Here is a 230,686-nt window from a genome sequence, read left to right on the forward strand (position 1 = left end):
TCGACTCCTCCTGGATCTCACTCTTAGCGCAGGCCGGAGTGTTCGGTGCCGTGCTGGCACTATTGTGGGTGCTCGGCTGTCTTTGGGCTGCCCTGCGTCACCGCAAGGTCCGCTCGCTCTACCTGCCGTTGCTGGCCTTTATTCTGGTGCGCAGCCTTATGGAGAACGGGCTGATCGACGCGGGCGTGATGTTCCTGGTGTTCTTCGCGCTGTCGCTCTGCTTGGAACGGCCGAGCCGCGAGTACGGACCGGACTGGGAGCATGAGCCCCTACTGGGAACCGCTAAGAGACCAACCTACGGCATCAGTGCGCCGACTACGAGAGCGCGTCCTTGAGTTGTTCCATAGCCCTGGCGGCATCGCTCAACTTGACATAGGGGCCCGGCATGCGAAAGACACGCGCGCCCCAACGGGTCCGCTGAGTAAGCAGACCGGGGGATGACCTATTGATATTCAATAAGGCGTGGGCGGGTTGCCGGAATACACAAATAATCAGTGGCACACGTCGTGATGCCAGCGCCTCCTCAAGGATGGGCAAACCCGCCTGGATTTGCTTCATGGTGACCTGCTTTTCACCGGGAGTCGGAGTTTTGACAATGTCGGTGAAAGCGACGCCTGCGGCTACAGCTGCATCGTCTAAGAATGCAGCGCTTGAGGGGTCGAAGAGCCCCGCTTTGGCAATGCGGAGTAGCTGCCGGTGACCTGCCCGGCCTTGATAGTAATGCCCAACATTGACACTGTGCGGTGCCGGATTCAACCCGACGATGGCCGCGCGGATCGAGGAATCCGGCCATAGATCGGCGAGCGTGAGTTCAGAGCCATTATTGGAGACGAACTCCTGGTGCCCGATGAGTTTATTGGCTGTCATATGTACTCACTTCATGCGGATTGAATCAACTCGGGGGTACAGGGGGAGCTGGCATGATCTTGTGCAAGATGCACAGCCTGTAGAAGAACGTCCTAACTAACCCAAGTCTTAGATACGGGTCGATCGTTTGTACCCCTCGCGGCCGTGGTTAGTTTAGCGTTTTCCTCATCCTTTTTTATATTGGGGGCAGTGGGTAGAGTGCCGGGCATGAAGGCTAAATCATCACACGTCCTTTATGTCAGTTGTGCTAGCGCGGCCATGATTCTCACCCTCGCCGCGTGTGGCCCATCCACCCAACCAGAAGGCTCGATCGCGCCTGAAAATTCCAAGCCCACCGAACAGGCCTCCTCGACTCCAAGCCCAACGGACTCCAAGGCAGAAAACGGTACGGAATTTTCTCCACCCGATGCGTGGGAAGGAGAGATCGCACGCACCGAATACGACGGGACCAAGGTAAAAGAGGTACTAGCCGGTACGGCCGAAGACCGCGACTACGTATATGTGGGTCAATGCGGCACAACGACCGAATGGACCGCCGTCCGGACGCGGGTCACGGTGAACGGAAAGGTTGAGCCAGAATTCAGCCAGATCTACTGCGGTGCCCAGATGTCCCAAGAAACCTGGACCAGCGGTGCCGCTCGGTTTATTCCTGCAGGCGCCACCGTATCGATCAAGCTGGAAACACCCGAGGATATCGAGTGGGCGTGGGTTGCCATCGTCCCGCGCGAACACATGCCCGAGTAGTACGTAGCGACGGTGACGTTGCCACCCAGTGACGAACCTGCCGCAGACGGGCGATGCCCGTCACGGACGATGCAACTGTTTGGGTAGGGTAGGCCCAAGCGGGGTAGAACACTACGTTTTCCGCCCGGCTCAACATCATTGCCTTGCCCTCAAAGAAAGTACTCATCTCATGACGTCATTGTCTCGAATGCGGCTGACGCCGATGCGTTCGCGGGATCCGCACGAGCCTGCCAGGTCGGCCTCGCCTCTGGAACTATTTTTCGACCTCGTTTTCGTCATTGCCGTAGGTACAGCCGCAGCCCAGCTGCACCATGCACTGTCCGATGGACATGTGTTCAGCGGGATCTTCAGCTACCTCATGGTGTTCTTCGCCATCTGGTGGGCCTGGATGAACTTCACATGGTTCGCCACCTCATTCGACACCGATGACTGGTTGTATCGTGTGCTGACCATCGTGCAGATGGGTGGGGTCCTGGTTCTAGCCGCTGGAATCGGCCCAGCCTTTGAATCTCAAGACCTTTCGCTGGTGATCTACGCCTATGTGGTGATGCGAATCGCGATGGTCGCCCAGTGGTTGCGGGCCTCGCACGGTACGCAGCGCACCCGACGAACAGCCCTAGCCTATGCCGTGGGCATTAGCCTCGTGCAGGTGCTGTGGCTACTGTCGCTTCTGGTGCCCAAGGAATTCTTTGCCGTAGTTGTTATCGTGTTGATTCTTGCCGAAATTTCGGTCCCGGTGATTGCCGAGCGGATGGCCACGACACCATGGCATCCGCACCACATCACCGAACGCTATGGACTGTTCGCGCTCATCTTGTTGGGCGAAAGCCTCCTGGCGGCCTCGAATGCGATCATCGAGGCGTTGCATGAAGGTGAAGCGGTTGGCCCGCTGATCGCACTGGCGGTGTTGACCTTGATTGCGACCGCCGGATTGTGGTGGGTTTATTTCTGGCCGCCGCATCACCACGCGATTCAGGGGCTACGCGGTTCCATCGCGTATGGGTACGGGCATTACTTCATCTTCGCAGCCGCCGGGGCACTCTCGGCGGGTATTGAAGTTGAAATCGATGTCATCACGCATCACAGTAGCCTCTCGGCGCCCTTGGCTTCGTTTGCGTTTACGATCCCCATCGCGGTGTTTGTGCTGGGCGTGTGGGCCCTAGCCATCCGGCGCCAGGGAGACGCGGTCGTGAATGCTGTCGTTCCTATCGGTGGCTTACTGGTGCTCATCGACCCGCTCTTGCCGGTACCCTTCACTTTGAGCACAGTGATTTTGGTGCTCCTTGTGGCCGTGTTGGTGTGGCGTCAGGGAGCTGCTGATAATAGGGCGACATTCGGGTAACGCACCGACTGTCTAGAACTTTGAAAAGAAGCGGGTCCTGCCATCTAAGTGATGGCAGGACCCGCAGTTGTAGTGGGAGGACTTAGCGCCGGTAGGCGCCCATCTGCTTGCTGCCGGCGCTCAGGCCGGTCAGCGTTGCCAGATCGGATGGCAAGCCAAAAGCTGATCCGTTGCGTTCCGTGATGGCAGAAGTGAGGTTATGTTCGGCATCCAGCACGCTGGAGGCGGTCACCTCGGCTGATCCGGACTCTTGCTGATGTGCCGACTGGAATGCCGCCAAGCTTGTGTAGACCTGCGGATCTCCGGCCCCGGCGGACCATACCGTGGACCAGCGCGGAGTCCCCGAGCTGAGGCGGTGGTAGGTGTTGTGATCCGTGGAGATTGCCATCTCGGCGGCGCTGAACTCATGGGAGTAGTCCTCAACGGCCAAGATTGCGTTCCCGCCGCCTGTGTTGGACAGCACGTTGTTATGCACCGCAATGTCCTTCACGATCCACGTCATCGTTGGGTCCGGGAAGTTCTGGCGCGGATCATGTCCCGGATCGGAGGCGTTGTCGCCCCGCCGGTTATCCTGCACGATATTCAGCGGACGGTTTGAGCCGCTAATGGTGTTGTTCCAAATCCGCACATCGCTACTGTCGTTGAGCTTGAATCCGTTACCGCCGTTGCCAACAATGCGGTTGTTCGCGACCACGGCCTTGGCAGAGATTTCCAGCGATAGACCATGCGAGGAGTTTGAGATCATGTCGTTATTGACGATCTTCGAATCGTAGACCGACTCATCAATCCACAGACCCGGGCCACGGTTGGAGGTGAAGGCTGAATCTTTAACCGAGATGCCCCGCGAGCGGGTGATCTTCAGGCCACCGGACACCGGCGACGAGTTGAATCGTTCGGTATTATTTCCGGACGAGTCGAGGTCCTGCACCTTCAGCCCGTCGGCATAGACGGCGTTCATCCCAAGCATGCCCGAACGACGAATATTGACGTTCGAGATGGTGTTAGAGGTCGACGAAACGTTGATGCCGGTGGTGGCCGAGTCCTCGACGGACAGGTTACGAAGAGCGATACCCGGCTTTTCGGCGGTGATGGCGCCCATATCCGGTACCGACGGGGCGTAGCGGCGGACATTGATACCATCCACCGTGGAGTTGGCCCCGCGGATGCTCAAGGCCTTTACGAGGGTGCTGGCTTCGATCTTTTTGCCGCGAGGATCCGAGCCTACATAAAGCTTGTTGGCCGAGAAGTCGATGTAGAAGGTGCCGGCGCGCAACTGATCGAGTGAACCAACCTGGGTCTGGGGTGCACCATCGACCCAGAGCTGCTCGGGGTGCGCCGCCATCGGGTAATCGGCGTTGATGAACCCCCAGGCTTCTTGCTGGTTATCTTCGGCCCCGCGGGTGTAGGTCGGGGAATGATCGAAATCTAGGTCCCATCCGGTGCTCCAAGCCCCGCCCGAGGCAGTGAACCCGGACAGCGTCGAGGCGCCATCGAGCCACACGTTTTCACCGGGATAGTTCACCAGGTGCACGGTCTTGTCGCTCGGGATGGTTACCGACTCGTGGTACGTTCCGCCGCGGACCACGATGCTTTGACCCGAGCTTGCTTTGGCGACGGCGGTGGCCAGTTGGCGCAGTGGGGCTTCGGCCGAACCGCTGGCGCCATCGTTTCCGCCGGGCGCCACATAGAGGGCCCCGGCCGGAAGAGCCGGTGCTTCTTCGACGGGTTCGGGGGATGGAGTTGGGGAAGGGGCTGGTTCCGGGGTCGGAGAGGGCTCGGGCATCGGACCAGGTTCGGCGGTGCCCGGATCCTCTCTGAACAGGTTTTTGGGGGCTTCCTTCGCCCGAAGATTGTCCACGTGAAGTCCGGTGTTTTTGCTAGCGGAGGAGGACAGGTATCCGGTGAGCCGCACATCGCCGGCGGCACTCAGTGCAGAGTCGCTGTCGATGTGTTGCAGGTTCCAGTCGGTCGCAGTGCTACCAGCGCGGTACGCACGGGCGTTCAGCGTGGTTTCGCTCCCCCCAGAGACGTTGAAGTCCAGGTGAAAGCTCTCGCCGGGACGCACAGATTCGGCGATGCGTACGTGCTCGAGGACGGTTTTGGTTCCGTTGAGGTGCCGGGCGACTTCGAGGCGCAGCTCGCCGGAGGCCAGCAGACGTAGGGTGGCGTCGTAGCGGCCGTTGGAGCCTTGGCGCGCAGCCAGTGAGGCGTAGATGGAGCCGCTCGTTGGCAATGAATCAAAGGAGAGATCAACGCCTGCCGCCACGTCGCGTTGATCGATATTGACGTTCGCGACACTGCTCTTGCCGGGCAGCAAGGTCAACGAACCCACGCCGTTGGCTAGGGCGAAACGTTCGGGGTGGTTGAGCTGATAGGCGGGGCCGGAATCGGGGGAGCCCCAGCCTTCGCTGACCGTACGGTTCATTGAGTCGCTCACATAATAGGTGGCGGCGGAGGCCGCCGGTAGCGCCGAGGCGAGCAGTGAGCCGGTGACGACTACGGTCATCAGGGCGCGTGGGAGCCGGGTTCGGCCCCCACGTTCAACAGGGGGATGCAACAAGTTTGTGTCCTTCGTGGGCGGTCCCGTGCTCCCCAGCACAACGGATCCCGGATGGATGTGGCACCGTCGAAACGGTGTCGCGCACAACCTCACCTATGCTTCCACGCCGCTAACCGTTATGCAACTGTGACCTTTGCCTCGCGGGGCGCGTCAGGGCCCGGATTTCCGGCCAGAAGTAAGGGGCCAGTGCGAGAGCGGAGCGAGTAGTTCACGAGCAAACTAAGTAGTGCGCTACCCGTGCCGCACAGGGGGTTGAGCCCTAGGGTCAGGGCTACCACCGACGGACCTGCACGTTGGCACGGCCGAGGCATGGGGATGCCCTCGGTTTTACGTCGTGCAGGCGCGGCGGTGAACACTCGCCGTAGTTGTTTTATTTTGGGGGAAACAACATGCAACGTCGTAGGCGTGCGGACTCTGCCGCGCCGTTGAGCATCGCGCTCATCGGTACCAGAGGTGTCCCGGCCCGCTATGGCGGATTCGAGACGGCGATCGAAGAAGTCGGGCGGCGCCTGGTAGCCAAAGGCCATCGGGTCACCGTGTACTGCCGTGGCGTCGCCCGCGATGAACGAACCGACAATTACCTGGGCATGCAATTGGTGCATCTGCCCGCGCTACGCCGACGAAGTTTAGAAACCCTGAGCCACAGCGCTCTATCGATACTCCATGCTGTTCGTCATCGCCCGGATGCAGCGATAGTTTTCAACGCGGCCAATGCGCCGCTGCTGCCGCTACTGAACGCCGCAGGTATTCCGGTCGCCACCCACGTGGACGGGTTGGAATCCCGGCGCGCCAAATGGGGTCCTACGGGCCGGCGCTACTACCTGATGTGTGAACGATTGGCCGTCTGGCTATCGCGTGAACTGATCGCCGATGCCCGGGGGATCGCCGACTACTACGCCACGCGATATCAGGCCGCGACACGGCAGATCGCCTACGGCGCCCCGGTTCTTCACGCACCCGGAGACGCGAAACTAGCCGAGCTGGGCATAGCACCGGGTGGCTACCACCTATTGGTGGCACGCTTCGAGCCGGAAAATCACGTCCACCTGATCGTTCAAGGTTATGCGAAGGCCGCGGCACGCTACCCCTTGGTGGTGGTCGGCTCTGCTCCCTACGCCGAGCAATACACGCAATCGGTACATGCGGCAGCCACCGAAAACGTCCGCTTCCTCGGCGGAGTATGGGACCAAGAGCTACTCGACCAGCTGTACGCGCACGCGCTGGTGTATTGGCACGGGCATTCGGTGGGCGGCACTAACCCGTCATTGCTGCGCGCCATTGGGGCCGGGACCGCGGTCAATGCCTTTGACGTGAATTTCAACCGCGAAGTCCTCGGAGCTGCCGGCGCCTATTTCTCCACCCCAGCGCAGGCGGCCACGTTATTCGAGGCCGCTGAAGCTCAGCCGGAACAGGTCGCGCATCGGGCAGAACTCTCGCTCCAGCGGGCCGAAGCCTATGACTGGGATCAGGTCGCCGCCGGTTATGAGGCGCTCTGCCAAGATCTCGTACGCTCGCGGCGTCACTTCATGGCTCGACCGAGCGCCCAAGACGTGCCCATTGCCCACCACGGCCCGACCTAAGTCCGTTTGTGGGGAAGGTTGGTCTACACCGGCAACACGAGCACAGGGCAGGGGAGTAACTCATGATTATTGGCTACGCGGCAGGGGCTTTCGACCTCTTCCACATCGGTCACCTGAACATTTTGCGGCAGGCCAAGGCCCGCTGCGATTTTCTCGTGGCCGGCGTGGTCAGTGACGAGATGGTCGAGGCCGCCAAGGGTGCTCGGCCGGTGATCCCCACCCTGGAACGTGCCGAGATCGTCGAGCACATTTCGCTCGTGGATCAGGTGTACATCGAAACCAGTTCCGACCGGCTTCAGGCCTGGCGGGATCTGGGTTATCACGTGTTCTTCAAGGGAGATGACTGGAAGGGCACCAGCAAGGGACGCGAACTCGAACGGCGCTTCGCCACCGTCGGAGTCAGGGTCGAATACTTCCCTTACACCATGCACACCTCAAGCACTCAACTGCGCGTGGCCCTGAACGCGCTGAGTCAACCCCGGGAAAGCATTCACCGGGCCTAGAGCACTATCACTGCGGGGGCACCACATGAAACACCTAACTCTCGCCGAAGCCTCGGCGCCGACCCTTCGCTGGACAGCATTGGCCGCAACCACCTTGCTGCTGGCCGGATGCGCGGCTTCCGCTGGACCGCCACGTGCGGCTGTGCCCCCGGGTGCCAACACTCAAGAGGTGCCGGACGTGCGCGCCCCGGCGACCTCCGAAATGCCCAAGACGGCAGCAACGAAGGATAGCGACGGCTCCAGCACGAAACTGCACGGTAAGAAAGATGGAGCAACCAACTCCGCGGAGCCAGACACTGCCGACAAAGCAAGCGAAACAACGCCGAGCGCGGAGCCAAAACCGGGCACCGCGCCCGAAAATAAGCCGCAGGATCTGAAGGCTCGAGGCGGACTGAAAGTCGCCAAAGACGCCGATCAGGCGCGCAAGCAACCCGAGGTCGCCAAGGCGGTGCCTCTTGAAGCCACGGTCCCGGTGGGTACCGCAGCCAACATGAAGATCAAGGAACTGTCCCTGACCAAGGCCGAGGCCGAAGGGATCGGGCAGGTCGCCGGACCAGCGGTTCTGATCACCGTGACGGTGGACAACCGTGGCACGAAGGCACTGGACCTCAGCCACACCGAGCTCCTTGCCTTTGCCGGCGCCGAGCTCACGCCGCTGACTCCGCTTACCGACCCACGCGCTTCCTCGTTCGAGCCTAAACTCGCGGCCGGAGGCAACGCCACGGCTACCTATCTCTTCGCGCTGCCCGAGGCGAAACCGGGAGAAATCACCCTGCGTTTTAGCACCGGCAACGGCGAGAACATTCAACAACTCTCGGGCACTCCGAGCGCGTGAAAGGCATGAACATGCGCAACATCTTAACCCGGTGTGGGGCAGCGGCCGGCGTCTGGGCGCTCGCTGGCGCCCTGCTACTGGCTATCCCTTCGGCGGCGCAAGCCGACGCCCACCCGGAGAATCCGAGTGCGTTACCACCGACCGTGACCGCCGATGCCCTGCCCACCGTGCAAATTGACGGTGTGGTGTGGTCCCAGGTCATCATCGGTGACATCGTCTATGCCGGTGGTAATTTCGGCACCGCTCGTCCCGCCGGGGCGGCTCCCGGCACACAGACGGTGACACGCAATAATCTGCTGGCCTACAACATCAAGACCGGTGAGTTGATCACCTCCTTTGCACCGTCCTTTAACGCCCAGGTGCTATCCCTCGCGGCCTCACCCGACGGGGAGCGGCTCTACGTGGGTGGCGACTTTACGAGCCTGAATGGAGCTCCGGCCGAACGTATGGTGGCGCTGAATCCGGCCACCGGCGCCCGCATCGCCGGCTTCGACCCGCAACCATCGAATACCGTCTACTCGATCATTGCGCGCGGAGACACGGTGTTCTTTGGCGGATCCTTCTTCCGCGTAGGTGCTGCCTGGCGGGAACAGGTGGCCGCCGTACGTGCCTCGGATGCCGCGTTGCTTTCCTTCCGCCCGGTGGTCACCGGAGGACAGGTCACTTCGCTGACGCTTTCGCCCGATGCCACCAAGCTGGCCATCGGTGGATACTTCGACACGGTCAACGGCACCGGCGATCAAGCCAGCGGTCTGGCCGTGGTGGAAACGGCGACCGGAGAGAAGCTAGCCTATGAGGCCTCGGCCTATGTGAGCAATGGTGTCGGTGGCGATGGCGCGATCACCTCGCTGGCCAGCGACCAGCGCACCTTCTATGCCAGTGGTTTCACCTATGGGCGGCAGGCCACCCTCGAAGGTATTGTGGCCATCGACTGGGATGATCTCGGCACCCGTTGGCTTGAAGACTGCCACGGAGATACCTATTCGGTGCACGTCACCAACGACCTGGTCTACCTTGCCGGACACCCACACTATTGCGGCAATGTCGGAGGCTTCCCACAGGAAGTGAACTGGAGCTATAACCGTGCGCTGGCTTTCGGCAAGGAAGCGGTGGGCACGATCGATCGCGAGATTCACGGATACACCAACTTTGAGGGGCTACCACATCCGCAGTTGCGCAACTGGTTCCCCGCCTTGAGCACCGGTAATTTCACCGGCCAGTATCAGGGCCCCTGGTCGGTGACCGGCAACGATGAGTACATTGTCTACGGTGGCGAGTTCCTCCGGGCGAACTACACGAACCAGCAGGGTCTGGTGCGCTTCAGTTACAGCACCAAGGCTCCCAACCTGCGAGGCCCAGAACCGCAAGGCAATAACTTCGTTCCCACGCTCTCCTCCAATAAGGCAGGCGAGGTGCGCGTGCGCTGGCAGGCCGCTAGCGACATGGATGATTCCACGTTGGAGTATCGAGTGATTCGCGATGGCAATAACGGCAATCCGATTCACACCACCAGCGGCCGGTCGAACTTCTGGCTGCGCCCGGGACATTCCTACACCGACACCGGGCTGACACCCGGCAGCACGCACAGCTACCGCATCTTTGCGGTGGACCCGACCGGCAGGGAAGCCCGAAGTTCCACCGTATCGATCACCGTGGCCACCAGCGATCAACCAGTGGGCAACTATGAGGCGGTCATTAAAGCCGACCAACCCACCGCCTACTGGCCGGTGCGAGCCACCGACGGGAATACGGTCGTGGACGCCAGTAATGCCGAAGACCTCAGCCTCACTGGTGCGGCTAGCCGAGTCAATGGTGCCACAATTCCCGGCGGCAGCGGTTCGGCCATCACCCTCGGCAGTGGTACCGCTGGTAATGATGTGCGCGCTGTACGCACCAATAGGTTTAGTACCGAACTGTGGTTCCGAGCCGGTGTCACACAAACCGGACGACTGATCGGATTCGCCGATGCGGTGACCGGCACGTCGCGTAATTACGACCGGGTGACCTATCTCAACTCCTTCGGACGACTGTCCTTCGGAGTCACCGAGCGCGGAACCCGGCGGACCATCACCTCATCGGCGTCCTACACGGATAATAAGTGGCATCACGTGGTCGCAACCCTAGGCAGCGACGGGATGCGACTCTACGTGGATGGTGCTCAGGTGGCCTCACGGGCCTCCACCACCACGGCCCTGGAAATGGAAGGTTACTGGCGGCTCGGCGTGGATCGGCTGAGCGGCTGGCCATCGGCACCCACCAGTGGCTTCGCCGGTCAGGTCGATGAGATCGCGGTCTATCCGCGGGCGTTGAGCGCCGCCAGGATCGCCGATCACTACGCCGCAGGGCAGGGACAAAGCGTGAACCTGTCGCCGACCGCAAAGTTCAGCAGTGACACACAGGCGCTGAAACTAACGGTGAATGGCAGCGAATCCAGCGACCCCGATGGCAACATTGCCTCCTACGCATGGGACTTTGGGGACGGGGCCACCGGCACCGGCGTTTCCGCTACCCATACCTACGCCGCGGCCGGGACCTATACGGTCAAACTCACGGTCACCGATAACAAGGGCGCCACCGGTACCGCCAGCAAACAGGTGACGGTCAGCCCGCCAAACCAGACACCGACCGCATCGTTCACCGCGAACATGGAGAACCTCGATGTGTCGGTAGACGGCAGGGGATCCACTGATCCCGAGGGCGGACAACTGTCCTACGCATGGGACTTTGGTGATGGCGAGAACGGTACCGGGGCCACGGCAACGCACCACTACGCCAGCGCCGGAAGCTACCAAATCACCCTGACCGTCACCGATCCGCAGGGAGCTTCGGATAGTGCCACACGCACGGTCGAGGCTACGATCCCGCCCGGTCCGCTGGCGGCCGACGCATTCGGTCGGAGCGACACCGGTGGCTGGGGCACGGCCGATGTTGGAGGCAGTTGGGCGCGTACCTCGAGTGCCGCGTCGATCTTCGTCTCCTCGGGCACCGGCAAACTCGTGGCCGGTTCTCCAGGGCATGGGCCCGGCGCGACGCTACCGACCCTCGCCGGAGCCGAGGTTACCGGCACGGTGAGCGTGACACTGGACAAGGTTGCCAACGGGGGAGGCAGCTATCTCTACTTCTCACCGCGCTACCAGGATGGCGGTAACCAGTACCAGCTCAAACTACGGATCTCCTCAGACGGCTCCGGGCTGCTGATCCTCGACAAGATGTTCCAAGGAAACGAAACCTTCCTCGATTCGGTCTCGCTTCCCTCGCTGGAATATCAGGCCGGTCAGAAACTGTGGCTGAAAATCCAAGCCGATGGCACCTCGCCGACCGCACTAGGGGCCAAGGTCTGGAAGGACGGAACCAATGAGCCGCCCGAATGGCAAGTGGAAGCAACGGACTCCGAAGCCGCGCTCCAAGCAGCCGGCGGGGTGCGCGCCCGCATCTACGTCTCGGGTAGCGCCAGCAATACTCCGGTGACCGCGGCCTTCGACGACCTGATCGTCGAAGTGCCCTAACCGGTAGCGGGCAGGCGCCGGTCATGGCAACCCCATCAGGGCTCACCCGGCGACAACTTTTGTCGCTGGTGCCCATGACCGCGCTCGCCGGCTCCTTAGTTTCTTGCGCACGCTCGGCTACCGCGCCGAGTGTGCGCTCGATGCTGAACCAGGAGCAATTCGTTATTGCCCATCGCGGCTCGGGAGATAACTGGACCGAACATACGCTGCACTCCTACCGGCAGGCCGCCGCGCACGGGGCCGCCGCGGTGGAACTGTCGGTGCACCGCACTAGCGATGGGATCTTTGTCTGCCATCATGACGCGAATCTAGAGCGGTTAACCGGTGAAGACCGGCTGATCGCGCAGACTTCCTTTGCTGAGCTCCAAGGGGTGCGAAACGATGCCCGCCAGTGGCTTGGCCCGGCCACGCCGGTGCGGCCTATTCCGCGGCTCGAGTCCGTCATGGAGGAACTGGCAGGCCGTTGCGTGCTGTTTATCGAAGACAAAACCGGGGCCCACGCCGTGCAACTGCTTGAGGAATTAGACAGGTGGCCGCAGGCCAAGGACGCCATCGTGTGGAAGCAGAACAGTACCGCCGCCGGCAGGGAGTTGGCCGCCGAAAGGGGCTACCCAGTTTGGGGATATTTCGCGCCGGACACCATTGAGTTGGCCGGAACGCTGGCCAAGGACTTTGACCTACTCGGTGTTCACGATTCGGCCAGTGACGAGCAGGTCAAAACGCTCGTGGACAGCGGCAAACCGGTGATCTGCTGGGAGATCCACACCCGCTGGCAAAGCGAACACTTCGCAGCCCTAGGGGTGCGCGGGATGATGTGCTCGAATCTGCTGTACGTCGCTCCGGGCAAGACCAGAACTTCCGGACCTCGTAGCGACGACTTCGCCTCGGGCCGACGTGCGGCCGGCGACCTGCCCGATGCGTTGTCCTGGTCCGCCCAGCCGGTATTCCGACGGGAACTTGGTGCCGTGGAGCTTCCTGCGGCGCGGAAAAACAGCTACACGCTCGGCTCGCTTCACGTAGCTTCCGAGAGCTTAGGATCCATTAGGTGCCAGCTACGCTGGCCGACATTATCCGGAGGAAACCCCGTGGCCGGGGTGGCTTTCGCCGTGCCGACCGATAAGCCTTACCGTGCCTTCGAAGATAGCCAGCGTACCGGATATCATCTACAGCTCTCCGCTTCGGGGGAGCTGTCCCTGTGGTGTTGCACGGGCTCGGGCATGCGCCGGCTCTTCGGCGCTCAGGGCGCGCCCTTATCGGCAGGTCAGTGGGTGGAGTTGGAGGTACAGGGCAGCGAGGAAGGGTTGGTGCTCCGCCGAGATGGCGAGCAGATCGGCTCGGTAGCAATGCGCGAGCCTTTGGCCACGGATTATGTGTCGCTACTGTCGCTGATACCTGAAGGGGTCCCGGTGCAGTTTCGCAAGGTGCGTATTCATCCGAAGGCGAGCTAGCTCCAATCCATGGAGAGGAGGAGCCAGAAATGGGACAGTAATCTCCGGGCTGGAGTTGGCTCCCAACGGGACGATTCTCCGGCGTACGGTTGCCGAGTCCGACAAATAGTCTCGTTGCTACGGATGCCGGGGCGCGGTCACAGAGGTGGCTCCTCCGACGACGGGCCGCGAACCGTCAGTCGCCGGCGCTACCGTCGATCAATTCACGCAAAATGTCTGCGTGGCCTGCGTGCCGGCCCGTCTCTAGGATCACGTGCAGGTACACCCACCGCAACGTCATTTCGCTGCCCGGCGGTGCGTAGTCGAGGCTGTGTTGGGCGGCGATCTCGCGGGAGCGAGCGCACGCCGCCTGGTAGTCGCCGATGACCTCCTCGAGCTTTTCGTTCGGGTCCAGATGCAGGTCGGCCTCCGGATCGTCCTCGGTCCACGGCGGGGTGGGCAATTCGGCGGCGGGGATCTGACCGATCTGTTGGGCGAACGCGCCCAGTTCCACCCATCGCAGGTGTTTGATCAGGCCTCCGAGGTTCGTGCCGGTCGGCACCGGGCTACGCCGGGCGTCCTCCTCGGACACTCCGCGAGCCTTGCGTACGACGGCGTCGCGCAGGTAGTCCAGGAACGTATCAAGCTGCTCGCGCTCGCTGGCGCCGACCACGGTGCCGAGGATCTCACTGGGTCTACTCATGAGCCAAAGGTAGCACGCGGTCCGGCCCACGTACTAGGCGCTATTGGGGCTTTTCGCAGTCGCAGTTGAGCACGTAATCCAGGCGGGACCTCGATGGCCTAGTCAAGGTCGAGGACCCCCGAAGATGAGGCACACTAGGACCTCCATCTGGTGCGCTCGACGTGTCTGACGCTACCTTCGCCGGCCCCGACCCGACAGTTTGTGCTCGTCTTGATCACCTCGGGCTAGAGCTGAATGAGCAGCGGTTGGAATGCAATCGGGCGATTCCCGGGCACCGGATGATCGAGCCCGACCGATACTTCGACTGGCACGGCTCGTCCGACGCACCCACAGACGCGATCGGCGGCCGTCTCGAGCCACTGCGCGGATCAGCTCTCTTCCATCGCAAGCTGACGAACTGCATTGCCAGATCACTATTCGCCACAGGCGGCTTCTGACTTCAGCTTCACCCTTTAGCGTAAGGAGCCAGCATGACCGACAAAGGAAATGCTATCAACGTAATTCTATGTGGTGTATACGTATTCAACGGTCATCTCCGATCCTGTTCGGTCCTAGTAGCGGGCGTTCCTTTTGGACGTTTCGTAATGACCGATGTAGGACTCGGAGATCAAATCTGGATCATTTGATTCTAGGCGTCATGTAATTCTCCGGGTTCTCGGGAAACCGGCCCTGCGGAAGCAGTTTAGTGATTGCTTGCTATAAATAACCACCACCGCGAGGCATAGATGGTTGTATCTGCAGCCGATCGCCATGAGGTGCGGAAGGCGTGAGGATTTTGCGTTGAGGCTGATGACCTTCTGAAACTGTGGGATGCCGTTGTTCCTTGGCTGAGTAAAAATTTCGGAGTCCACGAGTCTTCTGAGGGATCTCTTGAAGAAAACCTTGCTCATTCGCGGGATGGGATTTAGCGAATGGTAGAACTTGACTTTGATTAGCGGTAGTCTTGTGGCACTCGCCACAGTTGGACGTTTTTGGGGAAACGTTCTAATAACTCCGTGTTGCTGGGGCGCCATGGAGGAAAGATGAATAGCACGACGATATTGGGGGATATCTCCGGGCACTTTTCGGCTCGAACCGATACAGAACAGCGCTGGGACAGTGCGCTGAGCCAAACAGCTACCCGGAAGATTAATGAAACGATTGGATCCTTTGATCCATCTGCGCCAGGCAGGGGCTATGTGCTCGTCACTGGCACAGGTTCGCGTTACCGAGCCTTGGCTCACGATGCCATTGCGCGCCTTGTGGGAGACCGACCGCTACTTCGCATTACCTGCAGTCGCTTCTCCCAGCATATTGATCTCGGGGCCATACTCTTTTTGCTGGCTACCGCGCCGATTGACGAGCACGCCAGTGACGCCGAAGTCATGCACGTGCTCCGCCAAAAGCTCCAACACTATGGAAACGAACGCGTTCCGGTGCTAATCGAGAATGCTAGAGCACTCGACCCACGAAGCAGCCGACTGCTGACCACGCTGGCTCAAACCGGGCACCTCTTGCTGATCCTTTTCGTGGATCGGCGCGATGGCTTAGATCCTGCTGTGGATAATCTGTTACGCCACGGCGAACTACGCGTGGTCAATATGCCGCTACTGAACCGATCCGAACTGGAACAGTATCTCGCTGAACGACTGGAAGGTCAGCGAACGCCGGAGGTGGGTGCCCACTACTGGGCAATGAGTAGGGGAGATCTCGATGTTCTCGACAGCGCGTTGCGGGCCGATATCCGCGCGCGACATCTCATCGAACAGTATGGATACTGGGGGCTGACGACCCCGGTTCTCTGCCCGCAAACGTCCGAACTCGACCTATCGGCCCTTTCCGCTGCCGAAAAGGGCCTGTTCCAACGTGTTGTGCGACAAGGTGGAATCTATCTCAGCGAGCTGCTGCATACGCCCGGCGACCTTGAAGCGCTGGACGGACTACTGGCATTGGATCTTGTACGCCGTAAGGGGCCGGGCCGTATCGTGCCCGCTGGCTCAGTGATCAAAGCGAGCTTGGCTGGCGAAGTCGAGTTGGCAGTCAAACAGATTTCCGCCGCCTGTTACGAAGTTGCGTATGATCGGCTCACAAATCTTCAGCCTCAGTTAGCCGAAGCAACGGCAGAGATCCGCCTGGTGGCAGACTTGGCTCGTCGTTCTGCCGCAGCTGGACTGACTCGGTGGGATGAAGTCGCGTCCCACGAGGTGGCCGTACCAAACGAGCTCAGCGATATTCAGCGCTCGAAATGGCGTGAGCAGGCTCAAATCCTTGGCTGGTATGCCGCTATACGCCAAGGTCACCTGCCCCCGGTCGGTGTTCGAGCGGAAGCGATCGATGCCCCGAGCGCTGCGCTGGAAGCAACGCCCTGGAGCGATGAAGCTCATCGACTTATCGCGTTGCTCTGTGTTGCATACCGATGGGCTCAGGAAGGATACGAAACTAAGGCTGGAAAACTTCTCTCCTTCGCCGTTAGGGATATCCAGCGATTGTCCGAACGCCGTCACGATAGCCGGTTCCGCCTCTTGTTCTCGCCCATGGTTTTTCTGGCCGAAGCAGTTGCGGCCCGGACCTACGACTGGGCGACTGCACAGCGCGTCGATAACTTTGCACTCCGATCGCCACAGGCCGATGCGGCTGCCGAATCATTTGTCACCTACTTCGCCTGCATCAGAGCCTTGCGTTTGGGACGGCTTGAATGTGCCCAACAGCTCGCGCGCATGTTGGCGGTGCAGGAAGCGATCAACCGCAAGGAAATGATCCCGCTGATGACCCGTTGCCTGCAACTGGCAGCCGAACCTCCCGAGACTCGGCTAACAACGGCAAGTATCGCTGAACTATTGCAACTGGCGCGACCAACGGAACTTACACTCAATAGCTGGTCCGTTGCTCAACTAGCAGCCGTGGTACTGAGTTATCGCAGGCATCCGGAGCACGTACAGATCCTCGAAGATCTATCCCACCGGGCCGTCGCGGCCGGATTCGGGTTCTGCGCCGCCGAGTCACTCGGAGTTCTCCTCGCCTTGGGACAGGAGGTGTCCGTTGAAGAATTCGAGGCATTGCCATCCAGTGAAGAAAGTTCGTTGGTACGTCTTCTCAGAGATCTAGCGGTCGCGGAAAGCACAGGCGACACTGCTGCCGGATTCGCTCTGCGCACCAAACTGGCGAGCCGTGGCCAGCGGTATCAGGTCGAGTTCTTGCTCCACGCTCAGGCCCACCCGGACGTCGCCACACGACGCCGGGTCCACCAGATCATGGGGGAACAAACCGAACGGCTACGACACTTCTTACCTGTTGCCGCCGGAGTGGATCCTTCGGCACCACGTGCTGTGGCTTCCGAGAAGCAATGGAGCAAGGTGCTCACCCCACGTGAGTTGGCGATCGCCGAGCTTGCCGCAAACGGTCTACGCAATGCTCAGATCGCCCAGTCCTGCAACATCTCGGTGCGTACGGTCGAAGGACACCTCTACCAAATTCATACCAAGCTCAACATCCGCAATCGGCGCGAGTTACGCAACCTATTGTTGCCTGCTCGGGCACAGGAGCCCTGAGTCCCATGGAGTCCGACCATACCCAGCACGCCGGACATCACGTACAGGCGGCCCTCAAGTTACTGAGCTCGTCGGAGCTTCACGCCATCGGGGTGGTCTGCCCATTTGGTGCCGGCCCCGGTCAGTTTGCCGATGCGCTGCACGGCGCCTATAACGCCGCGGGCGGAAACAACCGGGCAGTCCGCCTACGGTGTCAGCCCGAGGCCCGGACCGAGCCTTTCGGTGCCTTTAAGCATCTGATTGATCAGGAGCCCACTGCACCGGATTTTGCCTCGGCCCTGCGTCAGATCGGCAGTTATGTTGCAGGACTCGTGCAGTCCAATCAGCAACGTGTGCTTGTGCTGATCGAAGACGGGGAATATCTGGATGCCGAATCGGCGTACGTGCTTACTCAACTGACACAGGGAGGCGACGTGGACCTAGCGCTATGCGCCTCACATGCGATCAACATGTTAGAGAACCTTGAACCACTCAGCGCCTTAGGCAATTTGCCAACACTTGCGCTTGGTGCACTAAGCCTTGCAGAGATCGAAGCCGAGCTGTCCGCAGCCTTTGGGCACAGACCCACCCCGGGGACCATCCATGCCGTCTATCGGGCCACCGGCGGCCTCCTTGAATTGGTCGAACTAGTAATTGAACTCGTTCGCGTCCACGAGCTACACCATGTCGCCGCGGGCCGACTCCTCTTGGGGCTTGAAGAGCTCTGGGACGATGCTCAGATGTATCGAAGAGTATGGGAAATCCTGCGCGGGCTCTCCGCCGAGGCTCTTGATACGGTCGTGGCTCTCGCACTCTCGGGGGGAGTGCCGGGTGTAAAGCTGACACATCTGGTGCCAGATGCCCTGACACTGGAAGGGCTTAACGGTCTGCTCACGCAGCATGCCGATGGAATTGTTGAACTCAGCTCACAGTGGGTGATTGGAGCCGTCCGGAGGCTGGTGCCCCCTTCCCACTCGCGCCGGTTATATGTCGCATGGAATGAGCAGCTGCAATTCGAAAGCTCGGGGCGCTGGCAACCCGTTTGGTGGGCTCTTTCGGTGGGTGAGACACCCGAAATCCAGCGTGTCGCTGATGCTGCCGCGCTGGCGAATAATGAGGGTGATTACCAGGGGGCACGCGGGCTCACGGAGCGAAGCGTCGGCGAACGGCAAGATTTCTATTGCGAACTCGAACGACTCGTAGCGCTCGCCGGACTCAGACGGCATGTCGAGGCCTTCCACGGACTCGAACTCTTAGCCGACCAACCACTGGATGACGAACAACTCGACGCACTGTGCGAGCGGTGGATCTCCTTGCTCACGGTCGGTACCGCCACGGCCGGACCACGTAAGCGTGCACTGGAGAACCTGAACAGAATCGCCGGACACGACCGTGAGCGTGGCGGGACAGCAATGAACCTGCGCATCGAACTGCTCGTGACGCTGACAGAGGAGCTCAACCCGCACGCACGAGCGCACGCCCTGACCCAGATTCTCGAGGCGAACCCGTCGCGCGACGTCCTAGCACTTGCCGCGGTGGCGGGTTTGGAGATGATGCTCTTGCCGGTCTTCCACCAGGCAATTCGGGGCTTGGAAGCTCGACTGGGCGAGATTACGAACCTCGCGGTTCGTCAACGCCTGGCCGCGGTGCTATTTATTCGCGAAACAATGCAAGGATCCTGCCATGACACCAGCGAAGAAACCCGCTCTCGATATCTGGAAGGAGCCAACGACCTCGGACGCATGGCCGCCGGCCTACAGGGGCTCGAACGCGCACGAGCTCTCGAACACGAGGGAGACTTTCTTGGCACGGTTGATGGACTGGCGGCAGCCGCGCTAGACGCACTGGCCGCGGATGCCTATCAGCTGGCCTGTATCTGCGTGACCAGCGCCTTCCTTCGGCAGCCGCATTTGCGAGGCCGCCATGACTGGCGGGACTTAGCCTTAAGAGTCGAAGACATTCTCGATACTGAGCCGCTGATCTACCGTGAGTACGCGCGGCTCGGTGAGCTAGCCATCTACCGTAAACAATCGGCAGACCTGAGAGAGCAACTCGAGCGTCTTCGGGCGCAGGCTCTGCCGATTATGGCCGTTGTGGGGCATTGGAGCGTGTACTGCAATTTTGAGACCCTGTCAGCGGAAGAAATGGCCAGCGAAATCGGGGCCTTAGCAAAGGTTGAGCCTGCGGTGGGTGAAGGGGTACCTGGCGTCATGGCCACGATCATGTTCGCTGCCCAGAAAGGTGGTCCGGACGCGGTGGCTAAGCTCAAAGAGCAGGTTCACGGGCAGATGGCGGGCCTTGCAGTGGTGGCATGTACCGCGATACTGATCTCGAAGGACGCCACTGAGGGTGATCGCGTCTGGGCGCGGCGATGGCTTTACACAAGGTCTTCGTGGAAAAATGCGCCAGTCTTTGTCGCTCGGACGCTCACTGAACACGGCCTATCCGAGCGCGAACTACAGACCGCCTCCCTTGCGGCCAACGGCGAAGGCAACCGACATATAGCGGCCGAGCTCAACCTATCGGTGCGCACCGTGGAAGGACACCTATACCGGGCCTTTGCCAAGCTCGGACTCGGTGAACGTAGCGAACTAGGACAATTCGTTGGCCTACGTTCCGCAGCTTCGGGTAGCAGGAGCGGGCGAAACAAGTAGCAGTAAGTAGTCCACCGATAGCGCATCCTCTTAAAGACAAGTAAATTACGGGTAAACCTCGCGTGAATAGCCGGTTGTTCCTGCCTAAGTTGAGAACAAAGAGGGCGAGACGTATCTGACGAAGAACGGACAAGACTCGCAATCCGGGTCCGTTGCCGAAAGAAATGGCTTGCCACGATGGCTCATTCACTGGGGGAGTGTGGCACATGGTCAGTGGTTTTGGGGAACCACAATCAAGTCCTGTCACGGCGCTGTCGATGCCGTGGACATCGTTGGCGCGGGCGGAGCGGCGAGCCGTCTGGGCGCCCGCCCGCACACGAAGGCGCCGCTGGGTGCGACTCATCTACGTTCTTGATGCACTGGTGATCTGTTCGTGGCTCGTTGGTGCCAGTGGAGCGGCGATCTCAAATGCGAAGGTGGCGCACCTTGCGGCCGTAGCGATGGTGGCCCTGCTGTGGATTGCGGTGCTCTCGCTTAAAGGTGCGCGGCAATCGCAAATTCTTGGGGTCGGGTCTGACGAATATAAACGGGTGCTCGAGGCGAGTTTGCTGACCGCCGGGCTCGTGGCGATCTCGGTACTAGCGATCGGGGAGCCCTTGCGGGCCGAACTTGTTCTGTTAGGCGTGCTCCCGGGGATGGTGACAATCTGTCTCGAGCGTTGGCTCTTGCGCCGTATCCTGCACTTCAGAGCTCGTCGAGGCGCCGTGCTTTCACGCGTTGTCGTGGTGGGTGCGGCGAACGACATCTCCTACCTAGTACGTCAGATTAGAAACAAATCAGCGAGTGTGTACGAGGTGGTGGCTGCCGTGGAAGACACCGGGACCTCATTGCAGCTACCCGGGGTGTTTGTCTCCTACAACTTTGATGATTTGGATTCCCTGATCGAAGCCCACGGGGCGGATGCGGTTATGGTTGCCGGACAGCTGCAAGCAGGGAGTGCTGCGGTGCAAAATCTCGGGTGGGATCTGGAAGCTACGGGTACCGAACTCATACTTGCCTCGTCGCTGACCAACGTGGCCGGTCCGCGCATCAAGCTGCGACCGGTGGAGGGGCTACCGCTAATTCACGTGGATCCTCCGTCGTTTACCGGTACGCGTTGGTGGATCAAGAGACTTATCGATGTGGTGCTTTCCACCGTTGCATTGGTGGTGTTATGTCCGTTGTTGGGAGTCATTGCCGTGGCGGTGTATCTGGACTCTCCAGGCCCCGTGATTTTCGCGCAACGGCGAGTGGGGAAGGCCGGCGAAGGTTTCGTGATGTACAAGTTCCGAACCATGGTCGCTGACGCGGAACAGCGTCTCGACGAGCTCAAGAACTTCAACGAGGGCGCCGGTCCGCTCTTCAAGTTGCATCAAGATCCGCGAGTAACGCGGGTAGGAACGTTCTTACGTAAGTTTTCGCTCGATGAGCTCCCGCAGATCTTCAATGTGTTGCGCGGTGATATGTCGCTCGTTGGACCGCGCCCGCCGCTACGCAATGAAGTGGAGGCCTACGAGTATCGGACCTTCCGACGGCTATTGATTCGTCCAGGCTTAACCGGGCTCTGGCAGGTGAACGGTCGCAGCGACCTTAGCTGGGAGGAGAGTGTGCGACTAGATCTCTACTACGTGGAGAACTGGTCGGTGCTCGGCGATGTCATCATCATGTGGCACACTTTCAAAGCCATGGTGCGACCGGCTGGCGCCTACTGAAGAAGCGGGCCGCCGGGTACACGCACAAATCAAACTATAACAGCACAGTACGGCATTAGTGAAAACTTTCACAAGCGACGCCGTTTTTAAGCGTAATATGCGATTTTTCGGCATGAACACGGGAATTTTGTGGTTAGGCTAAGAACCGAAGCCACAACACAAGTGGCTCAACCACGTTGACCTCTCTCACTGAAAAGGTGCCTCACTCGTGTCTGATAACAAGCCAATCGTTCTTCTGGCCGAACAGCTTTCGCCGGCAACTATCGCCGCGCTGGGACCCGATTTCGAAATCCGTGAATCCAACGGTGCCGACCGAGAGCAACTACTGTCCGCCATTGCCGATGTAGATGCCATTCTGGTGCGCTCGGCCACCCAGGTGGATGCCGAAGCCATTGCAGCCGCTAAAAACCTCAAAGTGATTGCCCGCGCCGGCGTTGGTCTGGACAACGTCGATATCAAGGCAGCCACCCAGGCCGGTGTCATGGTTGTGAACGCGCCGACCTCGAACATCATTTCGGCGGCCGAGCTTACCGTCGGCCACGTGCTCTCACTGGCACGCCGGATCCCGGCCGCCAACGAATCGCTCAAGGGCGGCGCCTGGAAGCGTAGTGCATTTACTGGTGTAGAGCTATACGAAAAGAAGGCCGGCATCATCGGCCTTGGCCGCATTGGTGCCCTTGTCGCTGCCCGACTTCAGGGCTTCGGCATGGATATTATCGCCTATGACCCTTACGTGACTCCGGCACGTGCCGCCCAGCTGGGTGTCACCCTAGTGACTCTTGACGAACTCCTCGAGCAAGCCGACTTTATTTCCATCCACATGCCAAAGACCCCTGAGACTATTGGCATGCTCGGCAAGGACGCTTTCACCAAGATGAAGAAGAGCGCCTTCGTCATCAACGTCGCCCGCGGTGGTCTGGTCGACGAAGATGCACTGTACGAGGCACTGAAGAACGAAGAGATTGCCGGAGCTGGCATCGACGTATTCGTGAAGGAACCGAGCACGGACCTACCGTTCTTCGAATTCGAGAATGTCACCGTAACCCCGCACCTCGGTGCTTCGACTGAAGAAGCACAGGAGAAGGCCGGCGTATCGGTTGCAAAATCTGTACGTTTGGCACTGGCTGGTGAACTCGTTCCCGATGCGGTAAACGTGGCTGGTGGCGTCATCGACGAGAACGTTCGCCCCGGCATCCCGCTCATCGAGAAGCTGGGACGAATCTTCAACGCACTGTCTACCGGCTCGCTTACCAGCATCGACGTAGTCGTTGCCGGCGAAATTGCGGAACTCGACGTCAAGGCACTGGAACTCTCTGCCCTGAAGGGTGCCTTCATGGACGTAGTATCCGACCAGGTTTCCTACGTCAACGCGCCAGTGCTAGCGGAGCAGCGTGGCGTTGCTACTCGACTGGTGACGACTTCTGACTCGCCGGAATACCGTAACCAGCTCACCATCAAGGGCTCCACCAACGAGGGTACCCAGCTGGCAGTTTCAGGCACACTGACCGGTCCTAAGCAGATCGAAAAACTGGTCGGCGTGAACGGGCATGAGATCGAAATTCCGATTACTGACCACATGATTATCGTGCGTTACTCAGATCGACCAGGCGTGGTCGGTAGCCTAGGAAACGTCCTGGGGGAGCAGGGCGTGAATATCGCAGGTATGCAGGTGTCGCGGGACGAGAAGAAGTCCGAGGCACTGGCAGTCATCAGCATCGATAGCGCGCTGCCGCACGGCGTGTTAGACGTTGTGGGTGCCGCGATCGGTGCGAGCTTGGCTCGCGAAGTGAATTTGGCTGAGTAGGTTAGTCTTGATTCGCTTTGTGTCATCGTTGTATGAATATCAATTCATCTACGGCAACCGGTGACACAAAGCGTTCAAGGTTATCCTGACCGGAGGTGTAATGCTGACCAGTTAAGGAGCGTCTAATAAACCCACAGACATCTGCTTCTGACTCACAGAGGCTGCACAGCCAGTAGTAGGTAAAATATTAACCGACCAAGCCAAATTCGAAGAATCCATGCGACATATTCGGAATTAAACATTCGAAAAAATTTCCCGAACGTTCTTCCTTCTGATCAGACGGAAAGATAACATCGAGCAATGTCAAAGCTTTGGACTCTTTGCTCAATGTAAATTCATTGAATCTTTATCTCGATCAAAACCGAGCGTCGTGATGACTGTTGATTCCGATAGATCTACGTGAAATGAACACCAGTAGATAAGGCATTCTGAGCAAATAGCCTTAATGGATTGATGCAAGATGGGCTCGACAGATCTAGCTTCGTCGGACAGAAAGTTATCAGCTGATAGAGGTTCGCAGATCAGAAGCGAATTTTCTTTGCAATTTAACTGCGTAAGGCATTCGAACCTAGGACCACAAGTCCTTAATTTGGTGGAAAACTTCGTAGGGTAAACGGCTTCCGTTGGCCCTACACGTGAAACTATAAGCATCTAGCGCAAGCCCCCACGGGTAATTTACAAAACGATGTCGTAAAATTTTCTTGATACCTTCATCGATGCAGACTCGATCCTTATTGCCTTTTGAGCCGCCCCACTAATACATTAATTGCTGAAGTAACATAGCATTCAACATTTCACTTCGCACGTTAGAGAAGTCATTCCGTGAAGTCGGAAAGAATAAACTGGATCGACACAGAGTCTAGTACAATTCCAATCACTCATGAACGCTCAGCCTACGATGTCCAATTTGAAGTAGACAGGCAAATGGTGTGCCCGGATGGACTAGAACCCAAATATATTGATATCATGGCGGAAAACATGAACACAAAAGCAGTCTCGTCTAATCACGGAGCTCAGCGTATTGGATCTAAGCCAAGAAGAGGGACCTTGTTTCAGCACCTAGCAACGAGGCTCCAAGCTGAAACGGACGACCTGTGCAACGAAAATGGTCAAAGGGATCCAAGTCGTGGAAAAGAACTATAAGCAATGGAAGAATATTCACTACTCTTGGGATGATATAGATCATTTCAAAGAATACGGTGGACTTTTTCCTGGGGTTCATACTGTTACGTTCCAAGATGGCTCACTGTCTGTCGATTTCATATGTAACAAACACGTACTTAGCGCAAGGGGCAGAGTACTTCCAGTGTTTCTAACTGGAGCGATTTCAGATCGTCAGAAAAAGCAGGGGCCTTTCTTTACAGGTCTGGGAATTACAAATGAGCTGGAAATCCCGATGATATCGATTTCTGATCCTAGTGTAGACACAGATGCAGAGCTAAATTTAGCTTGGTACGCGGGCGGGCTATCGAATCGCGTAACCGACAGTATCATTGAGCTCTTAGAGGTCATTTCCGAAACTTTAGAGGCGGAATTGCTATTTATCGGGGGCTCTGGAGGTGGTTTCGCTGCGCTTCAATTGTCTAGAACCTTCAAGGACAATTGTTCTGTCTTCGTATGGAATCCCCAGACCGACATTTACGAGTATTCTGAAAGACACGTTAAACTCTACCTACGTAGTCAGTTCAATTTCGCACATTCGTCGTTGGCCCGCGACGACTGGAAGCAGTTCTGCAAAATACGAACCGGGAAGTGGATCCAGTCGTCCGTTTTAGACGCTGACACACTTCGGGCGCCGCGCAGACTCGTGTATCTACAAAACACGACAGATTGGCACAAAGACAAGCACCTTCTTCCACTGTGGATAAGTTCTTGTAATAAAGAGCTGTCAAATGGTGAAAATTACCTGGACGAGAACCATTTAGTATATGTCCACGATCTGGCAAGTGGACATAACCCCCCTTCGGCTGAGATCATCAAAAGAGTGGTCGACAGCCTTGTCAATCCAGGGGTACAAGTCAACCGAATTGACCTAAATGCAAGCAATACCTAATTATTGAGGTGAATTACGGTTGTCGCACAGCATCTATAACGCTCCTAGTTACAGCGTTTTTTATACCAACGCCAAGTCCATAGACTTTTCAAAAGAATGTGAAATAAATGCGCACGAGTACCGCCTGAAATCGCTTGACGGTTATGCGCTATCTGATTCTATGTTCCTGTCTCAGGAAGATTACTTGAACTCGGACTATGACCTGACGAGTTTGGACATCGCTGACAGCCTAGGTGAGTGGTTAGTGGTTGCAGAGCACGCTTCAGACGATCCCCAGTCCTACCTAGCTTTCTCAGACTCATTCGGCTACAGCCCGGTATTTTATAAGTTGATAGATGGAGAATGCCTAATAGTCTCATCTTCTTTTCATGGAATAATAGCTGGACTAGATTCGCTTCAAATTGCTGCAGATATTGACCTAGACAACTACATACTGACTTTGTCTAGCGACCATCCCACATTCCAGAATATACATTCTGATCATACGATGGCTTCTGGAGTAAGGTTGGCACCGCAAGGAAAAGCTATATATATAGACGCAAATCGCATCGAATTCTTTGATAGAGGGCTAGTAAGCAAGGCCAGGCATGACTCAACTTATGAAGACCTTCTTAGCCAAGGGGTAAATTATATATCCGACGCTTTAAAAACCCATTCGAGATTTTCACCTGAACAGAGCCGTCGAATAACGCTGACCGGAGGGGTTGATTCAAGGCTTTGCTTTGGGTTGTTGACGTCCTCAGGCCAACTTCCCAGCTACAACGTGAGCACTATTGACCCACGTACATGGAAGAGCCCGGCAGGTCTGTCGACAATTGAGAAAGATCTCGCAATTTCCAACCGAATTCGTAACGATTATGACCTTAAGTGGTGGAGTCGTCCTGGGCGACAGGTCATCGAACTGAGCTTCATGGAGTCGCTTACTGCTTTTCAGAGCTATCGGTCCAATCTGGCATTTACATTTCGGCCGGCGACTACCCACAGCCTATTTGATAGCCCTGTTACAACTGTTAGAGGTGGAGGAGGCGAGATCCTACGCGTCGACGCTACGCTTGAAAAACTGGCAGAGGCCTATCAAGAGAGTGCCGCAGGGGGTAGGCACAACACGGGTGTCGATGGCCAGGCAGATTGGTTTGCTAGCCGTACTTTGATGTCGTCTTTCTTGGTTGGCGACGAGCGACAGAAGGCTGCTGAGGCTCTGAAAGAGAACTTCCGGATCCTAGAAGGAAGTACTTTTCTTGAACGTCTATACAACAATTATTTCAGCTTCCGATATAGGGGGCACTTTGGTCACCAACGCCAGACAATATCCACAAATGATACTATTCTACATTTGCTCTCGAACGCCTTCTTTCTCAAAGCAGCACAATCGGCGGATTTCGACTTTCGGATTAATGGCCGAATCGTCAAAGATATTTTCAACCTGACCGATAGTAATCTTCTGTCGTATCCGTTTGAGAATGATAAATGGTCTAAGAGGCTGAACGAAAACCTCATTAGGGAAGTCGACTTCTCACGATCGGTCTGGATACGTGAACTGGAAAGTGTTTCGACTAAACCTGCCAGTGTTTTGCTACCGCGAACGCGGGCTCGTTCTGCTGCTCGACCAACCTCGGATCTTGCTCAAGTCATGACCTCGTATCTCCGCAGGGCATTAGGGTTACTCGAAGAACTTGTACCGAACTCTATGAAATCTCAGATCTCTCGATTTAATCAGGAAGTATTGGTACGGGTTCAACAGGGAAGGCTCGATGCGGGTATAACAGTTGCGAAAGTTGCTTCCGTCATGGACGTTTTCTTTCCCCAACAGGGTATACGTTTTGCAAATCACTATTTGTCGCGTGCTGCAGGCAAAGTGGAATATGAGTCAAGTTTGCTTAAACGAACGGTTCCAAGCTTACCAGTAGATGGTTACCATGATATTCCATTGCCCTCGTATGAGCTTGTCGTCCGTGTTATCGATAGAAACGTACATGCCACTGTTGTTTCCGGCGAAAAGGTCGTTCCCAACGCTGAGTATGCATTCTATCTTTATCTCGATGGAAAGCGGACGGAGACGAGCTGGTATGACCCCTCCAACTACAGAAGTTTTACCCTTCCTTCGCATGAAGGAAATTATTACATAGAGTTTTTCGTGCGCGACATTCAGGGAAAGCTGATTCATATTGGTAAAAGTAAGCACTTTATTTCCAATTAGAACCAACTGAACTTGATTTCTTACTTCTACTTTTCGCCTCTTGATTCATACCATAGGAAATTTTTTGAATATTACTAGACGACGTGACCTCGCTAAATATACAGAAGACGGCCATAACGTTTATCAGAGTGAGAACGAGTTGTATGAATCGACACTAAACGAAGGGTTAAGCTCCACGTTATGCTCTGGAACATGGTTTGATTTTCGTTTCATTGACCGCGGTGCAGATACAACGCTGATATCCTTTAGTGCCGCTATTCCTCCTATGTTTGAAACGTATCCAATCTTTTCTGCTGCTCCAATAGCGGAGAATCTTGGGCTTAACTATCTAGGGTTTTCAGATCCAGCTTACGGTGGTGACGTAAATCTCCCAACTTTTTGGCATCTTGGAGTAGAGAATGTTGAATCGAGGGTGTTGGTGCCCTCTACTATCGACAAACTTCTGATGCATAAAGGCCCGCATAATTTATGTTTTTTTGGTTCGTCAGCTGGGGGTTTTGCTGCATTGCGCTATGCCATGCTTTACCCTGAGGCGCAAACTGTTGTAATGAATCCGAGAATCAATCTTTTAAATATGCCTAAGCGGTTCCCAGAATACTCCGCACGTGCCTTCCCAAGCGTTGACCGAATGGATCTGTTGGCTCAGATTCCGTACAACCTTGCGAAGGCTTATCACGAGCTTGAGCATGGTCGAGTAAGATACATCCAAAACCTTGAGGACCGCAATTATAGGCTTGGTCATTTTGACCATTTCAAGAAGGCAGTTTGTGGAGATGACAAGGTAGAGTTTATTACCGGTAATTGGGGGCAAGGTCACGTTGTTCCGCCCGAGGAAGTCTACATGAATGCCTTGAGGGAATCTGTTAAAGAGGCTCGCCAGTGATTCGCATCCGCTGCTGAGTTAAAAGCCAAGGATCGAGTATGAAACGATGTCCTTTTTACTGGAACGTTGACATGAACGGCACGGGGATCAACCTCGCCATTTTGGGAACGCTCAAAATGGAGAGCACGATGTACGCGACGGTCACCTAATAGAATACCGCCGACCTGCCATATGTTTGTGATATCGCTGAATCAGCAGTCGGGACTCGGCCAGGTCCTTGAGTTTGTTGGCTTGCGAAAAGCATAACAACGTCTGACACAAACGCTGGTTCTTTCTCTGGTTCATGGACGTGTCCGGAATGCCAGTGGGGCCACGTGTCATTTGGAACCAAGGAGCCCTTCCACGACTCCGACACCGTTTCGAAGCGTTTGTACGCGTTGGAAGAAACGTTAAGCATTTCCAGAGCGCCCCGTACTCAGCGATGGTGTGGGAGAGTATTTTGTGAATGCCCTGGCTGTTCGCAATCCGTGTCTCGGCGCGGGAGCCCACAAATTTATAGACCACCCTTAGTCATCGGTATAAGTACGGCACATCAATGATCGGCAGACGACGATCAGACTCGTCTTGTCGATGCCGAATAGGGTGAAATGGTACGCCCGTTCTGGCGACTTGGTACGGCTCGGCTCCACCCACCGGGTACCGCGATTCTGGCTTAGTGGTACCGCACTACTCGCGTTGGCATCGTTCTGGGCCCGGCACGCAGCGAGCCCAGAACGATATTATTGAGTCATCAGGCCCCGGGGATCATCAAGGTCCTAGGAATGTTCAGGGCGTCGAAACCTATTCCCAGAAATCCTTGGATTTTCGGGCCTGATCTCCAAGCTGCTTTCGCATGTCCAACGCTCCGAGAGGCAACCACCTGGTATTCGTGGCCAACCGATTCACGATCGAATCCCCAGCAATCCTGTCCGGGATTACCGAAGCCCAGTACTCCGGATCAGTCTGCGAAGCGATAATCGTCGGCAACGTGTACTCGCGATCAGAAAGCACGGCAAACAGTTCACTGGCTCCTTGCTGGTCAATGCCCACGGTCATGAAATCGTCAATGATCAATACGTCAACAGTACGCAGCTTGGTCAGCAACCGTTGGTAATCACGGGTATCTTCCCGCGCAAGTCGGAAGTCCCTGACCAAGTCGTCCATCCGACGATAAAACACCGTGTGCTCGGTATGGCAGGCTGCCACCCCGATCGCGCACGCCAAGTACGTTTTGCCACCGCCTGTCGGTGAAATGATGAGCAGGTTCTTCGGGTCTGCCCGGCATTCATGACTCAGGTACCGGCGCATCCTAGCCTCGTCGATCTTCCTGCCGGGAAGATAATGGATCTGGGCAATCGACGCGGTCGGCAACGGGAATCTGGCCTGCGAAATCAACTTGTCGATCCGCCGGCCCCTGCGGGAATCGACCGCATGCTCAACAGCCTGCATGAACACCTCTTCCGGGGTCAGCCGCTCGTTGGCTTGTTCGCCGGTCAGCTCGAAGAACTTCTGAGCGAAGGCCGTCAGCCGCAAGTCCTTGATCTTCTTCTGGTCCGCGTCGCTGAGCATTACTGGCCACCGCCCATCGAGTAGTAGCCGGGTGCCCTGACGAATTCGCGTAGTCGTTCAGATTCCGCAGACAAGTCCTTGGCTGCTTCCGGAACCGGCACCACAGGCCCCCGCTGTTTCTCTTCTTGAGCCATCGTTGCGATGATCCGCTTCAGCCCGCTGTATGAGGAATATCCACCGCGCTCCATCAGATACTTGCAGGCTGGCTCCAGCAGGCTGCGGTGCTTGACCCCCAGCCCCTTGACGATATTGCGGCACTCGACAAATGCTTGCGCTTCAACATCGGCACGATCCAACACGGCCGTGATGACATCAACGGTTGCAGGGCCGAAAGACTGGGCATGAGCGATGAACCATTCCCGGCTCCAAAGACCGGAAACATCCTTATGCTGCGGCGGAATATGAGCTTCCAGCGTGGAATGCTGGCCACGGCGCCCGGCCAGCCGCGGATGCTCGGCCACCACGAGCGTCCCGTCGATCACCGTCACCCTAGTTTGTGTCAGCCGTGTGCTTAACGTACGCCCGACCAGCTGATAGGGCACCGAGTAGTACTGATAGTCGCACTGCACGTGATAGTTCGGGCCCACCTTCAACTGCTTGTATTCAACCTGCTCGAACCGGTGGGACGGCAAGGGCCTGAGTAAGGACTTCTCTGCCGTGGCAAACAGCTCGGCACGACTTGTTCCGTTGGTCCGGTGCACCTTGGAATTCACATACTCCAGCCTGCCTTGCACTGCCTCGTTGAGCTGCTCGAAGCTCTCGAAGTCCGCATCGGCCAGATACCCCAGGACCATTGTTTCGATAACCTGCACCATCCGCTCAACATGCGCCTTGTCACGGGGCTTGCCCGGCCGTGCCGGCACGATCGCTGTCCCGTAGTGCTCAGCCAACGCTGCGTAGGACTTGGTGATCACCACTTCACGGGCACCGCCCTTGGCTCCGGTGCGTCGGTCCTGCCGGAAATGGGTTGCGGTCTTCGCATTATCTGGAACGATCATCTGCGGAACGCCGCCGAAGAACTCCAACGCGTCAGCATGCGCTTGATTCCACGCATCCTGCCTCATGTTCGCAAATGCCTTGGCGAACACCATGGACGAGAATGGCAACGAGGCGACGAAGAAGAACGCTTTGAACTGCTCGCCAGTCACCGCGTCAACCACCGTCAAGGTCGGACCAGCCCAGTCGACGAACATGGCCTTGCCCGGCGCATGCTGCAGCGTCGCCACCAGATCATGGGTCCGCGCGTGCTGGTGGAACTTTGAACAGAACTGGGAATAGCTGTATTTCCTCAGCCCATCACCCAGATCCGTGTATTTCACCCAAGCTTGCTGCAACGTGAAGAACCGATTGCGTTGCAACTGCTCGGCAACCAGGACAAAGTCCGGCTCCGAATAGTTTGAACTGATCACTTTGCGCCGGTCCGGGAAGATCTCCGCCAACCTGGCGTGGGTGATGTCAGCGAGGTTCTGCGCGGTGATCTGGTGGGTGTCGATGGCTTTCTTGGCTGCTGAAATGTCTCTTCGAGAACAGTTCACCGCGGCCGTGATTTCTGCGTAGGTGTATCCATCGAAGAGCATCTGCATGATGCGCCGATAATCCATTTTCAAGGATTCTCCTTGGGTCAGGGATACTCTCTGGAACCCTGTGTGGTTCACATCGGGGAATATCCATGACTAGAAAATCAGCGGTTGGTGACCATGAGTACCGACTAGACAGAACAGAAGTACCATCTTGCAAGAACAGAAGTACCCACACGCGCTATTCTGCAGTCGATGAGGCAACTGTAGTCTCAACATTGATACGTGCTGCCTCCTCTTTGGCCAGCACGAAGTTAGATGGTCAAGGGACACGGGGCCGTTGAATCCTCGCTCGAGACAACGACGGAGCGTAAAGCGACAGCACAGGGCTAGTCCAGCAAATGAAAGCTCAGTAATTTACCGATAGAGCCGCGCGCAAAATGCAAAGGCAAGTTTATGTCCTCAAGCTTGGCCAAGGCTTCTTCCAAAGTAGGTTTGCTCAGGTGCTCGAAGCCGATTGAAGTGGCAATCTTTGCTCCCTGCATCGAAAGTTCCCGGAGGGATTCACGATCAGCCGAAGTTGCATGCCCACGAGTACTAGCTAAGGCAAGTAACAGATTTGATGGGCCGTTTTTAACTTCATCGGCTTCTCCGTCAATTTCATAATGATAAATTTCGGATGGTTCCAAAGGTCCACCGAGCAATGTAAGCCGCTCTTCGACCTCTGAAGTCGTAATGTTCTTTCTCTCGTCATCATATCGAAAAGAGGCTAATTCAGGATTCATCAGTGTAATCATGTCGTGTATGACGGTCAGAGATTTTCCTGCCTTGACGGTTTCCTTCCAAGAGCTCGTTCGGGCCAAACCAACGAGCTCGCGATTCATGAACGGGCGGACGCCCACCATTGAGGTGGTTACAAAGCGACCGCTGTGAATAGCGTTTCTGTACCCTGTGTAATGCCATTCTGAAGCAATCGGATCGTCAAACTCAACCGACATATCCAGTAGAGCCTGCTCAGTCTCCACATAGAAAGCGTCAGCAATCGCTTTATCTTTGATTGTCCTATAAATCTGTTGCATGGAGCGCCAACCATATTGTCCTTTGACCAACTCGGCCCCATGCCCGCCAATATTAAACGTTGGATGCTGCGTCACTATCCGATTTGGCATTACTAAAAAGTCATATAGACCAGAATTGGACAGGTACCAAAGTGCTAGCGGATTTCTAACCCGTTCAATCCTGCGAGTAGCAGCATTCGGAATGTCCTCGTTCAAAGGCAATCCAAACTGCTCAGAAATATCAGCTACTACTTCGAAGTCTTTCTGATGTTGAGGTGCGGAGTGCTGACAAGTTAGCTTCGCTAGCGAGCGAAGTTCGCTAGACAACGTCATTGCCGCTATATTGACCCTTGAGTCTAAGCCGCCACTGACCCCTAGATTCACTCGCCCGGGTCCAAGTTTGGCAAGTGTCGCCAATAAGCTTACGTAGTCAATAGTGTGTTCACGGAGTGCAACTCGGTAGTCTCCAGCGTTTCTCGTTTTGAAAAGGTCCTTCAAATCACTACGAACCATCTCAACCCGCATCGAAGTCTTGAGGTCAATGCGAACATTCGCCCCGATTGGCAGCATTTTTATTTGTTCAATCATTGAATTACTACTGAGCATTTGGCCAGCCATTGCATTTGTCCATGCACGGGCTGTGATCGCCGTTAGGTTTGGAGTGATTGGAAGGTTTAAAGCTCTCCTCATCTCTCTAATGGCGTAAATAGAATCTGAGAACAACGAGATGTTACTAGAAGTGCTGTGAAATATGGGACACAGGCCAAAGAGATCATTTGACAGACTCAGCGAGTCTCCGTTCATATTCCACGAGCAAGTGATGTAACAACCTTCCTCCGATACGTGACTCAACCGGCGTTTGCTATACGCGGAATTATTGCTAGATGTGCCGCTAAAAATAATACGTTTATTAACGTCATTTTGTATGGCATAACCACGAAAGAACACTCGGTTCCGTAGGTCGACTTCCTCTATGGCCCCACGAGTGACTATTAGTAGCCGGTTTTCCTTGCATAGATCGAGAACCGTCAGTTCAGATCGGTGATCGTTTTGAGCTTCTGTAGAACCCAACAGTGCAGTTTGGAGTCGGTCAATTCTATCTCTAGAGCCGACAGCGATTAGAAAGTTGGACATTTATTGGCCCCTTGCTTGTGTCATGATGATCATATTAATCTAAGGATATAGTGCAATGCACTATCTTTTCCTGTAATCTCTAACGATTATAGCGAGGTTTACTTGTGAGAACTTCAGCCGCCCTTGGTCCTGAATAAGGCTGACGCGCAATCTTGCATCCAGAGCTAGAATTCTATCAGCATAGATATAGTCAACCAACGACTAATTTGAAATTTCCGCAGGTAATTAGAGACCAGGATCGAGAGAGTCGCTATAACGCGGACTAGAAGACACGGATTGATCATCCCGAGGTTGCGAAATAGGGCTCGGGGCCTACTTCACGCTCACCAAATCTCGATACCTGTTGCAGACGAACGTTCGTAGATGGTGTTCGTAACTAAGCTCGTGGATCTTTCAGGATTTGAAATGTACCCATGAGCGGTAAATGGCTTCTACATATTCGGGTGCCCAACAGTGAGGTAGGTTTGCTTTGGTGTACGCAGTTTACTGTTCTTAAACAGACGAAAATGCTGAACGAGAATATGGAACTATAAGGCATCCGAAGCATCCCGGTGTTAGAAAGTATCGTGGTCTATATTTGCTATGTGGTGGCATTTCTGGGCGCAAGAAAAGCAGAATCTAAGCGACTTATGGTGCATGTACCTGCGCGCTCGATGCATCGTTCAAGATTCCATCGAGGTAAGCCCCGCCACGTGAGGCTGCAGATCATTGATTTCTTCGGTGCTGCAGGAAGTAGTTGTCAGCGGCAAGTTAAAATGTACTGTAACGTATGTCTTTTCGACTTGAGACTAGATTATATTTCTAGTTTTCAGGATAAGTCGATTGCTGTCCGTGCGGTCTCATCTTGGAGCGAACCCTAGACATATTTCTTCTATACTCCTAGTCGCTCTTCATGCTCTTGTTTGCTGAGATCGGCCGGTGGGTTAGCACCACTTGACCCTTCGAAGTGAGGGAACTGTCCTGGGGGTGCTCGTTGCACATGGCTGACTTGATCGACAGTGTTTGTGCCGAATTGATCATATTTTATGGACTGGGTTACGAAGTTTTGGTGGCGACCTATGAGGGGGCTACGGGATGCAGCTGGGGATATTGATGTCGCGAGGAAGACAATATGGTATGGACTTAACTTGTACGACGACGTAGATTCTTTGATAGTCGTGCCACCATCGAATACTAATTATCAACTGTTAGGAAACTGGTCCGGAACATTGCTTGCATCGCCTAACTATGCCTTTTTCGTGTTTCCTTAGCGACTCGGGTTTCTGCAGGAATCGAGGGACCCGCAGAATGTGGTTCGGCAATCCTTCGATTTTTCCATGGATGTGTGGTCACCGCGCATGCTCGCTGAGCGGCACAGTAGGCTCAGTTCAAGGGGCGTGTGCAGACGACCTAGCCATTAGCGAGCATATCCTCGGCTAGGCTAGGTGTATTCGCGGGAACGCATTGGTACCTTTGCGATTCAGGGTCGGGTCGAACGAAACAGAATGTAAGTGGGCAGGCGTTTTCACCGACACGATTACGTAGATTTGACTGCCTGATGATGAAACTCAATTGTCCATTTGTGTCCAGTGGGAGAGACCTTCCTAACTTCGCTTGCAACAGAGTGGCATCGAGGCCTATTTATTGAGTGACGAAACCAGCCGGTATTTCTAGACCACGTTAGAGCTTGGAATCGCGACGCTGAGATCTGTGTACACGGAACCTTACGAAAACACGGCCTAGGAACATGCGACCGATTGCTATGCATGTGCCAGATAAACGACCATACACGCTCGAATATTTATGTTGTCCTGCAAGTCAAGTTTTAACTCTTAAAGAGATTCAGTACGAATGCATGGTGGGAGAGCTTATGGGATGTTCAGAAGAAGTGCTTGACCTGGTTCATTGTGGCGTCAGTTTCCGATAGCATACGTGGACTCTCATTCGGATGATTATCCATCATTTAGTCAGCTATTGGCTGGAAGCATGTTGGTCGCTTATCACCAGACTATGCCTTCTCACGCTGGTAGGTAGGTGCCACGCTGACTGTGCAATGTGCGCCAGAGATGGGACAACCCAAGCAAAAGAAGCTGACAACAGTGAAAGCTCCGATGTCCTAGCGTGAAGCGAGAAACTTTTTGGGCCCGTACTCAATGAGTCGTTCACAGCCAAAGTCCTGTTTCCGTGCCACCTTGCCCAACATACGAAAAGCGGGATTAAGTACGCACCTGGGCTCAAGTTAGGTGGACGTTGAGCAAATCGACAGATATGTTACGTACCAGTTCAGGCTTTGCCACCAACGGTCTTCAGAACTTCTCGGAAACTTCGGCTTCTTTACAAAGTGTGCCACCCGGATACAGGTTAGACTGAGGAAGTTCGAAGAATAGCTTCGTTAGGGTATCTGAATTGAAGAATGCAGACGGTCAGCTTGTTCCGGAGTCTCCGTACAGGGGGAACCCGCGGCGCACGTACTGGAAAACGGGAATGCGCACATCCTCGGTGCTTTCTATTCCAGATCTCTACACAAAGCGCTTCGAGATAAAACAAGACGATCGCATAGCAACCGCCGGAAGCTGTTTTGCCCAACACATTGCTCGACACATGCGGAAAAACGGCTACCGGGTGATCGACGCCGAACCAGCACCGCCAAACTTAACTGCAAGTGGTGCGGCCGAATATGGGTATAGTATCTACTCAGCTCGTTACGGGAACATTTATTATACCCGGCAGCTCATGCAACTGGTTCGTGAGGCAATCGGTGAGCGCACGCCGCAAGAGCGAGTCTGGGAACGAGACGGCCGTTATTTTGATGCATTACGGCCTACTATTTTTCCGGGTGGACACGAGACTCCTGAGCTCGTTCTGAAGCACCGGGAGCCTCATCTCCGGGCAATAGTGTCCATGCTGAAGCAAGCAAATATATTTGTATTCACTATGGGGCTCACTGAAGCGTGGGTTTCGAAAGCAGACGGAACTGTCTACCCAGTCGCACCTGGCACAGTAGCGGGCTCGTATGACGAGGAAAAGTACGAGTTTTACAATTTCACCTACACAGACGTTGTCCGTGATTTCTTAGAGTTTCGGATATTGGCTCGGAGAATTAATCCGCGAATAAAGTTCGTATTGACTGTTTCTCCCGTTCCATTAGCAGCAACCGCTACTACGAGTCATGTACTGACCGCGACGACTTATTCCAAAGCAGTTCTGCGGGCTGCCGCTGGAGAGATAATCAGGCGTTGTGCTGACGTGGATTATTTCCCATCATACGAAATTATCTCTCAAAGTTACCTAGAACATTCACCCTTCGACGAGACCGGCCGCAACGTTCGGCCAGAAGCGGTCGATATTGTTATGCGCTATTTCTTTGACGAACATAAGCCAATCGCCTTGGGCTTGTCACCCGGACACGATGTCAAAAGTTCGGGTGAACAAGTTTTTTGCGATGATGCATTATTGGAGATTTTTGCGGAATGAGAATTTGTTTTATCGGTAACTCGCATCTGGGGCCGCTCGCGGTGTCGTCTCAAGATATCAAGGCGGTGCATGATGCAGACAAACGCAAGTTTTATATATCCAGAACCTATGGGACACAGCGCCTCAAAGTTGTGGGTTTGAACAAGGTCTCGATCTTAGACATGGTCAAAATCGACGCCGACAGTGCGACTAAGTCAACTATCTTCACTGAAGATTATGATCAGTTTGTTATTGTAGGTTTCGGTTTTTCGTTGATTTCAATAGTTGAATCATGGCGCGAATATCAGCCTGATGACTTGCCGGCTTATCTTGGTGGTCAGCTCATGACCAAGGAAGTGGCGAAGTCTTACAACAACTACTGCTTGGCGAAGTCGCAGGCATCCCGACTGCTGGCGGAACTCAGGGCAGTGACTGATAAGCCAATAACGCTCGTTCCTGCACCTTTGCCCGCCAAATGGGCGGCTGAAGAATCAGGGGAGAGGCTTGAAACGTTCCATTTGTTTCGAGGTGCCGAACCTGCGCGGTACGTGCACGATGTTTTCATGAAGCAGCAAGATCGATTCCGTGCAGAGGGAATCCGCATCGTGAGTCAACCGCTTGAAACCATCGATGAATTAATTTGGACGAAGAGCACGCTCTGCCTGGGTCAACCAGGGATAGATGACCCAAGAGGATTTTTTGAAAAAAGGGACTTCTATCACATGAACAAGAAATTTGGAAATTTGATGTTGCAAGAAGTTCTTGACGCTTTATATTAGAGGAGCAATATTTAAAAATGGCTAAAATTGGTTTGGTTGGATTTTTTGGTTGGGGAAACTACGGCGATGAATTGTTTCATCGTATTTGGGAAAATTCTCTCGGGCAAGTTCACGAAACAAGGCTGCTCCACGACAAACTGGAGTATCCGTATTTTTCCCGACCAGCTGTTGATATATCCAAAGAAGTTGACGCGATAGTTATTGGTGGAGGGGATCTCGTAATCCCAAATAAAATATCGCCATTGTACTGGAACAAGGCTTGGTTGCAACGGCCGATCTATATATCCGGCGTCGGCGTTCCCACATGGATAAAGCATGAGGCTGAAGACGTCATGAGTCGATTGCGAACTTTCTTTCAGCACAAGAATGTGAAGTACATTTCAGCCCGCGATGTTGAGAGCGCGGAATGGATTCGTAAAAAGCTGACGCCCAACGTCGAAGTTAAGCACCATGCCGACTTGGCTTTTAGTGGCGTGTATCCTCCTGCGCGGAAATTCGATAAGCCAACTGTTGGAATATCATTGCGGACCCATCGCGCAGGTTCAGATCCGACGGTTCTGCTGAATGCTTGCAAGGAGCTTCAAAGAGAAGGATATGACATTCTGAATGTGGTGATGGGTACAGGTCGTACTCGTGAGGGTGACCTTCAAGTTGCCAGAGATTTTCCTTTGGATGGACAGATCATTTTCGAAAGCGAAAGTATCGATGAGATCAGTTCGACCATTGGTGGCCTTGACTTGCTAATATCTAATAAGTTTCATGGCACCGTTGTGGCGACTACCTATGGTGTCTCTTCCGTAGTGCTGTCTTCGACTTCGAAGTCACGAAACCTATACAGACGACTTGGGCGTACGCCACTATTGTCCAGCGCAACAGACGAAAATTTACTTCAAAAAGTTCGACTGGCTAAAATGCCAATCTCGGAGGACGCGATTAGAGCCTTGCGTCTGGAAGCCTTTGAAGGTGTGCATTCTGTCGTCCGTGCAGTTAATCGGGATTTTCCGTCAAGTTTTTAAGTCTGTTCATAAGCAATTACGTTCACGACAGATTTTGGCTGTCAGAAACTACTTAAAGAACGTTGCGCACGCACGTATGGCGCACTGGAGCATAATTTGAATGTTGACCCACTAGAGCGCTTTCACGCTGTGATACCGGCAGGCGGCGTAGGTACAAGGCTCTGGCCATTGTCTCGCGCATCGGCCCCGAAATTCTTACATGACCTTACTGGGACCGGTTCGACATTGATTCGGGCTACCTTCGATCGCCTCGTCCCATTGGCGTCTAATCGAATAATGGTGATCACAGGACTTGCTCACCGTGGCGCTGTCGTGTCGCAACTGCCAGAACTATCGGAGTTTGACATCGTTCTTGAGCCCGCGCCGCGAGACTCAGGAGCTGCCATCGGACTAGCGGCCGCCATCCTCTGGCACCGTGACCCAAATATAATCATGGGTTCTTTCGCCGCAGACCAAGTCATCGGGCACGAAGCTGCATTTTTCGAAGCCGTCAAAGAGGCCGTACATGCGGCTGCTCAGGGAAAAATTGTGACTATCGGCATCCATCCGAACCACCCTTCGACGGGGTTTGGTTACATTCAAACAGGGGAAGATCTGGGGATTCGGGAAGCGCCTAATGCCCGTAGTGTCTTGAAGTTCGTCGAGAAGCCTGACGAAGAAATAGCTCGCCAATATTTAGCTTCAGGTGGGTTTTTATGGAATGCCGGCATGTTCGTGGCGCCGGTGGGGCTACTACTTAGTCATCTGAGGGAAAACCACCCAGCATTGCACGATGGGCTTATGGAGATTGCGCGCGCGTGGAACTCAGATACGCGCGAAGTGGTCATGGCCGATATTTGGCCGACTTTACCTAAGATCTCTATTGACTATGCAGTTGCGGAGCCGGCTGCTGTAGCCGGTGACGTAGCTGTGGTACCAGGTGTGTTCGATTGGGACGACGTGGGAGACTTTGCTGCGATAGGACGCCTTCATCGGGCGAGTGCCGAGGAAGGAACAATTTCTCTTGGCCACACCGACAGTCGCGTGTATGCAGATCGCGCTACCGGAGTTGTTTATTCGGATGGACCTAGAGTGATTGCGCTAGTTGGTATTGAGGACGTGGTTGTTGTTGACGTGGCAGATGCATTGCTAGTGACGACAAAGGCGCATGCTCAGAAAGTCAAAAATACTGTTGAACAGTTGAAAGCCGACGGCGCAACAGAAGTCCTTTGATGCGACGTCTAATTTGTACGAATATTTCCTACAGAAAACATTTATGATGAACGATATTGATATACACGAGAGCTTCAAGGCCTACGACGTGCGTGGCATCGTTGGGCAGGAATTGAACGCCGAAGCCGTCGAGGCTATTGGAGCTGCCTTTGTCGATGTGCTGGCGCTTTCCGGCAAGGATGTGCTCATTGGCGGAGATATGCGGCCTTCGAGCGCCGACTTCGCTCAGGCTTTCGCCCGTGGCGTGACTTATCGCGGGGCGAACGCGGTGTTGTTGGGCCAGATCTCCACCGACGAACTGTACTTCGCGGCGGGCCGCTACGACGCCGCTGGTGTAGTTTTTACCGCTAGCCACAATCCGGCGGAATACAACGGGTTGAAGATGGCCAAGGCCGGGGCCGTGCCGATTTCGTCGGATACTGGCCTGTTCGATATTCGTGATCTCGCGCAGAGCTATCTGGCCGAGGGGCTGCCGGTTTCGACCGAGGCCCCCTCCGGTACGGTGCGTGAGTTGGATGTTTTGGCTGATTACGCGGCCTATCTGCGTTCCTTGGTTGATCTGTCGGGGATTCGGCCGTTGAAGGTGGTCGTGGACGCCGGTAATGGTATGGCCGGGCTGACGACTCCTGCCGTGCTGGGTGACAGTGTGTTGGCCGGGTTGCCGTTGGAGATTGTGGATCTGTATTTCGATCTCGATGGGACTTTCCCGAATCATCCGGCGAATCCGTTGGAGCCGGAGAATCTTAAGGATCTGCAGGCCGCGGTGCGTGAGCACGGGGCGGATATTGGTTTGGCGTTCGATGGGGATGCTGATCGTTGCTTTGTGATCGATGAGCGGGGTAACCCGGTGTCTCCCTCGGCGGTGACCGCGCTGGTTGCGGTGCGTGAAATTGCGCGGGCTCAGGCTGCTGGGGAGTCGAGCCCGGTGGTGATTCATAATTTGATTACCTCGCGGGCGGTGCCGGAGTTCGTCACGCAGGTCGGCGGGGTGCCGGTGCAGACACGTGTGGGTCATTCCTTCATTAAGGCCAAGATGGCCGAGCATGGGGCGATTTTCGGTGGTGAGCACTCGGCGCACTACTATTTCCGTGATTTTTACAACGCTGATACCGGGATGTTGGCGGCGATGCATGTGTTGGCCGCGTTGGGTGAGAGCACGTTGCCGCTTTCGGAGCTGGGGGCTCGTTTTGAGCCGTATACCGCCACTGGGGAGATCAACTCTCGGGTCGAGGATAAGGATGCGGCGATCGCCCGTGTGGCGGCGCATTTCGCGGGTCAGCCGGTGAGCGTGAGCACCATGGACGGCACGACGTTTAGCGCAGAGGATGGTAGCTGGTGGTTTAACCTCCGTCCGTCGAATACCGAGCCGTTCTTGCGTTTCAATGGTGAGGGTCTCACTGCGGCGATCATTGAGCCGGTCCGTGATAGCGTGCTGGGGATCGTTCGGGCATGAAATCTACAGGCTTGCAGTAGTGTTTCCATCGATATTAATAAAGGTGAAAATATGAACGGTATACGACCCGAAAATGAATACGTTCAAGAATTGGCCGCGGTTCAAGAAGACATAGCCCGTCTTATCAAGTTTACGAAACGGCATCGAGCGGAGCTGGAAGAGCTGCTGAATCGAGCGTCAAACTCTTCCTTTAAGGATTCCGTTAATGAACTTCTTGAGAAAACTCCGGAACTTACGTCTCGGTATCTCGACGGTAATTCGGTTTCTTTCTACTTGCGCGAAAACGAGTTGGGCAGGGCTAAAATCTGGGCGGAAGTCCTAAGGTCAAAGCCCACTAAGTCCCTGTCTGATCTACGTGCGTTGCGACTGCTCGAAACGAAATTGGGAAACGTCTCGAAGACTCTGACGCTAACACATGAGATCGCAATCCAGGATAAGAGCGTTGCCGCATCTGGGGTTCGGCTCCTCGAGGGACGCGTTCGCGAGCTACTAGGCGTGCGGCCCCGAATCCCCGGGCCGGTGAAGCCGATTAGTAATAGGGTCTCTAATAGAGTAGTTCACCTTGTTAAAGAGAGCCGACCCAATTTGTCCAACGGCTTCACCTCAAGGAGCCATAAGAATTTTCTCGCAGAAAAAAAGGCGGGCCTCGAGCCCATAGTTATAACTGAACCAGGTTTTCCAGACAACAATCCTCGCACTCATCGTGAGTTTGTGGACGGTATACTCCACATTCGATTGGGGTTTGGCGATATCAATTATTCGCAGTTGCCGGTAGACCAGTTTAACCAACTTTTTGCTGACTTAGCCTATGAGGAGATAAAGAACCTGCGTCCAGAGTTCATCCATGCAAGTTCCGGGCGTCGTGGATATGAAACAGCTTTGGTCGGTTTGGCACTGAAGTACAAAACTGAAATACCATTGGTATACGAGGTCCGGTCGTTCTTCGAAGCGAATTGGACTGATAACACGGCTCTTGAGTCCACAGGCGAGATATTTGAGTGTCGAATGGCTATCGAAAAGGTGTGCATGGATGAGTCGGACCGTGTGCTAACGATCTGCCACACCATGAAGGACGACTTGGTGGCGCGGGGGATAGATCCAAATAAGATTGGCATTATCCCTAATGCGGTCGACCTAGATCACTTTAGCCCAATGCAACGAGATGTTGAACTGGCTGCGACGTATTCACTAAGCGACTTCGCGACCTTTGGATATGTTTCGAACATGGATCACTATCGCGAGTCCCAAGAAACTTTAATTGAGGCGATGGCCGAGCTCAAGCAACGTGGCGTGCGCGCTAAATGTGTCTTAGTAGGCGGTGGACCGCGAGCTGATAAATTGAAGAAATTGGCAATCGACTTTGGCGTCGAGCAAGAAGTTATATTTACTGGCGCAGTGGACCATAACTTGATTGACAAGTACTACTCACTGATTGATGTGTTTGTCGTGCCAAGAATCGCAGAGCGTGCAGCAACCTTCGTTACTCCTCTGAAGCCCTTTGAAGCCATGGCAGAACTTAAACCAGTCGTTACTTCCGACTTGCCAGCATTGATTGAGATTACGAGAGCTCCTGAACGAGGATTGAGTTTCGCAGCTGGAAACTCCATAGCGCTGGCTGACACCCTTGAAAGCCTGTTCCATGATGAGGACCTACAAAGAAATCTTGCCCGTGCAGGTAGAGACTGGGTCAAAGAAGAGCGGACTTGGGACTTGAACGGAGAACGGTACGTTTCTGAGTTCTCAAAACTGAAGGGGAAATGATGAAATCGAGTTATTTAGGGTTTCGGGCTACGTCTGATTCACCTTTCTCGGAGGTTATGAATGCCTATCGAGCAAGCTCCATGGACGTAAGCGAGCAGCACTTTGTTGCCTATACGCCGGTTGCTCGTATGAATCCTTATCAAGCGCTCTTATACAAATCCTTCAGTTCTGAGGGAATTTTGACAGCACCCATCCTTCAACCTGGTAAGTTTCTGGAGCTTCAAAATTTTCCTTTGTCTTCTAGAACCAAGACGCTTCATCTGCACTGGAATTCGTGGATGACTCAAGGAATGGAAGACGAAAGCAGAGCCCGTGCTATGGGGCTGGGGATGGCCGCACGTCTTAAACGGCTTCAGAGCAAAGGATTCAATATTGTGTGGACAGTTCATAACGTCTACCCGCACGATGCCTTGCACATAGACGTCGAACTCGAGATTCAGCAGGAGATAGCCAACACTGCAGATATTTTGCATGTAATGTCGCCGGCAACTGTCGACGCAATGGCGGGTATTACTGAAATTGATTCTTCCAAAATCTTGCATTCCCCACATCCAGGATATGTAGGCGCATACCCGGATTACGTAACTCGTGAAGATGCGAGAGCTGCTTTCGGCATAGGAGGGGATGAGGTTGTCTTTCTGGTCTTCGGTGCTCTCAAGACCTACAAAGGACTGCTTCGAACATTAGCGGCATTCGATGAGCTGGTTGCTAACAACCCTAACCAACGATTTCGACTACTTGTCGCTGGCAAGTCCGATGGGTCAGTTGAAGCTGAGGAGTTTGTTTCACGCTGCCTAGTTCATCCTCACGTTCTCATTGAGAATTCTACGATTCCTTTTGACAAGGTACAGTACTTTATGAGGGCTTCTGATGTTGGGTTGGTCCATTATGCTCGGTCATTGAATAGCGGAGCTGCGCTCCTTTTCGGCGCATTTGACCTGCCAATCGTTGCTTCTTCAACTCCTACATTCAAGGCCGAACTTCATTCAGATTCTACCTATTTTGTAGAAGGCGAACACTCAGTTGATCTAGCGGACGCAATGGAACGTTCTCTTAGCTCATTGGGAAATGGTGCACTTCGCGAGTCACTGAGGGACTTCCAGTCCGCGTTGAGGCCAGAGATCGTTAGTGCCAAGTTTGCTAGGGAACTAAGCGCTCGCTTGAAGTAATTGTGGCCGATGCTTATTGTGTCGTGCGTGTTGATCCGAACAATTGGTCATCGTTACTTCTAAGATTTAACTGAGATGCACCGTGATACGTGGGGTGCATCACTGACAATAGACCCGTCTAGCGTTTTGTGATGCACTCCCCGTTTCGAGTGTACTTTGCTTCTAGTTTCTGTGTCTTTGACCGATAATTTCGGACAACAAACTGCGTGTAAGAATTTGTTGAATTCCTCAAAAGACACCATCGACTGGCTATTTGTTCAGGTGGGCGCAAGAGAATCATTGCTGTTCTTCCTGCCTGAGTTCGTTTTAATCCCGCCGTATAAGTGGGTTGTGTAATTGACCGGCCGTACTCGGTTCGTCGTCGGTTTCGCACGGACCTTCGAAGAGATTGGCAGAAGCTTTATCAGGTTGCCGGTTCGGCACTACCTGTGCGGTAAGTTTTGGGAAAACGCCTGGGTGGCGATCCTGGCCCGCATCGCGTGCTGGAATACTTGACTAAATGTGCCTCGGAGCCACTGGCCTTACAACCAAGCAGCCAGAGCAGCGCTACTGTTCATTGTTTGCACTGCCTCGACTCGTTCAGAGACAACAATCACCTTCCATTTCCGCGATTTTGTGCCTTCGTCATTTGCCCGAATTGTGGTGATCAGTACTAACGCCTGCGTCGTAGCGTATTTTCTACCCGAATGCGGAGTGGAGTACTAGATGCCGATTGCGTATTTGGGTGGCGCATTGTGTGTTCAGCTGGACCAGTAGCCTTCAAAGCCGAAGCCTCACGCCACGGCTTCATTGATCACGAGCTGAACAAACCAAGCAACATTGAACATTTGCCCCGCATTGTGCGCAGGAGGCGAGTAACGATTGGCCCGCTGAATGTGGCTTAATAACTCAAGTAGCACGCATAGGCGCTATGGCCCGAAGTAGAGTCTAGCCGGGCGCTTCTTTTAGGGCGTGCTCCACAACCCGTGGCTGGTGCGATGAAAGCCCTACAGGACACGTGCGAGTCCATCGTCTGACTCGCTGCTACGTAGAGAGTAGGACCAGTTGCGGCTGCGATGATTTCAAAATGTTTTCTCATGAGCACTCAACATCCCGCACGATTCACCTGTCCGTGAGGTTTCATGTCAGTGACATGGCCCTGTGTTGTATAAGCGGTGAAGCTCGCCAAGCTCGCTATAGCGAACTTACTGGCTCTCTTGCGGACTCGCCGGACTAAGTAGGGGTAGTTCTATTGTTTGATGCTCAGGTTACAGCGGGTGGAATGATTTACCCGCTAGACTACCTGTTGGATAAGACTACAATCTGCAGGGAGCGTTCCAGTTGCAACGTCAAAATCAGGCACCTAATGAATCGCTAGTTACTAGGGCCCAACGCTTTCAAGTTAGACAGCGATACTCAGGCGATATGTCGGAAGCTATGGACAAAATGCTTGACGATCTGATTGATATAGAGCCGAAACTTCAGAAACTAACCGCTGACAAAAAGGAATTACTAAAAAAGCAGGTAAAGCTCGAAGGTCTCGTCGCTAGACTTGAACGTAAACTATCACAGTCGGAGTCGGAACGAAATAAATATTCGAAACAGGCCGCGTCGCTAGGCGCGCAAGTCCGAAAAGAACGTGAACGAGCCGAAAAGTTCAAGAAAGCTTACGATTCCCTAAAGCAACACCCGGTCGTGCGGCTGGCAAGGGGTCTTAAAAACCCTGGCTCTTTGGTCAAGAACGAAGCTAAGCAGAGTACTGCGCCGCAAAATCTCGTTGAGATTGCAACTCAAAACAAGCCCAGTGATAGCGCTCCAATTGCCAAGCGTTCTGACTCGAGCGTAACTGTCGCTAGGCCAAGAACTAGTGCACAGCAGGCCACTGAACTTGCGAAATCTTACAAGGACGAGGCGAATAGAGCCTTCTCCGATTATCGGGATCTTGGTAGTATTTCTGGCCCTGCAGAGACTTTGACGCGGCTGGCTGCCCGTGACGGTGCCCCTAGTTCTTTTGGTACCATGCACGATCTAATTCTTGGTCAGGCGCGGTTGCTGGAGCAACTCCCGGAGATTCCCCAAAAGAATTCCACCCCGGCCTACGTTCCGCATCCAGACCGCGTTATGTATTGCGCGCATAGTACGGGTGAATATAACAGCAACGGCTATTCGACGAGAACTACGGGGCTCACCTCTGCTGTTGCTGAAGCCGGTTTAGAACTATTTATTGCCGCTCGACCTGGCTACCCTTGGGATTATAACGTCAATAAAAAATTGCCCAAGAAGTCTCGTTTAATCCGCGACTTCCAAGGTGTAAAGACGCACTTCAATCCTGGCGTCTCCATCAAAGAAGACCCGCTGGATAAATTTATTCAGATAGCGGCGGATATCTATGTCCGCGAGGCAATGATGAACCGCCCGTCAGTGATTGTTTCGGCTTCCAACCACATGACTGCATTGCCAGCATTGATTGCAGCTCGTCGACTTGGCATTCCTTTCATTTACGAAGTTCGCGGTCTCTGGGAAGTAACAGCCGCGGCGAAGAGTCAAGAGTGGGCGGATTCGGAGCGCTTTGAGCTGGCCAAGCGACTTGAGGCTCTTGTCGCGAACGAGGCAGATAGAGCTTTCGCCATTACTGAGGAAGTCCGTGAGGAACTAGTCGGACGTGGAGCTGATCGCGAGAAAATTGCGATCTTGCCTAACGCTGCCAACATATACCAATATGTACCCTTGCCGCCTGAACGATCTTCTGTAGTCTCTGCCAAGAAGCCTGATGAGTATCTACTTGGCTATGCGGGAAGCCTAGTTGACTACGAGGGGCTAGACCTACTGATTCGTGCGGTAAACGCCTTACCTGAGGACCTTGGCCACGTTAGCGCAATGATCGTGGGCGATGGTGCAGTACTACCGGCTCTGAAACAACTAGTCACGGACCTAGGGCTGCAGGAACGCATTAGGTTCACAGGGCGAGTTCCGAACGACAATATTAATGATTACCTAGCGATTTTTGACGCCGTAGTTTGCCCGCGCAAGTCAAACATCGTGACTGAGCTAGTCTCGCCTTTGAAACCAATCGAGGCTATGGCAGCTGGTCGACCGGTTATCGGCTCGGACGTGTCTCCAATTGCAACACTCTTGGGTTCGGACAGCCTACGAGGCCTCTTATTCAAAGCGGATGATGTGGACGCATTGGTCGACAAGATTTCTTTGCTTGCTCGAAATCCTAAATTGGGTGAGGACATCGGGCGACGAGCACGCAGGTGGACTGTAGAAAATAGGACGTGGCCGTTGGTCGCGGAGACGTTTGTAGAACAAGTCTCGCGCGTTCAGAATCGCGAGCGTCAGGGTAAGCAGTTGAAAGACATGCGCTTGGCGCTTGTCGCTGACGAGTTTACGACCTCAACTATCCAGCGGGAAGTCCAAGTCATAGCTCCAACCCCGGATAATTGGCGTGAGCTCTTGGAAGCTTCACCCGTGGATGCGCTTTTCGTCGAATCAGCCTGGTCTGGCAATGAAGGTTCATGGTTGCGGAAGGTTGGTTTCTATGATGACGAACAGTGTCAAGAGCTAAGCGAATTAATTCAGTTCTGCCGTTCTCAAAACATCCCCACCATATTCTGGAATAAAGAAGACCCGGTCCACTTCAATCGGTTCAAAAAAACTGCGGCTCTTTTCGACGTCGTACTAACAACTGACGCAAATTGTCTACGGGACTATTGGGAAAATCGCGGAAGTGCCCTGAAAGCACTGGGTAGTTTGCCGTTTTGGGCGCAGGCGGAAATCCACAATCCAATGGGCACTGACCGGTCATACTCGGATACTGTCGCATACGGTGGGTCGTACTACGGTGACCGATATGCCGAGCGTTCCAAGGAGTTACGAGCAATCCTTGAAGGAGTCAGTGAGCACGGCCTAACGATTTATGACCGTCAGGCAGACAACCCCGAGTCGCCCTATAAGTTCCCACCTGCACTGCAGGGTTTCGTGCAGGGCGGTTTGCCGTACGCCGAGATGGTTGAGGCGTATAAGTCGCACCCTGTGCATGTAAATGTCAATTCCGTCAATGCGTCTCCGACGATGTTTTCGCGTCGTGTCTTCGAGCTAGCTGCCTGCGGCACCCCCGTTATCAGCGGCAAGAGTTTCGGCGTGACTTGGCTCTTTGACGGCACTGTCCCCGTCGTTCGAGGACGTCAAGAGGCTGAGCAGATAGCTGACTTGTGGATGAATTCGGAAGTTGACCGAGTATATGACGCCTGGGCCGCTTTACGCGTGACATTCCGTAAGCACCTTGCTCATCAACGACTTGTGCTGGCACTCCGAATGGCCGGGCTGGCGGTGGAAATTCCGGAACTGCCGACCTACGGGCTAGAACTAGATTCCTTGAGTGAGCCCGACGTCGGTCGAATCCTTCGTTCTACTGTTAGGCCGCGCGAGGTGTACGTTCCATCGGGTTCTACAACGACGTCTGCAGTGGAGGCTTTGAACGCTGCAGGAATCTCGGTCTTGCCGCAAGGCACGCAAGGAAGTGCTCAAGTTGTGGCAACCGGCGTTCAGCTAAACCTCGTTGATCACGATTTGGTGGAAGATCTGCTAGTCGCGATGCAATATTCGGGGGCGGCGACGGTGCAAGTTTCGAACAAGGATGTTGCTACAAAGGCTTTGCCGCTTTGGATGGACCAGCCGGGGGAGGATTCCCCGCTCACGATGAGCTGGAGAAATAGGCCTGCGGGAACAAAGATCGAAAACTTGACCCTTCGTCGACCTCTAGTTGAGGTAGAAGAAGTTTCGGTAGATCCTGTGGAGTCCAGCATTCTGGAGGATCCAAGTACCGACTCGAAGCGAGTTCTAATTGCTGGCCACGATCTAAAGTTCGTAGGTTCGATCATGCGTCGTATTGAGAGCCGTGGGCATCAACTGACGATTGACCAGTGGGCCGGTCATGGCCAGCACGATGCTGAGCTAAGCAAGTCCCTTTTGGCAGAGTCAGACTTGATTTTTTGTGAATGGTCGCTGGGGAATTTGGTGTGGTACTCACAGAATGTAAAGCCGCACCAAAAGCTCGTGGCACGGTTCCATTCGCAAGAGCTGTTTACGGATTATCCAAACAAGGTTAACTATGCATCTGTTGAAAAGGTCATCTTTGTTAGTGAACTAATCCGCGGCATGGCAATCCATAAGTTTGGTATCCCGCCGGAAAAAACTGTCGTGATCCCAAACGCTGTGGATTCAGCTAAACTTGCAGAGCCCAAGAATGACGATTCCCGCTTTACGCTGGGCTTCGTTGGGATGGTGCCGCGGATGAAGCGCTTCGATCTGGCTTTGGATTTACTTGAAAAGCTACGTGCCGAAGACTCGCGATTCACGCTACGTGTTAAAGGAAAGAAGCCAGAAGATTATCCGTGGATGGCCGCCCGCGTAGAAGAAATGAAGTATTACGAGGAGCAGTACGCGCGGATTGAAAATTCAGATCTTCTCCGTGGAGCCGTTACTTTCGATCCGCAGGGTGATGACATGGATCAGTGGTACCGGAATATCGGTGCCGCCATTTCGACGAGTGATTTCGAGTCTTTTCATTTCACACTGGCTGATGGCGCAGCTTCAGGTGCCCTACCAATTGGCTTGGCTTGGCCGGGGGCGGAGTGGCTCTACCCAGCCGAGTGGTTGCATGCGGATACCGATGAGGCTGCACAACACCTGTTGGATGCTGTGGGCGGGGGCGCTGACGCTTCGGCGGAGATCGAACAGGCCAAATCCTTTGTCGTCGAACACTATGATTCAGAGAAAGTTCTGAACTCGGTAATTCGTGTGATCGAAGACTAGAAATTTGTGCTCATGCATTGAGTAGAGGGGGGACACTACGGTAAAGGGCCGTAGTGTCTCCCTCAATGTATTATTGTCATGTTTCCCAACGAGCAAACAGATTGAGTTGACTAGTGAAAATTGCCCTAAGCGACGTCCGAAAGGCACTTTGGCATTTGCGTCAAGGCGGACCCAAGCAAGTGCAAGAGTGGTACACGCGACGAAGCTATGAGCAACGCACAACGCGCAGCCGGTCAGCGCACTTGAGCGGGGTTGAGAAGGAACTTGGCATCGAGTTTCCACGTTTAGAAATGGGCGTCGCGCGAGCGTCAGCTGAAAAACTGAACGTGGCCGTGGTTCTTGATGATTTCAGCGCCAAGGCTTGGGCACCGGAATGGAATTGCACGTTCATAACACCTGAATCGTGGGAGCAAGACTTAGCCACGGTTGACTTCGACCTATTGTTCGTCGAGTCCGCATGGGCCGGAAATGATAAGGCTTGGCAATATCACCTCACCGGTCCTACAGCACCGAGACCAGTATTTGTGGCTATGGTCAGTGCGTTTAGGGATGCATCAATACCTACCGTTTTTTGGAACAAAGAGGATCCGCCTCACTATGAGGACTTTTTAGAAACTGCAAAACTATTCGATGTTGTGTTCACATCAGACTCTAGAAAGATTCCAGACTACGTGAGAGATCTGGGGCACGATCGGGTAGAATCGCTGAGTTTCGCAGCCCAACCCAAGTTTCACAATCCTACACGGGCGATTAATCAGGAACGTCGTGACGTTGCATTCGCGGGAATGTATTTCGCTGAGAAGTTTCCTGAACGACGTGAACAGATGGACATCGTCTTAGGTGGTGCTGCGGAGATTTCCAGCAGGCTCCCGCACGGTCTTGATATTTTTTCACGACAGCACGGGGGCGACGAAAAGTATCAATTTCCCGAACCATACGTTCAATACGTTGTGGGGTCGTTGGAATACGAACGTATGTTATCTGCGTACAAGTACTACAACGTTTTTCTCAACGTAAATTCAGTCGTCGATTCACCGAGTATGTGTGCGCGCCGAATTTTTGAGATCACAGCGGCCGGAACTCCGGTTGTATCGGCCCCGAGTGCTGCTATTTCAAACTTTTTCTCAGAGTCTGAGGTGGTTCAGGTGGCCACGAAGGACGAAGCCGCCGTAGCTATTCGGAGTATCGTGAGGAGCCCAGAGCTACGGGACCGTATTGCTCACTTAGGGCAACGCAATATTTGGAAGAATCATACATACGGGCACAGAGCACAGCAGGTGCAAGAGCTCGCTGGAATTAGCGCTCCCATTTTGCATAAATCTTCCATGACGGTCCGTCCCAAGGTTAGTGCTGTAGTTTCGACCATTCGGCCGAAGCAAATTGCGCACATCTTTGAGACTGTCGGTAAACAGCGAGATGTTGACGCGGAGCTTGTTTTAGTTGCCCACAAATTCGGTCTGGATGAGTTTGATCTCGGTGCCTTAGCCGAAGAATACGGAGTGCTTTCGTACCAGGCAATTGAAATGGGCGAAGAAGCGACGCTGGGAGATTGCTTGAATCATGCCGTCCAGCACGCCGGCGGAGACTTCATAACCAAAATGGACGACGACGACCTTTATGGCGAAAATTACCTTTTCGACCAGGTAGCAGCACTTCGTTACAGCGGGGCAACCATTGTTGGTAAACAGGCCCACTTCATGTACCTGGCTGATTCCAACGCAACTTTGTTCCGATTTGGAGAGCGCGAGCACCGGTTCACCAACCTTGTTATGGGTCCGACTATGCTCGGTAGCTCGGAGGTCTTTAAGTCGACTCCATTCCGCTCTGTCAGTAGGGGGGAGGACACCCAGTTCTTGCGCGATATCATAAGCAATGGTGGCACGGTGTACTCCAGCGACAGGTACAACTTTATGCAAATGCGGGGCGGAAACGGCAAGATTCATACTTGGGATCTGAGCGACGCAGAATTGACGGCGACCGGCACGATTCAATGGTTTGGGCGCAACGATCACCACATTTTTTTCTAGCCCAATCTCGTAGTGAGGCGACGTCGCCAGTACAGGGCTACTGCGTCTTGTGCGTTGTATCTCCGATATTCGCGACTCAACTCAAACCCTGCACTCGTAACGGACGGTCCGCACGTAAAGTCCTGGCAAAGGGTCCGGACTCCGGGGGAGGAACGAGTTTGTGTAGACAGTACTCATATCTCGGGGCTGCATTCGTGTGGGAGTCACGCGCTGGTTCGGCTGGTAGTATGGGAGAGTTTGGTAAGAATGGTCTGTAACGATTTCACCAATGGACAAACAACAAGTTCGGTCCAAGTGTGGGGGCATGAGGAAAATGCGAGTATTACTTCTCACGCATTCTTTTTGGCCCGATAACTCTCCACCCCAACGTCGATGGTCTGCATTCACAAACCTATTCGCTTCGCACGGCCACCATGTATCCGTAGTTGCTCCTGATTCTTCTTCGTCATCGAGTCGTGTAGAAGGACTAGCGAGCGAACCCGTAAAAAACGTGACTGTTCACAACTACCGTTCAGTGCCAGTGTTTCACTCCATGCTTGGGAAGCTAGCAAAGCACGTCATTGACGCCTGTCGCAGTGTGCCTGTAGCACTCTCCGTATCGAACGCTGAGGTTGTTATCGCAACTGTTCCAGCGCTCCCAACCCTTGCCGTTGGGTTCTTCGTGAGCAAGGTGCGGCGAATTCCGTTTGTTGTCGACTTGCGAGACGCATGGCCGGACCTACTTAAGGACTCGCAGGTTCTGAAGTTCAGGTGGATTGAGCCTATTGTAAGCGGATTGTTGGGATACTTGCTTCGACGATCCGATCTATTGGTAACAACAACTCATGGCTTGGCCCGCAGACTGGGAAAGACACGAACGGGCAAGACAATCGTGGTTCGCAACGGAGTTGATACGGCTCGAATTTTACCGACTTCAGATGCTCTTCCACGAGGCGAGCGGCTAAGGATTCTCTATCTGGGAAATCTTGGACGTAGCCAAGGACTTGAAATTGTTATCGAAGCTGTCTCGAAGATTCAGGATCAAGTTCAGCTTCGCATTGTTGGGCGTGGTACAGAAGAGAGTAAGCTACGCCGACTCGCTAAAAAACTGAATTGTGATGTCGATTTCCGTCCGCCCGTTTTTGGCGCCGAGGTTTTGGATAACTACGCCTGGGCAGACACATGCCTAGTTTCACTCCGGCCGGATTGGCCTAGTTTCAACCACACCATCCCGTCGAAGCTTTATGAACTTATGGCACTCGACCAGCACGTTACTGGGGTGGTGACAGGGGAAGCCGCAGAAGTAATCCATGACTCTCAGGCCGGGGCCGTAATTGGCCAGAGTGTCGAAGCTATTCGAGCATATCTACAGGCAGCATCCCAAGATCGATCTCTTGTACGAACTAAAGGTGGCGGTCCCCGGTGGGTAGCTCACAATGCGGCTCTTGAAGACTTGGGTGCTGACTATATGGCCGCGCTCGAGAGTCTCATTGATAATCATCGACGGCGAGGTGTCCAATGAAAATAAGAGCCAAGGTCACCGCTTGCAATGTTGTTAATGTCGTACGGTTGGTCGTTGCAAATTTGCGCGACGAACCGAGTTATTTCTTCCTTCAGGTTATTCGCAAATTCAAAGGTAGTGCGTCTGGACACCTTTCCGACTGCTTAAAACTTATGCCCGTTTCTCGAGTGAAGTCGATGAGTATTCGTTGCATACTCAGCGACCGATCCTCAGATCTCGACGCGGTTGTAAAAGAGTGGTTGGCATCCAACGCGGTAACAACCGACGGGTTTCTTCTTGCGGATGTGTGCATCGCAATGTACCGCTGGGATTTGGCAGAGGAGGTTCTTTCCTGCTTGCCCAACGGACAGAGAGCGACCAGGAGAAAGGCGCGCTTGCAATGGCATTTCGGTGATCTGAGAGGTGCCCTAGAATTGCTCGAAACGATTCCTGCATCACGCCAACAGAAACACTACCTGAGCGAGTATCGTACGCTTTCGGGGACTAGTCCGTCGTTGCGTTCCAGGCTCCCCTCGAACCTCAGAGTTCAAGTGACGCCAAAAAGTGTGCTCTATTTCGCTACGAATTCGCTACCGAATACTGGAAGCGGCTACGCGCAACGTACTCATTCAATATTGCGCTCGCTCATTCCATTTGGCTGGTCTCCTCTTGCTGTAACCAGAGCCTTGTACCCAGTCAGCGTGGGGCATGTGCTTGCGCCCGAAGTAGAGACGGTTGATGCGATTGCTTATCGTCGCATATTCCCGTTCCCCGCGCGACACGACCTGTCCGGCCGACTTCAACAGCAGACGGACGAGCTTTTCAAGATAACAAGCGATTTGCAACCGCAAATTTTGCATACTACGACTGATTACACTAACGCTCTCTCTGTTAGCGTTGTCGCTCGCGAATTACGAATTCCGTGGGTCTATGAAGTGCGCGGTCAACTTGCCGATACATGGGCTTCTACGCGCGGTCCAGAGGCTAAGAATTCTGAGCGATATTCGCTGTTTGTGCAACGCGAAGCTGAAATGGCGCGAGGAGCTGACTTCGTAATTACGCTGGGCGAGGAGATGCGGTCAAACCTCATTGCCGCAGGAGTTTCCGAAGATCGTATCGCGATCTTGCCGAATGCAGTAGGGGAAAGGTTCCTGTCCGATCCTGTGCCCAGGCATGAAGCGCGCCGTATCCTTGGCCTAGAGCAAGAAGCGTTCTTTATCGGGACAATCAGTAGCATCGTTCCCTATGAAGGCTTGGACACGGTTCTAAAGGCAATTTCATTGGTTCGCGATCAGATTTCTCAATTGAGACTCTTGATTGTCGGCGACGGCACCGACCTAGAAAACTTGAAAAAGTTGGCCAGCGACTTGGAAATCGAGAACATCTGCGTGTTCACGGGTCGAGTACCGCGTGAGAAAGCTCATCTCTATCATGCAGCGTTAAATGCGTTTGTTGTGCCGCGAAAGGATCTTGACGTCACGCGTTCCGTGACGCCACTCAAGCCTGTAGAAGCACTCGCAAGTAGGGTTCCAGTACTGGCTTCAGACCTTCCCGCGCTTCGGGAATTGATCACAAATGGTGAGAATGGTCACCTCATTCCACCCGAAGATCCCATCGCATGGTCAGAGGCTATCGTTGATGCCGCCAACCAACCTGAATTGCTCGAATCCATGGGCCAACGTGGACGCGAAATGGTTTTGAATACGCGAACTTGGGATGCGAATGCGCGCCGTCTCGTGGAAATCTACGAGCAGGTAACTAAAGAATCACGGTGAACCTGCGCCCGCTTTGCGGTATGGTTTGAGAGGCTATTTCCGTAACCTAAACGTTATAGAACTTATCTATGGGTCCGGCAGGGCCTGAACTTGCACCTGAGAGAGAGCGACGTTCGTGAACACCATTAAAGAAGTTGCCGTTATCGGTCTGGGCTACATCGGTCTACCGACCGCAGCAATCCTGGCCTCAAAGGGAATTGTCGTCAAAGGTGTCGACGTAACGCCGCGCACGGTCGAAGCTGTTAATAAGGGCGAGGTGCCATTCGTTGAGCCAGCCCTTGGCGAATTTGTTTCCAAGGCTGTAGCTGAAGGGACTCTGAGCGCTAGCTTTGACACTCCGGAGGCCGAGGCATACATCGTAGCCGTACCGACTCCGTTCAACGAGGACTACACCGCCGATCTTTCCTACATTGAGGCTGCCGCCGACGGTATCGCTCCCAAACTCAAGGGTGGCGAGCTGGTTATCCTCGAGTCGACCTCCCCTCCAGGCGCAACTCAGCACCTCGCCGACTACCTGCTTGCCAAGCGCCCGGATTTGACCTCCGAAAGTCTCTTGATCGCACACTGCCCGGAGCGTGTGCTGCCAGGTTACGTAATGGAAGAACTGGTTACCAACGATCGCATCGTTGGCGGTATTACTCCGGAAGCAGCAGAGAAGGCCAAGGCGCTGTACGCAACCTTCTGCGAAGCTGACATCCTGACCACCGATGCTGTAACTGCCGAAATGGCAAAGCTGGTCGAGAACTCCTTCCGTGACGTGAACATCGCCTTTGCGAACGAGCTCTCCGTAATTTCCGACAAGCTGGGGATCGATGTTTGGGAGCTCATCGAGTTGGCTAACCGTCACCCGCGCGTGAATATCCTGCAGCCGGGTCCCGGTGTGGGCGGCCACTGCATCGCTGTGGATCCGTGGTTCATCGTGTCGGCCGTTCCTGAGCAGGCGCAGATTATCCGTCAAGCCCGCGAGACTAACGACGCTAAGCCGAACTGGGTAATTAGCAAGGTGGAAGAAGCCACTAAGTCGGACAAGTTCAACGGTAAGGTCGCACTGCTGGGGCTGGCGTTCAAGGCAAACATTGACGATATGCGCGAGTCGCCGTCGATCGCGATTGCGCGCAAGCTTGCTGAGGCGAATCCTTCCGTGGAGTTCCTCGCCGTTGAGCCGCATGTCGAGGCATTGCCGAAGTCCTTGGACGGTCTCAACAACTTGACCTTGACTCCTACCGATGCTGCCCTCGCTGACGCAAGCGTCCTGACGCTCTTGGTCGACCACGACCAGTTCAAGACCGTGCCGGCCACCGCTCTGGCCGGTAAGGAAGTTATCGATACCCGCGGTCTGTGGCGCTAAGGCGTCGTCCGAGAGGAAGCATCTCATGAAGAAGATCATGCCGATCTATGGCACACGACCCGAGGCTATTAAGGTAGCCCCGATCGTTAAGGCTTTGAAAGAAACCGAAGGTTTCGAGTGCGTGGTGACCGTGACTGGTCAGCACCGCGAAATGCTCGACCAGGTGAACGAGCTTTTCGACATCACTCCCGACTACGACCTCGATGTCATTCAGCCGCGACAGACCCTAAACGGTCTGCTCACCAAGACGATCACCGGTCTCGACGAGATTTTCGAGAAAGAGAAGCCGGACGCCGTCCTGGTTCAGGGCGATACCACCACTTCGACCGCAGGTGCCATCGCCGCCTTCTATCGGGGTATCCCGGTGGTCCATGCGGAAGCTGGATTGCGTAGCTACGATATTTTCTCTCCCTTCCCGGAAGAGGCCAACCGAAAGCTAACGAGCCAGATTAGCTCGTTGCATTTGGCTCCGACGTCCTTGAGTCGCTCCAACCTGATGCGCGAGACCTTCAGGGGCGACGACATCGTAGTCACCGGTAACTCGGTGATTGATGCCTTGCTCACGGTGGTGGAAAAGCGCGTACCGTTCACCGACGACAAGCTTGAGGCCCTGGTGCAATCGGGCAAGCGCATTGTTCTGGTTACGACTCACCGTCGCGAAAATCAGGGCGAGCCGATGCGTGGAATCGGCCGTGCACTGGCACGGCTTTCGAAGTCGGAGCCGGATGTTGAGTTCATTCTTCCGTTGCACCGCAATCCCGCAGTTCGTGAAGCTCTTCTGCCGGAGATTGAAGGACGCCCAAACATCACTCTCACCGAGCCGCTCGCCTACGGTGAATTCACGCGTATCATCAATGCTTCTTCGGTGGTATTGACTGATTCCGGTGGAGTTCAGGAAGAGGCCCCGAGCTTGGGCAAGCCGGTTCTTGTCATGCGCGAAAATACCGAGCGTCCAGAGGCTGTCGCAGCGGGAACCGTGCGTTTGATCGGCACAGCCGAGGACGTTATCTTCGATTCGGTCACCGAATTGCTGCACAACGAAATTGCCTACAAGGCAATGGCCAACGCAGTGAACCCCTACGGTGATGGCAAAGCGTCCGAGCGTACGGTGGCCGCTATCGCTCAACTGCTAGGTGTTGGGCAACGAATCGAGGACTTCGATTCTCAGTTGCCTGATGAAGAATCCTTGATTCAGGCCGCAAGCATCTAGTTCTTCGCTATTGACGAGACGGTTCCAAGCCACGTGTATGGGACCGTCTCGTCTTTAATGTCAGGTCGGCCCGCATGAAGAGTTATAGAATCGTTAGCTCAGTTCGAATAGACGCCAACCCTGCCTGATTTCCCGAGATTGTCCGCGTGATTCCGGGGATTCTCTTGCTGGGCAGAACATATCGCTCAATAGAGATCCGCCCTAGGGTCATCGAATCATCCTTGCGCGGGGTTCGGGTCACCGCTGATCTCAGTAGGATCGAATCATGGTGAACCAAACGGCAATATTTATCGATGCAGGATTCCTTCTATCTGTCGGCGGGCACCGGGTATCGGGAACGACCCTGCGTTCGACTTTTACTACTCACTACTCAACTCTGATTAACGGCATCGTTCAGGCCGTGAAGAAAAATACGGGTTTAAATAACTTACGGGTCTACTGGTATGACGCTTCCAAGGATGGTCTGTTTACCGAGCAGCATAAACGCATTGGTCTTCTACCGGGTGTGAAGGTCCGACTAGGCCGCATCTCTTACAACGGCGAGCAAAAGGGAGTGGACCTAAGGCTCGCTCTGGATCTCGTCGGCGTGGCAAGGACGGGTGCGGCCTCGGTGGCCTACCTGATCTCGGGTGACGATGACCTTGCCGAGGCGGTGGAGGAGGCCCAGGACTTGGGAATGAAGGTGGTCATCCTCGGCGTCAGTAAGCCGGAAGGGCGCCTGGGTGTAGCTTCGGTCGCCGAGCACCTCGCACTGACTGCAGACGCGGTGGAGAAGATCCCGGACGCTGTCCTAGATAGTGCCTTCACACGGGTTGTCGAGTGGGATCAGAAACATGCCGAGTCGGCTTCGGAAATTTCGAAGGCACCGACTGTTTCTCCTGTTGCTCCTAAGTCGCCAACTCCCGCGGTAATGGCTCAAAAGAAGTCGCCTCAAGTCGTAGACTCGAGCGAGCCAGCGGCTGTCGTGTATTCCAGTGGAAGCTCGGGAGCCGGCTATCAGGGTGCCGCGGCATACGAGCATCGCGAAGAGGTTACGGCCGAAGAAATCGGCATAAAGGTTGCAGAGTCATGGTTAGCAAGCACCACACAGAACGAACTTCTTGAGATCCTTGCGGACCGGCCAACCCTACCGCCGGAAATCGATCGCACGCTGCTTAAGGATTGCGCGCAAGTTCTGGGAGAATGGAAGACGGACCAGCAGCAGATCCGTAGGATTCTGCGTAGTTCGTTCTGGAATCAGCTCGATCGTCTCACCTGAGGCGAGAAGCTCCGGAGCCGAATTACTCGAAGACAACTAAGGTAAATTTGACATCGTGACCTCAGACGAAAACTCTTTCTACATCACCACTGCGATCTCCTACCCAAATGGCACTCCGCATATCGGGCATGCCTACGAAGTCGTCGCCACCGACGCCATGGCGCGATTCAAGCGACTGGACGGTTATGACGTCTTTTTCATGACCGGCACCGATGAGCATGGGCAGAAGATGATGCAGACGGCCGAGAAAGAGGGGATCACACCCGCTCAGCTCGCGCAGCGTAACTCGGATGCGTTCCAGGCCATGAACGATGAGCTGGGCACCAGTTATGACCGCTTCATCCGCACGACCGACGCGGATCATCACGCGGCCGCGCAGGAACTCTGGCGCCGCATGGAAGCCAACGGTGACATCTACCTAGATAAGTACGCTGGCTGGTACTCGGTACGTGATGAGGCGTTCTACACCGAGGAGCAGACCGAGGTACGCGAAGACGGGGTTCGCTACTCCACCGAGACCGACACCGAAGTCACGTGGACGGAGGAGGAGTCTTACTTCTTCCGCCTGTCGAACTACCAGGACAAGCTACTGAGCTTCTATGCGGAGAACCCGGAATTCGGCGCACCGCGTTCACGCTTCAACGAAGTTATTCGCTTCGTCGAGGGCGGGCTCAATGACCTGTCGATTTCGCGCACCACCTTTGACTGGGGAATTCCGGTACCCGGCAATGAAAAGCACGTTATGTATGTGTGGGTCGACGCGCTGACCAACTATCTAACTGGTGCTGGCTTCCCGGACGTGGAATCTGAGTCGTTCAAGAAGTATTGGCCGGCGGACGTGCACGTGATCGGCAAGGACATTTCGCGTTTCCATGCCATCTACTGGCCAGCCTTCTTGATGTCGGCCAAGCTTCCGCTACCGCGCCGTGTCATGATCCACGGGTTCTTGCACAACAACGGCGTAAAGATGTCCAAGTCTCTGGGCAATACCGTTTCCCCGGATGAGTTCGCGAACCGTTATGGCCTGGACCAGATTCGCTACTTCTTCTTGCGCGAAGTGCCTTTCGGCGCCGATGGCAGTTACAACCACGAGACCATTGTTGCTCGCATCAACGGCGACTTGGCCAACAACTTTGGCAATCTCGCGCAGCGTTCGCTGTCGATGGTGGCCAAGAATTGTGGGGGAGTCGTTCCCACGCCGCAGGAACTTACCGAGGCTGACCGAGAGATTCTGGATGCCGCTGCCGGCCTGCTGGACTCCAACCGTGCGGCCTATGAGCGCCAGGAGTTCAGCCGCGGTCTTGAGAGCATCTGGCAGGTCTTGGGCGACACCAATGCCTACTTCGCCGAGCAAGAGCCGTGGAAGTTGAAGAAGACCGATCCACAGCGCATGGAGACCGTGCTGTACGTGACCATTGAAGTGGTGCGACAGGTGGCTCTGCTGCTGCAACCAGTGTTGCCGCAGGCTACCACCGCCATGCTTGATCTCTTGGCTGTGGGGGAAGGCTCGGCGCGCTCCTTCGAGAACTACACGAAGGCACTTCAGCCCGGGACTGAGCTCCCGGCGCCAGCTCCGGTGTTCCCTCGTTATGAAGAGGAAAAGGCGAACGCCTAGTCGTTTGCCCTAAAAGTATCGGGTGCTCGAACCTTGGTTCGAGCACCCGATACTTTTTGCGCGGACCACAACTAGGGATTGACCACACCAGCCTGGTAGGCAATGACAACGGCCTGTACGCGGTCGCGGGCTCCGAGCTTCGCGAGGATATGACCCACGTGCGTTTTGACCGTGGCCTCGGACAGGAAAAGGTCGCCGGCAATCTCGGGATTTGAGCGGCCAAGAGCGATGAGCTCGAAGACTTCGCGTTCACGGCGTGTGAGCGTCTCTACCGTTTGCATGAGCTCATTGTCCGCTTGCGAATTGCGCTTCAACATTGGCGCCATGTGGTCGAGTAATCGTCGGGTAGTCGAGGGAGCGATGACCGCATCGCCTCGATTCACGGTCCGGATGGACTCGAGCAGTTCTTCGGGCGGAGCGTCCTTGAGCAGGAAGCCGCTGGCACCTGCCTGAATCGCGTTCAGGGCGTACTCATCCATGTCGAAGGTGGTAAGCACGATCACCCGCGGGGATTCTTCTTGGTCTTTGCCCTGTAGCAGACGGGTGGTGGTCTCGATACCGTCCATCTCTGGCATACGTACATCCATGAGGATCACATCGGCCGAACCCAGTGCCGTGGAGGCCAGGGCCTCACGTCCATTTGAGGCTTCGGCAACGACCGTCATGTCCTGCTGTGAATTGATGAGCATGCGAAAGCCGCTACGTACTAAGAGCTGATCGTCGACAAGCGCAACTTTGATTTCGTTGCTAGTGGTCATGGGGCATTAGTCCTCGGAGTAAGGGATAAATACGGACACGGCGAATCCGCCACCGGTTTTTGGCCCGGCGCTGGCAGTTCCATCGTATAGGGCGACACGTTCGCACATGCCTCGCAGACCTTGGCCGGTGCCTTCGTGGGTCAGGGCACCGGCACCGCGTCCGTTGTCTTCGACCGAGATCAACAGGCCGCGGGATTGCCAGCTGAGGATGACGTTCGCGTGAGCGTTGGGACCGGCGTGCTTAAGTACGTTAGTCAGCGACTCCTGCACGCAACGATAGGCCGTTAGTTCGGCGCCAGCAGGCAGGGCGCGGCGCGCGGTGCCTTCGGAGTAGGAACTGACGGACAAGCCGGAGGTTTCGTAACTGGCCACCAAATCAGGGATATCGGTCAGAGTGGGCAAGGGGCGATTCTCGGCGGCTTCATCGGTGCGCAAGACGCCGAGCAGGCGCCGCATTTCACGAAGCGAGGTTCGACCCGTATCGGAGACGGTCTTGAGAGTGTCTATGGCTATCTGCGGATCTTGGGCGGCCGCGTAGCGCGCCCCATCGGCCTGAGTGATGATCACCGACAGTGAGTGCGCCACAATGTCATGCATTTCGCGTGCGATGTGGTTTCGTTCATCAGAGGCAGCAAGATCTCGCTCGTACTGGCGTTCCTGCTCAAGTCGTTTAGCGCGATCGGCCAGTGACTGATAGGCCAGCCGCCTGGTGCGTGCGAGATCGCCGAAAGTCCACGACACGAGGACCACCAAGGAGAGTCCTACGAAAGAGATCAATGAATCGAAGGTGAGGCCCGGGCCTTGCGGCACGGCCGAGAATATCAGCCCCGTGGCCAGCACGGCTCCGAGTATACCTAATCCCAGGGTGACAAAGGACTGCCAGCGTTTACCGAAAACGGCCATGGTGTAGATCATGATCGGCACGGAGATTTGGGAGGGCAGGAACACCCCACCAAATCCCAACTGTAGGATGTGTGCCGCCGCAATCACCAGTGTTGCGGCCCATGGCCGACGACGTCGAACCATAAGTGGGACGGTTTGAGCCACGCTGATGAGTGTGAGACCTATTCCGAAGGTCAAGTTGTACTGGAAGCCTAGGGCCATCCCCGTAGGAACGCAGAGGAGCGTGACCAGTGAACCGGTGATGATATCAACGCGTCCGGGGTGCGTCCGGATCCAATGATCAATTCGGCGGTGCGGGCTGTAGCGATTCAATTCTGTGTACTACCTCTTGCTGGTGGAATCTTTCACCAGCCTACGTTGCTCAACCGCATTGCACCTCATGCTCAGGTCTGAGTGCGCGAGGTCACCAATGGAAACACAGGTCCAGCATTTGAGATGCCTTCTCAAATGCTGGATGTAGTTCGTTAGACTAAGTTCATGGGAAATGTCGTGAATGTTGCAGTGATCCCGGGTGATGGGATTGGTCCTGAAGTCGTTGCCGAGGCAGTCAAGGTGCTGCAGGTCGTTACCAATGGGAGTGAGACCAGCATCGATTTCACCGAGTACAAACTCGGAGCGGAGCATTGGCTGGAGACGGGGGAGACCCTGACCGAAGAAACCCTTCAGGCCATCAAGGGTCATGACGCGATCCTCTTTGGTGCCGTAGGCGCTGCCCCAGGCGACACGCGCATCCCCTCCGGCCTGATCGAACGAGAGTTGTTGCTGAAGCTTCGTTTCTCCTTGGATCACTTTGTGAATCTGCGCCCTTCGAAGTTGTACCCCGGAATCGAAAGCCCGTTGGCTAACCCAGGGGAGATCGACTTCTTGGTGGTGCGCGAAGGCACCGAAGGCCCCTACGTCGGCAACGGAGGAGCCATCCGCACCGGCACGGCCCACGAGATCGCAACCGAGGTGTCGGTGAACACCGCCTACGGCGTGGAGCGAGTCGTACGGGACGCTTTTGACCGCGCCGCGAAGCGCGAACGCAAGCACGTGACTCTGGTACATAAGCACAACGTTCTGGTTCACGCAGGGCACCTGTGGCGTCGCACCGTCGAGGCCGTTGCCACTGAGTATCCGGAAGTAACCCACGATTACTTGCACGTGGACGCCGCGACGATCTTCTTGACTACCAACCCCTCGCGCTTTGACGTGATCGTCACCGACAATCTGTTCGGCGACATCCTCACCGATCAGGCCGGAGCCATCACCGGTGGTATCGGACTGGCGGCTAGTGGCAACATCAATATGGAACGAACCTTCCCGTCCATGTTCGAACCGGTACATGGTTCGGCACCGGATATCGCCGGTCAGCAAAAAGCCGACCCGACCGCGGCTATCCTTTCGGCGGCATTAATGCTCGATCACCTCGGCCTGACCGAAGAAGCCGCGCGAGTTGAGCATGCTGTTGAATTGGAGATTACTTCACGCCAAGAATTGACCGATCAGCGCACCACCAGCGAGATTGGCGATGCAATCGTGGCGTTGCTGGCCTAAGCTAAAAGAAAGTTCGACCATCAGTGCAGGTGGTCGAGCTAATCCACGGACGGGTGCCCCGCCTTTGTGGTGGGCACCCGTTTTTCGTATATCGAGCAAGGAAGTCCGACAGGCAGATGGAATTCACCGAAAATCTCTCAACGAATCGTGCGAGCGATCAGGAACGCGCTCGTGTTTTGGCCAACCCGGGCTTCGGGGACTTCTTCACCGATCACACGGCAGTGATTGACTGGACCGCCAATGCCGACGGTAACGGTGGTTCGTGGCATGATGCTCGAATCGAGCCATACGGCCCCATCGCGTTGGACCCTGCGGCTTCGGTCCTGCACTACGGGCAGGAGATCTTCGAAGGACTCAAGGCATACCAGCACGCCGATGGTAGCGTGTGGACGTTCCGCCCACACGCCAACGCCGCCCGTCTCAATCGTTCGGCTAAGCGTCTGGCGCTTCCGCAGCTGGATGAGGAGGCCTTCGTAGAGTCGCTACGTCGACTCGTGCAAGCCGACCGTGCCTGGGTACCCACCGGCGAAGGAGAGGCCCTATACCTGCGTCCGTTTATGATCGCGACCGAAGCCTTCCTCGGTGTGCGTTCGGCGCGCGAAGTTTCCTACCGCGTGATTGCTTCGCCGGCCGGAAATTACTTCGGTGGTGAGCTCAAGCCGGTATCGATCTGGGTTTCCAAAAACTATGCGCGTGCTGGGCGTGGCGGTACCGGCTCCGCTAAGTGCGGTGGAAACTACGCCGCGTCGCTGGTAGCCCAGATGGAAGCGGAAGCCAACGGTTGCAAGCAGGTTCTGTTCCTCGATGAGTTCAATGACAACGCCGTTGAAGAGCTCGGTGGAATGAACGTGTTCTTCGTCATGAAGGATGGAAGCTTGGTGACCCCGGCACTTACCGGAACCATTCTCGAAGGTGTCACTCGCTCGTCGATCATCCAGCTGGCCAAGGACCGTGGCATGCCGGTTACAGAGCGGAAGATCACGCTCGATGAGTGGCGCGATGGCATTGCCTCCGGTGACATCGCCGAAGTCTTTGCCTGCGGCACTGCTGCCGTGATCACTCCGATCGGTCTGCTGAAGAACGGTGATGAACTAATCGGAGACGAGCAGGCCACCGCTGGTGAAGTCACCATGTCTATCCGTGAAGAATTGCTCGGTATCCAGCTGGGTACCGTCGAAGACCGTCACGGGTGGCTGGAAAAGCTGGCCTAAAAAGCCACGAAAGACGCAATGGCGCTGAGGATCCAAGCTTGATCCTTGGCGCCATTGACATTTACGCGACGACGGTGCGCTCGGTAGAGGCCCGTCGGCAACGAAACTGGCAATAAATGGCCTAGGCTAGAAGGCATGCGCATTGCTCGATTCGTAGTTGACTCAGACCCGCTTTATGGCGTGGTCGAAGACGATAAAGTTCACGTTCTGGCGGGGGATCCCTTTTTTCAAGGAATCAAGACGACCGGTGTTAGCCACGAACTGGACGATGTCCGGTTAGTGGCCCCAATTATCCCGCGCTCGAAGGTAGTCGGTTTCGGTCGGACCTACCGCGAACATGCCGCGGAACTCGGCAACGAAGTGCCGACCGAGCCATTGATGTTCCTCAAACCCAACACCTCCGTGGTCGGGCACGGGGACCCGATCACGTTGCCAGCGTTCTCGGACGAAGTGTCTTTTGAAGGCGAGCTGGCCGTGGTGATCGGCCGAATCTGCAAGGATGTTCCGGCCGAGAAAGTTCCCGAGGTTATCTTCGGATACACCGTGGCCAACGACCTCACTGCGCGTGATGCTCAGCGCACCGACCCTCAATGGGGCCGTGCCAAGGGCTTCGACGGTTCCTGCCCACTGGGACCCTGGATCGAAACATCGCCGGATAACCCAGATGATCTTGGAATCATCAGCCGGGTCAACGGGGAGGTTCGTCAGGACGGCTCAACCAGCGATCTGATCTGGTCCGTCAACGATTTGGTGGCAAAGGCTTCCGAGGCCTTTACGTTGCTGCCCGGTGACGTGATCATGACCGGAACCCCGGCCGGCGTTGGCCTCGTCTCCGAGGGCGACGTTGTGGAAATTGAGATCGAACAGATCGGAACCCTGCGTAGCGTTTTCCGTCGCTAGACACGGATATCGCGCCCAGACCTGCGAGGACAGTATTGCCGAGGCTCCCAACCTCCACGGAGGTGGGGGCCTCGGTGGCGCGTAGGATCGCTTAGCAATTAAGACATAGAATGAAAGCATCATGACTGATCTATCGATGATTCCCGTTGTAACCGACCAGACTCCGGTGCGCGTGCGCTTCTGCCCGTCGCCGACCGGCACCCCGCACGTCGGCTTGATCCGCACCGCCCTGTTCAACTGGGCATACGCCCGCCACACTGGCGGCAAGATGATTTTCCGTATCGAGGATACCGACGCGAAGCGCGACTCCGAGGAAAGCTACAACCAGTTGCTGGACGCTCTGGATTGGTTGGGAATCACCTGGGATGAGGGAGTGAATGTAGGCGGTCCGCATGAACCGTACCGTCAGTCCCAGCGCAGTGACATCTACCAAGACGTGATTGCCAAGCTCCAGGCCAAGGGGCACATCTATGAGTCCTACTCCACTCCGGAAGAAGTGGAAGCTCGGCACCGTGCAGCCGGGCGTGATCCGAAGCTGGGTTACGACAACTTTGATCGCGACCTGACCAACGAGCAGATTGCCGCCTACAAGGCCGAGGGCCGTGAGCCGGTATGGCGCGTTCGGATGCCCGACGAGGACATCACCTTTACGGACCTCGTGCGTGGCGAAATCACGTTCAAGGCCGGCAGCATCCCGGACTACGTCGTGGTGCGGGCCAACGGTCAGCCGCTCTACACCCTGGTCAACCCGGTGGATGACGCGTTGATGGGCGTTACCCACGTCTTGCGCGGCGAGGACTTGCTTTCTTCTACTCCGCGTCAGGTGGTGCTCTACGCCCTCCTGCACGACATTGGTGTGGCCAAGTACATGCCGCTCTTCGGGCACCTGCCTTACGTCATGGGACAGGGCAACAAGAAGCTTTCCAAGCGCGATCCCGAATCTAGCCTGTTCCTACACCGTGACCGCGGATTCATCCCGGAAGGTTTGCTGAACTACTTGGCCCTGTTGGGCTGGTCGTTGAGCGCCGATGAGGACATTTTCAGCCGGAAACAGCTTGTCGAAGCCTTTGACGTCAAGGATGTGCTGTCGAATCCAGCACGTTTCGACCTGAAAAAGGCCGAGGCTATCAACGGAACGCACGTTCGAATGCTCGAGCCGGCAGATTTCCGTGATCGCCTGGTTCCGTACCTGCAGGCCGCAGGCCTCGTAGGGGCGCAGCTCAGCGACCGGGAAAATGAAATCCTCGACGCGGCCGCCCCGTTGGTGCAGGAGCGTATTGCCCTGCTGGGCGAAGCCACCGACATGCTTGAATTCCTCTTCCGCGGCGATGAGGAAATCGAGGTCGAAGACAAAGCACTCAAGGGTATGCCAGCGAATCTCGGAGAAGTTGTACAGGCTTCGATTGATGCACTGGAACCCCTGCAGGAATGGACCGCAGAGTCGATCCAGAACGCCCTGCGCGGCAAGCTCGTTGACGAACTGGAGCTGAAGCCACGTCAGGCCTTCGGCCCGGCCCGTGTAGCAGTTTCCGGCAAGCGGGTTTCTCCTCCGTTGTTCGAGTCCATGGAGATCTTGGGCAAGGATTCGAGCCTGGCTCGTCTGCGTCGGTTCGGCGAAGGCCGCTAAAGGTTTCACGCGTTCGATGAAAACTCTCAAAGACACCCTCGATCTGCATGCGCTAGTGGCGCCGAAGATCGAGGGTGTCCTCTTTGATATTGACGATACCTTGGTGGACCTGCGGCAGGCGGCCATCGACGGTTTCATAGCCACATTAGGGCAGGCGGGTGCACATCTCGAGCCGCAGCAACTCAGGGTGATCGCGGAGGATTTCGCCGATGACGCTGCAGGAGCCTACGAACGCTATATGGCTGGAGAGTTGACCTTTCTCGGTCAGCGTCAAGTGCGGGTCGACCGAGCGTATCGACAGGCTGGTTTACCTGCGCCGAGCGGTACTGACATTGAGCGCTGGGCATCCGACTACGAAAACCGCGTTCAGTCCCAATGGCGTCCATTCACCGATGTTCATGCGCACCTGGACGTGCTGTCATCTTTGGGCCTCAGCTTCGGGGCGGTCAGTAACAATGTTGAAAGTTATCAGCGCAACAAGTTGCTCCGGTCTGGACTCACCGACTTTGCTGTGGTCGTGGGCTCGGATACTGCGGGAGCTCCGAAACCGGATCCGGCACCGTTCCTCGAGGGATGCCGACAACTTGGGAGCACTCCGCAGACCACCTTATATGTTGGAGACAATCCCATAAATGATGTGGTCGGAGCCCAAACAGCTGGGCTTCGGGCGGTCTTGCTCGATCGCGAGGGATCCCATATCGGGCATCGCGGTGTGATCATTCGCGGCCTCGAAGAGCTCTCGAATGCCTTGTGCGCGAGATGAGATTTTGACACGATTTGGCAAGAGTCGAACTTGGCCTGTATAGTTTTATCTCGTGCTGAAGCACGCATAGCATCCGGTGATAACTCGGAAAATATGAATAGCTTCAAGTCACAGTGGGATATGGTGTAATTGGCAACACAACGGTTTCTGGTTCCGTCATTCTAGGTTCGAGTCCTGGTATCCCAGCGCTTCACCAACTTTCGGGTTGGTGAGTCGAGAGAAATCTTGGCATACGGCCCCATCGTATAGCGGCCTAGTACTCCGCCCTCTCACGGCGGCAACGCGGGTTCGAATCCCGCTGGGGTCACCAAATTTTCTCATTTTAGGCATCCGTCAGGATATATACGGCCCCATCGTATAGCGGCCTAGTACTCCGCCCTCTCACGGCGGCAACGCGGGTTCGAATCCCGCTGGGGTCACCAACTAGAATGGTCCAAGCTTCGGCTTGGGCCATTTTTGATTCTGCCACGTTACCCCGTTCCTACCATCCGATAAGGCAAGATGGTGATTATGGAAGTCACTGGCGGGAAGTCGAAGGACACATCGCAGCATCCGGCGGAGCCCACCTCGCTGCTTCAAGCAGTCGATGAGCTCGAGACGGCGCTGGGCCGAGTGCGCGTCGTGGGCGAAGACCCAAGCGCAGTTGAGCTCAAGCGCACTATCAAGCAGGTCACCGATCAAGTCGGGGACTATGTGCGCCCACGCATCGATAGCCTTGATGCGCCACTAGTGGTGGTGCTCGGTGGATCAACTGGTGCAGGCAAATCCACCATCGCCAACTCTCTCCTCCGGCAACGTGTGAGCGTCTCCAGCGCCGTGCGCCCGACGACGCGCGTTCCGGTTTTAATATGCCATCCACAGGACAGAGTGTGGTTCGAAAACCAACGCGTATTTCCCGGGCTCGCCAGACGTTACGGATCGGTCAGTCAAGATTCCATCGCCCCGGGCGGAAACCAATCCATTCAGATCGTCACCGATCACTCAATGGCCCCTGGGTTAGCCCTGGTCGATGCCCCCGATATCGATTCCGTCTCGGCGGCGAACCGGCAACTAGCCGGGCAGCTCATGGCCGCCGCCGACATGTGGTTATTTGTCACCACGGCCAGTCGCTATGCAGATGCAGTGCCTTGGACGGCCCTAGACGAGGCGGCGCAACGCAACATTACAATTTCGGTGGTGCTCAATCGCGTGCCTCCTGGTACCGAAGCCGAAGTGCGCGAGGACCTGCAGCGGTTACTGACTGAACGCAACCTACGTCCAACCCGCTTGCATCTTGTCCTTGAGCAACCTCTCGATGACGAGGGATTCCTCCCCGGCGGCGAAGTCACGGAACTACGGACGCAGTTGGAAGATCTGGCCAGCGATGCTCAAGAGCGCCAGCGCATTGCTCAGCAGACCCTTGTCGGCGTTCTTACCATGCTCGCTGCCACAGTGCATGAAATACAGAATGATCTGGCTGCCCAGGAACAGGAACTGCGAACGCTTCACGACACGGCCCAACGGTACTTCGACCGCGCCAGAGAGCGCTCATTACAGGTTGCCGGAGATGGAAGTCTCTTGCGCGGCGAAATTCTGACCAGGTGGCAAGATTTCGTTGGTACCGGCGAGTTTTTCCGGGGCGTCGAAGGCTTTATTGGCCGATTGCGTGACAAAGTAGGCTCCTACTTCAGCGGCCGCGAGCAAAGCCCGCAGAAGGTCGAGCAGGCGATCGAAAGTGGTATCCACACGATTATTAGTCGTGAGATTGGCGAGGCCGCCAGAGACACCGAACGCCAGTGGGCCCAGACCGCGCTTGGACGTGTATTGAACGCGGAAGCACAGGATCAATGGCGCAGTGAGGACCTAGACGAGGCAACGACTCAACTAGTGCGGAACTGGCAGCGCGACATACTCGACATGATCCGCGCCGAAGGTGCGGGAAAACGAAAGACTGCACGCTTGGCCGCCTTCGGAGTCAACGGCGTCGCAGTGGTGCTCATGGTGGTGGTCTTCGCCTCCACCGCCGGGCTCACCGGACTAGAAGTTGGAATTGCCGGCGGGTCCGCCGTGGTCGGTCAGAAATTGTTAGAAGCCATTTTTGGGGAAGAAGCGGTGCGCCGCATGGCTGCCACGGCGCGCGCTAGTCTCGAATCGCGAATCGCAGAGGTGGTTGAGCAATTCGCCACGCCTTATCTCCAGAGCTGTGAAGCACTCGAGCAGGGCGAGCTCGTGCGTGCCGTGAACACCGCCAACCAGAGCCTGATCGAAAGTCTCAGCCGTGATAACTAAGATGAAAACTCAGAAACGTCGCCAGGCCTTCCACGATCAAGTGTCCCGGCTTTCAGCCGCGCTCGAGCTGGGCTATGACTACCTCCCGTCCGAGGTTCAACAACGCACCGGTGAGGTGCTTGAACGTGTACAGCAACGCCGGCAGCTCTCGGCAGAACACACCGTTATCGGCCTGTTTGGTGCTACCGGTAGCGGCAAATCCAGCCTCTTTAATGCCCTGACCGGAACCGACCTAGCTCGGCCAGGGGCTCGTCGTCCCACAACTACCCGCACATTAGCTGCGGTGTACAAAGCCGAAGGAACTCAGGAACTGCTCGATTGGCTACAAGTCAATGAGCGGCAGGAACTTACAAAGGTCAAGGGACCATTAGCCAAGACCAAAGCTCGCCAAGATGCGGGTCTGATTCTCTTGGATCTTCCAGACATGGATTCAATCGAAGAATCCCATCATGAGATGGTTCGCCGACTCTCGGGGCAAACGGATTTCATGATTTGGGTGCTCGACCCACAGAAATACGCCGATGCCTCGATCCACGAGCATTTCTTGCATAGCCTGATGCCGCAACGCGATAACGTGATTGTCGTTCTGAACCAGATCGACCGGGTGGCATCCAGCGACCGGGCTGCGGTGCTTGACTCGCTACGCACAACCCTCGAGGCAACAGGATTCTCCGGGGTTGAAGTTCTCGCGGTCTCGGCCACGACGGGAGAAGGACTCGAGGAACTGTCTACCCGCATAAATTCGGTGGTATCACAACACGATCAGGCGATCCGCCGACTCCGGGTCGATGTCGATCAACTCGTGCATGAACTTGATGAGCAGTTGACCGTTTCGCATCAGGCACCGGTTCCGGTGGCAGAGCAGCATGTCCTCGAACGTACAGTGGCCCAAGCACACGGTACCGAGAAAATTGCGGATGCCTTGGCTGCTTCCTACCGGTTGGACGCCGCACGCAATACCGGGTGGCCGTTACTCTCCTGGGTGGTCAAATTCAAACGCAACCCATTGAAATCTTTACAGGTCCAGAAGTCCGGGCCGGAGTCCGAGTTGCGATTGTCGTCGCGCCCTGAGCTTTCACCTGTGGAGCAGGCCACTGTCGATAATGCGCTCGACGCCTACACGGCTTCCTCGGTGGGTCAGCTTCCATCCCAGTGGCAACACGCCGCGCAGACGACCCTGCGTGAACCGCGGGAGCGCTTGAACGATGAAATCGATCGAAGTATCGTGGGCACTCCCTTGGGCGCCGATAAGGGGTCATGGTGGTGGCCCATCTTCAAAGTAATTCAGTGGTTATCTTTGGTTGTGGCGCTCGGCGGTGCGTTGTGGCTCGGGGCCGTGGCACTGGCTGGGTACTTCCAATTTGAGCTTCCATCCACGCCCCGGGTCGAGGGCATTGCAATTCCGACCCTCATGGTGCTCATCGGAGTCCTCTTAGGAATCGTTCTTGGCGTTTTGACGGGGCTTCTACACCGTTTGGTCGCTAAGATTAAGAAGCGAACCGCTTTGAACCGACTCAACAAGGCTGTGGCCTTGGTTCTTCAACGAGTGGTGATAGCCCCCATCACTGCGCACCTCACCACTTACAACGAATACGCGGCTCTTGTGCGAGAAGCAGCGCGAAAGGTCGAATAGATTTCTGTGTCAAGCAACGTTTCGGACGAATCTCCTTCCGTCGCCGATCTCGGTGAGGCAGGGATCCTCAGTAGGATCCAACCCTTGCTCGCTGCCGGGGAACCGGTGTTGGGCCCGGGTGACGATGCCGGAGCTTTGAAGGTGTCCGGGGGAGAGATCCTGGTCTCCACCGACACCATCACCGAGGAGCACGACTTTCGACTCATCTGGCCCAGCGGCTACCAGCACAGCGCTTTCGATATCGGCTGGAAATCGGTGGCCCAGAATCTCTCGGATATCAACGCCATGGGAGGTACGGCCACCGGCTTGGTGACCTCACTATCCATGCCGGTCGATACCAAGTTGTCGTGGGTTGAAGACTTTGCCCGTGGCATGCGTGCAGCGCTCGATTCGTTCGGCGCCAGCGCGGTTAGCATGCTAGGTGGAGATCTTGGGCGTTCGGCTCAGATTTCGGTCACCACCACGGTTTTGGGTGAAGCTCTCGAAGGCAAGGTACTTCGCAGTGGGGCTCGCCCCGGCAATGTTGTCGCCTTAGCTGGGCGGGCGGGTGTCGCCCTGGGTGGGCTGAGCATTCTTGAAGGTGACGTGCCGCCCAGTCAGTGGACCCGAGGAATGCGCCGACTGGTCGATGGGCAATGCCGACCGCAGCCACCACTGACCGCCGGGCCGGCGGCAGCTCTGGCGGGAGCCACCGCCATGTTGGATGTCTCTGATGGACTGGTAAGGGATCTGGGTCGGCTCGCCAAGGCCAGCGGAGTCAGCTTCGAATTGGATTCCGTGGCGCTTCAAGATTTGAGCGCGAACTTGGCTCATCAGGCACAGCTAGTAGGACACGACCCACTTGACTGGGTGCTCTATGGCGGTGAGGATTTCGGGCTGTTGGCAACATTTGCCAGCGCCGAAGCGGTACCCGAAGAGTTCGTCGTCATTGGGCGCGGTATGCGCCCGGCAGGTCGCCGAGCCTGCGTGAGCCTCAACGGTGTGAACCTCAGCAATGGCAAGGGTTTCGACCACTTCGAAAGTGGATCGCCAAAGGCCTAAGATTCTCGGCGGCGGGGCGCTACTTTTCGGATTGTGCGCGCAGTAGTTCGGAGAGTTCGTTGGCGGTCTGCACCACTGCTTCGTGGTGAATCTTGCCGGGCTGGCGTGTAAGCCGTTCAATGGGGCCGGACATGGACAGGGCGGCGATAACGCGACCGGACTGACCGCGAACCGGAGCCGACACCGAGGCCACCCCGGGCTCGCGTTCCCCAAGGGATTGGGCCCAGCCGCGGCGGCGAACGCCAGCTAGGATCGTCGGGGTGAAGCGGGCGTGCCGGAGCCCCTCGATGAGCCGGTCATTGTCTTCCCACGCCAGGAGGACCTGGGCTGCGGATCCAGCCTTCATGGATAGTTGCGTCCCCACCGGGATGGTGTCGCGCAGACCGACAGGGCGTTCGGCGCTGGCGATGCAGACGCGGAACTCACCCTGCTTGCGGAAAACCTGCGTGCTTTCACCGGTGAGATCTCGCAGTTTGATCAATAGTGGGCCCGCTGCCGAGACCAAGCGGTCTTCACCGGCGGCACTGGCCAATTCCACTAAACGACTGCCCAGCTCAAAGCGACTATGAATATCGCGCCCCACGAGCCCGTGGTGGACAAGGGACTGCGCGATGCGATGCACGGTTGGGCGGGAGATTCCGGTAATCTCGACCAGCTGAGCCAAGGTGGTGGGACCGTTCTCCAGTGCATTGATAATGGTTACAGCCTTATCTAGGACACCGACGCCGCTGTTAGTAGTCATAGCTTCAGTATCACGTCTCAATATTTGAGATGCAAGTCCAGATACTGGAAAAGTCACTACGTTAAGTGTCAAGGTTGAGGTGTTGTAAATACTTGTACTTGAGGAGTGTGTCGCATGTCTGCCGAGCAGTCGCCACAGACACTGGCCGAGAAGGTCTGGAACGCCCACGTGGTGCGCCGTGGTGAAGGGGAAGGCGCCGCGCGCCAGCCCGATCTGATCTACATTGACCTGCATCTGCTACATGAAGTCACCTCGCCTCAGGCTTTCGAGGGACTGCGTTTGGCTGGCCGCAAATTGCGTCGCCCGGACCTGACGATCGCGACCGAGGATCACAACACCCCGACCTTAGATATCGACAAGCCCATTGCCGATCTGACCAGTCGCACACAGATCAACACCCTGCGTGACAACTGCAAGGAGTTCGGTGTCCGGCTGCACTCGCTGGGCGATAAAGAGCAAGGCATTGTGCATGTGGTTGGTCCGCAGCTGGGTCTGACCCAGCCGGGGATGACCGTGGTGTGTGGTGACTCGCATACCTCCACCCATGGCGCTTTCGGTGCATTGGCCTTCGGTATCGGCACCTCGGAAGTCGAGCACGTCATGGCTACGCAGTCCTTGAGCCTGAAGCCTTTCAAGACCATGGCAATCAACGTCGAAGGTACGTTGAAGGCCGGGGTAACCTCCAAGGACATTATTTTGGCCGTCATTGCCAAGATCGGCACCGGCGGCGGACAAGGGTATGTGCTGGAATACCGTGGATCGGCGATTCGCTCGTTGTCCATGGATGCACGCATGACCATCTGCAACATGTCCATTGAGGCCGGTGCCCGTGCGGGAATGATCGCGCCCGATGAGACCACGTTCAACTACGTCAAGGGCCGTCCGCACGCACCAGAGGGTGAGGACTGGGATGCCGCCGTTGAGTACTGGAAAACGTTGCGTAGCGACGAGGGCGCTACCTTCGACGCTGAGGTCTTCCTGGATGCCGATGAGCTGGAGCCCTTCGTAACCTGGGGTACCAACCCGGGCCAAGGTGTTTCGCTTTCCTCCAACGTGCCAAGTCCCGAAGACTTCGAAGACGAGAACGACCGTCAGGCCTGCGCGCGTGCCCTGGACTACATGGGCTTGACCGGCGGCACCAAGATGAAAGACATTCGCGTCGATACGGTCTTCCTCGGTTCCTGCACCAACTCCCGCATGGAAGACCTGCGAGCGGCGGCCGAAATCATCAAGGGACGGGAAAAGGACCCCCAGGTTCGCATGATTGTGGTTCCCGGTTCGGCTCGAGTGCGACTTGAGGCCGAAGCCGAGGGGCTGGACCAGATCTTCAAGGACTTCGGTGCGGAATGGCGTTTTGCCGGCTGCTCGATGTGCCTGGGAATGAACCCGGACCAGCTCGCCGAGGGGGAGCGTTGCGCCTCGACCTCGAACCGCAACTTCGAGGGACGCCAGGGCAAAGGCGGCCGTACCCACTTGGTCTCGCCACTGGTGGCCGCCGCAACCGCCGTCCGCGGCACCCTGTCCTCGCCCTCTGACCTGGCCAACGTGCCGGTCTCCGTCTAAGGAAGGAACACCCTCATGGAAAAGATCATTACCCACACCGGTATTGGTGTTCCGCTGCGCTCGAGCAACGTCGACACCGACCAGATCATCCCGGCCGTCTACCTCAAGCGCATCACCCGTACCGGATTTGAGGACGCCCTGTTTGCCGGTTGGCGCCGAGATGAGAACTTCATTTTGAACCAGGAAGCCTACAGGCACGGCAGTGTCTTGGTTGCCGGCCCAGATTTCGGTACCGGTTCCTCGCGCGAGCACGCGGTGTGGGCGCTCAAGGATTACGGTTTCAAGGCCGTTCTATCCTCTCGCTTCGCCGATATCTTCCGTGGGAACTCGGGCAAGCAAGGTCTGGTGGCCGCCGAAGTGGCGCAGAGCGACATCGAACTGATCTGGAAGGAACTGGAGAACAATCCAGGAACTCAGATCACCGTGGACCTCGAATCGCGCACCGTGCAGTGCGGCTCGATTTCCGCGCCGTTCCAAATCGACGACTACACACGGTGGCGTCTGATGGAGGGTTTGGACGATATTGGACTGACCCTGCAGCACGAAGATGCCATTGATGCCTATGAATCGCAGCGTCCAAGTTTCAAACCGAAGACACTGCCAGCGAAAACCGCATAGCGCGCCACTAGCAACGCACCGAGACCTTACGGGTGGAATAACCACTGGGTCACGGTGCGTTGCGCTTTTTAAGCAACGATGCTCGGCGCAGTCCGTATGGCATCGGTTTGCTGAAAGGCTGCTCACAAAATGACGCCACGCCACTTCCGGTGCGGGGGCTGTTGGTCCCGGACGGTAGACTTACTTAGTCTTGCGTCATTTGCCCGTCATCGGGGCTAGGCAAGCTCAAACGAACTACGTGATGAGGTTTTCATTCATGGGTAAGATCCTGACGATCCATGGCGGCGTGCCGCTGGTAGGCACTGTACGAGTCGGTGGGGCCAAGAATTTGGTTCCGAAGGCTATGGTGGCAGCCCTGCTGGGCAACAGTCCTTCGGTGTTGCGCAATGTGCCGGAAATTAAGGATGTTGCCGTTGTTCGTAGCTTGCTCGAACTGCACGGTGTCTCCGTGACCCAAGATCCCGACTCGGGGGATCTGACCATGGACCCGGTGAACGCTAAGACGGCTTCAAACCAGGCTATCGACGCTCACGCTGGTGACTCGCGTATCCCAATCTTGCTCTGCGGCCCACTGATCCATTCCATCGGTGAAGCGTTCATTCCCGATCTGGGTGGTTGCCGCATTGGCGATAGGCCCATTGACTTCCACCTTGAGGTGTTGCGCGAATTCGGCGCCACCGTGATCAAGGACGATACCGGTATCCGCCTACTCGCCCCGAACGGCCTGCGCGGCGCCAAGCTGGAACTGCAGTACCCGTCGGTGGGAACCACCGAACAGGTTCTACTTTCGGCCGTACGCGCCAAGGGCGTTACCGAGGTGCGCAACGCAGCCATCGAACCGGAAATTCTCGACCTGATTTCGTTGCTGCAAAAAATGGGCGCGATCATCTCCGTGCACCGTGACCGCATCATTCGCATCCAGGGTGTCGATAAGCTCACCGGTTACGACCACAAGGCACTGCCGGACCGGAACGAGGCCGCCTCGTGGGCTTCGGCTGCGCTGGTTACCAAGGGCGACATTTTCGTCCAGGATGCGCAGCAGCGTGACCTGACCGCCTTCCTGCACGTCTACCGACAGATCGGTGGCGAGTTCGAAGTGAAGACCAACGGCATCCGCTTCTACCACCCCGGGGGAGAGCTAAACCCGCTGGTGCTCGAAACCGACGTACACCCCGGGTTCATGACCGACTGGCAGCAGCCCCTGGTCGTTGCCTTGACCCAGGCCAACGGTGTTTCCATCGTTCACGAAACCGTTTATGAGAACCGTTTCGGATTCACCGATGCTCTCGTGCGCATGGGATCCACCGTTCAGGTCCACACCGATTGCCTTGGGTCCAACCCCTGCCGCTTCGGACAGCGCAACTTCAAGCATTCGGCCGTGGTGGTAGGCCCCGCCAAGCTCAAGGGTGCCGACATTGATGTTCCCGATCTGCGTGGCGGATTCTCGCATCTGATTGCGGCCCTGGCCGCCGAGGGCACCAGCAAGGTCACCGGGATTGAAATCATTAACCGTGGTTATGAGCACTTCACGGAGAAGTTGGCCGCCCTCGGCGCCAACATCGAACTGAGCGCTTAAGGGAAACGAGCGGTAATGTCACCCACTGCGAAATCACGCGAGCCTCGCAAGACCCGCGTGCTGTTTTCGGTCATGGCCGGAATTGTCCGTCCTATTATGAACGTACTCATCGGTCACACCTGGAAGGGCTTTGACAAGTTCCCCTCCGGTGGTTTTATCCTCTGCCCGAATCATCTGACGGAGATTGACCCTCTCGTCGTTGGCCATGCGGTCTACTCCAACGGTCACATTCCACGCTGGATGGCTAAGGAGTCACTGTTCAAGCCACCGGTACTCGGCTGGGTGATGAAAACCTCTGGCCAAGTTCCAGTGGCCCGCAGTTCCTCGGGTGCTGCGCGCTCGTTGCAGGCAGCCAAAGAGGTCCTCGACGCTGGCGGCGTGATCATCATTTACCCTGAGGGCACGCTGACCCGTGACCCGAACCTGTGGCCGATGGTGGGTAAGACCGGAGCGGCTCGCTTGGCGCTGCAAACCGGCGCACCGGTAGTTCCGGTGTCGCATTGGGGCGACCAAGATCTCCTGCCGCGTTATTCGAAGAAGATGTTCCTCTTCCCGCGCAAGCGGGTGAATGTCACCGTTGGACCCGAGGTGCAGCTCGATGACCTGCGCGGTGGTCCGAGGACTCGAAAGGTGCTCCAAGAAGCCACCGATCGTATTATGGACGCCATCACCGCGATCCAAGCCGAACAACGCGGGGAAGAACCCCCGGCCGAACGCTGGGATCCGGCAGCCCATGGGCAAGCGAGCACTGGACGTAGCTTCGAGTCCGGACCTTCCGCCGACCAATAGCCACTACTGAACAAAGGACGAGCCGTGAGCCTACCTCTGCCACGAAAGATTGCAGTCATGGGTGCCGGAAGTTGGGGTACCACCTTCGCCAAGGTTTTGGCCGATGCGGTACGACAGCACGAAATTCCGGTGCATATTTGGGCCCGCCGTGATGACGCTGCGGAAGAGATCAATACCCGGCATACGAACTCTCGCTACCTCCGGGAGACCAAACTTCCGCAGAACATCAGCGCCTCGTCTTCAGCACCCGAGGTGTTGCAAGGCGCGGACCTCGTCGTGCTCGCGATCCCTGCCCAGTCGCTTCGTGAGGAACTGGGACGCTTTGCTGAATTCTTAGAGCCCAACGTCGTCCTTCTCTCCCTGATGAAGGGCCTCGAACGCGGCACCGACCTGCGCATGAGCGAGGTCATTACCGAAGTCACCGAGCTACCGGCGGATCGCATCGCCGTGCTCTCGGGACCGAACCTCGCCATGGAAATTGCCCGCGAGCAGCCGACTGCCTCCGTAGTTGCTTGTAGCGATGAAGAAACCGCCAGCTGGATCGCTCAGCTGTGCTCCGCTCCGTATTTCCGCCCCTACACCAACGATGATGTTCTCGGTGTTGAACTTGGCGGCATCGTGAAAAATATTGTCGCCCTTGCCGTGGGCATGTGCGATGGCATGGGCATGGGGGATAACACCAAATCTACCGTGATTACCCGCGGGCTCGCGGAGACGACCCGCCTGGTGTTGGCCCTCGGAGGGCGCCTTGAAACACTGTCGGGTCTGTCGGGGCTCGGTGACCTGGTGGCGACGTGCTCCTCCTCGCTTTCGCGCAACAATACCGCGGGACGCTTGCTCGGTCAGGGCCTGTTCTTGAACGAGGTCAATGATCGTATGTCGCAAACCGCCGAAGGCATCAAATCTGCTCGAGCCGTCCTAGACCTGTCGCGAACACATTCGGTAGAGATGCCTATTACCGAGGCCGTGGTGATGGTCCTTGAAGGCAGCCTGAGCGTCGAAAACATGGCGGCTCGTTTGCTGTCACGCGAGCTGAAATCAGAAGGGGAATCCAACTAGATGACTGAGACTAAGCCGCGTATCCTGATCCTCTTCGGAGGGCAGTCTTCCGAACATTCGGTCTCCTGCGTGACGGCCGCCGGTGTACTAAAGGCCATCGACCGGCAGCGTTTCGATGTTGTCCCCGTCGGTATCACCCGTAGTGGGGATTGGACCTTGATCGAGGCCGACGCTCAGGACTGGACCTTGACCGGTGGAAAACTACCGGAAATTTCCTCCGTCACCACTCCGGTACAGCTGGTCCGTGAAAATGATGCAGTGGTACTGCGTACCCTGGCAGACTCTAAAGTCGAGAACTTGCACACCATTGATGCCGTGTTCCCGCTATTGCACGGTCCCTTTGGTGAAGATGGAACAATCCAAGGATTCTTTGAACTCAACGGGGTGCCCTACGTAGGTTCTGGGATCGCTGCCAGTGCGATCGGCATGGACAAGCACTTCATGAAGATTATCTTCGAAAGCGCCGGGTTCGCCGTCGGCCCGTACGAGGTTATTACGGCCAAGCAGTGGGCTCAAAATAGCGACGAATGCCTGCAGCGGTGTGCTGCCTTGCAGTTCCCGCTCTTCGTGAAGCCTGCTCGCGCGGGCTCCTCGGTCGGGATTAGCAAGGTCGACTCGGCTGAAGGCTTGCGCGCGGCGATCGAAATTGCCCGCGCCGAAGACCCGAAGGTCATCGTGGAGCAGGGGATAACCGGCCGAGAAATTGAGTGCGGAGTCCTCGGCGGGCGTGGCACACAACCTTCGCGTGCCTCTTACCCGGGCGAAATTGCGATGACGGACTCGGAGCATAGTTTCTATGATTTCGAAGCGAAGTATGTCGATGGGGCTGCGGCCCACGTTTCGTGCCCGGCGGAATTGAGTGAAACGGCCATCGACGAGGTTCGAGAGCTTGCGGTGCGTGCTTTCGACGCCATCGACGGCGAAGGACTGTCCCGTGTGGACTTCTTCTTCACGCCACAAGGGCAGTGGATCATCAACGAAATCAACACCATGCCCGGGTTCACCCCCTCGAGCATGTACCCCCAAATGTGGGCTAAAACCGGGGTTCCCTACCCCGAGCTGATCCAGGAACTGATCGAACTGTCTCTGGAACGGAAGACCGGGCTACGCTAAAGCGCACAAGTAAGGGATCGGGTGGGCACAGTGCAATGAACTGTGCCGCCTGGTCCCTTCTTTGTATAGGTCGCTTAGTTCTTCAGCTCCACGTCTTTGTCCACCGACAGGCACTTTTTCTGCGCCGGAATCTTAGCGGCGGCATCTGTTAAGGTCGCCAACACCGTGCTTGAAGGAATCTCTTGTGGATTCAGCACTACCTCGGTCGCAGGGGTGCGTCCATAGGTGGTCAGAGTCCACACTCCGTCGTCGCCTTCGCGTGCAATCCAATCCACCCCGTTGACGGTGACACACGGATCCGTAGTCGGAGGCGGTACCGGCACACCGCAGCGCAAGATTACTTTGGCCGGGTCTCCCCAAGCCGAGGTAGCCTGCGAATTCGTGGTACGCCGCTCATATTCATCGATGAACTGCGGCATAACCACCATCATCTCGGCGCATAGTGGGTTCGCGGCATCAGCCGCTGGTTCGACCGAGGCAATAGGAGCACACCCGCTGAGCAGGATCGAGCCCGCAAGCACGGTACCCAGGGTTTTCCTAGATTTGTGAATTCCATGGGTGAAATTGCGTGATGATGAACGCTTCAAGTTGAAATCGGACACTTTTACAGCGTACCGCTCGTTGGTGCCGATAAGATGAGTTGAGCTCAAAGTGTGAAAGGTAGCATATGTCTCTCGATGAGTTTGGTTCGACCGAAACTCGCCCTCGTAATCCTAAGAAGAAGGGCAAGGGCAAAGCGGTCATTATTGGCGTCATTGCCTTCGTATTAGTTGCTGCATTGGCTGCCGCCGCCTATGTGTTTTACATCGGGCGCACCTTTGACACTAAAACGCAGAAAATCGCCGAGGTTTTCCCCGCCGAAGAAACCCGTCCGGAAGTCAAGGAAGAGTCCAAGGGTGCCAAGAACATCCTGTTGCTCGGTAGTGACACCCGTGCCACTCGCGACGGCGATGAAGAAGAAGGTGAGTTTGGCGAGCTCCCCAATGGTGGACGTTCGGACACCATGATGCTCGTGCATATCCCCAAGGACCATTCCAACGTGTATGTCACCTCCATCATGCGTGACACATGGTTGGACATTCCGGGAGTAGGCACCGCGAAGATCAACCGCGCCTTTGCCAGCGGCGGCGTGCCCAAGGCTGTGGAAACCCTCGAAAACCTCTTTGGCGTGCGCATCGACCATGTTGCCTCCATTGATTTCGAAGGTTTCAAGGGACTGACCAATGCGCTGGGCGGGGTTACTGTCAACAACCCGATCGCCTTCCGCCAGTCGATTACCAACGGGATGTACTTCCCGAAGGGTGAGCAGACCCTCGATGGGGAACAGGCGCTAGCCTTTGTCCGCGAGCGTAAGTCCTTCCCAGGTAGCGACTACCAGCGTGTGAAGAACCAGCAGCTGTTCGTACGGGCGATGCTGGGACAGATCATGTCCAAAGAAACCCTGAGCAATCCGGTGACCATCTCCAACGTGGTCAATGAGTTCGCACCGTACATCGCCGTCGATGAGTCGCTCAACGCCGGCGCTATTGCATCGATGGCATCGCAGATGACTGGCGTGCGCCCGGGTGACATGGAGTTCTTCACCCTGCCTAATAAGGGTCCGGGACGTTCGCCGGATGGCAAGCAGTCGATCGTGGTTCCAGACATGGCCGTGATTGAAAAGTTCGGTGAAGCGCTGCAACAGGATAAAATGCAGGAGTTTGTGGATTCCACCGACCTGACGCGCTAGGCACTGACCAAAGGACTGTTTCGCCAATGACTCTCAAACTCGATACATCCGTGCGTGCCCTCCATACGTGGTTGACACGCAGCGTTGAGAGCTTGGCGAATCATTCCGACCGGCTAAACGCCATCAATGTCTTTCCCGTCGCTGATGGAGACACCGGAAGTAACCTGTATCTCACCGTGCGTGCCGGTCACGATGCGGTCAGCGAATTACAGACCGAAGACCTGGGCGGATTCCTTGAGGTCGCGGCGCGTGCCGCCATGGAATCCGCCAGGGGCAACTCCGGCACATTGCTGGCGGTTTTCCTCAGCGGCTTGTCCGAGCCACTGCGTGGGCAAGAACGATTGACCGCCGCGTTACTGGCGTTAGGCCTTGAACGTGCCAAGGTTCGCTCCTGGTCGGCGCTGAGCGAGCCGGTTGAGGGCACCATGCTTTCGGTGATCAACGCTGCAGCTTTAGCAGCGACTACGAACCTCACTCACCTGAAACAGGATCCGGATAGCAAAGCAGCCGTTGATACGCTGCTCACTCAGATCTCGCAGGCCGGCAAGATCGCCGTACACGGGACACAGAACGAACTGCCGAGTTTGAGTGAGGCCGGCGTCGTGGATGCCGGGGCCGTGGGCATGCTGCTCATGATTGACGAACTGCGTGCGGCGGTCCGCGGTACCGAGGCCGATCTGCATGGCTATGATGCTTTTCATGGCTACGGGGTACAGGCGTCCCATGTGCACTTGAACGCCGAAGGCGATGAGGGTGTTGAGGTGATGTGCACCATCACCCTGGATGCGCTTAAAGCGGCCACACTGCGAGGACAGCTCGACAGTGTTGGGGACTCGGTGATCCTCTCACCGGTCAATGAGGTCTCCGAAGAAGTCTATCGATGGCGTATTCACGTACATGTGCCCGATTCGGAGCAGGCTCTCGAGCTCATTCGTGCTCAGGGGGATCCGGTAAATATTTCCGTAACCGATCTGTGCCATCACGATGCCAGCTGAGCCGCTCTCAGCGCTCGGGCAAGATCTGGACGCGATGCTCGGTACTCGGAACGCCCGAGAACTAGAAAAAGCGTTCGGTTACCAGACGGTTGCCGATCTACTGGGTCATTTTCCGCGGCGTTACGTCGATGTTGGTGAATTGACCAAGATTTCCGACCTTCCGCTGGGTGAACATGTCACCATCGTGGCTCGTGTGCTGAACGTGTCTCAGCGCCAAATGCACTCGCGGCGCGGGTTCATTGTGGAGGTCACCGTCAGCGACGAACTTTCCTACGCCGGCGACGAACTGCGGATGACTTTTTTCAATGGCTATCAGGCGCGCAATGATTTACGGCCGGACACTGTGGCGATGTTCTCGGGCAAGGTCGGCTGGTATCAAGATCATCTTCAGCTAAGCCAGCCCGATTATGCGATTCTTGAGGACCCCGAGGACGCTGAACCGCGTCCCATCCCGATCTACCCGGCCACGGCTAAGATGCCCAGCAAGAAGATTCGCGACTTCGTGCAATTACTCTTTGAACGCTTGGACGAGTCCGATGTTCCTGAACCTCTACCCGCGGAACTGTTAACTTCTCACGGATACCCCAGACGCTTCACCGCGTTCCGGGATCGTCACATGCCGCGAGAATTGCCGCAGGCTTACCGAGCTCGGCAGCGGTTTGCCTTTGAGGAGGCATTTCTCCTTCAACTGTCGTTGGCCGAGCGAAGCCGCTTACTGAGTACCCAGCCGGCCACCGCGCGCCGACCCGTGACGGGGGAGCTTGCCAGCAAGTTTGACCAACGTCTGCCCTTTACGCTCACCGACGACCAGCGGCGTGTAGGCGAAGAAATCTCCGCCGATCTCAGTTTGAATCGTCCCATGCACCGGCTTTTGCAGGGCGAAGTCGGTTCCGGCAAAACGTTGGTGGCCTTGCGGGCCATCCTTCAGGTGATTGATGCCGGGGGACAAGCGGCCCTACTGGCACCCACTGAGGTCCTTGCCGCCCAGCACTTCGAAACGATTCGCCGGATGCTTGGACCGTTGGCCGACCCGGGGCTGTTCGGCGAAGGGGAGGGCACCGGTGTGGCCCTATTGACGGGTTCAGCCAAGACCGCGCAGCGACGCGAGGCCCTGCTGGGCATCGCCAGCGGCCAAACCGGGCTAATCATTGGCACTCACGCTTTGCTCAGCGAACATGTGAATTTTGCCGACCTTGGCTTGGTCGTCATTGATGAACAGCATCGGTTCGGCGTTGAACAACGAGACGCCCTTCGTGCAAAGAACGGGCAGGCTACTCCACATACCCTCGTCATGACCGCTACGCCCATTCCACGTACGGTGGCAATGACGGTATTCGGCGACCTCGAGGTCTCCACCATTCGGCAATTGCCTGGTGGTCGCGCCCCCATTCGTACGCACATCGTGCCGATGCAATTACCGGCCTATCGCGACCGCCTGTTTTCACTGGTTCGTGAGGAAGTGACGAAGGGCCATCAGGTCTATGTCGTCTGTCCGCGCATTTCGGAAACTAACGGGGAACAGGCCGCTCTCGTGGAGCTGCCGGAAACTTCGGCGGGCGAACCAATGAGCGTTGAATCCATGTACGGGCTGATGACGTCGATGGAACAATTCACCGGGGTAACGATTGATGTACTGCATTCGCAACTTGGCGGTACCGACAAGCAGGAAGTCATGGACGAGTTTGCCGCCGGAGACATCGATGTCTTGATCTCTACCACCGTGATTGAGGTCGGCGTCGATGTTCATAATGCCACCTTGATGGTGATCATGGACGCGGAACGCTTCGGTATCTCCCAGTTGCATCAGCTACGCGGTCGTGTGGGTCGTGGCGGACTGCCCGGTACCTGCCTGCTCACTACTTGGCTGGACGCCGATCACCCCTCGGTGACCCGGCTGCGTGCCATCGAGTCGACCGTGGACGGGTTCGAACTAGCCGAGGCGGACCTCGCCGAGCGCCGAGAGGGCAACATTCTTGGTGTCCAACAGTCGGGCTCGCAGTCAGCACTGCGTGAACTCAGCGTGCTCAGAGACCGTGAATTGATCGAGCGCGCCCGCGCGGACGTGGGTTTGTTGGCCAGCGAGCGTCGTTGGCCGCAACGGTACCCGTTGCTACGCGTTGCCGTGGACACGTGGTTGGACGAGGCCACCAGAGCCTACCTAGACAAGAACTAAGCGGGCCGTGAAGGTACAACCGCACCAATACATACGAGGAGTTACGTAGTGAGTCGAATTGTCGCCGGCGTCGCTGGGGGAACTGTGCTCAAGTCCGTCCCCGGAGATGCAACCCGACCCACCACGGATCGGGTCAAGGAAGCGCTATTTTCCAAGCTGGAAAGCTGGGATGTGCTGGCCCAAGCGCGGGTGCTCGACCTCTATGCGGGATCGGGCGCTCTCGGCCTGGAAGCGGCTAGCCGGGGTGCGCGCAGTGTGGTGCTCGTTGAGAAGGCACCGAAGGCGATCGCCGTGTGCCAACAGAATGCTGGGCTCGTGAATTCCGTACTACGTGCAACCACGGTCAGCGTGCAGCGCGGATCGGTGGACAGTGTACTTGATTCCTGTTTCGACGAGCATGCCGGTACCCCCAAGCGCACCTTTGACGTGTTCTTCCTCGATCCGCCTTACCCCTTGGGTGAAGCCGAGCTGAATGCGACACTCGAACGGGTGCTTCGCGTCGCGGAGCATGAGGCCACCATCGTGGTGGAACGTTCAAGCCGATCGCCCGAACCTAACTGGCCAGCGGGACTGGAACTGATCACCAGTAAGAAGTATGGGGAAACCCAACTATGGTTTGCCGAACCGGTCCAAACTAACTGAGTGCCTGATCTCGGATGGGAAAGGCCCGGACTGTTCGCATAGCTCGATGAGCTCGGGCGCGGGTCTCGTGTTCGTGCCCATCAAGACAAGGTTGCCCGGGTAACGGCGGGTAAACATATCCGGGGTAGAGGAAAGCATCACGAAATCAAAGATGCTACGCGCTGCGGCAACCTGTCGATCGGTGAAATGTAGTGGCGGATCATCTCCGATATTCACAAAGAGCAACCCATCCGGGGTCAGGCTCTGCCCCAATTCGCGGTAATATTCCCGAACTGTAAGGTGTTCGGGTGCCTCGGGCCCACTGAAGATATCCACGATAATGACGTCGAATTTTTCCGAAGCCAGCTGTTCGTGGAGTACCTCACGGGCGTCGGCCGTGATGCTGTGCACGGCAGCCCCGGCAGGTAGGGGCATGTAACGCATGACGAAATCGACCAGTTCGCGTTCAATATCGACGACCACATGCGTTGAATCGCTCAAACTCACACTCGCCCACCGCGCTAACGTCAGCGCGCCAGCTCCCAGATGTAAGAACTTCAAGCCACTGCGTTGCCCACGCAAAACACGTATTTGATTCGCAATACGCGCGAGGTACTCGTAGAAAACTTCCTCTGGATGGCGCAGGTTCACGTGGGATTGCTCCGCACCACCGATGGATAGGATCCTAGCGCCCGCCACATAGATATCTTCTTCGATGGTGGCATGCTTCTGTACAAAGGAAAGCCATCGTTTTGGCGGTGAAACGCTCATGAGTGCGTCACCAGCTGTGGTAAACGCTGTAACCGGTGCACCGCTTCGGCGATAACGTCTTGGCGCTTGCAGAAAGCAAATCGCAACAGCGACCGGTAGGTGCCACGGTTCTCTTCATGGACAAATACGGAGAGTGGAATCGCGGCGACACCGACCTCTTGAGGCAGACGCCGCGCCAAGTCTTGGGCATCGCTAAATCCTAGTTCGGCGACATCGGCCACAAGGAAGTACGTGCCGCGAGGCCGAATGACATCTAAGCCCGCGGCTTGAAGGCCGGTAGCCAACTCTTCACAGCGTTGTCCCAACTGGTTGGCGAACTGCGTATAAAAAGTGTCTGGCAGGGCCAGAGCCTGAGCGACCGCCGGTTGAAACGCGGGGCCCGAGGAATAGCTCAAGAATTGCTTGACCGTTCGTACCGCCTCGATGAGCTTCGCCGGGCCGGTGGCCCAGCCGACCTTCCAGCCGGTGAAGGAAAAGGACTTGCCTGCCGAGGAAATAGTTACGGTGCGTTCGAAACCGCCTGGAAGGGTGGCGATGGGAATATGGCCGACGCCGAAGGTGAGATGCTCATAAACCTCATCGGACACGATGACGCAGTCGTGGCGATGCGCCAGTTCAACTAGTAGTTCAAGAACTTCACGGTCAAAGACGGCACCGGTCGGATTATGTGGATTGTTCAGCACGATCAGCCGGGTGCGATCCGAGACTGCGGCACGAAGTTCATCGAGGTCGGGTGTGAAGCTGGGATAACGTAACGACACTGTCCGGTGAATGCCGCCTGCTAGGGAAATCATGGCGCCGTAGGAGTCATAATACGGTTCGAAGGTGACAACCTCATCGCCTGGTTCGACGAAGGCGAGGATCGAGGCAGCAATGGCCTCGGTTGCGCCGGTGGTGACCACCACTTCAGTAGCCGGGTCGAGCGCGTAGCCGTAAAAACGGTGTTGGTGGGTCGCGATTGCTTCGCGTAGCGGGACGATCCCAGAACCTGGTGCGTACTGGTTGGCGCCCTGTTCGATAGCTTGTACCGCGATTTTGCGGATTTCTGCCGGTCCTTCGGTATCGGGGAATCCTTGGCCGAGGTTCACCGCCTGATGTGCCGTGGCCAGAGTGGTGATTTCTTCGAAGATCGTTCCGCCGAGCTGACCCGCAGCATTGAGCAGATTGGCGCCAATTGCGGCGCGATACCAGGGAGCAGGGCTATGCGTCATGTATCCATTATGGGTGCGAAAACGAAGGCGGGGCGAATATGGCCAGTTGGGCACAGCCGAAACGATCGACGTCGTAAACCGGGATTGACGCTCACTTCTTGGTAGATTCGCCATATGCGTAGAGCTGTATGCCCAGGATCTTTTGACCCTATCCACAACGGCCATCTTGAGATTATTGCTCGAGCGGCGAGCCTCTTTGATGAGGTGATTGTGGCCGTTTCGACGAATCATTCCAAAAAGTACCGCTTCAGCGAAGACGAACGTGTGGCCATGGTCACAGAAACGGTAGGTGGGTTGCGAGGAGTCGTGGCCATGCCCATGGGCCAGGGTTTACTGGCCGATTTCTGCAAAGATCAGGGCGCTGAGGCCATTGTAAAGGGGCTACGTAGCACCGTCGATTACGCCTACGAGATCCCAATGGCTACGATGAATCGCCATCTAACCGGAGTCGAAACGGTCTTCCTCCAAGCTGACACTCGGTTTACTCATTTATCGTCTTCACTATTGAAGGAGGTCCAGTCCTTGGGCGGCGATGTCGATGAATATTTCCCGAGGGCGGTCCTGCGCCGATTGTTGAAGTAAGGCAATCGAAAGCTCATTAGGTGCTGGCATGGAACGTCAATGACCTAAAATCATATTAATTGTCCCCTACATTTGAACGGTTGGTTTTACACGTATGGCATCTGCAAAGCGCATGACCAAAGCGGTAATCCCGGCGGCGGGTCTGGGTACGCGCTTCCTCCCTGCCACCAAGGCAATGCCCAAAGAGATGTTGCCTGTGGTGGATAGGCCCGCGATTCAGTACGTGGTATCGGAAGCGGTAAACGCTGGCCTGAATGACGTTCTGATGATCACCGGCCGGAGCAAGCGTGCCCTAGAAGATCACTTCGATCGCGTGCCCGGTCTCGAGATGGCTCTCGAAGCTAAGGGAGACGAGAAGAAGCTTTCGTTGGTGCGCGAAGCTACCGGCCTAGGGGATATTCACTATGTGCGTCAGGGGGACCCTAAGGGCCTTGGCCACGCGGTGTTGTGTGCCAAACAGCACGTAGGTAACGAACCCTTCGCCGTTCTGCTCGGTGATGACCTCATCGATGCTCGTGATGAGCTACTCACCATCATGATTGATGTTCAGGCGAAAACCGGCGGTTCGGTGATCGCACTGATGGAAGTTGACCCGCAGCAGATTAGTGCTTACGGCTGTGCAGATGTTTCGACTGTTGAGGGTGAGGACTTTGTCAAAATCAATCACCTAGTCGAGAAGCCCAGCATCGAGGAAGCACCGAGTAACCTCGCGATTATCGGTCGCTACCTTCTGCATCCGCGCGTCTTCGACGTACTCCAGAAGACGAAGCCAGGGCGCGGTAACGAAATCCAGCTCACCGATGCACTTGAAGAGCTAGCCTCCGCCGAAGGCGAGGGCGCTGGAGTGCACGCCGTGGTTTTCCGTGGGCGCCGATACGATACCGGTGACAAGCTCAGCTACCTGCAGGCTAACGTGGTGCTAGCTGCGGAACATGAAGATCTTGGGGAAGACTTCAAAACCTGGGTCAAGGAGTACGCAAAGACTCTCGACTAGGACAGCGTCAGGTCCGCTCACCCGGAGCTCCTGGTGAACGGACCTGCACCCGGGTAGTAATCACCAGCCAAGCTCACGTAGATTGGCCGGCGGCGCACGTGTGCGTGCGTCAGGTATTGGGGAACAACTTGAATAATCAAAATACCGAGGTCTTCACCTCGCGTAGTGCACAGTTTGGGGCCGAACGCAAACGTAAGCGTCGTGTTCGGTCCATCATTCTGTCGGTTGTCGCGGTCGTATTGATCGCAGGTGTGGCGGCTGGGGCTTACGTCTGGTCTCTAAGTAGCAATTTCAGTCGCAAGTCGAACACCGTAGCCTTGGATTTCTCCAAGGAACAACAAGAGAATCGCCCCGTGAAGGATCCGGATGATGGGTCCATGAACATCCTCATGCTCGGCGTCGATCATAGCGACGAGGCCGACAACGGCGCGGACTCTCTCAAGGGTCCTGCCGGTCAACGAAGCGACTCGATGATGCTGGTGCATATTCCGGAGGATCGTAGCCAGGTTTACGTCATGTCAGTGGTTCGAGATCTTTGGGTTGAGATTCCCGGGCACGGGATGAACAAGTTGAACTCCGCGATTTCCTTCGGCGGTGTCCCGCTCTTGATGCAGACGCTAGAGGGAATGTTCGATACCAAAATCGATCACGTCGCGATGATTGACTTCGAAGGCTTCCGCGAACTTTCGACGGCCCTCGGCGGCATTAAAGTCGATAATGAGATTGCTTTCACGGCCAACGACACGGACTATTTCTACCCTGAAGGTGAGATCACGCTCGAAGGTGACCGGGCGCTACGTTTCGTGCGTGAACGCAAGTCATTCATTGACGGTGACTACCAACGTGTGAAGAACCAGCGAAAGTTCATAGCAAGCGCAGCGAGCCAGTTGCTATCCCGTGAGACGTTGACGAATCCGGTCAAGCTCTATGAAATTGTCGACAAGGTGGCGCCATATCTGACACTTGACGAGGATTTCGATGCTGCCACTTTGGTCGGGCTGGGACAGCAACTCTCAGCGGTCGATCCAGAGCATATGGCCATGTTCACGATTCCAACCGCCGGTAGTTCAACCTCGCCAGACGGGCAGTCCATTGAATTAGCCAGCGAACTAGCGGTCGCACAGATTTCCGAAGCGTTGCAGACCGACACCATGGATGAGTATTTGAAGGCGCATCCGCCAGCCGAGTGACGTTCGTCGCGTACTGGGTGACGAATCGAAGTGTTTGCGGCGCGCATAAGCAGTCGTGCCACCTCGATCTATTAGACTTTGAACATCTGTGCTTGCGAATACCCGCAGTAGCGAGCAGTCGATAAGAGGACAAATTCACGTATGACAATTGCAGAGGAGGCCGAGAGTAGAGGCCTGCACCGTGTCGGTGCACGACCCACACTCGGTAATTATCTGAAGCAGACGTGGGAGCGTCGCGAGTTCATATATGAACTTGCCAAGGCTCGCGTGCAGTCGCAGAACCAGCGCAACCGTCTGGGCATGGTTTGGGTTGTACTGAAGCCCACCCTGAATGCGCTGATGTACGGATTCATCTTTGGTGTGCTCCAGGGCGATAGCAAGCCGCATGATTTCCCTGTGTTCGTGGTGATCGGCGTCTTTCTCTTCGAATTCTTCACCTCATCCATGAACGGTGGGGCAAAGTCCATTACGGGTAATACGGCACTAGTGCAGTCGCTCTCGTTCCCGCGACTGACCCTACCCGTGGCGCAGGTAACGCAGAATTTTCTGACTTTAATGCCAATGGTCGCGGTCATGTTTATCTATGCGATGATCCTCGGGACAACTCCGAAGTGGTCGTGGTTCATGATCATTCCGTTGATCGCTTTGTTCGCAGTCTTCAACATGGGCGTTGCATTAATATGTGCCCGCATTACGGTGCATGTTCGAGACTTCACCAATATTCTGCCGCTCGTTGGCCGAATCCTGTTCTATACCTCTGGTGTGCTCTTTAGTGCCGAGCGTCTACTGAGCCACTGGCCGTGGATGGTGACCGTCTTTGACTATCACCCTCTATATCAGACACTTACGATTGCGCGTGGACTGATAATGAACAACTCACCATACGACCCTTCGGCGTGGTGGGTCGTGGCGGTCTGGGCGGTTTGCACCCTCGTGGTTGGTCTCCTGTACTTCTGGAAGGCAGAGGAGCGTTACGGCCGTGCCAATTAATTTTGATGATCTGATCAATCCCGACCTGCACCCGGAGTACGAACCGGAACCGGTGTTCTCTGACGACACGTCGTTTATAGACGTAGTACCGGCGCCAGAGAAAAAAGAATCAACACTCGAGATTGATCCCAACCGGCAGCCGGTTGTGATCGTTGACGACCTGCATGTGAAATATCAGGTCTATTCGAGCGGTAAAGCGGTCGGAAACGCCGGAGCACGGCGGCTGCTCCAGTCCAAGGTGCGTGGTTTACGAACCGTGCACGCCTTGAAGGGTATTTCGTTCGTTGCTTACGAGAACGAATCGATCGGCATCATTGGCTCGAACGGCTCGGGTAAATCGACCTTGCTCAAGGCGATCACCGGGCTAACGCCGCCAGCTGACGGTGCAGTCTACGCAACTTCGCGACCTAGCCTGTTGGGTGTCGGTGCCGCGCTGATCCCTGATCTCTCCGGTGACAAGAACATCACCCTCGGCGGTTTGGCCCTCGGCTATAACCGACAACAGGTCGAAAACATGCGCGAAGAGATCACGAAGTTCGCCGAACTTCAGGACTTCATTGACCTGCCCATGCGCACCTATTCCTCGGGTATGGGTGCCCGCCTAAAATTTGCGATTGCGGCTTCGAAACAGCATGACATTCTGATCGTCGATGAGGCGCTGGCCGTGGGTGACGCGAAATTCAGAAAGCGCAGTGAGGCAAAAATCAGGGAAATCAGAGAAAACGCGGGTACCGTTTTCTTGGTGTCCCACTCGATGAATTCGATTCGACAAACGTGTAATCGAGTGATCTGGATCGAGAAGGGCGTCCAGAAGATGGATGGCGACCCCGACACCGTGATCAAGGCCTACGAGAAATTTAAGAAATAGAGAATGCAGCAAACACCCGGCGTTTCCTACGTTATGCCAGTACTGAACGAGGCCGACTACCTCGCCGAAGCGGTTCGTTCGATTCTTGCCCAGGATTACGCCGGGGACAAAGAACTGGTTCTCGCACTTGGCCCCAGCACCGATGAGACGAACGACGTTGCTGAGCAACTCGCTGAGTCCGATGAGCGCATCACGCTCGTAGACAATCCGGTAGGCCGTACCCCGAGCGCTTTGAACCTGGCGATTAAAGCTTCCCGTCATCCGGTGATCATCCGAGTGGATGCGCACAGCGAACTGCCCACCGACTACACCCAGCGTGGGGTCGAAACTCTTGAGCGCGTCGGCGCGCATGATGTGGGCGGACTGATGGACGCCCGCGGTAGAACTCCGGTGCAACGTGCCATCGCGGCGGCCTACCATTCGAAGTTCGGTTTCGGCGGTCCTGCCTATCATTCAGGTGCCCCCGAAGGAGAAGCGGAGTCTGCTTACCTGGGGATCTTCCGCCGGGAGATCTTTGATCTCGTTGGTTATTATGACGAGTCATTGTGGCGTGCCCAAGACTGGGAGCTGTGCCTGCGGATTCGAAGCGCAGGTTTCAAGGTCTGGTTTGATCCGGAACTCAAGGTTGGGTACTACCCGCGAAGCAACTTCAAGGCGCTGACAGCACAGTCCTATGCTTCGGGAACCTGGCGTGGCGAGATCGCCCGCCGTTTCCCGGAGGGCAAATCATTGCGTCACGACCTTCCGCCGTTACTTGTGCTTGGTTTAGGAGCCGGCGTGGTTTCAGCCGTAGCGTACCCATTCCTCGATCAAGCGCCGGCCGTAGTGCGTGGTGCCCTCGGGCTGGCCATGGCCGTGCCGGTTAGCTACGCCGCAGCATGCCTAGTGGCAGGAGTCCGGTCCAACGCTCCGAGCTTCAAGGAAAAACTGTTGACCGGGGCCGTGTTCCCGGCCATCCATTTGCCTTGGGCAATGGGTTATGTGAAGGGGCGGGCCCGTGGCGCCGCAGGAACCTTAGATAAGGGACGGGTGAAATGACCGAGGCACGTCCAACTAAACCCACGCTTGAACAACTGCGTGCTATCTGCCAACCACCGGAAGTCCGTAGCCGACGGAACGCCGAACACTGGACGGCCGAACTCTACCTACGCCACATTTCCATTTACCTCACCGCCATACTGGTGCGTACCCGTATCTCCGCAAACGGTGTCACGGGGCTAATGATCTTATCCGGCTGGTGCATGTCGGTTGCGCTGCTCATCCCCGGGATTTGGGGCCCGCTACTTGCGGTGGTGCTCTCACAGCTGCAGCTGTACTTTGACTGCTCGGATGGTGAGGTGGCCCGTTGGCGTGGGACCCAGTCGCCCAAGGGGATATTTATAGACATGGTGGGACACCACACCACCGAGGCTCTGATCCCCATCGCTCTGGGCTATCGCGTTTTCCGGGAACTCTCGGCAAATCCGGGCACCCTTGAGCAAGCTTGGCCCACGCTGTTCATGTCGGCGTGCCTCGCCGTGCTGTTGGTTCTGAACCGTTCACAGTCGCTGATGGTGCATGCGGCCCGTGGGATGGCAGGCCTTGGCAAGCTGCCCGATACGGCCGAGGCCAGGGCGGTATCGAACACGTCACTTATCGGCAAGGCGCGCCGTCTTGCCCGATTCTTGCCGTTCCACCGGCTGCTGCATGCCGTCGAGCTGAGCCTGCTGATTCTGGCCTGCTCTATCATCTCCGCCATTCTGGGTGAGCCGGGGCTCGGTGAAAAATGGATGATCTGGATCCTGCTACCGGCCACCGTACTTGTAAACCTCGGGCACTTCTTGTCCTCGATGGCCTCATCCCGGTTGAAGTAGGTGTCGTGTATGAACTCGAATTCGTCATCAAACAACCGCAGCGACTTACCGACCATCGGTGTCGTGGTGCTGACCATGGGGACGCGGCCCGAGGAGTTGAACCGAGCTCTCGAATCACTTCTCGACCAGCAGGGCGTCAGTATCGATGCCGTCGTGGTCGGGAATGGGTGGAACCCTACGGGGGTACCTGCCGGTGTGCGCACGCATCACCTGCCGGAGAACTTGGGCATCCCTGCGGGACGTAATGCTGGTGCTGCGGTGGTGCGCGGAGAATACCTGTGTTTCCTCGACGACGATTCGTGGTTCCTAGACCGAGACTTTTTGGCCGAAGCCATTCAACGGTTCAAGGATCATCCGGGGTTGGGGCTCCTTCAACCACGCATCACCGATCCGCAACGCGATGATGACCCTACACGCTGGATTCCACGTCTGAATAAGCGCACCGCGGAGGTACCCAGCAAGGTCTTCCACGTGGGGGAAACCTGTCTGGTTACCACCACGGACCTCTTCCAACAGACTGGCGGTTGGGCCGGGGGCTTTTGGTACGCCCATGAAGGTATCGAACTGGCGTGGCGAATTTGGGACACCGGGCACTATGTTTGGTATGCCGGAGATATGCGCATCGGTCACCCCGTAGTCGATCCGCGACGCCACGATGAATTTTACCGACTTAACGCCAGAAACCGTGTGTGGTTAGCCCGGCGTAACCTACCGGCACCCTTTCGCTGGATCTATCCGACGAGTTGGTTGCTCATCGAGTGTCTGCGTCTACGGGCCAATCGCTCCGCAGTCGCACAATACCTCGCCGGGTGGAAGGCGGGATGGAGTGGGAGTCCGTGGTATCGCGAGCCGCGCCAGAAAATTAAATGGTCAACAATTCTTCGAATGACCGTGGCCGGTCGTCCACCCATTCTTTAATCTGCGAAACTAAGGATAGCGATCCCCAGTTTCCTATCTTTCCGATCCGAGATGGCATAGAGGTAAACATGACGAAAACAGTTCTCACCTACGGTACCTTCGATCTTTTTCACATCGGGCACCTGAACATCCTCAAGAGATTGAGCGAAAAGGGTGACCGGTTGATCGTTGGCGTCTCCACCGATGAGTTCAACGCCATCAAGGGCAAGAAGCCGGTCGTTCCGTTCGAACAACGAGCCGAGATCGTACGGGCTATCCGCTATGTGGACGAGGTCATCCCGGAAGAGAATTGGGAACAGAAGCGTCTAGACATCAAGAAGTATGATGCCAAAGTCTTCGGGATCGGCGAGGACTGGCGTGGCAAGTTCGATGATCTGAGTGATGAGGTCGAGGTCGTCTACCTAGAACGCACCGCAGGCATCTCGACGACCGAGATGAAGCGAGTGCTCAGCGAATTCGATGAACGCCATGTTGAATCGCTCAAGAGCACGTTGGATACTCTGAGCCAGATCGTCAAGGAACTTAGCTAACCGATACACCCCAATGGAGAGGAGCCATGTCCCATGTTTGCAGGCTGGAGAGGTGCAGTGGGACGCAGCATCCCACGGGGCGCATTGCTTCACGCACTGCAACGGTATACGGACCGAATCATCGCCGAGGGCGATACGACGATCCGCACACTCCAAGAGCAGAACCGTCGGCAGACTCGACGTCTCGCCGATGACCTATCGATAGATTGGGTCGATGATCCCAACAGTGAACGATCACTCGTCGGTGCGGCGGACTGGCCGGTACTAGCCGATAGCTTTCGCGCTAATGGCTATGAGATTCACCGACTCTCCGGGGTGGATTCCTATGCGGCCGAGGCCGTGTATTCGGTGGGGGACAGCGCCAAGAATGGATCCCGTAGCGCGCAACGGGCGGGGCTCGGCGCCATTTGGCAGGTTCGTCCCGGTCAATTGCAACCTAGCGCCGACGCGCAAGACTTCGTTGGCACGATTGATGCGGTCTATACCTGGGTGGATTCTTCCGACCCCCACTGGCAGGCCAACTATCATCGGGCCGTCGCTGGGGCCATGGGAGTTGTCAACGACAGTTCGGTCGATCCCGGGCGCTTCGAATCGCGGGACGAACTGCGTTATTCCCTACGTTCGCTAGAATCACATCTGCCATGGGTCAATAAGGTCTATCTCGTCACCGCGGGGCAGCGTCCAGAGTGGTTGGTTGACGCCCACCCGCGACTGGAAGTGATTGATCACAGGGATATTTTCGCCTCGCCGGAACAGTGTTTGCCGACCTTCAATTCACATGCCATCGAGTCGCAACTCTCGAGGATCGACGGACTGAGTGAACACTTCCTATACGTCAATGACGATGTGTTCTTCGGGCGTCCCCTACACCCAAATCTCTTTTTTGGGCCGGCGGGACAAACGAAGTACGCATTAACCAACACCCACTTCACCCAGGCCGAAGAACGCGACCTACCGGTCAATGCCGCCGCAGCGAACAATCGAGAACTGGTGGCTACTAGATACGAGCGAACGACCTCGCGCAAGTTTAAACATGTGGCGCATCCGCAGCGCCGCACCGTGCTGCAGAAAATCGCCGAAGAATTTGCCGATGACATCGAGGCTACTGCCGCACATCGTTTCCGACACCCCGACGATATTTCGATTCCCTCATCCCTCGCTCACCAGGTCGCGGCGCGGATGGGATTGGGGTTCCCCACCGACGTGGATTACTCCTATCTGGATATCGGTGCCGATGACTTCCTCTTGCAATGTCTGAGGCTTTGGCGCACATCAGCACCGGATATGTTCTGCATCAACGAAGTGCGACAACCTCGTGAGGGTGAACTATTGCGCAAAGTTCTGCAGCAGGTATTGCACGGGATGTATCCCGTGCCTTCATCCTTTGAACGATAAGTTTCGGCCGAAGATGCAAAAGATCAGTAATAAGTAGTTGAACAGGATCGGTCACGTGGAAAACCTCAAGCACAGTGTGCGCACCGGCGTGCAGAAGCTCGTTGAACGGCGCAACAACAACCGGCTGGAGAAGCGCAACTACCGGTACTACCGGGGCTACTACACGCTAAACATTTCTCAGCACGAGCTGGGATACGACCTACGGGCTACAGTGGGTCACCCGGTCGCTGCCGTCAGCGTACTCCACGGACGCCACATTGTTACCGAGATACCCGCATTGAGCACCGAGAGTGGCGAGCATCATCAAGTCACGGCGCAGTTGTATGCTGACCCACTGCTGTTTGCTTGGGCGGATTATCGCGAGCGGGTATCCGATGAGCTAGAGAGTCCCGAAGTCTCCGATGAAGACGAGGCGACTGACGAGGCGTCGAACGATGAGGTAGATCCGCGCCATGCCTCCGGTACAGTGCGCCTTGCGCTTCGCTTCACGGCTCCTGCCCGGGACCTACCGCGTGGTATCGCGTGGGTGCAACTCGAAGCCGACGGGCCGCTACTGCGACGAAATGAACTCACCGAGCTACTGGAATCGGACGATGCCGAGGTTCCGGAACATGTCATTGTGCACCGAATTCTGGGCCGTTTCGAGTCCACACACATCGGAGAACTAAGCGAACTAGTCAGCGACTCCGGTTCGGTGGCCATGTATGTGAACAAGCAATTTGAGATTGCTATCGCAGTGAATCGTCCGCTGGGGCACAAACACCGCATTCGTACCGATGCCATCTCCGTCACCAACGGCGTATTGCATTTATCCGGCGAGTTGGATGCCAAAAGCGATGTGCTTAGCGGTGCCCGGTTGATCATTCGCGGACGCAAATCCGCTGAAGAATTCGTGGCTGCGACCGAGTTGCACTTCAGCCCCGAACTCTCTGCCCGACGCTTTGGTTTAAACCTCTATAAGTGGTCGCTTGACTTCGACTTTAGAGCGGTGGACTGGTCCACCATCGATTCGGGCGACAACTTCGATCTTTACCTGGAGGTCGAAGGGGCGACCCTGAACGAACCGCTACGTTGGCGGATCTCGCGCACCCCCTATCTGGTGCGCTCAACGACGGCTGGCGGCTCGGTGACGGAGGGCGACCAGACACTGGTTATTTCGCCGTACTATACGTTCAAAGCCAAGGCGACGTCGCTACTGCTTGAAGTCTTTGACGCCGACGCTTACACGGTCCTTGAAGAATCCACGGCGCGTACCTTCCCGGCACTTCAACCCGGCGAGGAGCCGGTGTGGCTCGTGGGCGAACTGCCGTACAAGGCCCAAGACAACGGGCTGCATCTATTCCGCTACCTGCGCAGCCACCGACCAGATATCGAGGCCTATTACGTTATCGATCGGCAGTCGCCAGACCTGCGTAACTTCGAGAACCTAGATCACGTGGTCTTCCACGGATCTAAGGAACACTTCGAACTGGCGCTGCGTGCCACGCGAATCATCGGCACCCACCACGCCGACTTCCTCTACCCGACCCGGTACTCCGCCTTCTCGGCCCGTAGCCGCGCCACCCGCGTGTTTCTACAGCATGGAGTGATGGGCACCAAATGGATGGTGCCGAACTACGGGAAGAATTCCCCTGGCTTCGCCACAGACTTGTTCTGCGTGTCCTCGGATCGCGAAAAACAGTACATCGTCAACGACTTCCAATACCCGGAGTCGGAGGTTAAGGTAACCGGCTTGCCGCGGTTCGACGCGCTATTGGACGGCCAGACCCCGTTGCACTCCAAAATGCTACTGATCATTCCGACCTGGCGAGACTGGTTGCAAACGGAGGAGGCCTTCCTCGAATCCGATTATTTGCAACGCTGGCGAGAGCTCCTATCCTCACCGCAGTTGGCCGAATTGGCCCGGGACCATGACCTTGAAATCGTGTTTAGCCTGCATCCGAATATGCAGCATTTCCGTGACCACTTCGCCGATGCCCCGGCACGCCTGATTGTCCAAGGTGAGGTCGATGTTCAGCAGCTGATCAAGCAAGCAGGCATCATGATCACCGACTACTCCTCGGTGGCTTTCGACTTTAGCTTCCTGCACAAACCCGTGCACTACTACCAATTCGACCGTGCCCGTTTCCTCGGCCGTAACGGATCGCACCTTGACCTCGACGCCGAACTACCCGGCCGCATCGCCTTTGACGCCGAGCACCTCCTGGGAGATCTACAAGACACCCTCGAGCGTGGCCGGAGCATGGAAGAGGAGTACGTGCGCCGAGCCGATGTGTTCATGAAGCACCGGGACCGTCACAATGCCGAACGCGTGGTCGCGGAGATCGAGGCTGCCTCACTGCGAACCTCCGGTGACGATACTTGGCGAGCCGAACTTCCGGAGAAGCTGATGCGCCGCTTCCGGAAGCACAAGTACTACTACACGGCCATGCGCGCGATGTTCCGAGCGGTACAAGCAACCAAGGCGGACGAAAATATTATCGTTTTCGAATCCGGCCTCGGTAAGCAATACGGTGACTCGCCACGGTATATCTATGAGGAACTAGTCCGTCGTGGGGACACCCGTACCAAGGTATGGATCTATTCGGGAAGCCACCGCTTCACCGACCCGAATACTCGCGTCGTGAAACGGCTCTCGCCCGAGTACTACTGGTACCTGGCCAAGGCCAAATACTGGGTATCCAACCAGAGCATGCCCTACTACCTGCGTCGACGGAAAAACGGGATCTTCCTGCAAACTTGGCATGGAACCCCGTTGAAGCACATGCTGCTGGACATTGAGGAAATCCACGGCCGGGACGAGGGGTATGTGCAACGCGTCCTACAGGCAACTTCTCAGTGGAGCCACCTGATTTCGCCTAGTCCCTACGCCACCGACGCCATGCGTTCTTCCTACGCGTATACCGGCGAAGCGGTCGAGCTTGGTTACCCGCGTAACGACATCCTCATGTCCGAGCAGGCCGAAGAACATGAACGGCGCGTACGGGAATCGCTGGGACTGGCCCCCGAAGTGCGTACTGTGCTCTATGCGCCAACCTTCCGTGACGATGCCGGTAACGGCAAGGGACGTTTCCGTTTTGAGCTTCCCTTCGACCTAGCTCAATTCAATGAACGATTCGGTCGCGACACCGTGCTGCTGCTACGCATGCACGTGCTGGTGGCCAATGCGATCAGCATTCCCGAGGAACTAGCCGAGCGGGTCATCGATGTTTCGGCCTACCCGGACATCCAAGAGCTTTACTTGGCCGCGGACGTCCTGGTGACCGACTATTCCTCGGTGTTCTTTGACTATTCGATCCTGAAGCGACCGATCATTTTCTACGCGTACGACCTCGTCAACTACCGCGATAACCTGCGCGGTTTCTACCTCGACTACGACAAGGATCTACCCGGACCGGTGGTGCAGAGCGAAACCGAGCTGTGGCAGTGCGTGGGCAAGGCGCTCGCCGGGGAACCACTGGCAGGGGTCGACCGGGAAGAATTCGTGGCACGTTTTGCTCCCTATGACGATGGGCACGCGTCCCGGCGCGTCGTTGACCGATTCTTCGGCGACGCACGCTGAATGACATTGCAGTAGGTTGTTGAGGCACACCACGAGGCTCCTGCGACTTAGCTGGTCGAAAATTGGATGCGAGAATTGAACGAGAAGATAATGGATTACGCGAAGGACCAAGGTGAATAGATTCCGAACCCGTGTGGTGCTTGCCCTCGGACGGCGCATCGAACGACTCGGCCGTGCACGCGTCAGCACCATGTATTACCAAACCGTTCGTAACGCACATATTGATCGGACGCCCAACGTCCAATTTCGACTTGGATTCAGCCAGTACAAGTGCAAACGGTACAACGAAGCTCTAGAGAGCATTGAAGCAGCCCTTGCTGCCGATCCGAATCAGCCAGGATGGATCTATACCCGAGCGCTGACCCTCCGCCGACTGAAGCGACTCGATGAGGCCTTAGAACTATTCGCCGAGGTGTGCTCCCTGCGACCGGAAAACTTTAAGTGGCGCGTGAGTTATGCAAAGGCCGCCCGAGCAGCAGGACAGCCCGAGATGGCCACTTCCATCCTCGATCAGCTCGTATCGCAATTCCCTAATGATCCAGCGGCTAGCGCTGTGCTGGCAGATTTCCTTTTGTCCATCGGTCAACGGTGGCGGGAGTTAGACGTGAGGGTTGAGCACGAGGCATTGCACGCACACGATGCCCTGTGGATGCTGCGTACGGCCGAGGCAGCAAGCTTCATGACTCGTTTTGAACTGGCCCGTGAGTACTTTGCCAAGGCAGCCACGCTCGACCCGGACTCGGTCCGAGCCTGGTACGGGCTCGGCTTGTCCTGCATGGAGCTGAAGCTTCATGAAGAAGCCGATCAGGCCTACGCCAAGGCGGTCCTAGTTAGTAGCGATGAAAAGGTGCAATTGTGTGGAGTGGGTCGACTTCACCAAAATTCGAATCGCTGGGCTCTGGCGCTTGAGGCCTACGACGCTACGTTGGCAAAATCTGATCTCGCGGATCCATGGCTGGTTAATTACTATGCCGGTGAGGTGGCGGCCCGGCTGTTCAAACTCGGGCGTGCAGCAGACTATTTTGCCGCTGCTCAGGATGCAGCCACTACGGATGAAGAACGGGTTCGTGCCGGTTATGCACGCGCGCGAGCGCAAATTCGAAACGAAGATTACGCGCCGGCCGCAGATAGCCTCGCAGGGATCGAACCGATTTTAGAAGATGATCTTAACGTGGATCTGCCGGTTCTTCACTTCCGCCGAGCTCATGCACTGCATGAGCTCGGCCGATATGCCGAAGCGGCGGATACCTATGAGCGAGCCGCGAGTTCTTGGGGTTATCTTGATGCTCGCCTCAAGGAATCCAAGGGCGCCGGAATTCGAGCCAATGAGCATCTGCGCGCCGCCCTTGCTCTTGAAGAGCGGGCAGACTGGCTTGGCGCGGCGGAGGCTTATGCTGATGCCTTATGGCATGCCTCATCAACCGAACGTGCCTGGCAAGGCCGGGCCGGTCGCGCTTTTGCTCGTGCCGGACGAATCGAGCAGGCATGCAGCTATTACCTGGGAATGTTATTGTTCACCGAGATTTCGGTAGCCGGGTTGGGCAAGGCTCTCAAGGGCACTGGACGTCGACGCGGGGCACTGGCGATTCACGGGCGTGAAGTATTACCGCTGGATGAAAAACTCGTATTGTTCGAGTCTTCGCACGGTAAGAACGTTCACTGCCACCCTTACGCACTATATAAGGCCATGCGTGCTGACGAGCGCTTCGCTGAATTCCGGTTTGCCTGGGTGTTCAATGACTTAGAGACGGTGCCCGAACAGCTCAGCGACGACCCTGATGTAGCCATAGTTAAACAGCATTCGGATCGCTACATCAAGCTTCTAGGTACGGCAAAATACCTAGTGAATAACGCTACCTTCCCGACCTATTTTGCACGCCGGGAGGGTCAACAAGTCCTGAATACGTGGCATGGTACACCTCTGAAGTTCATGGGGAAGCTCGTCAAGGAAGGCGTAGCGGAGCACCGCAATGTTCAGCGCAATTTCATGCAGACGACCCATCTGATGGTGCCGAACCTGCACACGCTCAAGACCCTGTCTACCGATCATGATCTTGAGGGATTGTTTCCCGCTCAGGTGGCACTAACTGGTAGCCCTCGTGTCGATTCCATGATCAACCTCAGTCCCTTGCGTCGTGCACAGATTCTTAGCGAACTTGGCCTGTCGCCAACAACCTCCGAGAAGATTGTGCTCTTTGCGCCAACCTGGCGCGGCCAGTTGGGAGAGAGTTCCTTTGACGTGGACAGTTTGATTTCTGACGTGCAACGCATGGCCGACGGTTCGCATAAGTTGCTTTTCCGCGCTCATCGTTTTGCGGAGCAACTGATCGGGGATGCTGAGCTCGACGCCACCGTCGTCCCTTCATCGATCGACACCAATGAGCTTTTAGCCGTCGTTGACGTGCTGATCACCGATTATTCGTCGATATTCTATGACTTCCTGCCGCGCCGTAAGCCGATTATTTTCTATACGCCAGATTTTGCGGAGTACGAAGCAGCGCGCGGATTGTACTTCGCGCCTGAGACCTGGCCGGGCGAGGTGTTATCCGATATTGATGACGTGGCCGCGGAAATTGCACGCGTGCTGGAGCGCCATCCGGGTGATGATCACCGCAACCTTGAGAAAAATGTGCAGGACTTTGCTCCCATGGAGGATGGCGCCGCAACGGGTCGAGTCCTAGACTTCTTCTTCTTTGGGGACCAACAACATGTGTTAGAACCCTTGGCGGACACGCGCACCAAGTTGCTGTTTTATCAGGGCCCGTTCAAGCCCAACGGCATCGCAACCGCCTTTACGAATCTGATCGGCGCGCTGGACCCAGAGAAATATTTGGTGGCCGTGGCCGTCGACATGAATGCGGTGGCTCGGAATGCGGGTTCTTTAGAGATTCTGCAGTCGCTACCTGACCATGTACGCATCTTGCCTCGAGCCGGGGCGACCATCATGTCGGCCGAGGAGCGTTGGGTTTCGGACTCCTACCACGCAAATCGTGGTTTCGACTCGCCGGAAGCTGAGCGAATGCACCTCTCAACCATGCGCCGTGAAATGCACCGCAGCTTCGGCCTGGTGCAATTCGATATGGCAATTGACTTTGAGGGCTATTCCCGCTTCTGGGCGTCTCTATTTTCAGCCGCACACAGCCATGCGGCCAAGACGGGTATTTACCTGCACAATGACATGGTGGGTGAATGGCTATTGCGTTTTGGTACGATGCCGGGACTTTTTGCTACCTATCGCCACTTTGACGCGTTGATCTCAGTGACCGACAGTGTTGGTGAACTCAACCAGAAGCAACTTGGCGAACGATTTGATATCGATAGCTCTTTATTCACTGTGTCGGAGAACCTGCTTGATATTGAGAAACCTGGGCGATGGGCGGAACTCGAAGACCCGGTGCACCGTTTCGACGGTGATGATTTGACCGTGTTCGCCAATATGGCGCGACTTTCCCCCGAGAAGGGGCAATCGAAGCTGTTGAAGGCATTCATGGCCGTGCATGAGCAAGATCCTCGAACTCGCCTACTATTGATCGGCGATGGCCCGCTACGCAGTGTTCTTGAGGAAGAGATCACGCGGCACGGGCTGGAGGGCAAAGTTGTGATTACCGGATTATTGTCCAACCCATTTCCGACCTTGCGTAGCGCCGATTGCTTCGTCTTTTCCTCGGACTACGAGGGCCAAGGATTGGCAATGATTGAAGCGCTTATGCTGGGCTTGCCGGCGATCTCAACCGATGTCGTTGGCTCGCACAGCGTTCTTGTGGACGGCTATGGGATGCTTGTAGAAAATTCGGTGCAGGGGTTGATCGATGGTATGCAAGAGTACCTTGACGGTTACCAGGCGCCGAAACAATTTGACCCGGCCGCCTATCAGGCAAAAGCGCTCGCGCAATTCGAGACGCTCGTGTGGGGCCAGGTAGCAACCACGAGCTAGCCTCACCATGCACAATGGCTCCGTCACCCCATGGGGTGACGGAGCCATTGTGCATGTAGCTGACTGAGGATGTTGCTAGTCCATTTGAGATGATTCGGTGACTTCTTGCATGACTTCTAGCGCAGCGTCGATGAATCGTCGCATACTAGCCCCGGAACTCGTGTCGCCGAAGTAGTGCTTAACCAGATCTTTGTAGTCGCTGTCCGGGGTGGCGAGCATCCGATCGACAAGAGGCACGATGCCCGAAGACTCTGAGCTTGCCAGCGCTGGGACGCGAGTGAGCGCCGGTGAATCATGCACGGTGGCCAGCCCGCTGGCTGGGGTCGTGATCACCAGGGGCTTCCCAGTCGACATAAAGTCGTATGCGGCCGCCGAGATATCAGTGACACACATGTCTGACATGGCCCACTGCCACCCCCATTGCGGGCTTTGGTCGAAATAGTAAGTGGGCGACTGTTCGGTACTTGAGGCAGCCAGAGTCTCACTTATACGATCGAGCGCCTTGGCATAATTGGCGCTATTAACACCGCTACGAGGGTGCGGTCGCACAATGACGTTGTAGCGCCCCGAAGCGATGAGTGCAGTCACCAACTCCACGCCATGGCTGGCTACCGATCCGTAGCTCATAGAAGGACGATCTCCTTCCCACGTGGGCGCATAAAGAACGGTGGGATATTCCTTATTCAGCGAAATTGGCGCCGAATAAGCGACGTCGATCTGTGGCCGACCGATGAGCTTGCACTGCGTGTCGACATTGAAGCGCCGCAGGTGAGTTGCAAGTCGCTCTTTAGCGGCCTCTCCGGCGGAAAATACGTAGTCGTAGGCATTGAGCTGATTGGACCACATGTATGCTTTCTCGCTTTCGCCATGCGAGATGAATACGTGCGCTGGCCGGTTAAAGCGCAACATCTGAAAGTTTCGAATGTTTTGATTGACGTAGAAGACCATGTCGATTCGTTGAGAATCGATAAGTCGCTCGATGTCTGTGATGGTTTTCGCGAAGTATATGGGGAGCGGGCATTCGCGCTGCAGTTGTACGCTCGTCTCGGCGTTGCGCGTAATTACAACGATCGGGAAGTGTTCCGACACTTCACGCAGCGGTTCGTACCACTGTCGGGCTTGGTAGGCATTGAGCATGTCATCTGCGAAGTACAATGCGGTCCGGTAAGTGCCCTCACCGGTAGGTACAGATGAGAACTGTCCGGGTTGCTCAAGAATGCGCCGATGGGCACTCCGGCTCCTGAGCCGATTCTGTACGAAATCCCAAAGAGTTTGGGAGGCTGAGAGCAGATTCAAGCGGGAAGACCTTTCCGCGATGGACAATGCGTAGATTAAAGTTTAGCGGGGCAGGCGTTCCGGGGCTGGTTCATTTCAGCGAGGCGTGAGTCGCACCCAGGCCACGCGGCCGAGATGATGACCTGACCGCAACGGGACCGAGCTCACAGGGTAAGTTTTGGGAAGTTGGCCCATCTCGGGATAATATGAAATGTCGGTCTATGTTCAATAGGAGTTGTCATCAGCGAGAAGCGTACTGATCGGTCGCCGCACGGCGAGCTTGATCGCACGTCGCCTTTGGTTTTCACGACCAAGGAGCTCGGGCGTTCGCCTGGCTCCATGAAGACTCTGGTTGAACAGGTTCCGGCACCCGCACATGTGGGCAACGCGCTCATCGGTGTTCGTGGAGGATCTGAGGTTGACTTAGATCTTCGCTTCGAAGCCGTACATGAGGGGATTCTGGTATCAGGCACCGCCGCGGTGGAAATCGCAGGCGAATGTGGCCGATGCCTAACCCCCATCGAATACGACTACGAGGCTGATATTCAGGAGCTCTTCTACTATGAGGGCAGCGCTGAATTCGAAGATGACGATGAGGCGGACCAGTACTGGGTCGTGGACGATTTTATCGACGTCGAGCCGGTGTTGAGGAACGCGGTGGTTACCGCCCTGCCGTTCCAGCCAGTGTGCCGGGAGGATTGTTTAGGTCTCTGCAGCGAATGCGGAAAAGACTTGAATGAGGACCCTGAGCATTTCCACGAGGTCCTAGATCCCCGTTGGGCAGCGCTTGCGCAGCTGGCCGACTTTGTCGCAGAGGATGCGACAACCAGTAAAACGTCAGACAAGAGAGAAGAGAAGTAGTCGTGGCTGTTCCAAAGCGGAAGATGTCCCGTGCGAATACTCGTGCCCGCCGTTCTCAGTGGAAGGCTACCGCACCGAACCTGGTGAAGACCGTTGAAAACGGTCGCGTAACCTACAGCCTGCCGCACCAGGCTAAGGTCGTCACCGACTCGGCCGGTACCGAGCTGTTCCTTGAGTACAAGGGTCGCAAGGTCGCAGACGTCTAAGACATGTCTTCGAGTGAAGAACTTACGAAGCGTCTCGGGGTCAGCATTGACCCTGAGACGCTTCGTCTTGCTTTAACCCATCGGTCCTACGCCTTCGAAAATGGCGGCGTGCCCACCAATGAGCGCCTAGAATTTCTCGGCGACTCCATTTTGGGTTTCTGTGTGGCCGAATACCTCTATCAGCGTTTCCCGGACCTGCCCGAGGGTGATCTGGCCAAACGCCGCGCCGCGATTGTTTCCATGCGCGCATTGGCCCTTGTGGCTCGCGACCTTGGGGTCGGTGAGCACATCTACCTAGGCCGTGGAGAGCAACAGTCCAACGGTGCCGACAAGGCCTCGATCCTGGCCGACACCATGGAGGCGCTCATCGGCGCCGTCTACATGAACCACGGTATGGATCGGGCGCGTGACTTCGTGCTGTCCTTCATTGCGCCGCTACTCGATGACCATCGGCTCATCGGTGCGTGGACGGACTGGAAAACGGTCATCCAAGAAGAAGTAGCCGCCAAGAAGCTTGGCGAGATGTCCTATGTGGTCACCGGCGACGGACCAGACCATAACCGCACCTACACCGCGGTGCTTACCGTGGGGGAGCAGAACTACGGTTCTGGCCGTGGTGCCTCCAAGAAGGAAGCCGAGCAGGAAGCGGCCCGGGCAACCTGGCAGCTTCTACACCCCGGCGAAACCCACCCCGAGGCCTAACTCTGTATGCCCGAACTTCCCGAAGTTGAAGTGGTGCGCGCCGGTCTCGATAAGTGGGTCAAGGGCCGCACCCTTGAAACGGTGACGGTCCGCGACCCGCGGTCGGTGCGGCGCCATATCGATGGTGTGAGCGACTTTGAAGAGACCCTCCGCGGTTGCACCGTCTCCGGGGTGGTGCGCCGCGGCAAATTTCTCTGGCTGGAACTCTCCGGGCTGGAAGTCTCGGCGGCCCTCGTTGCTCATCTGGGCATGAGTGGGCAATTACTGGTCGAAGAACGTACCGCCCCGGATGAAAAACACCTGAAGGTGCGTTTCGGTCTGGAGCAGCGCGCCGGGATGCCGGATGAATTGCGCTTCATCGACCAGCGCATCTTTGGCGGCATGTTCCTCTCACCCTTGGTGCCCACTGCCGACGCACTTCCCGGCGGGCAAGGTAGTGAGCATCCACTCATCCCGCAGGCAGCGTCCCATATCTCCCGGGATGTGCTCGATCCGCATCGCGATGACGAGCAGTTGTATCGGGCGCTTCGTCGACGCACCACCCATCTCAAACGGGCGCTACTCGATCAAGAATTGATTGCCGGCGTGGGCAACATCTACGCCGACGAGGCCCTGTGGCAAGCCAAGCTCTCCGGTCTGCGGAATACCGCCACCATCCGCCGCAATGAAGTGGCCCGGCTCAACGAGGCGCTGATCGACGTGATGCGGCGTGCCTTGGAGGCCGGAGGAACGAGCTTCGACTCGCTGTACGTAAATGTCAACGGGGCCAGCGGCTACTTCTCACGGTCACTGAACGCCTACGGGCGCGAAGGCAAGGCCTGCCCGCGTTGTGCCGCTAACGGTCTGGACTCGGTCATTCGCCGCGATCCATTTATGGGGCGTTCTTCTTACACCTGCCCGACCTGCCAACCACGTCCGCGGCGCGTCCGCTAGTTCTATCTTCGAATTCAATGCGGTTCAGTCCTTGCGGCAATAGTCTCACGTGAACTACGTCCAGCGGCCGTCGCTACTAGCGGCTGTTGGCGAGCATTTCGGCTAGGTGCCATGAAACCGCGCGATTCAGCGTCCTGCCGCGAGGGCGATAATGCTTCTCATGTCGAGATTGGCTCGTGTGCCGCCGTCGACCAGAATATCGGTGCCGGTCAAGTACCCAGGGGCCTGGCTGGCAGCGAATGCGAGAACCGAGGCGATTTCCTCCGGGTCACCCAAACGTTTGAGTGCCGAATAGTCGACGAGCTCGCCCGAGCCGCTCTTCTCCTCGAGCCGGCCCATGGTAGTACTAAAAGATCCCGGCGACACCGAGAGAATGCGTGCCCCTTGGGCTCCGAAGTGTTGTGCCATTTCTCGGCAGTACCAGAGCACAAAGGCCTTGCTCAGTGAATAGGCAACGCCGGGTCTTGCGCTTCGTGGCATGAGCTTTGTGCTTTTCACCAGTTTGCGCTCGCACGCGTCCAGATCGGTGAGTGCTTGGGCAAAGGCTCGTCTCGGCTGAAGGAAACCGGGGCTCATATGTCCTGCGATAGATGCGACGTTGACGAGCGCATCACCCGTATCGGCACGGTGCAGGAACGACCGAGTGATGTTGACGGTACCTACTACGTTGACGCGGACGATGAACTGCGCATCGCCCATTTGAGGGCTGACGCCGGCGGTGTGCACGACGACACGCACGTGGCCCTTGGTATCCGCCTGGTCGAATAGGGCATCCACCGAAGTCCGGTCGGTGACGTCGCAAACCGCCGAATCGGCATCAATTCCAAGGGAGCGCAACTCGGCTGTGGCGGCATCGAGTCGTTGCTGGTCTAGATCCGCGATGATGACGCGATGGCCCCGACCTAGAATCTTGGCGGTGGCAAGACCCATGCCGCCGGTGCCTCCGGTGATGACGGCGATGTGCTCCATGGAGGGTCCGCCCTTCCGTTGTCCTGCTTCGAATCGTTGATCCAAGGTCGAGTTCAATCCAACCATGCGCGCGGGCACGTGGGAGCATCCGGCGCGAATCAGTGCCGCTCGGGCCGCTGAGGGCTATAGACGAGTACACGAAAGCGACGCGCAGTGTTGTTTGCGTGCCGGATTGGCTTTTCTTGCGCACACCGAGAGTCAGTGACGACCGGGCAGGGCTTCTGACCGAAGACCGTCTCAGGAGCGCTCTACAGATGAGCGGGTCACGTCAATAGCGGTAGTAACTATGTTCCCAAGATATCTACTAGTCCTCTGTCGACTCATCATCGGCCAGGCACGACGTACTGCCCTGCGGAACGAGTGAATCGCGCTCATAGGTATAAGCCGTCTTTACGCGCGGTGATCCGCTAGTTGTGTACTTGACGACCATTTTGTTTGTGGTGCCGCGCTCGGCCCCTTCGGGAAGTCGGAGTTCGGTTTGAATCAAGCCTTGCTCACCTGCTTTGATAACGGTGTTAGGGGACAGTGATGCACCCGATTCGGGTGTCAGCGCGCCGCCAAACACGCCGGGGTCAGCCGAGCCATCTGGTTGCATCGCGCCGATACCCCACGCGGATACCTCTAGGTTGCTGGCCCGGTCGGGGAGTACCTCAATGATCTGGGCATCGCGAGTCCCTACGTTGGTCAGGGTCTTCTGCGCGATGATGACTGTTCCGCTGGCCCCGACGGGTGCGCACAGTTGATCGCCTGGCGGTGTGCCGGGTGCCGAGAGTTTGGCCCCGAATACGCCAGCTTGATCGGCCAGTACGGCGTCGGTAATACCCAGGGCGCAGACGAGGATGGCAGCCCGGAGGCGCAGTTCACGCGAAGTGCGCCCAGGTGTTCGAGCGGGCACGGATTCAGCTTCTTGTGTGGAATGATCCATATCCGCAGGCTCCTAAACGAGATCTTTCGATGGGCGCAGGCGACGATCCGGCGCGGGTGAGTTTAATGTATGGGAGAATGATCGATAAATCAAGAGAAACGAAAATTTCCGCGCTTCCAATGGGCGGGCGGAACGATCATTGTGGATTTTGCGAGTTGGCAAAACGCGAGGGGCCAACTGCACCCGCCATCGTGAGAGCTGACAGCCGCTCCTAGATCGTAGCCGAGCAGTGAAGGGACAAACAGATATCTAGGATGCACCGTGCAAGTAGATCGTCATTTCCCTTGTCAGACGCCAAGAGTATAGGCATGGTCCGGTCGGAATCTTGTCGGTCTCCTAGGGCTGAGCAAGTCGACGTCCTAGATGATTCGTGCCACGGATTTGATGAGCGACGGGTCATTCACTCGCAGTGAATGTCGCATGGCGGTGGCCTTACGCCCCAAGCCGCGGGCTTCCCAGCCTTGATTCTCATCCAATATTCGACGGATGGTGTCAATCGAGTGTTGACGTTCTTCGGTGGATCGTTTGCGACGCATCTCAATGGGGACATCAAAGTGCAACAGGCGATTCCAGTACTTGGAACGAGCGTGTGCGGCGCGCTCTGGATGCGTCGACTGCGCATCGTCTATTACTTTAAACACTTCATACATATAGGCATAGAAATCATCCACCGGCAGCGTGTGGCCTGTTAGGTGTTGTTCGGCCCCAGCTTCGCTACTATGACGTACCCAGTAGTAGCATGGTTCGTCCGCCTGGATGGCGATCCTGTCCGTGAAAAGATAGCTCGCCATAGCAAACGGGTGATCTTCGGCCATCCTGAGAGCTGAATTGAAACGGTACGGAAGGGACCGCGCGTAATCAGTTCGGTACATCTTTAGCACGTTCATGGAATCTAGGACTGGCGATTCGAGCAGGTCGGTCCGTGCGCGCGTCTTTTCGAAAAGTACTCGAGGAACGCCGCGGCCAACACCTTCATATCTCCCAATGATCACGTCAGCATCGTCGTGGGTAGCCAGAGTGGTCATGGACTCGATGGCCTTGGGGCCCAAGTAGTCATCGACGTCGACGAAATGGATGAACTTGCCCCGCGCATTATCGAGCGCTGTATTTCGACTCTGGGCAGGGGAACCCGAGTTGGGGTGGCTCGAGACGGTGCCTTTGAGCTTGAGTTCTTTTAGAAACCTGCGGGCGAGGTCGACCGTGTCATCTGCAGATCCGTCATCGACGCAGAGCACCTCGAGACGTTTCACGTCATAGCTTTGCCGGGCGATGCTTTGTAGACAGGTTTCCAAATAAGCCCCGGCCTGAAACATTGGAACAGCAACTGTTACTTCGGGACGGCGCAAAAAGGTCGGCATCTGTACATACTAGCTAACTCGACACTACTGAGCGAGAGACACACCTCTTTATTGGCGACCGTGGAATGTCGCCTTGGACACATACTGCCCCGACGGCGGACTAGGACGACTGCTTGCGGTATGCAGCCAGAACCCGATCGTTAAAAGGCGCCCACGCCTCGACAGCCCAGGGCCCGAAATTCAAATCGGTCAGGGTTGCGCAGGCTAAACGGTCCACCGGATCGACCCAGAGGAAGGTTCCGGACTGGCCAAAGTGCCCGAAGGTCTGCGGCGGGTGTGTGCTGCCGGTCCAGTGCGGCGATTTGTTCGAACGCAATTCGAAGCCCAGACCCCAGTCGTTGGGGGACTGGCGGCCATAACCGGGAAGGATCCCATCGAGTCCGGGAAATTGGACGCTCGTTGCCGCCGAGAGCGTCTCACCGGCCACCAAGCGTGGATTCAAAAGTTCGGCCGCGAAGCGAGCGAGGTCGGCGCCGGTGGAGATGCCGTCTTTCGCCGGGCTGCCGTCGATGCGCGTGTCGTTCATGCCAAGTGGTGCAAAGACTGCCTCCTGGGCGTACTGGCCGATGTTGATCCCTGTTTCAGCCTGCAGGTGTTCTCCGAGCACCTCGAAGCCGGTGTTGGAGTAGCCGCGCTTGGCACCTACCGGGAAACGGATGGCCGTGCCGTCGAAGTCATAGCCGGCGGTATGGGCCAATAAATGTCGCACGGTCGCACCTTCGGGACCAGCCGGATCGTCGAGGGAGACGGCCTCTTCCTCCAACGCGACGAGGAAGGCATAGGCCGCCAGCGGTTTGGTCACCGAGGCCAGGGCAAAGCTTTTGGTTGTATCGCCATGCGCATCAATGATCTCACCGGCGCCGTTGATGACTACCGAGACGGCGTGGGTCGAAGGCCACGTATCAATTTCTGCAAGCACACTCATCGCTACTCTTCTTTCCCAACAAACCGGAGGCAAAACACAGTGCCCCGGCCGGCGGATCGAAGGAGCCTTCGATAGACTGATGCACGGGAGCGGGCACTGCCTGTCCTACTGTATCGACCATTTATGCCCGACACACAAAGCTGAGGAACGTCCGACCGTGCATCTGAAGACACTCACCGTCCGCGGGTTTAAGTCTTTTGCCTCGGCAACGACCTTTGAATTTGAGCCCGGAGTCACCGCCGTGGTCGGCCCCAATGGCTCGGGTAAGTCGAACGTGGTGGACGCGCTGGCGTGGGTTATGGGCGAGCAGGGTGCCAAAACGCTACGCGGCGGCAAGATGGAAGATGTCATCTTCGCCGGAACTTCGGGGCGGGCGCCGCTGGGCCGTGCCCATGTATCGCTGACCATCGACAATACCGATGGCCAACTACCCATTGACTATGCCGAAGTCACCATCTCCCGCACACTCTTTAGAGCCGGTGGGTCCGAGTACGCCATTAACGGCACCTCCTGCCGCTTGCTGGATATTCAGGAGCTCCTGTCCGATTCCGGGCTGGGCCGAGAAATGCACGTCATTGTCGGTCAAGGTCAGCTCGACCGGATTTTGCATGCTACCGCCGAGGACCGCCGCGGTTTCATTGAAGAAGCAGCCGGGGTGCTCAAGCATCGGCGGCGCAAGGAAAAGACCCTCCGCAAACTTCAAGCTATGCAGGGCAACCTCGACCGGCTCGAAGACCTGAATGCCGAAGTGCGCCGTCAACTAGCGCCTCTGGGCCGTCAAGCGAAAATCGCACGCCGGGCCCAAAATATCCAGATCGACCTGCGTGATGCACGGGCTCGTCTGCTAGCCGATGATCTGGTGACGCTGAATAACAAGCTTGCCAAAGACATTGATGATGAATCGAAAATTCAGGCGCGCCAGCAGGAACTCGAGGGCCGACTCGAACACTCGAAGAAGCGCCTGACGGAACTGACCGGGCAGCTCGAGGAACTGACTCCGCGGCTCGCCGCGGTAGATGACAGTTGGATGAAGCTGAGCACGATCGCCGAACGATATCGCTCGCTGGCCGCCTTGGCCGCCGAACGCGGGCGACTGCTGGCCGATGCGCAGACTCATTTCGATGCCAGCCGTGATCCAGACCGGCTTGAGGCCCAAGCCGAACGGTTGGCCGAAGAATTGGCGGAGCTGGAAGAAGCGGTCGAAGACCGCCATGAGATTTTGGCCGAGGCCATCGAGGCCAAGGACAATGCCGAAGAGGCCGCTCGTGCCGAACAGCAGCGCATGGCCGCGTTGCTGCGTGCCGCCGCCGACCGACGCGAAGGCATGGCGCGGCTTGCGGCCCAGGTAGCCTCGGCGCGCAGCCGAGTGGATGTGAGTACCGCCGAAATTGCGCGGCTACGCGACACGCTGTCCACTTTTGATGCAGATTTGGCTGCCGACGCGCATTCGCTCGGTGAGGTACAGGCCGAACTCGAGGAACGCCTCGAAGCCGAACCGGAGCTCAACGCCGCCTACGAGCAGGTGGACGAGCGCTATCGTGAGTTGGCCGAGACACAACGCCAAGCCGTGACGCGTGAGCGCGAACTGTCCATGCGGCTATCTGGACTCCGCGCCCGCTGCGAGGCGTTGCGGCTGACCACCACGCGCCAAGACAGCTCGGCCGAACTACTCGAAGAACACCCCGACCTGCTCCATGGCCGACTCGGGGAACTCATTACGGTTAGCTCAGGCTACGAACAAGTGATCGCCGCGATGCTGCGCGGAGCCGAAGAATCACTCGTGGCCCTAGGTGCCACCGAGGCTTGGCACATTATCGACAGCTCCGCGGCAGAAGCCGAGCGGCATATTCACCTGCTGCACGGTAGCGCCAACGGTCACAATACTTCCGAGAAGAATATCGATGCCATAGCGGCGACCACCGTGGTGAACTGCGATGACAGCATCGCCGGATTGCTGCACGCACTGCTGGGCCGGGTCTACATCGTCGAAGATACGGACCGTGCGCGCGAGCTATCGCTCGCGCACCCGCAGCTGACTTTCGCAACCCTCGACGGGCATAGCGTGAACACCGTGGCCAGTATCAGTGGTCAGGGCAGCGACGCGTCGTTGATCGCCCAGCAGGCACTGCTTGAGGCCACCGAGAGCGAGCTAGCCGAGGTGCAGGACGAGCTGGCGTCGGTTGAAGCCGGTATTGCACAGCGCGCGCCAGAACTGGCCGAGCAGGAATCCCAGCGTGAACAGGCGGCCGGTGCCCTGCGTGAGTCGGATGCCGGCATCGAAGAACTCACCAACTACCTCGCCACTCTGGGCCAGAAGCTACGCGGGGCCACCGCCAGCAAGCGCGAGCTCGAGGCGAAGCTTGCCGCTGCACTCGAACAGGTCGAGATCGAACGGGAGTCGCTGGAAGAGATCACCGAGCGCATGGAAATTGCCTCGGAAGACCACGATGACGATTCGGTGGATGAGGCGACCCGCGCCGCGTTGGCGGATGCCGCCGCCTCGGCACGTCAGCAGGAGCTCGAAGCCCGCTTGGCATTACGCAGTAGCGAGGAGCGGGTCAGCAATCTGCGCGGGCGAGTCGACGGATTGCGTCGCACCGCGCAGGCCGAACGACATCACCGCGAGAGCGCCCAGCGTCAGGCCAATGAACGCAAGGCCAAAGCCGAGGCCGCGCGCCGCATCGAAGAACAGGCGCGCAGAATCCTGGAATTTGTCGAAGCCTCACTGGGGATTGCCGGCAACGAGCGCGAGGAGCTCAGCGCTCGTAAACGCACCGTGGAAGAAATGCTTCGTTCCGAGCGGGGTGAGAGCGAGAAACTGGCCACGGACCTCGCCGCACTGCAAGATGCGGTGCATCGCGATGAAATGGCCCGCGCCGAACTGCGGGTACGAATTGAGAATCTTGAGACCAAATCCCTGGAGGAGCTGGGGTATACCCCCGACTACCTGATCGAGAACTTTGGTCCCGACCGGTTGATTCCAGCCTCGGTGGACCCGGAAGATAAGTGGGCCGAACTGCGCCAAGACGTGGATGAGGACGGAAACCTCATTGGGACCATTCCCTTCGACCGCAGCGAGCAGGAAAAACGCTTGAAGAAGGCCGAACGCGATCTGGCCGCGCTGGGCAAGGTCAACCCGTTGGCCCTCGAAGAGTTCGCGGCCCTTGAAGACCGCCACAAATACCTCTCCGGACAGCTGGATGACCTGCGAAAGTCACGGGCCGACTTGGAGCAGATCATCAAGGACGTGGATGCTCACGTGGAAATGGTGTTCACCCAGGCCTACGAGGACACCGCGGTACAGTTCAAGCGGATCTTCGACCGGCTCTTTCCCGGCGGCGAGGGCCAACTCGTGCTCACCGATCCAGAACACATGCTCACCACCGGTATCGAGGTGGAGGCGCGTCCTGCGGGTAAGAAGATTAAGCGGCTCTCCCTGCTCTCCGGCGGCGAACGTTCACTGACCGCCGTGGCCTTGCTCGTGGCGATCTTCAAGGCCCGTCCCTCGCCCTTCTATGTGATGGACGAGGTCGAGGCTGCGCTCGACGACATTAACCTAGGGCGCCTGATCACCATCTTCGAGGAACTTCGTGAGTCCTCCCAGCTGATCGTGATCACCCACCAGAAGAAGACCATGGAGGTAGCCGACGCGCTTTATGGTGTCACCATGCAAGGTGACGGCGTTTCGACGGTTATCAGCCAGAAGATGGAGCGCGTTGATACGCACTGAGGTTGACCTACTTACTCAGTGGACTTGGATATAGTTTCAAGTGGATGTTCGCGGATAATGGCGCGGCACGAACGCTACAAGGTAGGAAAACGTGGGCACTCTTTCTGAACCGGTGACACAGGATGGGCCAATTCTGGTGTCTGTCGTAATCCCGGTGTACAACGCCATGCCGTACTTGACCGAATTATTGAATTCCCTTGAGATTCAAGACCTCGACAAAGACCGTTATGAGGTCATTGCGGTTAACGATGGTTCCACGGATTACGGCAACGAAATCCTGGATGTCTATGCCAAGAGAAACGGTAATTTCCGAATCATCCATCAGGAAAACAGTGGATGGCCAGGAAAGCCACGTAACGTCGGCATCGAAAATGCTCGAGGGCGCTATATTTTCTTTTGCGATGCCGACGATCGTCTAGGGGAGCAAGCACTTCGCCGAATGACCGACTACGCTGTAGCCCACGACGTGGATGTTCTGGTCCCCAAAATGGTTGGCCTTGGTGGGCGTCGCGTCCAGGCATCGCTCTTCGCAAAAACGCAACTAGACACCTCGCTAGAATTTATTCTGGCTAGTTTGTCGCCCCAGAAAATGATCAAGAAGTCACTGCTCGTAACGGCTGGTATTCGTTTTCGCGAAGACAAAGTGCGGCTCGAAGATGGCATGGCAATGGTGCAAGCGTATGTTGCCGCCAAACGTATTAGCATCCTCGCCGATTATGACTACTATCAGATTCGCTCGAGGGCCGATGGACAGAACATCAGCGTCGGGGCGATTGAACCAACAGGCTACGTCCGGTCCTTGTCTCATATCGCGCAGACTGTGCGAGACCACACTGGAGATGACCCCGCGTACACCGCTCGTCTCGTGAGTGGGCTCTTCCGTCGGAAGGGGCTGCGCTTCTATCAGGGCGCTCGATTCTTGTCTTACAGCCCGGAGAATCGGAGGGCCTGGGTAACGAGCCACAAGGCTTTTCTTGCTGAGTTTCTCCCGGCTGAGTATGAAGAGTTCTTTAAGCCAGAAGAGCTACCTACCGTGCACGCAATTGTTGCTGAAGACCTCGCTGAACTCGAGCAACTAGCACAAAAGCAGGTTGCTGCGTCAAAGAATCCGGAAGTAGTACGACTGGGCGTCGATAACAATTCAGTAAGCCTTGAGTTCGCGTCCCCAGTCGATGGACCGCAACCTGTGGGCGTATCGGTGATCTGCCGAGACACTGCGGGTGTCGAGAGCAGCACCAGTATCGAAAGCCCGACCGCTGGTGTATATCAGGTCGACCTAGGACGAGAGTCGTTGCTCGGAAGTCTTAAGAGGCTGGGCGACGTGCAGGTCGATTACGCGAAAGGCAAGCCGCGACGTCTGGCATTCCCCGAAGCCGTGTCGCCGGCAACCCACGCCGGACTTCGAGCCTACCGAACAGCCTATGGATACCTTAGTATCGACGTGCGTAAGGCAGTGGGCTAAAAACGCTGATCCGAGGAAACTGCGGTGAGCGGGATGGGCATTGTACTTATAGCCCATCCCGCTCATCTCGTTTTACGAGCAGACGTTCAATTGACCGTCGGAGCGATAAGCTACCGTCTCATCGAGCACAAGCGGGCCGCCGAGCATAACGTTGGTCCACCCCTGCATGGAGGTCAGCGCCTTGGCCGTGGCCGGCGGCAGGCAATTCTTCTTCGTCAGCAACATCGGCGCACCGTTATAGGCGGCGGCCACCGCGCCGGTCAGCCCGTCCGGGAAGCGTGCGCCGGTGGCGATGAACTGGCGCTGGGCTCCCTTGGGCCAGAAGGTCGTGGCGATCAGGGCCGAGGTGTCGTAGAGCGTACGTCCGCCGTAGCGCACGACCCTGGCTCCCGGAACCGCCGCGCGGATCTGCTGTTCGGCCGCCTGCGAAATGGCCAGCGGACCACCGGCTAAATACACGGTGGAGGGGTTCAACCGCTTCAACTGCTGCGCAGTGGTCGCAGGCAACGATTTCTGCTTGGTCAGCACCATCGGGGACTTCTGCTTCGCCGCAACGGCCGCCAGCGACATGGCGTCCTCGAAACGCTCACCGGTCGCCACGAACACGGACTTCGACGACGACCACCGGGCGGCGATCTTCGAGCTCGTGTCATAGAGGGTGTTGCCCCAGAAGCGCGTGACCGGGCCATAGTTTTTCAGCGTGCTGATCGTCGAATCCGCGATGGTGAGCGGACCGCCAAGGACGATGATCTGCTTCGGTTTCAAACGCTTGAGCTCGGTGGCTAGGCTCGCGGGGACCGAATGCTTCTTGGTGAGCAGAAGTGGTGCCTGGTGCGAGGTGGCCAGCGGGGAGCCAACGAGCGCGTCCTCGAAGCGTTCCCCGGAGGCGATCACCACGGTCTTCGCCCCGGAGGGGAACATCCGCCGGGAAATTTCCACTGGAGTGTCGTACAGGGTCTTGCCGTAGAGCCGGACCGGCTCCAAGCGAGTCGGCCACACATCGGCGTTCCCCAGATAGTCGGTGACCATCCGGTACGGCGTCGAGCGAGTGTTGCGCGCGAAGTCCTTCAGGGAGGTCAGGTCGCCATTCCAGACATTGGCATCGACGTAGAGTTTCGATCCGATCAGATCCGAATTTGAGGTGTACTGCCACATGTTAAAGGTCTTCCATCCCTCGGGCAGTTCGCGCGGATTCTTAGGTACTGCGGCGGTGGGGTAGAGCGAGACGTGCAGCGGCCACGAGGCGAAGGCCGTGGAGTCGCCGGTGCACCGATCCCACCACGACTGGGCGGTGTAAATCATCGGCAACCGTCCGGTGGCCGACTTAATGGTGGAACCGAAGTCCTTGATCCAGGTAACCAGCTGGGCAGGGGTCATGCCATAGCAAACATCGCCGCGCCCCTGCGGGTAGCTGGTGGCAGAGTATGGGTTCCACTCAATATCCAAGAGCGGTGGGAGGGTCTTGCCATCGGCGCTCCAATTGCCACCATTGGCGAGGAATTCCTTGGCCTGGGCGGCGCCGGACGAATGGGCCGGCAGCGCGAAGTGGTAGGCGCCGCGCAGGAGGCCCGCTGCGGCTGCCCCGGTGTAGTTCTGCGTGAAGTTAGGGTCTTTGTAGAGCCCATCGGGCCACGACTGGGTGGCCTTAGCGTAGCTGAAGCGCACGCCCTTTTTCTTGGCGTAGGACCAGTCCACCTGCCCCTGAAAGCGGGAGACGTCAATGCCCAGCACACCGGGCGGCCGCCACGTACGTAACTCGTCGAAGGAGGCAGCGTTCCCCGGAGCACTCAGCGGCGACTGCTGAGCCGCCTGTGCCACCTGCTGTCCCAGGACTGCCAGTTCGGCGAGGGTCGGTACCGTCGGGTCGCCATTTTCGGCGATGCGCCGAGCTCCTTGGCCAAGTTGTGCGTCGAGGTGCTCCAGGCCCAGTTCGCTGGCCGCGTCTCGCGCTAAGTCAACGCGCTTGTTGGCGGGTAAGCCATTCAGGTCATCGAAGCGCTCGAGCAGGTTTTGCGAATGGCCGGGGTCCGGTGTTTCCGTGCCGGTGGCCTGAGCCGGCGCTGCCAGCGGGGCGCACAAGAGTGCTGCGGAAAGCAATACCGCCACGGCCCGAGACCTGCGGGGTGGGGGGAAGGGCATGGGTGATCTCCTCGGCGAGGTGCGAATGACTTATCTGGCCAGTCTAATCTCAGGATCTTCCCAGGCAAGCGTGGCTGACTCGGTGTCCCGCGTTAGGCCCGTTACGTTATACCTTCTGCGCCGGCACCGGACGCGCGGGTACGAAGAGCCAAGCCACCACGCCGATCAGGCAAACCGCGCCGGAGGCGCTGAGCGCCACCTGGTAACTGAGCGCATCGGCCATGGCTCCGGCGATCAACGGGCCAATAATCGCTCCAAGGTCGGTGAACATCTGGAAACCGGCCAAGGCTTTGCCGCCGTTGCGTCCGGCGCCAATAACATCGGCTACTGCAGCCTGCTGAGCCGGACCGAGGATGCCGCCACCGAAACCGGCCAAGATCGACAGCGCGATGAACCACGGGAGCGAGGTGAAGTATCCCATGGCCACGATGCCGGCCAGCAGGATCAGCATGCCCACGATCACCGGGGTGCGACGGCCGATCCTGTCGGTCAGCCGACCCGAAAAGAGCAACGCCGCACCGTTACCCAGCGCGAACACCGACAAGGAGATGCCGGCGACCTTCGGGCCCAGATCTTCGCCGAAGACCGCCAGCGCAAAGAGCGGCACCATGGAGGTGCGGATGCCGAAGGCCAGCCAACCGTAACTGAAACCGGAGGCCAACGCCGCTCGGTAGGTGCTCGAGGAGAGTGCCTCACGGGTCGTAAGCACCTCGACGGCCGCCGGCTCCGTCGTCCTTCCCTCGGCTTCGGGTAGCGGTTCACGGCGACGGGCCAGCATGACATAGACCACGGCGGCGGCGATGATCAGCGCGATGCCGTAAATCAAGAAGGGGAGTCGCATGCCAAAGGGGGCCAGCAACGTTCCTAGCACCGGGCCGGTGACATTGCCCAGCAGGAAGGCCCCGGCATAGTACCCGGAAATGCGCCCGCGGGCGTTATCGGGGGCCAGCCGGGCGATCAGCGCCATGGCCGAAATGGTAAACATGGTCGATCCGAAGCCGCCGAGGCCACGAGCGATGAGCAACTGGGTGTAGTCCTGTACGGCGGCACACAACAAGGTGGACAGCGCAACCAGGCTCACTCCGGAGACGTAGACCTTGGGTTCACCCAGCCGCGCCGTGAGCGTACCGGCCACTGGGGCGAAGATCAGGCGGGTGAAGGCAAAGATGCTCACGATGACGCTGGCGGCCGCCGCCCCTACATCAAAACTGACCGCGTACTGTGGCAGGATCGGGGCAATCAGACCGAAACCCAAGGCGATAATGAATGCGGCGACGATCAACACCTGAATTTCGCGGGGGATCGGTTCACGGGTGCGCTGTCTTTCGGCGGCGGATGTCATCACGAGATGCGTGGCTTCCTATCTTGTTTGTTGCGCGGCTCAACTGCCACGGTAAGTCTAGTCTGTGAGACCATTTACCAGTGATGACCGAACAGTTATTAATTCCCATTATCATTGTTGCGGTCTTGGCGCTGCTCGGCATTGGTATCTTTGCCTTCGTTGCCAAGGGCCGTAAGCCAAAGACTCCGTACACCAGCGAACGCGACGCCGATGACCAGCCCAGTGCGCCGGTTGCGGTGGCCGAACCCGAAGACGAAGTCGATGCGGATCTAGCGCCGACGCTGCGTGAACCGGCCCCGGTTCCGGCCGAAACGGTCGAGGAACCGGCCAGCCTGCTGGAAACCCCGGAGCCGGTCGATGGCCGTTTGGCGCGTCTGCGCGCCCGCCTGACCAAGTCCACCAACGTCTTCTCCAAGGGTCTGCTGGCGCTGCTGAGCCAGGACAAGATCGACGAGGACGTCTGGGACGAAATCGAAGAGACCTTGCTGCTGGCGGATCTGGGCACCGAACCGACCATGGAACTGGTCGACGCGCTGCGTGAGCGCGTCAAGATCGAAGGGAGCCGCGATCCGCAGCGCGTTAAGGCCATGCTGCGTGAAGAGCTGCTGAAGCTGGTCGACCCAAGCATGGATCGCAACCACATCCCGGCCCCGCACCCGGACCGCCCGAGCATCATCATGGTCGTGGGCGTGAACGGCGTGGGCAAAACCACCACTATCGGCAAGATGGCCCGTGTGCTGGTGGCCGAGGACAAGGACGTGCTCCTGGGCGCGGCCGATACGTTCCGTGCCGCCGCCGCCGAACAGCTGGCCACTTGGGGTGACCGGGTGGGCGTACCGACCGTCAAGTCCGATATCGACGGCGCCGACCCGGCCTCCGTGGCGTTCGAGGCCGTCACCGCCGGTATCGACCAAGAGGTCGATATCGTCATGATCGACACCGCGGGGCGCCTGCAGAACAAGGTCGGCCTGATGGACGAGTTGGGCAAGATTAAGCGTGTGGTCGAGAAAAAGGCCTCCGTGGATGAGGTTCTGCTGGTGCTCGACGCCACGACCGGTCAGAACGGCCTGAGCCAGGCCAAGGTGTTCTCCGAGGTTGTCAACGTCACCGGCATCGTGTTGACCAAGTTGGACGGCACCGCCAAGGGCGGCATCGTGGTGGCCATTCAGCGCCAGCTCGGCGTTCCGGTCAAGCTCGTCGGTCTCGGCGAGGGCCCGGACGATCTGGCTCCCTTCGATCCCGAGGCATTCGTCGACGCACTGCTGGAAGGCTAATTTCCTCCTAAGCGATCAAGCCTGCTGCGACCCCATCCGATGTCCGGATGGGGTCGTTGCTCCTTTAAGCTTTCGCTGGCCCTCCAACCGTTCGTTTGTTCGAAGCTCATATTCGAATCTGAGGTAACTTTTCAGTTACATTTCAGATTTGTTCGGTACAAATGTATCTGGGGTAGCGTCGGGCCGGCGCCTTCCCTTGCCCGCGACCGGATCGGAGTTCCGGTCACAGCGACAGCGAAGGACCAACACGTAGGTGAGTTTGATCCAGCAAAAGCAGCGTCAGCCGATGACTGCCAGTACCGTCCGAGGTTTTCGTGCCGATATCCAAGGGCTGCGTGCGATCGCAGTAGCCGCGGTGGTGCTCTACCATTTTTGGCCACACCGGTTGCCGGGCGGGTTTATCGGTGTAGATGTCTTTTTCGTCATCTCCGGCTTCCTCATCACCGCTCACCTCATTAAAGCTCCGCCACAGGGCATTAAGCAGGTCATTTCCTTCTGGATGCGCCGCGTCAAACGTCTGCTACCGGCGTCATTTCTGGTGATTCTGCTCAGCGTCCTAGGAATCTGGTTACTGGCCCCGGAAACCGTGTGGCAGGATTGGGGGATTCAGGCCCTAGCGGCCACCTTCTACATGCAAAACTGGTACCTTGCTACGAGCAAGGTCGACTATATGGCCGAAGCCGATGCGCCAAGCCCCTTCCAGCATTTCTGGTCACTGGCGGTGGAGGAGCAGTTCTACTTCGTCTGGCCGGTGCTCATCGGAGTCGTGGCCTTCATCGCCCTGAAGCGCCGCATCCCATTACGCACCGCCGTTCTCGGCGCGGTGGGCGTCATCTTCCTCGGCTCGTTGATCTTCAGCGTGCTGCAAACCAGCGAAGACTCCGGGATTGCCTACTTCTCCACCTTCACCCGCGCGTGGGAGTTCGCCGTCGGCGCCCTCGTGGCGGCACTTGGCACGCGGGCGGTAGCCCCGAAGGCCGACGCACTGAGCGCCGTGGCCAGCTGGGTGGGCCTCGCGGCAATTTTTGGCAGCGCGCTACTGTTCACCGGCGAACTTCCCTTCCCCGGCTACATTGCCCTCTTGCCGGTACTGGGCACCGCGTTGGTGATCCTGAGCCATGGGACCCACCGATACTCGCCGGCAAGGTTTCTGGGCTGGGGACCGATGCGTGCGCTGGGCGATCATTCCTATGCGCTGTACCTCTGGCACTGGCCGCTGCTGGTCTTGGCCCCCTACCTCTTTGCGGACTTTAAAGCCATCCAGAAGATCGGTCTGCTGTTATTGGCCTTTGTGCTTTCGGTGCTGACCCAGCGTTTGGTGGAAACCCGTTTTCGGAAGTACCTGGATTCTCCGGCATGGCTCTCGGCTCCACGCTTTCTCGCCGTGGGTTCGCTGTGTCTCGCACTGACCGCCGGCGGATTCAACGCCGTGGCACAGCACAACGTCAGTTCGGTGCAAGACGTGAGGTCCTCGGTCGCCGAGGTCAAAAAGGATCTTGGGGTTCGCTGCTTTGCCGCCAACGGATTGAGTAGTGAGGATTGCGTTGAAGCGACGGCAGGACTCGATGAGCTTGCCCCAGCGCCAGTGGTGGCCAAAAATGACAAACCGGACGCCTACGCCGATGATTGCTTCGCCAGCCAAACCACCGACTTTTCCGAGCGACCGGTATGTAACTACGGCAAGGGGAAAACTAAGGTGGCGTTGGTGGGTAACTCTCACGCCGGACATTGGTTGCCGGCGGTGCAAATTATGGCTGACCGCAATGACTGGAGCGTGGACACCTATGTGGCCAGCCGCTGCGCGGTGATGGATGAAGAACAGGATTTCGACTCGGAGACGAAGTCCGAAGGGTGCGCCGAGTATGAAGACTGGGTGACCAAGCAGTTCCGTGAGAAGGGCTATGACCTGATCATCACCTCGAACCGCCAATCACTGCCGGTGGAAGGTTATTCGCTGGATGGCAGCGAGAAGCCAGCCGAAGAAGCCTATAAGCAGACGCTGAAAGACTGGAAGGCCACTGGCGCGAAAATCATGGTCATCCGCGATACCCCGTGGCCCGGTGAAACCATGAAGAACGTGCCCGACTGTGTTGCCGCCGCCGATGAAAAAGCGGTGACGAAATGCAGTGCGGACCGGGACAGTTGGGAACCGATGGATCCGCAGTATCAGGCGGTCACGGCTCTGAAAGACCCCGATATTGGGCGGGTGAACCTCAACGACGCGTTCTGCAAGGATGAAACCTGCTACAGCGTCATCGGTGGCGTGATCGCCTACTTTGACCACTCGCATTTGAGCGAAACGTTCTCCGCTAGCCTTTCGGGGAAACTCGAGAAACGAATGCGTGAAGAGCTACCGGATTCATCTCTCTGGGTGCGTTAGCGGCCTTGAGCAAGGCGAAACAAGTGTGTAACACCAGGTGGTGAGAAGTCACCAGAACGAAACACTTGCGCAGTTAAGGTGAAACATCGGCCCGCAATGATGGAATCACGGTTTACGGCAACGAAGACGTGAACTGTGAGACAACTTTTCATCACTGTGATCCCAAGAGGGGATAACCTGCCATGGACCTTTCAACCGCTGATTTATGGACGCTGCTGGCTGCGGCGCTCGTGCTTCTGATGACACCGGCACTCGGACTGTTCTACGGTGGCATGACTCGTTCGACAGGCGTCATCAACATGATGCTGATGAGCTTCTCAGCTGCTGCACTAAGCGCAGTGGTCTGGGTCCTCTGGGGCTACTCGTTAGTGGCCGGACAGCCGGCCATTGCCGGATTCATCGGCAACCCCCTCAGCGAATTTGCACTAGAGAACACCGACCCGGCTGACCTGCTGGCTGCCGGATTCGCTGGAACCTTCGCCATGATCGCGGTGGCTATTATCTCCGGCGCCATCGCCGACCGTACGCGCTTCAGCGCATGGTTGATCTTCGTGCCGGTATGGGTTTCGCTGGTTTACGCACCGGTGGCCTTCTGGGTCTGGGGTGGCGGGCTGCTCAGTGCAGACGGTGCCATTGGAAGCATCTTCGGTGAAGCCATCGACTACGCCGGTGGTGCCGTGGTTCACACCAATGCCGGTATCGCCGCTCTGGTTCTAGCCCTGAAGCTCGGCCAGCGCCACAACTTCCATGATCGTCCGCAGCCACACAACACCCCGTTGGTGATGCTCGGTGCCGCGCTGCTCTGGTTCGGATGGTTTGGATTCAATGCTGGTGCGGCCACCACCGTCGAGGAAGCCGGCCTGATCTGGGTCAACACCTTGGCCGCTCCGGCCACCGCAGTTCTTGGTTGGGTTGTTATCGAACGAGTTCGTGGCTCGCGCCCCACCTCGACCGGTGTCGCCTCCGGCCTGGTCGCCGGTCTGGTGGCCATCACCCCGGCATGTGCCAACGTTTCTCCGGGTATGGCCCTGGTGTTGGGCTTCGTTGCCGGTGCCGCCTCGAGTTGGGCCGTGAATCTGAAGTGGAAGCTGGGCTACGATGACTCGCTGGACGTTGTCGGAGTGCACGTGGTTGCCGGTTTGATCGGCACCGTGGCCCTGGGCTTCATTGCACTGCCGAGCGAGGAAAGTGCCGGCGGACTATTCTACGGTGGCGGGTTCCAACTGCTGATCTCGCAGCTGGTGATGTGTGCAGTGGTCATTATCTTCTCGGCGGTAGCCACCTGGGTGATCGCCACCGTCATCAACAAGATCGTCCCATGGCGTATCAGCGCCGAACAGGAACAGGCTGGTATCGACAGCCACGAACACGACGAAGAAGGCTACCAGCTGCAGCGCTAACCACCAGCTGACAGGCAGCTCGCGTATTGCATCAGAAGCGGCCGAGCCGACAAGGAGCAAATCCTTGTTGGCTCGGCCGCTGTTTTGTGTCGCGAGAATGAAAGGTAACTTCTTGGTTGCGTCTTGGCCTCAACAATTCCAAGGTCTTGAATTAATGGCGGTCTCGTGTCATGGTGGGGTTTCATCACTCACAACCGGCGCGTGAATATCATCGACGTCTGCCAAGGAAGACGTGTCGCGCCCGAAAGAGGGACCATGACGTACCGTCACCCGAAATCCATACTGATGTTGCTCGCCATCGTGGCCTCGCTGAGCCTGGTGGTATCTCCGGCTGGAGCTGGTACCGTGGCCACACCGTCGACTGTCATAGAGGAATCCGAGGCCAACGCCGCATTCGTCGGATCGGCCACGACGACCGCAAACCTGCATCTGCGCTCGCAACCCACGAGCAGCTCGACCTCGCTCGGGGTCATGGCCTACGGCAGTAAAATCTGGCTCACCGGTAGCGTGAGCGGAGACTGGGCCAAGGCCGTCTGGGGCTCAAGAAATGGCTGGGTCCACACCAACTACATCAGGTACGGCACGGCGAGCACCAGCCAATACCGCTACGCGCAATACACCGGCGCCACCTACGATCGCGCCGATAGAGCCACCGGCCAGCGAGTGGGAACGATCCGCAAATACACCAAGGTCGAATACCGGGCCTGGGACGCGGTGAATAAGCGCGACAACATTAAACTCAACGGACGCTGGGTCTGGACCTCGGCCACCAACCGCTACCCACCGAAGATCGAGTACCGCTACGCGCAATACACCGCCACCGTCTATGACCGGGCCGATCCCGGCAGCGACAAGGCCGTTGGCACGCTCCACGTGGGGACCAAGGTGAAATTTGCGACCTGGAATGCGACGCACCGGCGGGATGAGGTCTGGCATAACGGGCGCTGGGTGTGGGCCTCGAACACCGATCGCAGCGCACCGCGTGCCGAGTACCGATACGCCCAACGTAACGGAGCCACCTACGACCGGGCGGATAAGAACACCGCACAACGGGTGGGTAGCATCGCCTGCGGCACCAGGGTGCGCTACTCACGGTGGAGTTCGGCCAACCGCGGAGACGAGGTCTGGCACAACGGGCGCTGGGTGTGGACCGAGGTTACCAACCGTCCGCAACCGGACTGTGTGCCACCGACCACCTCGGTCGACCCCTATGGCCGTTTCACCGAACATCGTGTGCCGTTGCGTAAAACCCCGAAAGCCTACCCTTATGACTCCGCGATTCTTTGGATGAACCCCGGCATGAAGGTGACGGTCACCGGTACGGCGCCGGGTGGCTGGGTCCGGGTGAAATACGGCAAGTACACCGGCTATGTGATCGCAGCCAACGATTTGGTGCGTGCTGCGCCTTATTCGGTGGCCGTGTATGGAACCTTGCGCACCGGACAGTCGGCGTACAACGTCATGGATGGTTGGCAGCAAAAGATCATGGATCAACGTATAGCCAATACCTCGCTCTATCAGCTGTGGAACCCGAATTGGACCTTTTTGACCGATGGGCCCAAGAGCGTGGTGGCCGAGCAGTTCCAGTATTCACCGTCACGAGGACCGGGCATGCTGCAGAAGCTCGATGTCTATGAAGGCCAGCTCAAATACGATGGCCGTCCCATGTATACCCGCCAGCGGGTGACGATGACCGATGGTTCACAATCGTGGACCTATAAGACCACCGACTTTTCGGAGCGTGTGGTCAAGGAGTCCGGTCGCTATATCGACTCCGGTGACTTCCTCAAACGCTCGTAGCCAGCGGCTACGAGACCTGAAGGGATTGACGATTCTGATGAAAACGATCCACAAAATTACCCTCGCTGCCGCAGCACTGCTCGCGGTTAGCTCCAGCGGAGTGCTCCTGGGGGATCAGGCCGATAAGGCAGTGGCCGAATCACCGGGGGATCAGGCCTTGCGCAGCACCGCCGACGTGGCGGCCAAGGATCCACAAACCGGGGCTCAGGTGCACACCGACACAAAGGCGAATGTGCTCAAGGTCTTGGGGGAGCCGGGCAAACTCACCGTTGATGGGCAAACGGAGCCCTCCTTCGAGATCACCGTCCACAGCGTTAAGGCGCTCGAGAGTTGCGAACTGCGCGGCTATGGTACGACCATTACGCCGGAGAACGGTACCTTTCTTTTGCTGGATGTCAGCGCCCGGCTCGACGCCTCGGCCGCCAAGACGGTGAAGGAAGAGATCGCCCTGATGCCACTGGACGCCTCGGTCTTCGCGACTTCTGCGGGTCCCGATGCGGCCTTGAATAACCAGCTCGACACCGTCGCCAGTTATTCCTGTGCACTGGAGAATCCGCTGGACATTGCCGTTGGAGCCGGCAAAGAGGTGCGCGGACAACTGATGCTTGACTCGCCGTACGCCACCGGTCAGGTGATCTATGACCCGGATCAGACCGGCGGTTGGACCTGGAGTTTCTAGGGCTGCAGGAAGGACCACGGCAGCACATCACGCTCCGGCTGGAATTTCCAGGCCGGAGCGTTGCGGCCGCGACGAAAAGAAGAGACACTGGGCTCGCCGGGAAGCCAGAACCGCCACGGGAATAGTGGCCCACCGGCTTCCAGCGCGACACCCACGCGCGGCCCGCGGGCGAAATGGGTGGGAGCGCTAGCTGGCGGTTCCCACTCAAAGGGATCTTCGCCAAGATCTCGCTCGTTGTGCTCCGCGCGCGTGATTCCTAGGGCTTGGCCGAGATTGCCAGGCCCGCGGGCCAGCTGGTGGTCGCTAATCCCGCTGGTGCGTCGCGCCCGGGCTAACTCCACACCCTCAATGACTTCTCCGGCGCGAAGCAGGACCGCCGAGGCGATGCCCGGCGGGGAGCAGACAAGATTCAGGGCGTAATGGATCCCATAGGACAAATACACGTAGGCGCACCCCGGTTCTCCGAACATTGCGGCATTGCGTTCGGTACGCCGGTTCCGCGAATGCGACCCGGCATCGTAGGGCCCGGGCGTGCCCACTCCGTGATAGGCCTCGACCTCCGTGAGCCGTATCCCCACCACACCCTCGACGCTGTTCACGCGCAGCACCCCGCCCAGTAGCTTCGGTGCGACCTCTAATGCGTCGGCTTCGAATAAGGATCGATCCATCTTCCCAGTATCACCCGGATTCGTTCTCTGCCTAGGGCGCGGGGCCCGGCGCGAGTGCCGCGACCTACTACGCAGCCGTCAAGGCGCCCTACTCGGTGAAGCTCCGGTGGATGGATCAATAGTTCGCAACTAGAGCGGCTGTGGTGGTTTTATGTGAGAATCATGAGAATTATTGGGCGCGCTGGCTTCCGGTGCTTTGATTACCTAGCGTGGCAGACATCCAGCACGTTTTGGATAAGAGCTAGGAGTGTGCATTGACCAACGAACCAGCCCAGCAATCTTCGCCGAACCAAACCCCTAAAATTTCCGGTCCGGGCCAGGACAGCGAGAGCCTAACGACGACCCAAGGCGCACCGGTTTACGACACCGATCATTCTCTGAAGGCCGGCGAGCGCGGCCCCACCTTGCTACAGGATCACCACCTGCGCGAGAAGATCATGCACTTTGATCATGAGCGTATTCCCGAGCGAGTGGTGCATGCGCGCGGAGCCGGCGCCCATGGTGTCTTCACCAGTTACGGCAACGCCGAAGAATTGTGCCGAGCCGACTTTCTGAAGCCCGGGCGGGCCACACCCGTTTTCGTTCGCTTCTCCACGGTGGTTGGATCACGCGGATCCATGGATACGGCCCGCGATACCCGCGGCTTTGCCACCAAGTTCTACACCGAAGAGGGCGTCTTCGACCTGGTGGGCAACAACATCCCGGTCTTCTTCATTCAGGACGGCATCAAATTCCCCGACGTGGTGCACGCGGTCAAACCACACCCGGATCTGGAGATCTCTCAGGCCCAGTCCGCCCACGACACCTTCTGGGATTTCGTCTCCCTGCACACACCGGCGCAGGCGCACACCATGTGGAATATGAGCGACCGCGGCATCCCGCGCTCCTACCGGATGATGGAGGGATTCGGTGTTCACACCTTCAGGTTGATCAACGCCGAAGGCCGGTCCTCCCTGGTGAAATTCCATTGGAAGCCTCGCCTCGGCGTGCACTCGCTCACCTGGGAAGAAGCCCAGCTCGCCGCGGGTGCCGACCCCGACTTCCACCGTCGTGACCTGGCCGAGGCCATCGATGCGGGGCAGTATCCAGAGTGGGAATTGGGGGTGCAGATCTTCCCGGACGATGGGACCGCCGTCTTCGAGGGGATCGACCTGCTCGACCCGACGAAGTTCGTCCCCGAAGAACTCGCCCCGGTACAGGCGCTGGGAAAGATGCAGCTGAACCGGAACCCCGAGAACTACTTCGCCCAGACCGAACAGGTTGCCTTCCACCCGGGCCACCTTGTCCCGGGCATCGACGTAACCGACGACCCGCTGCTGCAGGCCCGGCTTTTCTCGTACTTGGATACGCAGATCACCCGTCTTGGCGGGCCGAACTTTGCGCAGATTCCGATCAACCGGCCCCATTCGCCGGTCAACGACATGTTCCGCGACGGTTACCACCAACACAATGTGCCGCAGGGGATCGCACCCTACAAACCCAACTCCATGGATGGCGGGTGCCCATACCTGGCGCAGGTCACCTCCGGCGAGCACGCCCCGTTGGACTTCCCGCAGGAGTTGCCAGCCACGCAGAAGCTGCGTAAGGAACCAGCGAGCTTCTCCGACCACTACAGCCAGGCGCGATTGTTTTATCAAAGCATGACCGCCCATGAACGCGCCCACATTCAACAGGCGTATTCGTTCGAACTCGGCAAGTGCACCGATAACACCGTGCGTCAGCGCCAAATCGACTGTCTGGCTCAGATCGACGGGGAGCTGGCCGCCACGGTGGCAGGTGCACTGGGGCTTGAGGCACCGGCGGTGGGCGAAGAACCCTCAGCCACCGAGACCAGCCCGGCCCTTTCGCAGATCGGTGGGACCTGGCCGGTCGATGGCCGGAAGGTTGGGATCGTGTTCAACCGCGGCAACGAGGATGGGCTGGAGCAGATCACCCAGGCGCTCGCCGATCGCGGTATGAGTCCGCTGTTGGTGTCCTCGCAGGGCGGGAAGACCGCAGCCGGCCAGGAAATCGATCGCACCTACCTCACCGCCCGATCCATCGAGTTTGACGCGCTCATCCTGATCGGCCCGTTGCCACCGGCGGGAGACTCCGTGGTTCCGCTCGACGCAAAGGCGGGGGCACCCTCGGCCGGTGCGGTCCCGCTGGATCCCCGCGTGTCCTTGCTGGTGAACGAGGTCTACCGGCACAGCAAGGCGATACTCTGCCTCGATGGGCAGTGCGATGGGTTGTTGGACGCCGCGGGCATTGTGGATGACGCGCCCGGGGTTGGAACCGTCGAGCTCCCCGCGGTAGGCGATTCGATGGAAGAGCTGTTGGCGTCGCACCGTGCCTGGGAGCGCTTCCCGGTCGCTGAGTAATAACGTCTAAGTCTCAGTGGGATGCGGCCGCCTTGCGGGGTCGCATCCCACAGTGATGCTGTGCATCCTGACAGTTCCCCGCGAGTACTGGGTTCGCGGCACGCTGCTCAGTATGTTCAAAGCAACACAGAGTGGATGGGTAGTACTTCGAGTAACGGGAGGAATCTCAATGAGGTCGAAGAGAGTTCGGCGGCTTCGTGGTGTTGTGGCCCTAATCTGTGGCGGGTTGGCCTTGGCGCTCAGTGGGTGTGCCTCGTCGTTGCCGATGGATCCGGAAGGAACGCTGGATTCGGTGCGCAACGACACCCTGCGCGTGGGTGTCACCCCGCATGAGCAGCTCGTGAAGATCGATGGCGGTTCCTTGGGTGGCCCCGATGTGGAACTGAGCAAGGAGTTTGCCGCGCATCTTGGAGCTCAGCCGGAATTTGTGCTCGGCGGCGAGGAAAGCCTGGTGAAAAAGCTCGAGGAAAACGAGCTGGATCTCGTGGTCGGGGGAATCAGCAGTAAAACCCCGTGGTCGGAGAAGGTGGGGATCACCCGTCCCTATGCCGAGATCACCGATGAGAAGGGTAAGAAGGAGAAACTGGTGCTCTTGGTCCCGCCGGGGGAGAACGCCTTCTTGAGTGAGCTGGAATATTTCCTCGACCAGACCCAGGAGATGCCATGATCCCCGAAGCCGGCACGCACTTACCGCGCGAACAACAACAGCAGATGCGCCGGGCTACCCGTCTCGAGTGGGCCAGCATCGGGTACGCGGCCTGCACGATCACCGCCGTGGCGCTGGTGGTTGGCAACTCGCAGGCCATGCGCACGGCTTGGGTGGAAGACATGCTGTCCGTGCTTCCACAGCTGGCCTTTCTCATCGCTTGTCTTGTGGTGCGTAAGCCACGGCGCCCAACCCATCCCTACGGCTATCACCGCAGCATGAGCGCCGGACACCTCGTCGCCGGCGTAGCCCTGCTCGCAGTGGGTGGGATGCTGGTGTATGAAGCGGTGTCGGGTCTGGTCAAGGCCGAGCATCCCACCATCGGCACCATGAATCTTTTCGGCCACACCATCTGGCAAGGCTGGCTGATGATCACCGTAATGGTCGTGCTATCGGTACCGGCGGTGATCCTCGGCCGGTTGAAGATCAAGGCGTCGAAACCGCTGCACAATAAATTGCTACACGCGGACGCGAAGATGGCCAAGGCCGACTGGCAGACCAACCTGGCATCGGTTATCGGTGTCGGAGGCATCGCCTTTGGTATCTGGTGGCTGGACGGTGCCGCGGCATTGGTGATTTCCGCCGGCATCATTCAAGACGGATGGACGAACACGAAGTCGGCGATCGTGGACCTGCTAGATCGTCGGTCCACCTCCTACGATGGCACCGATCCGCACCCGTTGATCACCAAGCTGGAAGCGCAGCTGAAGACCTATGGCTGGATCAAGGACTTCGCCATCCGTGCTCGCGAGCTGGGTCAGGTGATGCACATTGAAGCCTTCGTGGTGCCGATTGCCGGCGAGCTCACCGAGGAGCGGCTGCGTCAGGTTCGCGAGGATCTGGAGGAAACGGACTGGAAGTCCTATGACGTGGTCGTGGCGCCAGTCGACGAATTGCCAGGCTTCTTTCTCCAACCTCGGGAAGTGGCCTAGCCGTCCGCGCTAGGTGGCACTCATCCTCGCTGGTGAGGCTGGGGACTCGCGTCCCCAGCCACTTACCGAACTCTCGTGGTGTGCTTGATAGCGGTCGGTGCCCCGGACTCTCTCGACCGTATCGGGCGGCTGGCGAAGAGCGCCACGCCACCACGAGGTGAGCTACCGTGCCCTACGAGAACAGTATCTCGTAGCTGGCGAGGGGAACGATATTCGCTGCCGCGGCAACAAGGTGTGCATCGCCCGCGATCAGGGCGTCGGCTTGTAGTGTGGCAACGGCGAGGTATTCCGCCAGCTTGGTGTCATCCCAGTCCAGTTGCAGCGCCAGCTTCCATGCGGTCGCTCGCGATACTCGGTCACCGAGTAGCCGGATTTTGAGGCTCGCGATTCCTTCGAGCTCCTGCCGCGCTGTCTTCTCATCGAGCGTCCCTTGGCGGACCTGGCGATAGAGCAGCGATAGCACGTGGCTACGCAGCACACTTGGGCCAACGAGGCGGTGCCGGGCAGCAATGTCGCGGTGATCGCGAACAATACGCAACGCCGTCATCGCATCGATGGCATAGCGCCGAGACTCGAGCCCTGTCATGGCCCTTACCCTTCTCTAGGGCGCCGTTGCTGTCAAGGAGGTCGTGGTCCGGGGCCGGGAACAGCGCCAGCACAGGACAGCCCAGAGTCGGAACGCCGTGCGGTTATGGCCCATTAGCAGGGCGTTCGTTGGGGCGGCCCAAGGATGATGAGCCGAACCGCCGTCGATGGCTACGGCTCGGCAACCAGCCCGCGCTGGCCCTAGGTTCGGGGTTCAAGGGCGTCGATCAGCGTCTGTGTGTCCAGTGAAGGCTGGCGGTGAAGCACCTCCAGCTGATGTAGCGTGCTCTGCTCGAAATCCGGATCGGCGGAGGCGACCGCTTGCTTGGCGATGGCCACGCGGTAGTTCGCCGCGAAGGCATCTCCGGCCGTGGAGGCCACGCAGGAGTCGGAGGCTACGCCAGCCAGAATAAGGGATCCGATCCGGTGGGCGCGGAGCAGTTCATCGAGGTCGGTCTGCCAAAACGCGCTATCGCGATGTTTGATGATCTGCGGGCAATCACCGATGTGCAGTTCGGGCAGGTTGCGGGTCTGTTCGGTTCCCTCGAAGAGGAAACCTTGGTCGTCTTCCAGCATGCTCAGTGTCCAGGTGGACTTATCGCGTTGGTGGATGGTGCGTACGTTGACAATCAGCAGTCCGTGATCCCGTGCGGCATCGATGAGTCGGTTGCATTCGTCGACCACCTGCCGGCGTTGCTGAGCCAACTCCGGTGCCTCGAAGAAGGCGTTTTGCATATCGATCAGAATCAGGGCGGGCTGCCTAAAATACTCCGGTTTCCAGATTCTCAACGATATCCTCACCCTCGGTGCATTGGGGGATCGCGTATAGTTCACGATCCCAAGGAAAACTAGGACGGCACTGAGTACTCAGTGCTTAAGGTGCGCCGCCGAGCCCCGCAGGCATCTACCGACGGGGCCCACGGTTATCTAAGTGCTCAGGCTCCAGCGTCGGTGCCACCCTGCGGGTGGTCGAGCTTGCTGGGCCCTTTGAGCAGCCGGTACAGCCCCCAGACCGCCATGAGGGTACCCCAAGCCACGCCGATCCACATGGGCGTCAGTGACGTGGCCGCGCTCTGCGAAATGAGCAGGAAGGTAAGGAAGAAACCGGCGACGACAATGCCGCCGATGAGTAACCACAGGCCGCGGCGTGGGCGGTGCGACGACTCCTGTGCATTTGGTGAGGTCATGTTCTGTGTCCTTCCTTCCGCCACGTGGCTTGGGGGCTGGGTCTGTGGTGGGTGGTGTCAGGTGCAGAAGGTGGTAGAAGCTGCCTGTCCACCGCTAACCACGTGCTAGCTGTTGCGGAGCATATCGATGAGCTCCTGCTTACGCTTATTCGAGTAGTTTTTCAGGCCAATTTCTTTGGCCCGAGACTTGAGTTCATCCACGGTCCAGTCTTCGTAGCTACCGGATTTTCCACCGCGCTTGCCCACTTTCGAGCGTCCGTCACGAGCCGCGGCGTTAGCGATGCGTGCCGACTTCTGCTTGGAGTTCCCTTCCTCGCGCAGCTCGTCGTACAGTTCTTCGTCCTTGATGCGGCTGGAGTCGTTCGTGCTTGCCATATTTTCACCTCTCGCCTGACCATAGGTTGCTAGAAGCTTGCGCTCGTTAACGTACAGGTTAGGCAACCATGCTCGGGCGCGCTAGAACATTCAGGCATCTATAAGATACGGACCGACACTCGGGAATGAGCAGGCAGTTTATATAGCACAAGTCGCCCCTAGTGGGTAGCGCTCGACCTCAAAGCACAGCATATTTCGGGAGCTTTCGGGGCAGGGTGGTCTTGTAGCGGCTTTCACCGGGTGAAACTCTGATGGCATGGGTTTAGTGCCCGGGTGACCGCCCGCCATATGGACGTACCGGCCCTCGGCCGACAGAAGGGGGATTGCCATGAGCAGCTTCGGTATTGAAGAAGAATTTTTCATGTTGGATGCGGAGACTGGGCTGCCCGCTGAACCGGATCCGAACCCTTTCAAGGAATTGCTCGACGCGCAACGCGATGGGCAGGTGCAACATGAATTGTTGGCGTGCCAGCTCGAATATGCCAGCGCGATCTGTGAGGACAGAAATCAGGCCATCGAAGAACTCAGCAGTTTTCGTCGCGCCTTGGCACAGCACGCCGAAGGCTCCTCGATGATTGTTGCCGGGCTCGGCGCGGCTCCAATGATCGCGCAGAAGAGTTCAGCGGTGACCAATAATCAGCGTTATCGCGAGATCGACGCGTCAATGCCGGGAATCACCAACGAGCACTACATGTGTGGATTACATATACATGTCTCGATCCCAGATCGGACAGCCGGGGTCACCGCACTGAACTTTCTGCGGCCGTGGCTGCCGCTCTTCTGTGCGCTGGGTGCGAATTCGCCGCTCTGGCGTGGCACCGACAGTGGGTTTTCGTCATGGCGGAATATTCACTACCGGAAGTGGTCGGTGCAGGGGATACCGCCAGTCTTTGCCGATGCGGCCGATTATGAGCGTCGCCTGCAGACCCTTATCCAGACCGAGGCGGTTACCGACCAAGGGCACATTGGGTGGTCGGTGCGGCTGTCGGAAAACCACCCGACCATCGAATTACGTGTGGCAGACTCGCAACTTCGCGCACACGATTCGGTACTTTTGGCCGTGCTGGCTCGTGCGCTGGTCGACACAGCGTTGCAATCAGGCAGCGACCTGCCGGAGTTCTTGCCCGAAGTACTGGATATTGCCTTCTGGCAGGCGGCGAAGCATGGGCTGACCGGAAATCACGTTAACCCCTGGGACGGTTGCACGGTCACTCCGCGAGATCTGATGTCTAAGCTCCTGCGCACCTGTGAGACGGCGCTACGCGCCAGTGGGGACTACGACTTTGCGGTGCATTCGCTACGCAACGTTCTGGAGGTTGGAAATGGCGCGGTGCGCCAACGAGAAGCCTTTGCACGGGGCTCGATTAGTCAGGTACTGGCCAATGCGCACAGCGAGATGCGCATGTAGGTAGTACCGCCGGCCTGGGCCAGACAGACCGCGTGGCACTAGCCGACTAGGTGCGGATAGAACGGTGCGCAGGACCGAAGCAATGCTTCGGTCCTGCGCACTTGGGTTATGGCAGGTTAGGGCTTGCGCGTCTCGGCGCTGATGAACCAGGCCTGCTGTTCAAGAGCGGCGATGTACTCGTGCAGAATATCCGCGGTGGTTGGGTCCGCCTCGTCCACCGGATCATGAACCTCACGCATGACCCCGACGGTTGCTTCCAAGGCCTTGACGATGAGGTCCACGGCGTTGGTGGTCAGGATTTCCCCGTTCGAAGGCTGATCCAGTTCGGTGTACTTGGTGATGGTGGCGGCCAGCCCGTCCGGAGTTACGTGCATGGCACGCATACGTTCGGCAATCTCGTCGGAACCGCGGCGAGCGATGGCGACGATCTCATCGAGATTCTTATGAAGATCTCGGAAGTTGGGGCCCACGACATTCCAGTGGATCTGCTTGCCTACCAGCTGCAAGTCGAGCAGTTGAATCAGCACCGACTGCAACGAGTCGCGCAGGACAGCCGGGGCGACGAAGCCACCTTCAGCATTTTCTTTGCGGGTTTTGCTCGCCGGAGTGCTTTTCGTGTTCGACATGTTTTCTCCCTTGCAGTGAAGTTGAGATGGCGGACGGTGGGTATTAAGAACGCACCGTCTGTTTCGGACGTTACTAGGGCTGTGCCGGGAGGGAAAACCAAAACCTAAATTCTCATGTGTTTCCAAGGTTCCCTCTAGGAGGAGCAAAGCGAGTGTCCATCGACGCGGGAAGGTGATACTTTCGCGCCAACGTCGGGCCTGCTGGTTGGTGCACGTGATGCGCGGGTATTCTGCCCCGAAATTTCGGCATTTTCCGGTATGCCGTTGATTTAGTGTTCCCGGTCAGCGAATCACAAGGCGCGCCCCGTAGCGTTGTCAGTACGGGCCGTAATTAATGGCGGTGCGGGCAAGGTGCCCGTGGCGTACGGGACAATGAAGACCCTCATCCTGGCCTCTGTAATACGTCAATCCAAAGTTTTGAGCAGTTCTGATCGCTCAGTGGTATTGATGCAGACAAATTGATGATAAATTCGGCCGTCGTTATCGACAGTCGGCCACAGACGCTATCCATTCGTCTACAAGTCCTAGCTGACATGAAATTTTTTTAAACTCCGCAGGTTTATCGTTCCGTTATCTGGAGTTTCAGGATAAGTTGAAATAACACTCTGCTTGCCTATTCCGGATTTCGGATTGGTGCAGTAGCGCCAATTGAAGATCCAAAGGTGGTGCAGCGTGACTCATGGGGAGTACTCGGACAGTTACGTAGAAAGTGGAGGTTTCAAAAGTGCCAGGACGCATCGTTCGATCCAGGACCGCCGATCTAGTGGCCGAGGTACTCGGATCACGAGAAGGTCGGGAACACCTGAGCCAATATGGCTGGGTGCAGGGGATGCCCATTGTCATCGCGACGCCCAAGGAGCTGTTGAGCGACACCATGGGATTGGCATCCGTGCATGGGCGGGCAGTGCTTATCGCACTGCTCAATGAGGACAACGGCGAACTAAATTTCATGCACGTGTCCGTTCCAAATGCCGGGCTAGCAGTTGTTGAGGCCCATCCTGCAGACGCGACGATCCAGTCGCTGTTCGAGCAGGTGGCACACGACGGCGTTGCTACCTTCCGCGTGGAGTATTGGCAGCACAGCGCGGTCGCCCACTGGATCCCGGTGTTCGAATCGGGCGATAGTGGACGGACGAGTAAGAAGAAGACGTCGCTCCTGTCGTAGCGGACGTTGCTTCCCAACGCGTGGTGCTCTCAATCCACGCGTCACTTATCCAGTATTCGTTTTCAGGGGTAGCTGAATCTATTGATGAACACCGGAGCCACCGGGGTCATCTCCAGTAGCTATCCACTCACCGGCGGCTACCGCCGGGGCAGAAAGCGAACAGACGGGGATCGTTCCTTCGACTCGATCTCCGGTTCGGAGGGCACCCCACAGTGGGGTGCCCTCCTTTCTATTAGCAGACCCGTACGCCCGCGGGCGGGTGCCGGTAGTTGTCGAGAACAGCGGTTAAATCTGTTGGGCACGCTGCGATGCACTGGCGAGCCGCCGCGTTGCACTGCACTAACCAGGCTATTTCTGCGGCCTTTTGCGAAAAGACAAACACACTAGTCAGCGTATTCTCAGGTGCTTAACAGTATTGGGACGACCTGATTGCGAGTTCTTTAGACTGAGCCAAAGTTCAGGAGGAATTCAATGGACCATCGGGCAGTGACATTCAGCAAGCCCACCACCGTTCCGGACCCGCCGGCCGAAACCACATGGTGGCCGGGCGCCGACGCCGTTCTCGAAGCGGCCACGCAGAGTGATGGCAGTCCCGAGCCGATGCTACGGGCCTTGGCGGCAGACATCATGGATCCTCCCGTTCCGGGAACGGGCCAGACCCGCAGATTGTGGGAGATGCTGGCGACCGTTGCAGCCATCGACCTGGTGGCGGCTCGAACCTTGGAACCGCATCTGGACGCCGCCGCTATTCTGCGCCAAGCCGACCTGCCTTGGCAGCCGGGAAGGACGTGGGGTGTCTACGCGGCCGAGGGCCCGAATATGAAACTTGAAGCGAAGCCCGCCACTCGTGGCTTCTGGACGCTGCATGGGGTCAAACCGTGGTGTTCCTTGGCCGAACGCGTCTCTCACGCGCTGATCACCGCGCACACCGCGCAGGGTCGTCGATTGTTTGCGGTGCCGATGTACGGCCTGGGTGTCAGCGTGCTTCCCTCGCAGTGGGTCAGTCGCGGTATGGCGCAACTCCCCAGTGGTTCGGTGCAATTCGACGGGGCGTGCGCCACCCCGGTGGGCGAAACGGGATGGTATCTCGAGCGTGAGGGTTTTGCCGTCGGTGGAGTCGGGGTCGCCGCCTGCTGGTTCGGGGGAGCCGTGGGTGTGTTGCGGCACCTGATTGATAGCGCCCGGCGGCGGGAACCGGACCAGCTGGCTTTGGCGTGGATCGGTGAGGCCGACCGGCTCATGTGTAGCGCTGCCGAACTCTTGGGTCAGGCCGCGCTACGAGCCGACGAGGGTTCACTGGACTCACTCACGGCCGCCCGGGTCCGCGGCCATGTGGCCTCGGTGTGTCAACGCGTGTTGCAGATTAGCGCCGAGGCCACCGGCCCCGGTCCGTTGGCCACCGATGAAGTGCATGCCCGGCGCGTCGCCGACTTGGGCATCTACCTTCGCCAACATCACGCCGCCCGTGATGACGCGGCTCTCGGGCGCATGGTGCTTACCGAGCGGGCCACTCAAGGGGCGTTTTCATGGTGAGCTTCAGCCATCGTGATACCGGAACCGCCGCACAACTTTGGGCGCAGCACGGCCTAGAAGAGTTGCCGCCGATCGACCTCGCTCGAGTCTTCGACGGAGCCACACGCTTGCTCGTGGTGGCAGCTCACCCCGATGATGAGACCCTGGGTGCCGGCGGACTCATCCACCGCGCGCTGGGCGTGGGCCTCGAGGTGACCGTCGTTGTGTGCACCATGGGCGAGGGCTCGCACCCGGATTCGACGACGCACACCCCACAAGAGCTAGCAACCCTGCGCGAAGCCGAACTGCGCGCGGCCATGCAGGCGCTAGGTGAGGGAGTCGACGGGCACGGCAACTTGCACCTGCGCTGTCCCGGCCTGCCCGATGGACAGCTGGCATCCCATGAAGCAGAGCTTGAAACCCTGCTCGGTGACCTCATCGGCCAAGGTCCATGCGTGGTGGCCAGCACCTACCGCGAGGATGGACACACCGACCACGAGGTGCTCGGCCGGCTGGTAGCCCGCCAAGCGGCCCAGGCGTCGGTGACCCACCTAGAATTCCCCATCTGGTACTGGCATTGGGCGCACCCGGAAAACGACAACCGATGGACCCATTGGCACCGGCTCGAATTGACCCAGGCCGACCACGTGGCCAAAGAAGCCGCCCTCGCCGCCCACCAAAGTCAAGTCCAACCGCTCTCGGAGCTACCCGGCGACGAAGTTCTGCTCGATCGGCACGTTCTCGAGCATTTTCACCGTGCGCAGGAAACCTTCCGCGTCACCTGGCTGGGCGAGAAGGACGCCGCCGTCGCCGCACAGGTTTTCGAAGACCTCTATGTTCAGCGCGGTGACCCGTGGGATTACCGCAATAGCCGCTACGAGCAACGCAAACAGGACATTGTGCTCGCCTCGCTACCGCGCGCCCGCTACGGCGCCGTCCTGGAGCTAGGTTGCTCCATCGGGCTACAGACCGCCGAATTGGCTGCGCGCAGCGACCGGCTGGTCGGCGTGGATGCTAGCGCCACCGCCTTGGCCCAAGCCCGAGCCCAGGTTGCGGACCTAGCGCACGTAACCCTTGTGCAAGCGACGTTACCCGGGCAATGGCCACCGCTCGAGCCCGGCTCAATAGATCTGGTGGTACTGAGCGAAATCGGGTACTTCCTAGCCGCCGACGAACTAGCCCAAACCCTCCGGCACAGCGCCGAGGTCCTGCGGCCCGGAGGCGAACTTCTTCTCTGCCATTGGCTGCACCCCATCGAAGGGTGGCCGCTAGATGGGCAGGCCGTGCACCGGATGGCCCAGGCACTGGACTGGCGGCGGCTACTCGAGCACCGGGAACAGGACTTCCTGCTGGAGGTATTCCAGAAACCCGGGGGTGAACATGCGTAACCCCCTAGAAGCCATGGTCATTGTCATCCCGGCACATAACGAAGAAGAACTCATTGCCGGCTGTCTACGTTCGGTGCGAACCGCCATGGATTGCTTCACCGCCCAACACCCACGGGTCGCCATCGGCGCCACCTTTGTCCTTGATAGCTGCACGGATCAAACCTCCCGGATCCTGCAAGAACAGATGCTAGATGACCCGCGACTATCCATGCTTGAAGTGCAGTTGGGCAATGTCGGGGCCAGCCGGGCCGCCGGGGTACGCTTCGCGCTCCAGGGACTCGGTCAACGCACGCACCCTCAATCGGTGTGGCTGGCCTGCACGGATGCCGATACGCGGGTGCCGGTGCACTGGCTAACGGCCATGGCCGGTCGCCGGGCGGCCGGAGCCGACGCCGTGGCCGGAACGGTGCAACCCGACCGGCAGGAACTGGACGCCGAACTGTACCGGCTGTGGCGCGCCGCCTACCGACCGGTGGATGGCCACCACCATATCCACGGAGCCAACTTGGGGGTCAGCGCGGCGGCCTATGAGGCCGTCGGAGGCTTTCCGCCCTTAGCGGCACGTGAAGACGTGGCACTCGTGGCGGCCCTGCGGACCGCCGGTTACCGCATCGACGCCTCCGCACAGTTGCAGGCCATTACATCCGGACGCCTGCGCGGCCGCTTGCGGGAAGGCTTCGCCGACTACCTGGCGGCCCTCGACGGGCAGGGGGCACGCATCGACTAATCAGCGAGCCAGATGCCCAAGGGCAGGATCCGCCGTCCCACCCGGACGATGCGCCGACCATGCCACCGACACCCTAGAACCCGAGGTGCTTGATGAACGAACCAGATCTTCCCACCCGATCGGTGGGCCTGCTGGCAGACCCCGGCATTGCGCAGTCCCTGGCCGACCGGGTCGTCGAACGCCTAGAGGAAAAGCTCAACGAGACCCACCTCGATCACGCCCGATGGAGGGTCACCGTCGACTCGGTGACCCTACCGATGAACGACTCCGGCGAGGTCATTCTCAATAAACACGTATCGGATATGCGCGAGAAGTTCGGCTGGGACTTCGTCATCTACCTGACCGACGTGCCCCAGTACGAACAGGGCCGCCCGGTGCGCTCGATTATCAATACGAGGTTCGCAGCGGCCACCGTGGTCCTGCCCAGCCTCGGGCTTCCGCGACGCCGCTCGGTGATCAAAGCCTTTATGGAAGTTCTCTCCGAACTCAACGGACGCCCGAAGCCCGGGCCCGAGCCCACCCCGCTGGGTAAGGCCCTGAGCGTCAAGGGGCGACTGGATGACGCCAATGATGCCGGTGATCACTGCGACAGCATTGAAGGATTGCGCGGACGCATCTGGCTCGTGATGGGAATGATCCTCGTCAACCGTCCCTGGCGGCTGGTGCCTCGGCTTTCCTCGGCGCTCGCCGGTGCGGCGGCCACCGGAGCCTTTGGCGTGTTTTATACGAGTATCTGGTCCATGGCGGACTATCTCAGCTCGTGGCGTCTGGCACTGATCACGGTCTTGAGCATCTTGGTGCTCAGCACCTGGTTGCTGTTCCATAACCGGTTATGGGAAAAGCCCACGGGTGCGCGGCGTAAGGAAAAGCTGTTGCTGTATAACCTGGCGACGGTGTTCACCGTGGTGTTGGCGGCCGCAGCCATGTATGCCTTGCTGTTTATTGCGCTACTACTGGGTTCACTGGTCATCATCGATCAGGCGTTCCTGTCCTTTAAGCTCAACCATGAGGCGACGATCCGCGAGTATCTGAACCTGGCATGGCTTGCCGCCTCGCTGGGTACGCTCGGCGGTGCCATCGGCTCGAGCTTCGATGAAGTGCAGTCCGTGCAACGTGCGACCTTCAGCCAGCGGGAGTATGAACGGCGGAACATCGAGCTCGATGCTTCGGGCGACGAATTGCGGGACTGTTAGCCGGCACGGTGCGTGATGGCCCGGAGACAGAGCAAGGGCACCAGCAATCCGGATGGATCGCTGGTGCCCTTGGCGCGTGGCGGCTATGGGGTGGCTTTGCCACCATTGACGTTGAGCGTCTCGCCGATCACATAGCTGGACTCGGCCGAGGCCAGGAACACGTAGGCCGGGGCCAGTTCCACCGGTTGTCCGGCACGGCCCAACGGTACGTTGTGCCCGAACTTCGGCAGCTTCTCCTTCGGCTGGCCATCCGAGACCTGCAGTGGCGTCCAGATTGGGCCGGGGGCCACCGCGTTCACGCGAATACCCCGAGGTGCCAGTTGCACGGCCAGGCCCTTGGTGAAGGCGTTGATCGCGGCCTTGGTTGAGGCGTAATCCAACAAGGTAGGCGAAGGTTCGTAGGCTTGAACCGAGGTGGTGTTGATGATGCTTGCGCCCTGGGGTAGATGCTTCAAGGCCGCGCGGGTGATGGCGAACATGGCCAAGATATTCACCTGGAAGGTTTCAATCACCTGCTGGTCGCTGAGGTCTTCGAGCCGTTCGATGGCGATTTGCTTGCCGGCGTTGTTCACCAGAATGTCGAGACCACCGAGCTGCCGGGCCGCTTCATCGGCCAGCGCGTTGCGGTACTCCACCTCGAGCAAATCGCCGGGCAGGGCTACCGCTTGGCGTCCCTCGGCTTCGATGGCGCGCAGGATCTTGCGAGCGTCCTCTTCCTCGGCCGGAAGATAGGCGATGGCCACATCGGCCCCTTCGCGCGCGAAGGCAATGGCCACGGCGGCACCGATGCCCGAGTCGCCACCGGTGATCAGCGCCTTGCGTCCCTTCAGGCGTCCGGTGCCTTGGTAGCTATCCTCGCCGTGGTCCGCGCGCGGTTCGAGTTTGGCGTCGAGGCCCGGTTCGGGCTGGTCCTGCTTAGGTGGCTCGATCTTGGGGTATCGGGTGACCGGGTTATCGAGCGCCATCTGGGTCTCATCGTGTGGGGAAGTGTGCTCGGGTGTCGTCATCTGAATTCCTCCTCCGTGTGCAGGGTGCTGCTCGGATCTCTCACGCTAGGGCAGCGCACAGTGGCTCTCAACAGGTTCCCGGGACTCACGGGTAACGTTCGGGAAACGTCAACGTTCTGAAAAGTCCGTGGCACGCGTGAGTGGCCGCTGGTCTGCGCCTATAGGGTGTTTGGTGCTGGCGCCCGGCGGTGCTGATCGGCGGATCGAGGCGGCCGATAGCAGAGTGAGAAAGATATTTGGCACAGCAACGCGGGTTCGATTAGTTGCTGGGCCGATTGTTGATATTCTTGTAAGTCGAGTCCTGTGCGTTTTCATGCGCGCCCACAGACCTATCGAAAGAAGTGCCCGGCACGTGTTCAATTCACTTTCCGATCGCCTGACAGCTACCTTCAAGAACCTGCGAGGCAAGGGTAAGCTCACCGAGGCCGATATCGACGGTACGGTACGCGAAATCCGCCGCGCTCTGCTGGACGCCGACGTGGCCGTACCCGTGGTGCGCGCCTTCGTGGCCCAGATCAAGGAGCGCGCCCTCGGCGCCGAGGTCTCCGAGTCGCTGAACCCGGGACAGCAGGTCGTGAAGATCGTCAACGAGGAGCTCAAGGCCATCCTCGGCGGCGAAACCCGTCGCATCAACCTGGCTAAGAACCCTCCAACGGTGATCATGCTCGCCGGTCTGCAGGGTGCCGGTAAGACGACGCTGGCCGGTAAGCTCGCCAAGCACCTCAAGTCCGAGGGGCACACCCCGATGCTGGTGGCCTGTGACTTGCAGCGCCCGAACGCGGTCAAGCAGTTGCAGATCAACGGTGAGCGAGCCGGCGTGCCGGTTTACGCCCCGCACCCGGGAGTATCCTCGGAGTTCGACGCCGTAACCGGTGACCCGGTGGCGGTGGCCCGCGACGGTGTGGCCGAGGCCAAGGCCAAGCTGCATGACGTGGTGATCGTCGATACCGCCGGACGACTCGGCGTGGACGCCGAAATGATGGAGCAGGCCGCAAATATTCGCGCCGCCATCAACCCGGATGAAGTGCTGTTCGTCATCGATGCGATGATCGGTCAGGACGCGGTCAACACCGCCCAGGCCTTCCACGAGGGCGTGGACTTCACCGGCGTGGTGCTGTCCAAGCTCGATGGTGACGCCCGTGGTGGTGCCGCCCTGTCGGTCGCCTCGGTCACCGGCAAGCCGGTGATGTTCGCCTCCACCGGTGAAAACCTGGACGACTTTGAGATCTTCCACCCGGATCGCATGGCCAGCCGCATCCTGGACATGGGCGACGTGCTCACCCTGATCGAGCAGGCCGAGAAGAACTGGGATAAGGGCGAAGCCGAGCGGATGGCGAAGAAGTTCGCCGACCAGGAAGACTTCACGCTGGACGACTTCCTCGCCCAGATGGCCCAGATCAAGAAGATGGGCTCGATGAAGAAGCTGCTGGGCATGATGCCCGGTGCGCAGATTTCGCGTCAGCAGCTTGAACAGTTTGACGAGCGCCAGATCGACCGTGTTGAGGCGATCGTTCGTTCGATGACTCCGCATGAGCGTGTGGCACCGAAGATCATCAATGGTTCGCGCCGTGCCCGTATTGCTAAGGGTTCGGGCGTCTCGGTCTCCGAGGTGAACCAGATGCTTGAGCGCTTCACCGAGGCGCAGAAGATGATGAAGAAGATGGCCGCCGGTGGCGGTATTCCGGGGATGCCCGGTGCCGGCAAGGGTGCGGCTCGCAAGGCCAAGGGTAAGGCCAAGGGCAAGAAGCAGAAGTACGGTAATCCGGCCAAGGCCGCCCAGGCCGAGCTCGAGGCCAAAACCAAGAAGGCTAACGCCCCCAGCGGGTCGGCCTTCGGGTCAGGGAACGTGCCGGAGGATTTCGATGCGTCGAGCCTGAACCTACCGGCGGGCTTCGAGAAGTATCTTGGCAATAAGTAGCCACCCAGATGTACAGGGCGGCGACCAGCCTGAATCGCTGGTTGCCGCCCTGACGCTTATCTTCCAGGACACCTCCGCGCAGGAGGCCGAGCAGGCCGTGCGATCCGTGCTGGCGCAGCGCGAGGTCATTGCGCTGGTCTCCCGCCCGGTGCCATGGAATGGCTTGGTCATCGTGGAAGTCGGTATCGCGGTGAACGCCGAAGGGCTGATCTTGTTGACCACGGCCGAAGGCAACGTCCGGCTCGGACAACAGGTGGAGGACTTCGCCCTCGCCCTGAAACTTGGCACCGGTGCCCTGTACGTGGATCAAGATGACCTCGAGGCGCAAAGCGGCGAACCCATTGCCGATCCGCGGCTCGAGGCCACGCCCTCCGGGCGTACCGTGCTGACCGGCAAGCTCAACGAGGCCGACATGCTCATACTTGCCTCTGCGACAAAAGCCACCTGGCACCTGCTGGAGTCAGGGGAGTCGGAGGGCTCGGCGCTGGCGGTGTGCGATGAGTTCATGCCCGACGACGGGCCCGGAGCTGATCAGTATCCGGCCATTATGTTCAGTCGCTCCGGTGCACGGTATGTGGCGAGTTTTTGGTTCTCCAAGCAGTCCAAGAAGCTCCTCGGGGCACCGGCGTGGGTACATATCTGGCCGGTCATGGCTAGTGCCGCGATCCAGCCCGAGCCTGGGACCGAGGCCTTGCGTGAACTTCAGGCACTGGAAAGCCACTATGTTTCGGTGGATGTCGAAGGCTTGGAAGAGCTAAGCGGCGTCGGTGTCACATCCGAACACATTGAGGTACTCAAACGCGTGTTGCCCGGCTTCGGAAGTCAGCAGGCGGTGGAACAGGTTCTGGCCGGTTTCGGCTACCGGAGTGAAGCGGCCGAGTTGTTGGAACAGTCTGGAGCGCCCACGGGCTCCGTAGCCATCCAATCGGTGGGCTTCGCGAAGGCACTAGGCCGAGCCACCGCGACCGAAATGCGCAAGAGCAGCGCGACACCGAGCTTCTTCAACACAATGTCGTGGAGGCCCGGCCTGCAATTGCTCTGGGGCTTGCTCGAGGCAGCGATCTTCACGTTCGTGCTCGTGGGCATCGATTGGCAACAGCTGTGGCTTCCGGCGTGGTTGCTCATCACTATTCTGGTCCTCGGCTACCTGGACGCACTAACCAATGTCGTGATTGCCGTTGTGCGCGGCGTTAGACGAAGGCGACGAGCCTAGGCGCGCCAACGACCACGCCGTAGCCGGCCGAGCCAGTGCGACAGATCCCGTGAATGGTTGCTGACGACTTGCCGACCGTAGTACACGTTCGCAGATTGTGCCTAAAGGTGCGTCCCGAACTCTTCAATCGGGTACTCTGCAGGGCACCCAGCAGATCGGTGCCTATGCGCTTTAGAAGTACTTAGGGCACTGGTCTGGGCCTCACGAACGCTCCGTATTCCTAGGACAGTCGCCCGCTTCCACCATCGATCGAGATTGCATATTCGATGCACCGTCACGAGGCGGAGTGTGCTCGCGCCACCGGGGTGGCGGTGGCCGTAGCCATGATTGTCGGTGGCGTCGTCACCATCACCTGGGAGGTGCAGGGTCTCTCCGAGCAGATCAACGCCATCATCATTTCCCTGCCGATCACGCTGGTAGTGCTCGTGGTGCTCTCGCTACTGACCCAGCCGCGAAGTCCTCGCGTTGAGGGCGACACCCGCGCTTCCTTGCGATAGGGAGCCGAACTCACCATCGGATGACAAGGGCCAGTGGGCCGGGACTGATCTCCCGGCGCACTGGCCTCTTGGTATGATGCGGCTCGCAGACCTTACGGCAGCTGCGGGTCGACCCCGAAGTGCTCGGCGACCTGAGTGATCACTTCGCCAGCACCCTGGAGGGATACCGAGGAGAGGAAGATCGAGTCATCCACGGTGACAACCTCGCCGGTGAGCTTCTTCCATAGCGGGTTCGAGGTGAACTTCTTCTCCTGGTCCCGGGAGGCGTCACCTTCGGCACCTTCAGGCGCCCAGGTGGACTGGAAAATCACCTTGGCGTCGGCCTTCAGGATCTCTTCGGGGGACAGCGGTACGAAGATCGACTCGGTGGTATCCGGGGCGTCCTTGGGGCGCGGAATGCCCATATCGGTCATGATTTCACCGATGAACGAATCGGTGGCGTACAGGCGTGCGGTGTCCTCACCGGCAAAGCGAATCAGCGAGTAGGTGGCCTCCGGATCCTTCGCGAGGATTTCCTTACCCACGGCTGCGGCGCGTGCCTCATAGTCGGCGACGGCCTTCTTGGCCTCTTCCTGCTTGCCGATGGCCTCGCCAAGCAGCACCACGTTTTCCTTCCAGGTCGGTCCGGTGGACTCGGAGAAAACGGTGGGGGCAATCTTCTGCAACTGCTCGTACATCTCGCCCTGGCGCACATCGGCGGAGATGATCAGATCTGGTTCGGCGGCCAGCAACTTTTCGAGGTCCGGTTCGGCGATGGTGCCCACGTTGACGGCATCGGCGGTCAGTGCGCTGACATCACCTAGGTACTCGGGGAATGGATTACTGGACTTGCGGTATTCGGTGTAGGCCACAAGTTCGGCATCCAGAAGCAGGGTGGCATCCACGTAGGAGGGGTCCAGCGCTGCAATGCGGACCGGGCGCTCGGCAATTTCGGTGCTGCCGCGGAAGTGCTTGACGGTGCGCGGGAAGCCCTCGGCCTCGCCGGTCGCCGGGGCTTCGCTGCTTTCCGGGCTCGTCGAGCCGCCGCAGGAGGTCAGTGCCAGGGCCGCGGCAGCCAGTGCCGCGGTCAGGCCGCGTCGAAGGTTAGTTGGCATGCGAGTGCCTTTCGTGATGACGGTTCAAAAAGAATTACGTGATGAAATTAGGTTAGGGTAAACTCATTACGCGTCACGAACAGTAGCATGAATCACCTTCTGGCGTGAATCAGCTTGTCATTCATGAAGGATCGATCATCATCACCCTCCGTCTTTCACGCCCGACCCGGCTGGCCGCGCTGCTGATCGGAGTGCTCGGCGCCGTTGTGCTCAGCCTCTGGGTCGGCAGCACCACCTCCAGTACCGCGGAAATGTTCCACGCGCTATTCACGCCCCAGGATACGGTCGCGGACATTTCCATCCGGGAGATCCGCTGGCCACGCACCGTCACGGCCCTCGCCGCCGGGGCCGCCCTCGGCGTTGCCGGAACCCTCATCCAGGGGCATACCCGCAACCCGATCGCCGAACCCGGTCTCCTGGGCATCAACCAGGGCGCGGCCCTAGCCATCGTCGCGGTGGCGACGACCAGCGGCCCGATGCAGCCCTGGCCACAGGCCCTGCTGGCCCTATTCGGTGCCCTCGTGGCCGCGGTGATCGTCTTTGGCCTAGGACAGGTCGACGGTAGCCGGGGCTCACCGGTGACGTTGATCTTGGTGGGCGCCGCCGTCACGGCGCTCTGCGCCGGGATCGTCTCCACCCTGGTGCTATTGAGCGAAGCGGCGCTGGAAACCCTGCGTTTTTGGCAGGTCGGCTCCGTGGTGCACGGCTATCACGCCTTCCTAGCGCTCTGGCCGCTGCTGGTGCTCGGCATTGTGCTCGCCGTAGCCAATGCACGGCAGCTAAACGCTCTCACCCTCGGCGAAGCCACCGCCCGCAGTCTGGGGATTACCGCGGGCCGGGCCCGGGTCATTGGGTTGGGCGCCGTCGTGGTGCTCTCTGGCTTCGCGGTGACTTTAGCCGGTCCCATCGCCTTTTTAGGCCTTCTGGTCCCACATGTGGTCCGCCGACTCTTCGGGGCCGACTATCGCTGGCTCGTACCGGCGGCGGCCGCTGCAGGGGCGCTGTTGCTGGTCTCCAGCGACATCCTCGGCCGGGTGTTGGCTCGGCCCGGCGAGTTGCCGGTGGGCGTGGTGGTGGCCATTATTGGCGCGCCGTTCTTTGTGTACGTGGCCCGGCGGCGCAAGTTGGTGTCCGTATGAAACGTCGGCACAGCTTCATCACCGCGCTGACCCTCGCCGCGGTGGCCCTCGTGTCGCTGGTCGTGCATATCAGCGTCGGCGGAACCCCGATCGCCCCGGGCGACGTGTTCACCACCTTGCTAGGCCAGGCCCCGGATCAGCGCACGGCACTGACCATCTGGGAATTTCGTCTGCCGCGCAGTGTCGCGGCGGTTTGCGCGGGAATCGGTTTGGGTGTGGCCGGTGCGCTGACGCAGACCGTGGCGCGCAACCCGTTGGCTAGCCCGGACATACTGGGCATTACCAATGGCGCGGCGGCCGGGGCGGTTGCGCTGATGGCCTTCACCAGCCAAGTCTCGGGCCTGCCGGCCGGGCTGAGCGTCTACGGACTTCCGATCGCAGCGACCCTCGGCGGCCTGCTCGCGGCCGGTGCGGTGTTCGCATTGGTCTGGCATACCTCGCTCGAGTCCAGCCGACTGGTGCTCGTGGGCATGGGAATCAGCGGGCTCTGTGCGGCCTTGACCTCATGGATGCTCACCCTAGGCGAGGTGACCAACGCCCAGCAAGCCCTGACCTGGATGGCCGGCACCGTCAACGGCGCCTCCTGGGAAGATTTGGGTGGCATGCCGATGGTCATACTTGGCATGGCCATGTTGGGCGGTCTGATGCGCAACCAACGCGAGGTGCTGGCGCTGGATTCCGATACCGCCCGTGGGCTGGGGGTGCATCTGTCGCGTGATCGCCTCATTGTGCTTGGCGTCGCGACGATTCTCGCCATTGCCGCTACCGTCATCGCCGGACCGCTAGCCTTCGTGGCGTTGGCCAGTGGCCACGCCGCCCGAATGCTGGCGCGTACGACCATTCCACCGGTACTTCATAGCGCGCTGGTGGGAGCGATCTTCGTGCTATTAGCCGATCTCATCGCCGCCCGCACCTTCTCGGTGGTGCTCCCGGCAGGCGTGGCCACCGCGGTCATTGGAGCGCCGTACCTGATCTATCTGGTACTGAACCGAAGCCGGGTGCGCGTCAATGCCTAAGTCACATTGCGTGTTGTTAGACTGCCGGGCATGAGGACGCGGAAGGTGGCCGGTACGGCACTGCTGGGGTGTGCGCTCGTACTGACCGGATGCACACCACATACGCCACCAGTGGAACCGGGTTCCTCCAGTTTTTCCTCGGAAACACCGGCTAGCCCCGTGGAGCAGGTCGAGTATCTGGACTGTGCGGATATTGACGCCTCCGTGGTTTCCGACAGACTCGGTGTTGCGGGACGTTTCGAATACACCGAGGGTGTGGTGGTCGGCGATTCCGGCGCACGTGAATTGGGGTATTGCCTCTTTATGGACGAGGCCACCAATCTCTACGTGCTCGAATACTGGCTCGGGCGCGGTGTTCAGGATCTGGCCCACTGGTTAGCCACCGATCCGCAGTTCGCCCCGGATCCTACCGGTACCCAACAGATCACCTTCGAACCGGTCGAGTCCACCGCGGATGAGGCCTTGATACAGCGCACTGTGCTGCAGTGGAAGGGCGAAGAGCTCGAGCATGTTTCGCTCTGGGCCCGCTTTGGAGACCGGGTGGTGTCGATTGCCGAGAGCGACTTTGGGCAAGTGCGCCTCAGCGAGTCCGATCTTTTGCCCCTGCTGGCCGCCTATCGGCCTTAGGGAGCACGGCGAGGGCGCCGGGGCACATCTCTGAATGCGCGGCGGGTGGCCAGCCAGGATGGCTTTTTGCCGGTGTGTGCGGCCACGAGTGACCGATAAGTGCTCATGGCTTCGCCGCGCGAGGCAAACTCCACGCAACGCGCGCCGCCGGGTAGCACCCCGCGCTGGGCGATTTCCAGCGCCATGAACGGAACCTGAGCGATGCTGAAAAGCTCCGCCGCGGCCCGGCGGCAGTCCCCGCTGGCCACGTAGCGGGCTATCTGCTCCCCAGCTCGCGCCGTGTGGGTGATCTGGGTCAGCCGTTCGATGGCTTCGGTGGTCAGCCCCGCCCACTGCGCCCGAAAATCACCCATCAGGTCCCCGGCCGGTGTGCCCGGTGGGTAGTCGGTGATGGGCCGAAGCTCATCGGCCAAGGTCAAATCGAACCGCTGCCCGCCGGCGAATAACACCAGGTCGGCGCCGTCCGCTTCGGGGGCGATCTCTATGACCTTTCCGGCCTCGTCGGGGAACGCGAAGCCACGAAACATCCGTGGACCGGTGTAGCGCGCAAAGGTGCACCCGTGCTCCTGCCAGATCTCCACGCACACCCGTCCGGCACCTGCGCTGGCCTGAATCAGATGCTCGGCCTTGAGTTCGCGGCCCACGAATAGCGTCCACGGATTCAGCTCGGGCAGCTGGGTGTCTAGACGCAGGTCCTCGCCGCGGGCCAGCTGGTCACCCACGTACGCGGTCACCGGATTGAGTTCGTCGAGCAGAAACTGGTCGGCAACCGCGGCGAGCTGGCGGTAGCTGATCCGCCCCTCGTCGTCGGCCACGGCTACTTCTTGGCCATCAACGCCGAGTAGCAGCGCGGTGGCGGCCGTATGGTCTTGGTGCAAGACCGGTTCTTCGACAAAGCCCACCACGTGGCGCAGTGCCAGTGCCTGGCCGAGACGGGACGAGAGTGTTCGATCCCGTCCGGTCACTACCAGGTCGAGGTCCGTGAAGTCGATTTCCTCCGGCATTAGCTATGCGGAGCGGTCCGCGCCGCCACGACCGGTGAGTGAAGGGAAGTCGCTGTCTCGGTACTCCCGCTCCGGGCGGCGTTGTTCGCGGTGGTGCTCAACTTCCATGCCGCGCAGTTCCACCCGGCGAATCTTGCCGGAAATGGTTTTGGGCAAATCCATGAATTCGAGGCGTCGAATGCGCTTGTAGGCCGCGAGGTGTTCACGGCAGTGCGCCAAAATGCTTTCGGCGAGGGCTTCATCCGGGGTATATCCGGCGGCCGGGACAACGTAGGCCTTGGGTACCGAGAGGCGTAAGTCATCCGGGGCCGGGACCACGGCCGCCTCGGCCACCGCCGGGTGTTCGATGAGCACGGACTCCAGCTCGAAGGGGCTGAGCTTGTAATCGCTGGATTTGAACACGTCGTCGGCGCGGCCTATATAGGTCAGCACTCCCTGTTCGTCGCGTTCGGCGATATCACCGGTGTGATAGACCCCGTCGCGGAACGCTTCGGCATTCTTCTCGTCATCCGCGAGATACCCCTTCATGAGGCCGAGCGGTCGGGGGTCGGTACGGAGGCAAATTTCGCCGACATCGCCTTCGAGCCCGGTGGCCGGGTCACGCAATATCACCTCGTAGCCGGGCATGGGGCGGCCCATGGCCCCGATGGTGATTCGCTGCGCCGGGGGATTGGCGATCTGCACCGTAGTTTCGGTCTGCCCAAATCCGTCCCGGATCGTCTGGCCCCACCCGCGGTGCACCTGATCGATGACCTCTGCGTTTAGCGGTTCGCCGGCGGAAACCAGCTTGCGCGGTGGATGCTTCAGGTGTTTCAGATCGGCTTGAATCAGCAAACGCCAGACCGTTGGCGGGGCGCAGAAGCTCGTGACCTTGTGTGCGTCCATCTGTTCCATCAGCGCTTGAGCGTCAAAGCGTTCGTAGTTATAGACAAAGACCGTTGCTTCGGCGATCCAGGGGGTGAAAAAGTTCGACCATGCATGCTTGGCCCAACCCGGTGACGCGACGTTCAGATGCACGTCGCCCGGTTCCAGCCCAATCCAGAACATGGTGCTCAGGTGGCCCACCGGATATGAGGTATGGGTGTGTTCGACAAGTTTGGCGCGTGAGGTGGTGCCCGAGGTGAAGTAGCGAAGTAGGGTTTCACCGGCTCCGGTTGGTTCGGTGAGTTCAAAGTCTGCCGGCGCAGTGAAGGAATCGGCGTAGTTCAGTTGGGTCCCGCTGGACTCGCCGATGACAATCAGCCGGTAATCACCCTCAACCGCCTCGAACTTGCTGGCGTCTGCGGCGTTGACCACCACCCATTGCGCGGCGCCGCGCTCGATCCGTTCGGTGAGATCGGCTGGGGTCAGTTGTACGGTGCACGGTATGAGAATGGCGCCCAACTTAATTCCGGCGAGCATGGTTTCCCAGAGCTGAACCTGATTTCCGAGCATCACCACGATCCCATCCCGGCGTTGCACGCCCTGATCGGCTAACCATCGGGCCAGCTGGGTCGAGCGCTCGGCCAGCTCGTGCCAGGTGCGGGTGGTGGTCGAACCATCCAATTCGGTGATGATCAGCGCCGGGGTCTGTGCACGCTGCGGGTCGGCGGCTACCTGGTCAAACCAATCGGTTCCGAAATTAAAGGTCTCAAAGCTCGGCCAGCGGAACTCGGCGCGAGCCTGGTCATAATTTTCGCGCAGTTCAAGCAACTGATCTCGGGCGGTGCGGAACCGTTGGGTGACTGTCATGGCCTGCCTCTCGCGTATATCTGCACAATTCAACTGGATGTGAGTCCGGTCACTGGTCAATATACTGCGAAAGCGCTTGTGGTGGTGGAATTGCGCCCGCGTCAGCGGTGTCCGGCATTGCTCGCGGGGTGGGCGGAGTCCTGTGACCTATCTTTTATTGAAGCTTCAAGTAAATTTCGATAGACTCGTTGTATCGGCACCACAAGGGTAGGGGAGAGAACCATGAACGTACGCAGTGATGTGAAGCTATCAGGCGATCTGGCCATGAGCACCGTCCAGCTCAAGGTCGGTGATCGTGCGCGGCTTACCGACTATTACCAGCGTGCCCTGGGACTCGAGGTACTCAGCGAAAATTCCGAATCAACCATCCTAGGCCGCGGCACCACGCATCTGGTGCAGCTCAACGACGGCAAGGGTTTGCAGCTGCCGGCGCATTCCGAGGCGGGACTCTTCCACACGGCACTGCTCTTTGAGGATCGCAGCGATCTGGCGGCCACCGTCTACACCGCCGCACAATACAATCCGCACTCCTTTGTGGGAAGTTCGGATCACCTTGTCTCCGAGGCCTTCTACTTCACCGACCCGGAGGGCAACGGCATCGAGCTGTACTTCGACCGGCCGCGGGACACCTGGACCTGGCGCGGGGAACATGTCGCGATGGACACCATCGCCCTCGACCCCAATGACTACCTGCAGACTCACCTGAACGAGAACGCGCTACAGACCCAAGTCGAGGCCGCGGCCGCAGTGGGCCACGTGCACCTGCAGGTTGGAGACGTGGCCACCGCCAAAGATTTCTACGTCGACACCCTGGGCTTCGATATCACCTCGCAACTGGGGGACCAGGCGCTATTCGTCTCGGCCGGCGGATACCACCACCACATGGCCATGAACGTGTGGAACTCGCGCGGGGCTGGGCCGCGGCACGATACCCTCGGGCTCGGTGAGGTGCTGATCCAGCTGCCCCACGCCGACGAGGTGGGACAGCTTGCCGAACGGCTAAGCTACGCCGGCATCGAACACCACCACACCGGAGCCGAGCTGCGGTTCGGTGACCCATGGCGTAACCGGTTGCGGGTGGCCGTGGCCTAGTTAGGACTCGAAGAGCTGCTGGCCGAGGTAACCGCCTTGGCCGAACCCCGGTGGGATCGCAAAGAGGCCCGAACCGTTGGTGCGCAGGTATTCGGTCATCGCGTCGCGCGCACTCATTGCCCGTTGCAGGGGCACAAAGTGGGTGCGCGCGTCGCGCAGGAAGGCGATGAAGAAAAGACCCGCATCCAGGCGCCCGAGATCGTCCGAGCCATCGGTGTAGTTAAACCCGCGGCGCAGGATCCGCGCCCCGTCATGCTGCTGCGGATGCACCACCGCCACATGCGAATCGGCGGGAATCAGCGGTCCGTTGGATCCCTGCAGTGAAAAATCGGGTGCGCTGAATTCATCGCCGCCCGATAACGGCGCCCCGGTGCCCTTGGTGCGTCCGACGATCTGTTCCTGTTCGCCCAAGGGGGAGCGGTCCCAGGTTTCAATATGCATCCGGATGCGCCGGGTCACCATGTAGGTTCCGCCCTCGAGCCACGGCTGATCGCCGTCGGCAACCCACACATGTTCGTTCAGGGCCTGATGATCTTCGGCGAGGATATTCGCGGTGCCATCCTTGAAGCCAAAGAGATTGCGTGGCGTGCGCTGCGAGGTGGTGGTCTTCGCCGTACGTCCGAAACCGATCTGTGAGGAGCGGACCCGTACCGCGCCAAAACCAATACGTGCCAGGTTGCGGATGGCGTGCACCGCAACCTGCGGATCGTCGGCGCAGGCTTGGACGACGATATCGCCGCCGGTGCGCTGCGACTCGAGCATATCGCCGGCAAAATGGGGCAGCTCGATCAGTGCCTCGGGCAGCTTCGCGCGCAGCCCAAAACGATCCCGCCCCTCGGCATCGACAAACAGGGAACGCCCAAAGCCGACCGTGACCGTCAGGTTGGCGGCCGACAGGTCCAGCGCTTCGCCGGTATCTTCCGGTGGCGCGTCATAGCCGCCATTGAGCGCGCCACCGGCACCGATAGGTTCCCCGCGGGTCAGCGAGGCAATGGCCGTGCTCCACTTCGTGAGTAGGTCCACTAGCTCGGCGCGGTCCGTGGCGGTGACATCGAAAACGGCCAGGTGCATCCGCTCCTGCGCCGCGGTGGTGATGCCGGCTTGATGCTCGCCGAAGCAATCGACGACCGCCTCCTTGGTGGTGGAAGCATCGGCTGGCTGTCGACCGAGCGCGGCATAGCCCAGTGCGCCCAAGGCTAAACCGGCACCACCGGTGCCTGCGGCGGTGAGAAGGTTACGCCGCGACATTCCGCTGCGTTGTGGTTCCTGCTGCCCCATGATGCCTACTTGACGACCGCGGCGGTCAGCTTCGACAGCGGCTCGGAGAGTGCATCCACCCCGGCGGCCAGTTCCTGGACCTGCTGCTTGGTCAGCTCATCGTAGAAGACGAAGCCATCACCCTTGCGGTAAGCATCGAGCTGCTGCTGCAAGGAGGCGAAATTCTTCTCCAGGGTCCGCTCCAACTCGGCATTGGACTCGGCCAGCAGCGGACGCAGGTCCTCGAAAGCGATGCGTGCGCCCTCGAGGTTGGCCTGGAAATCCCACAGGTCGGTGTGGGAGAAGGTTTCTTCCTCGCCGGTCACCTTGCCGGTGGCCACCTCGTCAAGCAGTTCCTTGGCGCCGTTGGCCAGCTTATCGGCGGTGTACTCAAGTTCCTGGGTGCGCGTGTACAGCTCGTGGGTGTTCTTGACCATCTGCTCGGCCACGGCGGTGCGTTCGGCCTGGGTCATCTTGGTGTAGTCGGCCGGGGCCCACAGATCCTTTTCGGCGCGGTGCCAACCGGTGAACTCTTGGCCTTCTTCCAGATCGGCTTCGCGGGCGTCGAGAATCGGATCGAGATCGCCAAAGGACTCCGCGACCGGTTCAATGCGTTCCCAGTGCATGCGAACCGCCGGATACAGGGCCCGGGCCTGCTGCTCGTCGCCGGCGCTAAAGGCCTTGGCGAATTCTTCGGTGCCGCGCACCAGCTGCTCGGTCTGGTCCTTCACATAGGCGGCGTAGAGGTCGGTGGCCTCCTGCTGAAGCTTGGCCCGATCGGCGTTGACCTGTTGTCCCTCGGGCGCGGCGGTTACCGTGAAGTCGGCGCGAATACCGTCGCCCACCATGCCGGGCTTGCAGGCGGTGAAGTACTTGCCCTCGGGGGCGGAGACCACCAGGTCACGGGTCAGGCCGGGACCGATGTTCTCCACTTCACCCACGATGCGAAGCCCGTCCTCGGCCAGCAGGTAGAACTCGGTGACCTCGCTGCCGTCGTTTTTCACGTTGAAGGTCAGTGTGCCGCCGGGAGCGCTCTGGGTAGCGACCTGGCAGGAATCGGCGGTGCTCACCACGTTGATGGCGCCGTTCGCGGAACCTTCGCTGGGGTTATTGTCCGTGCAACCGGTCACGGCCAGAGCGGTTACGGCCAACAGGGCGGCTGGTGCGAGTGCTTTGCGCATGTAAATGTTCCTCAAGGGTTGTCGGTGATGGAGAGTTAGTTCGCGGTGGCCGCGGCGGAAGTAGCGCGCTGTCGACCGGTGATCGAGCGCAAGTACAGGGCCATAACGGGCACCACGTAGAGGACCCAGGTGGTTGCCTCGAGCCAAGTGGTTGCCGGTGAGAAGTTGAAGACGCCCTTGAGCAGCGTCCCGAGCAGCGAGCCGGGGGCAATGGTGTGCGAGACGTCGAAGGCCAGGTGGTGTAGGCCCGGTAAGACCCCGGCTTCCTGCAGGTCGTGCACTCCGTAGGCCAGTACGCCGCCGGCGATGATCACCAAGGCGACACCGGTCCAGCGGAAGAAGGCTCCCAGATTGATCCGGAGCACTCCGCGGTGGAGGAGGGCACCGAGCAGGACCGCGGTCACGATGCCCAGCAGGGCGCCGAGCAGCGGCTGCCAGGTGTCGGCGGAGGTGCGTGCGGCCGCCCAAATAAACAGCGCCGTTTCCAGGCCTTCGCGGCCCACGGCGAGGGCGCCGACCATGACCAAGGCCCAGCCCGAGGAGCGTTCGGCGGCCGAATCCACATGATCACGCAGGTCGCTGGCCAGCGAGGTGGAGGCCTTGGCCATCCAGAAGATCATCCAGGTCACTAACCCGACAGCCACAATCGACAGGCCACCGCCGATAAGTTCCTGGGCTTGGAAGGTCAGGCCACGGGGGCCGAAGGTCAGCAGCGCGCCGAAGCCCAAGGAGATCGCTACCGCCAGGGCCACGCCCATGTAGATGCGGGGAAGTAGCTCACGACGTCCGGTCTTGCTCAGGTAGGCGATGAGTAGCACCACGATCAAAACCGCTTCGAGCCCTTCGCGTAGCCCGATGAGATAGTTACCGATCATTAGCCAACCCCTGAAAGTGCTTTACCTTGTGTCGCGTATCTGTGCGGGCGCGCCGGGCGATGATCCTCGTACCGGGGCGCTGGTCACTGCGATGTCCAGAGCTAAGGCTAACCTACTCAATGGGGTTCGAAAAAGATGATGAAAGGGTTCGCTATGAATTTAGTGCACCGCGCGTAGCAGTGCGGCAATCCCTTGCCCGCCGCCAATGCAGAGGGACACGATGGCGTATTCATGATCGCCGCGAGCCAGTTCCATGGCTGCGCGCAGGGTCAGAATCGCTCCGGTGGCGCCCACCGGGTGCCCGAGTGCGATGGCCCCTCCATAGGGATTGACTCGCTCGGGATCTAGACCTGCATCTCGAATGACCGCGAGGGCCTGTGCGGCAAATGCCTCGTTGAGTTCGATGACACCCACCCGCTCGAGGTCCACGCCGGTGCGCTCGAGTAAGCCCCTGATGGCTGTGACCGGGGCATAGCCCATGAGCGCCGGGTCGTAGCCGGTGACCTCGACGTGTTCCAGCGTGGCGAGCACGGGCAAATTCTGCGCCCGAGCATCGGAGAGGCGCGCTAGGGCCATGACCGCCGCTCCGTCGTTGACGCCCGAGGAATTACCCGCCGTGACCGTACCTTCGGCGGCGAAGGCCGGAGCTAAGGCCGCGAGCGATGCGCCGGTGGTGTCGGGGCGTGGATGCTCATCGCGTTCGGGCTCGGAATGGCCCAGCAGGCTCTGATCAATGATTTCTTCGGCGAAGACCTGCCGTGCCCGCTCGCTGGCGGCCCGCCGTTGCGAACGGAGCGCGAAGTCATCTTGGGCGCTGCGGTCGATGCCGAATTTTTCGGCCACATTCTCCGCCGTCGTACCCATGTGCCGATTGCTGAACGGATCGGTCAGCATCGCCAGGGTGCCGTTGAGCAGTTTGCGGTGTGACAGTTTCGGTCCGCCGTGGCCGGCATAGTCAAGATAGGGCATGGAGGTCATGGACTCGTTGCCGCCGGCGAGCACGACATCGTTGATCCCCAGGGCCAGGGATTGCGCCGCGGAGAACACTGCTTGCAGTCCGCTACCGCAGAGCCTATTGACGTTCATGGCTCGGGTGGTTTGCGGCAGGCCCGCTCCCAGTGCGACTGCGCGAGCGTTATAGGATTCGGGGCCCACTTGGCCGATGCAACCGAGGATTACCTCGTCGACGTCCTCTGGCGCCAGAGCGCTACGCTGCAGTGCGCCGCGCGCGGCGGCTATGCCTAGGTCCGTGGTACTAAGCGAAGCGTATTGCCCGCCGTAGCGGCCGGTGGCGGTGCGCGCTCCGGCTAGGATGGCGATTTTTGTCCGGGAGAAGGTAGCTTCGCTCATGTTCTTTATGGTTCGGCACCGGGAGGATAATGTCTAGGGTGCGGGCCAAGCGCAACGAGGCGTAGCTAACAAGCGCCCCGGTTGGTCAACTTTGGCACTCTCTGGCATAATTGCAGGGTACTCGATTTGCCGCGGCCCCTCTCTCTGCGGTGGATCCTGTCCATTCTAGAGTCACAGTAGTATGGCCTGCCCCACAGGAGCAGAACCTATGGCTCGACCTTTGTTGAGAAACAGGAGTGACCACTAAAGTGGCCGTTAAAATTCGTCTGAAGCGCTTCGGTAAGATGCGCGCACCGTTCTACCGCGTCGTGATCATGGACTCGCGCGCCAAGCGCGATGGCCGTGCCATCGAGGAGATCGGCAAGTACCACCCGACCGAGAACCCTTCGCTGATCGAGATCGATTCGGATCGCGCTCAGTACTGGCTCTCCGTTGGTGCTCAGCCGACCGAGCAGGTTGCCGCCTTGCTGAAGATCACCGGTGACTGGCAGAAGTTCAAGGGCATCGAAGGCCAGGAAGGCACCCTGAAGGTTGCCGAGCCTAAGGCTGAGTTCGTTGCTCCGAACAAGGGCTCGGTCATCCTTCCGGAGGCCATCACCCCGAAGGCTGAGAAGGTTGCCGAGACCGAGGCTCCTGCCGAGGCTGAAGCTACCGAGGCTGAGTAATCATGCTCGTTGACGCGTTGGACCATCTGGTACGCGGGGTAGTCGAGGAGCCGGAGGACGTTCAGGTAGCCCTGAAGTCCACCCGCCGCGGCGACCTGCTCGAGGTTCGTGTGAATTCCGAGGATCTCGGTCGAGTAATCGGCCGCCAGGGACGCACCGCCCGAGCACTACGTACCGTGATGGCTGCGCTGGCCAAGGAGCCGATTCGTGTTGATGTTATCGACACGGATCGTCGCCGCTAGCCGAACACGTCAGAGGTCATGCGCAAGATGATCTCATCTTCGACAGGGAGCCTTCGCCGATTTCGGCGGAGGCTCTTTGTTCGCTTAAAATAACCTACCGGTCTATCGGTCCCCACGTGATCCGTGGCAGGGAATTCAAGGAGAATGATTCGCACACTATGCGACTGCAGGTAGCAAGAATTGGCAAGCCGCACGGCATCCGCGGCGAAGTGACGGTTCAGGTCCTCACCGACGCTCCGGAAGAACGTTTCACTCCCGGCACGGTGCTTCAGGTGGTCGACGGGCCGGTGAGCGAGCTGACCATCAAGTCGGCCCGCTGGAATAAGTCGATCCTGCTCCTGGGCTTCGAGGAAATTGCCGACCGCAATGCGGCCGAAACCTTACGTCAGGCTCGCTTGGAATTCGACAGTGACGAAGAAGAGGATGACGATTCGGACCAGTGGTACGAGCATGAGCTGCTCGACCTCAAGGTCATGCTCGATGGCACGCAGATCGGCATCGTGACCGGGCTGCGCACCAACCCGGCACAGGACCTGCTGGTGTTCGAGCGTAGCGACGGACAGGAAGTCTACCTTCCCTTTGTCGACGAATTCGTGCCCGACATCGACACCGAGGCCGGTGCGTTGAGCATTACGCCTCCGGCCGGGCTGTTGGAACTGAACGACGACGAGGAGGCCTAAATAATGCGCATCGACGTCGTGACGATCTTCCCGGAGTACCTCAAGCCGCTTGAGCTGTCGTTGATTGGCCGCGCCCAAGAGGACGGCCTGCTGTCGGTCAACGTCCAGGACCTACGCGAATTCACCTACGACAAGCACCGCACGGTCGACGACACCCCCTATGGTGGGGGCGCCGGCATGGTGATGAAGCCCGAACCATGGGGCGAAGCCCTCGACCGTATTCTGGAGAACCGTCAGGGCGAAGAGAAGCCATTGTTGCTCGTCCCCTCGCCGGCCGGTGCGGTATTTAATCAGGATCTGGCCTATGCGCTGGCCGAAGAAGAGCATCTGGCCTTCGCCTGCGGACGCTACGAGGGCATTGACGAGCGCGTAATCGAACACGCTCACGAAAACTTCCGCGTCCTGCCGGTGTCCATCGGCGATTATGTACTCAACGGTGGGGAAGTGGCCGTGATGGTCATGGTTGAGGCCATCGCCCGGCTCATTCCCGGGGTGATCGGCAACCCGGACTCACTGCTCGAAGAATCGCACTCGGATGTGCTGCTGGAGTACCCGGTATACACCAAGCCCGCCGAATGGCGTGGGCTGAAGGTTCCCGAGGTACTGCTTGGGGGCAACCACGGTAAGGTTGCGCGGTACCGTCGAGATTTGCAGATTCAGCGCACCGCCGCCCGCCGGCCGGACCTCATTCAGCAACTGGATACCAGCACCTTGAACCGTAAGGATCGCGACCAGCTCTGGCATGCCGGTTTTGCCGTTCAAGATGGCAAGGTCATCCCCAAATCCCAGTTGGACTGGGGAGACGAAACGGATCCCGCGAACACCGCCCCGGCGGAGTAAGAGGCCAACGCCACAATTGAAGCCGCGGCCCAGACTCGCCGTAGCGGCACCGGATGTGGCAAAATTGACTCTTGGTGTGTTTTGTTCGTCTCCTGCCGCAGGGGGAGCGCGAATACAAGAAACCACCGCGCCGTGTGCCAATGCCATGCGGCGAGAACTTCCAACGAGGCCGACGCCACTTAGTGGGGTACGAGCCTAAGCAACATGGGTTAGGTGACCTGCGGCATTGATCCCAAGGAGATGCTCTCATGCATATTCTTGACTCTGTCGATGCAGCTTCGCTGCGTTCCGACGTTCCTGCTTTCGGTCCGGGCGACACCCTGAAGGTGCACGTCAACATCATCGAAGGTAAGAACTCCCGCGTTCAGGTCTTCCAGGGTTACGTGCTCGGCCGTCAGGGCCGCGGCATTGGCGAGACCTTCACCGTTCGCAAGGTCTCCTTCGGCGTTGGCGTTGAGCGTACCTTCCCGGTACACTCCCCGATCATCGAAAAGATCGAGGTTGTCTCCCGCGGTGACGTGCGTCGTGCCAAGCTGTACTACATGCGCGATCGTCACGGTAAGGCTGCTCGCATCCGCGAGAAGCGCGACTTCGGTGGCAAGAAGTAATCCGACTCTTTCAATGAATCGGAGTGCCCGCCTAGAGCGAGCAACAACGAAGCGCCGGACCCTTACCTGGGTCTGGCGCTTCGCCGTTCTCGCTATAATCCTCGCCCTCATCGCGACGCTCATCGTGCGTAATACCGTCTTCGACGTCTTTCGTATCGAATCGGTCTCGATGCAACCGACCGTCAACCCCGGACAGAGCATCGGCGTTGACCGAACCGCCTACCATGAGAACGCCGTGCAGCGCGGGGATGTGATCGTCTTTGACGGCCGAGGATCGTTCGATCCATATCAACGGGATGACTTCCTGCAACTTATGGGCCGTACGTTGCGGCTAACTGGCGGGGACAGCACCTATGTCAAGCGGGTTATCGGCGTCGCCGGAGACACCGTCTCCTGCTGTGGCCCGGATGGGCGAGTGCAAATCAACGGGCAGTCCATTGACGAACCCTACCTATACCCGGGTAACGCACCAAGCGAGCAACCCTTTTCGGTGAAAGTCCCAGAGGGCCGCGTGTGGGTCATGGGGGATCACCGTGCACGTTCCGAGGACTCGCGGTCATTGCTCGGGGCCAGTGGCGGTGGCATGATCCCGGTAGAGCGCATCTTGGGTAAGGCGACGAAAGTTATTTGGCCGTTATCTGATAGCAAACCCTTGCGCTAGGTTATCGCCGCGGTCTACAGTTCCGGAGGAGATTTTCAGTAGCGAGGACTTGCTCGGGCCGAATTTGAGTGGCTCCAATCGTGCATATCGCCATGTAACACGCGAACCCTAAGAAAAATTTTGAAAAATCTTCGAGCTTTCTAGGTGTCTTGCTCAGCAGTAAAGCTTGAAAATAGAAGTTTTTGCCCGCAACTCCGACTTCTCCGGATGTAGCGGAACACACACATCTCTGATTAGGCATGTTTTCGCGTTCGCCGATAGATAACTCCGGAATTCCGTTGAGCGTAGCGGCGACAGGCATGGCTTCACGCGCCCAGCAAACACTCAGAAAACCGGCCCGATGGGTAGTTCTACCCCCTTGGACGGCTTGAATTGGCCAATCTCAAGCAGATATTGTTTCGATTTGGTAACAGTACTGTGCGCAGACAGGTGAGATGCACGCTCCCGTTTCGCACTCGCACCAAACAACTTGGGAGAAGCATTAATGCCACATCCACAAAAGAAGAACGCGCAGCGCGGCGTCGTTGCTGCCGCGGCCACCGCACTGGTGGTCGGCGGTAGCTTCATCGCTCCTGCCGTCGCGGCTGATAAGGCGATCGAATCGCCGGCCGCCCAGACGCCGGCCACGACGACCGACTCCGGTGTGGACACTCGTGGTCTCAAAGAAGCTGTCAAGGAAGACCTCGGCAAGGACCTAGATCAGTATCTAGAAGAGTCGAAGGTCAGCAACGCCGTTTCGGACGCCAAGCAGAAGCTAGCCGAAGAAGGCATCAAGGCCAGCGCCTCGGTCAAGGATGGCAAGGCTACCATCGAGGTCGCAACCAAGGACCAGAAGGCCGCCGCTAAGGTAGTCGCCGCCAGCGCCGCCCCGAAGGCGATCAAGCTTGTCGCCAAGGTCGGCAAGGTCTCGACCGTAGGCGAGGTCTACAAGGAGTTGGCAGAGAACGTCGCTCCGAAAGAATTGAGCCGCCTGACCGCTGTGGTCAGCGACGGTACTCCCGGACAGTTCACGATCATCGCGGCCGGCCCGGCTCAGATCGAAAAGTCGAAGAAGACCGCTGCGACCGCTTCGGTCAGCGGTGGACTTACCCTTGAGCAGTTCGCGAGCCAAGCCCCGAACGTCGAACTCAACGAGACCAAGGCCGTAGTTGATGGCAAGGGCAAGGACAAGGTCCACGCTAAGCCAGCTGCTGCCAACGATGTCTTCGGTGGTATGGGCTACGGTGCCGGAACCACTCAGAACACCGCCGAGGGCTTGTGCTCCTTCGGTTTCAGTGGCTGGACCACCGATGGCAAGGACGCCGCAATCTCCGCCGGTCACTGCACCCAGGACGACGCCTTCAAGTTCGTCTCCTTGGTCGAGCAGGATATGCCGGATGATCCGAACACCGCGCTCGGCGCTCCAATGGGACAGTTCACCTTCTCCCAGTTTGGTGGACCGAACCACGCTGGCGTTGTGCCGGATGAGAACACCACCGAACAAGACATCGTCGATGCCGCAGGTACCGATATCTCGGCCATTGACAAGACCAACGCCGACCTGAACATGCAGCCAGGCGTCTCCAAGTGGGCCGAAGGCAAGGACGAGCGCGACGAGACCGTCAAGGTCACCGGTGTTTCCAAGGCCGTCATCGGCTCCGAGGTGTGCTCGGTGGGTCGAACCACCGGCTGGAGCTGTGGCGAGGTCATTTACGAAGGCCTGTTCACCGTTGGCGGCTACAACGACGACATCCGCGTCGTGAACGGTTTCGCCTCCACCAACCCGGGCCAGACCGTTCTGGACCAGGGCGACTCGGGCGGCGCCGCACTCATCGGCACCAAGGCTGTTGGTATCAACTCGGCGACTCACGCCGGAGATGACGCCGTAGAAAACACCCCTGACGACTTGGCCATGTACACGGACCTTCAGGAGGGCATGTCCGTCCTGAACTCGGCCACCGGCGAAAACTACCAGGTGAAGTTCTTCGTGAACGCTCCGGTCGTCGTTACCCCGGAGAACGGTGCAACCGTTGAGCCAGGCGCAACCATCACCGGTAAGGTCGAAGGCGCTGCTGCTGGTACCAGCGTTCAGGTCATCGTCAATGGCGAGGTCATTGCCACCGTTCAGGTGGGCTCCAATGGCACCTTCACCTTCAACGCCCCGGAGACCGAAGGAGAATTCTCCTTCACTCTGAAGGCAAAGAACGGTTACAACGTCTCGGCTAACACGCAGGGATCGGTCATCGTGGCCGCACCTGAGCCAACTCCGACCCCGACTCCGACCGAGGAGCCGACTGCAACTCCGACTCCGACCGAGGAGCCGACTGCTACCCCGACTCCGACCGAAGAGCCGACTGCTACCCCGACTCCGACCGAGGAGCCGACTGCAACTCCGACTCCGACCGAGGAGCCGACTGCAACTCCGACTCCGACCGAGGAGCCGACTGCTACCCCGACTCCGACCGAAGAGCCGACTGCTACCCCGACTCCGACCGAGGAGCCGACTGCTACCCCGACTCCGACCGAGGAGCCGACTGCTACCCCGACTCCGACCGAGTCTGAGGAGCCGACCGAGGAGCCAAGCAAGTCGGACGAGCCTACTGCGACCCCGACCGAGTCCGAAAAGCCGACTCAGACCGAGGAGCCGACCAAGTCGGAGCAGCCAAGCAAGTCCGAGGCACCGAAGAAGGAACAGCCTAAGAAGGACGATCCTTTGGCTGAAACCGGTTCGAGCGCCGCTCCGCTGGTTGCTGCCGGTGGCGCACTAGCACTGATCGGTGCACTCTTCCTGATGCTTCGCCGCGGCACCCGTCGCCACGGCTAGTCCGGAACGAACCTAGCGTGTCCCTGACCGACTAGGTAGATAATGCCCCCGTCACCATTCGTGGCGGGGGCATTATCACTTGAATCACACATGAAACTCTCTGCTTCTATGCCGGGATATCGACTAATTTTGGAAGCCATAGCTTCTATTGGGTAGGTGTATCTATGAACATCAAGACATCCAAAAACATCAGCGGCATCGGACTTGCCGCATTCACCGTGGCCTCCGCGCTGTTTTTGAGCGGTTGTGGCAATGGGGCAGGAGCCCCTAACAGTTCAGAACCCGAGCCAACGGCCTCTTCCTCGCAGCAGGAGTCATCGATGGATCAAGAAAAACTGTTGGATCTCTCCGAGCGGTTGACCGACTCTTTGGGAACCAGCTTGGGTCAGACCTGGATCAGTGACGGAAAGCTACATGTTTCCACAACCGACGAATCCAAGGTTTCCGAGATCGAAGCCGCCGGTGCGGTACCTCATGTGGTGGACTACTCCGCCGCCGACCTCAACGAGGCGATTACTAAGGTTATGGAATGGCAGGGGAGCCTTGAAGGCCCGCTGAAAACCGCAATCCATGGCTACTACATGAATCCGGACGACGGTGGCTTGACCCTGATGGTCGACGTTGGCCAGTTCGAGAGCATCGAAAAGCTATTCAATGAGCAGAAACCGATCGGGGACATTCCGGTAACACTGAAGAAGAGTGCCGGACCAGCCTCACCGGCGATGATGACCAAACCATAAGAGAGCAAAAACCTATAGCATCGAGTCGGCCCGTCCTCGGAGAATGGGCCGACTCAGTGCATTAATGATTGCACCCATCGGTAGATCCCCACCACGGTGCGATAGTGTTACAGAGTAACTCCCGAAAGGTAAAACTCGAATCGTGACATCTGAACCAGTCAACCCGCCTGACGCACCTCACGGCCTCGCATATCGCATCTGGCGCTCGGTCCGGGAGATCCTGTTGATCCTGGTCATTGCGATCGGACTGTCGCTCATCATCAAGACCTTCTTCTTTCGGGCCTACTACATTCCCTCGGGTTCGATGGAAAATACCCTGCAGATCAACGACCGAATCTTCGCCAACCTCATGGTACCCGGGCCCTTTGATCTCGAGCGCGGGGACGTGGTGGTTTTCCGGGATGACCTCGATTGGTTGCCGCCCTTGGACGATGATCCCAACTTTGTTGAATCCGCATTGAGCTTCGTGGGCGTGCTCCCGGCCGCCGACGAACAGTACTTGGTGAAACGAATTATCGGAATGCCAGGGGACACCGTCGAGTGCTGTTCCGCGGACGGCAAGCTGACCATCAACGGTACGGCCATTGATGAGCCCTACGTGTACGCCGGCAACGCACCCAGCGACATGGAATTTAAGGTCACCGTTCCGGAAGGGAAAATCTGGGTGATGGGTGACCACCGTGCCGCGAGCGCCGATTCCCGTTTCCACACGGATATCCAAGGGGGCTTCGTTGACCTCGATAGTGTCCAGGGCAAGGCCTCGGTCATCTCGTGGCCTATTAGCCGCTGGGGCGGCATTGATTCCCATAGCGAAACCTTTGCCCAAGTTCCCGCCCCCAGCACACACTAGCGAGGCGTCATGGCAGGACGAACAGTCACCGTAACGACCCTCGAGCACGAACTGGCGCTGGCTGCGGCTCACCAAGTGCGCTATATCGGGGCTGTCGACGAGGTGGGCCGCGGTGCCCTCGCCGGGCCGATCAGCGTTGGCGCCACCGTGCTGGACACCACCGCGCAGGTCTCATTTCCCGAACTGCGTGATTCGAAGTTGCTTTCCGCGGCCAAGCGGGAGAGGTTCGTCGAAGAGATCCGTTCGTGGGCCGTCGGTTACGGCGTTGGGCATGCCAGCGCCCAAGAGGTCGATGATCTAGGTGTGACGGCGGCCTTGCGACTGGCGGGCACACGAGCCCTCGCGGCCTGTGCGGTCGCCCCAGAGGCAATCCTGCTAGATGGCAGTTATGACTGGCTGACGACACCGGAGAGCAACCTGCTCGATCTGCTGGCGCCACCGACCGAAGAATCCGGGGTGAGCGTGCCGGTGCGCACCATCATCAAAGGCGATATGCAATGCCAGGGGATTGCCGGCGCCTCGATCCTCGCGAAGGTCGAACGAGACGCCTTGATGGAATGCTATGCAGCGGAATTTCCCGTGTATGGTTGGTCGGAAAACAAGGGTTATGCGACGGCAAGTCATCGTCAGGCGATCGCAGAGCACGGGGCCTGTCACTTACATCGGCGAAGCTGGAATCTTACGTAGCACGAACAGGGCTTCCGGTACAGTCACCGTCACCAAAGGAGAATACGATGGGCGCAGAAGATCTCGAGAATTACGAGTCCGATCTTGAGCTGCAGCTTTACCGCGAGTACAAGACGGTCGTTGGGCTATTCAATTACGTCGTAGAAACCGAGCGTCGATTCTATTTGGCGAATCAGGTAGAAGTGGCCACCCGGTCCAATGAGGGAGAGGTCTACTTTGAATTGAGCCTGACCGATGCGTGGGTATGGGATGTTTACCGGCAGGGTCGTTTCGTGAAGTCGGTCAAGGTTCTGACGTTCAAGGACGTCAATATCGAGGAACTAAACCGTGAAGAACTTGAGATTCCTAAAGAGGGGCTGGGCAGTTAACGCCAGCTAAAAGCCAGAGAACCGGTGTTCGCTGCTCTTGGACATAAGGGCAGCGACCACCGGTTCTCTGGTTTGAAGGTCGAGCACCGACTATTCGGTCATGGCGGAGACAACCTCAGGGTTTTCTTCCATCCACTGCTTCACCAGCGGCTGGTAGTCATCGGTATCGTTCTCGACGAAGAGAAGATTTTCCAGATCGTAGAGGGTGTCCAGATCCATCTTCCAGTCGCCGACCCAACCGGCAACCTCGGGGAAGTCATCGGCGAAACCGGTGCGCGAGTAGCTGTGCAACGATTCCGTGCCGCCTAGGGCCCCCTTGGGATCTTCGAGGTTCTTGATCGGGAAGACGCCGTTGGCCCAATGAGGCTCCCACAGGGTCACCACAATGTTCTCGCCCTTATCGGTGGCCGACTTCAGCTCGGTGAGCATCGCAGCGGTCGAACTGGTCGAGAAGTCCATATCATCCAGACCGTACTCGGGGATGACCTTCTTCTCCATGGTCTCGGTTAGGCCCGCGCCCGGCTCGATACCCACGATCTTGTTGTTGAAGTCATCGGCATGCTCGGCCAACTCGTCCAAGGAGTCGATCGGAGCATCTTCGTTGACCGCGACGGTGAGCTTGGACTCGTCGTTCCAGGCACCCAGGTCCTCCATCTTGTCCCCATAATCCTCGATGTAGGTGGCGTGGGTGACCGGCAGCCAGACGTCGGTCGTCAGATCGTAGTCGCCGGTGGATAGACCGGAGAAGAGCGGGGCGGGGTCAGCGTATTTGAGTTCTACGTTGTATCCCTTGTCCTCGAGTACGGCCTTCCACAGCTCGCTCGTGGCGATACCCTCGTCCCAGCCGTTGAACACGGCGATGGTGATGTCCTTGCTTTCACCCGAGGCGCTTGGCTCATTCCCGCCACCGCTGCCGCACGAAGTCAGCGCAAACAGTCCGGCAAGGGCCAGCGCCGTGGTTTTCATTAGAGGTTTCTTCATGATGATTCCTTTCGTACGCACCGCACGAGACGATGCGAATACTTGGGGTCTTAGGCGTTCACGGGGTCCTGCGGTACCGAATCCACATGTGGTTTACGGGCGCGGAATTTGGCGAAGAGGCCGGAGTGTTTGCCGAATGCATTCGTCAACCGGTCGAGAATCATGGCAATGATGACAACGGCAAGACCAGCCTCCACACCCAGCGCCGTATCCAGACGGTTCAGCGACTTGATGACGTCGCCACCGAGGCCTCCGGCGCCGACCATGCCGGCAATCACGACCATCGACAGCGAGAGCATGATGACCTGATTGACGCCGGCCATGATGGTCGGTAGCGCCAACGGAAGCTGGATCTGGCGCAGGATGCGCGAGGGGCTTGAACCAAAGGCCTGCCCGGCCTCGACGACCTCGGCATCCACCGAGCGAATACCAAGTTCGGTGAAGCGAACGCCGGGGGCCATGGCGAAGATGATGGTTGCCACGATGCCTGGGGCCACGCCGACCCGGAACAGCAACAACGCCGGAATCAGGTACACGAAGGCGGGCATCGTCTGCAGGAAGTCCAACACCGGACGAATCAACGCCGAGAAAGTATCGGACTTCGCCGCCCAGATTCCCAAGGGGATCGAGATCACCAGCGCCCAGAACGTGGCGACGAGTACCAGCGACAGCGAAGACATGGCGTTCTCCCACTGGTCGACACCCACGATGACCACGAGCCCGATGATGGTACCGAGCATGAACTTCCAGCCTCGCGAGAGTAGCGCAATCAGTGCCGCCAGAATCGTGATGACGATCCATCCGGGGCCATCGAGGATCGCAAAAATTGCTCCGTACATCTCGTCAAAGATGGTTCGTAGCACCGAGAAGAGGGCATTGAGGTTGTTCACGATCCACGTGATGACGGTGTCGGCTACCTCGCCGATGGGGATACGGAATTCGTCCATGAGTTATTCCCATCCTTCTGCATTCAGTGCGGCGTCGACCACGTCGGCCGGAAGAGGGGCCTGCAGCACGCTCATTTCTTCGGTCGGGGGAGTCGCTGCCGCAAGGGCCGCCAGCAGGGTCACACGCGGGATGACTCCCAGGAGCCGGTCGTCCTGATCGGTCACGGTCACCGGGAGAGGTGACTCTACCGACGGAACGAAGAGGTCGATCAGGGGAGTATCTCGGTGCACCGTGTCCAGCGGCTTGATCTTCGAGCTGAGCGAGTTTTCTCCCTGCCGCAAGAGCTTGAGCGCGTCGCGGTCGGTGATCATGCCTAGCACCTTGCGGTCGCGGCTGGTGACCACCGCAGCGGAGAGAAAGTTATCGCGCATTGTGCGTAGCGCGTTACGCGGTCCAGCCTGTTCGGTGATATGTGCTCGTGCAGGCTCCATGACCGAACCTGCACTGAGCACGCGGGCGCGATCGACATCTTGGACGAATTGGGCCACGTAGTCATTGGCTGGATCCGTCAGGATTTCCTCTGGTGTTCCCACCTGCACGATCTGACCGTCGCGCATCACCGCAATGCGGTCACCGAGGAACATCGCTTCATTGAGATCGTGCGTGATGAAGACGATGGTTTTGCCCAGTTGTCCCTGGAGCTCGATGAGCTGTTCTTGCATTTCGCGCCGGATCAGTGGATCCAGGGCAGAGAATGCCTCATCCATCAGCAGAATATCGGTGTCGGCGGCCAAGGCACGGGCAATGCCCACACGCTGTTGCATACCGCCGGAGAGTTCGCTGGGCATCTTATCGCCCCAGCCGTCGAGCCCCACCATCTTCAGCGTTTCGTCGGCCTTCGCCAAACGCTGGGCTTTCGGGACCCCATTTTGCTCAAGGGGGTAGGCGACATTGTCACGCACCGTGCGATGTGGGAGGAGCGCGAAGTGCTGGAACACCATGGAAATCTTGGTGCGCCGGGCTTCGCGTAGTCGGGCCGGCGACATGCCGGTCAGTTCTTCTTGGTTGATGCTGATCGAGCCGTCGGTGGCTTCCCACAAGCCATTGAGCGTACGGATCAGAGTGGACTTACCGGATCCAGACAAGCCCATCACCACGAAGATTTCTCCCTCGAGAACCTCGAAGGACGCGTCGATGACGGCGGCGGTGGTCGATGAGGGGAGCTGATCCCGAGTTAGTCCCGCTTTGAGTTTCTCGACCGCGTCTTTAGGTTTGCGGCCAAAGACCTTGTAAAGGTGATCTACCTTTACGGCCACGTTTCTGGTCATAGTCTCCATGCCCGTCTATCGGGTTGTTCTTGCCTCACATGGATCCAGCATCGATAGCACGCGCGCCCGAACTGTCAACAAGCGCGGAACTTAGACACCAATGATCTGGCACTCCTATGTGCAGTGCCAGTCTGATCCTTGTCTTCTCTTGTGCGTTAGCGGTCGTGTCGGACGCGTCGCCGCCACTGTCCACGGTAGCAAAAGAGCGATGAATGGTACCCCTGGCAGGAGTGATATAGCTCCAATATTTCTTGTCCCGAGCCCTGAATATCCTTGTAAATACAGGGGAAAGTCAGGAGTTATGGAACTGTTATAAATTGCAGACGAGGTTGGTGGTGAAGCCGCTGTTTCCGAACGCGCCGCGCAGTGCCGGGAAGTGCTTCGCGTAGCAGCGTTGGACGGCTGCGGTTTTTGCTTGGCGGTGAGCATCTTGAGTTGCCGAAAATTATGTCGTTTCAATGGCGTATTTGGCGCGTGAAAGCGGTCACAGGCGGATTTTCCGGCTTACGAATTCTAGAGTCCGCCAGACTGCAATCGGACAGTAATTCCAGCGATGCGCACCCCGATTATCACGTGCTGACCTGTCGCTTTACGCCTTTACCCACAACTCGATAGGCGACCGTCCACGGTGCTGGACACCGAGTGCAGGATGAATCTCAGGAAGCACGGCGGACAGGGAGCGGCTCATGGGGAATCACAATGTGGAGTTGGGGCGACGAGGAGAAGACTACGCCGCCGCCTATTTGCAGCGTCACGGCGTGCAGGTGCTGGCGCGCAACTGGCGATGTTCCATCGGCGAACTCGACCTAGTTTGCCGCGACCAGCGTGGGGTATTTGCCGTCGAGGTCAAGACACGTAGCTCGCACCGCTACGGTGACGGTTTCGAAGCAGTCAACGCCGCGAAGTTTCAGCGACTTCAACGCCTGTTGCTGTGCTGGGCCAAGAGCGAAGAGTGCTGGGTCAACACGCTGCGCATCGACGTGATCGAAGTTTATTGGGGCAACGGAAAGCCCTCACTGCATCACCATCGCGAGGTCACCCAATGAGTCTGGCCCGAACCTATTCCATTGCATTCATTGGCGTTGCCGCACGGGTCGTTGAGGTGCAGGCCGACCTCGGTGCGGGCATTCCGGGCTTCACGATCTTGGGACTTCCGGACGCCTCGGTTAACGAAGCCCGCGAACGAATTAAGGCCGCGGCCCGAAATACCGGGGTGCCGGTGGCGAATCGACGCCTGACATTGAACCTTTCACCGGCCAATGTACCCAAGCGAGGATCTGCCTTTGATCTGGCCATGCTCATTGCCGCGCTAGGGGCCGATGCACGACTCGCAGTGCCACCGCGTACGTTGTTTTTCGCCGAACTAGGACTTGATGGCACACTTCGCGCGGTGCCCGGAGTGCTCCCGGCCGTGCTGGCCGCCTCTGAGTACGGGATAGACCACGTCGTGGTGGCCGAGGCCAATGCGCAGGAAGCACGTCTCGTGCCCGGGATACACGTCACGGGGGCCAGCCATTTGAGCCAGGTGCTCATCAAACTAGGCGTCCCATCCGAGGACTTGCGAATGGTGGGGCGACACGAGTCCAGTGCGGCGGCGCCAAAGGCCATGCGATCAACTCAGACCAGCGCAGATCTGGCCCATGTCAATGGGCAATACGAGGCGAAACAGGCATTGGAGGTGGCCGCTGCGGGAGGGCACCACATGTTGCTGACTGGCCCACCGGGGTCGGGCAAGACGCTACTGGCGCGTTGTCTGCCGGGAATCCTGCCGCCGCTCGACGACGGTGTCGCACAACAGGTCACCGCCATCGAATCTCTTTTCGCTGGCGCGCAGGGGGCCATAGCCAAACTACGACGCACCGCACCTTTCGTTGCTCCCCACCATTCCAGTTCGGTTACCGCATTACTGGGTGGCGGTACGGGCCAGTTGCGCGCCGGTGCGATCACGCGGGCCCATGCCGGGGTGCTCTTTCTCGATGAAGCCGCCGAATTCGCCACTGGTGTGCTCGATGCGCTTCGCCAGCCGCTCGAGGACGGGTACATAGAGTTGGCCAGAATTCACGGTGCACAGCAGTTACCTGCTCGATTCCAACTCCTTCTGGCGACGAACCCTTGCCCGTGCGGACGAAATTTCGGACAGGGCACCGGATGCACCTGCACGCCCAACGCCCGTCGACGGTACTTTGCCAGACTCTCAGGCCCGGTACTTGATCGAGTAGATCTGCAGCTAAGCGTGCAACCGGTCACCGGCCGCGATCTTCTAGGTTCCGGGAGTTGCGAATCGAGTGCGGCGGTCCGTGATCGCGTTCTGTTGGCTCGAAAACGAGCCGTTCGGCGACTTCGGCCTCTGGGGCTCGGGACCAACGCGCGGGTTCCTGGCCATGTATTGCGCGCGGAGTTGCAGTATCCCCGCAGCGCTCATCGGGCGCTGAGTGTTCTGGCTGATACCCCGGATCTTTCGGCCCGTGGGTTCGATCGGGTACTGCGCGTGGCGTGGAGTCTCGCGGATTTGGACGGAGCACCCGCGCCTGACCCGACACATTTGGATCGGGCTCTAATGCTGCGCCAACGCCTTGACCGGGCGCCCAAGGAGAACCGATGAGCGCCGAGATCACGCCCGAGCACCGAGTTCGTGCAGAGCTGAACATGTTGATCGAGCCCAATGATCTGGCGGGCGGAGCGTTGCTGAGTCTAATTGGACCAGCTCAGTGCCTCGCGATGATCACCTCTGGGTATCCATCGCCCGCGGATCTGCAACGTCGCTGCAACGATCTTCTCGGCCTCAGCTCGACCGCGGCAGATACGCATAGCCTCCCAGTCGCCCTTCAGCGGTGGCGTAAACGTATCTCACCGGGCCGAAGCGACAAGCTGCTCGAGACTCTGCGACGCAACGGGGGAGGACTGTTCATTCCCGGGGATCCCCTTTGGCCCGCGCAACTAGGCGACTTGCAGCTTGGGCAGCCGATTTGTTTATGGTGGCGTGCGACGCAGGTCCAACGCATGGTCCAGTGCACTCTCGATCGGTGCGTTTCGATCGTGGGCTCGCGAGACTGTAGCGATTACGGACAACGAGTTACCCAGGACTTTGCCGAGCACCTTTATCGGGCTGGCAACACCATCGTCTCGGGAGGCGCCTACGGGGTTGATGCAACTGCCCACCGAGCGGCACTGAACGCCGCTGCGGTCGATGAGAAAAATCTGCCGACCATCGCCATACTGGCCGGCGGTATTGATCGCCTCTATCCCGCGGGCAATAGTAGCCTGCTGTCACAGGTGATTCACTCAGGGATCATCCTTTCGGAAGTCCCACCGGGAACTCCACCTGCCCGCTTCCGGTTTCTGAACCGCAACCGTCTCATTGCGGCGCTGTCACGCGTTACCTTGGTGACCGAGGCCCGTTATCGTTCCGGCGCCTTGAACACGGTAGGTCATGCACTGGATCTGGGCCGCGACGTCGCTGCCGTGCCAGGTAGCGTGTATTCGGCCTACTCTGCCGGAACCCACCGGTTGATCTCTGAGGGTCAAGCGCAATTGGTCAGCGAACCACGCGAACTCCTAGGCGAAAGCGTGCTGCCGGGTACAGGCGGAACGATACGCCGATTCACCGACGCGCTCACTCTGACCCAGCGCATGGTTTATGACTCGCTAGAGGTGCGTCGCACACTACCGGTCAGCGAGATCGCCGCTCGCGCGGGAATCAGCGACGGACATGCGATGACGGCGTTAAGGTACCTCGGCGGGCAAAGTCTGGCTCGCCAGCGGGGCGCTCAGTGGTGTCTCGCACCGCAAGAGCACGGTCCGAAGGGGTAAATTGGGCTGTGATGAGTATTGATCGTGAGGTCGCGGTGCCCGAGCAGTTCACCGCCACACTGGAGGAGTTTCTCGACCACCTCAGGCTCGAGCGCGGTCGCAGTGAGAATACCTTGCGCGCCTACCGGGGTGACCTCAATGATCTGCTGACTTATATTGCCTCTGCGGGGAATGTGAAACTTCTGCGTGAGGTAACGGCACCCTTGTTGCGTGCTTGGATGGCCGATATGCACGAACGAGCGCTGGTCCCTTCGACACTGGCGCGCCGGGTATCCGCGGCAAAGAACTTTTTCGCGTGGGCACTGCGTCTTGGCATTGTGCAGGTCGACCCGTCCCTTCGACTGGTGGCTCCTAAGAAACCGCAGAAACTTCCCCATGTGCTCCAAGGAGAGCAGGTGCATCGCCTTCTCGATGACGATCAGACAGCGCGAGATCCAAGCTCATCAGCCGACACCGCAACCAACGCGGGCACTCCCAGGCAAGCGGCCCTGGAATGCCGCGACCGGCTCATCATCGAGTTGCTGTACTCCTGCGCATTGCGCGTGGGTGAATTGGTCACTTTGGACATCGACGACGTGGACCGCTCGGCGCAGACACTGCGCGTGACGGGTAAGGGAGATAAGCAACGCACCGTGCCTTTCGGTGCCCCGGCCCAGGCAGAACTTGCCCGATGGCTCGCTGAACATCGACCGCGGCTCGCCGGGCAAAAGTCCGGGCCCGCCTTGTTGCTCGGGGCCCGAGGTGCGCGTCTTAATGTGCGCCAGGCTCGCGAAGTTGTTGCGCGCAGCTTGCATGCCCTAGGCGACACGGCAGCGAGCGGACCGCACGCACTGCGCCACACGGCGGCAACACATTTGCTCGACGGCGGCGCCGACCTGCGCATGGTGCAGGAATTTTTGGGTCACTCGTCGCTGGCCACCACCCAGCTGTACACGCACGTTTCGATAGACCGGCTGCGGGACAGTTACCGCCAAGCCCATCCGCGTGCGTAGGAAATTCGCGCATCGGCTGGCAAAATACCCACTCTGTCAGGCAAAATAGATTCCAACGGACATGATGGATCCGCCGTAGTGGTTTTGACGTAGGGGAAGACGATCAACACCGAGACGGAGGATGGCATGTCTGCATCGATGACCCGAGGCGTGATCTATATTCACAGTGCCTCGGCAGCGCTGTGCCCGCATCTGCAGTGGGCGATCGGCGAAGTGCTAGGTCGGGCCGTGAATTTGGACTGGTCCGATCAATCTGCCGCGCCCGGACTCCTGCGGGCCGAATATCAGTGGACCGGCGAGCCCGGTACTGGTGCACGCATCGCCTCGGCGATGCGTGGATGGCAGCACTTGCGTTTCGAGGTGACCGAAGAGCCCAGCCCTGGGGTTGATGGTAGCCGTTGGTCATTCACTCCCGAACTCGGTATTTTCCATGCCACGACCGATGTGGCGGGAAATATCATGGTCAACGAAGAACGGATCCGTTGGGCCTACGAGAAGGGCGATGGCAACCCGGCCGTCTTTTTTCAGGAGATGTCCATCGCGCTCGGTGAAGCGTGGGATGAAGAGCTCGAACCGTTCCGGCATGCCGGCGAGCAGAGCGCGGTGCGCTGGCTCAACCAGGTGGTCTAAGCCCCGCAACGCTCGCGGTCGTTAGCGCACCACGTCGAAGACCTGTTTCTGGATGCCGTTCGGGTACGTTGCCTGAGCGGTCAGCTGTAGTTTCTGCATATCCAGATCGGCCTCACTGAACAGTCGTAGTCCGGCGCCAAGGAGCACCGGGAAGACCAGCAGGTGATAACGGTCGATCAGTTGATGTTCCTGTAGCGAATGCACGAGCGTTCCAGAGCCATGAATGATCAGTGGCGCACCGTCTTCTGCGCGCACCCGCGCGACATCGGCGGCCGAGCGCAACAGCGTGGTCTTACCCCAGTTATCGACTAGATCTCCGGGTTGCAGGGTCGTAGAGACCACGTATTTGTCCATGGCGTTATAGCGCGGAAACTCTTCGGTCATCGTTGGCCAGACACCGCTGAATGCCTGGTAGCTTTTCCGGCCAAGCAGCATGGCGCCAGCTTCGTCCTGTTCGCTTCCCTTGAGCTCGTACGCCGCCGGATCGAATTCCGTTGCGGACATGGTCCAACCCGAATTGCGGTAGCCCGGTTCACCGCCCGGAGCCTGCATGACGCCGTCGAGGGAAATGAAAGCCGTGGCAATAATGGTACGCATGTGGCCGAGAATACCAGTGCGTGTGGTGAAGGGGAATACACCAACGGCGGGCCCCGGTAGCTTGATGCTACTGGGGCCCGCCGCAGGTGACTTGCGTGTCCGCCGGTACGCTTAGACGCTGCGGATCGCGACCACGGCGTTGTGACCGCCGAAACCGAAGGAGTTGTTCAGCGCAACGATGCTTCCCTCACGCAATTCGGCTGGCTGTCCGGTGACAACCTTCAACGGAATCTCCGGGTCCTGATTGTCGAGGTTGATGGTCACCGGGGTCTTGCGGTGATAAACGGCCAAGGTGGAGAGCACCGACTCGACGGCGCCGGAGGCACCGAGCAGGTGTCCCATCTGGCTCTTCGTGGCCGAGACCCAGACATCATCGAGGGCGTCGCCCAGAGCGGCACGCAGGGCGGTGTACTCGGGCTTATCGCCGACCGGAGTGGAGGTTGCGTGCGCATTGACGTGTACGACATCTTCCGGCTGGATTCGGCCGTCGAACATGGCAGCCTTCAGCGCGCGGGTTGCTCCGAGGCCCTCGGGGTCCGGCGCGGTGATGTGGTAGGCGTCGGCGGTGACCGAGGAGCCGGCGAGCTCGGCATAGATCCGGGCGCCACGGGCCAGTGCGTGCTCTTCGGCTTCCAGTACCAGTGCGCCGGCGCCTTCACCCATGACGAAGCCGTCGCGGTCAACGTCGTACGGGCGCGAGGCGCGGGCCGGGTCGTCATTGCGCTTGGACAGCGCCTGCATGGAGGCGAACGCTGCGATAGGCATCGGGTGGATGGCCGCTTCGGCGCCACCAACCATGACAACATCGGCCTTACCCGAACGAATCAGATCCAGACCCACGTGCATCGCTTCGGTGCCCGAGGCGCACGCGGAGACCGGGGTGTGTGCGCCACCGGCGGCACCGAGGTCGAGGGAGACCGCCGCAGCCGGACCGTTTGGCATAAGCATCGGCACGGTCATCGGCAGCACGCGACGTGGGCCCTTTTCCTTCAGGGTGTCCCAGGCGTCAAGAAGGGTCCACACGCCACCGATACCGGTCGCGAAGGCCACAGCCAACTTATCGCGGTCGAACTCCTCGATGCCCGAGTCCTTCCACGCTTCGCGGGCCGCCACCACGGCGAACTGCGTGGACGGATCCATGCGCTTCATCTCCACGCGGGAGAGGGTCTCGCTGGCAGGAGTCGACGCACGCGCCGCAAAGGTGACCGGCAGTGAGAACTCCTCCACCCACGAATCGGTCAGCGTGGCTGCCCCGGATACACCCTTGAGGGCGTTCTCCCACAGGGTTGGGACGTCCCCGCCAATGGGGGTGGTGGCTCCGAGACCGGTGATCACTACTTTGCGCGCCATCATCAAACTCTCTACTGGGAGGCAATAAAAACTAGAGCGGCCGGCTTGACGTACCGGCCGATGCGCGCGGCAAGCTCCACGCGACGGTTGCCCCGAGGGGCCAAGGACTTAACCTTAGGCGTTAGCGATGAAGTTCACTGCGTCGCCCACGGTCTTGAGGTTCTTGACTTCCTCGTCCGGGATCTTCACGTCGAACTTCTCTTCGGCGTTGACCACGATGGTCATCATCGAGATCGAGTCGATGTCCAGGTCCTCGGTGAAGGACTTGTCCAGCTGCACATCGGCAACGTCCAGGCCGGTCTCTTCGTTGACGATCTCGGCGAGGCCCGCCAGGATTTCTTCGTTGCTAGCCATTACGGCTCCTTTTCTTTCTCGTGCCGGCGAGGCCGGGCAGTGTGCAGTGGCAACCGTTCTCGGAGGCCACCAATAGGTGAAAACTTATCGGGTTTTCACGCTTCCGGGTTAAAGCTTAGGGCAGAGGTGCCTGCTACTGGTTCAAGACAAGCCCCGTCGCCCGTTGGGTTACGTCCCGAAGCGCGTTAGGCGCCGTGTTCGGCGATAAACTCACGAGCCGCGTCCAGATCCTGCGGGGTTTTGACCGCAAGAGTCTTGACTCCCTTCAGCCCACGGCGCGCCAGACCAACCAGGGTGCCGGCGGGGGAGAGCTCGAGCAGGCCGGTCACTCCCTGAGCGGCCAGGGTTTCCATGCAGAGATCCCAGCGAACCGGGCGGGAGACCTGCGCAACGAGGGAGGCGAGATTGGCTTCGCCGTCGGCTACTGGCTCACCGTCAAAGTTCGACAGCAGGGTGCGCGATGGGGTGGCGGGGTTCAGCGAGCCGGAGAGCTCTTCGAGCACACCCACGGCCGGGGCCATATGCGCGGTATGGAACGCGCCGGCGACCTTCAGCGGGATCACGCGGGCCTTGGCCGGCGGGTTCTCGCCGAGAGCCGCGAGCTGCTCCAGGGTGCCGGCGGCCACGATCTGACCGCCACCGTTGGCGTTTGCAGGGGTCAGGCCCAGCTCGTTCAAGCGATCGGTGACTTCTTGGGCGTCCCCGCCGAGGACGGCGGCCATGCCCGTAGGAGTGACGGCGGCGGCCTGGGCCATTGCGTTGGCACGTTCACGCACGAAGGTCATGGCGTCGGCTTCACTGAGCGCACCCGAGATCGCCGAGGCGGTGATTTCACCGACCGAGTGTCCGGCCAGGATTGCCTTGCTTGGCAGCTCGTTGCCGAAGAGTGCGCGGGCGCTGGCTAGCCCGGCGGCCACGATGAGCGGCTGAGCGACGGCGGTGTCCTTGATGGTTTCTTCGTCGGCTTCGGTGCCGTAGGCAATGAGATCGCGCTCGCTAATGGCGCTGAGCTCGGTCAAGTGTTCGCGCACACCTGGCACGTCGAGCCATTCGTTGAGAAAACCTGGGGTCTGGGAGCCCTGTCCCGGGCATACAATTGCTAGCACTCTTCCAGCTTTCCAAATAGTCGATTCTTTTCGCGCGGCAAATAAGTACCAAGCTCGCGAACCCTGTTTGTATGGATGCTACAAAAGCCTATCGCATCCAACCCCAGAGAATTCACGATTTTTGGTGTTGCGGACCGCGAAAAACTGTGTGGTTCCCATAACCGGGCGGTTTAGTCATCCTCGGGCTGCAACCTGCCAACCAACAGCGCCGTGTGCAGAACAAAGGCATCCCGGGCGGAGAGCGGATCCCAGCCGGTGACCTCACTGATGCGCTTGAGGCGATACCGGACCGTGTTGGCATGCACGAAAAGTTCACGGGCCGTGCCCTCGAGCGAAAAGCCCAGGGCGAGATAGCTACAGAGCGTTTCGGCCAAGGCGTTCCCCGCTTCGATGAGTGGCCGGTAGACGCGTTCGAGTAAGGCCGTGCGAGCCAGCTGGTCCCCGTTGAAGGCACGCTCGGGCCACAGATCGTCGGCGGCGACCGGCGTAGGGGCCTGTGGCCACGCACGAGCCGCCGAGACGCCGGACATTGCGGCCAAGGCGGCGTGGTGCACGTCCTTGATGTTTGGCGCCAGCGGCGAGTAAACCACGGGCCCATCGCCGAAGAGTCGGGCCATGCGGTGAAAGTCCACCTCGTCGAAGCGGGTGCCCGATAGGACCATAATCGAGCGTTCGCCTAGCACGCTGACGAGTGAGTCCCGTGAATACCGGGCGGCCACGCGGCGCAAGGCGTTGACGAACGTGCTCGGTGCCATTTTGGGAGTCATACCCACCATCACGCGCAGGTTCTTCTGTGAACGCCAACCTAGGGCGGCCACCCGGGAGGAGAGCGACTCCTGCGACTCTCCACGTAAGACAGCATCTATGAACTGGGCTTCGAGTCGTGAATCTAAGGCGCCGCGGGTTTCTGCCGCCCGGGCATAGACGTCGGCGGCTGCAAAGGCTACTTCACGTGAATAGCGCAAGACCGCCTCGCGCACCTGAGCCTGCTCGGACTCGATCACGATGTCCGGGACCTGGGATTCGACAAGTTCCACGATCGTGCGCAGCAACGCCAGTGCCTTCTGCAGGCTAATCGACCGGGTGAGTTCGGTCGGTGCCGCTCCGAAAACGTCACTCATGACCCAGGCGGGCGTTGAGTCGGGCTCCTCGTACCACGACACGAAGGTCGCAATACCCTTTTGAGCCACGAGACCCAAAGCGGCGCGTTCCTCGGGTGCCAATGAGCCATACCAAGGTAACGACTTTTCCAAGTAGCGAAGTGCCGTGGTGGAAAGTTCGCCCAGATGCGACTTGAGCCGCTTGATGGTCTGCGGACTGGGTTTGGGCAGGTGGTTGGCCATCCGGGACGGCTGCTTGGTGGGGAAATCGGACTCTTGGGCCATGCTCTAGAGCATACGGAAAATTCGCGAACACCGCGTTGCGGCAAGCCGGTGCCCGGCGGGAGAACCGCCGGGCACCGGTAGATATATTTACACTTCGCGGGCGGTGATCCGTAGTCGTGAGGATTGCGCCGCGGCTTTGACGATCTCATTGGCTAGCTTGCTCGCCGCCAGCACCTGCTCCTGGGCGGCAGGAGCGTTGGTCAATGGTGTACGTACGTTTGTTTGAACTGGCTGGTTACCCATGGTTCCCCCTTGCCTTGTGACCTACCATCAGTCTTAACGCTAGGGCTCACGGTTGTGGTGGGGGTGGGCAGGATCTGTAAGTAGTCAGCTAGATTCATCGAACAAAGCTGAACTTTAGCTGGATATAAGTTGAGGGTCGGAAAGAACCAGTTGGTTCTTTCCGACCTTCAAGGCATGATCCGCTAGGCGGTGTGTGGGTTAGGCGTCGCCGCCGGCGTTCCCACTCGTACCCGCGGTCGGGTCATTCAACCGGTACGCCGCATGCGCCTCGGCGACCTTCGCCTCATCAATCTCCCCACGCTCGGCCAACGCGGCCAGCGCCTGGACCACCACGGTATGCGCATCGATCTTAAAGAACCGGCGCGCCGCGGCCCGCGTATCGGAGAACCCGAACCCATCAGCACCCAACGTATAGAACTCACCGGGCACGTACGGGCGGATCTGCTCGGGCACCGCGCGCATGTAATCACTGGTCGCGATCACCGGCCCGGTCGCCTGGGCCAGTTTCCCGGTCACAAACGGGGTCACCCGCCCACCAGCCGGATCACACAGGTACGCCTCATCGGCGGCCTGCCCATCCCGCGCCAACTCGTTCCAGGAAGTCACCGACCACACATCGGCGGACACACCCCACTGCTCGGCCAGGATCGCCTGGGCTTCTAACGCCCACGGCACCGCCACACCCGAAGCCAAGAGTTGGGCGCGGGGCCCGTCCACGGCGGCTTCCTTCAACAGGTAGATGCCCTTGATCAGCCCCTCGACGTCCAGGTTGTCTGGTTCGGCCGGCTGGGTGATCGGCTCGTTATAGACCGTGAGGTAATACATCACGTTCGGATCCGGGTGCCCCCCACCATACATGCGCTCCAGCCCGGAACGCATAATATGCCCGATCTCGTACCCGTAGGCCGGGTCGTAGGTGATCACCGCCGGGTTGGTGGCCGCCAGCAACGGTGAATGCCCATCCGCGTGCTGTAGTCCTTCACCGGTGAGGGTGGTGCGTCCGGCGGTCGCACCGATGATGAACCCGCGGGTCATCTGATCCGCCGCAGCCCAGAACTGGTCGCCGGTGCGTTGGAAGCCGAACATGGAGTAGAACACGTAGATCGGGATCAACGCTTCGCCATGGGTGGAGTAGCTGGTGCCCGCGGCGGTGAACGCGGCGACCGCGCCGGCTTCGTTAATGCCCGGGTGGATCAACTGACCGGCCGGGGATTCCTTATACGCCAGTACCAGGTCACGGTCCACCGAGAGGTAGTTCTGCCCGGCCGGGTTATAGATCTTCGCGGTCGGGAAGAACGAGTCCATACCAAAGGTGCGGGACTCATCGGGCACGATCGGCACGATCCGGTGCCCGAAGTCCTTATCGCGCATCAGATCCTTGAGCAACCGGACAAAGGCCATGGTCGTGGCCGCCTGCTGCTTCCCGGAACCGCGTTTGGCGATCGCGTAGGACTTCTCCCCGGGCAAGGTCACCGGGGTAGGGGTTTCGGAACGGCGTGAGGGTACCGCCCCGCCTAGGGCGGCACGGCGTTCCATCAGGTACTTATACTCTTCGGAGTCCACCCCGGGGTGGTAGTACGGCGGCAGGTACGGGTCGGCTTCCAGCTGCGCGTCGCTGATCGGGATCCGCAGGTGGTCACGGAACCCCTTCAAGTCTTCCAGGGTGAGCTTTTTCATCTGGTGGGTCGCGTTGCGGGCCTCGAAGTGCGGGCCCAGCCCGTACCCCTTGACCGTTTTGGCCAGGATGACGGTGGGTTTGCCCTTGAACTCGCTGGCGGCCTTATAGGCGGCGTAGACCTTGTGGTAGTCATGCCCGCCACGCTTGAGCTGCCAGATCTCATCATCGGAAAGGTCCGCGACCAGTTCCTTCGTTTCGGGGCGCTGCCCGAAGAAGTGCTCGCGGATAAACGCCCCGGACTCGGCCTTGTAGGTCTGGTAGTCCCCATCGGGGGTCTGGTTCATCACATCGACCAGGGCCCCGGCCGGGTCCTTGTCCAGCAGGGTGTCCCATTCACGACCCCAGACGACCTTGATCACGTTCCAGCCCGCGCCGCGGAAGAACGCTTCAAGTTCCTGCATGATCTTCCCGTTACCACGTACCGGCCCGTCCAGGCGCTGCAGGTTGCAGTTGATCACGAAGTTCAGGTTATCGAGCTTCTCATTCGCGGCCAGCTGCAGGAAGCCACGCGACTCGGGCTCATCCATTTCCCCGTCCCCGAGGAACGCCCACACCTGCTGGTCGCTGGTGTCTTTAATGCCGCGGTTGTGCAGGTACCGGTTCAGTTGGGCCTGGTAGATCGCGTTCGCCGGGCCGATGCCCATCGACACGGTCGGGAACTGCCAGAACGCGGGCATATTCCGTGGGTGCGGGTAGGAGGGCAGCGCGTGCCCTTCCTTGGACTTTTCTTGGCGGAACCCGTCCAGGTCCTGCTCGGTCAGACGGCCTTCGAGGTAGGCGCGGGCATACATGCCCGGGGAGGCGTGGCCTTGGAAGAAGATCTGGTCCCCGCCCCCGGGGTGGTCTTGGCCGCGGAAGAAGTGGTTGAATCCGACCTCGTAGAGGGTCGCGGCACCGGCGTAGGTGGAGATATGCCCGCCGACCCCGATGTCGGGGCGTTGTCCGCGGTGAACCATGACCGCGGCGTTCCAGCGCATGAAGGCCCGGTAGCGGCGTTCAATGGCTTCGTCACCGGGGAACTCGGGTTCTTGATCGACCGGGATCGTGTTGACGTAGTCGGTGGTGGTGACCATCGGCACGCCCACGGATTTCGCGCCGGCGCGTTGCAGTAGGGAACGGATGATGAATTGGGCCCGTTCGGTGCCCTGCGCCTCGACGAGTTGGTCGAACGAGTCGATCCATTCCTGGGTTTCTTCAGGGTCTCGGTCGGATAGCTGATACGTCAAACCACTACGGATCTGAGAGATGTGCTCCTCAACAGCCACGGTTTCTCCTAGGTTGATATGGCGGTCTCTATGGTTAGGCGCGAGGTTTCGTCGGATAACCATATGCGGGACAACGGACTTAACTGCGCGGGTACCGTGAGTGCGTCCGATTCACCCCTAACTCTAGTTCGCCCTCGCGAGCGAAAAGACGAAAATTTCGCCCGAAAGGGCCTAAAAGCATTCTTTTTAGGTGACATAAGGCACCTCGTAGGATGTCAAAATCCATTTAACCCATGACTCTGTGATGTGGCACACTCGTTACGTGACAACAAAACCCGGCGTGTTGCGTCGTTCACGCTTGAATGGGAGCGCGAAACCGTGTTTCGTTGTTAACAACGCTTCGCACCATCATCAGGAGGAACACAAGTGAGCGACGCCGTACAGGCAAATCTGGAGCCCGCAAAAAAGCTCGGCTTCAAAGAGGATGACCTAGTTCAAGAGCTGGGTTATGACGATGACGTGGATTTCGATCTGCGTGATTCCATCGAAGATCTCATTGGTTCAGAGTTGCTCACCGAGGAAGACCATGACGTGGTCGACTCAGTTATCTTCTGGTGGCGCGATGGTGATGGAGACCTCGTAGATGCACTCGTAGATTCTCTGAGTTGTCTCGAGGAGGGTGGAGTGGTCTGGCTACTTACGCCAAAGCAGGGGCGCGACGGCCACGTTTCGCCGGCACTTATTCAACAGGAAGCTCCCACCGCCGGGCTTCACGTGACCACCTCCGAGGGTGTTTCCGCCGATTGGTCGGCGATGCGCCTCATGCCTCGCCGCAAGAACTAGGGGCAGTGTGACTATCAATCCGGGTGACCGTATACCTAGTTGGTGCCTGGAAAACCAGTTCGGAGAACTGGTGGACGCCGACGACGTGAAGGTCGGGCGGAGTCTGCTGGTTTTCTTTCCGTGGGCGTTTTCCCGCGTCTGTGGAGCCGAATTGGACGAATTGCAGCGTGAACATGCCTTTTTCGCGGAGGCCAAGGTACGTGTCTGCGGAATTTCCGTGGATCACAAATTTGCGTTGCGCTCCTATGCGCAGGACCGCGGTGTCGAATTTGAGCTTCTCGCTGACTTCTGGCCGCACGGCGCTGTGGCGCGGCAGTTTGGCGCCTTTGACGACGAGCGTGGCGTCGCTACGCGACATAGCTACTTTGTGGTCGATGGAATCGTGCGGGAAGTAATTTCGAGCCCACTTAGTACGGTCCGTGCGTTCAGTGACTATCGATCCGCGATAGAGACGCACGTCACCGCCCACTGATTTGCATCGACCCGCACAATGCGTATAGAGTAGATCATCGTTGGCAGGAAGAAATTCCTAGTCACACTGGAAGGGCCTTTAGCTCAGCTGGTAGAGCGTCACGTTTACACCGTGAATGTCATCGGTTCGATCCCGGTAGGGCCCACCAAAGAAAAAGTCCCCTGAGTTTGAGTGTTTAGCTCAAGCGCAGGGGACTTTTTCGTTCCCTAGCGCAGCCGTTTGCTGGCTGATCCAGAAAGCCCCAACATTCTCGGCTCGGCCCAATGGTGGGCGGAATGCCTGATTAAGCGCACCTGTGCCCGGCACGAGACCCAGCGAGGTCAACGACCGTGGCGTTTAGGCGAATTCGGGTCTCACTTCGGTCTCCGATGACATTCAACGCCCCAATCACCGGATAATCTCCGTGTTTTTCAGGACGAAGTTCTGCACTAAGTTGACGTTTCATCGGAATAGTCTGGGATGAGCCTGTAAAGCCTAGACAGGTTCAGTTACCTCTCCGTAGCGTGGGATTTATCGGGCATGCGGTGGCATCTCGCCGGTGCGCCGATCGAATGAGTATTTCGATCAGGAAGGAAGGCTGTGTAAATGGGTCTCGGTGACAAGATCAAGAACAAGGCGCAGGAAGTTTCCGGCAAGATCAAAGAAGGCGTTGGAGACGCTACCGACAACGAGGACCTGCAGGCCGAGGGCGTAAAGGATCAGGCGGCCGCATCGGCTAAGCAGGCTGGTGAACACATCAAGGACGCGGCCAAGGACGTCAAGGATGACTTGAACAAGTAGGCCGTCTCTAAAAAATGTCCCACCTAATTAGGTGGGACATTTTTTATGCTTGAAAGCGAGCAGCAACCGACCGAGGTCAACTCCTAGCGGTGCGGCCTTCGCACGCCGCTAGGGTCATGGCGTGCTGGTGCCGACAGCTGGCAGACGTTACTGGATCTTTGGCGGCTATTACGGCAGTAATCCGCAATTGGGCTGGAAGTCAGGATCGGCGGGTGCATTTTGCTGCGCCAGCGCGTGGGAGACGAGCCGGTGGACTACGGGGTCGTTTGGCGTTTGATCGTGTTCGAAGAAGTCCAGTGGGCACAGGTCTTGCAGGACCAGGTTTGTGACCTGTCGTTCATGCCCCGCCAGGAACTGCGAGCGGTATGGGGTAACCACTTCGTCGTATTTGGTCGTGATGACCGTGTACACCGGGCCTGGTACGGTGTCGCCGATCGAATTCAGTTCCTGCATGAACTCGCTGCCGGCTTTTTGGTCGGCGCAGGCATCGCAGATCACCGAGGCGGTATCGACAAGAAGAGCTCCCTCTGCGCTGGGCATGAGTACGCCCCGCGTTCCGTGATTTGACGGTGCGATCCCGATGAGCTGGTTGACATATTTGGCTCCTCCCAGGAAACCGAGGTACCACCGCGGCATCATCCCGCCCTGACTGTGTCCCACGAGGTCTACCTTTCGAGCTCCGGTAGCCTGACGTACCCGGTCGACGAAGTCGGCCAGTTCCTTCGCGGATTCGCGAATGGGACCGGAAGCTGGCAGGTGATTGCGCACACCGTAATTGAGCGAGTAGACGCAATAGCCTTGGCTTTTGAGTACCGGAGAGAGGGTGGACCAATTCTTCAGCATGGTTTCAAAGGTTCCTGGCACCAAGATCACCGGATAGGGGTGTGCGTCGCTGGGCTTGCATCCCCAGTCATTCGCGCCGAGGGGACTGAGCTCGAAGCTCTGCAATTCAGTGTTCGATGAATCTGTACTGGCCGCGGCCGACGAGCTGGGCAGGAGCACCCCGAGGCTGAGTAGGGCGCAGGCAGCGAGGGACGCGAGGAAGCGACGAGGCATGACGAATTCCTTGAAAGTGCGGGCGAGGACTGCAAATTACTATCTAGTAACAAAGGATGTGTGTCAAGGGTCACACTTCAATGTCGCCCGTTGCCCTCCCGAGTAAATTCGCCGCCGTCGGTCTCGAGGTCGACACCTAGCCCAGCCGCCGTGTCGCCGTTACGAATTGCGATCGTTCCTAGTGGGGCAGCAGTTGATCGAGTAACTCGTAGAACGGTTGATGCCCGAAGTAGGCGCCGTGATTTCGTGGAAAGGGCGCCTCGGTATCTACCGGATAGTCTCTCGATGTAGGGCCAAAAAATGACGCATTCCGCGATGCCAACAGGTCGCGGGGATCGTAGACATTACTCACTCGGGGAAAGTCGGCCGGTGGGTGAAAGTCCGGAGTGTATGGCAATGACGGTAGAGCGTTGAGTTCGAAGAGTAGTCCAGCGGGGCTTCCGGCGCTGATAAATTCCTGCACTGGAGCCAGATCGGCTGACAGTAGCAGATCTAGGCAGGCTACCGCCCCAAGTGAATGTGCCACGATGCTGGTTGGCCCTACAGGCAATGCATCGATGTGCTCCTTGATCAGTTTTCTGATGGCAGCACCCCTGCTGAGATACATTGTGAGATCGCCAAAATAGGGGGCGGCAAAGCGGGTGAGTTCGGCGCGATAGTGGGCAAGCCATTCTGTGGCCAAATGCAGTAGCCAGTCGGTCAGCGACAGCGCCGTGGGAACTTGGCGGTGGTCGGTGGTGATCGCATGCGCGATGGCTTCTTCAAGTTCCCGGCGGTGGACGCCATCCACCGCCGTCAGCCCGCCAAGGGAGGCGTCATTGGCTTTTATGATTGCTGCCGTGAGTGCCCGAGCAAGGGCCCCGGTGTGTGGTGTCGGCGTGTGTGCAGCCGCGAAGTACGCGTCGTAGGAGCGCGCTACAGTCATCGCCGCACTGAACGAAGGCTCGAGGTGCAACTTTTTCAGGCATGCCTGAACCTCCGCCGACTGCTCTAGTCGTACGGCTATTTCGCCGATCTCGACCGTCTCGGAGGCAGCGGACCCGGGGCCAACGGGGGAGTAGCGGGCCTTGAGCTCGGCCAAGGGATCGATATCGAGCATGCTCCAGACGCGGAGCATTCCGTCATTCTGGGTGTCCGGCATCTCAAGGTGGGCTGCAATCGATCCACGAAATTCCGGAATGCTTTCTCCGCCGCCGAGCAGGCGTGCGCCTAGTTCGTCGCTCCACGCAATGGTGGTGATCCGTGCCTTCGGACGTAGCGGCAAGATCTGCTCGCCGGCTTGTCGCTCGAAATTTTCGCGGAGGGAGCCCCTCACGCCAGCGCCGGGGACGAGAACGACATTGCTCATGGCTGATCCAATTTCATAGGAAAACGGGTCGGGTCGACGTCCATGACGTCGACCCGACCCTTAGGGCTGTTTGGCTAGGCTCGCTTGCGGGTAAGAAGTCCCCAGATCACCAAAACGAGGAGGGAACCACCGATGGCAAGTAGCCAGGTCTTGATATCCCAGAATTCTCCAAGGCCCACGTCGAAAATTATCGAGCCAAGCCATCCGCCGACGAGGGCGCCAACCACGCCGAGGATCAACGTCGCGAACCATCCGCCGCCTTCTGGTCCGGGCTTGATCGCCTTGGCGATGGCGCCGGCAATTAGACCCAAAACAATCCAACCTATGAAACCCATGGTTCACCTCTCAGTTCGCATTGAGTAGTGCCTTCATACGAAGACCTAAGGCTGAGACTACGACAGAGCGCCGACCGGGGCTAGCCACTCTGAGAACTTCCCGGGAGTTCACAGGTTCGTTTGAGTGATAAGTGACTATTGACACGAAGAGGCGGGGGTCCTAGGCTGAATAAATCTTACTTATACGCATGGTTCGTTTCTAAAGTAAGACAAAAGAGTACACGACGAAGTGGGGAGCATGATGAGCGATGTCACGCCGATGGTAGTGATGGGCGTATCCGGGAGCGGTAAATCGACCGTGGGCGCAATGATTGCGCAGCGCCTAGGAATTGAGTTCATTGACGGAGACAGCCTTCATCCGGAATCAAACCGCGCCAAAATGGCCGCCGGTCAACCATTGGATGACGCCGATCGCCGACCGTGGCTAGAGATCATCGGTCGTACCCTCGCCGAAAGCCAGCAAGCCGGTGCCCCCGTGGTCATTGCCTGCTCTGCGCTCAAGCGAAGCTACCGCGATCTCATCCGTAGTTTCGAACCCACCACTCGCTTCGTACACCTTGCCGGTACGCCAGAAACCCTGAGCGAGCGGCTCGCGGCGCGTAATCACGAATTTATGCCCGCCTCGTTGCTGACCAGCCAACTCTCCACCTTGGAAGAGCCCGGCGCTGAAGAGTCGGCAATTCTGGCCGATATTTCGGCCAGCCCCGAAGACATCGTCACGTACGTCATCGATACGCTTTCCGCCTAGCTGCACGCAGCCCTCGATATATTCACTGATCAAGGACGACCATGAACACAGATATCGTCATGAACTGGACGCTGGGCACCCCAGCGCTCCTGGGCCTAGCAGTGGCCGCCGTAGCGGTCTTGCTTCTGCTCATCATTCGCTTTCGAGTCCACGCTTTCCTAGCGCTGATTCTGGTCAGCTTGCTGACCGCCATCGCCTCCGGCATTCCAGCGGAATCGATTATCACCACACTCACAAGCGGGTTTGGAAGTACTCTCGCTAGCGTCGCACTGCTGGTAGGTCTTGGTGCCATGCTGGGCCGCATGCTGGAAACCAGTGGGGGAGCCGAAGTGCTCACCAAGTGGCTGATCGACAAGTTCGGTGAGACGCGAGCCCCCTTGGCTCTGTCCGTAGCATCGTTGCTCTTCGGTTTCCCGATCTTCTTCGATGCCGGCCTGGTCGTGATGCTCCCGATCATCTTTACCGTCGCGCGTCGACTCGGCGGCTCCCTGCTGCTCTATGCGATCCCAGCCGCCACGGCGTTCTCGGTCATGCACATTTTCGTCCCGCCACACCCGGGTCCGGTGGCCGCCTCCGGCCTGCTGGGAGCCAACGTGGGACTGGTTTTGGTCCTCGGCCTCATCGTGGCACTGCCGACCTGGTACGTCGCTGGTCACCTGTGGGGTAAGTACGTAGGTAAGAAGTTCAACGTTGCCGTCCCGGACATTCTGGCCGGCAACTCATCCACCGATGTCTCCCGCAAGGAATTTGCTTCCTCCCCGAGCGTTGGCACCGTCTTTAGCTTGCTGCTGTTGCCACTGGTGCTGATCTTCATCAACACCGGGCTGAACATGCTCGGCGCCGCTGGCGCCGTTGACCCGGAGGCCACGTGGGTGCGCTGGTTGCGTCTGCTTGGCGAAACTCCGGTGGCCCTGCTGCTGACCGTCCTGCTCTCGATGTACCTGCTGGGTGCCCGTAAGAACAAGGACAAGAAGCTCATCGAGACTATCGTCGATTCGGCGCTGGGCCCGGTGTGCTCGATCATCCTGATTACCGGTGCCGGTGGCATGTTCGGTGGCGTGCTGCGCGCCAGCGGTATCGGCGGCGCCGTAGCCACCTCGCTGGAGAGCATTGGACTTCCGCTGGTCGTAGCCGGCTTCTTGATTGCCGCGATCGTTCGTCTGGCTCAGGGCTCGGCCACCGTCGCACTGACCACCGCCGCTGCCATTGTGCAACCGGCCGTCATGGCCGATGCTTCGCTGAGTGCTTTCCAGATCGCGCTGATGGTGCTCGCCCTGGCGGCAGGTTCCGTCTTCGCCGGACACGTCAATGACTCCGGCTTCTGGCTGGTCTCCCGGTTCTTCCAAATGGACGTGCCAACCACGTTGCGCGTCTGGACCGTCGGACAGGGTCTGGTCGGTTTGGTGGGCTTCGCCTGCGTCATGGTGCTCTACGCCATCGCTACGATGATGGCCTAGCGGCAACGACGCCGCCCATCACGGCGGATAGTACAAACGCGGCGGGTGCCCGATCTCCCAAAGAGGGGATCGGGCACCCGCCGCGTTGTTGTGTCGTCTAGTAGATCCGAGATCGGTTACTTGCGCTGCGGGCGAGTCGGATCGTGGAAAAGCCGCGGGGCATCTTGCCAGATACCTGAGATTTCGTTCTGGGTGCGTCGCATGATGCTGTCCATATTCTTTCGCGCCCCGACCGAATCGGCGGTGGAAATTGCGTCGGCCACGGCCTGGTGCCATGCCAGGGCCTCTTCGTGGGGGCGATCTGGCATCAGCCCCAACTCGGTACGACCTCGCAGGATCGCCCCGATCGGGGTGGCAAGGGTCGCGAACATTTCGTTGCCCGAGGCGGCCAGCACGATCGCGTGGAAGCGGATATCGAGCTCTAAGAACCGGACCAGATCTCCCTGGCGGCCGTAGTGGCTCATCTGGGCCGAGACCATGAGCAGTTCCTTGCGCATTGCCTCCGGCGCATGCACCGCAGCCAGCTCGGCCGCCATCGGTTCGACGCAACTTCGTAGTTCGGTTAGCGAACGTAATTGCGCACCTTGCTGGTCGCTAGCCAATCGCCAGCGGATAACCTGCGTATCGAAAGGGTTCCAATGTTCTGGAGCCAAAACGCGGATGCCCACGCGCTTGGTGCTGGTAACCAACCCGGCCTGCGCCAGGACACGAATCGCTTCGCGGATCACCGAGCGGGAGACCTCGAGCCGATCTTCCAGATCGGCGGCCAACAGAATGGACCCTTGAGGGATCACCCCGCTGACAATGCGGGAGCCTAAATGCTCCACTACTTGGTTATGCAAACTCGTAGGCATACCTGAATCTTAGTAACTGGGCCGTCAATTACCGGAACCGCACCGGGGAATGCACGAAATAAACCAGTTTTATTTGCCAGAGACCCGGACAAGGCGTGCCGCGAACGGTAGACTGGGATTCGTCACGATGCCGTGCGGGCACGGTCGATGGTGCCCGATGCGCGGCACAACTCCCCGTATTTGATGGAGACTTATTTTTATGCCTGCACAGATTGGCGTTACAGGTCTGGCCGTGATGGGTGCTAACCTCGCCCGCAACTTCGCTCGTAACGGCTACACCGTTGCTTTGCACAACCGCTCGGTAGCTAAAACCGATGCGTTGCTCGAGGCCCACGGGTCGGAGGGCGACTTCATTCGCACCGAGTCCCTTGAGGAACTGGTCGCCAATCTGGAAACCCCGCGGCGGGTGCTGATCATGGTCAAGGCCGGTGCTCCGGTGGATTCCGTGATCGAATCGCTTGTGCCGCTGCTGGACGAAGGCGACATTGTCATCGACGCCGGTAACTCGCACTACACCGACACGCGTCGTCGTGAAGCTGCACTGGCCGAAAAGGGCCTGCACTTCGTGGGTGTCGGCGTCTCCGGTGGCGAGGAAGGCGCACTGCTGGGCCCATCGATCATGCCTGGCGGTTCGGCACAGTCGTACCAGGCCCTGGGCCCGATGCTGGAGAAGATCTCCGCCAAGGCCGATGACGGAACCCCGTGCTGCGCGTGGATCTCGACCGATGGTGCCGGCCACTTCGTGAAGATGGTGCACAACGGCATCGAATACGCCGATATGCAGGTTATCGGCGAGGCTTATGATCTGCTGCGCAATGCGGCGGGCATCGAGCCGGCCGAACAGGCCAAGATCTTCACCGAATGGAACGCCACCGAGCTCTCCAGCTTCCTCATCGAGATCACCGCCGAGGTGCTCGGCCACGTCGACGCTTCCACCGGCAAGCCACTGATCGACGTCATCGAGGACTCCGCAGGGCAGAAGGGCACCGGACGCTGGACCGTGCAGTCCGGCCTGGATCTGGGTTCACCGGTCTCGGCCATCGCCGAGTCGGTCTTTGCCCGTTCGCTGTCGTCCCAGCGCTCCATCCGCGCCGTGGGCCAGCAGGTGCTGGAGGCGAACACCAGCGAGGTGACGCTTCCGGAGAACTTCGTCGAGGACGTGCGCCAGGCGCTCTTCGCATCCAAGCTCGTTTCCTACGCGCAGGGTCTGGACATGCTCACCTCGGCTGCAGGCGAATACGGCTGGGAACTGAAGCTGGACGAAATCGCCGGCCTGTGGCGCGAAGGCTGCATCATCCGTGCCGCCCTGCTCAAGGACATCACCGCCGCGTACTCCGGTGCCGAGAAGCCGGAGAACCTGCTCTTCGCCCCAGCTTTCGCTGAGGCCATTGCCAAGGCCGTACCGGCATGGCGCCGCGTGGTGGCCATCGCCGCACAGGCCGGCATCCCGGCTCCGGTCTTCTCCTCGTCGCTGGCCTACTACGACGGCTTGCGTCGCGACCGCCTGCCGGCCGCGCTGACTCAGGGACTGCGCGACTTCTTCGGTGCACACACCTACCGCCGCAACGATAAGGAAGGCACCTTCCACACGCTGTGGAGCGCCGACCGCTCCGAGGTCGAAGCGGTGGACACCCACTAATTCGAAGTAAGGCAAAGGCCCGAAATGCTTCATGCATTTCGGGCCTTTGCGCTTCCTACCGCATCTTGGGCCGGCTAAAGCCGAAGCATGCGTGCGTCGGTGATCGCCGGCGCCGCAGGGTCTTGCTCGGTTCGCCCATCGAAGCTGAAGCCGTTGCGCTGATAGAACGCGATGGCCCGCGGATTTTCCTGGGCCACCCAGAGCATCGTGGGTTCGTGTCCCAGGACCGCATCGAGCAGCCGCTGGCCGACGCCCGTGCCGTGGTGCTCGCGCAGTACGTAGAGCATGTGCAGGCTCAACTTGGCCCCGGTGGCCCGATCCGACTCGGAACGGACCGGTCCGGCGAGCGCCACCCCGACGGCTTGTTCGCCGAACACCGCGAGCATGGGGCGCAACCCCATTTCCGGGCGCTCGTGCAGGTCGGCGGTGATGCGTTCCCATTGACGCACCCGCGAAGCATGGTGCTCGTCCGTGAAGAACCCCTCGGGCAATAGCTCGGCATAGGTTTGCTTCCAGCACTCGACCAGCAGGGAGGCAATCTGCGGTACGTCATCGGCCACCGGGACGCGTAGGAGATAACTACTCATCAGGCACCTGCAACGTACTCGGCCAGGTGGATGCCGGTCAGGGTTTTGCCAGCGGCTAGATCGCGTGGGGTACCTTCGAAGACGATGGTGCCGCCCTCATGTCCGGCGCCCGGACCCAGATCGATCACCCAGTCGGCGTGAGCCACGACGGCGAGATGGTGTTCGATGACGATCAGCGTTTTGCCCTCGTCGACCATTTCGTCCAGCAGCTTCAATAGGCGGTCCACGTCGGCCATGTGCAGACCCGTAGTCGGTTCGTCGAGTACATAGGTGTCGGCCCCCTGACCCAAATTGATGGCCAGCTTCATGCGCTGACGTTCGCCGCCGGAAAGGGTGCTTAGCGGTTGGCCGAGTTTCAGATACCCCAGACCTACCTGATTGAGGCGTTCGAGCATCGGTTTGGCCTTGGCGATGCCCAGCGCCTCGGCGGCCCGTTCGATGCTCAGATCCAGAACATCGGCGATATTCAGCCCCTGATACTGGTACTCGAGCACTTCATCGGTAAAGCGCCGTCCCTCGCACCGTTCGCAGCGGATGGCAACCCCGGCCATGGAGACCAGGTCGGTGTAGATGACCCCGGCTCCCTTGCATTCGGGGCAGGCTCCGTCGGAGTTGGCGCTGAACAGGGCCGGCTTGACCCCGTTAGCCTTGGCGAAGGCGGCCCGGATGGGGTCCATGATGCCGGTGTAGGTTGCCGGGTTGCTGCGTCGCGAGCCGCGGATCGGGGACTGGTCCACGACCGCCACGCCCTCCTGCTTGGCCACCGTGGAATGAATCAGCGAGGACTTGCCTGAGCCGGCGACCCCGGTGATAGCGCACAGCACGCCGCGGGGGATATCCACGTCGACGCCGCGCAAATTGTGCTCGGTGGCCCCGCGAATTTCGATCGGGTTGTGCCCGGTTCGCACCTGTTCCTTGAGGGGGACCCGCTGTGTGAAATGCTCCCCGGTGCGTGTGCTCGAGGTGAGCAGCCCAGCCACATCGCCGGAGTAGCAGATGGTGCCGCCATGCACCCCGGCCCCGGGGCCCAGATCGATCACGTGGTCGGCGATGCGCACCACCTCGGGTTTGTGCTCGACTACCAGCACGGTATTGCCCTTATCGCGCAGCGACAGCAATAGTTGGTTCATCCGCTGAATATCATGCGGGTGTAGCCCCACAGTGGGTTCATCAAACACGTAGGTGACATCGGATAGGGCGCTGCCCACATGTTTGACCATCTTCACGCGCTGCGCCTCACCGCCCGAGAGTGTGGCCGCCGGCCGATCCAGCGAAATATAGCCCAAACCGATGTGCACCATGGACTCGAGCACGAGGCTGAGCTTTTCGAGCAGGGGGAGCGCACCGGGCTCGTCGATGGTCTTCAGTGTCGCCAGCAGATCGCTGACCTGCATGGAGCACAATTCCGCGATTCCGTGCCCGTGAAGACTTGAGGCACGGGCGGCGTCATTCAAGCGGCTGCCGGAGCAGGCCGAGCACGGGGCAGTGGTGGAGATCCGTTCCACAAAATCACGGATGTGCTTTTGTTTCACTTCCCGCTCGGAGTGAATGTAACTGGATTTGATGCGGGTCACCAACCCCGAGTAGCTCATGTTGGCACCATTGAGTTTGACCTTGCCCGGTTCGGCGTAAAGGAGCCGCTCCAGCATCTGCGGATCCATTTCCCGCAAGGGCACGTCCAGGTCTACCTGAGTTCCCGCCGTCAGAGTTTGAAAAAGCCAGGCACCCGGTGCGAAGTTCGGCGCGTTGATCGCTCCTTCGTTCAGGGTCTTGTCCCAGAACAACAGTTCGTCAAGGTCGATGCTGGCCTCGGTGCCAAAGCCTTCGCAGACCGGGCAGGCGCCTTCGCCGAGGTTGAAGGAGTAGGCGCCGGGGCCGCCGGCACTCGGGGTCGAATAGCGTGCGAAGAGCATGCGCAGCAGCGAATAGGCATCCGTGGCGGTTCCTACCGTCGAGCGCGAATTGGCTCCCAATCGTTCCTGATCCACCACGATGGCCGCCGTGAGATTTTCCAATACTTCCACGTCGGGCCGTGGCAGCGAAGGCATGAAGGTCTGCACGAACGTGGAGTAGGTTTCGTTAATCAGCCGCTGGGATTCGGCAGCGATGGTGCCGAAGACCAAGGAGGATTTACCGGAGCCGGAGACCCCGGTAAAGGCGGTGAGGCGACGTTTGGGGATGTCGGTGTCGACCGCACGGAGATTATTTTCGCTGGCCTTGCGGATCCGAATGTACTGGTGCGTATCTGCGGCGTGTTCGCTCATGACTCTCAGCATACTTAATCGCTGCCCGATACTTAATCAGTAAGTTGGCGCCGCGCTGCGTAGCGAAATCCCGTGCTGACCCGGGCGTGGATTTCGGCTTAGGCGCGGCACTGTTTACCATTGTTGAGTCGTGCGCTGCGCCACATGTAGTTTGCGCGGTATCTGCGTTCCGCACCCTTTGACTTTAAGGATCATCATGAAGTTCCTGAAATCTATTCCGCTACTCGGGTGGATTATCGTTGCCATCATCCTTGGCATTTTGACCGGACCGATTATGCCCACCGGGCTCGGTAATATGTTCCTGACCTACAACTCGATCTTCTCCGGCTTCCTCGGGTTCATCGTGCCACTGATTATTCTGGGACTCGTGATGCCCGCGATCGCCGAACTGGGCAAGGGCGCCGGCAAGTGGTTGGGGATTACCGCGCTTATCGCCTACGGTTCCACCGTGCTGGCCGGGTTGCTGGCCTATGCGGTCAGCCGCTGGCTATTTACCGCACCGCTGTCGGGGGCGAGCCTCGAAACCCTCAACGAGGGTTCCGAGTCCGGTTTTACTCCCTACGTCACGGTGGCTGCCAGCGCCGGAGATTCGGCAACGCAGATCGTCCTTGAACCGGTCATCGGTGTGATGAGCGCGCTGGTGCTGGCCTTCGTTATCGGTATTGGGCTGACCGCTTTCCGCAGCACCGTGCTCTTCCGTGGCGCTGTGGAGTTCCGTTCCATTATCGAATCGGTGATCCGCCGCATTATTGTCCCGGCCCTGCCGTTGTTCATTTTCGGCATCTTCATGGATCTCTCCGCCAGCGGCGCGGCCGTGGTGGTCATTACTCGCTTCCTGCTCGTGGCAGCTGTGGCCTTCGGCTTGACCCTAGTCGTGTTGTTGGCCCAGTACTCGGTGGCCGGAGGCATGACCGGACGCAACCCATTCAAGGCGCTGTGGAATATGCGCGATGCTTACTTCACCGCCCTGGGTACCTCCTCCTCGGCCGCGACCATCCCGGTCACCTTGGCTTCGGCTAAGAAGAACGGCGTGTCCGATTCGGTGGCCGGTTTCGTCGTGCCGCTGTGCGCAACCATCCACCTGTCGGGTTCGATGGTGAAGATTACCTGCTTCTCCATTGCCGTACTGTTGCTGACCGGTGGCGACGTGTCCATCGGTTCCTACCTGCCGTTCATCCTCATGCTGGGCATCATGATGATCGCCGCTCCGGGCGTCCCCGGTGGCGCAATTGCCGCCGCGGCCGGTCTGCTCGCGCAGATGCTGGGCTTCGGGGAGGCCGAGGTTGGCCTGATGTTCGCCGCCTACATCGCCCTCGATAGCTTCGGTACCGCCACGAACGTCACCGGTGACGGTGCCATCGCGATGATCATGAACAAGCTAACCCGTGGTCACCTAGGCACCCAGGTGCAGGACCCGGAAGATGAAGAAATCCAGAGCGCAAGCGGCACCACGTCCGAGCCGCACACGCTGGGCGATTAATTCACAGGGCTCGAACGCCCGCCGAAAATAGTTGAGGTCGATGCCGCATCAGCGACATCGACCTCAACTATTTAATGGGTTTCAACTAAACGGTGGCTAGATCCACATCGCCGGGTCAATGTACTCGGCTGGATCCACCGCTGGCTTGCGCTCTTCGGGGGTACGAGGCCGATTCTGCGCCGGAATACCCGTAATGATCGAACCCTCCGGTGCGTCCTTGACCACCACGGCGTTCGCGCCCACGGCGGAGTCGGCGCCGATCACGATGGGGCCGAGGACCTTGGCGCCGGCCCCGATGACCACCCGGTCACCGATGGTGGGGTGGCGCTTGACCTTCGCCAGCGAACGACCGCCGAGCGTCACGCCGTGATACAGCATCACGTCGTCGCCAACTTCCGCGGTTTCGCCAATGACGATGCCCATGCCGTGATCGATGAAGAAGCGTCGCCCGATGGTGGCGCCGGGGTGGATCTCGATGCCGGTAATGGCCCGGTTGGCCTGGGAGAGCAGGCGGGCTGGCCAGCGTAGCGCCGGGTTCTGCCACATGCGGTGGGCCAGACGGTGTAGCCAAATGGCGTGCAGGCCCGAATAGACGAAGAAGTTCTCCACGTCGCTGCGGGCGGCCGGGTCGTGCGAACGGGCGGTGGCCAGGTCTTCGCGCAGTCGGGAGAGGAAGCTCATGGTTCTACCTTAGTGTTTTGGGTGCAGTGGGCAGGTGACCAGCGTAAACGCGTCAATGGGTGGTTGGATCCTATTAGGTCCAACCACCCATGGCGCGTATTTATTCTCCGCCGGTGAACTCTTTAGCCGCGAATGTCGTCAAAGAGCAGGGTGGAGATGTAGCGTTCGCCGAAGTCCGGGATCACGGTAACGATGCGCTTGCCGGCGTTTTCCTCGCGAGCTGCGACCTGCAAGGCACCCCAGACCGCTGCACCACCGGAGAGACCGCCGAGGATGCCTTCCTGCACTCCCAGGGCGCGGGCGGTGGCCACGGAGTCGTCGATCGAGGCGTCGAGCACCTCGTCGTACAGTTCGGTGTCCAGCACCTCGGGAATAAAGTTGGCGCCCAGACCCTGGATCTTGTGCGGACCTGGCTTACCACCGTTGAGGATCGGGGAGTCCTTCGGCTCGACGGCCACGATCTTCAGGTTCGGGTTCTTTTCCTTCAAGAAACGACCTGCGCCGGTGATGGTGCCACCGGTACCGATGCCTGCGACCAGGATGTCGATCTGGCCCTCGGTGTCGTCCCAGATCTCCGGACCGGTCGTCGATGCGTGGATCTCCGGGTTTGCCTCGTTGGCGAACTGCTGTGCCCAGATAGCGTTCTCGGTGGTAGCCACGATCTCCTTGGCCTTCTCCACCGCGCCGCGCATGCCATCGGCACCCGGGGTCAGCACAATCTCGGCACCGAAGGCACGCAGCATGACGCGACGCTCGGTCGACATGGTCTCGGGCATGGTCAAGATGACACGGTAGCCGCGGGCGGCACCGACCATGGCCAGTGCGATACCGGTGTTGCCGCTCGTGCCTTCCACAATGGTGCCACCGGGCTTGAGTGCGCCGGCCTGTTCGGCGGCGTCGACGATAGCCACACCGATGCGGTCCTTGACCGAGTTGGCCGGGTTGTAGAACTCGAGCTTGACGGCGATCTCGCCTGGCAGGCCCTCACCGATACGGTTGAGCTTCACCAGCGGGGTGCGGCCGATGATTTCGGTGACGTTGTTGTAGATCTTGCCCATGAATATGCAGTCCTTACGTACAAATAGCCGTCAGTGCGGCATGGGTTGGGTCGCGGGTCCGGGTTGGTCCGGCATTCGACCAGGTGCTTCGCTCTTAACCTTAGTAGGCTGCGCAAGCCACCCTAGTCGTTGAGCCATTGAGCGTAATATTTCCTGACCTTTACCAGCTTCGGGTCGATGATGACGCGGCAGTAACCCGCATTCTGGTTGTTTGTGTAGTAGTCCTGGTGAACTGTTTCGGCCAGATGAAACCTCGTGTCATCTTCGATTGACGTGACGATGCGGTTTGGGTAGATTGCGCCAAACTTTTCGATGCTCTGCTCAAACAAGTGGCGCTGAGCCTCATCGAGCGGGAACATGGCCGAGCGATACTGCGTGCCCACGTCGTAGCCTTGTCGATTGAGCGTGGTTGGATCGTGCGTCGTGAAGAACATGTCCAGAATGACCTCGGCCGGTACCACCGCCGGGTCGAACCGTACCGCCACCGCCTCGGCGTGGCCGGTACGTCCGGTACACACTTGGTAATAGTCCGGGTCTGGGGTGTGCCCGCCAATATAGCCCGAGAGCACCTCGTGCACTCCGCGGGTCCTTTGATACACCGCGTCGAGGCACCAAAAGCAGCCACCGGCCAGAATAAACGTGGTCAGGGCCGTCCCATCGGCGGTCGTCGTTTCGGGGCTGAAGGTCAGTGGTTCGGAGGTTTTGTGTCGCACATTGTGCATAACGTTGCGGCGTTGCAAAGTGTTCCATCGAGCCAGCATGCGTAGTCTTAGCACTATGCAGAGCAAGACCAACGGGCCCGTTCCGCCCGAGCAGAATTCGGCGAAGAAGGCTGCGACGCCCGCCGCCGAGAAGGCCACACCCGCGGACGCGGAACCCACACCGCCGGCCGAGCAGGCTCCGGTGCACGGCGAAGCGGCAACTCCCGCCGTCCCGACCCTGGGCAATGTCTTGGAAGCCGCCGAGGAACTATGGCCGCTATCTCTCGCCGAGGCGTGGGATGCGGTTGGTCTGGTCACCGGACGCACCGGACAGCCGGTGCGCAAGGTCGTGTTCGCCGTGGACCCGACCCTCGAGGTCATTGACGATGCAATTGCGCAGGAAGCGGATCTGCTGATTACCCACCACCCGCTATTGCTACGCGGGGTCACGCAGGTTGCCGGCACGCATTTCAAGGGTGAAGCCATTCACCGATTGATTGAATCCGGTACCGCGTTGCTGACCGCACATACCAACGCCGACAGCGCCGTGGGCGGGGTCAACGACGCCTTGGCCGACGCCTTTGGCCTGCAAGACTGTGTGCCGCTGGTGCAATCACCCAATGGCCTTCCGGAAGAAGGACTGGGGCGCGTTGGATTCCTCGAGAAGCCGATGAAGCTCGAGGCCTTCGCCGAACGGGTCTACACGGTGCTCCCGGCGGTCGCCGGCGGGGTACGCGTGGCCGGAGACCGACTAGGTGTGGTGCGTAAGGTGGCGATCTGTTCCGGTGCCGGAGACTCGCTCTTCGATGCCGTGCGTTCGCATGCGGCGGATGTGTACGTGACCGCGGATCTGCGCCACCACCCGGCCAGCGAACTTCGTGAGCAGGCCGGTGCCGGTCACCCCTACCTGATCGATGTTTCGCATTTCGCCTCCGAATGGGTGTGGCTCTCGGCCGCCGCCAAGGCGCTAGGCAATGTGCTGCATGACGATGGTTTCGACATCGACATCCAGGTCTCTCAGGTCAATTCCGACCCGTGGGACTTCGTGCTCACCCCGTAGTGATGTTGCACCACCTCGAGTTGTGGGTTACCGAGCTCGATCCCTCGATCGCCAGCCTCGGCTGGCTATTGACCCGCATGGGGTATCGGCAGTCCGCGCGCTGGAGCGACGGGATCAGCTACCAGCACGGCGACTTCTACATTGTGCTGGAGTCCGGCCCGGACCTGCAGGCCGGAGCTCATGAGCGCCGCCGCCCCGGGCTGAACCACTTGGCGTTCCGGCTGGAGTCACGGGACTTGGTGGACGCGGTCACCGCCGAGGCGCTGAGCCACGGTTTCAAGCTCATGTTCGCCGACAAGCACCCCCATGCCGGAGGCGAGCAACATTACGCAAGCTACCTCGAAGACGCCGCCGGTTTCGAGGTGGAACTAGTCGCCGCGGGTCCCTAACGAGCACCCGCGGCGCCGCTACTTCGCCGTGGTGAACTGGTGATCTTCGGGCAGCAGAATATTCAGGGCGCGGCCCTTCTTATCGTCGACGAGGCTCGCCGACCAACGCTGTGAAATCAGCTCCAGCAGCTGTTGGGGATTCTGCGGCTCATGCTCGGCCTGCAAGAGGAAGCGGGCCACCTCGCCGCGGGTATGCTTCGCGAAATGCGACACGACCTTCGGCACCCCGTTGCGTAGCTGAAAAACATTAACGGCGACGGCGTTGCCATTACCCGGCTTGTAGGCTGCCGCGTAGGTGCTCGACCGCGCATCGACAATCAACTGGTCGCCAGCCACCTCGTCGAGCACCGCCCCTAAACGCTTCTTCCACCAGGTCGCCAGCTTGCCGAGCGGTTCGAGCTTCACCGACATCGAGAGGCGATAGGGCGGAATGCGATCCGCGTACCGCACCGCGCCCCACAGCGCGGAGATCACGAGCACCTGTTCATCGGCGCGACGCTGTGCGCGCGGATCGAGCGTGTTGTATCCCAGCGCCTCATAGAGAACCCCGGAATAGATTTGGTGCGCCGGGGCCGCCGGTTCGGTATGCAGGGCCACATTGCGTGCCACCTCTGCGGCCAGTGAGGCACCGACCCCGAGCACCTCCATGGCATCGGCCGCAGCCGAAACCTCACCGAGGGCGTTGAGCGCGGCGTGTCGGTCCTCATTGAGGGCGGGAAAGGAGAGCTCCTCGAGCTCAAAGGGTGCGCCGGTGGCGTGGGCGGTTTTACCTTCGGAAGGCGGCAACAAAATAAGCACGCCCTCCAGCTTAATGCCCCAGGAGCGGGCTCGCCGTGTCCGCGTAGCTGAATGAAGCAGTGCTGGTGAGGGACTAGAATGGTAACGAATGGGATGGTCAGGCGATCGCGTGCCGCAACAGCGGCCCGAGGAACGTCCGGGCTCCACAGAACAGGGTGGTGGGTAACGCCCACTCGGGGTGACCCGCAGGCTAGTGCCACAGAAAGTAAACCGCCAGGCTCGTCCTGGTAAGGGTGAAAGGGTGGTGTAAGAGACCACCAGTGCCCCGGGTGACCGGGGCAGCTAGGTAAACCCCACCCGGAGCAAGGTCAGACAGATTGCGTTTGAGGGCTGTTCGCCCAAGCAATCGGGTGGACCGCTAGAGGCTGTCGGCAACGGCAGTCGTAGATAGATGATCGCCACCGCACTGCGGTACAGAACCCGGCGTATCGGCCATCCCATTCAACATTCCTCGCCCCCACCTTGCGGGTGAGATGATTCACAGCGCCGACGCGTTCAACGGCCCCGCTACCGACTAGAATGGTAGATGTACTTTTACGGGGATAGGATCCGCAAACCCCGTACCACCGCAAAAGCAATGGTGCTTCTCACGGTGCCAACCTGCTTCCAGGATCCGGAAGCTGGCTGAAATTTGAAAGGGATTCTCTGTGACCCAGCAGTCTGTCGTAGCCCAGCAGGAATGGAGCGGGCGCGAAGAGCTCGCAGAAGCCATGGTTCCCCTGATTGGACGTCTTTACCGCCACAACAACGTGGTGACCTCCATTTACGGACGCAAGCTCATTAATCAGTCCGCCATCGACATCATCAAGGCCCACCGTGTGGTGCGCCGCATCGACGGTGAAGAGCTGCCACTGGCTTCCACCATGCCGATCCTCGAGGCCCTCGAGTCGTTGAACGTCGGCGCCCTGTCCGTGGACCTCGGACGCTTGAACAAGAAGTTCGTTGAATCCGGCAGCGCTGACCTGACCGAATTCCTGCGTAGCGAACTCGGCGAGAAGGTCGGCCAGGCCGGCGCCGCCGAGGCCAACCCACAGGACGTGGTGCTTTACGGCTTCGGTCGTATCGGCCGCCTGCTGGCTCGCATCCTCATCGAACGTGGCGGTTACGGCCTGAACCTGCGCGCCATCGTGGTACGCAAGGGTGCCGAAAATGACCTGGTCAAGCGCGCCTCGCTGCTACGCCGCGACTCGGTTCACGGTCGCTTCGAAGGCTCGATCACCGTTGACGAGGAAAACAACACCATTCAGGCCAACGGCACGCTGATCCAGGTCATCTACTCGAATGACCCGGCTTCCGTTGACTACACCGCCTACGGCATCAACAACGCCATCGTGGTGGACAACACCGGCAAGTGGCGCGACGAGGCTGGCCTGTCCCAGCACCTCGAGGCCAAGGGTGTTTCGCGCGTGCTGCTGACCGCCCCGGGCAAGGGCGACCTGAAGAACATCGTGCACGGCATCAACGATTCCTGGATTGGCGAGGACGACAAGATCATCACCGCCGCTTCCTGCACCACCAACGCCATCACCCCGGTGCTCAAGGCGCTGAACGACAAGTTCGGGGTCACCCACGGACACGTCGAAACCGTGCACTCCTTCACCAACGATCAGAACCTGATCGACAACTTCCACAAGGGTGAGCGCCGTGGCCGCTCGGCCGCGCTGAACATGGTGATCACCGAAACCGGTGCCGCCAAGGCCGTGGCTAAGGCTCTGCCGGAGTTCGCTGGCAAGCTCACCGGCAACGCCATCCGCGTTCCTACCCCGGATGTGTCCATGGCCATCCTGAACCTGAACCTGGAGAACGAGACCACCAAGGAAGAGCTCAACGCCTACCTGCGTGAAACCTCGCTGACCTCGAACCTGCACAAGCAGATCGACTTCACCGATTCGTCAGAGGTCGTTTCCACCGACTTCGTGGGTTCGCGTCGTGCCGGCATCGTCGATGGTCTGGCGACCATCGTTTCCGGCAAGAATGCCGTGGTTTACGTGTGGTACGACAACGAGTTCGGCTACTCCTGCCAGGTGGTTCGCGTGATCGAGACCATGGCCGGTACCCACCCGGTCGCGGTCCCTGCGCTACAGCAGGCCGCCGCGGTCTAAGCAGACCAACCGCTCGATGGCCGGCCGCACCAACTTTGGTGCGGCCGGCCATCGGCCGTTAACGGGGGAGTCCGAGCCAGCGACGGCCGCGGTACGGGCACGGGCGGCTAGGCTAGGGCACATGGATCAGATCCTCGATAGTCGGCGGGGCACCGATAGGTCGCGGCTGCGCGCCCTGCGGCTACGCAGCCATCTATTAGCGCCCGGCACAGCCCGCGATCGGACGGTCGGTGCGGTCGCCGCCCATATGCTGGCCTCCCAGGCCCAGGACCTCGCCGGAGGGGCGTACGCGCTGAGCTTGCGGCACGGTTCAACGGCGCAGCGTCAGCCAGTGGTGCACGCCTTGGAGCGCGGCGAACTGGTTCGCAGCTGGTTGATGCGTGGAACGCTCCATCTCTGCCAGTCGCAAGATCTTGGATGGCTCGTAAGGCTCAGCGCCCCGCGGGTGGCGCAGAGCGCCGCAACCCGCCGCGCCGACCAACACATCACCGCAACCGTCGTGGATGACGCGGCCGCGCACGTGATGGATCTATTTCGGCGCGAGGGGCGGGCGAGCCGCGAACTGATTCAGCGTCGCTGGCAGGAGGCTGGACTGGACCTGCGCGACGGTCGGGGCTACGCACTGCTCCAGGAACTGTCCTACCGTCTGTTGATTTGCCAAGGTCCGCTGATCGATCCGGGTTCGTGGAGTGCCGGACAGTATTTTGTGCCGGTGCCCGAAGTGGCGACCGCCGGTGCGGAGCCGGCCGATCCGCTGGCCGAGCTGCTTTTAGGGTATTTGCGCGGTCACGGCCCGGCCAGTCTGCGTGATGCCGCATGGTATGCCGGGCACCCGCTTGGTGCGCTGCGTGCGGCGGCCAAGCGACTAGGCGACCGGATCCAGGCCGTCGGAACACATGAAGGGGAGCCGCTCTATCTGCGTACCGAGGACAACGACGCACCTGCGGACCAGCCGGCCGGACGCTACCTGCTGCCGCCCTTTGACGAGTACTACATCTCCTATGCCGATCGGTCATTGGTGGCCGACGGCCAGGCGCAAGCAAGTGTCGGGCCGGGACGCAACGGGATGGTCAAGGCGAGCTGGCTTCGGTCGGGGAGCGTGCTGGGTGCAGCCGGGCCCGATGGCCTGACCCAGTGGCAATCCCAGCAGTGGCAGCGATACCAGCAATATCGTGCGCCGCGTCAAGACTGATGCGGAACCGCCCGGGACTCCTCCTTTATGAGGCCAGCCAACGAAACTCGCCGCGACCGAGGAACCAGGTGCCCTCCGTACGGAGCCGCTCAAGGACTAAGGACTGTAGACCGCTGCGTGCGCTGAGCCGATGCAACCGTCCCATGTCGCGTGTTCCGAAGGTGAAGTAGAGCGCATCCGTGGGCTCCGGGGTGGCCGCACGCGGCTGGAATCGGTGTGCGAAGGAGAGGATATTGCTCGTGGGTTTCATCCGTTCCAGCAACCAAGGGTCGAAAAGCCAGCTGGTGCACACCGCCCGGTCGATGCGTAGCTGCGGAAAATGAGTGCGGAAAAAGGCCGCGGCCCGCGATAGCGAACCGTCCACCGTTGCTGGGGCCAGTGCCTCTCCGGCCGGGATATGTACATCTACTTCCCAGCTGTTCTCGGCGTCGGCGATCCGCCGCAAATGGTACTGCAGCCGCCCGATACGAAAAAGGCTCCCGCTGGCGTGCAGCGAGAGCCAATGCCAAGTCCCAAGACCAGCGTTACCGTGCTCGGCACGGTGCAGCCGGCACTGCTGGCCGAGGTCGGCCAGAGTGGCGGCAACGATTTCTGGGCTCAGCGCGCGGGCCAGTAGCCGGTCGTGGCTTGCGGCGAGTTCCAGAAGCGTGGCTAGTTCCCAGACCCCGGGAGCGGTATGGGTATCTTCGCGTGAGATCGGGGCGGCAGGGAACTCGCCGAACCGCTCGGCCAGTCTCACTCGGGCCAAGAGCAATTGTGAGCGGTCGACGCTGGCATTGAGGTCATGAAAATACGAACGGTCCCGATCATCGACATCGCCTAGGGCGAGTGCACGTTCAACTGCCGATGTCAGGACCGTCGTTTTTGTCATGGCACTAATCTAATGGCCAAACGGGTCTTCGTCAGTACCCGGGAGCCAAGTAATTCCCGGCACGCCCCAGCCCAAGGCCTTCTTGGCCTTCAACCAGCGCTTGTCCCACTTAGGTACCAGCTTGTCGACGTAGAGGTACCCGTCGAGGTGATCGAATTCATGCTGCATAATTCGGGCAAACCACCCGCGCGCCTCGAAAGAGATCGGCTTGCCGAACTCATCGAAGCCTTCAACCTTGGCATAGTCGGCGCGCTTGAGCGGGAAGGAAAGGCCCGGGGCCGAGAGGCAACCTTCGGACTCCTCGTCGACATCCGGTGCGGCACCGGAGATCTTCGAAAGCGTCAGCTTCGGATTGATCAGCACGCCGCGTTCCGGGGCGGTGTCCTGGTCGGCGTAGATGTAGGTGAAAATGCGCAGGCCAATGCCGATTTGTGGGGCTGCAAGGCCGACACCGTTTGCGGCGTCCATGGTCGCGTGCATATCGGCGACTAGGGCGCGTAGCTCGTCATTAAACTCGGTGACTTCGGCGGCGCGCTGATGTAGCACCGGTTCGCCATAGACGGTGATTTGCCGGATGGGCACTTTGGATACGTTCCTCTCGAACAACAAATGGTCTCAGCTAATAGTTTCACGCTCGAACTCAGTTGTGCCAGCGGAGGCCGCAACGCACTCGCCGATACGAAGCCGCAAAAAAATTTTCCGGGACCATGTCACAGATGCTTAGGCGCTCTCGTCTCGTGGATATGAACACTTCAACGGCACAGCTACAGGTATTAGTCATCGGCTCGGGCTTCGCCGGAGCTACCCTCGCGGTTCGACTCAACGGCCGCGGGCGTTCACGGGTTGCGGTGACGGTGGTCAACCCGCGGCTCACCTTCGTCAACCGGTTACGGATGCATCAGGTGGCCACCGGTCAGGTCGTTCCGGCGCAGAGCCTTCAACGCCTCCTCGGCCCGGGGATCAGGCTGATTCAGGGCAGCGTGACGGATCTTGACCCATCCACCGGCTGGGCCACCGTTGATACGGCACAGGGCCCGGAACGGCTGCATTTCGACCGGGTGGTGTTCGCCTCCGGCAGCAGGACTCAGACTCCAGAGCTACCCGGGGCGCATTTGTTGTACGGAGTCGGCGATGTGGACCAGGCCCACCGCCTGCGTGCCGCATTGCGGCGCCTACCCGAAGGGCGGCGTGTGAGTGTGATCGGTAGCGGATTCACCGGTCTTGAAACGGTCACCGAGATCGCCGAGCAACGCCCGGATCTGCAGCTCTCGCTCATCTCCGGTACTGCGGCGGGCGCCTGGTTTTCCGCTCCCGCCGCTCACCGGGTGGACAGCGCCCTGTCCGAACTGCGCATTGCCGAACACCGCGCCCGCGTCGTCGGTATCGACCCGGGGCAGCTCGCGTTGGCCAACGGGCAGCATCTGGATAGTGACCTGAGTATCTGGTGCGGTGGTTTCTCCGCCTACCCGCTCGCGGCCCACTCAGGCCTTGCAGTGGATGACCGTGGAGCCGTACTCACCGATCCCACCCTGCGGTCGATCTCGCATGAACGGGTGCTGGCGGTGGGAGATGCCGGGCACACCGTGCGACCAGACGGAGAGCGCTATTCCATGTCCTGCCAATTTGCCTTCCCCTCGGCTGCCTATGCCGCAGACCTTTTACGCGCCGAAGCCCTCGACCTAGATGTCACCGGGTATCGCGACTTTTCCCTTGGTTTCCTGGCACGTTGTCTGTCTCTGGGGCGTCGCCGAGCCGTGCTCCAACGCACTAACGGTGCCGATCAAGCCAGTGGCTGGGCCCTGACGGGACGCACGGCGGTGGCCGCCAAAAGGCTACAGGTCTCGGCCTTACTGGCGAACATCAGCACCGAACGGCGGTTTCCCGGGACGATGCGCTGGCCGGCGGCGCCAATGGGTCTGGACAGGTCGGGTCACCCGGTGCGAGACTGAGCGCCATGACGCGTACCGCGCAGTTTCTTGAGCTACAGCCCCTGCTTTTCTCCATTGCCTACCGAATCCTCGGGCAGGTAAGTGAGGCCGAGGACGCTGTGCAGGAGGCCTGGGTACGCTACCAGAACATTGTCGACGAGCCGCGCTCGGCTAAATCGTTTCTCTGTGCCGTCGTCACCCGGATCTGCATTGATGTGCAACGCTCGGCGCGGGTGCGCCGTGAACAGTATGTCGGCCCCTGGTTTCCCGAACCGTTGGCACACGACCCATACACCGACCCGGAACGCATGGCGGAATTGAACGACTCACTGAGTTATTCGGCGCTGCTGCTCCTTGAACGTCTCAGCGCCCTAGAGCGTGCCGCCTTCGTGCTCCACGAGGTTTTCGGCTTCGACTACGCCGAAGTGGCCGCGGCGGTGGACCGTAGCGAGCCGGCCTGCCGACAGTTGGTCGCGCGAGCCCGCAAACATGTGCGCGAACCGCGCCCGCGCTTCCGGCCCGACCCGCAGGCCCGGGACGAATTGGCCGCCCGCTTCGTGGAGGCGATGCGCGAGGGCGACCTGACGGGGCTGCGCCAGTTGCTGACCGACGATGTGCGCTTCGTTGGTGACGGAGGCGGCAAGGGACCGGCCTTCGCGCACCCGGTCGAATCGCTGGAACGCGCTGCGCGTCTGGTGCAAGGTTTTGCGGCGCAGTTGGCCACCGGGCTGGTCAACCTGCGGGTGCAGAGTTTCAACGGGCAGCCCGGCGTGCTGATCAGCGACCAGCAGGAACGGGTTGTTGCGGTGATGGTGCTGGAAACCCGCGGTGAGCGCATCGCCCAAGTACGTGCGGTCATCAACCCGGAGAAATTAGGCCATCTCGGAGAGGTGGCGGACGCCTGGGCGTTACGCCACCAAATCCGTGATGAGCTCCGTCGGCGGTGAGCCGCAGACCGCGAGTTACAGCGCGCGCCCGATGGTCTCGCGCATGATTTCGCTGGTTCCGCCGAAGATGGTCAGCAGGCGGGAGGCGGTAAAGGACTGCGCGATCGGGTATTCCATGATGTAGCCGTAGCCGCCATGCAGTTGCAGGGCACGGTCGGTAAGCGTGCGGGCCTTTTCGCTGGCGAAGAGCTTGACCTCTGCGGCCTCTTCGGCGCTGAGCTGCCCCTCGTTGAAGGCCTGCACCGCGCGATCGACAAACACCTCGGTGACATGAGATTCGGTCTTCAAATCCGCCAGCTCGAAGCGGGTGTTCTGGTAGTCGGCAACCAGCTGCCCGAAGGTCGAACGGTTCGAGACGTGCTCCTTGGCCTGTGCGAAGGCAGCGGTGCTAATGGCGCTGGAGGCAACCGCAATGGCCAGTCGGGCCTGCGGCAGATGGGCCTTGACGTACCCTAGGCCCGCCCCGATTTCGCCAACCCGGTCGGCGTCGGACACCCGGACCTCGTCGAAGAACAACTCGGCGGTATCTGAGGCACGTAGCCCCATCTTGTCGAAGGGTTTTCCGTTGCTGTAGCCCTCGGAACGTTCCACCATGAACAAGGTGAAGGAGTCCGCGCCGGCGCGGGTTCCGGAGCCTTCGGTACGGGCCAGCACGAGCGCGGCATCGCCGTGCGCCGCGTTGCCGATAAAGGTTTTCTGACCGGAAATCAACCAGTCGTCACCGTCCCGGACCGCCTTGGTGCGCACTCCGCGCAAATCCGAGCCGGCACCCGGTTCGGTGAACGCGCAGGAGGTGATGGTTGAACCGTCGACCATGCGCGGCAGCCAGCGTTCCTTGAGATCCTGCGAGCCGTGCGCAATTAAGTAGGGCAGCACGAGGTCGTCGTGCAGGTGGAAGGCCAGGGCCACGGCGAGGTGACCGGCGCGCACGAATTCTTCGTCGAGGACGACACGGAAGCGATAGTCATCGATGCCCATCCCGCCGAATTCTTCGGGCACCGCCAGACCCAACAGCCCGTTCTCGCCGGCCGCTTGCCACACTTCGCGAGGAATCCGGTGTTCCTTCTCCCACGAAGCGTAGCCCGGGGCTACCACTCGGGTGTTGAATTCGGCCGCGAGCTCGCGGAACTGGTCGTGGTCCTCTTCGAACAAGTCGCGTTTCACCGTGTTGACCGGTCCTTTCGGGGTAAAGGTCGAAAAATGCTCCCCCAAGAGTCTAGGAGGATCACCGCTGGTTGCGGTGGGTCGGGCCGATCGGCCGGACACACCATGACCATTATTGTCATGTTTGTCATGCACTGGCCAGCGCGGCACGAGAATCGTAAAATCCGTGCGGGTCGGTAGCCGTGTGGCCGAATTAGAGCATCTGAAGTGGAAGTTTACGCTGTGGAGGTGCAAAGGCGTCATCGATGGCCGCGAGCTGCTCAGTGGAGAGCTGTAGTTCGGCCGCCGCGGCATTGAGTTGTACGTGCTCCACGCGAGAGGCCTTCGGTATGGCGATCACCTCACCACTTCGTATCGCCCACGCCACCAATACCTGTGCGGTGGTCGCCGAGAGCTGTTCGGCCACCTCTTGCAGTGCCGGATGCGTCAGTAGGCGACCTTGCTCAATGGGGGAGTACGCCATGGTCCGGATTGCCGGGGATGCGGCGGCATGCGCCGGTAGCAGATCATATTCCACGCCACGCCGACTCGGGTTATACAGCACCTGATTCACCAGGGGGGTCGCCGGGAGTTCCTGAAGGTCATCGACATCGAAATTGCTCACGCCCCATGCGCCAATAAGCCCACGCTCGATCAGGGTTTCAAAGGCATGCACGGTTTCCTCGACGGGGTGTGAACCGGGCCAATGCAGAAGCAACAGATCGATATGGTCGGTGTCCAGCCGTTCGAGGGATCCCTCGCAGGAGGCAATGGTGCCCCGATAGGACGCCTCATAGGGAAGAACCTTGTCTACCAGGAAGACCTCGTCGCGCACGGGGGCGATAGCTTCACCCACCAGTTGCTCGGAGAGCCCGTCTCCATACATGGTGGCGGTATCAATGAGCGTTAGGCCCAGTTCCACGCCACGGCGTAGCGTTGCGATCTCTTCGCGCTGACGGTCGGGCCGCTCGCCCATGAACCAGGTGCCCTGCCCGATGGCGGGCACGCTGCAACCATTGGCCAATTCAACGTGTGGAATAGCAGACATATCCGAAGCCTAAAACACCGGCAGAAGATGCGAGAACTTCATGAATCTGGCTCGCAATCGGCGACTCCTCGGGCGGAAACCTAACCCGCGCTCGCCGGTGCACACCCGGGCCCGCCTGCGAGTGGTAGGCCCGGGGGTATGCCAGAGTCAGGCTACGGGTGAGGATCCCCCAATCAATCATCACAACCGCGGCGACTACGGCCATGCTAGACCCTTAACCCGGAAAAAGCCTCTATTTTTCCTTTGCGTGCACCACAGTGACTTCGACTCCGTCATGCCCCGAACCTCGCATCGAACATAGCTTCGAATATCTGGGTGGTGTGCCACAGAACGTACCAAGAACCGCGGCAATGCGAGATTGGATCGAGGGTGTACTAGTGCTCGGCCGAGTCCGGCGCCTGGTCCTGGAAGTACGCCTGCTGGGCAGGAAAATAATCCTCCCAACTGGGCCGCGGGTCTCCGTTAATCGCGGCGACTAGTTGGTCGAGATAGTATTCCCATCCCGGCCCAATCTCACCGACGCCTTGCGGATCGACCTGATGCATCACGAAGGTCAGTTCACTACCCTTCTCATGCTGGCGCAGTGAAAGCTCCAAATCCCAGTTGCCGTACTCATCCTCGGAGACTAGCCGCAGGTGCTCGGGTTCCTGACAGGCGCGGATCACCATCTGAACCGTTGGGGCACCCTCCTCAAAGGCTAGGGTTACATCGATCGGGTGACCCTCGGCGGCCCACCCGGACCAGGGGCCATACCAGTGTTCGGTGAGCTCCGGATCCGTAAGCCACTCCCAAGCCCGCTCCACGGGAACCGGCAGCTCACGCACTAGCCGTAAGTCGAAACCCTGATCTGAAGAAAGTAGCTGCCCCGTTGGCGTCGGAGAAGACATGAGCTCGATCCTTAGGTAGACCATCCGAATCACGGTGATGACCCGGTCCCTCGATCATAGAATCCCACCGCCGCACACAACAGGGGCAGAATCGATTATTCGCTGCCACTGGACAGCGCTGGTCACCGCGGCCGAGTATGGACTATGGGACAGCAACAACAGAACCTGCCCGCCTACGCCGACCGCCACGATGCCGGACTGCGGCTCGCCGCCGAACTCAGCGCCTATCGCCAGGCCGCCAACGCCCTCATTCTCGGCTTGGCTCGCGGGGGATTGCCCATCGCAGCCACACTGGCCGCTGAATTACACCTACCCTTTGATGCCCTACTGGTGCGTAAGCTCGGCGTGCCCGACTATCCGGAACTTGCCTTCGGGGCCATTGCCGCACATGGGCAACTTCAAGCCGAAGTCATCCTCCCGGAGCTCATCGATTCACTACCCACGGAACTGACCCGACCGGAGCGTCTCGAACGCGTACGCCAGAGCGAAACCGCCGAACTCCACCGGCGACAAAGCGCATATCTGCAAGGGCGCGCTACCGAGGTGACCGGCCAGACCGTTATTCTCTGTGACGACGGATTGGCTACGGGAGCCACCATGGCCGCCGCCATACGGGTGATGCGAATGGCGCACGTCGGGAAGCTCATTGCCGCCATCCCCGTTGGCCCCGAAAGCACCTGCGCCAGCTGTGCCGCGCACTGCGACGAGTTCCACTGCCCGTTGCAGCCAGATGACTTCGGCGCCGTGGGCACCTACTACGAGCACTTCGAGCAACTCGACGACGCCACCGTCCACAATATTTTGCGTCAGGCTGGCTCGACCTAGCCCCGTTCGCGCTCGGCCTGCGCAATCAGGTACTCAGCCAACTGTTCCAGGGACTGACTCATCCCCACATGGTGGTCGGAGGCCGAGATGGATGCCGGGGGATTCTCCGCACTAAAGTTCACCAGCGTCCCGTTCGCGGCCAAAGCAATATCGAAACTCATCGTCATCGCCTCGGTATGCGAACCATCTGGATTCACAAAATGCACGTCAAGAACCACCCGCTCGTGCGGTACCAGTTCCGTATAGTGCCCAACCACCTCATCGGTAGTCGCCGTGCTCTTCCCCAGGCCGGCCTGCCCGGGCGGATAGTGCAGAATCATATGAAATGAACCGCCAGGGCGCGGATCCAGTGCGAGAAACTCGGCTCGCATTCCTGCCGGTGGTAACCATGCCTGAAGCGCGGCCCCGTCGGTCAACGCCTCGTAGACCCGCTCCGGCACGGCGTTGAGCATTCGTTCGGTCGTATCAATGCGTGTCATAGAACTAGCATTGGCCCTCGCCGCCCAAATGGGAAGAGCTACGCACGAAGTCAATCAGTTAGACACGAAGCGCGACCCATTGCGCGCCATGCGTACCAGCGGTAGCGTTCCGACACACCACACAACGACATCGGGATGGAGCGTTCCTGCGCATATGGCTACCGAATTTCAAGTCACCTATGATTGCGCCGATCCAGGACGTCAAGCGACCTTCTGGGCCGAGGCATTGAACTATATCCTTCAACCTCCACCCGAGCCTTTCGAGAGCTGGAGCGCCGCACTCGAAGCATGGGGGATACCACCCGAACTTCACAACGAACGCTCCGCAATCATTGACCCTCACGGGCATGGCCCCAGAATCTTTTTCCAGAAAGTTCCCGAAGGCAAAGATGCTAAAAACCGCGTCCACCTCGATCTGCGTGTTGCTCCCGGACTCGAGGGGGAAACACGAATGGACGCGCTCGAAGATCGCGCACAGTACCTAGAGAAGCGAGGCGCTCGCCGGTTGTACCGGGTCGACCCCGACGGTATCGACGCCGGACACATCACCATGGCCGATCCAGAAGGAAACGAATTTTGTCTGGACTGAGATGTCGATATATTCGCGCAGAACCAGATTCGAACAGGTGTTCGAATAGATTATCTGTGCGTGAGTAGCGCTGCCCGGATGAAGGGCTTCGTGCAGTCGATCTAGCGTCTAGCCCAGGGGGTGTTAGCCTCTGGCACTGCGCGCGTTGCGCAGGATTCACTGTAGGTGCGGAGCACTGAAGTTTGGGGAATCGTGCAATGGTGCTGATTTGACCTCGAAATCCAGTGGCGCGCTATTGGCCAGCTGCCAACGTATCCACACGGGCTTTTCTGGCTCCCTTCCTTTCGGGAAGGGTCGGAGCGTGGGATGAAATCTTCTGTTGCGAACCACTGGCTAGGACGTTGACTTGAGGCCTGTGCCGAATGCCTCGGTCAGGGGGAGGGTTTCCGCCTATTCATTTTGCGCCTGCGTGGCCGGTGGCCCCAGCTGTCGCGATGGGGCCACCTTGGCTCGACCTAACAGGGAGGTTCGCTGGCCACCCAGTCATCCCAACACCACTCTTCGGTCTCTGGATCGAGCAGGATGACGTCGTCGGCCAGCGGCTCTGCGGCAAAATTGATGTCCATTGAATGCGCCCCCTTCCGAAATCGCATCTCACGCGGTCAAAAGACCCCGCGAGAAGCAAAATTGTCGATTGAAGTGAAGCGTGCAACGAGTCAGAGGTCACGAGTATTCCGATCGCGGTCGACGGTTTTGTCCAACGTGGGACGATCCCGTGCTCAGGGAGGCAGCGATTAAGAGCTTAGTCTGTCGAGTTCGGCACGGAGGAGGCGGTTTTCAGTCTCGAGCTCGAGTACATGGCGAATGCCGACGAGGTTCACGCCTGCTTCGAGCAGCTCTATGACGCGCCGAACGATCTGCAGATCGTCTTCGCTGTAGCGGCGGGTGCCACCTGCCGTGCGGCTGGGCTCGAGCAGACCCTTGCGTTCGTAGAGTCGCAAGGTTTGTTCGCCCACGCCGACGAGCTCCGCGGCTACGGTAATTCCGTACACGCCGAGTGAGCTGGTTCGTGACCCCGAATTCTTCACCAAATTTTGCTCCAAACCGCTTGCATCTCTGTGTTCGTTGATGTACAAAATCTATACCACCTGATACAGATTGTCGAGTGGTCCGCAATCGATATGTGAGATGGAGGAGATTCAGAAATGCTGTTACAACATGACCCATTCCGTGACCTCGACCGGCTCACACAGCAGGTCTTCGGCACCATGAGTCGCCCCTCGACCATGCCGCTGGACGCATGGCGCGACGGGGATGAGTTCTTCGTCGAGCTCGACCTTCCGGGCATTGACCCGGACAAGCTGGACATCGATGTGGAGCGCAACGTCCTGACCATTAAGGCCGAACGGGCCTGCCATATCCCTGATGCCGTTGACGCGGTAGCCTCTGAGCGCTCGTGGGGCGTCTTCAGTCGGCAGCTGGTGCTGGGAGACTCGCTGGATACCGAGAAGGTTGACGCCGACTACACCGCCGGTGTGCTGCGCCTTCGTATCCCGATCGCCGAGCAGGCCAAGCCACGCAAGATCAGCGTCACCAGCCGCGACGCGATTGGCCAAAACCCGGACCAAAAAAGCCTGAACGCTTAAGCCGCGGATGCGGCAATCGATAGGGGAGGGTAGCCGAGATGATGCTGGAGACAGCCATGCGACCAGCCGACAACACGACCGACCTGTGTTCGGGGGAGCTCGAGATGCGCCTAGCGGATCGTGACTGGGTGGCAAGGCGGTTCTCGGCCATTCTGGAAGGTTCAGGATTCCAGGACCATATGGCTAACGGGTCTCGCCTGCACTTCCCACGCGATCGCATCCAGCCCTACCGCCGCCCGGGTGTTCGGTGGACGGAGCCGGGCCTGCCGCGCCAAATGTGGATCCAGTCAAGGGTTCGCTCACCACCGACCCCTCGATAGTTGTCGCGTGGAGGAGCCCGGAGCCCCGGTGGAGGGCTCCGGGCGGCGATTGAGGCCCCGATATGTAGATGCGTACTCCTATGGCCACGTCGGCAAATGGCCGCAACCTAGGGCCGTGGATTCCGGCCCGACCCGGGCCGGAAGGTCCGCGCATGTCCGAAGACCACGAAAGGAAAGTGCACTGAGCATGACGACGCTCATTTCGACACCAAGGCCCACCGAACGTGAGGGTTCGGCGTCCGAGGTATTGCGACTTGATGCGATTTCCGACCATGAATGGCGTGTCATCGATACGCGTTATTCCGAACACGATGCATCTTGTGTCGTTGGCTTTGTTGAAGCGCTCGGCAGTGAGTACGAGGCGCTCGTTATTGGGCGTGGCTGTGAACGTCGGAGGTTTTCGAGCTTGCTCGACGCGACCGGATTTATATCTCGCAGCCTGGGCAACGCGGTCGACCCGGTACTCTGAGGTGGCTCATGCTGATTTGAACGGCACAAGTCCTTGCTGCATGCAAAGACCAGACCTATAGGTCATAAAGTGTGTCTGCAATCCTGATCCTGCCCCTTCATCCCGGGGCAGGATCAGCAATCACATGGGTATTGAATCCATAAGTATGAAAGATAGTAGACAAACCCACCTCTGTAGTATCTGTCATTTTCCACTCAAGAGAAATGGCACCACGTCCAAAGGCACCCAACGATGGCGCTGCACCAACTGCGGCACCTCAAGCACAATGACGCGGGCAGACACCACCGCCCGCAACCAACTCACCGCCTTCGTCGGCTGGATCCTCAGCAAACAAACCCAAGCGCAGTACGCTGCCACCAGCGCCCGCACCTTCCGACGGCATACCGCCTGGTGCTGGAACGTGCACCCCACTCTTCCCCAAACCGGAGAGGTCTTCGACGAAATCCAAATTGACGGGATCTACCTGCGCAAAGGCTGGTGCGCGTTAATCGCCATCGCCAACGGGAAAGTCATCGGCTGGCAATGGTGCGCTCGAGAGAAGTCCATAGCGTGGCTCGAACTGCTACGGCCCTTGGCAGAGCCCAGGGTCGTAGTCACCGACGGAGGCAGCGGGCTACTCAAAGCCTTGAAAGAACTCTGGCCCGAGGTGCAGATCCAACGCTGCCTGGTGCATATCCAACGAAACGTACGCACCCAACTCACCATGAAACCTAAAACCCCTGCTGGCAAGGCCCTACGTGCTTTGAGCCTGCAACTAACCAGAATCAAGACCCGGGAAGAAGCCACCGCCTGGATCGCGTTATTCGCGGCCTGGCACACCGAATTCCAGCACTACCTCAACGAGAAAACCTACGCCAAAGACTTCACCGATGCCCGCCCCCAAGGCATCAGAAGCACCCGGGTCTGGTGGTACACGTACGAACGCTTACGCAAGGCCTACTCCAGCATGAACATTGTCTTGAAACGTGGGCACCTGTTCACCTATCTCAAAGAAGAGCTCGAAGCACTAAGAATCAATGCCACAACGAACATGATCGAAGGCGCGATCAATTCCGGGATCCGGGCCATGATCTTCTACCACCGGGGCATGCCCGTCGAGCACCGCCGCAGAGCGGTGGAATGGTTTTGCTGGGAGCATACCGCCAAGGATTCACGTACCAGCCTAGGGGCGTTGATCCGGCCCGAACACTACACACAGCGGGCCAGGAAACTAGCAGCTGAAGAACTCGTCGAGGAGCGGATCGGGCCAGAGCTTTACGGCACGGCGGCGAACGCTGAGGAAGGGCTCTACGCGCGGGCCGGCTGGGGCGGGAGAAGCGCCTGAACACACTGTTAATCAATGAATATTAGTGTGTCTGGCCCTAGCGACATGCCCGGGCCAGACACACTTTTTGGCCTATAGGTCAAAGACCAAGAAAAGTGCGTGGTTGAAGAGGGGGTCGTGATACCCGCCGAATTGAGGGTGAAGTTAGGCGGAGGACGGCGCGGATGCGCCGGAAATGAGAAAGAGGTGCGAATCTTGACTAGTCAAGATTCGCACCTCGTGCAATCTGGGTGAGTAACGGGGCTTGAACCCGCGACCTTCTGGACCACAACCAGACGCTCTACCAACTGAGCTATACCCACCATATTTGCTTCGTTACTTGTCAGCGTGGATTTCCTCGCTGTTTCCGTACCGGGCAACGAGAAATACTATACACACATTTGTAGGTGCAGTGCCAACTTGAAAAGCTCCAAAATGGCTGTGTTGTGTGTCACTAGGCAAAATGTGGTGTGAAGGGGTCAGTAGTCACACCGAATTATCCGAGATTGTCGGCAATCTTTCGCGCGTGAGTCGTATCCGGGCCCGGTGCCGGAATCATAACTGCCGCGCGGTAATAGCGCAGCTCATTAATTGAGTCGCGAATATCGCCCAGCGCTCGGTGATTGCCGGTTTTGGCCGGCGCCGCGTAGTAGGCCTTGGGGTACCAGCGCCGCGTCAGTTCCTTGATCGTCGACACGTCGATAATCCGGTAGTGCAGGTACTCGATAACCTCGGGCATATCTCTGGCCAAGAAGTTCTTGTCGGTCCCCACCGAGTTTCCGCCCAAGAGTGCCTTCTTAGCCTCGGGGACGTACGTGCGAATGTAGTCCATAACCTGTTGCTGTGCTTCGGCCATATCGATGCCGGCATCGAGTTCATTGAGCAAGCCACTGCTCTGGTGCATATTGCGCACGAAGTCGTCCATCTGGGCCACCGCCGCAGCCGAGGGTTTGATGACGACCTGTAGTCCTTGGTCGTCGACAATATTCAGTTCCGAGTCCGTGATGAGCACCGCCACCTCGATAAGGGCGTCGTTGACCACGTCCAGGCCGGTCATTTCACAGTCGATCCATACGATCATTTCCGATTTATTTGCCACGCATCACAATCTACCGCCAAGTACATGAGAATGCGCCTCTCGATAGTGAACGGTGGATCACTTCTACCGTGTTTTACCGCCCTGCTGAAGTAGGTGAATGGTAAAATCATCTGAGTTTTTGTGGCCGTCGACCGTGTAGATTCCGGTTGCCGTGATGGCCCAATCCGTTGGACCGAAGCCGGTGAAATATCGGAAATCAAGCACATGAGGTGACGTTCGTGGTCGATCCCCAGGCGATGCCGCTCAGCGCGCGTTCACACCGCGCCCGTACGCGGGTATTGCTCTCCGGCGTGCTCGGTTCGCTGATGATCTTTGCCGGCTCCATCGGGGTCGGTTGGCTAGCCAGTGTGTCACCGCTGAACCGCGACCCGCTTTTTATTGCCCTGCGTACCGAATCAACCGGTGTGCTTGGCTCCGTGATCGTCCTGGCTCTGGGGTGCTGGGTGCTGTTCCGCGCTTGGTGGCGTTTGGGGCAGGAGCTACGGGGCTGGCCCGAAGGGTCATTGGCGCTGGTGAAGCGTGCCGTATGGCTATGGAGCATTCCGTTATTGGTCTGCATTCCCATCATGAGCCGAGACGTTTTCGCCTACATCGGTCAGGGGCGCCTGGTCCAAGCGGGGCAGGACCCGTATGTTGACGGAATCTCGTCCATTAACAACTGGTTCCAGTTGGGTACCGACACGATGTGGGCGCAGGACGGGACTCCCTACGGTCCGCTCTACCTCTCCATCGAATACCTTGTGGTTCAGCTCGTGGGTCAGTCCACGGATGCGGCCATCCTGATCTTCCGTGCCATTGCCTTCATCGGCGTGCTGTTGTGCCTGCACTTCGTGCCGAAACTTGCCGCGCTCCACCAGGTCAATGGTGCGAAGGCCGCGTGGATTGCGGTCGCCAATCCATTGGTGCTGCTGAATTTCGTGGCCAGCGCGCACAACGATGCGTTGATGACCGGGTTGTCCGTTTGGGCCGTCTACCTTGCTTGCCAACGTCGTGGGGTCTGGGCCGTGATCGTGCTGACCGCTTCCATTGGCGTCAAGCCCATCACCTTGGTGTTGTTGCCATTCATCGGCCTGCTCTGGGCTGGCCCCAAGGCCACCTGGCCGAAACGCATTCTCTACTGGTTCTACTGCGGGGCGATTCTGCTCGGACTGATGACCCTAGTGGGATGGATGAACGGCTACTGGTTCGGCTGGCTGAAGGTCATGCTGTTTACCGGCACCGGTTACTCGATTTTCTCGCCCCTGGGCATCGTGATCCTGCTGGCCAGCGGCGTGTTCTCTGCCTTTGGGATCTCCACGGACTGGATCTTGCCGGTGGTGAAACTGTTCGGCCGCCTGGTGGGCGTAGCGCTGGCCATGGTCGTGATCTTCCGTGGCACCTACTCGCATCTGGTCCAACGTTTGGCCATCGCCTTTGCGGCGATTGTGGTGCTATCCCCGGTCATACAGCCGTGGTACCTGTTGTGGATTCTTCCCTTCTTTGCCGCCACCGGGGTACGCGATGATTGGCAACTGCTGTGGGTGCATTTGACCACCATCTACTTCGTGGCTTATCAGGCCGCGGATCAACTGTTCATTTGGCAGTTCCTGCAAGATGAACTGGGCTCACTGCCGCAGATGCTGTCTTGGGGTGTGTCGGCCGTTTGCATCGCATATCTGCTGATTATTGATCCGAAGACCAGGAAAATTGCCCCCGAGCTCCTCACCTCGACGCGCTGGCACTTTAAGCGCTTGCGATGACCGCCGCCATGCAGGAATCCATCACGACAACGGGAACGCTCCGTCGCTTAGCGATTCACGGGGCAGCGGCCAGCACGCTGGTGACCATCGCCTCGTGGGGTATCGGTTGGTTCCCGCGTAACCAGTTCTCCCCACTGGCGCGCACCGGTTTCTTCATCGAATTCCGCACCGAAGCGATCGGTGTTATTGCCTGTATCGTGCTGATGGCCGTGGGATTGGCGTGGATGACGCGCTGTTGGCTGCTGTTACGACCGCTGGTGGCGCCCATCGAGCGGGTCAGTACCCGACAGGTCGCGCGGCTACTGACCGCATGGTGCGCCCCGTTGCTGCTTGCCTTCCCGATTCTGAGTCGCGACGTCTACGCGTATCTGGCGCAGGGGCGGCTCTTGCATGCTGGGCGTTCGCCCTATGCCGAGGGGGTTTCCACGATCCCTGGCTGGTTTGACGCTGGGGCGGACGGGCTCTGGGCGCAATCGCTCTCTCCCTACGGGCCAATTTTCGTCTCCCTCTCACGCTTCATCCACTTCATTTCCGGCGGAATCCCCGAAATCGGGGTGCTGATGCTCCGTGTGGCTGCCATCGCCGGGGTGATCGGCTGTTTCCACTACCTCAAGGTGCTCTGCGCCAAACTTGGCTACAACACCGATTGGACGCTGTGGGCGGTGCTCTGCAGCCCGCTCTTTCTGCTGACCATGGTGGGCGGTGCGCACAATGACGGGCTCATGCTGGCAGCAATTTTCGCGGCCTTTGCACGGGCCGCGGACGGACGCTGGGTGCGTGCTAGCTTTGCGCTCTCGGTGGCGGTGGCCATTAAGCCTATTGCGCTGATCCTGTTGCCCTTTGTGGGATTGCTGATGCTTGCCGCCGATGCGCGGCGTACCGAACGCTTGGTCATGTGGGTCAAGCTCGGTGCGCTGACGATGCTGTGGCTATTGATTTACGGGGCGGCCAGCGGCCTGTGGTTCGGTTGGCTTCCGGCGATGTTCACCGCCGGCTCAGCCGCCTTCCCCTACGCGCCGGTCGGCTTGCTGGGGTGGCTCGGCGCCCTGGCGACCAACGCCTTGGGCGGTAACGGCGACCTGGTGCAGACCGTGGTGGTGCTGGTCTTTGAGCTTTGTGGCCTTTTGCTGGTGTTTAAGCTTGCACTGGCCGAGCGCGTTGCCCGGCCGTTGCGCGCCGCCGCATGGGCGCTAAGTGCTGTGGTGCTCTTGGCGCCGATCATTCAACCGTGGTACATCTTGTGGCTCTTTGCACTGTTCGCGCTCGACCGTGACGTCTCGTGGCGTGCCGAACGGCTCATGGTGCAGATCAGTAGCCTGATCTTGCTGGCGGTTTTTGTTGATCAGCTCTCCATCGAGCAGTGGCACGTGATTTGGTTGATGCGGGTATTTGCCGCCCTACTGGGTCTGCTGCTCTTCCTGTACCTGTTGTATCGGGACCGGGCGATTGCCGGCTGGTTCAATGCACCTTGCCCTCCGGACTAGAACGTTCGGAGGAGGCGGTAGGTGAGCGAATTGACACTTTTGGTTGATGTACCGAGCGGGCCCCGTGCACTTGAATGGTAACTATGACATCGCTTCTGTGGCCCGGCGCCATTGCCATCCTGATCGCATGGCTCGCTCTGATGGTGGGCGGCATCTTCCTGCTTGCCATCCAGTACCGCCGGCACGGAAGACTCTCCTGGCGGCGAACCATCACCACGATGTCCGCGGTGCTCTACGGCTTCGGGCTTTTCAGCTACACGATGTTGCCGCTGCCCGAGTCGAGCAACGCGTTCTGCCGGCCCGGTGTGGCGGTGCCACAATTTACTCCCTTGCACTTCATTGGTGACTTCCAAGAAGCCTACGCGTTAGGTGCCCGGAGCTTCCTGACGAGCTTCACCCTCTGGCAGGTGCTGTTCAACATCATCTTGTTCATGCCCCTGGGCGTGCTGGTGGTGCGCTGGATGCGCGGGAACATTCTCTCGGCGACCCTCCTTGGCGGTGCGGTGTCGCTGCTGATCGAGCTTTCGCAGTTGACCGGCCTGTGGGGAATTTACGAATGCCCCTACCGCGTGGCCGACGCCGACGACCTGCTGATGAACACCTTCGGCGCCTTCCTTGGCGCCATCATCGCCTATCTGCCGATGTTCGCCTGGCTCACCGGTCCGGTGGAGGCACGCGCCGAACAAGCCCCACCACGTGTTGTGACACGAAGCCGCCGCATCATGGCCGACGTCTTCGACCTCGCCTTCTTCAGCGCCGCGGTGCTCGCGGCGGGTTTCGGTCTGCAACTGGTGGCCACCCTCGGCGGGCCGACGGCGCCGGGCTACGTGGTCGACGACCTCGTGCCGATCGCGGCCATTACCCTGACCTATATGCTCCCCACACTGAGCGCCGGACGGGCCTCGCTGGGGCAACGTTGCGCCTGGATTCAGGTGGTCGCAGCCGACTCAGCCCCCGCGCCCTTCTGGCGGGCCGGGCTACGGGCCCTATTGGGCTTTGGCGGGTTGAGCTTGATCTACGAACTGGCCGGAGACACCGAAGCCACCGGCCCGTTGGACTTCATGCTCTTCCCGGTACTCATGTTCGGCGTGATCAGTGCGGTCACCTTGGTGCTTGACCGTTCCGGACGCGGATTGGCCGCGCGCATCACCGGCACCGGCTTCATCGACCGGCGCGCCAACCTGCCGCAGTGGGCCGGGGCCCCGGCGCAACGTGACGGAGCCCATCACTGAGTCCGGGCCGACTATGGCTAAAATAGAAACTGGGTGATGGCCCGATGGGGATCGGCCTACAACATTCGCACGCCCGGTGCTTTATTGTTTCTTTCAAGAGTGAGGTCTGCCCAAGCGCATGGATACCACCAAGGAATTGCCTGCCGTCCCGCACCGTGCCGTGCTCGGTACGGCCGTCGGCGCTACCGTCCTGATCGCTGTTGGCGCGTTCGTACTGTCATTCGCCGCGCTGACCGACTTGGCCGAGCGATCGGGTATCTCCCCGCAGCTGGCATGGATCTGGCCGATCATTATCGACGGTATGATCGTTGCCGCCACGGTCGCGATCGTCGCGCTTAACGGATTCCCGCGCAAGGCGATGGTGTACCCCTGGACCTTGCTGTTCTTTGGCGCAATTGTGTCCACCGCGGCAAACTCCACGCACGCAATCCTCACCGTCGACACCATTGAGAACGGTGTCCCGGCGCTGGTCTCCGCCCTCGTGGCAGCGATGCCGCCAATCGTGTTGCTGGCCATCACGCACTTGACCGTGCACATGTACCAGAAGAAGTCCGAGGCCGCGAAGCTCCGCGCCGCCTACGAGTACGACGAAGAGCAGGCCAACGCCGAGAAGTACGGTGTGGCCTATGACGATGGCTACAACGCCGCGATCAACGACGCGCAGCAGGCCGAGGCCGAACGCATCGCCCAGCTCGAACAGGAGCACCAGGACGCATTGGCTCGCACCCGCGCCGAAGCCCTGACCCAGGCTCGCGCCGAGGCCGAGAAGAACTCGAAGGTCACCCCGATCACCAACAACCAGCAGGCCAACACCAAGCCAGCGGCAAAGACCGCGGCGAAGAAGCAGGGTGGCAAGGTGAGCGATGATCAGACCCCGCTCTACAAGGACATGGCGCAGCAGCGACTGACCAATCAGTAGGACAGGAGGCATGAACAATGCCCCAGGAGAACCCGAACGGTAGGCCGGACTTTACCGAACAGATCGAAGCCTCCGTGGCACGCTACGAGGCGGTGCGCGGCGAACTAGACCACGTCCTGGGCGCCATGAAGGGCAAAATTCGCGGTTTGTTCAAGAACAGCGAAGTGCAGCCGCTCTTCATTACCGGCCGGGTCAAAAGCACCGAGTCCTTCCGCTCCAAGGCCTCACGGCAGTTACAGCAAGACGCCGACAGCTCGCCGGTCCTGGAATTTCCCAACCCGCTGCGCGAATTACATGACATGGTGGGTCTGCGCATCATCGTGATGCTGCCCCATGAGATTCAGCAGGTCGCCTCCATCATCAAGTCCCATCGTGAGGCCTTCGACTGCCGGAGCGACCGGGAGAAGGATATTGGTTCGGTGGAGTCCGGCACCTACGGGTACTCCTCGCGCCACCTGCTGCTGAAAACCCGGAACGAGCCAACGGTTCGCAAGTTTCAGGAGGCTCTGGGCAAACCGGTGGTCGCCAGCGGCAACTTCATCTTCGAAGTTCAGGTGCGCACCATCTTGCAGCACGCCTGGAGCGAAATGGAGCACGATATCCGTTTCAAGCATCCGGGCACCTCGGTCTGGAACCCGCAAATCGACCGGCTGTTTACCGCCACCGCGGCCATGCTGGAAACCGTCGAAGACTACTTCACGGACATCGACGAGCTCTACCACCGGCTCAACGGCTACCAAGACCGGTACAGCCTGGGCGCCCAGGAGCTTTCTGGTGCGCTCATCGGCGAGGTGTGGCAAACCCTGTTGCCGCATGTGGATCGCAAACGCGATGACGACTGGAGCTGGGCGGCCGAGCTTCTGGGAGCCCACGGCATCAACCGTGTCTGGCAGTTCGTGCAACTTCTCGACCCCAGTGGGGTCACCGAGGTCCGTGCGGCCCTCGATCACCGGTATTCGCCGGGCCCCGACCGGCTGCTCGATGACCTGTTGCTGTGGCACTTTGGCTCGGCCCACATCGAGAAGACCAGTGGTTCGGATCTGCGCCGTCAAGGGTCGCTGACGCGGCGCCTGATCCAGATGAGCGACTACCGGATGAGTAAGCAGAATCCGCAGTCCGGAAGCTAAAGGTTCCGGTGGCATGGTGTTTGCTACGCCACAGCACCGCGCCTCCGGAGCAATCGGCGGCTAGGATAGTTAAGTTGCCCATTTAATGGGCTTCCCATGCACTACCCGCTGCCGAAAGGGGCACCTAGATGATTTCCGTCGCCGACCTTGAGTTGCGCGTTGGCGCCCGCCTGCTAATGGACGAGGTGAACTTCCGCATCGACAAGGGCGACAAGATCGGCCTGGTGGGTCGCAACGGTGCGGGCAAGACCACCATGACCAAGGTGCTGGCCGGTGAATCTCAGCCTACCGCCGGCGCGGTGAGCCACAAGGGCTCCATCGGCTATCTGCCGCAGGACCCGCGAACCCCGGATATGGAGCAGCTGGCGCGCGATCGCATCCTCTCCGCCCGCGGCCTGGATAAGGTCATCAGCAAGCTCGAGGTGGCTCGTGCCGAGATGGCCAGCGATGATAGTGCCGTGGCCGCCAAGGCCATGCGCCGCTACGACCGCCTGGAGGCCGAATTCATGGCCGGCGGTGGCTACGCCGCAGAATCCCAGGCAGCGACGATCTGTTCGAACCTCGATTTGCCCGACCGCATCTTGAACCAGCCGCTGCGCACCCTTTCGGGTGGTCAGCGCCGCCGCGTCGAGCTGGCGCGCATCCTGTATTCGGATGCCGAAACCCTGCTGCTCGACGAGCCCACGAACCACCTCGATGCCGATTCGATCACCTGGTTGCGTGACTTCATCAAGAACTATCCCGGTGGCGTGCTGATGATTTCGCACGATACCGGGCTGCTGGATGCCACCGTGAACAAGGTGCTGTACCTCGACGCCAACCGTGCGGTGGTCGACGTCTACAACATGTCCTGGAAGCGCTACCTCACCCAGCGCGAAACCGATGAGCGGGCCCGCAAGCGCGAACGCGCCAACATCGAAAAGAAGGCCTCCACCCTGTTGGCGCAGGCCAATAAGATGAAGGCCCGCGCCTCGGGTGCCTCGGCGGCGCAGTCCATGCTCAAGCGTGTGGACCGCATGATGGCCGGGCTGCAGGAAGAACGCGCCGCCGAGCGCGTCGCCGCCCTGCGTTTCCCGGATCCGGCTCCCTGCGGCAAGACTCCGC

Annotated in this window: 188 protein-coding genes, 5 tRNA genes, 1 other RNA gene and 1 pseudogene (2 of these 195 cut by a window edge); 133 read left to right on the forward strand and 62 right to left on the reverse strand. The window is 58.8% G+C overall.

The genetic code is table 11. From position 1 onward, the window contains the following. Positions 1-335: the 3' portion of an O-antigen ligase family protein gene (locus ACJD00_RS07030; protein ID WP_418909091.1), read on the forward strand. 961 nt of this gene lie to the left of the window's left edge; only the last 335 of its 1,296 coding nucleotides appear in the window; its start codon lies off the left edge, out of view; its stop codon occupies positions 333-335. Here ACJD00_RS07030 and ACJD00_RS07035 read toward each other — a convergent pair. After that, positions 316-867 carry a uracil-DNA glycosylase family protein gene (locus tag ACJD00_RS07035; protein WP_418909092.1) on the reverse strand — a complete coding sequence of 184 codons (552 nt, stop codon included), beginning with the start codon at positions 865-867 and terminating at the stop codon, positions 316-318. The genes ACJD00_RS07030 and ACJD00_RS07035 overlap by 20 nt on opposite strands. A 207-nt stretch (positions 868-1,074) precedes the next feature. Here ACJD00_RS07035 and ACJD00_RS07040 point away from each other — a divergent pair, with 207 nt between their 5' ends. Together ACJD00_RS07040 and ACJD00_RS07045 are read left to right on the forward strand one after the other, a co-directional pair. Then, complete coding sequence (locus ACJD00_RS07040; protein WP_418909093.1) at positions 1,075-1,611, forward strand: hypothetical protein; 537 nt, start codon at positions 1,075-1,077, stop codon at positions 1,609-1,611. Between the two features lie 169 nt (positions 1,612-1,780). Continuing rightward, positions 1,781-2,953 (forward strand): low temperature requirement protein A, encoded by a 1,173-nt coding sequence (locus ACJD00_RS07045; RefSeq protein ID WP_418909094.1) that lies wholly within the window; start codon positions 1,781-1,783, stop codon positions 2,951-2,953. 82 nt (positions 2,954-3,035) lie between these two features. Here ACJD00_RS07045 and ACJD00_RS07050 read toward each other — a convergent pair whose 3' ends face one another. Then, positions 3,036-5,513 carry a right-handed parallel beta-helix repeat-containing protein gene (locus ACJD00_RS07050; protein ID WP_418909095.1) on the reverse strand — a complete coding sequence of 826 codons (2,478 nt, stop codon included), beginning with the start codon at positions 5,511-5,513 and terminating at the stop codon, positions 3,036-3,038. Between the two features lie 389 nt (positions 5,514-5,902). Between ACJD00_RS07050 and ACJD00_RS07055 the strand changes: the two genes are divergently transcribed. The 5 genes from ACJD00_RS07055 to ACJD00_RS07075 all read left to right on the forward strand — a co-directional run bounded on the left by ACJD00_RS07055 (position 5,903) and on the right by ACJD00_RS07075 (position 13,385). After that, the gene (locus ACJD00_RS07055) at positions 5,903-7,093 is read left to right on the forward strand and encodes a DUF1972 domain-containing protein (protein ID WP_418909096.1); all 1,191 of its coding nucleotides are present in this window, start codon (positions 5,903-5,905) and stop codon (positions 7,091-7,093) included. A gap of 62 nt (positions 7,094-7,155) precedes the next feature. Further along, positions 7,156-7,596: an adenylyltransferase/cytidyltransferase family protein gene (locus tag ACJD00_RS07060; RefSeq protein WP_418909097.1), complete on the forward strand. Its 441-nt coding sequence runs from the start codon at positions 7,156-7,158 to the stop codon at positions 7,594-7,596. A gap of 25 nt (positions 7,597-7,621) precedes the next feature. Beyond that, positions 7,622-8,431: a hypothetical protein gene (locus ACJD00_RS07065; RefSeq protein ID WP_418909098.1), complete on the forward strand. Its 810-nt coding sequence runs from the start codon at positions 7,622-7,624 to the stop codon at positions 8,429-8,431. A gap of 11 nt (positions 8,432-8,442) precedes the next feature. Further along, positions 8,443-11,937: a PKD domain-containing protein gene (locus tag ACJD00_RS07070; RefSeq protein ID WP_418909099.1), complete on the forward strand. Its 3,495-nt coding sequence runs from the start codon at positions 8,443-8,445 to the stop codon at positions 11,935-11,937. 23 nt (positions 11,938-11,960) lie between these two features. Continuing rightward, positions 11,961-13,385: a glycerophosphodiester phosphodiesterase gene (locus ACJD00_RS07075; RefSeq protein ID WP_418909100.1), complete on the forward strand. Its 1,425-nt coding sequence runs from the start codon at positions 11,961-11,963 to the stop codon at positions 13,383-13,385. A 175-nt stretch (positions 13,386-13,560) separates the two neighbouring features. On the opposite strand, the gene ACJD00_RS07080 is transcribed toward ACJD00_RS07075, so the two are convergent. Then, positions 13,561-14,067, reverse strand: a complete 507-nt coding sequence (locus tag ACJD00_RS07080; RefSeq protein ID WP_418909101.1) for a DinB family protein — start codon at positions 14,065-14,067, stop codon at positions 13,561-13,563. 296 nt (positions 14,068-14,363) lie between these two features. Between ACJD00_RS07080 and ACJD00_RS07085 the strand changes: the two are divergent. The 8 genes and pseudogenes from ACJD00_RS07085 to ACJD00_RS07120 all read left to right on the forward strand — a co-directional run. Continuing rightward, positions 14,364-14,504: pseudogene (locus ACJD00_RS07085) on the forward strand (ISL3 family transposase); the annotation flags it as partial. Positions 14,505-15,089: 585 nt separating this feature from the next. Continuing rightward, on the forward strand, positions 15,090-17,594 hold the full coding sequence (locus ACJD00_RS07090) for a helix-turn-helix transcriptional regulator (protein ID WP_418909102.1): 2,505 nt from the start codon (positions 15,090-15,092) through the stop codon (positions 17,592-17,594). Positions 17,595-17,599: 5 nt separating this feature from the next. Continuing rightward, the gene (locus tag ACJD00_RS07095) at positions 17,600-20,227 is read left to right on the forward strand and encodes a response regulator transcription factor (protein ID WP_418909103.1); all 2,628 of its coding nucleotides are present in this window, start codon (positions 17,600-17,602) and stop codon (positions 20,225-20,227) included. A gap of 332 nt (positions 20,228-20,559) precedes the next feature. Then, positions 20,560-21,918: a sugar transferase gene (locus ACJD00_RS07100; RefSeq protein WP_418909104.1), complete on the forward strand. Its 1,359-nt coding sequence runs from the start codon at positions 20,560-20,562 to the stop codon at positions 21,916-21,918. 208 nt (positions 21,919-22,126) lie between these two features. Further along, on the forward strand, positions 22,127-23,722 hold the full coding sequence (serA, locus tag ACJD00_RS07105; RefSeq protein WP_418909105.1) for a phosphoglycerate dehydrogenase: 1,596 nt from the start codon (positions 22,127-22,129) through the stop codon (positions 23,720-23,722). 1,126 nt (positions 23,723-24,848) lie between these two features. After that, complete coding sequence (locus ACJD00_RS07110; protein ID WP_418909106.1) at positions 24,849-25,775, forward strand: hypothetical protein; 927 nt, start codon at positions 24,849-24,851, stop codon at positions 25,773-25,775. 19 nt (positions 25,776-25,794) lie between these two features. Continuing rightward, complete coding sequence (locus ACJD00_RS07115; protein WP_418909107.1) at positions 25,795-27,972, forward strand: hypothetical protein; 2,178 nt, start codon at positions 25,795-25,797, stop codon at positions 27,970-27,972. Positions 27,973-28,036: 64 nt separating this feature from the next. Beyond that, positions 28,037-28,855, forward strand: coding sequence for a hypothetical protein (locus ACJD00_RS07120; RefSeq protein WP_418909108.1), 819 nt, complete (start codon positions 28,037-28,039; stop codon positions 28,853-28,855). Positions 28,856-29,635: 780 nt separating this feature from the next. Here the strand turns inward: ACJD00_RS07120 and ACJD00_RS07125 are convergent. The 3 genes from ACJD00_RS07125 to ACJD00_RS07135 form a co-directional block, all read right to left on the reverse strand. Then, entirely contained in the window at positions 29,636-30,403 is a 768-nt protein-coding gene (locus ACJD00_RS07125; protein WP_418909109.1) for an ATP-binding protein, read from the reverse strand. Further along, positions 30,403-32,004, reverse strand: a complete 1,602-nt coding sequence (istA, locus tag ACJD00_RS07130) for an IS21 family transposase (RefSeq protein ID WP_418909319.1) — start codon at positions 32,002-32,004, stop codon at positions 30,403-30,405. Before istA ends, ACJD00_RS07125 begins: the two co-directional genes overlap by 1 nt. A gap of 305 nt (positions 32,005-32,309) precedes the next feature. Further along, positions 32,310-33,566 carry a hypothetical protein gene (locus ACJD00_RS07135; RefSeq protein ID WP_418909110.1) on the reverse strand — a complete coding sequence of 419 codons (1,257 nt, stop codon included), beginning with the start codon at positions 33,564-33,566 and terminating at the stop codon, positions 32,310-32,312. 2,931 nt (positions 33,567-36,497) lie between these two features. On the opposite strand from ACJD00_RS07135, the gene ACJD00_RS07140 reads away from it, so the two are divergent. From ACJD00_RS07140 to metG, 15 genes are all read left to right on the forward strand, one after another. Next, positions 36,498-37,565: a GSCFA domain-containing protein gene (locus ACJD00_RS07140; RefSeq protein ID WP_418909111.1), complete on the forward strand. Its 1,068-nt coding sequence runs from the start codon at positions 36,498-36,500 to the stop codon at positions 37,563-37,565. Next, positions 37,562-38,323, forward strand: a complete 762-nt coding sequence (locus ACJD00_RS07145) for a hypothetical protein (protein WP_418909112.1) — start codon at positions 37,562-37,564, stop codon at positions 38,321-38,323. The genes ACJD00_RS07140 and ACJD00_RS07145 overlap by 4 nt, the downstream gene beginning before the upstream one ends. 17 nt (positions 38,324-38,340) lie before the next feature. Next, positions 38,341-39,339: a polysaccharide pyruvyl transferase family protein gene (locus ACJD00_RS07150; protein ID WP_418909113.1), complete on the forward strand. Its 999-nt coding sequence runs from the start codon at positions 38,341-38,343 to the stop codon at positions 39,337-39,339. 96 nt (positions 39,340-39,435) lie between these two features. Continuing rightward, positions 39,436-40,551 carry a mannose-1-phosphate guanylyltransferase gene (locus ACJD00_RS07155; RefSeq protein WP_418909114.1) on the forward strand — a complete coding sequence of 372 codons (1,116 nt, stop codon included), beginning with the start codon at positions 39,436-39,438 and terminating at the stop codon, positions 40,549-40,551. Between the two features lie 43 nt (positions 40,552-40,594). Continuing rightward, positions 40,595-42,004: a phosphomannomutase/phosphoglucomutase gene (locus tag ACJD00_RS07160; RefSeq protein WP_418909115.1), complete on the forward strand. Its 1,410-nt coding sequence runs from the start codon at positions 40,595-40,597 to the stop codon at positions 42,002-42,004. A 51-nt stretch (positions 42,005-42,055) separates the two neighbouring features. Beyond that, positions 42,056-43,765, forward strand: a complete 1,710-nt coding sequence (locus tag ACJD00_RS07165) for a glycosyltransferase family 4 protein (RefSeq protein ID WP_418909116.1) — start codon at positions 42,056-42,058, stop codon at positions 43,763-43,765. 80 nt (positions 43,766-43,845) lie between these two features. Then, positions 43,846-44,934: a glycosyltransferase gene (locus tag ACJD00_RS07170; protein ID WP_418909117.1), complete on the forward strand. Its 1,089-nt coding sequence runs from the start codon at positions 43,846-43,848 to the stop codon at positions 44,932-44,934. 1,404 nt (positions 44,935-46,338) lie between these two features. Beyond that, entirely contained in the window at positions 46,339-50,730 is a 4,392-nt protein-coding gene (locus ACJD00_RS07175) for a glycosyltransferase (protein ID WP_418909118.1), read from the forward strand. Between the two features lie 113 nt (positions 50,731-50,843). Then, positions 50,844-52,757 (forward strand): glycosyltransferase family protein, encoded by a 1,914-nt coding sequence (locus ACJD00_RS07180; protein WP_418909119.1) that lies wholly within the window; start codon positions 50,844-50,846, stop codon positions 52,755-52,757. A 313-nt stretch (positions 52,758-53,070) separates the two neighbouring features. Beyond that, positions 53,071-54,258 (forward strand): glycosyltransferase family 4 protein, encoded by a 1,188-nt coding sequence (locus ACJD00_RS07185; protein ID WP_418909320.1) that lies wholly within the window; start codon positions 53,071-53,073, stop codon positions 54,256-54,258. Then, on the forward strand, positions 54,255-56,012 hold the full coding sequence (locus ACJD00_RS07190) for a glycosyltransferase family 4 protein (RefSeq protein WP_418909120.1): 1,758 nt from the start codon (positions 54,255-54,257) through the stop codon (positions 56,010-56,012). The genes ACJD00_RS07185 and ACJD00_RS07190 overlap by 4 nt, the downstream gene beginning before the upstream one ends. Before the next feature lie 115 nt (positions 56,013-56,127). Continuing rightward, positions 56,128-57,360, forward strand: a complete 1,233-nt coding sequence (gene wecC, locus ACJD00_RS07195) for a UDP-N-acetyl-D-mannosamine dehydrogenase (RefSeq protein WP_418909121.1) — start codon at positions 56,128-56,130, stop codon at positions 57,358-57,360. Positions 57,361-57,385: 25 nt separating this feature from the next. Then, positions 57,386-58,570 carry a non-hydrolyzing UDP-N-acetylglucosamine 2-epimerase gene (gene wecB / locus ACJD00_RS07200; protein ID WP_418909122.1) on the forward strand — a complete coding sequence of 395 codons (1,185 nt, stop codon included), beginning with the start codon at positions 57,386-57,388 and terminating at the stop codon, positions 58,568-58,570. Positions 58,571-58,835: 265 nt separating this feature from the next. After that, positions 58,836-59,828: an NYN domain-containing protein gene (locus tag ACJD00_RS07205; RefSeq protein WP_309407504.1), complete on the forward strand. Its 993-nt coding sequence runs from the start codon at positions 58,836-58,838 to the stop codon at positions 59,826-59,828. 55 nt (positions 59,829-59,883) lie between these two features. Continuing rightward, complete coding sequence (gene metG, locus ACJD00_RS07210) at positions 59,884-61,443, forward strand: methionine--tRNA ligase (RefSeq protein ID WP_418909123.1); 1,560 nt, start codon at positions 59,884-59,886, stop codon at positions 61,441-61,443. Between the two features lie 71 nt (positions 61,444-61,514). Here metG and ACJD00_RS07215 read toward each other — a convergent pair whose 3' ends face one another. Beyond that, positions 61,515-62,201 carry a response regulator gene (locus ACJD00_RS07215; RefSeq protein WP_418909124.1) on the reverse strand — a complete coding sequence of 229 codons (687 nt, stop codon included), beginning with the start codon at positions 62,199-62,201 and terminating at the stop codon, positions 61,515-61,517. Between the two features lie 6 nt (positions 62,202-62,207). Further along, positions 62,208-63,416: a sensor histidine kinase gene (locus tag ACJD00_RS07220; RefSeq protein WP_418909125.1), complete on the reverse strand. Its 1,209-nt coding sequence runs from the start codon at positions 63,414-63,416 to the stop codon at positions 62,208-62,210. Positions 63,417-63,581: 165 nt separating this feature from the next. On the opposite strand from ACJD00_RS07220, the gene ACJD00_RS07225 reads away from it, so the two are divergent. The 11 genes from ACJD00_RS07225 to thiL all read left to right on the forward strand — a co-directional run bounded on the left by ACJD00_RS07225 (position 63,582) and on the right by thiL (position 74,083). Further along, a complete protein-coding gene (locus tag ACJD00_RS07225) occupies positions 63,582-64,640 on the forward strand; it encodes a 3-isopropylmalate dehydrogenase (protein ID WP_418909126.1) in 1,059 nt (352 codons plus the stop codon). A gap of 116 nt (positions 64,641-64,756) precedes the next feature. Then, a complete protein-coding gene (locus ACJD00_RS07230) occupies positions 64,757-65,851 on the forward strand; it encodes a branched-chain amino acid aminotransferase (protein WP_309407494.1) in 1,095 nt (364 codons plus the stop codon). A 135-nt stretch (positions 65,852-65,986) separates the two neighbouring features. After that, on the forward strand, positions 65,987-66,751 hold the full coding sequence (locus ACJD00_RS07235; RefSeq protein WP_418909127.1) for a fumarylacetoacetate hydrolase family protein: 765 nt from the start codon (positions 65,987-65,989) through the stop codon (positions 66,749-66,751). A 121-nt stretch (positions 66,752-66,872) separates the two neighbouring features. Then, positions 66,873-68,378: a glutamate--tRNA ligase gene (gene gltX, locus ACJD00_RS07240; protein WP_418909128.1), complete on the forward strand. Its 1,506-nt coding sequence runs from the start codon at positions 66,873-66,875 to the stop codon at positions 68,376-68,378. Between the two features lie 16 nt (positions 68,379-68,394). Continuing rightward, complete coding sequence (locus ACJD00_RS07245; protein ID WP_418909129.1) at positions 68,395-69,141, forward strand: HAD family hydrolase; 747 nt, start codon at positions 68,395-68,397, stop codon at positions 69,139-69,141. Between the two features lie 114 nt (positions 69,142-69,255). After that, positions 69,256-69,327, forward strand: a tRNA-Gln gene (locus ACJD00_RS07250). Positions 69,328-69,375: 48 nt separating this feature from the next. After that, a tRNA-Glu gene (locus tag ACJD00_RS07255) sits at positions 69,376-69,451 on the forward strand. Positions 69,452-69,487: 36 nt separating this feature from the next. Then, a tRNA-Glu gene (locus ACJD00_RS07260) sits at positions 69,488-69,563 on the forward strand. Between the two features lie 88 nt (positions 69,564-69,651). Then, entirely contained in the window at positions 69,652-71,409 is a 1,758-nt protein-coding gene (locus ACJD00_RS07265) for a dynamin family protein (RefSeq protein ID WP_418909130.1), read from the forward strand. A gap of 1 nt (position 71,410) precedes the next feature. Continuing rightward, complete coding sequence (locus ACJD00_RS07270) at positions 71,411-73,042, forward strand: GTPase family protein (protein ID WP_418909131.1); 1,632 nt, start codon at positions 71,411-71,413, stop codon at positions 73,040-73,042. A 6-nt stretch (positions 73,043-73,048) separates the two neighbouring features. Beyond that, positions 73,049-74,083, forward strand: a complete 1,035-nt coding sequence (gene thiL, locus ACJD00_RS07275) for a thiamine-phosphate kinase (RefSeq protein ID WP_418909132.1) — start codon at positions 73,049-73,051, stop codon at positions 74,081-74,083. A 19-nt stretch (positions 74,084-74,102) separates the two neighbouring features. Here the strand turns inward: thiL and ACJD00_RS07280 are convergent, their stop codons facing one another. Beyond that, positions 74,103-74,825 carry an IclR family transcriptional regulator gene (locus tag ACJD00_RS07280; protein WP_418909133.1) on the reverse strand — a complete coding sequence of 241 codons (723 nt, stop codon included), beginning with the start codon at positions 74,823-74,825 and terminating at the stop codon, positions 74,103-74,105. Positions 74,826-74,939: 114 nt separating this feature from the next. Here ACJD00_RS07280 and leuC point away from each other — a divergent pair, with 114 nt between their 5' ends. The 6 genes from leuC (at position 74,940) to ACJD00_RS07310 (ending at position 81,543) form a co-directional block, all read left to right on the forward strand. Continuing rightward, entirely contained in the window at positions 74,940-76,388 is a 1,449-nt protein-coding gene (leuC, locus tag ACJD00_RS07285) for a 3-isopropylmalate dehydratase large subunit (RefSeq protein ID WP_418909134.1), read from the forward strand. A 15-nt stretch (positions 76,389-76,403) separates the two neighbouring features. Continuing rightward, on the forward strand, positions 76,404-77,006 hold the full coding sequence (gene leuD, locus ACJD00_RS07290) for a 3-isopropylmalate dehydratase small subunit (RefSeq protein ID WP_418909135.1): 603 nt from the start codon (positions 76,404-76,406) through the stop codon (positions 77,004-77,006). Between the two features lie 256 nt (positions 77,007-77,262). After that, a complete protein-coding gene (gene murA, locus ACJD00_RS07295; RefSeq protein ID WP_309407477.1) occupies positions 77,263-78,582 on the forward strand; it encodes a UDP-N-acetylglucosamine 1-carboxyvinyltransferase in 1,320 nt (439 codons plus the stop codon). Between the two features lie 96 nt (positions 78,583-78,678). Continuing rightward, a complete protein-coding gene (locus tag ACJD00_RS07300) occupies positions 78,679-79,371 on the forward strand; it encodes a lysophospholipid acyltransferase family protein (protein WP_418909136.1) in 693 nt (230 codons plus the stop codon). A gap of 24 nt (positions 79,372-79,395) precedes the next feature. After that, a complete protein-coding gene (locus ACJD00_RS07305; protein WP_309407475.1) occupies positions 79,396-80,430 on the forward strand; it encodes an NAD(P)H-dependent glycerol-3-phosphate dehydrogenase in 1,035 nt (344 codons plus the stop codon). Further along, on the forward strand, positions 80,431-81,543 hold the full coding sequence (locus ACJD00_RS07310; RefSeq protein ID WP_418909137.1) for a D-alanine--D-alanine ligase family protein: 1,113 nt from the start codon (positions 80,431-80,433) through the stop codon (positions 81,541-81,543). Between the two features lie 74 nt (positions 81,544-81,617). On the opposite strand, the gene ACJD00_RS07315 is transcribed toward ACJD00_RS07310, so the two are convergent. Next, complete coding sequence (locus ACJD00_RS07315) at positions 81,618-82,094, reverse strand: DUF3515 family protein (RefSeq protein WP_418909321.1); 477 nt, start codon at positions 82,092-82,094, stop codon at positions 81,618-81,620. A 116-nt stretch (positions 82,095-82,210) separates the two neighbouring features. Here ACJD00_RS07315 and ACJD00_RS07320 point away from each other — a divergent pair, with 116 nt between their 5' ends. The 4 genes from ACJD00_RS07320 (at position 82,211) to rsmD (ending at position 87,082) form a co-directional block, all read left to right on the forward strand. After that, positions 82,211-83,272 (forward strand): LCP family protein, encoded by a 1,062-nt coding sequence (locus tag ACJD00_RS07320; RefSeq protein ID WP_309407469.1) that lies wholly within the window; start codon positions 82,211-82,213, stop codon positions 83,270-83,272. A 92-nt stretch (positions 83,273-83,364) separates the two neighbouring features. Then, on the forward strand, positions 83,365-84,267 hold the full coding sequence (locus ACJD00_RS07325; protein WP_418909138.1) for a DAK2 domain-containing protein: 903 nt from the start codon (positions 83,365-83,367) through the stop codon (positions 84,265-84,267). Further along, positions 84,257-86,440 (forward strand): ATP-dependent DNA helicase RecG, encoded by a 2,184-nt coding sequence (gene recG, locus ACJD00_RS07330; RefSeq protein ID WP_418909139.1) that lies wholly within the window; start codon positions 84,257-84,259, stop codon positions 86,438-86,440. The genes ACJD00_RS07325 and recG overlap by 11 nt, the downstream gene beginning before the upstream one ends. A 48-nt stretch (positions 86,441-86,488) precedes the next feature. Further along, complete coding sequence (gene rsmD, locus ACJD00_RS07335) at positions 86,489-87,082, forward strand: 16S rRNA (guanine(966)-N(2))-methyltransferase RsmD (protein WP_418909140.1); 594 nt, start codon at positions 86,489-86,491, stop codon at positions 87,080-87,082. On the opposite strand, the gene ACJD00_RS07340 is transcribed toward rsmD, so the two are convergent. Further along, entirely contained in the window at positions 87,050-87,832 is a 783-nt protein-coding gene (locus tag ACJD00_RS07340; protein WP_418909141.1) for a spermidine synthase, read from the reverse strand. The two genes, rsmD and ACJD00_RS07340, sit on opposite strands and share 33 nt — an antisense overlap. Continuing rightward, positions 87,829-89,043: an aminotransferase class I/II-fold pyridoxal phosphate-dependent enzyme gene (locus ACJD00_RS07345; protein WP_418909142.1), complete on the reverse strand. Its 1,215-nt coding sequence runs from the start codon at positions 89,041-89,043 to the stop codon at positions 87,829-87,831. The genes ACJD00_RS07340 and ACJD00_RS07345 overlap by 4 nt, the downstream gene beginning before the upstream one ends. Before the next feature lie 114 nt (positions 89,044-89,157). On the opposite strand from ACJD00_RS07345, the gene coaD reads away from it, so the two are divergent. The 12 genes from coaD (at position 89,158) to ACJD00_RS07405 (ending at position 105,859) form a co-directional block, all read left to right on the forward strand. Continuing rightward, positions 89,158-89,625 (forward strand): pantetheine-phosphate adenylyltransferase, encoded by a 468-nt coding sequence (coaD, locus tag ACJD00_RS07350; RefSeq protein WP_309407458.1) that lies wholly within the window; start codon positions 89,158-89,160, stop codon positions 89,623-89,625. 112 nt (positions 89,626-89,737) lie between these two features. Further along, on the forward strand, positions 89,738-90,619 hold the full coding sequence (gene galU / locus ACJD00_RS07355; protein WP_418909143.1) for a UTP--glucose-1-phosphate uridylyltransferase GalU: 882 nt from the start codon (positions 89,738-89,740) through the stop codon (positions 90,617-90,619). Positions 90,620-90,747: 128 nt separating this feature from the next. Continuing rightward, positions 90,748-91,809, forward strand: a complete 1,062-nt coding sequence (locus tag ACJD00_RS07360; RefSeq protein WP_309407455.1) for an LCP family protein — start codon at positions 90,748-90,750, stop codon at positions 91,807-91,809. Positions 91,810-91,950: 141 nt separating this feature from the next. Continuing rightward, positions 91,951-92,799, forward strand: coding sequence for an ABC transporter permease (locus ACJD00_RS07365; RefSeq protein ID WP_309407453.1), 849 nt, complete (start codon positions 91,951-91,953; stop codon positions 92,797-92,799). Further along, positions 92,789-93,667 carry an ABC transporter ATP-binding protein gene (locus tag ACJD00_RS07370; protein ID WP_309407451.1) on the forward strand — a complete coding sequence of 293 codons (879 nt, stop codon included), beginning with the start codon at positions 92,789-92,791 and terminating at the stop codon, positions 93,665-93,667. Before ACJD00_RS07365 ends, ACJD00_RS07370 begins: the two co-directional genes overlap by 11 nt. 3 nt (positions 93,668-93,670) lie before the next feature. Continuing rightward, positions 93,671-94,705, forward strand: a complete 1,035-nt coding sequence (locus tag ACJD00_RS07375; protein WP_418909144.1) for a glycosyltransferase family 2 protein — start codon at positions 93,671-93,673, stop codon at positions 94,703-94,705. After that, a complete protein-coding gene (locus ACJD00_RS07380) occupies positions 94,702-95,520 on the forward strand; it encodes a CDP-alcohol phosphatidyltransferase family protein (RefSeq protein WP_418909145.1) in 819 nt (272 codons plus the stop codon). The genes ACJD00_RS07375 and ACJD00_RS07380 overlap by 4 nt, the downstream gene beginning before the upstream one ends. Positions 95,521-95,529: 9 nt before the next feature. Continuing rightward, complete coding sequence (locus ACJD00_RS07385) at positions 95,530-96,438, forward strand: glycosyltransferase family 2 protein (protein ID WP_309407445.1); 909 nt, start codon at positions 95,530-95,532, stop codon at positions 96,436-96,438. 68 nt (positions 96,439-96,506) lie between these two features. After that, entirely contained in the window at positions 96,507-96,968 is a 462-nt protein-coding gene (locus ACJD00_RS07390) for an adenylyltransferase/cytidyltransferase family protein (RefSeq protein WP_309407443.1), read from the forward strand. Positions 96,969-97,025: 57 nt separating this feature from the next. Further along, the gene (locus ACJD00_RS07395; RefSeq protein WP_418909146.1) at positions 97,026-98,363 is read left to right on the forward strand and encodes a stealth conserved region 3 domain-containing protein; all 1,338 of its coding nucleotides are present in this window, start codon (positions 97,026-97,028) and stop codon (positions 98,361-98,363) included. Between the two features lie 55 nt (positions 98,364-98,418). Further along, a complete protein-coding gene (locus ACJD00_RS07400) occupies positions 98,419-101,925 on the forward strand; it encodes a CDP-glycerol glycerophosphotransferase family protein (RefSeq protein ID WP_418909147.1) in 3,507 nt (1,168 codons plus the stop codon). A gap of 190 nt (positions 101,926-102,115) precedes the next feature. After that, positions 102,116-105,859 (forward strand): CDP-glycerol glycerophosphotransferase family protein, encoded by a 3,744-nt coding sequence (locus ACJD00_RS07405; RefSeq protein ID WP_418909148.1) that lies wholly within the window; start codon positions 102,116-102,118, stop codon positions 105,857-105,859. A 75-nt stretch (positions 105,860-105,934) separates the two neighbouring features. Here ACJD00_RS07405 and ACJD00_RS07410 read toward each other — a convergent pair whose 3' ends face one another. Continuing rightward, entirely contained in the window at positions 105,935-106,996 is a 1,062-nt protein-coding gene (locus ACJD00_RS07410) for a CDP-glycerol glycerophosphotransferase family protein (protein ID WP_418909149.1), read from the reverse strand. A gap of 477 nt (positions 106,997-107,473) precedes the next feature. On the opposite strand from ACJD00_RS07410, the gene ACJD00_RS07415 reads away from it, so the two are divergent. Genes ACJD00_RS07415 through mutM form a run of 4 tightly spaced genes read left to right on the forward strand, consistent with a single transcriptional unit; the run spans position 107,474 to position 109,836 of the window. Further along, positions 107,474-107,995, forward strand: coding sequence for a DUF177 domain-containing protein (locus ACJD00_RS07415; protein ID WP_309407437.1), 522 nt, complete (start codon positions 107,474-107,476; stop codon positions 107,993-107,995). Positions 107,996-107,997: 2 nt separating this feature from the next. After that, the gene (gene rpmF, locus ACJD00_RS07420; protein ID WP_013348816.1) at positions 107,998-108,201 is read left to right on the forward strand and encodes a 50S ribosomal protein L32; all 204 of its coding nucleotides are present in this window, start codon (positions 107,998-108,000) and stop codon (positions 108,199-108,201) included. 3 nt (positions 108,202-108,204) lie between these two features. After that, positions 108,205-108,903, forward strand: coding sequence for a ribonuclease III (gene rnc, locus ACJD00_RS07425; protein WP_418909150.1), 699 nt, complete (start codon positions 108,205-108,207; stop codon positions 108,901-108,903). Positions 108,904-108,909: 6 nt separating this feature from the next. Next, on the forward strand, positions 108,910-109,836 hold the full coding sequence (gene mutM, locus ACJD00_RS07430; protein ID WP_418909151.1) for a bifunctional DNA-formamidopyrimidine glycosylase/DNA-(apurinic or apyrimidinic site) lyase: 927 nt from the start codon (positions 108,910-108,912) through the stop codon (positions 109,834-109,836). A gap of 126 nt (positions 109,837-109,962) precedes the next feature. Here mutM and ACJD00_RS07435 read toward each other — a convergent pair whose 3' ends face one another. From ACJD00_RS07435 to ACJD00_RS07450, 4 genes are all read right to left on the reverse strand, one after another. After that, on the reverse strand, positions 109,963-110,805 hold the full coding sequence (locus tag ACJD00_RS07435) for an SDR family NAD(P)-dependent oxidoreductase (protein ID WP_418909152.1): 843 nt from the start codon (positions 110,803-110,805) through the stop codon (positions 109,963-109,965). A gap of 304 nt (positions 110,806-111,109) precedes the next feature. Continuing rightward, positions 111,110-111,730 carry a hypothetical protein gene (locus ACJD00_RS07440; RefSeq protein WP_418909153.1) on the reverse strand — a complete coding sequence of 207 codons (621 nt, stop codon included), beginning with the start codon at positions 111,728-111,730 and terminating at the stop codon, positions 111,110-111,112. A gap of 359 nt (positions 111,731-112,089) precedes the next feature. Further along, positions 112,090-113,088, reverse strand: a complete 999-nt coding sequence (locus ACJD00_RS07445; protein ID WP_418909154.1) for a glycosyltransferase family 2 protein — start codon at positions 113,086-113,088, stop codon at positions 112,090-112,092. 100 nt (positions 113,089-113,188) lie between these two features. Beyond that, positions 113,189-114,013, reverse strand: a complete 825-nt coding sequence (locus tag ACJD00_RS07450; protein ID WP_418909155.1) for a serine hydrolase domain-containing protein — start codon at positions 114,011-114,013, stop codon at positions 113,189-113,191. A 157-nt stretch (positions 114,014-114,170) separates the two neighbouring features. On the opposite strand from ACJD00_RS07450, the gene smc reads away from it, so the two are divergent. Both smc and ACJD00_RS07460 read left to right on the forward strand, forming a co-directional pair. Continuing rightward, positions 114,171-117,743, forward strand: a complete 3,573-nt coding sequence (gene smc / locus ACJD00_RS07455) for a chromosome segregation protein SMC (RefSeq protein ID WP_418909156.1) — start codon at positions 114,171-114,173, stop codon at positions 117,741-117,743. Positions 117,744-117,834: 91 nt separating this feature from the next. After that, a complete protein-coding gene (locus ACJD00_RS07460; protein WP_418909157.1) occupies positions 117,835-119,205 on the forward strand; it encodes a glycosyltransferase family 2 protein in 1,371 nt (456 codons plus the stop codon). 72 nt (positions 119,206-119,277) lie between these two features. On the opposite strand, the gene ACJD00_RS07465 is transcribed toward ACJD00_RS07460, so the two are convergent. Both ACJD00_RS07465 and ACJD00_RS07470 read right to left on the reverse strand, forming a co-directional pair. Further along, positions 119,278-121,344, reverse strand: coding sequence for a cell wall-binding repeat-containing protein (locus ACJD00_RS07465; RefSeq protein ID WP_418909158.1), 2,067 nt, complete (start codon positions 121,342-121,344; stop codon positions 119,278-119,280). A 106-nt stretch (positions 121,345-121,450) separates the two neighbouring features. Then, positions 121,451-122,686 carry an MFS transporter gene (locus ACJD00_RS07470; protein WP_418909322.1) on the reverse strand — a complete coding sequence of 412 codons (1,236 nt, stop codon included), beginning with the start codon at positions 122,684-122,686 and terminating at the stop codon, positions 121,451-121,453. Between the two features lie 83 nt (positions 122,687-122,769). Here ACJD00_RS07470 and ftsY point away from each other — a divergent pair, with 83 nt between their 5' ends. The 5 genes from ftsY (at position 122,770) to ACJD00_RS07495 (ending at position 130,219) form a co-directional block, all read left to right on the forward strand. Next, complete coding sequence (gene ftsY, locus ACJD00_RS07475; RefSeq protein ID WP_309410447.1) at positions 122,770-123,960, forward strand: signal recognition particle-docking protein FtsY; 1,191 nt, start codon at positions 122,770-122,772, stop codon at positions 123,958-123,960. 286 nt (positions 123,961-124,246) lie between these two features. Further along, positions 124,247-126,340, forward strand: coding sequence for an acyltransferase family protein (locus ACJD00_RS07480; RefSeq protein WP_418909159.1), 2,094 nt, complete (start codon positions 124,247-124,249; stop codon positions 126,338-126,340). Positions 126,341-126,522: 182 nt separating this feature from the next. Continuing rightward, the gene (locus ACJD00_RS07485; RefSeq protein ID WP_418909160.1) at positions 126,523-127,740 is read left to right on the forward strand and encodes an ammonium transporter; all 1,218 of its coding nucleotides are present in this window, start codon (positions 126,523-126,525) and stop codon (positions 127,738-127,740) included. Between the two features lie 255 nt (positions 127,741-127,995). Next, positions 127,996-129,540: an SH3 domain-containing protein gene (locus ACJD00_RS07490; RefSeq protein WP_418909161.1), complete on the forward strand. Its 1,545-nt coding sequence runs from the start codon at positions 127,996-127,998 to the stop codon at positions 129,538-129,540. A 37-nt stretch (positions 129,541-129,577) separates the two neighbouring features. Further along, on the forward strand, positions 129,578-130,219 hold the full coding sequence (locus ACJD00_RS07495; RefSeq protein ID WP_418909162.1) for a hypothetical protein: 642 nt from the start codon (positions 129,578-129,580) through the stop codon (positions 130,217-130,219). Here the strand turns inward: ACJD00_RS07495 and ACJD00_RS07500 are convergent. Continuing rightward, positions 130,216-130,887, reverse strand: coding sequence for a DNA-3-methyladenine glycosylase (locus ACJD00_RS07500; RefSeq protein WP_418909163.1), 672 nt, complete (start codon positions 130,885-130,887; stop codon positions 130,216-130,218). The genes ACJD00_RS07495 and ACJD00_RS07500 overlap by 4 nt on opposite strands. A gap of 254 nt (positions 130,888-131,141) precedes the next feature. Between ACJD00_RS07500 and ACJD00_RS07505 the strand changes: the two genes are divergently transcribed. The 3 genes from ACJD00_RS07505 to ACJD00_RS07515 all read left to right on the forward strand — a co-directional run bounded on the left by ACJD00_RS07505 (position 131,142) and on the right by ACJD00_RS07515 (position 134,885). Continuing rightward, positions 131,142-133,247: a catalase gene (locus ACJD00_RS07505; RefSeq protein ID WP_418909164.1), complete on the forward strand. Its 2,106-nt coding sequence runs from the start codon at positions 131,142-131,144 to the stop codon at positions 133,245-133,247. 169 nt (positions 133,248-133,416) lie between these two features. Then, on the forward strand, positions 133,417-133,914 hold the full coding sequence (locus ACJD00_RS07510; protein ID WP_418909165.1) for a transporter substrate-binding domain-containing protein: 498 nt from the start codon (positions 133,417-133,419) through the stop codon (positions 133,912-133,914). After that, complete coding sequence (locus ACJD00_RS07515; RefSeq protein ID WP_418909166.1) at positions 133,911-134,885, forward strand: cation diffusion facilitator family transporter; 975 nt, start codon at positions 133,911-133,913, stop codon at positions 134,883-134,885. Before ACJD00_RS07510 ends, ACJD00_RS07515 begins: the two co-directional genes overlap by 4 nt. Positions 134,886-135,057: 172 nt before the next feature. Here ACJD00_RS07515 and ACJD00_RS07520 read toward each other — a convergent pair whose 3' ends face one another. The 4 genes from ACJD00_RS07520 to ACJD00_RS07535 form a co-directional block, all read right to left on the reverse strand. Then, positions 135,058-135,471: a hypothetical protein gene (locus ACJD00_RS07520; protein ID WP_418909167.1), complete on the reverse strand. Its 414-nt coding sequence runs from the start codon at positions 135,469-135,471 to the stop codon at positions 135,058-135,060. A 200-nt stretch (positions 135,472-135,671) separates the two neighbouring features. Continuing rightward, positions 135,672-136,259 (reverse strand): cysteine hydrolase family protein, encoded by a 588-nt coding sequence (locus ACJD00_RS07525; protein ID WP_418909168.1) that lies wholly within the window; start codon positions 136,257-136,259, stop codon positions 135,672-135,674. Between the two features lie 146 nt (positions 136,260-136,405). Continuing rightward, complete coding sequence (locus tag ACJD00_RS07530; protein WP_418909169.1) at positions 136,406-136,657, reverse strand: hypothetical protein; 252 nt, start codon at positions 136,655-136,657, stop codon at positions 136,406-136,408. A 105-nt stretch (positions 136,658-136,762) separates the two neighbouring features. Then, positions 136,763-137,032, reverse strand: coding sequence for a DUF7218 family protein (locus ACJD00_RS07535; RefSeq protein ID WP_418909170.1), 270 nt, complete (start codon positions 137,030-137,032; stop codon positions 136,763-136,765). Positions 137,033-137,360: 328 nt separating this feature from the next. Between ACJD00_RS07535 and ACJD00_RS07540 the strand changes: the two genes are divergently transcribed. Continuing rightward, positions 137,361-138,440: a carboxylate-amine ligase gene (locus ACJD00_RS07540; protein WP_418909171.1), complete on the forward strand. Its 1,080-nt coding sequence runs from the start codon at positions 137,361-137,363 to the stop codon at positions 138,438-138,440. A 116-nt stretch (positions 138,441-138,556) separates the two neighbouring features. Here the strand turns inward: ACJD00_RS07540 and ACJD00_RS07545 are convergent, their stop codons facing one another. Continuing rightward, on the reverse strand, positions 138,557-139,066 hold the full coding sequence (locus tag ACJD00_RS07545; RefSeq protein ID WP_309407394.1) for a DNA starvation/stationary phase protection protein: 510 nt from the start codon (positions 139,064-139,066) through the stop codon (positions 138,557-138,559). A gap of 724 nt (positions 139,067-139,790) precedes the next feature. Between ACJD00_RS07545 and ACJD00_RS07550 the strand changes: the two genes are divergently transcribed. The 5 genes from ACJD00_RS07550 (at position 139,791) to ACJD00_RS07570 (ending at position 145,051) form a co-directional block, all read left to right on the forward strand. Next, on the forward strand, positions 139,791-140,231 hold the full coding sequence (locus ACJD00_RS07550) for a hypothetical protein (RefSeq protein WP_418909172.1): 441 nt from the start codon (positions 139,791-139,793) through the stop codon (positions 140,229-140,231). 486 nt (positions 140,232-140,717) lie between these two features. Next, complete coding sequence (locus tag ACJD00_RS07555) at positions 140,718-141,764, forward strand: acyl-CoA dehydrogenase (RefSeq protein ID WP_418909173.1); 1,047 nt, start codon at positions 140,718-140,720, stop codon at positions 141,762-141,764. Further along, positions 141,758-143,131: a PIG-L family deacetylase gene (locus ACJD00_RS07560; RefSeq protein WP_418909174.1), complete on the forward strand. Its 1,374-nt coding sequence runs from the start codon at positions 141,758-141,760 to the stop codon at positions 143,129-143,131. Before ACJD00_RS07555 ends, ACJD00_RS07560 begins: the two co-directional genes overlap by 7 nt. Then, positions 143,124-143,858 (forward strand): glycosyltransferase, encoded by a 735-nt coding sequence (locus ACJD00_RS07565; RefSeq protein ID WP_418909175.1) that lies wholly within the window; start codon positions 143,124-143,126, stop codon positions 143,856-143,858. The genes ACJD00_RS07560 and ACJD00_RS07565 overlap by 8 nt, the downstream gene beginning before the upstream one ends. A 92-nt stretch (positions 143,859-143,950) precedes the next feature. After that, entirely contained in the window at positions 143,951-145,051 is a 1,101-nt protein-coding gene (locus ACJD00_RS07570) for a hypothetical protein (RefSeq protein WP_418909176.1), read from the forward strand. A gap of 83 nt (positions 145,052-145,134) precedes the next feature. On the opposite strand, the gene ACJD00_RS07575 is transcribed toward ACJD00_RS07570, so the two are convergent. Then, positions 145,135-146,058, reverse strand: coding sequence for an SDR family oxidoreductase (locus tag ACJD00_RS07575; RefSeq protein WP_418909177.1), 924 nt, complete (start codon positions 146,056-146,058; stop codon positions 145,135-145,137). A 352-nt stretch (positions 146,059-146,410) separates the two neighbouring features. Here ACJD00_RS07575 and ffh point away from each other — a divergent pair, with 352 nt between their 5' ends. From ffh to ACJD00_RS07590, 3 genes are all read left to right on the forward strand, one after another. Next, complete coding sequence (gene ffh, locus ACJD00_RS07580; RefSeq protein WP_418909178.1) at positions 146,411-147,976, forward strand: signal recognition particle protein; 1,566 nt, start codon at positions 146,411-146,413, stop codon at positions 147,974-147,976. Further along, complete coding sequence (locus tag ACJD00_RS07585) at positions 147,963-149,189, forward strand: hypothetical protein (RefSeq protein WP_418909179.1); 1,227 nt, start codon at positions 147,963-147,965, stop codon at positions 149,187-149,189. The genes ffh and ACJD00_RS07585 overlap by 14 nt, the downstream gene beginning before the upstream one ends. A gap of 266 nt (positions 149,190-149,455) precedes the next feature. Further along, positions 149,456-149,686 (forward strand): hypothetical protein, encoded by a 231-nt coding sequence (locus ACJD00_RS07590; RefSeq protein WP_418909180.1) that lies wholly within the window; start codon positions 149,456-149,458, stop codon positions 149,684-149,686. A 92-nt stretch (positions 149,687-149,778) separates the two neighbouring features. Here the strand turns inward: ACJD00_RS07590 and ACJD00_RS07595 are convergent, their stop codons facing one another. Further along, positions 149,779-150,780: an ABC transporter substrate-binding protein gene (locus ACJD00_RS07595; protein ID WP_418909181.1), complete on the reverse strand. Its 1,002-nt coding sequence runs from the start codon at positions 150,778-150,780 to the stop codon at positions 149,779-149,781. Between the two features lie 104 nt (positions 150,781-150,884). Between ACJD00_RS07595 and ACJD00_RS07600 the strand changes: the two genes are divergently transcribed. Genes ACJD00_RS07600 through ACJD00_RS07610 form a run of 3 tightly spaced genes read left to right on the forward strand, consistent with a single transcriptional unit; the run spans position 150,885 to position 153,562 of the window. Then, on the forward strand, positions 150,885-151,919 hold the full coding sequence (locus ACJD00_RS07600; protein ID WP_418909182.1) for a FecCD family ABC transporter permease: 1,035 nt from the start codon (positions 150,885-150,887) through the stop codon (positions 151,917-151,919). Then, complete coding sequence (locus ACJD00_RS07605) at positions 151,916-152,935, forward strand: FecCD family ABC transporter permease (protein ID WP_418909183.1); 1,020 nt, start codon at positions 151,916-151,918, stop codon at positions 152,933-152,935. Before ACJD00_RS07600 ends, ACJD00_RS07605 begins: the two co-directional genes overlap by 4 nt. A gap of 30 nt (positions 152,936-152,965) precedes the next feature. Continuing rightward, positions 152,966-153,562 carry a hypothetical protein gene (locus ACJD00_RS07610; protein ID WP_418909184.1) on the forward strand — a complete coding sequence of 199 codons (597 nt, stop codon included), beginning with the start codon at positions 152,966-152,968 and terminating at the stop codon, positions 153,560-153,562. Here ACJD00_RS07610 and ACJD00_RS07615 read toward each other — a convergent pair. Together ACJD00_RS07615 and ACJD00_RS07620 are read right to left on the reverse strand one after the other, a co-directional pair. Continuing rightward, positions 153,559-154,566: a hypothetical protein gene (locus ACJD00_RS07615; RefSeq protein WP_418909185.1), complete on the reverse strand. Its 1,008-nt coding sequence runs from the start codon at positions 154,564-154,566 to the stop codon at positions 153,559-153,561. The genes ACJD00_RS07610 and ACJD00_RS07615 overlap by 4 nt on opposite strands. A gap of 3 nt (positions 154,567-154,569) precedes the next feature. Beyond that, entirely contained in the window at positions 154,570-156,297 is a 1,728-nt protein-coding gene (locus ACJD00_RS07620) for an AMP-binding protein (protein WP_418909186.1), read from the reverse strand. Positions 156,298-156,519: 222 nt separating this feature from the next. Here ACJD00_RS07620 and ACJD00_RS07625 point away from each other — a divergent pair, with 222 nt between their 5' ends. Further along, positions 156,520-157,389, forward strand: coding sequence for a VOC family protein (locus tag ACJD00_RS07625; protein WP_418909187.1), 870 nt, complete (start codon positions 156,520-156,522; stop codon positions 157,387-157,389). On the opposite strand, the gene efeB is transcribed toward ACJD00_RS07625, so the two are convergent. The 4 genes from efeB to ACJD00_RS07645 form a co-directional block, all read right to left on the reverse strand. Further along, positions 157,390-158,667 carry an iron uptake transporter deferrochelatase/peroxidase subunit gene (gene efeB, locus ACJD00_RS07630; protein ID WP_418909188.1) on the reverse strand — a complete coding sequence of 426 codons (1,278 nt, stop codon included), beginning with the start codon at positions 158,665-158,667 and terminating at the stop codon, positions 157,390-157,392. It lies immediately after the preceding gene. Between the two features lie 5 nt (positions 158,668-158,672). Further along, positions 158,673-159,827, reverse strand: coding sequence for an iron uptake system protein EfeO (gene efeO, locus ACJD00_RS07635; RefSeq protein ID WP_418909189.1), 1,155 nt, complete (start codon positions 159,825-159,827; stop codon positions 158,673-158,675). A gap of 35 nt (positions 159,828-159,862) precedes the next feature. Beyond that, complete coding sequence (efeU, locus tag ACJD00_RS07640) at positions 159,863-160,702, reverse strand: iron uptake transporter permease EfeU (protein WP_418909190.1); 840 nt, start codon at positions 160,700-160,702, stop codon at positions 159,863-159,865. Positions 160,703-160,861: 159 nt separating this feature from the next. Then, positions 160,862-162,052, reverse strand: coding sequence for a thiolase family protein (locus tag ACJD00_RS07645; protein WP_418909191.1), 1,191 nt, complete (start codon positions 162,050-162,052; stop codon positions 160,862-160,864). A 248-nt stretch (positions 162,053-162,300) separates the two neighbouring features. On the opposite strand from ACJD00_RS07645, the gene rpsP reads away from it, so the two are divergent. From rpsP to ACJD00_RS07700, 11 genes are all read left to right on the forward strand, one after another. Next, complete coding sequence (gene rpsP, locus ACJD00_RS07650; protein WP_309407364.1) at positions 162,301-162,717, forward strand: 30S ribosomal protein S16; 417 nt, start codon at positions 162,301-162,303, stop codon at positions 162,715-162,717. 2 nt (positions 162,718-162,719) lie between these two features. Then, positions 162,720-162,959, forward strand: coding sequence for an RNA-binding protein (locus ACJD00_RS07655; RefSeq protein ID WP_309407362.1), 240 nt, complete (start codon positions 162,720-162,722; stop codon positions 162,957-162,959). A gap of 158 nt (positions 162,960-163,117) precedes the next feature. Further along, the gene (gene rimM, locus ACJD00_RS07660) at positions 163,118-163,639 is read left to right on the forward strand and encodes a ribosome maturation factor RimM (RefSeq protein WP_418909192.1); all 522 of its coding nucleotides are present in this window, start codon (positions 163,118-163,120) and stop codon (positions 163,637-163,639) included. A 3-nt stretch (positions 163,640-163,642) separates the two neighbouring features. After that, positions 163,643-164,479 (forward strand): tRNA (guanosine(37)-N1)-methyltransferase TrmD, encoded by an 837-nt coding sequence (gene trmD / locus ACJD00_RS07665; protein WP_418909193.1) that lies wholly within the window; start codon positions 163,643-163,645, stop codon positions 164,477-164,479. A gap of 248 nt (positions 164,480-164,727) precedes the next feature. Further along, the gene (gene rplS, locus ACJD00_RS07670) at positions 164,728-165,087 is read left to right on the forward strand and encodes a 50S ribosomal protein L19 (protein WP_309407357.1); all 360 of its coding nucleotides are present in this window, start codon (positions 164,728-164,730) and stop codon (positions 165,085-165,087) included. Between the two features lie 13 nt (positions 165,088-165,100). Next, a complete protein-coding gene (gene lepB / locus ACJD00_RS07675) occupies positions 165,101-165,748 on the forward strand; it encodes a signal peptidase I (RefSeq protein ID WP_418909194.1) in 648 nt (215 codons plus the stop codon). Between the two features lie 484 nt (positions 165,749-166,232). Further along, a complete protein-coding gene (locus tag ACJD00_RS07680; RefSeq protein ID WP_418909195.1) occupies positions 166,233-168,551 on the forward strand; it encodes a hypothetical protein in 2,319 nt (772 codons plus the stop codon). Positions 168,552-168,715: 164 nt separating this feature from the next. Beyond that, positions 168,716-169,291, forward strand: coding sequence for a hypothetical protein (locus ACJD00_RS07685; RefSeq protein ID WP_418909196.1), 576 nt, complete (start codon positions 168,716-168,718; stop codon positions 169,289-169,291). Positions 169,292-169,433: 142 nt separating this feature from the next. Then, on the forward strand, positions 169,434-170,141 hold the full coding sequence (lepB, locus tag ACJD00_RS07690; protein ID WP_418909197.1) for a signal peptidase I: 708 nt from the start codon (positions 169,434-169,436) through the stop codon (positions 170,139-170,141). 9 nt (positions 170,142-170,150) lie between these two features. After that, complete coding sequence (locus ACJD00_RS07695; RefSeq protein ID WP_418909198.1) at positions 170,151-170,828, forward strand: ribonuclease HII; 678 nt, start codon at positions 170,151-170,153, stop codon at positions 170,826-170,828. A 47-nt stretch (positions 170,829-170,875) separates the two neighbouring features. After that, positions 170,876-171,196 carry a DUF2469 domain-containing protein gene (locus ACJD00_RS07700; RefSeq protein ID WP_309407345.1) on the forward strand — a complete coding sequence of 107 codons (321 nt, stop codon included), beginning with the start codon at positions 170,876-170,878 and terminating at the stop codon, positions 171,194-171,196. Positions 171,197-171,286: 90 nt separating this feature from the next. Here the strand turns inward: ACJD00_RS07700 and ACJD00_RS07705 are convergent, their stop codons facing one another. The 3 genes from ACJD00_RS07705 to ACJD00_RS07715 are packed head-to-tail and all read right to left on the reverse strand — an operon-like array spanning position 171,287 to position 174,393. Continuing rightward, a complete protein-coding gene (locus ACJD00_RS07705; RefSeq protein WP_418909199.1) occupies positions 171,287-172,177 on the reverse strand; it encodes a glycine betaine ABC transporter substrate-binding protein in 891 nt (296 codons plus the stop codon). Positions 172,178-172,227: 50 nt separating this feature from the next. After that, positions 172,228-173,124, reverse strand: coding sequence for an ABC transporter permease (locus ACJD00_RS07710; RefSeq protein WP_418909200.1), 897 nt, complete (start codon positions 173,122-173,124; stop codon positions 172,228-172,230). Positions 173,125-173,127: 3 nt separating this feature from the next. After that, the gene (locus tag ACJD00_RS07715; RefSeq protein WP_418909201.1) at positions 173,128-174,393 is read right to left on the reverse strand and encodes a quaternary amine ABC transporter ATP-binding protein; all 1,266 of its coding nucleotides are present in this window, start codon (positions 174,391-174,393) and stop codon (positions 173,128-173,130) included. 686 nt (positions 174,394-175,079) lie between these two features. Between ACJD00_RS07715 and ACJD00_RS07720 the strand changes: the two genes are divergently transcribed. The 5 genes from ACJD00_RS07720 (at position 175,080) to ACJD00_RS07740 (ending at position 179,825) form a co-directional block, all read left to right on the forward strand. Further along, complete coding sequence (locus tag ACJD00_RS07720; RefSeq protein WP_418909202.1) at positions 175,080-175,439, forward strand: YraN family protein; 360 nt, start codon at positions 175,080-175,082, stop codon at positions 175,437-175,439. After that, positions 175,436-176,995 carry a YifB family Mg chelatase-like AAA ATPase gene (locus ACJD00_RS07725; RefSeq protein ID WP_418909203.1) on the forward strand — a complete coding sequence of 520 codons (1,560 nt, stop codon included), beginning with the start codon at positions 175,436-175,438 and terminating at the stop codon, positions 176,993-176,995. The genes ACJD00_RS07720 and ACJD00_RS07725 overlap by 4 nt, the downstream gene beginning before the upstream one ends. Further along, positions 176,992-178,203, forward strand: coding sequence for a DNA-processing protein DprA (gene dprA, locus ACJD00_RS07730; RefSeq protein ID WP_418909204.1), 1,212 nt, complete (start codon positions 176,992-176,994; stop codon positions 178,201-178,203). The genes ACJD00_RS07725 and dprA overlap by 4 nt, the downstream gene beginning before the upstream one ends. A gap of 11 nt (positions 178,204-178,214) precedes the next feature. Next, on the forward strand, positions 178,215-179,195 hold the full coding sequence (locus tag ACJD00_RS07735) for a tyrosine recombinase XerC (RefSeq protein ID WP_418909205.1): 981 nt from the start codon (positions 178,215-178,217) through the stop codon (positions 179,193-179,195). Positions 179,196-179,321: 126 nt separating this feature from the next. Next, positions 179,322-179,825, forward strand: coding sequence for a DUF3145 domain-containing protein (locus tag ACJD00_RS07740; RefSeq protein WP_309407330.1), 504 nt, complete (start codon positions 179,322-179,324; stop codon positions 179,823-179,825). A 21-nt stretch (positions 179,826-179,846) separates the two neighbouring features. On the opposite strand, the gene ACJD00_RS07745 is transcribed toward ACJD00_RS07740, so the two are convergent. From ACJD00_RS07745 to aceE, 7 genes are all read right to left on the reverse strand, one after another. Next, the gene (locus tag ACJD00_RS07745; protein ID WP_418909206.1) at positions 179,847-180,422 is read right to left on the reverse strand and encodes a dihydrofolate reductase family protein; all 576 of its coding nucleotides are present in this window, start codon (positions 180,420-180,422) and stop codon (positions 179,847-179,849) included. 111 nt (positions 180,423-180,533) lie between these two features. Then, complete coding sequence (locus ACJD00_RS07750) at positions 180,534-181,772, reverse strand: beta-ketoacyl-[acyl-carrier-protein] synthase family protein (protein ID WP_418909207.1); 1,239 nt, start codon at positions 181,770-181,772, stop codon at positions 180,534-180,536. A 114-nt stretch (positions 181,773-181,886) separates the two neighbouring features. Continuing rightward, positions 181,887-182,126, reverse strand: coding sequence for an acyl carrier protein (locus ACJD00_RS07755; protein WP_309407325.1), 240 nt, complete (start codon positions 182,124-182,126; stop codon positions 181,887-181,889). A 185-nt stretch (positions 182,127-182,311) separates the two neighbouring features. Continuing rightward, positions 182,312-183,232 (reverse strand): ACP S-malonyltransferase, encoded by a 921-nt coding sequence (locus ACJD00_RS07760; protein ID WP_418909208.1) that lies wholly within the window; start codon positions 183,230-183,232, stop codon positions 182,312-182,314. 170 nt (positions 183,233-183,402) lie between these two features. Continuing rightward, complete coding sequence (locus ACJD00_RS07765) at positions 183,403-184,617, reverse strand: PucR family transcriptional regulator (protein WP_418909209.1); 1,215 nt, start codon at positions 184,615-184,617, stop codon at positions 183,403-183,405. 87 nt (positions 184,618-184,704) lie between these two features. Next, on the reverse strand, positions 184,705-184,860 hold the full coding sequence (locus ACJD00_RS07770) for a hypothetical protein (RefSeq protein ID WP_309407321.1): 156 nt from the start codon (positions 184,858-184,860) through the stop codon (positions 184,705-184,707). Positions 184,861-185,058: 198 nt separating this feature from the next. Continuing rightward, a complete protein-coding gene (gene aceE, locus ACJD00_RS07775) occupies positions 185,059-187,803 on the reverse strand; it encodes a pyruvate dehydrogenase (acetyl-transferring), homodimeric type (RefSeq protein WP_418909210.1) in 2,745 nt (914 codons plus the stop codon). Between the two features lie 366 nt (positions 187,804-188,169). On the opposite strand from aceE, the gene ACJD00_RS07780 reads away from it, so the two are divergent. From ACJD00_RS07780 to ACJD00_RS07795, 4 genes are all read left to right on the forward strand, one after another. Beyond that, the gene (locus ACJD00_RS07780; RefSeq protein WP_309407319.1) at positions 188,170-188,586 is read left to right on the forward strand and encodes a DUF3052 domain-containing protein; all 417 of its coding nucleotides are present in this window, start codon (positions 188,170-188,172) and stop codon (positions 188,584-188,586) included. A 7-nt stretch (positions 188,587-188,593) separates the two neighbouring features. Beyond that, positions 188,594-189,058 (forward strand): redoxin domain-containing protein, encoded by a 465-nt coding sequence (locus ACJD00_RS07785; protein WP_418909211.1) that lies wholly within the window; start codon positions 188,594-188,596, stop codon positions 189,056-189,058. A gap of 72 nt (positions 189,059-189,130) precedes the next feature. Next, positions 189,131-189,206: transfer RNA gene (locus tag ACJD00_RS07790), tRNA-Val, on the forward strand. A 437-nt stretch (positions 189,207-189,643) separates the two neighbouring features. Then, positions 189,644-189,838, forward strand: coding sequence for a CsbD family protein (locus tag ACJD00_RS07795; RefSeq protein WP_309407316.1), 195 nt, complete (start codon positions 189,644-189,646; stop codon positions 189,836-189,838). 168 nt (positions 189,839-190,006) lie between these two features. Here the strand turns inward: ACJD00_RS07795 and ACJD00_RS07800 are convergent, their stop codons facing one another. From ACJD00_RS07800 to ACJD00_RS07810, 3 genes are all read right to left on the reverse strand, one after another. After that, complete coding sequence (locus tag ACJD00_RS07800) at positions 190,007-190,894, reverse strand: esterase/lipase family protein (RefSeq protein WP_418909212.1); 888 nt, start codon at positions 190,892-190,894, stop codon at positions 190,007-190,009. A 178-nt stretch (positions 190,895-191,072) separates the two neighbouring features. Then, positions 191,073-192,242 (reverse strand): hypothetical protein, encoded by a 1,170-nt coding sequence (locus tag ACJD00_RS07805; RefSeq protein ID WP_418909213.1) that lies wholly within the window; start codon positions 192,240-192,242, stop codon positions 191,073-191,075. Positions 192,243-192,316: 74 nt separating this feature from the next. Beyond that, a complete protein-coding gene (locus tag ACJD00_RS07810) occupies positions 192,317-192,577 on the reverse strand; it encodes a GlsB/YeaQ/YmgE family stress response membrane protein (protein ID WP_418909214.1) in 261 nt (86 codons plus the stop codon). A gap of 238 nt (positions 192,578-192,815) precedes the next feature. Between ACJD00_RS07810 and ACJD00_RS07815 the strand changes: the two genes are divergently transcribed. Together ACJD00_RS07815 and ACJD00_RS07820 are read left to right on the forward strand one after the other, a co-directional pair. Next, positions 192,816-193,325 (forward strand): gluconokinase, encoded by a 510-nt coding sequence (locus ACJD00_RS07815; protein ID WP_418909215.1) that lies wholly within the window; start codon positions 192,816-192,818, stop codon positions 193,323-193,325. 41 nt (positions 193,326-193,366) lie between these two features. Further along, positions 193,367-194,782 carry a GntP family permease gene (locus tag ACJD00_RS07820; protein ID WP_418909216.1) on the forward strand — a complete coding sequence of 472 codons (1,416 nt, stop codon included), beginning with the start codon at positions 193,367-193,369 and terminating at the stop codon, positions 194,780-194,782. A 116-nt stretch (positions 194,783-194,898) separates the two neighbouring features. On the opposite strand, the gene ACJD00_RS07825 is transcribed toward ACJD00_RS07820, so the two are convergent. Then, positions 194,899-195,636, reverse strand: coding sequence for a FadR/GntR family transcriptional regulator (locus ACJD00_RS07825; protein WP_418909217.1), 738 nt, complete (start codon positions 195,634-195,636; stop codon positions 194,899-194,901). A 199-nt stretch (positions 195,637-195,835) separates the two neighbouring features. Between ACJD00_RS07825 and gndA the strand changes: the two genes are divergently transcribed. Beyond that, the gene (gene gndA, locus ACJD00_RS07830; protein WP_418909218.1) at positions 195,836-197,275 is read left to right on the forward strand and encodes an NADP-dependent phosphogluconate dehydrogenase; all 1,440 of its coding nucleotides are present in this window, start codon (positions 195,836-195,838) and stop codon (positions 197,273-197,275) included. 74 nt (positions 197,276-197,349) lie between these two features. Here the strand turns inward: gndA and ACJD00_RS07835 are convergent, their stop codons facing one another. Together ACJD00_RS07835 and ACJD00_RS07840 are read right to left on the reverse strand one after the other, a co-directional pair. Beyond that, entirely contained in the window at positions 197,350-197,862 is a 513-nt protein-coding gene (locus ACJD00_RS07835) for an N-acetyltransferase family protein (RefSeq protein WP_418909219.1), read from the reverse strand. After that, positions 197,862-200,126, reverse strand: a complete 2,265-nt coding sequence (locus tag ACJD00_RS07840) for an ATP-binding cassette domain-containing protein (RefSeq protein WP_418909220.1) — start codon at positions 200,124-200,126, stop codon at positions 197,862-197,864. The genes ACJD00_RS07835 and ACJD00_RS07840 overlap by 1 nt, the downstream gene beginning before the upstream one ends. A gap of 196 nt (positions 200,127-200,322) precedes the next feature. Between ACJD00_RS07840 and ACJD00_RS07845 the strand changes: the two genes are divergently transcribed. Further along, positions 200,323-201,606, forward strand: coding sequence for a dicarboxylate/amino acid:cation symporter (locus ACJD00_RS07845; protein ID WP_418909221.1), 1,284 nt, complete (start codon positions 200,323-200,325; stop codon positions 201,604-201,606). 96 nt (positions 201,607-201,702) lie between these two features. Here the strand turns inward: ACJD00_RS07845 and epsC are convergent, their stop codons facing one another. The 3 genes from epsC to msrA form a co-directional block, all read right to left on the reverse strand. After that, on the reverse strand, positions 201,703-202,287 hold the full coding sequence (gene epsC / locus ACJD00_RS07850) for a serine O-acetyltransferase EpsC (RefSeq protein WP_418909222.1): 585 nt from the start codon (positions 202,285-202,287) through the stop codon (positions 201,703-201,705). A 122-nt stretch (positions 202,288-202,409) separates the two neighbouring features. Next, positions 202,410-203,345 carry a cysteine synthase A gene (gene cysK, locus ACJD00_RS07855; RefSeq protein WP_418909223.1) on the reverse strand — a complete coding sequence of 312 codons (936 nt, stop codon included), beginning with the start codon at positions 203,343-203,345 and terminating at the stop codon, positions 202,410-202,412. A gap of 122 nt (positions 203,346-203,467) precedes the next feature. Beyond that, positions 203,468-203,992: a peptide-methionine (S)-S-oxide reductase MsrA gene (gene msrA, locus ACJD00_RS07860; protein ID WP_309410443.1), complete on the reverse strand. Its 525-nt coding sequence runs from the start codon at positions 203,990-203,992 to the stop codon at positions 203,468-203,470. A 130-nt stretch (positions 203,993-204,122) separates the two neighbouring features. Here msrA and ACJD00_RS07865 point away from each other — a divergent pair, with 130 nt between their 5' ends. Continuing rightward, positions 204,123-205,106, forward strand: coding sequence for a Nif3-like dinuclear metal center hexameric protein (locus tag ACJD00_RS07865; RefSeq protein WP_418909224.1), 984 nt, complete (start codon positions 204,123-204,125; stop codon positions 205,104-205,106). Continuing rightward, positions 205,082-205,495, forward strand: coding sequence for a VOC family protein (locus tag ACJD00_RS07870; protein ID WP_418909225.1), 414 nt, complete (start codon positions 205,082-205,084; stop codon positions 205,493-205,495). Before ACJD00_RS07865 ends, ACJD00_RS07870 begins: the two co-directional genes overlap by 25 nt. A gap of 18 nt (positions 205,496-205,513) precedes the next feature. Here the strand turns inward: ACJD00_RS07870 and ACJD00_RS07875 are convergent, their stop codons facing one another. Further along, positions 205,514-206,293 (reverse strand): YaaA family protein, encoded by a 780-nt coding sequence (locus tag ACJD00_RS07875; RefSeq protein ID WP_418909226.1) that lies wholly within the window; start codon positions 206,291-206,293, stop codon positions 205,514-205,516. A gap of 89 nt (positions 206,294-206,382) precedes the next feature. On the opposite strand from ACJD00_RS07875, the gene rnpB reads away from it, so the two are divergent. From rnpB to ACJD00_RS07890, 3 genes are all read left to right on the forward strand, one after another. Next, positions 206,383-206,737, forward strand: an RNA gene (rnpB, locus tag ACJD00_RS07880) — RNase P RNA component class A. A 203-nt stretch (positions 206,738-206,940) separates the two neighbouring features. Next, on the forward strand, positions 206,941-208,395 hold the full coding sequence (locus tag ACJD00_RS07885) for a glyceraldehyde-3-phosphate dehydrogenase (RefSeq protein ID WP_418909227.1): 1,455 nt from the start codon (positions 206,941-206,943) through the stop codon (positions 208,393-208,395). A gap of 121 nt (positions 208,396-208,516) precedes the next feature. After that, entirely contained in the window at positions 208,517-209,587 is a 1,071-nt protein-coding gene (locus tag ACJD00_RS07890) for a winged helix DNA-binding domain-containing protein (RefSeq protein WP_418909228.1), read from the forward strand. 25 nt (positions 209,588-209,612) lie between these two features. Here the strand turns inward: ACJD00_RS07890 and ACJD00_RS07895 are convergent, their stop codons facing one another. After that, the gene (locus ACJD00_RS07895) at positions 209,613-210,458 is read right to left on the reverse strand and encodes an acyltransferase domain-containing protein (protein WP_418909229.1); all 846 of its coding nucleotides are present in this window, start codon (positions 210,456-210,458) and stop codon (positions 209,613-209,615) included. A 9-nt stretch (positions 210,459-210,467) separates the two neighbouring features. After that, positions 210,468-211,040: a peptide deformylase gene (gene def, locus ACJD00_RS07900; protein ID WP_309407289.1), complete on the reverse strand. Its 573-nt coding sequence runs from the start codon at positions 211,038-211,040 to the stop codon at positions 210,468-210,470. A 161-nt stretch (positions 211,041-211,201) separates the two neighbouring features. Here def and ACJD00_RS07905 point away from each other — a divergent pair, with 161 nt between their 5' ends. Both ACJD00_RS07905 and ACJD00_RS07910 read left to right on the forward strand, forming a co-directional pair. Beyond that, positions 211,202-212,407: an NAD(P)/FAD-dependent oxidoreductase gene (locus ACJD00_RS07905; protein ID WP_418909230.1), complete on the forward strand. Its 1,206-nt coding sequence runs from the start codon at positions 211,202-211,204 to the stop codon at positions 212,405-212,407. A 5-nt stretch (positions 212,408-212,412) separates the two neighbouring features. Then, positions 212,413-213,333, forward strand: coding sequence for an RNA polymerase sigma-70 factor (locus tag ACJD00_RS07910; RefSeq protein WP_418909231.1), 921 nt, complete (start codon positions 212,413-212,415; stop codon positions 213,331-213,333). 15 nt (positions 213,334-213,348) lie between these two features. On the opposite strand, the gene ACJD00_RS07915 is transcribed toward ACJD00_RS07910, so the two are convergent. From ACJD00_RS07915 to ACJD00_RS07925, 3 genes are all read right to left on the reverse strand, one after another. Continuing rightward, on the reverse strand, positions 213,349-214,497 hold the full coding sequence (locus ACJD00_RS07915) for an acyl-CoA dehydrogenase family protein (protein WP_418909232.1): 1,149 nt from the start codon (positions 214,495-214,497) through the stop codon (positions 213,349-213,351). A gap of 193 nt (positions 214,498-214,690) precedes the next feature. Further along, positions 214,691-215,524, reverse strand: a complete 834-nt coding sequence (locus tag ACJD00_RS07920) for an aldo/keto reductase (protein ID WP_418909233.1) — start codon at positions 215,522-215,524, stop codon at positions 214,691-214,693. Between the two features lie 374 nt (positions 215,525-215,898). Further along, positions 215,899-216,411 carry an SRPBCC domain-containing protein gene (locus ACJD00_RS07925; RefSeq protein ID WP_418909234.1) on the reverse strand — a complete coding sequence of 171 codons (513 nt, stop codon included), beginning with the start codon at positions 216,409-216,411 and terminating at the stop codon, positions 215,899-215,901. Between the two features lie 144 nt (positions 216,412-216,555). On the opposite strand from ACJD00_RS07925, the gene ACJD00_RS07930 reads away from it, so the two are divergent. Continuing rightward, positions 216,556-217,236 (forward strand): phosphoribosyltransferase, encoded by a 681-nt coding sequence (locus tag ACJD00_RS07930; protein WP_418909235.1) that lies wholly within the window; start codon positions 216,556-216,558, stop codon positions 217,234-217,236. On the opposite strand, the gene ACJD00_RS07935 is transcribed toward ACJD00_RS07930, so the two are convergent. Next, on the reverse strand, positions 217,233-217,715 hold the full coding sequence (locus ACJD00_RS07935; RefSeq protein WP_418909236.1) for an SRPBCC domain-containing protein: 483 nt from the start codon (positions 217,713-217,715) through the stop codon (positions 217,233-217,235). The two genes, ACJD00_RS07930 and ACJD00_RS07935, sit on opposite strands and share 4 nt — an antisense overlap. A 154-nt stretch (positions 217,716-217,869) precedes the next feature. Here ACJD00_RS07935 and ACJD00_RS07940 point away from each other — a divergent pair, with 154 nt between their 5' ends. Then, the gene (locus ACJD00_RS07940; RefSeq protein ID WP_418909237.1) at positions 217,870-218,304 is read left to right on the forward strand and encodes a VOC family protein; all 435 of its coding nucleotides are present in this window, start codon (positions 217,870-217,872) and stop codon (positions 218,302-218,304) included. 734 nt (positions 218,305-219,038) lie between these two features. Here the strand turns inward: ACJD00_RS07940 and ACJD00_RS07945 are convergent. Further along, positions 219,039-219,332, reverse strand: coding sequence for a MerR family transcriptional regulator (locus ACJD00_RS07945; RefSeq protein ID WP_418909323.1), 294 nt, complete (start codon positions 219,330-219,332; stop codon positions 219,039-219,041). 117 nt (positions 219,333-219,449) lie between these two features. Here ACJD00_RS07945 and ACJD00_RS07950 point away from each other — a divergent pair, with 117 nt between their 5' ends. The 3 genes from ACJD00_RS07950 (at position 219,450) to ACJD00_RS07960 (ending at position 222,003) form a co-directional block, all read left to right on the forward strand. After that, positions 219,450-219,890, forward strand: coding sequence for an Hsp20/alpha crystallin family protein (locus ACJD00_RS07950; protein WP_418909238.1), 441 nt, complete (start codon positions 219,450-219,452; stop codon positions 219,888-219,890). 507 nt (positions 219,891-220,397) lie between these two features. Further along, on the forward strand, positions 220,398-220,679 hold the full coding sequence (locus tag ACJD00_RS07955; RefSeq protein ID WP_418909239.1) for a hypothetical protein: 282 nt from the start codon (positions 220,398-220,400) through the stop codon (positions 220,677-220,679). A 124-nt stretch (positions 220,680-220,803) separates the two neighbouring features. Then, positions 220,804-222,003, forward strand: a complete 1,200-nt coding sequence (locus tag ACJD00_RS07960) for an IS1249 family transposase (RefSeq protein WP_418909240.1) — start codon at positions 220,804-220,806, stop codon at positions 222,001-222,003. 229 nt (positions 222,004-222,232) lie between these two features. Here the strand turns inward: ACJD00_RS07960 and ACJD00_RS07965 are convergent. Next, positions 222,233-222,305: transfer RNA gene (locus tag ACJD00_RS07965), tRNA-His, on the reverse strand. A gap of 173 nt (positions 222,306-222,478) precedes the next feature. Continuing rightward, positions 222,479-223,063: an oligoribonuclease gene (gene orn, locus ACJD00_RS07970; protein ID WP_418909324.1), complete on the reverse strand. Its 585-nt coding sequence runs from the start codon at positions 223,061-223,063 to the stop codon at positions 222,479-222,481. Between the two features lie 236 nt (positions 223,064-223,299). On the opposite strand from orn, the gene mptB (ACJD00_RS07975) reads away from it, so the two are divergent. From mptB (ACJD00_RS07975) to ACJD00_RS08000, 6 genes are all read left to right on the forward strand, one after another. Next, entirely contained in the window at positions 223,300-224,820 is a 1,521-nt protein-coding gene (gene mptB / locus ACJD00_RS07975; RefSeq protein WP_418909241.1) for a polyprenol phosphomannose-dependent alpha 1,6 mannosyltransferase MptB, read from the forward strand. Beyond that, on the forward strand, positions 224,817-226,304 hold the full coding sequence (mptB, locus tag ACJD00_RS07980; protein WP_418909242.1) for a polyprenol phosphomannose-dependent alpha 1,6 mannosyltransferase MptB: 1,488 nt from the start codon (positions 224,817-224,819) through the stop codon (positions 226,302-226,304). The genes mptB (ACJD00_RS07975) and mptB (ACJD00_RS07980) overlap by 4 nt, the downstream gene beginning before the upstream one ends. Positions 226,305-226,387: 83 nt before the next feature. Next, a complete protein-coding gene (locus ACJD00_RS07985; RefSeq protein WP_418909243.1) occupies positions 226,388-227,536 on the forward strand; it encodes a VanZ family protein in 1,149 nt (382 codons plus the stop codon). A gap of 118 nt (positions 227,537-227,654) precedes the next feature. Further along, on the forward strand, positions 227,655-228,455 hold the full coding sequence (locus tag ACJD00_RS07990) for a DUF2637 domain-containing protein (RefSeq protein ID WP_418909244.1): 801 nt from the start codon (positions 227,655-227,657) through the stop codon (positions 228,453-228,455). Between the two features lie 17 nt (positions 228,456-228,472). Continuing rightward, positions 228,473-229,582, forward strand: coding sequence for a GTP pyrophosphokinase (locus ACJD00_RS07995; protein ID WP_418909245.1), 1,110 nt, complete (start codon positions 228,473-228,475; stop codon positions 229,580-229,582). 128 nt (positions 229,583-229,710) lie between these two features. After that, positions 229,711-230,686, forward strand: the 5' portion of a protein-coding gene (locus tag ACJD00_RS08000) for an ABC-F family ATP-binding cassette domain-containing protein (protein ID WP_418909246.1). 626 nt of this gene lie beyond the right edge of the window; the window shows 976 of its 1,602 coding nt (coding positions 1-976); its start codon is at positions 229,711-229,713; its stop codon lies beyond the right edge, outside the window.

Origin of the sequence: Glutamicibacter endophyticus, assembly GCF_048457885.1 — a bacterium.
Lineage (GTDB): Bacteria > Actinomycetota > Actinomycetes > Actinomycetales > Micrococcaceae > Glutamicibacter > Glutamicibacter endophyticus.

Bases quoted from the DNA above. Each gene is read 5' to 3' on its own strand.
- gltX (WP_418909128.1), top strand. From the start codon at position 66,873: ATGACTGATCTATCGATGATTCCCGTTGTAACCGACCAGACTCCGGTG.
- efeO (WP_418909189.1), bottom strand. From the start codon at position 159,827: ATGCGCAAAGCACTCGCACCAGCCGCCCTGTTGGCCGTAACCGCTCTG.
- ACJD00_RS07750 (WP_418909207.1), bottom strand. From the start codon at position 181,772: ATGGCGCGCAAAGTAGTGATCACCGGTCTCGGAGCCACCACCCCCATT.
- ACJD00_RS07205 (WP_309407504.1), top strand. From the start codon at position 58,836: ATGGTGAACCAAACGGCAATATTTATCGATGCAGGATTCCTTCTATCT.
- ACJD00_RS07620 (WP_418909186.1), bottom strand. From the start codon at position 156,297: ATGACAGTCACCCAACGGTTCCGCACCGCCCGAGATCAGTTGCTTGAA.
- rnc (WP_418909150.1), top strand. From the start codon at position 108,205: ATGTCTTCGAGTGAAGAACTTACGAAGCGTCTCGGGGTCAGCATTGAC.
- recG (WP_418909139.1), top strand. From the start codon at position 84,257: ATGCCAGCTGAGCCGCTCTCAGCGCTCGGGCAAGATCTGGACGCGATG.
- ACJD00_RS07375 (WP_418909144.1), top strand. From the start codon at position 93,671: ATGCAGCAAACACCCGGCGTTTCCTACGTTATGCCAGTACTGAACGAG.
- ACJD00_RS07055 (WP_418909096.1), top strand. From the start codon at position 5,903: ATGCAACGTCGTAGGCGTGCGGACTCTGCCGCGCCGTTGAGCATCGCG.
- ACJD00_RS07770 (WP_309407321.1), bottom strand. From the start codon at position 184,860: ATGGGTAACCAGCCAGTTCAAACAAACGTACGTACACCATTGACCAAC.
- leuD (WP_418909135.1), top strand. From the start codon at position 76,404: ATGGAAAAGATCATTACCCACACCGGTATTGGTGTTCCGCTGCGCTCG.
- ACJD00_RS07560 (WP_418909174.1), top strand. From the start codon at position 141,758: ATGGTGAGCTTCAGCCATCGTGATACCGGAACCGCCGCACAACTTTGG.
- ACJD00_RS07480 (WP_418909159.1), top strand. From the start codon at position 124,247: ATGACTGCCAGTACCGTCCGAGGTTTTCGTGCCGATATCCAAGGGCTG.
- ACJD00_RS07470 (WP_418909322.1), bottom strand. From the start codon at position 122,686: ATGACATCCGCCGCCGAAAGACAGCGCACCCGTGAACCGATCCCCCGC.
- ACJD00_RS07440 (WP_418909153.1), bottom strand. From the start codon at position 111,730: ATGGATCATTCCACACAAGAAGCTGAATCCGTGCCCGCTCGAACACCT.
- ACJD00_RS07725 (WP_418909203.1), top strand. From the start codon at position 175,436: ATGAGTCTGGCCCGAACCTATTCCATTGCATTCATTGGCGTTGCCGCA.
- trmD (WP_418909193.1), top strand. From the start codon at position 163,643: ATGCGCATCGACGTCGTGACGATCTTCCCGGAGTACCTCAAGCCGCTT.
- ACJD00_RS07565 (WP_418909175.1), top strand. From the start codon at position 143,124: ATGCGTAACCCCCTAGAAGCCATGGTCATTGTCATCCCGGCACATAAC.
- ACJD00_RS07800 (WP_418909212.1), bottom strand. From the start codon at position 190,894: ATGCCTCGTCGCTTCCTCGCGTCCCTCGCTGCCTGCGCCCTACTCAGC.
- ACJD00_RS07150 (WP_418909113.1), top strand. From the start codon at position 38,341: ATGGCTAAAATTGGTTTGGTTGGATTTTTTGGTTGGGGAAACTACGGC.
- ACJD00_RS07405 (WP_418909148.1), top strand. From the start codon at position 102,116: ATGTATTACCAAACCGTTCGTAACGCACATATTGATCGGACGCCCAAC.
- ACJD00_RS07485 (WP_418909160.1), top strand. From the start codon at position 126,523: ATGGACCTTTCAACCGCTGATTTATGGACGCTGCTGGCTGCGGCGCTC.
- galU (WP_418909143.1), top strand. From the start codon at position 89,738: ATGACCAAAGCGGTAATCCCGGCGGCGGGTCTGGGTACGCGCTTCCTC.
- ACJD00_RS07940 (WP_418909237.1), top strand. From the start codon at position 217,870: ATGGCTACCGAATTTCAAGTCACCTATGATTGCGCCGATCCAGGACGT.
- ACJD00_RS07795 (WP_309407316.1), top strand. From the start codon at position 189,644: ATGGGTCTCGGTGACAAGATCAAGAACAAGGCGCAGGAAGTTTCCGGC.
- ACJD00_RS07165 (WP_418909116.1), top strand. From the start codon at position 42,056: ATGAACGGTATACGACCCGAAAATGAATACGTTCAAGAATTGGCCGCG.
- istA (WP_418909319.1), bottom strand. From the start codon at position 32,004: ATGGATTATCGGCGCATCATGCAGATGCTCTTCGATGGATACACCTAC.
- ACJD00_RS07530 (WP_418909169.1), bottom strand. From the start codon at position 136,657: ATGACCTCACCAAATGCACAGGAGTCGTCGCACCGCCCACGCCGCGGC.
- dprA (WP_418909204.1), top strand. From the start codon at position 176,992: ATGAGCGCCGAGATCACGCCCGAGCACCGAGTTCGTGCAGAGCTGAAC.
- ACJD00_RS07235 (WP_418909127.1), top strand. From the start codon at position 65,987: ATGCGCATTGCTCGATTCGTAGTTGACTCAGACCCGCTTTATGGCGTG.
- ACJD00_RS07145 (WP_418909112.1), top strand. From the start codon at position 37,562: ATGAGAATTTGTTTTATCGGTAACTCGCATCTGGGGCCGCTCGCGGTG.
- ACJD00_RS07680 (WP_418909195.1), top strand. From the start codon at position 166,233: ATGCCACATCCACAAAAGAAGAACGCGCAGCGCGGCGTCGTTGCTGCC.
- ACJD00_RS07935 (WP_418909236.1), bottom strand. From the start codon at position 217,715: ATGACACGCATTGATACGACCGAACGAATGCTCAACGCCGTGCCGGAG.
- ACJD00_RS07765 (WP_418909209.1), bottom strand. From the start codon at position 184,617: ATGGCCCAAGAGTCCGATTTCCCCACCAAGCAGCCGTCCCGGATGGCC.
- ACJD00_RS07535 (WP_418909170.1), bottom strand. From the start codon at position 137,032: ATGGCAAGCACGAACGACTCCAGCCGCATCAAGGACGAAGAACTGTAC.
- coaD (WP_309407458.1), top strand. From the start codon at position 89,158: ATGCGTAGAGCTGTATGCCCAGGATCTTTTGACCCTATCCACAACGGC.
- ACJD00_RS07340 (WP_418909141.1), bottom strand. From the start codon at position 87,832: ATGAGCGTTTCACCGCCAAAACGATGGCTTTCCTTTGTACAGAAGCAT.
- ACJD00_RS07410 (WP_418909149.1), bottom strand. From the start codon at position 106,996: ATGCTCAATGCCTACCAAGCCCGACAGTGGTACGAACCGCTGCGTGAA.
- ACJD00_RS07160 (WP_418909115.1), top strand. From the start codon at position 40,595: ATGATGAACGATATTGATATACACGAGAGCTTCAAGGCCTACGACGTG.
- ACJD00_RS07575 (WP_418909177.1), bottom strand. From the start codon at position 146,058: ATGACGACACCCGAGCACACTTCCCCACACGATGAGACCCAGATGGCG.
- ACJD00_RS07715 (WP_418909201.1), bottom strand. From the start codon at position 174,393: ATGACCAGAAACGTGGCCGTAAAGGTAGATCACCTTTACAAGGTCTTT.
- ACJD00_RS07950 (WP_418909238.1), top strand. From the start codon at position 219,450: ATGCTGTTACAACATGACCCATTCCGTGACCTCGACCGGCTCACACAG.
- ACJD00_RS07185 (WP_418909320.1), top strand. From the start codon at position 53,071: ATGCGAGTATTACTTCTCACGCATTCTTTTTGGCCCGATAACTCTCCA.
- ACJD00_RS07890 (WP_418909228.1), top strand. From the start codon at position 208,517: ATGGATCAGATCCTCGATAGTCGGCGGGGCACCGATAGGTCGCGGCTG.
- ACJD00_RS07415 (WP_309407437.1), top strand. From the start codon at position 107,474: ATGAAGACTCTGGTTGAACAGGTTCCGGCACCCGCACATGTGGGCAAC.
- ACJD00_RS07135 (WP_418909110.1), bottom strand. From the start codon at position 33,566: ATGATTGAACAAATAAAAATGCTGCCAATCGGGGCGAATGTTCGCATT.
- ACJD00_RS07300 (WP_418909136.1), top strand. From the start codon at position 78,679: ATGAACGTACTCATCGGTCACACCTGGAAGGGCTTTGACAAGTTCCCC.
- ACJD00_RS07035 (WP_418909092.1), bottom strand. From the start codon at position 867: ATGACAGCCAATAAACTCATCGGGCACCAGGAGTTCGTCTCCAATAAT.
- ACJD00_RS07175 (WP_418909118.1), top strand. From the start codon at position 46,339: ATGTCGGAAGCTATGGACAAAATGCTTGACGATCTGATTGATATAGAG.
- lepB (WP_418909194.1), top strand. From the start codon at position 165,101: ATGAATCGGAGTGCCCGCCTAGAGCGAGCAACAACGAAGCGCCGGACC.
- ACJD00_RS07825 (WP_418909217.1), bottom strand. From the start codon at position 195,636: ATGCCTACGAGTTTGCATAACCAAGTAGTGGAGCATTTAGGCTCCCGC.
- ACJD00_RS07520 (WP_418909167.1), bottom strand. From the start codon at position 135,471: ATGACAGGGCTCGAGTCTCGGCGCTATGCCATCGATGCGATGACGGCG.
- cysK (WP_418909223.1), bottom strand. From the start codon at position 203,345: ATGGGCAAGATCTACAACAACGTCACCGAAATCATCGGCCGCACCCCG.
- ACJD00_RS07840 (WP_418909220.1), bottom strand. From the start codon at position 200,126: ATGAGCGAACACGCCGCAGATACGCACCAGTACATTCGGATCCGCAAG.
- ACJD00_RS07320 (WP_309407469.1), top strand. From the start codon at position 82,211: ATGTCTCTCGATGAGTTTGGTTCGACCGAAACTCGCCCTCGTAATCCT.
- ACJD00_RS07955 (WP_418909239.1), top strand. From the start codon at position 220,398: ATGACGACGCTCATTTCGACACCAAGGCCCACCGAACGTGAGGGTTCG.
- ACJD00_RS07435 (WP_418909152.1), bottom strand. From the start codon at position 110,805: ATGGAGCACATCGCCGTCATCACCGGAGGCACCGGCGGCATGGGTCTT.
- ACJD00_RS07365 (WP_309407453.1), top strand. From the start codon at position 91,951: ATGACAATTGCAGAGGAGGCCGAGAGTAGAGGCCTGCACCGTGTCGGT.
- orn (WP_418909324.1), bottom strand. From the start codon at position 223,063: ATGATCGTATGGATCGACTGTGAAATGACCGGCCTGGACGTGGTCAAC.
- ACJD00_RS07835 (WP_418909219.1), bottom strand. From the start codon at position 197,862: ATGAGTAGTTATCTCCTACGCGTCCCGGTGGCCGATGACGTACCGCAG.
- ACJD00_RS07920 (WP_418909233.1), bottom strand. From the start codon at position 215,524: ATGTCTGCTATTCCACACGTTGAATTGGCCAATGGTTGCAGCGTGCCC.
- ACJD00_RS07465 (WP_418909158.1), bottom strand. From the start codon at position 121,344: ATGCCCTTCCCCCCACCCCGCAGGTCTCGGGCCGTGGCGGTATTGCTT.
- ftsY (WP_309410447.1), top strand. From the start codon at position 122,770: ATGACCGAACAGTTATTAATTCCCATTATCATTGTTGCGGTCTTGGCG.
- ACJD00_RS07270 (WP_418909131.1), top strand. From the start codon at position 71,411: ATGAAAACTCAGAAACGTCGCCAGGCCTTCCACGATCAAGTGTCCCGG.
- ACJD00_RS07060 (WP_418909097.1), top strand. From the start codon at position 7,156: ATGATTATTGGCTACGCGGCAGGGGCTTTCGACCTCTTCCACATCGGT.
- ACJD00_RS07385 (WP_309407445.1), top strand. From the start codon at position 95,530: ATGAACTCGAATTCGTCATCAAACAACCGCAGCGACTTACCGACCATC.
- ACJD00_RS07245 (WP_418909129.1), top strand. From the start codon at position 68,395: ATGAAAACTCTCAAAGACACCCTCGATCTGCATGCGCTAGTGGCGCCG.
- ACJD00_RS07960 (WP_418909240.1), top strand. From the start codon at position 220,804: ATGGGTATTGAATCCATAAGTATGAAAGATAGTAGACAAACCCACCTC.
- ACJD00_RS07720 (WP_418909202.1), top strand. From the start codon at position 175,080: ATGGGGAATCACAATGTGGAGTTGGGGCGACGAGGAGAAGACTACGCC.
- ACJD00_RS07045 (WP_418909094.1), top strand. From the start codon at position 1,781: ATGACGTCATTGTCTCGAATGCGGCTGACGCCGATGCGTTCGCGGGAT.
- ACJD00_RS07225 (WP_418909126.1), top strand. From the start codon at position 63,582: ATGGGAAATGTCGTGAATGTTGCAGTGATCCCGGGTGATGGGATTGGT.
- ACJD00_RS07125 (WP_418909109.1), bottom strand. From the start codon at position 30,403: ATGCTCAGCGACGCGGACCAGAAGAAGATCAAGGACTTGCGGCTGACG.
- ACJD00_RS07230 (WP_309407494.1), top strand. From the start codon at position 64,757: ATGGAATTCACCGAAAATCTCTCAACGAATCGTGCGAGCGATCAGGAA.
- ACJD00_RS07380 (WP_418909145.1), top strand. From the start codon at position 94,702: ATGACCGAGGCACGTCCAACTAAACCCACGCTTGAACAACTGCGTGCT.
- ACJD00_RS07065 (WP_418909098.1), top strand. From the start codon at position 7,622: ATGAAACACCTAACTCTCGCCGAAGCCTCGGCGCCGACCCTTCGCTGG.
- ACJD00_RS07345 (WP_418909142.1), bottom strand. From the start codon at position 89,043: ATGACGCATAGCCCTGCTCCCTGGTATCGCGCCGCAATTGGCGCCAAT.
- ACJD00_RS07615 (WP_418909185.1), bottom strand. From the start codon at position 154,566: ATGCCGGAGGAAATCGACTTCACGGACCTCGACCTGGTAGTGACCGGA.
- ACJD00_RS07710 (WP_418909200.1), bottom strand. From the start codon at position 173,124: ATGGACGAATTCCGTATCCCCATCGGCGAGGTAGCCGACACCGTCATC.
- ACJD00_RS07685 (WP_418909196.1), top strand. From the start codon at position 168,716: ATGAACATCAAGACATCCAAAAACATCAGCGGCATCGGACTTGCCGCA.
- ACJD00_RS07705 (WP_418909199.1), bottom strand. From the start codon at position 172,177: ATGAAGAAACCTCTAATGAAAACCACGGCGCTGGCCCTTGCCGGACTG.
- ACJD00_RS07910 (WP_418909231.1), top strand. From the start codon at position 212,413: ATGACGCGTACCGCGCAGTTTCTTGAGCTACAGCCCCTGCTTTTCTCC.
- ACJD00_RS07080 (WP_418909101.1), bottom strand. From the start codon at position 14,067: ATGAGTAGACCCAGTGAGATCCTCGGCACCGTGGTCGGCGCCAGCGAG.
- ACJD00_RS07170 (WP_418909117.1), top strand. From the start codon at position 43,846: ATGGACGTAAGCGAGCAGCACTTTGTTGCCTATACGCCGGTTGCTCGT.
- ACJD00_RS07610 (WP_418909184.1), top strand. From the start codon at position 152,966: ATGAGGACGCGGAAGGTGGCCGGTACGGCACTGCTGGGGTGTGCGCTC.
- ACJD00_RS07090 (WP_418909102.1), top strand. From the start codon at position 15,090: ATGAATAGCACGACGATATTGGGGGATATCTCCGGGCACTTTTCGGCT.
- ACJD00_RS07095 (WP_418909103.1), top strand. From the start codon at position 17,600: ATGGAGTCCGACCATACCCAGCACGCCGGACATCACGTACAGGCGGCC.
- ACJD00_RS07570 (WP_418909176.1), top strand. From the start codon at position 143,951: ATGAACGAACCAGATCTTCCCACCCGATCGGTGGGCCTGCTGGCAGAC.
- ACJD00_RS07310 (WP_418909137.1), top strand. From the start codon at position 80,431: ATGACTGAGACTAAGCCGCGTATCCTGATCCTCTTCGGAGGGCAGTCT.
- mptB (WP_418909242.1), top strand. From the start codon at position 224,817: ATGACCGCCGCCATGCAGGAATCCATCACGACAACGGGAACGCTCCGT.
- ACJD00_RS07605 (WP_418909183.1), top strand. From the start codon at position 151,916: ATGAAACGTCGGCACAGCTTCATCACCGCGCTGACCCTCGCCGCGGTG.
- ACJD00_RS07805 (WP_418909213.1), bottom strand. From the start codon at position 192,242: ATGAGCAATGTCGTTCTCGTCCCCGGCGCTGGCGTGAGGGGCTCCCTC.
- ACJD00_RS07755 (WP_309407325.1), bottom strand. From the start codon at position 182,126: ATGGCTAGCAACGAAGAAATCCTGGCGGGCCTCGCCGAGATCGTCAAC.
- ACJD00_RS07390 (WP_309407443.1), top strand. From the start codon at position 96,507: ATGACGAAAACAGTTCTCACCTACGGTACCTTCGATCTTTTTCACATC.
- ACJD00_RS07995 (WP_418909245.1), top strand. From the start codon at position 228,473: ATGCCCCAGGAGAACCCGAACGGTAGGCCGGACTTTACCGAACAGATC.
- efeB (WP_418909188.1), bottom strand. From the start codon at position 158,667: ATGGGGCAGCAGGAACCACAACGCAGCGGAATGTCGCGGCGTAACCTT.
- ACJD00_RS07655 (WP_309407362.1), top strand. From the start codon at position 162,720: ATGCTCGTTGACGCGTTGGACCATCTGGTACGCGGGGTAGTCGAGGAG.
- ACJD00_RS07515 (WP_418909166.1), top strand. From the start codon at position 133,911: ATGATCCCCGAAGCCGGCACGCACTTACCGCGCGAACAACAACAGCAG.
- ACJD00_RS07905 (WP_418909230.1), top strand. From the start codon at position 211,202: ATGAACACTTCAACGGCACAGCTACAGGTATTAGTCATCGGCTCGGGC.
- ACJD00_RS07865 (WP_418909224.1), top strand. From the start codon at position 204,123: ATGCAGAGCAAGACCAACGGGCCCGTTCCGCCCGAGCAGAATTCGGCG.
- ACJD00_RS07645 (WP_418909191.1), bottom strand. From the start codon at position 162,052: ATGAGCGAAGCTACCTTCTCCCGGACAAAAATCGCCATCCTAGCCGGA.
- leuC (WP_418909134.1), top strand. From the start codon at position 74,940: ATGTCTGCCGAGCAGTCGCCACAGACACTGGCCGAGAAGGTCTGGAAC.
- ACJD00_RS07215 (WP_418909124.1), bottom strand. From the start codon at position 62,201: ATGACCACTAGCAACGAAATCAAAGTTGCGCTTGTCGACGATCAGCTC.
- ACJD00_RS07820 (WP_418909216.1), top strand. From the start codon at position 193,367: ATGAACACAGATATCGTCATGAACTGGACGCTGGGCACCCCAGCGCTC.
- ACJD00_RS07990 (WP_418909244.1), top strand. From the start codon at position 227,655: ATGGATACCACCAAGGAATTGCCTGCCGTCCCGCACCGTGCCGTGCTC.
- ACJD00_RS07540 (WP_418909171.1), top strand. From the start codon at position 137,361: ATGAGCAGCTTCGGTATTGAAGAAGAATTTTTCATGTTGGATGCGGAG.
- ACJD00_RS07500 (WP_418909163.1), bottom strand. From the start codon at position 130,887: ATGGATCGATCCTTATTCGAAGCCGACGCATTAGAGGTCGCACCGAAG.
- ACJD00_RS07700 (WP_309407345.1), top strand. From the start codon at position 170,876: ATGGGCGCAGAAGATCTCGAGAATTACGAGTCCGATCTTGAGCTGCAG.
- ACJD00_RS07845 (WP_418909221.1), top strand. From the start codon at position 200,323: ATGAAGTTCCTGAAATCTATTCCGCTACTCGGGTGGATTATCGTTGCC.
- ACJD00_RS07695 (WP_418909198.1), top strand. From the start codon at position 170,151: ATGGCAGGACGAACAGTCACCGTAACGACCCTCGAGCACGAACTGGCG.
- ACJD00_RS07810 (WP_418909214.1), bottom strand. From the start codon at position 192,577: ATGGGTTTCATAGGTTGGATTGTTTTGGGTCTAATTGCCGGCGCCATC.
- ACJD00_RS07985 (WP_418909243.1), top strand. From the start codon at position 226,388: ATGACATCGCTTCTGTGGCCCGGCGCCATTGCCATCCTGATCGCATGG.
- efeU (WP_418909190.1), bottom strand. From the start codon at position 160,702: ATGATCGGTAACTATCTCATCGGGCTACGCGAAGGGCTCGAAGCGGTT.
- ACJD00_RS07625 (WP_418909187.1), top strand. From the start codon at position 156,520: ATGAACGTACGCAGTGATGTGAAGCTATCAGGCGATCTGGCCATGAGC.
- rimM (WP_418909192.1), top strand. From the start codon at position 163,118: ATGCGACTGCAGGTAGCAAGAATTGGCAAGCCGCACGGCATCCGCGGC.
- ACJD00_RS07495 (WP_418909162.1), top strand. From the start codon at position 129,578: ATGAAAACGATCCACAAAATTACCCTCGCTGCCGCAGCACTGCTCGCG.
- gndA (WP_418909218.1), top strand. From the start codon at position 195,836: ATGCCTGCACAGATTGGCGTTACAGGTCTGGCCGTGATGGGTGCTAAC.
- ACJD00_RS07070 (WP_418909099.1), top strand. From the start codon at position 8,443: ATGCGCAACATCTTAACCCGGTGTGGGGCAGCGGCCGGCGTCTGGGCG.
- ACJD00_RS07745 (WP_418909206.1), bottom strand. From the start codon at position 180,422: ATGCGTACCATTATTGCCACGGCTTTCATTTCCCTCGACGGCGTCATG.
- ACJD00_RS07815 (WP_418909215.1), top strand. From the start codon at position 192,816: ATGATGAGCGATGTCACGCCGATGGTAGTGATGGGCGTATCCGGGAGC.
- ACJD00_RS07450 (WP_418909155.1), bottom strand. From the start codon at position 114,013: ATGAGTGTGCTTGCAGAAATTGATACGTGGCCTTCGACCCACGCCGTC.
- ACJD00_RS07925 (WP_418909234.1), bottom strand. From the start codon at position 216,411: ATGTCTTCTCCGACGCCAACGGGGCAGCTACTTTCTTCAGATCAGGGT.
- ACJD00_RS07930 (WP_418909235.1), top strand. From the start codon at position 216,556: ATGGGACAGCAACAACAGAACCTGCCCGCCTACGCCGACCGCCACGAT.
- wecB (WP_418909122.1), top strand. From the start codon at position 57,386: ATGAAGAAGATCATGCCGATCTATGGCACACGACCCGAGGCTATTAAG.
- ACJD00_RS07445 (WP_418909154.1), bottom strand. From the start codon at position 113,088: ATGCCGACCTTTTTGCGCCGTCCCGAAGTAACAGTTGCTGTTCCAATG.
- murA (WP_309407477.1), top strand. From the start codon at position 77,263: ATGGGTAAGATCCTGACGATCCATGGCGGCGTGCCGCTGGTAGGCACT.
- ACJD00_RS07510 (WP_418909165.1), top strand. From the start codon at position 133,417: ATGAGGTCGAAGAGAGTTCGGCGGCTTCGTGGTGTTGTGGCCCTAATC.
- ACJD00_RS07490 (WP_418909161.1), top strand. From the start codon at position 127,996: ATGACGTACCGTCACCCGAAATCCATACTGATGTTGCTCGCCATCGTG.
- rplS (WP_309407357.1), top strand. From the start codon at position 164,728: ATGCATATTCTTGACTCTGTCGATGCAGCTTCGCTGCGTTCCGACGTT.
- ACJD00_RS07740 (WP_309407330.1), top strand. From the start codon at position 179,322: ATGTCTGCATCGATGACCCGAGGCGTGATCTATATTCACAGTGCCTCG.
- ACJD00_RS07265 (WP_418909130.1), top strand. From the start codon at position 69,652: ATGGAAGTCACTGGCGGGAAGTCGAAGGACACATCGCAGCATCCGGCG.
- epsC (WP_418909222.1), bottom strand. From the start codon at position 202,287: ATGAGCTTCCTCTCCCGACTGCGCGAAGACCTGGCCACCGCCCGTTCG.
- ACJD00_RS07595 (WP_418909181.1), bottom strand. From the start codon at position 150,780: ATGCCAACTAACCTTCGACGCGGCCTGACCGCGGCACTGGCTGCCGCG.
- mutM (WP_418909151.1), top strand. From the start codon at position 108,910: ATGCCCGAACTTCCCGAAGTTGAAGTGGTGCGCGCCGGTCTCGATAAG.
- ACJD00_RS07545 (WP_309407394.1), bottom strand. From the start codon at position 139,066: ATGTCGAACACGAAAAGCACTCCGGCGAGCAAAACCCGCAAAGAAAAT.
- ACJD00_RS07075 (WP_418909100.1), top strand. From the start codon at position 11,961: ATGGCAACCCCATCAGGGCTCACCCGGCGACAACTTTTGTCGCTGGTG.
- ACJD00_RS07280 (WP_418909133.1), bottom strand. From the start codon at position 74,825: ATGACTACTAACAGCGGCGTCGGTGTCCTAGATAAGGCTGTAACCATT.
- ACJD00_RS07190 (WP_418909120.1), top strand. From the start codon at position 54,255: ATGAAAATAAGAGCCAAGGTCACCGCTTGCAATGTTGTTAATGTCGTA.
- ACJD00_RS07040 (WP_418909093.1), top strand. From the start codon at position 1,075: ATGAAGGCTAAATCATCACACGTCCTTTATGTCAGTTGTGCTAGCGCG.
- ACJD00_RS07895 (WP_418909229.1), bottom strand. From the start codon at position 210,458: ATGACAAAAACGACGGTCCTGACATCGGCAGTTGAACGTGCACTCGCC.
- ACJD00_RS07735 (WP_418909205.1), top strand. From the start codon at position 178,215: ATGAGTATTGATCGTGAGGTCGCGGTGCCCGAGCAGTTCACCGCCACA.
- ACJD00_RS07590 (WP_418909180.1), top strand. From the start codon at position 149,456: ATGCACCGTCACGAGGCGGAGTGTGCTCGCGCCACCGGGGTGGCGGTG.